This window comes from Micromonospora sp. CPCC 205739, assembly GCF_036906795.1.
GTDB lineage: Bacteria > Actinomycetota > Actinomycetes > Mycobacteriales > Micromonosporaceae > Micromonospora.
In genome coordinates this window covers 565,052-793,304 of the sequence record NZ_JBAKHS010000001.1, presented here as the reverse complement: position 1 = coordinate 793,304, position 228,253 = coordinate 565,052, and the positions used below count along the sequence as shown (strand labels likewise).

The 228,253-nt window shown below is 73.4% G+C and carries 207 protein-coding genes, 3 pseudogenes and 2 riboswitches (2 of these 212 cut by a window edge); of the genes and pseudogenes, 115 read left to right on the top strand and 95 right to left on the bottom strand.

Annotated elements, in window-relative coordinates; translation table 11 throughout:
* The 7 genes in view from V6U88_RS03750 to V6U88_RS03720 are tightly spaced (at most 46 nt apart) and all read right to left on the bottom strand, a layout consistent with a single transcriptional unit that may run on beyond the window.
* Positions 1-1,599: the 5' portion of an AAA family ATPase gene (locus V6U88_RS03750; RefSeq protein WP_334449784.1), read on the bottom strand. The gene continues 675 nt to the left of window position 1, outside the view; 1,599 of the gene's 2,274 nt are visible here — the first part of the coding sequence; its start codon is at positions 1,597-1,599; the stop codon falls past the left edge of the window.
* A gap of 46 nt (positions 1,600-1,645) precedes the next feature.
* Positions 1,646-2,149: a hypothetical protein gene (locus V6U88_RS03745; RefSeq protein WP_334449783.1), complete on the bottom strand. Its 504-nt coding sequence runs from the start codon at positions 2,147-2,149 to the stop codon at positions 1,646-1,648.
* A gap of 45 nt (positions 2,150-2,194) precedes the next feature.
* Complete coding sequence (locus V6U88_RS03740) at positions 2,195-2,950, bottom strand: GTP-binding protein (protein ID WP_334449781.1); 756 nt, start codon at positions 2,948-2,950, stop codon at positions 2,195-2,197.
* Entirely contained in the window at positions 2,937-3,413 is a 477-nt protein-coding gene (locus V6U88_RS03735; protein ID WP_334449780.1) for a DUF742 domain-containing protein, read from the bottom strand. Before V6U88_RS03735 ends, V6U88_RS03740 begins: the two co-directional genes overlap by 14 nt.
* Positions 3,410-3,880, bottom strand: coding sequence for a roadblock/LC7 domain-containing protein (locus V6U88_RS03730; RefSeq protein WP_334449779.1), 471 nt, complete (start codon positions 3,878-3,880; stop codon positions 3,410-3,412). Before V6U88_RS03730 ends, V6U88_RS03735 begins: the two co-directional genes overlap by 4 nt.
* A complete protein-coding gene (locus V6U88_RS03725) occupies positions 3,877-6,741 on the bottom strand; it encodes a sensor histidine kinase (RefSeq protein ID WP_334449777.1) in 2,865 nt (954 codons plus the stop codon). Before V6U88_RS03725 ends, V6U88_RS03730 begins: the two co-directional genes overlap by 4 nt.
* Positions 6,728-7,936 (bottom strand): hypothetical protein, encoded by a 1,209-nt coding sequence (locus V6U88_RS03720; RefSeq protein ID WP_334449775.1) that lies wholly within the window; start codon positions 7,934-7,936, stop codon positions 6,728-6,730. The genes V6U88_RS03725 and V6U88_RS03720 overlap by 14 nt, the downstream gene beginning before the upstream one ends.
* Positions 7,937-8,314: 378 nt before the next feature.
* Here V6U88_RS03720 and V6U88_RS03715 point away from each other — a divergent pair, with 378 nt between their 5' ends.
* From V6U88_RS03715 to V6U88_RS03705, 3 genes are all read left to right on the top strand, one after another.
* Complete coding sequence (locus V6U88_RS03715) at positions 8,315-11,182, top strand: alpha/beta fold hydrolase (RefSeq protein ID WP_334449773.1); 2,868 nt, start codon at positions 8,315-8,317, stop codon at positions 11,180-11,182.
* Positions 11,182-12,090: an ABC transporter permease gene (locus V6U88_RS03710; RefSeq protein WP_334449771.1), complete on the top strand. Its 909-nt coding sequence runs from the start codon at positions 11,182-11,184 to the stop codon at positions 12,088-12,090. The genes V6U88_RS03715 and V6U88_RS03710 overlap by 1 nt, the downstream gene beginning before the upstream one ends.
* Before the next feature lie 123 nt (positions 12,091-12,213).
* Entirely contained in the window at positions 12,214-12,663 is a 450-nt protein-coding gene (locus tag V6U88_RS03705) for a DoxX family protein (RefSeq protein ID WP_334449770.1), read from the top strand.
* A 54-nt stretch (positions 12,664-12,717) separates the two neighbouring features.
* On the opposite strand, the gene V6U88_RS03700 is transcribed toward V6U88_RS03705, so the two are convergent.
* Together V6U88_RS03700 and V6U88_RS03695 are read right to left on the bottom strand one after the other, a co-directional pair.
* A complete protein-coding gene (locus tag V6U88_RS03700) occupies positions 12,718-13,005 on the bottom strand; it encodes a hypothetical protein (protein ID WP_334449768.1) in 288 nt (95 codons plus the stop codon).
* Complete coding sequence (locus V6U88_RS03695; protein ID WP_334449766.1) at positions 13,006-13,182, bottom strand: hypothetical protein; 177 nt, start codon at positions 13,180-13,182, stop codon at positions 13,006-13,008.
* A gap of 170 nt (positions 13,183-13,352) precedes the next feature.
* A riboswitch (SAM riboswitch) is annotated at positions 13,353-13,488 on the top strand.
* 10 nt (positions 13,489-13,498) lie between these two features.
* Between V6U88_RS03695 and thrC the strand changes: the two genes are divergently transcribed.
* The 3 genes from thrC to paaN all read left to right on the top strand — a co-directional run bounded on the left by thrC (position 13,499) and on the right by paaN (position 18,007).
* The gene (thrC, locus tag V6U88_RS03690; protein WP_334449765.1) at positions 13,499-14,788 is read left to right on the top strand and encodes a threonine synthase; all 1,290 of its coding nucleotides are present in this window, start codon (positions 13,499-13,501) and stop codon (positions 14,786-14,788) included.
* Between the two features lie 416 nt (positions 14,789-15,204).
* On the top strand, positions 15,205-16,224 hold the full coding sequence (locus V6U88_RS03685) for a GNAT family N-acetyltransferase (RefSeq protein WP_334449763.1): 1,020 nt from the start codon (positions 15,205-15,207) through the stop codon (positions 16,222-16,224).
* 109 nt (positions 16,225-16,333) lie between these two features.
* On the top strand, positions 16,334-18,007 hold the full coding sequence (paaN, locus tag V6U88_RS03680) for a phenylacetic acid degradation protein PaaN (protein WP_334449761.1): 1,674 nt from the start codon (positions 16,334-16,336) through the stop codon (positions 18,005-18,007).
* 43 nt (positions 18,008-18,050) lie between these two features.
* Here paaN and V6U88_RS03675 read toward each other — a convergent pair whose 3' ends face one another.
* Positions 18,051-18,572, bottom strand: a complete 522-nt coding sequence (locus V6U88_RS03675; protein ID WP_334449760.1) for a GNAT family N-acetyltransferase — start codon at positions 18,570-18,572, stop codon at positions 18,051-18,053.
* A gap of 223 nt (positions 18,573-18,795) precedes the next feature.
* Between V6U88_RS03675 and V6U88_RS03670 the strand changes: the two genes are divergently transcribed.
* The 3 genes from V6U88_RS03670 (at position 18,796) to groL (ending at position 22,133) form a co-directional block, all read left to right on the top strand.
* On the top strand, positions 18,796-18,999 hold the full coding sequence (locus V6U88_RS03670; protein ID WP_111217633.1) for a cold-shock protein: 204 nt from the start codon (positions 18,796-18,798) through the stop codon (positions 18,997-18,999).
* Between the two features lie 104 nt (positions 19,000-19,103).
* On the top strand, positions 19,104-20,234 hold the full coding sequence (locus V6U88_RS03665; protein WP_334449756.1) for a hypothetical protein: 1,131 nt from the start codon (positions 19,104-19,106) through the stop codon (positions 20,232-20,234).
* A gap of 276 nt (positions 20,235-20,510) precedes the next feature.
* Complete coding sequence (groL, locus tag V6U88_RS03660; RefSeq protein ID WP_334449754.1) at positions 20,511-22,133, top strand: chaperonin GroEL; 1,623 nt, start codon at positions 20,511-20,513, stop codon at positions 22,131-22,133.
* 62 nt (positions 22,134-22,195) lie between these two features.
* Here the strand turns inward: groL and V6U88_RS03655 are convergent, their stop codons facing one another.
* The 3 genes from V6U88_RS03655 to V6U88_RS03645 all read right to left on the bottom strand — a co-directional run bounded on the left by V6U88_RS03655 (position 22,196) and on the right by V6U88_RS03645 (position 26,002).
* Positions 22,196-22,438, bottom strand: coding sequence for a hypothetical protein (locus V6U88_RS03655; protein WP_334449752.1), 243 nt, complete (start codon positions 22,436-22,438; stop codon positions 22,196-22,198).
* Between the two features lie 122 nt (positions 22,439-22,560).
* Positions 22,561-23,481: a GNAT family N-acetyltransferase gene (locus V6U88_RS03650; protein WP_334449750.1), complete on the bottom strand. Its 921-nt coding sequence runs from the start codon at positions 23,479-23,481 to the stop codon at positions 22,561-22,563.
* Positions 23,482-23,527: 46 nt separating this feature from the next.
* The gene (locus V6U88_RS03645; RefSeq protein ID WP_334449748.1) at positions 23,528-26,002 is read right to left on the bottom strand and encodes a S8 family serine peptidase; all 2,475 of its coding nucleotides are present in this window, start codon (positions 26,000-26,002) and stop codon (positions 23,528-23,530) included.
* Between the two features lie 170 nt (positions 26,003-26,172).
* Here V6U88_RS03645 and V6U88_RS03640 point away from each other — a divergent pair, with 170 nt between their 5' ends.
* Positions 26,173-28,005, top strand: a complete 1,833-nt coding sequence (locus V6U88_RS03640) for a glycerol-3-phosphate dehydrogenase/oxidase (RefSeq protein ID WP_442934556.1) — start codon at positions 26,173-26,175, stop codon at positions 28,003-28,005.
* A gap of 76 nt (positions 28,006-28,081) precedes the next feature.
* A complete protein-coding gene (locus V6U88_RS03635) occupies positions 28,082-28,585 on the top strand; it encodes a hypothetical protein (RefSeq protein ID WP_334449746.1) in 504 nt (167 codons plus the stop codon).
* A 24-nt stretch (positions 28,586-28,609) separates the two neighbouring features.
* Here the strand turns inward: V6U88_RS03635 and V6U88_RS03630 are convergent, their stop codons facing one another.
* Positions 28,610-30,010, bottom strand: coding sequence for an FAD-binding oxidoreductase (locus V6U88_RS03630; protein ID WP_334449745.1), 1,401 nt, complete (start codon positions 30,008-30,010; stop codon positions 28,610-28,612).
* A gap of 35 nt (positions 30,011-30,045) precedes the next feature.
* Here V6U88_RS03630 and V6U88_RS03625 point away from each other — a divergent pair, with 35 nt between their 5' ends.
* Positions 30,046-30,318, top strand: coding sequence for a DUF4031 domain-containing protein (locus tag V6U88_RS03625; protein ID WP_334449744.1), 273 nt, complete (start codon positions 30,046-30,048; stop codon positions 30,316-30,318).
* A gap of 44 nt (positions 30,319-30,362) precedes the next feature.
* Here the strand turns inward: V6U88_RS03625 and V6U88_RS03620 are convergent, their stop codons facing one another.
* Complete coding sequence (locus V6U88_RS03620) at positions 30,363-30,998, bottom strand: HD domain-containing protein (RefSeq protein WP_334449742.1); 636 nt, start codon at positions 30,996-30,998, stop codon at positions 30,363-30,365.
* A gap of 61 nt (positions 30,999-31,059) precedes the next feature.
* On the opposite strand from V6U88_RS03620, the gene V6U88_RS03615 reads away from it, so the two are divergent.
* The gene (locus V6U88_RS03615) at positions 31,060-32,328 is read left to right on the top strand and encodes an FUSC family protein (RefSeq protein WP_442934555.1); all 1,269 of its coding nucleotides are present in this window, start codon (positions 31,060-31,062) and stop codon (positions 32,326-32,328) included.
* Positions 32,329-32,416: 88 nt separating this feature from the next.
* On the opposite strand, the gene V6U88_RS03610 is transcribed toward V6U88_RS03615, so the two are convergent.
* A complete protein-coding gene (locus V6U88_RS03610) occupies positions 32,417-33,688 on the bottom strand; it encodes an aminotransferase class V-fold PLP-dependent enzyme (protein WP_334449741.1) in 1,272 nt (423 codons plus the stop codon).
* Positions 33,689-33,737: 49 nt separating this feature from the next.
* Positions 33,738-33,859, bottom strand: a riboswitch (SAM riboswitch).
* Between the two features lie 23 nt (positions 33,860-33,882).
* Here V6U88_RS03610 and V6U88_RS03605 point away from each other — a divergent pair.
* Positions 33,883-35,367, top strand: a complete 1,485-nt coding sequence (locus tag V6U88_RS03605) for a PrsW family intramembrane metalloprotease (protein ID WP_334449739.1) — start codon at positions 33,883-33,885, stop codon at positions 35,365-35,367.
* A gap of 36 nt (positions 35,368-35,403) precedes the next feature.
* Here the strand turns inward: V6U88_RS03605 and V6U88_RS03600 are convergent, their stop codons facing one another.
* A complete protein-coding gene (locus V6U88_RS03600) occupies positions 35,404-35,571 on the bottom strand; it encodes a hypothetical protein (RefSeq protein WP_334449738.1) in 168 nt (55 codons plus the stop codon).
* Positions 35,572-35,657: 86 nt separating this feature from the next.
* The gene (locus tag V6U88_RS03595) at positions 35,658-36,005 is read right to left on the bottom strand and encodes a GroES family chaperonin (protein ID WP_334449737.1); all 348 of its coding nucleotides are present in this window, start codon (positions 36,003-36,005) and stop codon (positions 35,658-35,660) included.
* Between the two features lie 107 nt (positions 36,006-36,112).
* Here V6U88_RS03595 and V6U88_RS03590 point away from each other — a divergent pair, with 107 nt between their 5' ends.
* Positions 36,113-37,462, top strand: coding sequence for an AI-2E family transporter (locus V6U88_RS03590; protein WP_334449916.1), 1,350 nt, complete (start codon positions 36,113-36,115; stop codon positions 37,460-37,462).
* A 190-nt stretch (positions 37,463-37,652) separates the two neighbouring features.
* On the opposite strand, the pseudogene V6U88_RS30225 reads toward V6U88_RS03590, so the two are convergent.
* Positions 37,653-38,339 (bottom strand): annotated as a pseudogene (locus V6U88_RS30225) (ATP-dependent DNA helicase); the annotation flags it as partial.
* 144 nt (positions 38,340-38,483) lie between these two features.
* A pseudogene (locus V6U88_RS30220) lies at positions 38,484-39,845 on the bottom strand (ATP-dependent DNA helicase); the annotation flags it as partial.
* Between the two features lie 120 nt (positions 39,846-39,965).
* Here V6U88_RS30220 and V6U88_RS03580 point away from each other — a divergent pair.
* The gene (locus V6U88_RS03580; RefSeq protein ID WP_334449735.1) at positions 39,966-40,472 is read left to right on the top strand and encodes a DUF402 domain-containing protein; all 507 of its coding nucleotides are present in this window, start codon (positions 39,966-39,968) and stop codon (positions 40,470-40,472) included.
* A 21-nt stretch (positions 40,473-40,493) separates the two neighbouring features.
* On the opposite strand, the gene sigJ is transcribed toward V6U88_RS03580, so the two are convergent.
* Entirely contained in the window at positions 40,494-41,441 is a 948-nt protein-coding gene (sigJ, locus tag V6U88_RS03575) for an RNA polymerase sigma factor SigJ (protein WP_442934561.1), read from the bottom strand.
* Between the two features lie 126 nt (positions 41,442-41,567).
* Between sigJ and V6U88_RS03570 the strand changes: the two genes are divergently transcribed.
* From V6U88_RS03570 to V6U88_RS03560, 3 genes are all read left to right on the top strand, one after another.
* Positions 41,568-42,551 (top strand): PPK2 family polyphosphate kinase, encoded by a 984-nt coding sequence (locus tag V6U88_RS03570; RefSeq protein ID WP_334449732.1) that lies wholly within the window; start codon positions 41,568-41,570, stop codon positions 42,549-42,551.
* Between the two features lie 130 nt (positions 42,552-42,681).
* A complete protein-coding gene (locus V6U88_RS03565; RefSeq protein ID WP_334449731.1) occupies positions 42,682-43,308 on the top strand; it encodes a DUF47 domain-containing protein in 627 nt (208 codons plus the stop codon).
* A 4-nt stretch (positions 43,309-43,312) separates the two neighbouring features.
* Entirely contained in the window at positions 43,313-44,317 is a 1,005-nt protein-coding gene (locus tag V6U88_RS03560) for an inorganic phosphate transporter (protein ID WP_334449729.1), read from the top strand.
* A 44-nt stretch (positions 44,318-44,361) separates the two neighbouring features.
* Here the strand turns inward: V6U88_RS03560 and V6U88_RS03555 are convergent, their stop codons facing one another.
* A complete protein-coding gene (locus V6U88_RS03555; protein ID WP_334449728.1) occupies positions 44,362-45,330 on the bottom strand; it encodes a Gfo/Idh/MocA family protein in 969 nt (322 codons plus the stop codon).
* Between the two features lie 71 nt (positions 45,331-45,401).
* Between V6U88_RS03555 and V6U88_RS03550 the strand changes: the two genes are divergently transcribed.
* Positions 45,402-46,235, top strand: a complete 834-nt coding sequence (locus V6U88_RS03550; RefSeq protein WP_334449727.1) for an NUDIX hydrolase — start codon at positions 45,402-45,404, stop codon at positions 46,233-46,235.
* Positions 46,236-46,422: 187 nt separating this feature from the next.
* Here V6U88_RS03550 and pstB read toward each other — a convergent pair whose 3' ends face one another.
* The 7 genes from pstB to V6U88_RS03515 form a co-directional block, all read right to left on the bottom strand.
* On the bottom strand, positions 46,423-47,199 hold the full coding sequence (pstB, locus tag V6U88_RS03545; protein ID WP_334449726.1) for a phosphate ABC transporter ATP-binding protein PstB: 777 nt from the start codon (positions 47,197-47,199) through the stop codon (positions 46,423-46,425).
* A gap of 20 nt (positions 47,200-47,219) precedes the next feature.
* Positions 47,220-48,308 (bottom strand): phosphate ABC transporter permease PstA, encoded by a 1,089-nt coding sequence (pstA, locus tag V6U88_RS03540; RefSeq protein ID WP_334449725.1) that lies wholly within the window; start codon positions 48,306-48,308, stop codon positions 47,220-47,222.
* Entirely contained in the window at positions 48,305-49,396 is a 1,092-nt protein-coding gene (gene pstC, locus V6U88_RS03535; RefSeq protein WP_334449724.1) for a phosphate ABC transporter permease subunit PstC, read from the bottom strand. Before pstC ends, pstA begins: the two co-directional genes overlap by 4 nt.
* A gap of 39 nt (positions 49,397-49,435) precedes the next feature.
* Complete coding sequence (pstS, locus tag V6U88_RS03530) at positions 49,436-50,539, bottom strand: phosphate ABC transporter substrate-binding protein PstS (protein WP_334449723.1); 1,104 nt, start codon at positions 50,537-50,539, stop codon at positions 49,436-49,438.
* Between the two features lie 378 nt (positions 50,540-50,917).
* Positions 50,918-51,844 (bottom strand): mycothiol synthase, encoded by a 927-nt coding sequence (gene mshD, locus V6U88_RS03525; protein ID WP_334449722.1) that lies wholly within the window; start codon positions 51,842-51,844, stop codon positions 50,918-50,920.
* A 31-nt stretch (positions 51,845-51,875) separates the two neighbouring features.
* Complete coding sequence (locus V6U88_RS03520) at positions 51,876-52,736, bottom strand: polysaccharide deacetylase family protein (RefSeq protein WP_334449721.1); 861 nt, start codon at positions 52,734-52,736, stop codon at positions 51,876-51,878.
* Positions 52,737-52,965: 229 nt separating this feature from the next.
* Complete coding sequence (locus V6U88_RS03515; protein WP_053655016.1) at positions 52,966-53,679, bottom strand: winged helix-turn-helix transcriptional regulator; 714 nt, start codon at positions 53,677-53,679, stop codon at positions 52,966-52,968.
* Between the two features lie 251 nt (positions 53,680-53,930).
* Here V6U88_RS03515 and V6U88_RS03510 point away from each other — a divergent pair, with 251 nt between their 5' ends.
* From V6U88_RS03510 to V6U88_RS03485, 6 genes are all read left to right on the top strand, one after another.
* Entirely contained in the window at positions 53,931-54,977 is a 1,047-nt protein-coding gene (locus tag V6U88_RS03510; RefSeq protein ID WP_334449720.1) for a hypothetical protein, read from the top strand.
* 105 nt (positions 54,978-55,082) lie between these two features.
* Positions 55,083-55,871: an LmeA family phospholipid-binding protein gene (locus V6U88_RS03505; RefSeq protein WP_334449719.1), complete on the top strand. Its 789-nt coding sequence runs from the start codon at positions 55,083-55,085 to the stop codon at positions 55,869-55,871.
* A gap of 118 nt (positions 55,872-55,989) precedes the next feature.
* Positions 55,990-56,067, top strand: a complete 78-nt coding sequence (locus V6U88_RS03500) for an Ms5788A family Cys-rich leader peptide (protein ID WP_331214547.1) — start codon at positions 55,990-55,992, stop codon at positions 56,065-56,067.
* A 203-nt stretch (positions 56,068-56,270) separates the two neighbouring features.
* Positions 56,271-57,146, top strand: coding sequence for a sulfurtransferase (locus V6U88_RS03495; RefSeq protein ID WP_334449718.1), 876 nt, complete (start codon positions 56,271-56,273; stop codon positions 57,144-57,146).
* Between the two features lies 1 nt (position 57,147).
* Entirely contained in the window at positions 57,148-57,477 is a 330-nt protein-coding gene (locus tag V6U88_RS03490; protein ID WP_334449717.1) for a DUF1416 domain-containing protein, read from the top strand.
* Positions 57,478-57,696: 219 nt separating this feature from the next.
* Entirely contained in the window at positions 57,697-58,485 is a 789-nt protein-coding gene (locus V6U88_RS03485; protein ID WP_334449912.1) for a hypothetical protein, read from the top strand.
* Positions 58,486-58,539: 54 nt separating this feature from the next.
* Here V6U88_RS03485 and V6U88_RS03480 read toward each other — a convergent pair whose 3' ends face one another.
* From V6U88_RS03480 to V6U88_RS03470, 3 genes are all read right to left on the bottom strand, one after another.
* The gene (locus V6U88_RS03480) at positions 58,540-60,594 is read right to left on the bottom strand and encodes an amylo-alpha-1,6-glucosidase (RefSeq protein ID WP_334449716.1); all 2,055 of its coding nucleotides are present in this window, start codon (positions 60,592-60,594) and stop codon (positions 58,540-58,542) included.
* Positions 60,591-60,971, bottom strand: a complete 381-nt coding sequence (locus V6U88_RS03475) for an SCP2 sterol-binding domain-containing protein (protein WP_334449715.1) — start codon at positions 60,969-60,971, stop codon at positions 60,591-60,593. Before V6U88_RS03475 ends, V6U88_RS03480 begins: the two co-directional genes overlap by 4 nt.
* Before the next feature lie 79 nt (positions 60,972-61,050).
* Positions 61,051-61,425 carry a DsrE family protein gene (locus tag V6U88_RS03470; RefSeq protein ID WP_334449714.1) on the bottom strand — a complete coding sequence of 125 codons (375 nt, stop codon included), beginning with the start codon at positions 61,423-61,425 and terminating at the stop codon, positions 61,051-61,053.
* Between the two features lie 12 nt (positions 61,426-61,437).
* Between V6U88_RS03470 and mtfM the strand changes: the two genes are divergently transcribed.
* Together mtfM and V6U88_RS03460 are read left to right on the top strand one after the other, a co-directional pair.
* On the top strand, positions 61,438-61,542 hold the full coding sequence (gene mtfM, locus V6U88_RS03465) for a small membrane protein MtfM (protein ID WP_267897534.1): 105 nt from the start codon (positions 61,438-61,440) through the stop codon (positions 61,540-61,542).
* Between the two features lie 64 nt (positions 61,543-61,606).
* Positions 61,607-62,209 (top strand): FABP family protein, encoded by a 603-nt coding sequence (locus V6U88_RS03460; RefSeq protein WP_334449713.1) that lies wholly within the window; start codon positions 61,607-61,609, stop codon positions 62,207-62,209.
* A gap of 37 nt (positions 62,210-62,246) precedes the next feature.
* Here the strand turns inward: V6U88_RS03460 and V6U88_RS03455 are convergent, their stop codons facing one another.
* Positions 62,247-63,095: an aminotransferase class IV gene (locus V6U88_RS03455; protein WP_334449712.1), complete on the bottom strand. Its 849-nt coding sequence runs from the start codon at positions 63,093-63,095 to the stop codon at positions 62,247-62,249.
* 55 nt (positions 63,096-63,150) lie between these two features.
* Complete coding sequence (locus V6U88_RS03450) at positions 63,151-63,600, bottom strand: hypothetical protein (protein WP_334449711.1); 450 nt, start codon at positions 63,598-63,600, stop codon at positions 63,151-63,153.
* A 124-nt stretch (positions 63,601-63,724) separates the two neighbouring features.
* On the opposite strand from V6U88_RS03450, the gene V6U88_RS03445 reads away from it, so the two are divergent.
* From V6U88_RS03445 to V6U88_RS03425, 5 genes are all read left to right on the top strand, one after another.
* On the top strand, positions 63,725-64,384 hold the full coding sequence (locus V6U88_RS03445) for a TetR family transcriptional regulator (RefSeq protein ID WP_334449710.1): 660 nt from the start codon (positions 63,725-63,727) through the stop codon (positions 64,382-64,384).
* A 31-nt stretch (positions 64,385-64,415) separates the two neighbouring features.
* On the top strand, positions 64,416-64,820 hold the full coding sequence (locus tag V6U88_RS03440) for a Fur family transcriptional regulator (protein WP_334449911.1): 405 nt from the start codon (positions 64,416-64,418) through the stop codon (positions 64,818-64,820).
* A complete protein-coding gene (gene ygfZ, locus V6U88_RS03435) occupies positions 64,817-65,929 on the top strand; it encodes a CAF17-like 4Fe-4S cluster assembly/insertion protein YgfZ (protein ID WP_334449709.1) in 1,113 nt (370 codons plus the stop codon). Before V6U88_RS03440 ends, ygfZ begins: the two co-directional genes overlap by 4 nt.
* Before the next feature lie 125 nt (positions 65,930-66,054).
* Positions 66,055-66,882, top strand: a complete 828-nt coding sequence (locus V6U88_RS03430; protein ID WP_334449708.1) for a 3-keto-5-aminohexanoate cleavage protein — start codon at positions 66,055-66,057, stop codon at positions 66,880-66,882.
* Between the two features lie 94 nt (positions 66,883-66,976).
* Entirely contained in the window at positions 66,977-67,936 is a 960-nt protein-coding gene (locus V6U88_RS03425; protein ID WP_334449707.1) for an asparaginase, read from the top strand.
* Between the two features lie 42 nt (positions 67,937-67,978).
* Here V6U88_RS03425 and V6U88_RS03420 read toward each other — a convergent pair whose 3' ends face one another.
* Positions 67,979-68,770: an alpha/beta fold hydrolase gene (locus V6U88_RS03420; RefSeq protein ID WP_334449910.1), complete on the bottom strand. Its 792-nt coding sequence runs from the start codon at positions 68,768-68,770 to the stop codon at positions 67,979-67,981.
* A 117-nt stretch (positions 68,771-68,887) separates the two neighbouring features.
* Between V6U88_RS03420 and V6U88_RS03415 the strand changes: the two genes are divergently transcribed.
* From V6U88_RS03415 to V6U88_RS03395, 5 genes are all read left to right on the top strand, one after another.
* Positions 68,888-69,472, top strand: coding sequence for a helix-turn-helix domain-containing protein (locus V6U88_RS03415; protein WP_334449706.1), 585 nt, complete (start codon positions 68,888-68,890; stop codon positions 69,470-69,472).
* The gene (locus V6U88_RS03410; protein ID WP_334449705.1) at positions 69,469-70,122 is read left to right on the top strand and encodes a hypothetical protein; all 654 of its coding nucleotides are present in this window, start codon (positions 69,469-69,471) and stop codon (positions 70,120-70,122) included. The genes V6U88_RS03415 and V6U88_RS03410 overlap by 4 nt, the downstream gene beginning before the upstream one ends.
* Before the next feature lie 74 nt (positions 70,123-70,196).
* Entirely contained in the window at positions 70,197-70,511 is a 315-nt protein-coding gene (locus V6U88_RS03405) for a DUF2516 family protein (protein WP_154941624.1), read from the top strand.
* A complete protein-coding gene (locus V6U88_RS03400; RefSeq protein ID WP_334449704.1) occupies positions 70,508-71,395 on the top strand; it encodes an alpha/beta fold hydrolase in 888 nt (295 codons plus the stop codon). The genes V6U88_RS03405 and V6U88_RS03400 overlap by 4 nt, the downstream gene beginning before the upstream one ends.
* A gap of 11 nt (positions 71,396-71,406) precedes the next feature.
* A complete protein-coding gene (locus V6U88_RS03395) occupies positions 71,407-72,141 on the top strand; it encodes an alanyl-tRNA editing protein (RefSeq protein ID WP_334449703.1) in 735 nt (244 codons plus the stop codon).
* Positions 72,142-72,208: 67 nt separating this feature from the next.
* On the opposite strand, the gene V6U88_RS03390 is transcribed toward V6U88_RS03395, so the two are convergent.
* Positions 72,209-73,111, bottom strand: coding sequence for a GNAT family N-acetyltransferase (locus V6U88_RS03390; protein WP_334449702.1), 903 nt, complete (start codon positions 73,109-73,111; stop codon positions 72,209-72,211).
* A gap of 199 nt (positions 73,112-73,310) precedes the next feature.
* On the bottom strand, positions 73,311-73,985 hold the full coding sequence (locus tag V6U88_RS03385; protein ID WP_334449908.1) for a nucleotidyltransferase domain-containing protein: 675 nt from the start codon (positions 73,983-73,985) through the stop codon (positions 73,311-73,313).
* 78 nt (positions 73,986-74,063) lie between these two features.
* Here V6U88_RS03385 and V6U88_RS03380 point away from each other — a divergent pair, with 78 nt between their 5' ends.
* A complete protein-coding gene (locus tag V6U88_RS03380) occupies positions 74,064-74,981 on the top strand; it encodes an SDR family oxidoreductase (protein WP_334449701.1) in 918 nt (305 codons plus the stop codon).
* Here the strand turns inward: V6U88_RS03380 and V6U88_RS03375 are convergent.
* Together V6U88_RS03375 and V6U88_RS03370 are read right to left on the bottom strand one after the other, a co-directional pair.
* Positions 74,972-75,958 carry a helix-turn-helix transcriptional regulator gene (locus tag V6U88_RS03375; RefSeq protein WP_334449700.1) on the bottom strand — a complete coding sequence of 329 codons (987 nt, stop codon included), beginning with the start codon at positions 75,956-75,958 and terminating at the stop codon, positions 74,972-74,974. The genes V6U88_RS03380 and V6U88_RS03375 overlap by 10 nt on opposite strands.
* A gap of 49 nt (positions 75,959-76,007) precedes the next feature.
* Positions 76,008-76,826: an alpha/beta fold hydrolase gene (locus V6U88_RS03370; RefSeq protein ID WP_334449699.1), complete on the bottom strand. Its 819-nt coding sequence runs from the start codon at positions 76,824-76,826 to the stop codon at positions 76,008-76,010.
* Positions 76,827-76,971: 145 nt separating this feature from the next.
* Here V6U88_RS03370 and V6U88_RS03365 point away from each other — a divergent pair, with 145 nt between their 5' ends.
* From V6U88_RS03365 to V6U88_RS03355, 3 genes are all read left to right on the top strand, one after another.
* A complete protein-coding gene (locus tag V6U88_RS03365) occupies positions 76,972-77,562 on the top strand; it encodes a TetR/AcrR family transcriptional regulator (protein WP_334449698.1) in 591 nt (196 codons plus the stop codon).
* Positions 77,563-77,625: 63 nt separating this feature from the next.
* Positions 77,626-78,417, top strand: coding sequence for an EI24 domain-containing protein (locus V6U88_RS03360; RefSeq protein ID WP_334449697.1), 792 nt, complete (start codon positions 77,626-77,628; stop codon positions 78,415-78,417).
* A 1-nt stretch (position 78,418) separates the two neighbouring features.
* Positions 78,419-78,934, top strand: a complete 516-nt coding sequence (locus tag V6U88_RS03355) for an O-acetyl-ADP-ribose deacetylase (protein ID WP_334449696.1) — start codon at positions 78,419-78,421, stop codon at positions 78,932-78,934.
* A gap of 20 nt (positions 78,935-78,954) precedes the next feature.
* On the opposite strand, the gene V6U88_RS03350 is transcribed toward V6U88_RS03355, so the two are convergent.
* The 7 genes from V6U88_RS03350 to V6U88_RS03320 form a co-directional block, all read right to left on the bottom strand.
* Positions 78,955-79,851, bottom strand: coding sequence for a GNAT family N-acetyltransferase (locus V6U88_RS03350; protein WP_334449695.1), 897 nt, complete (start codon positions 79,849-79,851; stop codon positions 78,955-78,957).
* A 169-nt stretch (positions 79,852-80,020) separates the two neighbouring features.
* Positions 80,021-81,028 (bottom strand): LacI family DNA-binding transcriptional regulator, encoded by a 1,008-nt coding sequence (locus V6U88_RS03345; RefSeq protein ID WP_334449694.1) that lies wholly within the window; start codon positions 81,026-81,028, stop codon positions 80,021-80,023.
* Positions 81,029-81,047: 19 nt separating this feature from the next.
* Positions 81,048-82,421, bottom strand: coding sequence for a GH1 family beta-glucosidase (locus tag V6U88_RS03340; protein WP_334449906.1), 1,374 nt, complete (start codon positions 82,419-82,421; stop codon positions 81,048-81,050).
* Positions 82,422-82,486: 65 nt separating this feature from the next.
* Positions 82,487-83,320 carry a carbohydrate ABC transporter permease gene (locus tag V6U88_RS03335; RefSeq protein WP_334449693.1) on the bottom strand — a complete coding sequence of 278 codons (834 nt, stop codon included), beginning with the start codon at positions 83,318-83,320 and terminating at the stop codon, positions 82,487-82,489.
* Entirely contained in the window at positions 83,317-84,306 is a 990-nt protein-coding gene (locus V6U88_RS03330; RefSeq protein WP_334449692.1) for a carbohydrate ABC transporter permease, read from the bottom strand. Before V6U88_RS03330 ends, V6U88_RS03335 begins: the two co-directional genes overlap by 4 nt.
* 70 nt (positions 84,307-84,376) lie before the next feature.
* Positions 84,377-85,684, bottom strand: coding sequence for an ABC transporter substrate-binding protein (locus V6U88_RS03325; RefSeq protein ID WP_334449691.1), 1,308 nt, complete (start codon positions 85,682-85,684; stop codon positions 84,377-84,379).
* 269 nt (positions 85,685-85,953) lie between these two features.
* Positions 85,954-86,712, bottom strand: a complete 759-nt coding sequence (locus V6U88_RS03320) for a maleylpyruvate isomerase family mycothiol-dependent enzyme (protein WP_334449690.1) — start codon at positions 86,710-86,712, stop codon at positions 85,954-85,956.
* A 70-nt stretch (positions 86,713-86,782) separates the two neighbouring features.
* Between V6U88_RS03320 and V6U88_RS03315 the strand changes: the two genes are divergently transcribed.
* Positions 86,783-87,874, top strand: a complete 1,092-nt coding sequence (locus V6U88_RS03315) for a UDP-N-acetylmuramate dehydrogenase (RefSeq protein WP_334449689.1) — start codon at positions 86,783-86,785, stop codon at positions 87,872-87,874.
* Positions 87,875-87,986: 112 nt separating this feature from the next.
* Here the strand turns inward: V6U88_RS03315 and V6U88_RS03310 are convergent, their stop codons facing one another.
* Together V6U88_RS03310 and V6U88_RS03305 are read right to left on the bottom strand one after the other, a co-directional pair.
* Positions 87,987-88,781, bottom strand: coding sequence for a class I SAM-dependent methyltransferase (locus V6U88_RS03310; protein WP_334449688.1), 795 nt, complete (start codon positions 88,779-88,781; stop codon positions 87,987-87,989).
* A 16-nt stretch (positions 88,782-88,797) separates the two neighbouring features.
* A complete protein-coding gene (locus V6U88_RS03305) occupies positions 88,798-89,565 on the bottom strand; it encodes an SDR family NAD(P)-dependent oxidoreductase (RefSeq protein ID WP_334449687.1) in 768 nt (255 codons plus the stop codon).
* A gap of 182 nt (positions 89,566-89,747) precedes the next feature.
* On the opposite strand from V6U88_RS03305, the gene mshA reads away from it, so the two are divergent.
* From mshA to V6U88_RS03285, 3 genes are all read left to right on the top strand, one after another.
* Positions 89,748-91,112 carry a D-inositol-3-phosphate glycosyltransferase gene (mshA, locus tag V6U88_RS03300; RefSeq protein ID WP_334449686.1) on the top strand — a complete coding sequence of 455 codons (1,365 nt, stop codon included), beginning with the start codon at positions 89,748-89,750 and terminating at the stop codon, positions 91,110-91,112.
* Positions 91,113-91,169: 57 nt separating this feature from the next.
* The gene (locus V6U88_RS03295; protein WP_334449685.1) at positions 91,170-91,685 is read left to right on the top strand and encodes a YbjN domain-containing protein; all 516 of its coding nucleotides are present in this window, start codon (positions 91,170-91,172) and stop codon (positions 91,683-91,685) included.
* A gap of 546 nt (positions 91,686-92,231) precedes the next feature.
* A complete protein-coding gene (locus V6U88_RS03285; protein WP_442934560.1) occupies positions 92,232-92,948 on the top strand; it encodes a hypothetical protein in 717 nt (238 codons plus the stop codon).
* Positions 92,949-93,317: 369 nt separating this feature from the next.
* On the opposite strand, the gene V6U88_RS03280 is transcribed toward V6U88_RS03285, so the two are convergent.
* Together V6U88_RS03280 and V6U88_RS03275 are read right to left on the bottom strand one after the other, a co-directional pair.
* Positions 93,318-94,628, bottom strand: coding sequence for an MFS transporter (locus V6U88_RS03280; protein WP_334449684.1), 1,311 nt, complete (start codon positions 94,626-94,628; stop codon positions 93,318-93,320).
* A 298-nt stretch (positions 94,629-94,926) separates the two neighbouring features.
* Entirely contained in the window at positions 94,927-96,258 is a 1,332-nt protein-coding gene (locus V6U88_RS03275; RefSeq protein WP_334449683.1) for an MDR family MFS transporter, read from the bottom strand.
* A gap of 151 nt (positions 96,259-96,409) precedes the next feature.
* Between V6U88_RS03275 and V6U88_RS03270 the strand changes: the two genes are divergently transcribed.
* Complete coding sequence (locus tag V6U88_RS03270) at positions 96,410-97,177, top strand: phosphoglyceromutase (protein ID WP_334449682.1); 768 nt, start codon at positions 96,410-96,412, stop codon at positions 97,175-97,177.
* Between the two features lie 58 nt (positions 97,178-97,235).
* Here the strand turns inward: V6U88_RS03270 and phoU are convergent, their stop codons facing one another.
* Positions 97,236-97,889 (bottom strand): phosphate signaling complex protein PhoU, encoded by a 654-nt coding sequence (phoU, locus tag V6U88_RS03265; protein ID WP_334449681.1) that lies wholly within the window; start codon positions 97,887-97,889, stop codon positions 97,236-97,238.
* A gap of 290 nt (positions 97,890-98,179) precedes the next feature.
* Here phoU and V6U88_RS03260 point away from each other — a divergent pair, with 290 nt between their 5' ends.
* The gene (locus V6U88_RS03260; RefSeq protein WP_442934559.1) at positions 98,180-99,394 is read left to right on the top strand and encodes a sensor histidine kinase; all 1,215 of its coding nucleotides are present in this window, start codon (positions 98,180-98,182) and stop codon (positions 99,392-99,394) included.
* Positions 99,395-99,414: 20 nt separating this feature from the next.
* Positions 99,415-100,098: a response regulator transcription factor gene (locus V6U88_RS03255; RefSeq protein WP_334449680.1), complete on the top strand. Its 684-nt coding sequence runs from the start codon at positions 99,415-99,417 to the stop codon at positions 100,096-100,098.
* Positions 100,099-100,116: 18 nt separating this feature from the next.
* Here the strand turns inward: V6U88_RS03255 and V6U88_RS03250 are convergent, their stop codons facing one another.
* Positions 100,117-100,926 (bottom strand): hypothetical protein, encoded by an 810-nt coding sequence (locus V6U88_RS03250; protein WP_334449679.1) that lies wholly within the window; start codon positions 100,924-100,926, stop codon positions 100,117-100,119.
* Positions 100,927-101,000: 74 nt separating this feature from the next.
* Here V6U88_RS03250 and V6U88_RS03245 point away from each other — a divergent pair, with 74 nt between their 5' ends.
* Both V6U88_RS03245 and V6U88_RS03240 read left to right on the top strand, forming a co-directional pair.
* Positions 101,001-101,945, top strand: coding sequence for a Ppx/GppA phosphatase family protein (locus tag V6U88_RS03245; RefSeq protein ID WP_334449678.1), 945 nt, complete (start codon positions 101,001-101,003; stop codon positions 101,943-101,945).
* Between the two features lie 76 nt (positions 101,946-102,021).
* On the top strand, positions 102,022-102,828 hold the full coding sequence (locus V6U88_RS03240) for a sugar phosphate isomerase/epimerase family protein (RefSeq protein ID WP_334449677.1): 807 nt from the start codon (positions 102,022-102,024) through the stop codon (positions 102,826-102,828).
* Positions 102,829-102,859: 31 nt separating this feature from the next.
* Here V6U88_RS03240 and V6U88_RS03235 read toward each other — a convergent pair whose 3' ends face one another.
* The 3 genes from V6U88_RS03235 to V6U88_RS03225 are packed head-to-tail and all read right to left on the bottom strand — an operon-like array spanning position 102,860 to position 104,901.
* Entirely contained in the window at positions 102,860-103,435 is a 576-nt protein-coding gene (locus V6U88_RS03235) for a CGNR zinc finger domain-containing protein (RefSeq protein ID WP_334449676.1), read from the bottom strand.
* Between the two features lie 19 nt (positions 103,436-103,454).
* Positions 103,455-104,621: a glutathionylspermidine synthase family protein gene (locus tag V6U88_RS03230; RefSeq protein WP_334449675.1), complete on the bottom strand. Its 1,167-nt coding sequence runs from the start codon at positions 104,619-104,621 to the stop codon at positions 103,455-103,457.
* A 1-nt stretch (position 104,622) separates the two neighbouring features.
* Positions 104,623-104,901, bottom strand: coding sequence for a hypothetical protein (locus V6U88_RS03225; protein WP_334449674.1), 279 nt, complete (start codon positions 104,899-104,901; stop codon positions 104,623-104,625).
* Between the two features lie 141 nt (positions 104,902-105,042).
* Here V6U88_RS03225 and V6U88_RS03220 point away from each other — a divergent pair, with 141 nt between their 5' ends.
* On the top strand, positions 105,043-105,963 hold the full coding sequence (locus tag V6U88_RS03220; protein WP_334449673.1) for a proline dehydrogenase family protein: 921 nt from the start codon (positions 105,043-105,045) through the stop codon (positions 105,961-105,963).
* A 1-nt stretch (position 105,964) separates the two neighbouring features.
* Here the strand turns inward: V6U88_RS03220 and V6U88_RS03215 are convergent, their stop codons facing one another.
* Positions 105,965-106,369: a VOC family protein gene (locus tag V6U88_RS03215; RefSeq protein ID WP_334449672.1), complete on the bottom strand. Its 405-nt coding sequence runs from the start codon at positions 106,367-106,369 to the stop codon at positions 105,965-105,967.
* An 81-nt stretch (positions 106,370-106,450) separates the two neighbouring features.
* Between V6U88_RS03215 and V6U88_RS03210 the strand changes: the two genes are divergently transcribed.
* The 11 genes and pseudogenes from V6U88_RS03210 to V6U88_RS03160 all read left to right on the top strand — a co-directional run bounded on the left by V6U88_RS03210 (position 106,451) and on the right by V6U88_RS03160 (position 117,119).
* The gene (locus V6U88_RS03210) at positions 106,451-107,242 is read left to right on the top strand and encodes an alpha/beta fold hydrolase (RefSeq protein WP_334449671.1); all 792 of its coding nucleotides are present in this window, start codon (positions 106,451-106,453) and stop codon (positions 107,240-107,242) included.
* The gene (locus V6U88_RS03205) at positions 107,235-107,804 is read left to right on the top strand and encodes a TetR/AcrR family transcriptional regulator (protein WP_334449670.1); all 570 of its coding nucleotides are present in this window, start codon (positions 107,235-107,237) and stop codon (positions 107,802-107,804) included. Before V6U88_RS03210 ends, V6U88_RS03205 begins: the two co-directional genes overlap by 8 nt.
* Complete coding sequence (locus tag V6U88_RS03200) at positions 107,801-108,136, top strand: YrdB family protein (protein ID WP_334449669.1); 336 nt, start codon at positions 107,801-107,803, stop codon at positions 108,134-108,136. The genes V6U88_RS03205 and V6U88_RS03200 overlap by 4 nt, the downstream gene beginning before the upstream one ends.
* A gap of 940 nt (positions 108,137-109,076) precedes the next feature.
* Complete coding sequence (locus V6U88_RS03195; RefSeq protein ID WP_334449668.1) at positions 109,077-110,312, top strand: hypothetical protein; 1,236 nt, start codon at positions 109,077-109,079, stop codon at positions 110,310-110,312.
* A 96-nt stretch (positions 110,313-110,408) separates the two neighbouring features.
* On the top strand, positions 110,409-111,788 hold the full coding sequence (locus tag V6U88_RS03190) for an efflux RND transporter periplasmic adaptor subunit (protein ID WP_334449667.1): 1,380 nt from the start codon (positions 110,409-110,411) through the stop codon (positions 111,786-111,788).
* Positions 111,785-112,621, top strand: a pseudogene (locus V6U88_RS03185) (ABC transporter ATP-binding protein); the annotation flags it as partial. The gene V6U88_RS03190 and the pseudogene V6U88_RS03185, both read left to right, overlap by 4 nt.
* A gap of 140 nt (positions 112,622-112,761) precedes the next feature.
* Positions 112,762-113,946, top strand: coding sequence for an ABC transporter permease (locus tag V6U88_RS03180; protein ID WP_334449666.1), 1,185 nt, complete (start codon positions 112,762-112,764; stop codon positions 113,944-113,946).
* A 244-nt stretch (positions 113,947-114,190) separates the two neighbouring features.
* A complete protein-coding gene (locus V6U88_RS03175) occupies positions 114,191-114,400 on the top strand; it encodes a helix-turn-helix domain-containing protein (RefSeq protein ID WP_088960133.1) in 210 nt (69 codons plus the stop codon).
* A gap of 217 nt (positions 114,401-114,617) precedes the next feature.
* Positions 114,618-114,719 (top strand): 30S ribosomal protein bS22, encoded by a 102-nt coding sequence (locus tag V6U88_RS03170; protein WP_007465623.1) that lies wholly within the window; start codon positions 114,618-114,620, stop codon positions 114,717-114,719.
* A gap of 121 nt (positions 114,720-114,840) precedes the next feature.
* Entirely contained in the window at positions 114,841-115,914 is a 1,074-nt protein-coding gene (locus V6U88_RS03165) for an NAD-dependent epimerase/dehydratase family protein (RefSeq protein WP_334449665.1), read from the top strand.
* Positions 115,915-116,261: 347 nt separating this feature from the next.
* On the top strand, positions 116,262-117,119 hold the full coding sequence (locus V6U88_RS03160; protein WP_334449902.1) for a lysophospholipid acyltransferase family protein: 858 nt from the start codon (positions 116,262-116,264) through the stop codon (positions 117,117-117,119).
* 118 nt (positions 117,120-117,237) lie between these two features.
* Here V6U88_RS03160 and V6U88_RS03155 read toward each other — a convergent pair whose 3' ends face one another.
* The 4 genes from V6U88_RS03155 to V6U88_RS03140 form a co-directional block, all read right to left on the bottom strand.
* Positions 117,238-118,113, bottom strand: a complete 876-nt coding sequence (locus V6U88_RS03155) for an HAD family hydrolase (protein WP_334449664.1) — start codon at positions 118,111-118,113, stop codon at positions 117,238-117,240.
* A gap of 103 nt (positions 118,114-118,216) precedes the next feature.
* Positions 118,217-119,089: a DUF5667 domain-containing protein gene (locus V6U88_RS03150; protein WP_334449663.1), complete on the bottom strand. Its 873-nt coding sequence runs from the start codon at positions 119,087-119,089 to the stop codon at positions 118,217-118,219.
* 233 nt (positions 119,090-119,322) lie between these two features.
* Positions 119,323-120,258 (bottom strand): ECF subfamily RNA polymerase sigma factor, BldN family, encoded by a 936-nt coding sequence (locus V6U88_RS03145; RefSeq protein WP_334449661.1) that lies wholly within the window; start codon positions 120,256-120,258, stop codon positions 119,323-119,325.
* Complete coding sequence (locus tag V6U88_RS03140) at positions 120,255-120,410, bottom strand: hypothetical protein (protein ID WP_334449659.1); 156 nt, start codon at positions 120,408-120,410, stop codon at positions 120,255-120,257. Before V6U88_RS03140 ends, V6U88_RS03145 begins: the two co-directional genes overlap by 4 nt.
* A gap of 299 nt (positions 120,411-120,709) precedes the next feature.
* Here V6U88_RS03140 and V6U88_RS03135 point away from each other — a divergent pair, with 299 nt between their 5' ends.
* The 3 genes from V6U88_RS03135 to V6U88_RS03125 are packed head-to-tail and all read left to right on the top strand — an operon-like array spanning position 120,710 to position 123,311.
* On the top strand, positions 120,710-122,395 hold the full coding sequence (locus V6U88_RS03135) for an AMP-binding protein (RefSeq protein WP_334449657.1): 1,686 nt from the start codon (positions 120,710-120,712) through the stop codon (positions 122,393-122,395).
* Positions 122,385-122,639, top strand: coding sequence for a glutaredoxin family protein (locus V6U88_RS03130; RefSeq protein WP_334449656.1), 255 nt, complete (start codon positions 122,385-122,387; stop codon positions 122,637-122,639). Before V6U88_RS03135 ends, V6U88_RS03130 begins: the two co-directional genes overlap by 11 nt.
* A gap of 21 nt (positions 122,640-122,660) precedes the next feature.
* On the top strand, positions 122,661-123,311 hold the full coding sequence (locus tag V6U88_RS03125; RefSeq protein WP_334449655.1) for an HAD family hydrolase: 651 nt from the start codon (positions 122,661-122,663) through the stop codon (positions 123,309-123,311).
* A gap of 118 nt (positions 123,312-123,429) precedes the next feature.
* On the opposite strand, the gene V6U88_RS03120 is transcribed toward V6U88_RS03125, so the two are convergent.
* Complete coding sequence (locus V6U88_RS03120; protein ID WP_334449654.1) at positions 123,430-124,083, bottom strand: response regulator transcription factor; 654 nt, start codon at positions 124,081-124,083, stop codon at positions 123,430-123,432.
* Between the two features lie 36 nt (positions 124,084-124,119).
* A complete protein-coding gene (locus V6U88_RS03115) occupies positions 124,120-125,406 on the bottom strand; it encodes a sensor histidine kinase (protein WP_334449652.1) in 1,287 nt (428 codons plus the stop codon).
* A gap of 430 nt (positions 125,407-125,836) precedes the next feature.
* Here V6U88_RS03115 and V6U88_RS03110 point away from each other — a divergent pair, with 430 nt between their 5' ends.
* Genes V6U88_RS03110 through hemB form a run of 5 tightly spaced genes read left to right on the top strand, consistent with a single transcriptional unit; the run spans position 125,837 to position 131,512 of the window.
* Entirely contained in the window at positions 125,837-126,607 is a 771-nt protein-coding gene (locus tag V6U88_RS03110; RefSeq protein ID WP_334449651.1) for a redox-sensing transcriptional repressor Rex, read from the top strand.
* Entirely contained in the window at positions 126,604-127,974 is a 1,371-nt protein-coding gene (locus tag V6U88_RS03105; RefSeq protein ID WP_334449650.1) for a glutamyl-tRNA reductase, read from the top strand. The genes V6U88_RS03110 and V6U88_RS03105 overlap by 4 nt, the downstream gene beginning before the upstream one ends.
* On the top strand, positions 127,971-128,939 hold the full coding sequence (hemC, locus tag V6U88_RS03100; protein ID WP_334449648.1) for a hydroxymethylbilane synthase: 969 nt from the start codon (positions 127,971-127,973) through the stop codon (positions 128,937-128,939). Before V6U88_RS03105 ends, hemC begins: the two co-directional genes overlap by 4 nt.
* On the top strand, positions 128,936-130,516 hold the full coding sequence (locus tag V6U88_RS03095; protein ID WP_334449646.1) for a uroporphyrinogen-III synthase: 1,581 nt from the start codon (positions 128,936-128,938) through the stop codon (positions 130,514-130,516). The genes hemC and V6U88_RS03095 overlap by 4 nt, the downstream gene beginning before the upstream one ends.
* Before the next feature lie 12 nt (positions 130,517-130,528).
* Positions 130,529-131,512, top strand: coding sequence for a porphobilinogen synthase (gene hemB / locus V6U88_RS03090; protein ID WP_334449645.1), 984 nt, complete (start codon positions 130,529-130,531; stop codon positions 131,510-131,512).
* Here the strand turns inward: hemB and V6U88_RS03085 are convergent.
* From V6U88_RS03085 to V6U88_RS03065, 5 genes are all read right to left on the bottom strand, one after another.
* Positions 131,506-132,627, bottom strand: a complete 1,122-nt coding sequence (locus V6U88_RS03085) for a hypothetical protein (RefSeq protein ID WP_334449644.1) — start codon at positions 132,625-132,627, stop codon at positions 131,506-131,508. The genes hemB and V6U88_RS03085 overlap by 7 nt on opposite strands.
* Before the next feature lie 2 nt (positions 132,628-132,629).
* Entirely contained in the window at positions 132,630-133,151 is a 522-nt protein-coding gene (locus V6U88_RS03080; RefSeq protein WP_334449642.1) for an RNA polymerase sigma factor, read from the bottom strand.
* A 134-nt stretch (positions 133,152-133,285) separates the two neighbouring features.
* Entirely contained in the window at positions 133,286-136,558 is a 3,273-nt protein-coding gene (locus tag V6U88_RS03075) for a lamin tail domain-containing protein (RefSeq protein ID WP_334449641.1), read from the bottom strand.
* 97 nt (positions 136,559-136,655) lie between these two features.
* A complete protein-coding gene (locus tag V6U88_RS03070; RefSeq protein ID WP_334449900.1) occupies positions 136,656-137,672 on the bottom strand; it encodes a GNAT family N-acetyltransferase in 1,017 nt (338 codons plus the stop codon).
* Positions 137,673-137,744: 72 nt separating this feature from the next.
* Entirely contained in the window at positions 137,745-139,265 is a 1,521-nt protein-coding gene (locus tag V6U88_RS03065; RefSeq protein WP_334449639.1) for a lytic murein transglycosylase, read from the bottom strand.
* Between the two features lie 38 nt (positions 139,266-139,303).
* On the opposite strand from V6U88_RS03065, the gene V6U88_RS03060 reads away from it, so the two are divergent.
* Both V6U88_RS03060 and V6U88_RS03055 read left to right on the top strand, forming a co-directional pair.
* Positions 139,304-139,525 (top strand): FmdB family zinc ribbon protein, encoded by a 222-nt coding sequence (locus V6U88_RS03060; RefSeq protein WP_334449637.1) that lies wholly within the window; start codon positions 139,304-139,306, stop codon positions 139,523-139,525.
* A gap of 154 nt (positions 139,526-139,679) precedes the next feature.
* Positions 139,680-142,511 carry an ATP-binding protein gene (locus V6U88_RS03055; RefSeq protein ID WP_334449635.1) on the top strand — a complete coding sequence of 944 codons (2,832 nt, stop codon included), beginning with the start codon at positions 139,680-139,682 and terminating at the stop codon, positions 142,509-142,511.
* Positions 142,512-142,563: 52 nt separating this feature from the next.
* On the opposite strand, the gene V6U88_RS03050 is transcribed toward V6U88_RS03055, so the two are convergent.
* Both V6U88_RS03050 and V6U88_RS03045 read right to left on the bottom strand, forming a co-directional pair.
* A complete protein-coding gene (locus V6U88_RS03050) occupies positions 142,564-143,103 on the bottom strand; it encodes a phospholipase (protein WP_334449634.1) in 540 nt (179 codons plus the stop codon).
* 173 nt (positions 143,104-143,276) lie between these two features.
* Positions 143,277-144,938, bottom strand: coding sequence for a glycoside hydrolase family 10 protein (locus V6U88_RS03045; protein WP_334449633.1), 1,662 nt, complete (start codon positions 144,936-144,938; stop codon positions 143,277-143,279).
* 322 nt (positions 144,939-145,260) lie between these two features.
* On the opposite strand from V6U88_RS03045, the gene V6U88_RS03040 reads away from it, so the two are divergent.
* Positions 145,261-146,748 carry an amino acid permease gene (locus V6U88_RS03040; protein WP_442934558.1) on the top strand — a complete coding sequence of 496 codons (1,488 nt, stop codon included), beginning with the start codon at positions 145,261-145,263 and terminating at the stop codon, positions 146,746-146,748.
* Between the two features lie 89 nt (positions 146,749-146,837).
* Here the strand turns inward: V6U88_RS03040 and V6U88_RS03035 are convergent, their stop codons facing one another.
* From V6U88_RS03035 to arfA, 5 genes are read right to left on the bottom strand one after another with little or no spacing between them, the layout of a single operon-like run.
* Positions 146,838-147,860, bottom strand: a complete 1,023-nt coding sequence (locus V6U88_RS03035) for a glycoside hydrolase family 43 protein (RefSeq protein ID WP_334449630.1) — start codon at positions 147,858-147,860, stop codon at positions 146,838-146,840.
* Positions 147,857-148,681, bottom strand: coding sequence for a carbohydrate ABC transporter permease (locus V6U88_RS03030; protein ID WP_334449628.1), 825 nt, complete (start codon positions 148,679-148,681; stop codon positions 147,857-147,859). Before V6U88_RS03030 ends, V6U88_RS03035 begins: the two co-directional genes overlap by 4 nt.
* 10 nt (positions 148,682-148,691) lie before the next feature.
* Positions 148,692-149,654: a carbohydrate ABC transporter permease gene (locus tag V6U88_RS03025; RefSeq protein WP_334449627.1), complete on the bottom strand. Its 963-nt coding sequence runs from the start codon at positions 149,652-149,654 to the stop codon at positions 148,692-148,694.
* Between the two features lie 6 nt (positions 149,655-149,660).
* Positions 149,661-150,989: an ABC transporter substrate-binding protein gene (locus V6U88_RS03020; protein WP_334449626.1), complete on the bottom strand. Its 1,329-nt coding sequence runs from the start codon at positions 150,987-150,989 to the stop codon at positions 149,661-149,663.
* A 40-nt stretch (positions 150,990-151,029) separates the two neighbouring features.
* Positions 151,030-152,541, bottom strand: a complete 1,512-nt coding sequence (gene arfA / locus V6U88_RS03015) for an arabinosylfuranosidase ArfA (protein WP_334449625.1) — start codon at positions 152,539-152,541, stop codon at positions 151,030-151,032.
* Positions 152,542-152,683: 142 nt separating this feature from the next.
* Between arfA and V6U88_RS03010 the strand changes: the two genes are divergently transcribed.
* Positions 152,684-153,691 (top strand): LacI family DNA-binding transcriptional regulator, encoded by a 1,008-nt coding sequence (locus V6U88_RS03010; protein WP_334449623.1) that lies wholly within the window; start codon positions 152,684-152,686, stop codon positions 153,689-153,691.
* Between the two features lie 70 nt (positions 153,692-153,761).
* Here V6U88_RS03010 and V6U88_RS03005 read toward each other — a convergent pair whose 3' ends face one another.
* The 3 genes from V6U88_RS03005 to V6U88_RS02995 are packed head-to-tail and all read right to left on the bottom strand — an operon-like array spanning position 153,762 to position 156,541.
* Entirely contained in the window at positions 153,762-154,487 is a 726-nt protein-coding gene (locus V6U88_RS03005) for a methyltransferase domain-containing protein (protein ID WP_334449621.1), read from the bottom strand.
* 60 nt (positions 154,488-154,547) lie between these two features.
* Entirely contained in the window at positions 154,548-154,865 is a 318-nt protein-coding gene (locus tag V6U88_RS03000; protein WP_334449619.1) for a hypothetical protein, read from the bottom strand.
* A 38-nt stretch (positions 154,866-154,903) separates the two neighbouring features.
* Positions 154,904-156,541, bottom strand: a complete 1,638-nt coding sequence (locus tag V6U88_RS02995; protein WP_334449617.1) for an ABC-F family ATP-binding cassette domain-containing protein — start codon at positions 156,539-156,541, stop codon at positions 154,904-154,906.
* A gap of 118 nt (positions 156,542-156,659) precedes the next feature.
* Here V6U88_RS02995 and V6U88_RS02990 point away from each other — a divergent pair, with 118 nt between their 5' ends.
* The 5 genes from V6U88_RS02990 (at position 156,660) to V6U88_RS02970 (ending at position 160,516) form a co-directional block, all read left to right on the top strand.
* Positions 156,660-157,430 carry an ROK family protein gene (locus V6U88_RS02990; RefSeq protein ID WP_334449615.1) on the top strand — a complete coding sequence of 257 codons (771 nt, stop codon included), beginning with the start codon at positions 156,660-156,662 and terminating at the stop codon, positions 157,428-157,430.
* Between the two features lie 90 nt (positions 157,431-157,520).
* Positions 157,521-157,889: a tetratricopeptide repeat protein gene (locus V6U88_RS02985; RefSeq protein ID WP_334449613.1), complete on the top strand. Its 369-nt coding sequence runs from the start codon at positions 157,521-157,523 to the stop codon at positions 157,887-157,889.
* Between the two features lie 109 nt (positions 157,890-157,998).
* The gene (locus tag V6U88_RS02980; protein ID WP_013736060.1) at positions 157,999-158,253 is read left to right on the top strand and encodes a Smr/MutS family protein; all 255 of its coding nucleotides are present in this window, start codon (positions 157,999-158,001) and stop codon (positions 158,251-158,253) included.
* A gap of 158 nt (positions 158,254-158,411) precedes the next feature.
* Positions 158,412-159,218: an alpha/beta fold hydrolase gene (locus V6U88_RS02975; protein WP_334449610.1), complete on the top strand. Its 807-nt coding sequence runs from the start codon at positions 158,412-158,414 to the stop codon at positions 159,216-159,218.
* Positions 159,219-159,301: 83 nt separating this feature from the next.
* Positions 159,302-160,516 (top strand): PP2C family protein-serine/threonine phosphatase, encoded by a 1,215-nt coding sequence (locus V6U88_RS02970; protein ID WP_334449609.1) that lies wholly within the window; start codon positions 159,302-159,304, stop codon positions 160,514-160,516.
* Between the two features lie 35 nt (positions 160,517-160,551).
* Here the strand turns inward: V6U88_RS02970 and V6U88_RS02965 are convergent, their stop codons facing one another.
* On the bottom strand, positions 160,552-162,996 hold the full coding sequence (locus V6U88_RS02965) for a M28 family peptidase (protein ID WP_334449608.1): 2,445 nt from the start codon (positions 162,994-162,996) through the stop codon (positions 160,552-160,554).
* A gap of 270 nt (positions 162,997-163,266) precedes the next feature.
* On the opposite strand from V6U88_RS02965, the gene V6U88_RS02960 reads away from it, so the two are divergent.
* The 7 genes from V6U88_RS02960 (at position 163,267) to V6U88_RS02930 (ending at position 172,022) form a co-directional block, all read left to right on the top strand.
* Positions 163,267-164,484, top strand: a complete 1,218-nt coding sequence (locus V6U88_RS02960) for a PP2C family protein-serine/threonine phosphatase (RefSeq protein WP_334449607.1) — start codon at positions 163,267-163,269, stop codon at positions 164,482-164,484.
* The gene (locus V6U88_RS02955; RefSeq protein ID WP_334449605.1) at positions 164,481-166,247 is read left to right on the top strand and encodes a sensor histidine kinase; all 1,767 of its coding nucleotides are present in this window, start codon (positions 164,481-164,483) and stop codon (positions 166,245-166,247) included. The genes V6U88_RS02960 and V6U88_RS02955 overlap by 4 nt, the downstream gene beginning before the upstream one ends.
* The gene (locus tag V6U88_RS02950; RefSeq protein ID WP_334449604.1) at positions 166,244-166,696 is read left to right on the top strand and encodes a response regulator; all 453 of its coding nucleotides are present in this window, start codon (positions 166,244-166,246) and stop codon (positions 166,694-166,696) included. Before V6U88_RS02955 ends, V6U88_RS02950 begins: the two co-directional genes overlap by 4 nt.
* Entirely contained in the window at positions 166,689-167,498 is an 810-nt protein-coding gene (locus V6U88_RS02945) for an inositol monophosphatase family protein (protein ID WP_334449603.1), read from the top strand. Before V6U88_RS02950 ends, V6U88_RS02945 begins: the two co-directional genes overlap by 8 nt.
* Positions 167,499-167,712: 214 nt before the next feature.
* Positions 167,713-168,726: a coiled-coil domain-containing protein gene (locus V6U88_RS02940; protein WP_334449602.1), complete on the top strand. Its 1,014-nt coding sequence runs from the start codon at positions 167,713-167,715 to the stop codon at positions 168,724-168,726.
* Positions 168,727-168,762: 36 nt separating this feature from the next.
* Positions 168,763-170,316 (top strand): fused MFS/spermidine synthase, encoded by a 1,554-nt coding sequence (locus tag V6U88_RS02935; RefSeq protein WP_334449601.1) that lies wholly within the window; start codon positions 168,763-168,765, stop codon positions 170,314-170,316.
* A 71-nt stretch (positions 170,317-170,387) separates the two neighbouring features.
* A complete protein-coding gene (locus V6U88_RS02930) occupies positions 170,388-172,022 on the top strand; it encodes a serine/threonine-protein kinase (protein ID WP_334449600.1) in 1,635 nt (544 codons plus the stop codon).
* 42 nt (positions 172,023-172,064) lie between these two features.
* On the opposite strand, the gene V6U88_RS02925 is transcribed toward V6U88_RS02930, so the two are convergent.
* Both V6U88_RS02925 and V6U88_RS02920 read right to left on the bottom strand, forming a co-directional pair.
* Positions 172,065-172,733, bottom strand: a complete 669-nt coding sequence (locus V6U88_RS02925) for a potassium channel family protein (protein WP_334449598.1) — start codon at positions 172,731-172,733, stop codon at positions 172,065-172,067.
* Positions 172,723-174,057, bottom strand: coding sequence for a TrkH family potassium uptake protein (locus tag V6U88_RS02920; RefSeq protein ID WP_334449596.1), 1,335 nt, complete (start codon positions 174,055-174,057; stop codon positions 172,723-172,725). The genes V6U88_RS02925 and V6U88_RS02920 overlap by 11 nt, the downstream gene beginning before the upstream one ends.
* Positions 174,058-174,198: 141 nt before the next feature.
* Here V6U88_RS02920 and V6U88_RS02915 point away from each other — a divergent pair, with 141 nt between their 5' ends.
* The 12 genes from V6U88_RS02915 to V6U88_RS02860 all read left to right on the top strand — a co-directional run bounded on the left by V6U88_RS02915 (position 174,199) and on the right by V6U88_RS02860 (position 197,738).
* On the top strand, positions 174,199-175,335 hold the full coding sequence (locus tag V6U88_RS02915; protein ID WP_334449594.1) for a glycerophosphodiester phosphodiesterase: 1,137 nt from the start codon (positions 174,199-174,201) through the stop codon (positions 175,333-175,335).
* 677 nt (positions 175,336-176,012) lie between these two features.
* The gene (locus V6U88_RS02910) at positions 176,013-177,218 is read left to right on the top strand and encodes a substrate-binding domain-containing protein (protein ID WP_334449592.1); all 1,206 of its coding nucleotides are present in this window, start codon (positions 176,013-176,015) and stop codon (positions 177,216-177,218) included.
* Positions 177,219-177,221: 3 nt separating this feature from the next.
* Complete coding sequence (locus V6U88_RS02905; protein ID WP_334449591.1) at positions 177,222-177,965, top strand: ABC transporter ATP-binding protein; 744 nt, start codon at positions 177,222-177,224, stop codon at positions 177,963-177,965.
* Positions 177,962-178,690, top strand: a complete 729-nt coding sequence (locus V6U88_RS02900; protein ID WP_334449589.1) for an ABC transporter ATP-binding protein — start codon at positions 177,962-177,964, stop codon at positions 178,688-178,690. Before V6U88_RS02905 ends, V6U88_RS02900 begins: the two co-directional genes overlap by 4 nt.
* Entirely contained in the window at positions 178,687-179,595 is a 909-nt protein-coding gene (locus tag V6U88_RS02895) for a branched-chain amino acid ABC transporter permease (protein ID WP_334449588.1), read from the top strand. Before V6U88_RS02900 ends, V6U88_RS02895 begins: the two co-directional genes overlap by 4 nt.
* A complete protein-coding gene (locus V6U88_RS02890; RefSeq protein WP_334449586.1) occupies positions 179,592-180,707 on the top strand; it encodes a branched-chain amino acid ABC transporter permease in 1,116 nt (371 codons plus the stop codon). Before V6U88_RS02895 ends, V6U88_RS02890 begins: the two co-directional genes overlap by 4 nt.
* A gap of 368 nt (positions 180,708-181,075) precedes the next feature.
* The gene (locus V6U88_RS02885; protein ID WP_334449585.1) at positions 181,076-181,540 is read left to right on the top strand and encodes a hypothetical protein; all 465 of its coding nucleotides are present in this window, start codon (positions 181,076-181,078) and stop codon (positions 181,538-181,540) included.
* A gap of 119 nt (positions 181,541-181,659) precedes the next feature.
* Positions 181,660-193,254 (top strand): LamG-like jellyroll fold domain-containing protein, encoded by an 11,595-nt coding sequence (locus V6U88_RS02880; RefSeq protein WP_334449584.1) that lies wholly within the window; start codon positions 181,660-181,662, stop codon positions 193,252-193,254.
* Between the two features lie 9 nt (positions 193,255-193,263).
* Positions 193,264-193,836 (top strand): suppressor of fused domain protein, encoded by a 573-nt coding sequence (locus tag V6U88_RS02875; RefSeq protein WP_334449583.1) that lies wholly within the window; start codon positions 193,264-193,266, stop codon positions 193,834-193,836.
* Positions 193,837-194,173: 337 nt separating this feature from the next.
* Positions 194,174-196,294: a RecQ family ATP-dependent DNA helicase gene (locus tag V6U88_RS02870; protein WP_334449582.1), complete on the top strand. Its 2,121-nt coding sequence runs from the start codon at positions 194,174-194,176 to the stop codon at positions 196,292-196,294.
* A 135-nt stretch (positions 196,295-196,429) separates the two neighbouring features.
* Entirely contained in the window at positions 196,430-196,657 is a 228-nt protein-coding gene (locus V6U88_RS02865; protein WP_334449581.1) for a heavy-metal-associated domain-containing protein, read from the top strand.
* Positions 196,650-197,738, top strand: a complete 1,089-nt coding sequence (locus V6U88_RS02860) for a hypothetical protein (protein WP_442934554.1) — start codon at positions 196,650-196,652, stop codon at positions 197,736-197,738. The genes V6U88_RS02865 and V6U88_RS02860 overlap by 8 nt, the downstream gene beginning before the upstream one ends.
* Positions 197,739-197,756: 18 nt before the next feature.
* Here V6U88_RS02860 and V6U88_RS02855 read toward each other — a convergent pair whose 3' ends face one another.
* Positions 197,757-198,173: a helix-turn-helix domain-containing protein gene (locus tag V6U88_RS02855; protein WP_334449580.1), complete on the bottom strand. Its 417-nt coding sequence runs from the start codon at positions 198,171-198,173 to the stop codon at positions 197,757-197,759.
* Between the two features lie 256 nt (positions 198,174-198,429).
* Between V6U88_RS02855 and V6U88_RS02850 the strand changes: the two genes are divergently transcribed.
* Positions 198,430-198,870 carry a hypothetical protein gene (locus tag V6U88_RS02850; RefSeq protein WP_334449579.1) on the top strand — a complete coding sequence of 147 codons (441 nt, stop codon included), beginning with the start codon at positions 198,430-198,432 and terminating at the stop codon, positions 198,868-198,870.
* A gap of 12 nt (positions 198,871-198,882) precedes the next feature.
* Here the strand turns inward: V6U88_RS02850 and V6U88_RS02845 are convergent, their stop codons facing one another.
* Both V6U88_RS02845 and V6U88_RS02840 read right to left on the bottom strand, forming a co-directional pair.
* Entirely contained in the window at positions 198,883-200,040 is a 1,158-nt protein-coding gene (locus V6U88_RS02845) for a class I SAM-dependent methyltransferase (RefSeq protein WP_334449578.1), read from the bottom strand.
* A 190-nt stretch (positions 200,041-200,230) separates the two neighbouring features.
* Complete coding sequence (locus V6U88_RS02840) at positions 200,231-201,913, bottom strand: DEAD/DEAH box helicase (protein WP_334449577.1); 1,683 nt, start codon at positions 201,911-201,913, stop codon at positions 200,231-200,233.
* Positions 201,914-202,204: 291 nt separating this feature from the next.
* Between V6U88_RS02840 and V6U88_RS02835 the strand changes: the two genes are divergently transcribed.
* A complete protein-coding gene (locus V6U88_RS02835) occupies positions 202,205-202,852 on the top strand; it encodes a ferritin-like fold-containing protein (protein ID WP_334449576.1) in 648 nt (215 codons plus the stop codon).
* Between the two features lie 58 nt (positions 202,853-202,910).
* Here the strand turns inward: V6U88_RS02835 and V6U88_RS02830 are convergent, their stop codons facing one another.
* Together V6U88_RS02830 and V6U88_RS02825 are read right to left on the bottom strand one after the other, a co-directional pair.
* Positions 202,911-203,138 carry a DUF3107 domain-containing protein gene (locus tag V6U88_RS02830; protein ID WP_334449574.1) on the bottom strand — a complete coding sequence of 76 codons (228 nt, stop codon included), beginning with the start codon at positions 203,136-203,138 and terminating at the stop codon, positions 202,911-202,913.
* 65 nt (positions 203,139-203,203) lie between these two features.
* Positions 203,204-203,842, bottom strand: a complete 639-nt coding sequence (locus V6U88_RS02825; protein WP_074472473.1) for a TetR/AcrR family transcriptional regulator — start codon at positions 203,840-203,842, stop codon at positions 203,204-203,206.
* Positions 203,843-203,992: 150 nt separating this feature from the next.
* Between V6U88_RS02825 and V6U88_RS02820 the strand changes: the two genes are divergently transcribed.
* From V6U88_RS02820 to V6U88_RS02795, 6 genes are all read left to right on the top strand, one after another.
* On the top strand, positions 203,993-207,346 hold the full coding sequence (locus tag V6U88_RS02820; RefSeq protein ID WP_334449571.1) for a hypothetical protein: 3,354 nt from the start codon (positions 203,993-203,995) through the stop codon (positions 207,344-207,346).
* A 47-nt stretch (positions 207,347-207,393) separates the two neighbouring features.
* On the top strand, positions 207,394-208,368 hold the full coding sequence (locus tag V6U88_RS02815) for an alpha/beta fold hydrolase (protein WP_334449570.1): 975 nt from the start codon (positions 207,394-207,396) through the stop codon (positions 208,366-208,368).
* A gap of 6 nt (positions 208,369-208,374) precedes the next feature.
* On the top strand, positions 208,375-209,256 hold the full coding sequence (locus V6U88_RS02810) for a DUF3152 domain-containing protein (protein WP_334449569.1): 882 nt from the start codon (positions 208,375-208,377) through the stop codon (positions 209,254-209,256).
* A gap of 82 nt (positions 209,257-209,338) precedes the next feature.
* Complete coding sequence (locus V6U88_RS02805; protein WP_334449568.1) at positions 209,339-210,175, top strand: DUF3152 domain-containing protein; 837 nt, start codon at positions 209,339-209,341, stop codon at positions 210,173-210,175.
* 80 nt (positions 210,176-210,255) lie between these two features.
* Positions 210,256-211,467 carry an adenylyltransferase/sulfurtransferase MoeZ gene (gene moeZ / locus V6U88_RS02800; protein WP_334449896.1) on the top strand — a complete coding sequence of 404 codons (1,212 nt, stop codon included), beginning with the start codon at positions 210,256-210,258 and terminating at the stop codon, positions 211,465-211,467.
* Positions 211,468-211,568: 101 nt separating this feature from the next.
* Complete coding sequence (locus tag V6U88_RS02795; protein WP_334449894.1) at positions 211,569-212,402, top strand: prenyltransferase/squalene oxidase repeat-containing protein; 834 nt, start codon at positions 211,569-211,571, stop codon at positions 212,400-212,402.
* Here V6U88_RS02795 and V6U88_RS02790 read toward each other — a convergent pair.
* The 8 genes from V6U88_RS02790 to proB form a co-directional block, all read right to left on the bottom strand.
* Complete coding sequence (locus V6U88_RS02790) at positions 212,386-212,901, bottom strand: SUKH-4 family immunity protein (RefSeq protein WP_334449567.1); 516 nt, start codon at positions 212,899-212,901, stop codon at positions 212,386-212,388. The genes V6U88_RS02795 and V6U88_RS02790 overlap by 17 nt on opposite strands.
* Before the next feature lie 28 nt (positions 212,902-212,929).
* Entirely contained in the window at positions 212,930-213,547 is a 618-nt protein-coding gene (locus tag V6U88_RS02785) for a hypothetical protein (RefSeq protein ID WP_334449566.1), read from the bottom strand.
* Positions 213,544-214,173 carry a hypothetical protein gene (locus V6U88_RS02780; RefSeq protein ID WP_334449565.1) on the bottom strand — a complete coding sequence of 210 codons (630 nt, stop codon included), beginning with the start codon at positions 214,171-214,173 and terminating at the stop codon, positions 213,544-213,546. Before V6U88_RS02780 ends, V6U88_RS02785 begins: the two co-directional genes overlap by 4 nt.
* Positions 214,166-214,660, bottom strand: coding sequence for a WXG100-like domain-containing protein (locus V6U88_RS02775; RefSeq protein ID WP_334449564.1), 495 nt, complete (start codon positions 214,658-214,660; stop codon positions 214,166-214,168). The genes V6U88_RS02780 and V6U88_RS02775 overlap by 8 nt, the downstream gene beginning before the upstream one ends.
* A gap of 27 nt (positions 214,661-214,687) precedes the next feature.
* Positions 214,688-215,014, bottom strand: a complete 327-nt coding sequence (locus tag V6U88_RS02770; RefSeq protein ID WP_334449562.1) for a PE domain-containing protein — start codon at positions 215,012-215,014, stop codon at positions 214,688-214,690.
* Between the two features lie 2 nt (positions 215,015-215,016).
* Positions 215,017-215,415: a YbaB/EbfC family nucleoid-associated protein gene (locus tag V6U88_RS02765; protein WP_334449560.1), complete on the bottom strand. Its 399-nt coding sequence runs from the start codon at positions 215,413-215,415 to the stop codon at positions 215,017-215,019.
* An 86-nt stretch (positions 215,416-215,501) separates the two neighbouring features.
* Entirely contained in the window at positions 215,502-216,746 is a 1,245-nt protein-coding gene (locus V6U88_RS02760; protein WP_334449892.1) for a glutamate-5-semialdehyde dehydrogenase, read from the bottom strand.
* 46 nt (positions 216,747-216,792) lie between these two features.
* Positions 216,793-217,950, bottom strand: coding sequence for a glutamate 5-kinase (gene proB, locus V6U88_RS02755; RefSeq protein ID WP_334449558.1), 1,158 nt, complete (start codon positions 217,948-217,950; stop codon positions 216,793-216,795).
* Positions 217,951-217,963: 13 nt separating this feature from the next.
* On the opposite strand from proB, the gene V6U88_RS02750 reads away from it, so the two are divergent.
* The 6 genes from V6U88_RS02750 (at position 217,964) to V6U88_RS02725 (ending at position 225,227) form a co-directional block, all read left to right on the top strand.
* A complete protein-coding gene (locus tag V6U88_RS02750; RefSeq protein ID WP_334449556.1) occupies positions 217,964-218,278 on the top strand; it encodes an MGMT family protein in 315 nt (104 codons plus the stop codon).
* Positions 218,279-218,310: 32 nt separating this feature from the next.
* Positions 218,311-219,690, top strand: a complete 1,380-nt coding sequence (locus tag V6U88_RS02745) for an MFS transporter (protein WP_334449554.1) — start codon at positions 218,311-218,313, stop codon at positions 219,688-219,690.
* Positions 219,690-221,144 (top strand): pyridoxal phosphate-dependent decarboxylase family protein, encoded by a 1,455-nt coding sequence (locus V6U88_RS02740; protein WP_334449552.1) that lies wholly within the window; start codon positions 219,690-219,692, stop codon positions 221,142-221,144. The genes V6U88_RS02745 and V6U88_RS02740 overlap by 1 nt, the downstream gene beginning before the upstream one ends.
* A gap of 72 nt (positions 221,145-221,216) precedes the next feature.
* Positions 221,217-221,795 carry an NADH-quinone oxidoreductase subunit B gene (locus V6U88_RS02735; protein ID WP_334449550.1) on the top strand — a complete coding sequence of 193 codons (579 nt, stop codon included), beginning with the start codon at positions 221,217-221,219 and terminating at the stop codon, positions 221,793-221,795.
* Positions 221,796-221,907: 112 nt separating this feature from the next.
* Entirely contained in the window at positions 221,908-223,791 is a 1,884-nt protein-coding gene (locus tag V6U88_RS02730; RefSeq protein ID WP_334449548.1) for an MSCRAMM family protein, read from the top strand.
* Positions 223,792-223,910: 119 nt separating this feature from the next.
* Positions 223,911-225,227, top strand: coding sequence for a DUF2252 domain-containing protein (locus tag V6U88_RS02725; RefSeq protein WP_334449547.1), 1,317 nt, complete (start codon positions 223,911-223,913; stop codon positions 225,225-225,227).
* 18 nt (positions 225,228-225,245) lie between these two features.
* Here V6U88_RS02725 and V6U88_RS02720 read toward each other — a convergent pair whose 3' ends face one another.
* Positions 225,246-226,292 (bottom strand): glucose 1-dehydrogenase, encoded by a 1,047-nt coding sequence (locus tag V6U88_RS02720; protein ID WP_334449545.1) that lies wholly within the window; start codon positions 226,290-226,292, stop codon positions 225,246-225,248.
* Between the two features lie 107 nt (positions 226,293-226,399).
* Here V6U88_RS02720 and V6U88_RS02715 point away from each other — a divergent pair, with 107 nt between their 5' ends.
* Both V6U88_RS02715 and nuoH read left to right on the top strand, forming a co-directional pair.
* Positions 226,400-227,182, top strand: coding sequence for an NADH-quinone oxidoreductase subunit C (locus V6U88_RS02715; RefSeq protein ID WP_334449542.1), 783 nt, complete (start codon positions 226,400-226,402; stop codon positions 227,180-227,182).
* Complete coding sequence (gene nuoH / locus V6U88_RS02710; protein ID WP_334449541.1) at positions 227,182-228,144, top strand: NADH-quinone oxidoreductase subunit NuoH; 963 nt, start codon at positions 227,182-227,184, stop codon at positions 228,142-228,144. Before V6U88_RS02715 ends, nuoH begins: the two co-directional genes overlap by 1 nt.
* A gap of 15 nt (positions 228,145-228,159) precedes the next feature.
* On the opposite strand, the gene V6U88_RS02705 is transcribed toward nuoH, so the two are convergent.
* Positions 228,160-228,253: the final stretch of a glutathione S-transferase family protein gene (locus V6U88_RS02705; protein WP_442934553.1), read on the bottom strand. 944 nt of this gene lie beyond the right edge of the window; only the last 94 of its 1,038 coding nucleotides appear in the window; the start codon falls outside the window, past its right edge; it ends in the stop codon at positions 228,160-228,162.

The following is a 228,253-nucleotide window of genomic DNA, read 5'->3' as shown; positions in this document are numbered from 1 at the left end:
GAGCAGCACCCCCCGAGGCGGTTGCACGCCCAGCCGGGCGAAGGTGTCCGGGTAGGTCAGCGGCCACAGCACCGACTCGGTGAGGGTCTGCTTCACCTCGACCAGGTCGCCGACGTCGTCCAGCGTCACCGAGGCCAGCTCCAGGGTGGACGCGGCCATCGTGGTCGGCCGGACCACCTCCAGCGCCGCGGTGAAGTCGGCCATCGCCACCGTCGGCCGCTCGGCGGCCTTCTGCCGCAGGGCCGCGCGCACCCCGGCCTCGCGGACCAGCGCGGCCAGGTCGGCGGCGACGAAACCGGGGGTACGGCCGGCCACCTCGTCCAGCCGCACGTCCTCGGCCAGCGGCACCTGCCGGGTCAGCACGGTGAGCTGCTCGCGGCGCAGTGCCGGGTCGGGCAGCGGCACGGTGATCCGCAGGGAGAGCAGGTCCGGGGCGCGCAGCGCCGGGTCGACCGACTCGGAGCGGGAGGTGGTGCAGACCACCGCCGCCCCGGCGCGCACGGTCTCGGCGAGCACCTGACGGAACACGGTGGCCAGCGGACCGGGCTCGTCGGCCGGGGCCAGCGCCTCCACGTCGGTGACCAGCAGCACGGCCGGTCCGCCGGCGCGTACCTCGGTGGCGGCCTCGCGTAGCCGCCGGGCCGCCGCGTCGTTGCTCAGCGCGGCCAGCTCGGGCGCCCAGAGCGGGCGCACCCGCGCGCCGACGGCGGCCGCGACCGCCCGGACCAGCGCCGACTTGCCCGAGCCGGCGGGTCCGCTGAGCAGCACGCCGAGCGAGACCGCGGTGCCGAGCCGGCCCAGCACCTCGCGGTGGTGGAAGCCGAGGTCGAGCAGCTCCGTCAGCTCCTCGGCCTGGGTACGGAGCCCGGGCAGCTCGTCCACGTGCGGCGCCTCGTCCGCCGCCACCTCCAGCCCGCTCCCGCCCGCGCCGGTGGACCCGTTGGCGGCGGCCCCGGTGCCCGGCCCCGAGCCGGGCGCGAGGCGGGCGGTCGTGGGGCGGGCCGGTCCGGGCGAGCCGTGGGTGGCCGGGCCGTGCTCCCAGCCGACCACGGTGTCCATGGTGACCAGTGCGCCCGCGTCCGGCTCCGCGTCGGCGACGGAGAGCAGGGTGCTCGTCCAGGCGTACCCGACGGTGTTGGCGAGGCTGCGCCGCGCGGCCTCGACCAGGCTGCGCACCGAGGCGTCCGGCAGCACGTCCTGCGGCAGCAGGGAGACGTCGTCGCCGGGGGTGACCATCTTGCCCAGCAGGGCCAGCCGCAGCATCTCCGGCGACACCGCGGCCACCACCGGCGCCGGGCCGCTCAGCGTCACCCGACGGGCGGGCACCACCGGCGCCGGGCCGATCGTCACCCGCGCCCCGTCGCGCAGCCCCAGGTTGCCCAGCACCAGGTCGTCGGCGTAGAGCAGGGCGGCGCTCGCGGTCGGCTCGGCGGGCGCCACGATGCCGGCCGTCACCCGTCGGCCGACCAGCCGCACCGGGTCGCCCGGACGCAGCGCCAGCGCGGTCAGCACCTCCGGGTGCAGCCGTACGATGCCCCGTCGGGCGTCCAGCGCGGCGGGCCGCAGGCTCGCGGTGAGGGTCAGGTCCGGTTCGGCCATCGCCCGACAGTAGCGGCCCCCGACCCGACCCGCCGGGCCGTCATGGTCACCGGTCGTCGGCCAGCAGCGACGGGTCCCGGCGGATCATCTCGGCCAGCCGGGCGGCCGGGTCCGCACCCGCCCCGTCCCGGCCCGCCGGCCACACCGGCCCGGTGTTGACCGGCCGCGGCCAGGCCGGCGGGGGCGTGGTGGTGTTCTCCGCGCCGACCGCCACCGCGGTGTCGGCCCAGTCGACCCGCAGGGGGTACGTCCGGCCCTCGTGCTCCACCCGGAGCACGACCGACAGCCCGGGATGCGCGGCCACCACCTGGCGGACCGCCTCGGCCACCTTCTCCACCGGATCACGCCCGTCGGCGACCGGCAGCACCGGCTGGGGCGGACCCACCTCGGGCCGGTCGGCCCCGTCCCACCCCGGGTCGTCCGACCACTCGGTGCGGCCCGTCGCCTCGAAGGCGACGGTCGACGTCCCGGCCTCCTCGCCCGCCCGGCGCCGCAGCGCCTCCTCCCGGCGGGCCATCCGGGCCAGCGTCTCGTCCAGGCCACCTCTCATCACGTCCCCCTCCTCCTGATGGAACGGCTCCTACCGGCGAAAGGTTCAGGTCCCCCTCTCCCGGGTGGCCCGGTCCAGCGCGCGGTCCAGGACGACCAGCAGGGCGTCCCGCACCGAGAGCCGGTCCCGGGCGTCGAAGCGCACCAGCGGCACGTGGTCGCCGATCGCCAGCGCCCACCGGACCGCCCCGAGGTCGTGCGCCAGCCGCCCGTCGAAGGCGTTCACCCCGACGACGAACGGCAGTCCGGCCCGCTCGAAGAAGTCGATCGCCGGGTAGCAGTCGTCCAGCCGCGCGCTGTCCACCACCACCAGTGCGCCGAGCGCGCCCCGGGCCAGGTCCTCCCACATGAACCCGAACCGGGCCTGACCCGGCGTGCCGAACAGGTAGAGCTTGAGGCTGCGGTCGATGGTGACGCAACCGAAGTCCATCGCCACCGTGGTGGTGGTCTTCGCGCTCCGCGTGCCGGGGTCGTCCACGCCGATGCCCGCGGTGGTCATCAACGCCTCGGTGGTCAACGGGGCGATCTCGGAGATCGCGCCGACCGTGGTGGTCTTGCCGACGCCGAAGCCCCCGGCGATCAGGATCTTCACCGGGATCGGCGGCTTGCCGCGCGGCTCGCTCCGGGCCGCCGTACCCGGACCGGACTGCGGCGCCCCCGGCGGCCGGTACGGCGGCGGCGCGGCCACGGGCGGCGCGGGCGGAGACGCCTGCCCCCCGCCCGCCGGGCTGCCGTAGCGGGCGGATGCGCTGTTCGAGGAGAGCCCGCCCAGCGGGGCGACCGGCCATTCAGGAGATCGCACGGAGTCCCTCAATCACTCGCAGGATGATGTCGGGGTCGAGGGCGTCGTCGCCGTCCCCGACGTGCACGTCGAGGTGGCCGGCGGCCCGCAGGTCGCCGACCAGGACCCGGGTCACGCCGAAGTGCATCCGCATCTTGGCGGAGATCTCGGCGACCGAGATCGGCTCGGCGCAGAGCGCGATGATCGCCTGCAACTCCGGGGCGAGCCGGGCCGGCGGGGTGGCCGCCCACGAGCCGCCGCCCGGCCGGGCGCTCACCTGGGTCTCCAGACCGATCGCCGGGTCGATCCCGGCGACCCGGCCGGAGGTGAGCACGAACGGGCGCGGGCCGGCCGGCTGCTCGGCCTCCGGCTCGGGCTCGGGCGCCGGCACGCCCGCGCCGGACGGAGTTGGCGTCCGCAGGTAGGGACGGATCCGGACCATCGGGTCCGGTTCCGGTTCCTCGCCGGCGGCCTGCGGGGTCACTGCTGAACGGCGTTCTTCAGCTCGGCGATCAGTCTCGGGCTGAGCGCGCTGCCGGCCCGCCCGGCGAAGAGGGTCATCTCGTACGCCACGGTGCCCAGGTTGGCCGACCGGTCGGCGACCACGCCGAGCACCGAGCCGCTGCTGATCGCGCTGATCAGCAGGTAGCCGTCGGCCATGTCGACGATCACCCGGTTCAGGCCGCCGAGGGCGTACCAGCTCGCCGCCCCGCCGGCCAGGCTGGTCATGCCCGAGACGACGGCGGCGAGCCGCTCGGCGTTGGACCGGTCCTTGATCGCCGACATGGCCATCAGCAGCCCGTCCGACGAGACGGCGATCGCCTCCATGACCCCGGCCGTGCTCGACGTGAACGAGTCCAGCAGCCAGTTGAAGGTGCGCGCCTCCGGGCTCAGCTCGGGACCGGCGTGGGCCGGGTGGTCGACGTTGTCGTGCAGGAAGGGGCTGGTCACCGTGATGATTCCTCTTCGTCGTGGCGGTGGTCGGTGTTGACTTCACGCAGAGCCCGGGCGACGCCCGCCTCGAACTCCGTGATCAGCTCCCGAACCTCGGTCGGGTCCTGCGGCGGCCGGCTCGCCGGGGCCTGCTGCGGCGGGGCGACCGTCAGGTTGGCCCCGGGTACCCGCCGGCTCAGCCGGGGGCGGTCCGGGGTGGCGGCGGGGCCGGCCGGTCGGGACTGCTCGGCCCGGCGTACCCCGGACTGGAACTGCTCGACCAGCGCGCGGGCGGCTTCCGGGTCCGCGCTGGTGGCGTCCACCGGGCCGACCGCCGGCGCGGCCGGTGGCAGGGTCGCCCCCGGCACCCGCTGCCGGATGGCCGGCGCCCCGGCGGGCGCCGGCGGCCAGGACGGCGGCCCGGCCGGCGGGAACAGTGACGGCGCGGGGGCCGCCGGGACGGGCGGCGGGACCGCCGCCGCCGGCGGGACGGCCGGCGGCCCGAAGAGCGACGGCGTGGGCGGCGCCTGCACCGGCGGCGGACCGGCGGGCACGGGCGGCGCGTCGGCCGGCGGCGCGAAGAGCGACGGCGCGAGTGGCATCTCCACCGAGCGCGGCGCGGCGGCCGGCGGTCGGCCGGCGAACGGCACGTCCCCGGCGGCCGGCGCGGGCGCGCCGCCGAACTCGTCGGGCCGGCGCCGTCTCGGCAGCCCGCCGGGGGTGGTCGGGGCCGCCCCGACGTCCCCGGCGGGCTGCCGGATCTCCAGGAACGCGGTGCCCCCGCTCGGTGCCGCCCCGGCGCCGAACGCGTCCCAGGATTCGCCGGACTCCATGGTGCGGGTGGCCCGACTCAGCAGCGAGGGATCGAAGCCGGCGGTCGGGCTGTCGACCCGGCCCGCGCTCGGGGCGGCCGACGCCCCGGTGAGCGCCCGCCCGGAGCGGGCCGGGTCGATCGCGGCGGCCAGCGACCGGCGGTCCCGGGGCGGTACGGCGGCCCGCGCCACGGTCGCGCCCGCCCGGTCGGCCTGCCGCACCACCAGCAGCGGGTACGGCACGTCCAGCCGGGCGGTGACCCCGCCCCCGGCGGTCGGGGCGAGCCGCACCGTCCAGCCGTGCCGGCGGGCCAGCCGGCCCACCACGAAGAGGCCGAGCACCTCGGTGGGGACCAGGTCCAGCCGCTCCCGGCGGGTCAGCCGGGCGTTCTCCTCGGCCAGCCGCTCCTCGGTCATGCCGATGCCCCGGTCCACCACGCAGAGCCGGGCGCCGGTCTCGGTCAGCTCGCCGGAGACCACCACCCGGGTGTGCGGCGGGGAGAAGACGGTGGCGTTCTCCATCAGCTCGGCCAACGCCAGCACCAGGTCACCGACGATGGCGGGCGCGGCGGAGACCTCGGCCGGCACCTGCACGTCGACCCGGGTGTAGTCCTCGATCTCGCCCAGCGCCAGCCGCACCACGTCGGCCAGCGGCACCGGGGCGACGTGCCCGTCGGTGCCGGTGGCGCCGGAGAGCACCACCAGGCTGCCCGCGTTGCGGCGCAGCCGGCTGGAGATGTGGTCCAGCCGGTACAGGTGCTCCAGCCGGCCCGGGTCGGTCTCCTGCCGCTCCAGCCGGTCGATCAGCGCGATCTGCCGGCCGACCAGGTTCTGGGTACGCCGTCCGACGTGGCCGAACATCTGCGCCACGTTGCGCCGGCCCGCCACCTGGCGCTCGACCAGCCGGGCGGCGGTGCTCTGCACCCGCTCGAAGGCGCGGGCCAGGTCGCCGATCTCGTCCCGGGCCCGGACGTCGACCGGGTCGAGGCGTACCGGGGGGCCGGCCTCGGACTCGTCGTCGGCGACGCGCACCAGCTCGGCCTCGGCGACCCGGGCGACCCGGTCGGCGGAGCGGGTGAGCCGGGTCAGCGGCCGGGCCACCGTACGGGCCACCGCGAAGCTGAGCAGCACCACCGTCAGCAGGACCAGGCCGGCCGCCCCGGCCACCAGCCAGGCCGTGGTGAGCGCCCAGCGCTTCTCGGCGGTGGTCTCGGCGATGACGTCGGCGACGATCTTCTTCTCGACGAACTGGCCGAGGGTGATCATCGAGCGGACCGACGGGAAGAGCGCGTCCAGCGGCACGTCCCGGATCGCCGCGACCGGGTCCTTGACGCTGTCGATGAGGAAGGTCGGGCTGGTCCGGGCGGCCACCGCGGCGTCGTCGAGCAGGGCGAGCTTGTACTGCTCGGGCGTGGCCAGGCTGCGGAACCGCAGGTTGTCCACCTGCAGCGCGGCCATGCAGGCGATGTAGGAGGCGGCCACCCGCGGGTCGCTGGTCGCCTTCACCAGCACGATCAGGGTGGCGCAGGCGCCCAGTCCCTCGTCGGCCCGGAGCAGTCCGTCCAGCGCCAGCACCTGCCGCCCGGCCGCGGTGTTGGTGTCCACCCGCGACGGCAGCTTCAGCGACTCGATCAGGGCCATGTCGATCGGGCCGTAGACCTCCATCACCTGGGTCGGGGTGGCGGCCCGGGCCAGCACCAGGGCGCGCAGGTCGGTGAGCTTGTGGACGCCGTCCAGCGCCGCGGTGGTGTCGGCGGAGAGCCGGTCGGCGTACTCGGCGCGCAGGTCGGCGACCCGGTCGTCCACCGCGGCCGCCCGCTGGATCAGCTCGGTGCGCTGCACCCGGCCGAGCAGCAGCCCCACCGACAGGATGCGTTCCTGCTGGAGCTCTTGGACCAGGCTGCCGATCCGGCTGGCCAGCCGTACGGTGTCCGCGGTCTCGCCGGCCCGTTGGGCGGCGGCGATCCGGTCGAGCGCCACCGGTACGGCCAGCCCGACCATGCTGAGCAGCGGGACGATCACGAGCAGGGCGAGCTTGCCCCGGATCCGGAGCCTACCGAGCAGCATCGAAGGGCCCCCAGCGTTCGGAGCCGCCGTCGCGGCCCGAGCCGGCCGGCTGGAGCAGCCGGTGGTCCTGTGCCAGGCTGCCCCGCTCCGCCGTCTGCGGCGCCCAGGCCTGCGGCTCGGGCCGCGCGCCGGTGTCTGCGTCCTCGGCCCGGCGGGCCTCCGCGGCGCGTCGCTGCGCGCGCCGGTACGCGGCGATCAGCACACCGGCGAGGATCAGCACGAGCAGCATCGACACGGCGGCGGCCCCGGCGGCCAGCAGGCGGTCCCGGTCGTAGGAGTCGATCCGCTCGGCCAGCAGCGCGTCGAGCTGGTCCAGGATGACCGGTTGGAGCTGCTTGGCGGCGGACTGCGCGTTGAGCCGGGCGGCGGCCACCTGGCCGGGGTCGGCGAGCCCGGTCCGCGATCCGGCGCTCGGCCCGGAGAAGGCGGCGAGCGCCTCGACGGCCCGCTGGTAGGTGTCCAGCGGGGTGAGCACGTTGGGGCCCAGGTCGGTGCTCTCCGAGCTGTCCACCGCCTGGCGCAGGCCGGCGACCAGGTCGGTGGCGGAGGCGAGCGCGCCGACCCGCAGCTCGGCCAGTTCGCCCTGGGTGCGGGCGCGTTCGCTCATCGGCCGGGCGGCGCCGAGCGCGGTCAGGTCGGCGAGCCGGCCGGCGGCGACCATCGCGGTCGGCAGGTCCAGGCCGATGCTGTCCTGGAGGAAGAAGGAGTCCTGCTGCGGGTCGCGGACCAGCCCGGAGCTCTCCCGTACCTTGCGGTGCAGGGCCAGCAGCAGGTCGGTCACCTCGCCGTACGCGGTGAAGGCGGCCTCCGGGTCGGCGAGCGTCCGCTCCGGCAGCGCCTCCAGCTTGGCGCGCAGCCCGGCCCACCGCTCGTGGCTGCGCAGCTCGTCGCCGATGCGCAGGTCGACTCCGGCGGCGTTCTGGACGGCCCGGTCCAGCGCGTCCCTGGAGGCGGGCCGACCGGCGACCGCGGCGGACTGGGCGTCCACCAGCGCCTCGGTCACCGGGCCGAGCGCCCGCAGGTACTCGACGCCGAGCCGCTCCCGGACCGCCAGGTCCCGGTCGTCGTCGGTCAGCCGGTGGGTCTGCGCGAAGAGGAAGCCCACCGGCGCGAGCAGCGCCACGACGAGCAGCACGGGCAGCACGCGGCCCGACGCGGAGGGCCGTCGACGGACCCGCTGCGCGGGGACTGTCATGGGTCTGTCTCCTCCGGCGACGGCGGGGGATCTCGTCCGGTGTCGGGGGTCGCCTGTGGAGTCCCATGCACCGGACCGGAAAACTAACCGACCCGGCCCTGGGTCACGCCTCGTTGTTCAGTCAGTTTTGCGTCACTACGAGCGATGTCACATGCCGTTCATGTATCGGCCACGGAAAGTGCCGCGAAGGGAGTCGTCCTGGCCGGATCCGAGCCGATTTCGGGATGAAGATCGGAATTCACGTGATCCGAAGTCGTACCGCCGGTAATGGGCTGGACGGGACGCGGTCGATCCACTCGGCTCGCCGATCGGGCCTACCGGACGGACGTACGGAGGATCCCAGGCAACGCTCAGGTGGCGCGCCGTACCGTGAGCCACATGAGATCACCGCTGTCGGCCGCGCGGCTGCGGCGCGTCCTGGCAAGCCGGCGCCGGGTCGCGGCCGCGTCGGTGGTCGTCGTGCTGCTGGCTGCCGCCGCCGTCTGGGCGGCCCGACCGGACCGGCCCGGTTTCCGCACCGAGTCCGCCCTGGTCACCGTCCTGTCCGGACCGTCCGGCGACCAGCCGGTCGAGCTGGACACCACGCTCTGGCTGCCCGACGACGCCTCGGCCGACCGCAAGGTGCCGGCGGTGCTGCTGGCGCACGGCTTCGGCGGTACGAAGGACTCCGTCCGGTCCGACGCGGAGGACTTCGTCACCCGGGGCTACGCCGTGCTGACCTGGACCGCGCGCGGCTTCGGCCGCAGCGGTGGCGAGATCCACCTGGACCACCCCGACTACGAGATCCGGGACGCCCAGCGGCTGCTGGACCGGCTCGCGCAGCGACCGGAGGTCCGCACGGACGCCGCCGGCGACCCCCGGGTGGGCGTGGTCGGCGGCTCGTACGGCGGTGGCCTGGCCCTGCTGCTGGCCGCCCAGGACCAGCGGGTCGACGCGATCGTCCCGATGATCACGTGGAACGACCTCTCCCGGGCCTTCCTCCCGGAGAGCACCGGCCGGCCGGCCACCGACGGGGTGTTCAAGAGGGGCTGGGCCGGGATCTTCTTCGGCGGCGGCGGCAACGCCGGTTCCGGGCCGGCCGGGCTCTCCGGCACCTCGGCCGCGCAGCCGCAGGGCGCCCCCGCCTCCGCCGGACCGGCCAGCCCGGCGCCGGGCGCGGGACCGGGCACCGGTCCGGGGTCCGCCCTCGCGCCGGCCGCCGACCCGTCCTGCGGCCGGTTCGCCGCCGACGTCTGCGCCGCGTACCTGCGGATCGCCACCACCGGGCGGGCCGATCAGGCGGCGGTGGACCTGCTGCGCCGCTCCTCCCCGGCTGGCGTGCTCGACCGGATCAAGGCGCCGACCCTGCTCGTGCAGGGCGAGGCGGACACCCTCTTTCCGCTGACCGAGGCGGACGCCAACGCCCGCGGCATCGCCGCCGCCGGTACCCCGGTGCGGGTGGCCTGGTTCACCGGCGGCCACGACGGCGGCTCCGGGCCGACCAGCGACTCCGACCGGGTGAGGTTCCTGACCGCGCAGTGGCTCGACCACTACGTCAAGGGCGAGGGGGCGGCCCCCGGCGACGCCTTCACCTTCTCCCGGATCGCCGGCTTCGACGCCCTCGACCGGGGTCTGGTGGCCACCGGCTACCGCACCGCCGACTACCCCGGCACCGCCGGGGACGCCCGGCGCGAGGTCGCCGTCACCGGCCCGGCCCAGCCGATCGCCAACCCGCCGAACGGCAACCCGGCGGCGATCTCGTCGGTGCCCTTCGCCGGCGCGCTCGGCTCGCTGCTCGGCGGGGTGGCCGGCGACATCCCCGGCCAGCACGCCCGGTTCGAGTCGGCCCCGCTGCCCGACGCGGTGGACGTCGCCGGGTCGCCCACCTTCGCGCTCCGGGCGGCCTCGCCGACCGGCGAGGCGGTGCTCTTCGTCAAGCTCTACGACGTCGACCCCAACGGCGCCGCGACGCTCCCCGACGGCCTGGTCGCCCCGGTGCGGCTGACCGGCCTGCCGAAGACGCTCGACGCCGCGCAGCCGGTCACCGTCACGCTGCCGGCGATCGTCCGCCGGATCGAGGCCGGGCACCGGCTGCGGATCGTGGTCGCCACCTCCGACCAGGCGTACGCCAGCCCGGCCGAGCCGACCGTCTACACGGTGGCGGCCGGCGACGCCTTGGTGAGCCTGCCGACGGTGGACGCCGAGCCGATCCCCACCACCGCCACCGTCTGGCGCTGGGTGCTGGTCGGGCTGCTCGCCGCCATCGCGGTCGGGCTCGCCGTGGTCGTCGCCGTCGTCCGCCGCCGGCACCGCCGCCAGGACAGCTCCGTGCACCCGGAGTACGCGGGCGTCCCGCTCGCCGTGCGCCAGCTCCGCAAGGAGTACGCCGACGGCTTCGTCGCCGTCTCCAACGTGGACTTCGAGGTGCACCCCGGTCAGGTGGTCGGCCTGCTCGGGCCGAACGGCGCGGGCAAGACCACCACGCTGCGGGTGCTGATGGGGCTGACCCAGCCCACCGCCGGCGAGATCTACGTCTTCGGGCACCGGCTGGTGCCGGGCTCGCCGGTGCTGTCGCGGATCGGCGCGCTGGTCGAGGGGCCCGGTTTCCTGCCGCACCTGTCCGGGCTGGAGAACCTGAAGGCGTACTGGCGGGCCACCGGTCGGCCGGAGGCGGACGCGCACTTCGAGCAAACCCTGGAGATCGCCGGCCTGGGTGCCTCGGTGCACCGGCGGATCAAGAACTACAGCCACGGCATGAAGCAGCGGCTGGCCATCGCGCAGGCCATGCTCGGCCTGCCCGAGCTGCTGGTGCTGGACGAGCCGACCGACGGGCTCGACCCGCCGCAGATCGCCGAGATGCGCCGGGTGCTCCAGCGGTACGCCACCGACGGCCGCGCGGTGCTGGTCTCCAGCCACCTGCTCGCCGAGGTGGAGCAGACCTGCACCCACGCGGTGGTGGTCAACAAGGGTCGGATCGTCGCCTCCGGGCCGGTCGAGGAGATCGTCGGCGACTCGCCGAGCGTCCTCTTCGACGTGACCGACCCGGCCGCCGCGCGGGTCGTGCTGGACCGGCTGGAGGGGGTGCGGGTGCTGCCCGACGGCCACGGCGCTCTGGTGGTGGACACCAACGGCACCGCGCGCAGCGAGGTGGTCGCGGAGCTGGTCCGGGCCGGGATCGGGGTGGACCGGGTGGTGCCGCGGCGCCGTCTGGAGGACGCGTTCCTCGCCCTGGTGGGCGAGAACTCTCGGGGAAGCGGTGACCGGTGATGGCGGACTCATCCATCGACACGGCGGGTCCGGCCGAGGCCGGCCGGATCGGCCCGGGCGGGGCGGCCGCGGGCTACCGGCCGTCGGCGACCCTGCCGTTCGCGGCCGAGTTCCGCCGGCAGGCGTCGCGGCGGCGTACCCAGCTCGCGCTGGGCTTCATGGTGCTGCTGCCGCTGATCATCCTGATCGCCTTCCAGTTCGACTCCGGTGACGACGACGACAACGGGCGTAACGAGTTCGGCAGCCTGGTCGAGCTGGCCACCTCGGGCGGGCTCAACTTCACCCTCTTCTCGATCTTCGTCTCGGCGTCGTTCCTGCTGGTCGTGGTGGTGGCGCTCTTCTGCGGGGACACCGTGGCCAGCGAGGCGAGCTGGGGCAGCCTGCGCTACCTGCTGGCGGTGCCGGTGCCCCGGTCCCGGTTGCTCGCGGTGAAGCTGCTGGTGGCGCTGGCGTACTCGGCGTTGGCCCTGCTGCTGCTCGCCGGCACCGCCCTGCTCGCCGGCACCCTCCGGTACGGCTGGGAGCCGTTGCGCAGCCAGGTCGCCGCGGAACTGGCGCCGACCGACGGGTTGCTGCGGCTGCTGGCGGTGCTCGGCTACCTGGCGGTCGTCCTGCTGGTGGTGGCCGGGCTGGCGTTCCTGCTGTCGGTGACCACGGACGCCGCGCTCGGCGCGGTCGGCGGGGCGGTGCTGCTCTGGATCCTCTCCAGCATCCTGGACCAGATCACCGCCCTCGGCGCGCTGCGCGACTTCCTGCCGACGCACTACAGCACCGCCTGGCTCGGGCTGCTCTCCACGCCGGTGCAGACCGACGACGTGGTGCGGGGTGCGATCTCGGCGGTCAGCTACGCGACCCTCTTCTGGGGGCTGGCCTTCTGGCGGTTCACCCGAAAGGACGTCACAAGCTGACGTGGCGCTGACCTGTGACTTTTATTTCGGCGGACGCCGCGCTGGTTAACTAAAAATTCATAAAGTCGGATATTTTCTAGCTGATTCTGGGTGCGCCCGATCCCCGCACCCGGAGGTAGCGAGATGAATCTCGACCGGTTCAACGGACCCGCCCTGTCCCTCTTCCGTATGGTCATCGGCCTGCTGTTCCTCTGCCACGGCCTGTCGTCGCTCTTCGGCGTGCTCGGTGGCGCACGCGGCACAGGCGAGTCGCTGCCCGTCGGGCAGTGGCCGGGTTGGTGGGCGGCGCTGATCCAGGCGGTCTGCGGCGCTCTGGTGCTGGTTGGGCTCCTCACCCGGCCCGCCGCGCTGCTCGCCTCCGGCTCGATGGCGTACGCCTACTTCGTCGTGCATCAGCCGGACGGGCTGTTGCCGATACACAACGGCGGCGAACTCGCCGCCCTGTTCTGCTGGGCGTTCGCCCTGGTGGTCGTGCTCGGTCCGGGGAGTTGGGCGCTCGACAGCCTGATCGGTCGACGCCGCGCCGGCGTGGCCACCCCGGCTGCCGCGGGCCGGAACTCCGTACCCGCCTGACCCGCCGGCCGCCCGCCGCCGGAGCCGTTCCGCACGGCTCCGGCGGCGATGCGGTCAGGGCGCGTACGGCGCGTCGGTGTGGCCGACCTCGACCAGGGTCGTGCCGGAGAGCTGGTACGTCGACGTGCGCTTGATGTTCAGCTCGGCCATGCCCTTGCCGTCGCTGCGGGTCAGCCACACGACGGTGGCCTGCTGCCCGGCCACCTTCACCGAGAGGACCGGAGTGCGGTCGCCCAGGTCGGCGAGCGCCCGGAAGGCCGGTTTGCCGCCGCTGTTGCGCCAGGCGAGCACGGTGAAGAAGGTGCCGCTGCCTCCGCCGTTCAGCACGGCTACCCGGATCACCTACCGCTGACCGAGGGCCGGTGGTCCGGTGAGGACGGCGCGACCGTCCTGTTGCAGAAGCCGTGCGGGATCGGCGACCTCGACGGGGACGGTGGCCGTCGTCCCGGTGTCACCTCCGCACGCGGTGAGCAGGCAGACCAGCGTGACGGCCGCGAAGCTCGGCAGGGTCCGGCGCATCGGCGGAGGTTTCCTCTCGACAGGGAGCCCGGACCGTACCCACCCTCCGCCACCCGCCGTCGCCGTCGCCGAAATCGCGCGGATCGGGGGAGGGGGTGGGTGGCTCACAGCGTGGGAACCGGGGGCGGGGTGTGGCGGGGGGTCTCCTAGACTCGGTGGCACAACTGCATACCTCATCCAGAGGGGCTGAGGGATACGGCCCGACGACGCCCCGGCAACCACCCCGCGCGCTCATCGCTGAGCGCCCCGCGGGGCAGGTGCCAATTCCGTCCCCGCCGCAGGGTGCGATGCGGGGAAAGATGAGAGGACTCTCGACATGACGTCGACGCTTCCCGCCGCCCCCGGCATCGACACCACCGCCAGCCCGGCCCGTGCCCTGGTCTGCCGCGCCTGTTCGGCGCGCTACCCGCTCGCCGCCCAGCACGCCTGCTACGAGTGTTTCGGGCCGCTGGAGGTCGACTACGACAGCGCCGCCCTGGCCGCCGTCACCCGGGCGCAGATCGAGGCCGGTCCGCAGAACATCTGGCGCTACGCCGCCCTGCTCCCCGCCGGCCAGGACCCGGCCACCCGGGTGACGCTGGACCCGGGGCTGACCCCGCTGGTCGCCGCCCCGAACCTCGCCGCCGAGCTGGGCATCACCGCGCCGCTCTGGGTCAAGGACGACAGCGCCAACCCGACCCACTCGTTCAAGGACCGGGTGGTCTCGGTGGCGCTGACCGCCGCCAGGGCGCTCGGCTTCACCCGGTTCGCCTGCGCCTCCACCGGCAACCTGGCCAACTCGGTCGCCGCCCACGCGGCCCGGGCCGGCGTGCCCTCGGTGGTCTTCATCCCCGGTGACCTGGAGCAGGGCAAGGTGGTCACCACCGCCGTCTACGGCGGCGAGCTGGTCGCCATCGACGGCTCGTACGACGACGTGAACCGGCTCTGCGGCGAGCTGGTGGAGACCGACGAGTTCGAGGACACCGCGTTCGTCAACGTGAACGTGCGCCCGTACTACGCGGAGGGCTCGAAGACCCTCGGCTACGAGGTGGCCGAGCAGCTCGGCTGGCGGATCCCGGCCCAGGTGGTCATCCCGATGGCCAGCGGTGAGCTGCTCACCAAGATCGACAAGGCGTTCTCCGAACTGGTCGAGATCGGCCTGGTCGAGGCGCCGGCCGGCGGCTGGAAGGTCTTCGGCGCCCAGTCCGCCGGCTGCAACCCGATCGCCGTCGCGCTGCATGGCGACAGCGACACCATCGTCCCGGTCAAGCCGACCGGCATCGCCAAGTCGCTCAACATCGGCGACCCGGCCGCCGGCCTCTACGCCCTGGAGGCGGTGCGCCGCACCGGCGGCTGGATGGAGTACGCCGACGACGAGGAGATCCGCGCGGGGATCCGGCTGCTCGCCCGTACCACCGGGGTGTTCGCCGAGACCGCCGGCGGGGTGACCGTGGCGGTGCTGCGCAAGCTGGTCGAGTCCGGCCGGCTCGACCCGACCGCCGAGACCGTCGTGTTCAACACCGGCGAGGGCCTGAAGACCATCGACGCGGTCGCCGGCCAGGTCGGCCCGACCCACCGGATCAAGCCCTCGCTGCGCGCCGCCCGCGACGCCGGCCTCCTCGCCTGACACCGCCGCCCTTCGGTGCCCCGCTCTCGCACCCCCGTTTGCGGTGTGTCGGGGCCTCCCGCCGCCCGGACACCCCGACACGCCGCAAACGGGGGCGGAGCGAGGGCGGGGCGTGGCGGCCGACGGGGCGAGGCGCGGCCGGACGGGGGACGGCGGATCGCCCGGACGGGGGATCGGGTCGATCCGCCGGGTAACTGGCTTTTCGCTGTGAGTGCGGAAAACCCGCCGACAAGGACTTGACGGCAGGAACCGGACGGCGCAAGATGCTCCGTGCGGGAGGGCGATTCGCCGGAGACTTTCAGTTCTTACGACCCAACGCCGGAGGCGTTGTGCGGACGTCCCTCCCGACCAACGTCCGAACGGGCCAGCGAGAAAATCGCTGGCCCGTTCGCTGTCCGGGCCGCAGGCTCACCGGTATGGGCATCTCCATCACGCCGCTCGAGCCGGACGACCAGACCGCTGTCGACGCGGCGTACCGGATCGGTGCGGCGGCCAACGACGCGGACGTGCCGGACTTCCCGCCGTACTGCCGGCGGCGCTTCGAGGCCATGGTCCGGCATCCGATGCCGGGCATCGTCGCCTGCTGGGCGCTGGCCCGGCTCGACGGCGTGCCGGTCGGTTGGCTCCGCCTGGAGCTGCCCCAGCTCGACAACACCGACAACGCCCTCGCCGAGCTGGTGGTGCATCCGGCGCACCGGCGGCGGGGCGTCGGCCGGGCGCTGCACGAGCACGGGGTGCGGCTGCTGCGCGAGGCGGGACGCAAGCGGCTGGTCGGAGAGGCCGTCTCGGCCCTGCCCGGCGGCCCGGCGCGGAACACCGGCGGGGACGCCTTCGCCACCGCGGTCGGCGCCCGCCCCGCGCTGGTGGCGGTGCGCCGCCGGCTGGACACCAGCGGGCTCGACCGGGCGGCGCTGGACGCCCTGCTCGCCGACGCCCGGGCCGCGGCCACCGGCTACCGCACGGTCCGTTGGCAGCAGACCACCCCGGAGGAGTACGTCGACGACGTCGCCTACCTGGAGGGCCGGCTGATGACCGACGCGCCCCTGGGCGACCTGGAGTGGGAGCAGGAGCAGGTCGACGCCGACCGGATCCGGGCCACCGAGCGGGCGCTCGACGTCCGGGGCACCCGCCGCTACCACGTGGCGGCGCTGCACGAGGGCTCCGGCCGGCTGGTCGCCTGGAGCATGCTCAGCCTCGGCCCCAGCGCGGACTGGCACGCGTGGCAGCAGATCACCATCGTCGACCCGGCGCACCGCGGCCACCGGCTCGGCCTGCTCACCAAGATCGAGAATTTGGGGCACGCCCTGGCGCACGAGCCGGCGCTGCGCGCGATCGACACGTTCAACGCCGCGGCGAACGAGCACATGATCCGGATCAACGAGCAGCTCGGCTTCCGGCCGGTCGACGCCTCGACGGAGTGGCAGCTCACGCTCTGACCGCCGGTCCGGCCGCTGCACCGGTACGCCTCCAGCGACGCACGCGTGACGATCCCACTTGTGACACTGCTCTACTGATCTGGGGCCTACCTGTTGCATGATGGCGGGCATGACGGAGACCCCGCACCCCCTGTTCGACAGGCACGCCGACACCCTGAACCGTGCGCTGACCGCCATCACGGAGCGGGGATACTGGTCCGCCTATCCCGAGTCCCCCAGCCCTCGCGTGTACGGCGAGACCGCCGCCTCCGACGGAAAGGCCGCCTTCGAGGCGTACCTGAACGGCGACTTCCCCCTCGATCAGCCCGGCTCGGGCGACCGGGTCGCCACCGAGACCAGCCCGTTCGGGCTGGAGCTGAACGTGCGCTACCCGCACGCCGGCGCCGACGAGCTGGTCGCCGCCGCCTCCGCCGCCCTGCCGGCCTGGCGCGACGCCGGCCCGCAGGTCCGGGCGGGCGTCTGCCTGGAGATCCTGGACCGGCTGCACAAGCACATCTTCGAGCTGGCCAACGCGGTGCAGTTCACCAGCGGCCAGGCGTTCGTGATGGCCTTCCAGGCCGGTGGCGCGCACGCGCTGGACCGCGCGCTGGAGGCGCTCGCCTACGCGTACGCCGAGATGACCCGGCACCCGGGGACGGCCGGCTGGGAGAAGGCGGCCGGCAAGGGCGACCCGCTGCGGATGACCAAGACGTTCCACGTGGTGCCCCGGGGCGTGGCCCTGGTCATCGGCTGCAACACGTTCCCCACCTGGAACTCCTACCCGGGGCTCTTCGCCTCGCTGGTCACCGGCAACCCGGTGGTCGTCAAGCCGCACCCGCGCGCGGTGCTGCCGCTGGCCATCACCGTCCGGTACGCCCGGGAGGTGCTGGCCGAGGCCGGCTTCGACCCCAACCTGGTGCTGCTCGCCGCCGAGGGGCCGGGCGAGAAGCTGGCCTCCACCCTGGCGCTGCACCCCGCCGTCAAGATCGTCGACTTCACCGGCTCCACCGAGTACGGCGACTGGCTGGAGGCGAACGCCCGGCAGGCGGCCGTCTACACCGAGAAGGCCGGCCTCAACACGGTGGTCGTCGACTCCACGGACGACTTCGCCGGGATGTGCCGCAACCTCGGCTTCACGCTGACCCTGTACAGCGGCCAGATGTGCACCACCTCGCAGAACATCCTCATCCCGGCCGGCGGCATCGAGACCGACCAGGGGCACAAGAGCTTCGACGAGGTGGCCGCCGGGATCGCCGGCGCGGTCGGCAAGCTCACCGCCGACCCGGCGCGCGGGGTCGAGCTGACCGGGGCCATCGTCAACGACGGGGTGCTGGAGCGGCTCGACGAGGTCACCAAGGTCGGCGAGCCGGTGCTGGAGTCGCGTACCGTCGAGCACCCGGCGCTGCCCGGCGCGGTGGTGCGGACGCCGACCATCGTGAAGCTCGCCGCCGACGACACCGCGACCTACGGCCGCGAGTGGTTCGGGCCGATCTCCTTCGTCATCGCCACCGACTCCACCGCGCACAGCCTGGAGATCATGCGGTCGACGGTGGGGGAGAAGGGCGCGCTGACCGCCGCCGTCTACTCCACCGACGAGACGGTCCTGGACGCCGCCGAGGCCACCGCGGTCGACGTGGGCGTGCACCTGTCCTGCAACCTGACCGGCGGGGTCTTCGTGAACCAGTCGGCCGCGTTCTCGGACTTCCACGGCAGCGGCGCCAACCCGGCCGCCAACGCCGCGCTGACCGACGGGGCGTACGTGGCGAACCGGTTCCGCATCGTGCAGAGCCGTCGGCACGTCTGAGTCTCCAGCACGGTGTGCCGCCCTGCCTGATCCCCGAACGGGGTCAGGCGGGGCGGCGCATCTGGAGTTCGCGCAGGGCGGGGACGGTGGGGTGCGGCACGCGTACCCCGGTGTCGGTGAAGCCCAGCCGCTGGTAGGCGCGGTAGGCGCGGTGGTTGCCGACCACCACCTCCAGCATCAGCTCCGGGCGGCCGCAGGCGCGCGACCAGGCGGCCACCCCCTCGATCAGGTCGGCGAGCAGCCCGCTGCCCCGCCAGGCCGGGGTGATGTAGACGGCGTAGACGGTGGTGAGGCCGGGTTCGTCCGGGGCGGTGGTGCCGCCGGCGTGGCCGACCAGCCGGCCACCGGGATCGGCGACGAACTGGGCGGTGTGGTCGCCCCGGGAGACGTACGCGATCCGGGCGGCGTAGTCGGCGTGCGGCCGGGCGGCGGCCTGGGCGACGGTCTCCAGGAACGCCAGCGGCGCGTCCGCGAGCATCTCCAGCCGCAGGGCCCGCATCCGGGCGGCGTCCTCGGGGCGTACCCGGCGGACGGTGGCGTGCGGCCGGGCCGGGACAGGTGTCATGTCCGCATGCATACCGCAGCGACGACCGCCGATGGGTGGGGCGGTCGGCGGAGCACCGGAATATGCCCGATTTGGGGTCGTGCGCCGCCGTCACGCCTCGTGTAGCGTGCGATTTCGGTCACCGATTCAACGGCGCTCACCGATCGCCGAAGCGGTGGTCCTCCGGTGCCGGTCCGCCGGCCTCCGGGGTCGTGGAACGCCGCGCAGAGTGAGGAAGTGCACCGTGGCACAGGGCACCGTGAAGTGGTTCAACGCCGAGAAGGGCTACGGCTTCATCGCCGTCGACGGCGGCCAGGACGTCTTCGTCCACTTCTCCGCCATCGAGATGGACGGCTACAAGGCGCTGGACGACGGGCAGCGGGTGGAGTTCGAGATCGCCCAGGGCCAGAAGGGCCCCCAGGCCGAGCAGGTCCGCGTCATCGCCTGAGCCGTGCCCGGTCCGGCCGGGCCGGCCGCCGGAGGGCGGGGCAGCGGCGTGGGCGGGCGGCAGGGAAGATCATGGGCCGTTCCAGCCGTTGCTGAGGAGGGTCCATGTCCGACCAGTCCCCGTCGGGTCCGCCCGAGCCCCGTCCTGAGGGCTCGCCCGAGCCCGGTCCCGAGGGTCCGGCCGCACCGGACCAGCCGGCCGCACCGGACCAGCCGGCCGCACCGGACCAGCCGGCCGCGCCGGGCCAGCCCGGCGCGCCCTCGCCGGGGGATCCGGCCGCCGCTCAGCCCCCGGGCTGGGTCTTCCCGCCCACCGGTGGGTTCCCGCCCGGCGCCGGCCCGTACGCCGGCTTCCCGCCCTACCCCGGGTACCCGCCGTACGGATGGCCCGCCCAGGGCGGATGGGACCCGGCCGACCCGCTGGTGAACCCGCCGGGAGCCGGCATCGACGGCTGGTTCGCCCGGTGCGGCGGGGCGCTGCGCCGCGGCTGGCGCACGCTGGTGCCGATCATGCTGCTCACCCAGGCCCTCCCCGCCGCGGTCATCTCGATCACCACCCTCGGGTTGGGCCCGGAGGAGGAGCCGCTGCCGGCCGACGGCTCGCTGCCCGAGGGTCTCCTGGGCGACTTCCTCACCTTCGGCGGCGTGACCCTGGCCGCCGTCCTGCTGCTGTACCTGGTGCAGGCCGTGGGCTGGGCGGCCGGCACGTGGGTGATCACCCGCCAGGCGGCCGGTGAGCCGGCCGACCTCGGCGGCGCGCTGCGGTACGGCCTGCGCCGGTCCCCCGGGCTGTACGCCTGGACCCTGCTGATCGGCCTGCTCGTCACGGTCGGTTTCTGCTTCTGCGTGATTCCCGGCGTCTACCTCGCCTTCGCGCTCGCCCTGGCCGGCCCGGTCTACCTCTTCGAGCGGCAGAACCCGATCGGGCGCTCCTTCCGCCTCTTCCGCAGCCGGCTCGGCATGGTGCCCGCCCGGGTCGCGCTGGTGGTGGCGGCGGTCGTCGCCGGCACCGTGTTCGGCGCGGTGCTGGAGGCCCTCGGCACCGCACCGCTGGGCACCGACCCGTTCGCCGCGCCGGGCACCGCGGTGGGTGCCGTCGTGGTGGTCGCGGTGACCGCCACGCTGGTCGTCCCGGTCTACCTGGTCCAACTGGTCGGGCTGATCGTGACGTACGCGGAGCAGCGGGCCCACGAGGCCCCGGTGAACGCCGCGCGGCTGGCGGCGGAACTCGGCTGACCGGCCCGGGCGTGCTTGCACTCGGCAGGGGAGAGTGCTAAACAAGTCATTGGCACTCGCGTATGGTGAGTGCCAATGGTCGGGGCGGTAGGGCCACGGTCGCAGCGGCGTTCCAAGACGCCGGTGCGGCACATGGCCGGTCGTCGCGGGCTATCCGGCCCGGCCGAAGGACGTCGTCGTCGCCAGGTGGCGACGTCCCAAGGTGCGTACACCAGGCGGCCCATCCGGGGCACAAACACTCGGGTGGCCCGTGAGTGTCCAGGAGGACAACGCCGTATGGCCAAGATGATCGCGTTCGACGAAGAGGCGCGCCGCGGCCTCGAGCGGGGCATGAACCAGCTCGCCGACGCCGTGAAGGTGACGCTCGGCCCCAAGGGCCGCAACGTCGTGCTCGAGAAGAAGTGGGGTGCCCCCACCATCACCAACGATGGTGTGAGCATCGCCAAGGAGATCGAGCTCGAGGACCCCTACGAGAAGATCGGCGCTGAGCTGGTCAAGGAGGTCGCCAAGAAGACCGACGACGTCGCCGGTGACGGCACGACGACGGCGACCGTCCTGGCCCAGGCCCTGGTTCGCGAGGGCCTGCGCAACGTGGCCGCCGGCGCCAACCCGATGGCCCTGAAGCGGGGCATCGAGGCTGCCGTGGCCAGCGTCTCGGAGGAGCTGTCGAAGCTCGCCAAGGACGTCGAGACCAAGGAGCAGATCGCCTCCACCGCCTCCATCTCCGCCGGTGACAGCACCGTCGGCGAGATCATCGCCGAGGCGATGGACAAGGTCGGCAAGGAAGGCGTCATCACCGTCGAGGAGAGCAACACCTTCGGGCTGGAGCTGGAGCTCACCGAGGGTATGCGCTTCGACAAGGGCTACATCTCGGCCTACTTCATGACCGACCCGGAGCGTATGGAGGCCGTCTTCGACGACCCGTACATCCTGATCGCCAACAGCAAGATCTCGTCGGTGAAGGACCTGCTCCCGATCCTGGAGAAGGTCATGCAGGGCGGCAAGCCGCTGCTGATCATCGCCGAGGACCTGGAGGGCGAGGCCCTGGCCACCCTGGTGGTCAACAAGGTCCGGGGCACCTTCAAGTCGGTCGCCGTCAAGGCGCCGGGCTTCGGTGACCGCCGCAAGGCCATGCTGACCGACATCGCCATCCTCACCGGTGGCCAGGTCATCAGCGAGGAGGTCGGCCTCAAGCTCGACGCCGCCAGCCTCGACATGCTGGGCCGCGCCCGCAAGGTCGTGGTGACCAAGGACGAGACCACCATCGTCGACGGTGCCGGCGACGCCGAGCAGATCCAGGGCCGGGTCAACCAGATCCGGGCCGAGATCGACAAGAGCGACTCCGACTACGACCGGGAGAAGCTGCAGGAGCGGCTGGCCAAGCTGGCCGGCGGCGTTGCGGTGATCAAGGTCGGCGCGGCCACCGAGGTCGAGCTCAAGGAGCGCAAGCACCGCATCGAGGACGCCGTTCGCAACGCGAAGGCCGCCGTCGAGGAGGGCATCGTCCCGGGTGGTGGCGTCGCGCTGGTGCAGGCCGGCAAGACCGCCTTCGACAAGCTGGACCTGACCGGCGACGAGGCGACCGGCGCGCAGATCGTCAAGATCGCGCTGGACGCCCCGCTGCGGCAGATCGCCGTCAACGCCGGCCTCGAGGGCGGCGTGGTCGTCGAGCACGTCCGCAACCTGGAGCCGGGTCACGGCCTCAACGCCGCCAACGGCGAGTACGTCGACCTGCTGGCCGCGGGCATCATCGACCCGGCCAAGGTGACCCGTTCGGCGCTGCAGAACGCCTCGTCGATCGCGGCGCTCTTCCTCACCACCGAGGCCGTCGTGGCGGACAAGCCGGAGAAGACCCCGGCCGCCCCGGCTGGTCCGGGTGGCGGGGACATGGACTTCTGAGTCCAGCTCCACCAACGCCGAAAGGGGCGGGCCGCGCGAGCGGTCCGCCCCTTTCCGTCTCCTCAGGGCAGGCTGCGCTGGTTACGCCGCTTCTGCGCCCGGTCGTACGGCGGTCGTACGGCGACCGGCTCGTCCACCACGGTCACCGGCTCGTCGGCCTCCGGCTCGTCCGCCCCGGTCATCTCGGCGAGCTGCTCGGCGTCGCCGAAGTCCCGCTGGTCGAACGGCACCTGGATGGGCGGATCGCCGACCGGCGCCCAGGTGCGGGGCACCGCGTCGTCGGTCTGTTCGTCGTCCGTGGTCATGGGCCGCCTCCTCTACCGGAAACGGTAGGGGCCCTCGATCAACCATGTGGGCGAATGGCATTATCAGGGTCTATATCCCATTTGCCTGGTTGTCGATGGGTGAGGCCACCCGGCCCGGGCCGTCAGAGCGTCCGGCGGTACAGGAAGAAGACCCGCTCGATCCGGGCGCCCGCGCTGCCCGAGTAGAACGGCACCGGCCCCACCCAGCCGATCTGCGCCGCACCGATCCCGGCCGCGTGCTGGTCCCGCAGGCAGCGGCGCAGCAGCACCCCGCCGATGCCCGAGCCCTCCGCCGCCGGCGCGGTGCCCATCGGCCCGAACCAGCTCGGCCGCGACGATCCCCAGGCCGCGAAGCCGAGGATCTCGCCGTCCCGCTCCGCGAGGTGGCAGCCCGCGCCGTCCCGGCCGACCGACTCGGCCAGCTCGCCGTCCCAGGTGCCGCCGAAGGTGGAGCGGGCGAAGGCGGCCAGCGCCGGCAGGTCCGCCGGCTCCGCCCGGCGTACCGACACGCCCTGGCCGGCCAGCCGTGCCTCGGCCGGCTCCGTCGTGCGCAGCGCCGGCGATCCGTCGTACGACAGGTCGGCGGTCATGTTCCACGCCGTACGGTCCTGCCGGTAGCCGAGCGCGAGCGCCAGGCAGACCGCCGGGGTGTACCGCACGTCTACGCCCGGCCAGGCGTAGTAGGGCGGGTTGCCCGCCAGCAGCAGCTCGGCCGCGCCGAGACCGGCGAGCCGCCGTTCCGCCTCGGCGACCAGCGCCCGGCCGACACCCCGGCGACGCCGCTGCGGCGCCACCGCGAGCAGGTCGACGTGCCCGAGTCGCGGGTCCACCGCCGAGAGCGACCCGATCAGCACCCCGACCAGCTCGTCCCCCGCGTACGCGCCGAGCGCCAGCACCGTCCGGTCCGCCGCCGCGCGGGGCCAGAGGGCGGTCACCACGGACTCCGCCTCGGCGGCGTCCTCGGGCAGGTCGAGCGCGCGGCCGCAGAGCGCGACGACGGCGGGGATGCGGTCGGCGGGCAGGTCGGCGAGGGTGAACTCCATGGTGGCCGACCCTAGATCAACCACCACGGGTCGGCGCAAGGCCCGTTCAGCTCCTCCGCGCCGCCCGCACCGCCGCGTATGCGTCGACGAGGCCGGCGCCGGTGATGTTCGCGTCCCCGCCGCAGGCGTCCCGGGGCGCCCGGGAGCGGTAACTGGCCTGCGCCGGCTTCGCCGTCTCCCGCAGGATGCGACGGGTGCGCTCCAGGTCGCCGACGAGCGCCGGGTTCGCCGACCACATCAGCGCCACCACGCCCGCCACCTGCGGCGTCGCCATCGAGGTGCCGTCCAGGGTGGCGTAGCCGCCGCCCGGCATGGCCGACAGCACGCCCGCGCCCGGGGCGACCACGTCCGGCTTGGCCGCGCCGCCGGGGGCCGGTCCACGGCTGGAGAAGAGGGTGACCCGGCGGTTCCGGTCCACCGCGCCGACGGTCAGCACGTCCGGGTACGGCGCGGGCGGGTCGGCGATGGAGCCGCAGTACGGGCCGGTGTTGCCGGCCGCCGCCACCACGAGGATCCCGGCGGCGGCCAGGGCGTCGGCGGCCGGCCGCAGTACCCGGGTGTCGCAGCCCTCGACCGGCGGGCAGCCCCAGGAGTTGGTCAGCACGTCCGGGGCCCGCTCCGGCCGGCCGTCGGTGAACGGGTCACCGCCGGGCGGGAACGGGGCCAGCATGAACTGGAGGCAGTCCAGGTAGTGCGCGGGGTTGCCGAGGTTGCGGTCGAGGTTGACGCAGCCCACCCAGCGCGCGTCCGGGGCCACCCCGACGCCGTTGCGGCCCACCGCGCTGCCCACCGTGTGGGTGCCGTGCCCGCCGGTGTCGTTCGGGGTGCGGGTGCCGTCCCACGGGTCGTACCAGGAGTCGTCGCCGCCCCGGAAGCCGTCGGCCAGCGCCGGGTGGCGGCCGTCGACGCCCGAGTCCGAGCTGCCGACCACCACCCCCGAACCGGTCACGCCCAGCTCCGACCACACCCGGTCGGCGCCGAGCATCCGGATGTTCCAGTCCGGGCCGGCGGGGGCCGGCGCGGTGCCGGAGGTGGTCGGGGCCGGGGCGGGCAGCGGACGTACCCGCTGGCTGACCAGCACGCGGGACACCTCGGGGCGGCCGGACAGCCAGGCCCGTACCGCCGGCCCACCGTCGGCCTCGATCGCGTTGACCAGGTAGTACGAGGTCGGTCGCAGGCCCAACCGGGACAGGTCCCGGCGCAGGTCGCCCTGGGTCCGCTCGGCGGTGGCGGTCAGCCGGCGGTACACCTCGGCGGCCCGCGCGTCCCGCCCCGCCCGGCCCGGCGTGCCGGCCGGGACTCCGGAGAGGTCGGCCTGTTCGCGCAGCACCACCAGCAGCCGCTCGCCGTGCAGTCCGGGCTGCCCGGGCACCACGTCGACCAGGGCGACCGCGACCAGCAGCACCCCGGCGGCCAGCGCGGCCACCCGCCGGCTCGGCGTGACCCCCCGGGGCCGGGCGAGCAGGACGCCGTACCCGATCGCGAGCAGCACCGCGACGGCCAGCCCGGCGACCGCCGCGGCAGCCACCCAGAACGGCACGTCGCGGCTGGTGGCCAGCAGGACCGAGACCTCCTCCGGGTCGGCGAAGGCGAGCGGACCGGAGAGCGCGAGGCCGACCAGCCAGCCGACCGCCCCGGTGACCCGGCTGCCGGTCCGGCGGGTCGCGGCGTACAGGGCGGCCAGCGTGAAGCCGACCGGCGGCACGCCGAGCAGGGCGGGCAGTTGGGCGCCGGAGTGCCCGGTGCCGGCGGCCAGCAGCAGCAGGGTCACCCCGCCGACCAGGCCGCCGACCAGCACCAGCCGGGCGGGTCGGGGCGGCTCACCGCCGCCGAAGAGGGACCAGAACCGCCCGTCGAGCAGCACCCCGGCCAGCGCGCCCAGCGCCGCCGCGGCCAGCGCGGCGAGCACGGTCTCCAGCAGCCCGCCGAGCGCGCCGAGCCAGGCCCAGGGAAGCAGCAGCGCCAGCCCGGCGGCCACCGCGAGCAGCGTCACCGGGTCCGGCCGGCGACCGCGCAGCCGGCCGGTGCGGCCGCGTGCCTCCGGCCGCGGACCGGCCGCGCCGTCCGGTCCGTCCGCGAAGGTGCCCGGGCTGCCGGCCCGGCCGCGCAGCCGGAGGGCGATCAGGGCCAGCACGGCGGCGGTGGTGGCCAGCGCGGCCAGGTACAGCTCGTGGTGCACCGGCGGGAGCACCCGCAGCGTGCCGAGCGCGCCGAGCGCGAGCGCCCCGGCCAGCCAGGCCCGGCCGGTGGCCCGGAGCGCGGTGGAGCGGGGGAGCAGCGCCAGCAGCAGGGCCGGCAGGCCGACCAGCAGGACGGTGGCGAGACAGGCCGCCGGCCAGACCCAGGGCCACCGATCCAGCCCGGTGGCCAGCCGCACCTGGTCCACGGACCAGCCGGCGACCTGGAGCAGCACGGTGATCACCACCGTCCAGGCGCCCGCCAGCACGGCCGCCACCACCGCCCAGGGGTTGGCGGACCCGGCGGTCCCGTCGCTTCCGGTGGGAGGTGCCTCGGCCCGCATCCGGAAACAGTACGACGCCCGGCCCCCGCCCCGGCGTCCGTCCCGTCCCGCCGTGCCCGGATCGGCCGCCTGCGATCTTGCCGGCCGGAGGCGGGTGATCAATGCCTCTCCTGGCCACCGGCCGGGGGCGGGGCCTGCTGCCCGGGGCCCCGGGCGGTTACGGTGGACCTGTGCGCGACCCCAACGTGACTCGATCCGCCGCCGGCCGGCTCTCCCCGGAGCGCCGCGCCGCGGACCTGCGCCGCCTCCGGTCCGAACAGTTCGACGTGCTGGTCATCGGCGGCGGCGTGACCGGGGCGGGCGCCGCGCTGGACGCCGCCTCGCGTGGGCTCAAGGTGGCTCTGGTCGAGGCCCGCGACTACGCCGCCGGCACCTCCAGCCGATCCAGCAAGCTGATCCACGGCGGCCTGCGCTACCTGGAGCAGCTGGAGTTCCACCTGGTCCACGAGGCGCTCACGGAGCGCGGCCTGCTCGCCACCCGGCTCGCCCCGCACCTGGTCCGGCCGGTGCCGATCCTGGTGCCGCTGCCCGCTGGCCGGGGCCTGCGGGACCTGCCGGCCCGGGCGTTCCGCCGCTCCTACTACGGCGCGGGGGTCGCCGCGTACGACGCCTTCGCCGGGGTCTTCGGCGGCGGGCGGGGGATGCCGCTGCACCGGCACCTGAGCCGGGAGGGCGCCCGCCGGATCTTCCCCAGCCTGCGGGCCGACTCGCTGGCCGGCGCCATCCGCTACTACGACGGCCAGGTCGACGACGCCCGGCTGGTGGTGACCCTGGCCCGCACCGCGGCCAGCCTCGGCGCGACCGTGGTGAACAGCGCCCGGGCGGTCGGGCTGGTCCGGCAGGCCCGCGAGGTTACCGGGGTCCGGGTCCGCGACCTGGAGGCGTCCGCCGATTCCCCGGACGCCGAGTTCGAGGTACGCGCCCGCACCGTCATCGGCGCCACCGGCGTGTGGAGCGACGACATGTCGCGGATGCTCAACGACGTCGGGTTGCGCCCCGGCATCCGGGTGCGGGCCTCCAAGGGCGTGCACCTGGTCGTCCCCCGCTCGGCGATCACCGGGGAGACGGGGCTGATCCTGCGGACGGCCACCAGCGTGCTCTTCGTCATCCCCTGGGGCGGGCACTGGATCATCGGCACCACCGACACCGACTGGCGGCTGGACCGGTCCCACCCGGCCGCCTCCGCCCGCGACATCCAGTACCTGCTCGACCAGGTCAACACGGTGCTGGACCGGCCGCTCTCCACCGAGGACATCGAGGGCGTCTACGCCGGGCTGCGCCCGTTGCTCGCCGGCGAGGCGGACTCCACCTCCAAGCTCTCCCGTGAGCACGCCGTCTTCGAGCCGATGCTGGGGCTGCTCCTGGTCGCCGGCGGCAAGTACACGACGTACCGGGTGATGGCCTCCGACGTGGTCGACCGGGCGGTCCGCCGGCTCGGCGGCGGCCGTCCCTCGCGCACCGCCGACCTGCCGCTGCTCGGTGCCGACGGGTACCCGGCCATGTGGCGGGACCGGGCCGACCTGGCCCGCCGGCACGGGGTGCCGGTCGGCGTCGTCGAGCACCTGCTGGAGCGGTACGGCACGCTCACCCGGGAGCTGCTGGCCCTGGTCGACGCCGACCCGCTGCTCGCCTCGCCGCTGGCCGGCGCGCCGGAGTACCTGGCGGCCGAGGTGACGTACGCGGCCCGTGCCGAGGGCGCGTTGCACCTGGAGGACGTGCTGACCCGGCGTACCCGGATCTCCTTCGAGACCACGCACCGTGGCCTGGAGTCGGCCGGGCACACCGCGGAGCTGATGGGTGCGGTGCTCGGCTGGGACGCGGCGACCCGCGAGCGCGAGATCGCCCACTACCGGGCCCGGGTCGAGGCGGAGCGGGAGTCCCAGCTGATGCCGGACGACGCGACCGCCGACGCGGCCCGGCTCGGCGCGCCGGACGTGCGGGGGTTCGCCGCCGACCGGGGCGTCGACGGGGACAGCGCCGGGCTGCCCACCTCGTCCCGCTGACCGAACGTTACAGCCATCTATGGCCGTACGGTCGGCGGGTACCGGCCGCTACCTACGGTGGGGTAAGTTCCGGCGCGTGGTTCCCAACCAGTGGTCACGCATGCTCGTCGTCTGCACCGTCCTGACCGTCTCCCTCACCGCCTGCTCGGTGTTCGGCGGGGACAATGAATCCACACAGGACAAGGCGGGCGGCGGGGGAGCGTCCGCCGGGGCCGGTGCCACTCGGGTCAGCCTGGTGCAGAAGCTGGGTCAGGACGGTCCGCTCCGCTCGCTCAACGTCGAGCCGGACGGCCACTGGGAGTGCGACGACTGCGCCGGCGACGGGGTGACCTCGACGGGCAGCCTCGACCCGGAGCAGCTCAAGCGGCTGCACGGCCTGCTCGCCGACCCGCGGCTGGCGCAGGAGACCGACGAGGCGCGCCGCTACCGGGTCAGCTGCATCGACGCGCTGACCTCCAGCCTGCTCACCTCGGCCGGCCTGATCACCTCGCAGGACTGCCCGGGTGAGGAGCGGCCGCCGGTGGCGAACGAGATCCTGCTGCTGCTCACCCAGGCCACCCCTGCCGAGCCCACCGCCTGACCTCAGGCGACGGGCCGGCCGGCCTCAGAGCACCTTGCCCGGGTTGAGCAGCCCGGTCGGGTCCAGCGCCGCCTTGATCGCCTGGTGCACCCGGATCCCGACCGGCCCGATCTCCTGAGCCAGCCAGTCCCGCTTGAGCAGCCCGACGCCGTGCTCGCCGGTGCAGGTGCCGCCGAGGTCCAGACCGAGCCGCATGATCTCGTCGAAGGCCCGCCGGCCCCGCTCCACGCTGGCCGGGTCGGCCCGGTCCACCACGATGTTCGGGTGCATGTTGCCGTCCCCGGCGTGCCCGACGACGCCGATCGGCACGTCGCACTCCTCGGCGATCCGGGCCACCCCGTCGAGCAGCGCCGCGAGGGAGCCGCGCGGCACCGCCACGTCGTCGATCACCAGGCCGCCGTTGCCGCCGGGGAAGGCGTCCGCGGCGAACTTCTCCATCGCCGGGTGCGCCAGCCGGCGGGCCTGGAGCAGCGCCGCCGCCTCCACCGCGTCGGTGGCCGCGTACACCTCCTCGGCGCCGGCGGCCTCGCAGACCTCGGCCAGCCGGGCCAGGTCGTCCGCCGCCCGGACGCCGGTGTCCGCGGCGGCCAGCAGCAGCGCCTGCGCGTCGGTCCGCAGCCCCATCGGCCGGTACGCCTCGATGGCCTGAAGGTGCGTCCGGTCGAGCAGTTCCAGCAGGCTGGGGCTGAGCCCCTTCGCCGCGATGTCGGCCACCGCCGCACCCGCCTCGGCGGTCGACCCGAAGACCGCCACCATGGTCAGCGACTCCTCGGGCGCCGGGCGCAGCGACACGGTGATCTCGGTGAGCACCCCGAGGGTGCCCTCCGAGCCGACGAAGAGCCGGGTCAGGTCGTACCCGGCGACCCCCTTGGCGGTACGCCGGCCGGTGCGCAGCACCTCGCCGGAGGCGAGCACCACCTCCAGGCCGAGGACGTACTCGGTGGTCACCCCGTACTTGACGCAGCACATGCCGCCGGCGTTGGTGGAGACGTTGCCGCCGATGGTGGAGGACTCCCAGGAGCCCGGGTCCGGCGGATAGTAGAGGCCCTGCTTCGCCACCGCCGCGGCCAGCGTGGCGTTGACCACGCCCGGCTGCACCACGGCGATCCGGCTCACCGGGTCGATCTCCAGGATGGCGTCCATCGCCACCGTGCTGAGCACCACCGCGCCGTCGACCGCGTTCGCGGCGCCGGCCAGGCCGGTCCGGGCGCCCTGCGGCACCACCGGTACGCCGTGCCGGGCGGCGGCCCGGACGACGGCGACCACCTGGGCGGTGTCGCGCGGCCGGGTCACCACCAGCGGCGTACCGGCCGGGCAGAGGTCCGCCTCGTCACGCTGGTGCATCCGGAGCAGATCGGGGTCGGTGAGGACGGCGTCGTCGCCGAGCGCCGCACGCAGGTCGTCGAGGAGGGGGGATCCGGCCATGCGGGAGAGGCTAACCGGCGGCTAGATTGGCCGCCATGCTGTACCTCGACCGGCCCGCCTGGCCGTGGCGGGGCCGGCTCTGGTCCCATCTGATCAGCGACGTCTCCCACGCGGAGCTGCACGCCTTCGCCGAGACCCTCGGCGTGCCCCGGCGCGGCTTCGACCGCGACCACTACGACATCCCCGCCGAGCGCTTCGCCATGGCGGTCTGGCTCGGTGCCCGGGTGGTGCCCAGCCGGGAGCTGGTCCGCCTGCTCCGCGCCGCCGGCCTGCGCCGCCCCAAACACCTGACCCGCCCCGCCCGCTGAGGTAGGCCGGGCCGGGAGTGGACCATGCGGCCCGGGCGGGCGGGTCAGGTGAGGGTGGCGAGTTCGCGGGTGAGGTTGGCGCGGGCGGGGCCGGTCCACCGGGCCGCCAGCGGGGGGAGCCGGTAGAGGGCGGGGAGGGCGAGCAGGGCGGCCAGGACCCGGGCCCGGCCGGCCCGGAAGTCCGGCTCCGGCACGTGCGCGTACTCCGCGCGGATCGCGGCGGCGTACGCGTCGTACTCGCCGGGCGGCGCGGCGAGGATCGCGAGGTCGGCGTCGCAGAGCAGCGCGCCGTTGCGGTCGCCGGCCTCGACGGCGTGCCCGGCGGTGAGCAGCACCAGCCGACGGACCTCGGCCACCGCCTCGGCGGCCGGCCCCAGCCCGGCCAGGAGCGTGCCGGCCAGCGCGGCGCTGTCCCGTTCGTTGGCGTCGCCGGCGGCGCGGGGGTCGTAGACCGCGTCGTGGCACCAGGCGGCGAGCCGCACCAGGTCCGGCCGGTCGGCCAGCCCCGCGTACGCGTCGACCACGTCCAGCACCGCGGTCAGGTGCCGCACGGTGTGGTACCTCCGCTGCGGTTCCCGCCACCGGGCCAGCAGCTCCTCCCCGGCCCGGACCAGCGCCGGCCCGTCCGGGGCGCCCGCGTCCCGTGCGGCCGTCCGCCAGCGGTCGATCAGCTCCGTCACCCCGCCGAGTCTGCCGGAGCCGGGCGGGGGATGAACCGCGCCGGTACGGGTAGTCCCGGCCATGGCCACGGCCCAGGAACGACGACCCCCACTGTGGCGTCGGATCAACCTGCGTGGCGGCGGTTCCGACGTCGACTCGATACGCATCGCCGACGCGATGGAGGAGCTGCGTCACCGCAGCCGGGCCACCCTGCACGACCGGCTGCACCGGGTCCGGATGGCCATGGGCCTCGCGCTGCAGGCGGGGGTCGCCGCAGCGCTGGCCTGGGTTTTCGCCCACGAGTTCCTGAACAACCCGCAGCCGGTCTTCGCGCCGATCTCGGCGGTCGGCACCCTGGCCGCCTCGGTCGGCCAGCGGCTACGCCGCACCGTGGAGCTGATCGTCGGGGTCGCGGTCGGGGTGTTCCTGGGCGATCTCCTGATCTACTTCCTCGGTACCGGGGGGTGGCAGCTCGGCCTGGTGGTGACCTCGGCCATCGTGCTGACCGTCTTCTTCGGCGCCAGCGTGGCCATCGTGATCCAGGCCGCGGCGACCGCGGTGCTGATCGTCACGCTCACCCCCTCCACCCAGGACCTGGAGATACCCCGCTTCGTCGACGCGTTCGTCGGCGGCGGCATCGCCCTGCTGGTGACGGCGATCCTGCTGCCGCTCAACCCGCTGCGGGTGATCAACCGGGCCGCCCGGCCGGCGCTCGACCTGCTCGCCGGCCAGCTCGACATCACCGCCGAGGCGCTGCGCAACCGGGACCACGGCAGCGCCCAGCGGGCCCTGGAACGGCTCCGCGAGAACAAGGAGGAGCTGGCCGCCTTCGTCGAGGCGATCGAGGGCGCCAAGGAGACCAGCACCCTCTCGCCGGCCCGGTGGCACCGGCGCAGCGAGCTGACCCACTACGCGGAGGCCGCCGACCCGATCGACCGGGCGATGCGCAACAGCGGCACGCTGATCCGCCGCGCGGTCACCATGATCGAGGACGAGGAGCCGGTGCCCGAGCCGCTGCCCGACGCGGTGGCCCACCTCGCCGAGTCGGTGCGCCTGCTGCGGCACGAGTTCGCCGTCGGGGAGGAGCCGGAGAAGGCCCGGGAACGCTCGCTGCGCGCGGTCAGCGAGGCTGGCCGGGCCTACGGCGAGGGCGTCGGCTTCTCCGGCAGCGTGGTGGTCGCCCAGGTCCGTACCACCGCCAGTGACCTGCTGGTCGCCTCCGGAATCGACCAGCAGGAGGCGAACCGGCTGGTCCGCAAGTCCTTCGGCGAACTGGAGAAGCCCGCCGGCGAGCCGGCGGCGGAACGCGAGGGCACCCCGATGCCGCCCACCGCCCCGCCGATCGGCTGAGCCGCCGCCCGTCCCGGCCGGCCCGATCCGCTCCAGCCGCCCGCCCCGACCTGCCGCGGCGCGGGCCGACGCGCTTCCCCCGAGCCGGTCAGCGCAGGTCGGCGAGCGCGGCCAGCAACCGGTCCACGTCCGCCACCGTGCTGCCCAGCCCGAGGCTGGCCCGCAGCGCGGTCGGCGGCAGGTCGTCCCGCCCGGCGCGGGCGGCCGCCTCGGCGAGCAGCCGCCGGGCCAGCGGGTGCGCGCAGAACAGCCCGTCGCGCACCCCGATGTCGTGCTCCCGGGCCAGGTACCCGGCCACCTCGGCGGAGTCGCGGCCCGCCAGCACGAACGACACGATGCCGACCCGGGGTGCGTCCGGGGCGAAGGTGCGCAGCTCGACGACGTCCGGCAGCGCGGCGAGCCCGTCCCGCAGGCGGTCCACCAGCCGCTGCTCCTGCGCGTGCAGCGCCGCCCGGTCCGCCCCGGCCAGGGCGGCGCAGACGGCCGCCAGGGCGACCGCGCCGAGCAGGTTGGGCGTGCCGCCCTCGTGCCGGGCCGGGCCGGTCGTCCAGCGCACCTCGTGGGTGGCCGCGCCGACGTGGCTGGTGGCGCCGCCGCCGGCCAGGTACGGCGGGGCCGCGTCCAGCCAGTCGCCCCGGCCGAGCAGGACCCCCGCGCCGAACGGGGCGTACAGCTTGTGCCCGGAGACGGCCAGGTAGTCCACGTCCAGCGCGGCGACGTCCACCGGCGCGTGCGGGGCGAGCTGGGCGGCGTCCACCAGGATCCGGGCACCGTGCCGGCGGGCCACCCGGGCCAGCTCCGCCACCGGCCAGCGCTCGCCGGTCACGTTGCTCGCCCCGGTCACCGCGACCAGCACCGGCGGCCCGGAGGCGGCGCCCCGGCGCAGCTCGGCCAGGGCGGCGTCCAGCGCCCGGACCGCTCCGGCGGGACTGTCCGGCACCGGCAGGCGTACCGACCCGCGCGGCCAGGGCAGCAGGTTGGCGTGGTGCTCCCCGGCGAAGGTGACCACGGTGGTGCCGGCGGGCAGCGCCCGGGCCAGCAGGTTCAGCGCGTCGGTGGTGTTGCGGGTGAAGACCACGTGGTCGTCGGCGCGGGCGCCGAAGAAGTCGCCGACCGTCTGCCGGGCCCGCTCGTAGGCCAGCGTGCAGCGCCGCGACAGCGCCCCGGCGCCGCGGTGCACGCTGGCGTACCAGGGCAGGAGCTCGGCCACCGCGTCGGCCGCGGCCCGCGCGCAGGGTGCGCTGGCCGCTTGGTCCAGGTTCACCTGCCCGGGTACGCCGAGCACGGCGAGCGGGTCCGGCCCGGCCGGCGCCGGCCGGGTGGTGGCCGGGGCGGCGGGCGCTACGAGGGTGAGGGTCATGGTGGGCCTCCGGGGTCCAGGGACCCCGGGTGTGGGCACACCGGGACGGGGTCCGCGCTTGCCCAGCACACGAATCGGGCTGGGCCCGGTCATCACCCGGGGCACCCCACCGCGAACCTCGACGAGGGTTGCCGGCCAGCAAGCCGGGGCTTGACGCTGGCGCTCGTGACCTGACGGCAGCATAACCACCACGGATGCGCCCGGACCAGTGGGCCGTGGATGACTACGCTGACCGCATGGCCGACACCCCGCCCGGCTCGCCCGCGCCGCCGCCGACCGCGCCCGCCGTCCCGCCGTCGGGCGCGCTGCCCCGGATGCCGCTGCGCCGGCTCGGCTGGCGGCGGATCCTGGCGCTGGCAGGGGTGGCGCTGCTGATCGCGGCCTGCGCGGTCTACATGCTCTTCGTGCTCGGCTCGAACCTCGGGCTGGAGGCGCTGCTCATCGGCGTGGTGGCGGCGATCCTGCCGGTGCCGGTGCTGGTCGCCTGCTTCCTCTGGCTCGACCGGTACGAGCCGGAGCCGCTGAAGTACCTGATCTTCTGCTTCGCCTGGGGCGCGTTCGTCTCCACCGCCGCCTCGCTGACGGTCAACGAGACCTTCGCCGGGCTGTTCAAGGACTGGGGGCTGCCCGCTGCGCTCACCGGCGTGCTGGTGGCGCCCTTCATCGAGGAGTTGACCAAGGCGCTCGGCCCGATCCTGCTGCTGGTCTTCCGGCGGCGGGAATGGTCCGGCATCACCGACGGCCTGGTCTACTGCGGGCTCTCGGCGGTCGGCTTCGCCATGGTGGAGAACATCCTCTACCTGGGCGGCTACGGCTACGCCTCCGGTGCCGACCAGTGGGGGCCGGCGACCGGCTTCCGGCAGGTGTTCGCCATCTTCATCACCCGGATCCTGCTCTTCGGCTTCGCCCACCCGCTGTTCACCGCGATGACCGGCGTGGGGCTGGGCATCGCCGCCCGGACGGCGGACCGTCGGGTACGGGTGCTCGCGCCGGCCGCCGGCCTGCTGCTGGCGATGATGCTGCACGGCACCTGGAACCTGATCCCGACGCTGGTGCAGGCCACCGGCGAGCTGGTCATCTTCATGTACGGCATGGTGGGGCTGATGGTGCCGATCTTCTTCGGCATGGTCGGCTTCGCGGTGTGGCTGCGGGCGTGGGAGGGGCGGCTCACCGAGCGGACCCTGCCGGACTACGTCCGGGCCGGCTGGCTCAGCCCGCCCGAGGTGGCGGCCCTGGGCAGCCTCGGCCGGCGGCACGCCGCCCGGGTCTGGGCCCGCCGGGTCGGCGGCGAGGCCGGCCTGCGGGCGATGCGCGGCTACCAGTTCGCGGCCACCCGGCTGGCGCTGCTGCGCGACGGGATGCGCCGGGGGCTGGACCGCAAGGCGACCGACCGGGAGCGCACCGTCCGGGAGGAGCGGGAACTGCTGGAGGCGATCGCCGCGTACCGGGCGTTCTTCGTCGGGCGCGACCCGCAGGCGCCGGTCGGGGTCTGGGACGGGCAGCGCTACCACCTGCGCTTCCCGGACGGCTCGCAGCGCGCGGTGGAGGCCCCGGACTCCCCGGTCGTGCCGATCCCCGTGGTGCTGGCCCCGCCGCCCCCGGCCCACCCGGTCGGCCACGGCCGGCCCGGCTGGTACGGCCCGCCCCCGGCCGCGCCCTGGCCACCCGGCCGGTTCTGAGCCGACGACGCCCCGCCGGCGGGTCCGGCGGGGCGGTCAGGTCATCAGGCTGGTGAGGAAGTCCCCGAGCCCCTGGGCGATCGCCATCAGGCCCGCCCCGATGGCCTTGAACATCTCGGCGGCGCCGTCGGGCCGGAACGCCATGAAGTAGATCAGGAAGAAGGCGCCCAGCCAGAGCAGCAGCTTCTTCACGAGTACCGGCATCGTCCCTCCCCAGGGCGCTGGACGTCGCTGGCTTCCCCGGGGAGGGCGGCACAAACGGCGGCTCGTGCCGCCTGGGGGCGGAAGTACTACAGGTAGAGGCCGGTGTTGCCGGTGGACTCGGTCTCCACCCGCTCGGCGGCGACGGCGTGCACGTCGCGCTCGCGCAGCAGGACGTACCCCCGGCCGTGCAGTTCCACCTCGGAGCGGTCGTCGGGGTCGAAGAGCACCCGGTCGCCGGAGACGATCGCGCGGACGTTGGGGCCCACGCCCACCGCGGTCGCCCAGGCCAGTCGCTTGCCCACGGCGGCGGTGGCCGGGATGACGATGCCGGCGGTGGAGCGGCGCTCACCCTCGCTGCCCTCCACCCGCACCAGCACGCGGTCGTGCAGCAGGCGGATCGGCAGGCCGGAGTCGAGGTTCTGGTCGGCGGTCACGCGAAGACGCTACCGCGTGCCCGAACGCGGCCGTCGACGTGGTTGAGCGGTGGTGGACGGGGCAATGTGTGGCGGAACTGCCCTACGGTGGCGCTGTCGGACGTACCCTGTCCGGACCGTCGTCGTGGGCGGCCCGGTTTCATCCTGAGGAGGTGCGCTTGAGCCGCTTCGAGCGGGTACGCGGCCGGCTCCGCCGCGCGTACGAGTCCGGGCGGGAGTCGGTGCGCTCCGGGCGTTCCGCCGCCGCCGACGTACCCGAGGAGGCGCGGGTCGCCTCGCCGGCGTCACCGGGGCCGGTGGCCCCGAGGTCGGCGACGGTGGTCGGTGCGCAGCCCCCCGCCGAGGTGCACAACTCGACCAGCAGCCGCGACGACGCGGACGTGCCGCACGCGCTGCGGATCGCCGCCGCCTGGTCGTGGCGGCTGATCGTGATCGGCGTGGTCACCTGGGCGCTGCTGAAGATCGTCGGGACGATCAGCATCGTGATCATCCCGCTGGCGGTCGCGCTGCTGCTCTCGGCGCTGCTCGCGCCGGCCGTGGGCTGGCTGCTCCGGGCGCGTTTCCCCCGCTCGCTGGCGACGGCCGTGGTGCTGGTCGGCGGCCTGGCCGCGGTGGTCGGCACGCTCACCCTGGTGGTGAACGAGTTCATCCAGGGCGTGCCGGAGCTGAGCGAGAAGTCGTCGCAGGGCGTACGGCAGATCCAGAACTGGCTCAAGACCGGCCCGCTGCACCTGTCCGACGGTCAGCTGGAGCGGTACATCGACGAGGCGCAGGCCTGGGTGAACGGCAACACCGAGAAGTTCACCAGCGGCGCGCTCTCCACCGCGAGCACCCTGGCCGAGGTGCTGACCGGCGCCGTGCTGGTGCTCTTCGCGACCTTCTTCTTCCTGCGCGACGGCAACAACATCTGGCGGTTCCTGGTCCGGCTGCTGCCGGTGGCCGCCCGGTGGAAGGTCGACGACGCCGGCCGGGCCTCCTGGTCCACGCTCGGGGCGTACGTGCGGGCCACCGTGCTGGTGGCCTTCATCGACGCGGTCGGCATCGGCATCTTCCTGGTCGCCTTCGACATCCCGTTCGCGTTGCCGCTGGCCGCGCTGGTCTTTCTGGGCGCGTTCATCCCGATCGTCGGCGCCGCGCTCTCCGGCAGCGTCGCGGTGCTGGTGGCGCTGGTCGACAGCGGCCCGGTCCGGGCGCTGATCATCCTCGGCGTGGTGATCGGCGTGCAGCAGTTCGAGGGGCACGTGCTCCAGCCGCTGATCATGGGTCGGGCGGTGGCCATCCACCCGCTCGCCGTGATCCTCGGGATCGCGGCCGGCGTGGTGCTGGCCGGCATCACCGGCGCGCTGGTGGCGGTGCCGCTGATCGCGGTGCTCAACACGGCCGTCCGCCGGCTCGCCGCGCGTAGCGTCCCGGACACCCCACCGGACGCGGTGGTGGTCGCCTCCCACGCGCCCTGACCGATCCGTCCCGGGCCCGTCCCCTTTCCCAGGGGGCGGGCCCGTCGCGTTGCGGGCCCCGCGCGCCGTGCCCCGCCTCCGCGCCGCCCGGGCCGCCGTTTGTGGCGTGTTGGGGCGTCCCGGCCGCCCGAGGCCCCCGTTTGCGGCGCGTTGGGGCTTCTCGGTCGGGCGCGGCGGGGTGGGAAGGGGGTCAGGCCTTGGCGAGGCGTTCGAGGGCGCCGCGAGCCACGTCGGGGCGGGTGGTGTACCAGAACGGGGGGAGCGAGCGCCGCAGGAACGGGCCGTAGCCGCGAGCCGTCTCCAGCCGCGAGTCGAGCACCGCGACGACGCCCCGGTCGCCGGTCGCCCGGATCAGCCGGCCCACCCCCTGAGCCAGCCGGACCGCGGCGATCGGCACGCTGACCGCTGCGAAACCGGAGCCGCCACCGGCGTCCACCGCCGCCGCCCGGGCCGCCGCCAGCGGCTCGTCCGGTCGCGGGAAGGGCAGCCGGTCGATCACCACGAGCTGGCAGGCGTCGCCGGGGACGTCCACCCCCTGCCAGAGCGACATCACCCCGAACAGGCAGCTCGACCGCTCCTCCCGGAACCGGCGGACCAGCAGCGGCAGCGCCTCCTCGCCCTGGAGCAGCACCGGCAGGTCCGTCCGCGCGCGCAGCAGCTCCGCGGCCTGCTGCGCCGCCCGCCGGGAGGAGAAGAGCCCGAGGGTACGGCCACCGAGCGCGCCGACCAGCGCCAGCAACTCCTCGCCCGCGGCCTCCGGCAACCCCGACACGCTGGGCCGGGGCAGGTGCGCGGCGACGTAGAGGATGCCCTGCCGGGCGTAGTCGAAGGGGGAGCCGACGTCCAGTGACCGCCAGCCGGGGCCCTCGGTGGCGGGCACCGTGCCGGTCGCGGCCCCGCTGCCCGCCGCGACGGCCACCCCGCCGGCGCTCGCGGCGGCCTCGGGCCCGCTGCCCGACGCTCCGGCCCGCCGGCTCGCCGAGGCGGTGGCGGCCATGGCGGCGGCGGCCGGCGACGGCGGGGCGGGCGGGGGAGCGTCCAGCCCCAACGCCCGGGCCACCGTGTCGAAGCGCCCGCCCAGCGCCAGCGTGGCCGAGGTGGCGACCACGGTGCGCTCGTCGTACAGGTGGGTGGCGAGGGTGCCGGCGACCGACAGCGGCGCGACCACCAGCGCCCGCCGGCTGCCGTTATCCGGCTTCTCCACCCAGGCCACGTCGTGGTCGGCCTCCTCCAGCAGCCGCTGCGCGGTGGTGGAGAGTTCGTCCAGCGCCGCCTTGGCCTGCTGCTTGCGCACCGGGTCCGGGTCGTCGGCCTTGATGTCGCCGATCGCGTCCAGGGCGGCCCGGGTCGCCGCGTCGAGCAGCGTGCACGCCTCGCGCAGCGGGCCCGGCAGCCCGGCGGTGATCCGCCCGGCCGGCGCCTCCGCCAGCCCGACGGCGAGCGCGTCGCCGGCCTCGGTCAGCCGGTCGGCGACGTCCGGGCGCAGCAGCGGCCGGGCCCGCCGGGCGGACCGGTCGACCAGCTCCGGCACCAGCTCGGCCTGGGCCGCCGAGGAGACCCGGTCGGCCAGCTCGTGCGCCTCGTCCACGATCAGCAGCTTGTGCGGCGGCACGATGTGCCGGCCGGCGATCATGTCGACGGCGAGCAGGCTGTGGTTGGTGACCACGATGTCGGCCTCCCGGGCCCGGGCCCGGGACGCCTCGGCGAAGCACTCCTGGCCGAACGGGCAGCGGGCGGCGCCGACGCACTCGCGCGCCGGCATGGAGACCAGCCGCCAGGCCTGGTCGTCGACGCCCGGGTCCAGCTCGTCGCGGTCACCGGTGGCCGTCTCGTCGGCCCAGTCGCGCAGCCGTTGCACCTGCTTGCCCAGCCGCCCGGCCTCGCCGAGCCACTTGGTGCCGCCACCGGGCCGCGCGGCCGGGGCGTCGAAGAGGGTGTCCTCCGGCTCCTCCTCAGTGGAGTTGTCCAGCCGGGCCAGGCAGAGGTAGTGGTGCCGGCCCTTGAGCACCGCGAAGGTGGGTCGCCGGCCGAGCAGCGGCTCCACCGCGTCGGCCAGCCGGGGCAGGTCGTGGTCGACCAGCTGGGACTGCAACGCCAGGGTGGCGGTGGAGACCACCACCGGGCCGTCCACGGTCAGCGCCGGGGCGAGGTACGCCAGTGACTTGCCGGTGCCGGTGCCGGCCTGCACCAGCAGGTGCTCGCCGGAGGTGATGCTGCGCTCGATCGCCTCGGTCATCTGCTGCTGGCCCGGGCGGGCCGCGCCGCCGGGCACCGCACCGACCGCCGCGGCCAGCAGCTCGCCGCCGCTGGCCCGGGCACCCCGGCGCCGGCCGCCGCGGGCCGAGGGAGTGGCGGAACCGGTGGCGGTGCGGGGCAGAGTCACCGTGCGACGGTACCCGCCGGTCCCGACACCCGGCCCGCCACCGCCCCGCGTGGGATACCCGATCGTGACCGGTTACTTCCCCGCAGCGACGGCTGGGCGGAATCGGTTAGTGTGCGACTCATGCCGAGCGACGTGGTCCGTGTGATCTACCGCAAGTACGACGGCAGCGCCCACCGCGACTACCCGGCCCGCCGGCTCACCGAGGACGACCTCGGGATCTGGCTCGGCGTGCCGGCCGGCACCGAGTCGGTCTACCACGGCCGGCCCTCGGTCGAGCAGATCCCGTTCGTGCTCCTGGTGCCGCACCACGCCTGGTGGACGGGCATGTTCAACCCACCGCCGCGGACCAGCGAGGTCTACTGCGACATCACCACCCCGGCCCGGTGGGAGGGCGACGACACCGTGCACCTGTTCGACCTCGACCTGGACGTGGTGCGCCGGCGCGCCACCGGGGCGGTCGAGCTGCGCGACGAGGACGAGTTCGCCGAGCACCGGGAACGGTTCGGCTACCCCGACGACCTGGTGGCCGAGGCCGAGGCGGCGTCGCGCTGGCTGCTGGGCGCGCTGGGCGACGGCACCGAGCCGTTCGCCACGTCGTACCGGAAGTGGCTGGCCCTGGTCCTCTGAGCCGGCCTCCCGGCGCGGCGCTCAGCCGTCCCCGGCGCCCATCTCCGCCAGTCGGGTCAGCTTCTCCGGGTTGAGCTGGCTGAAGATGCCGGTGATCCGGCCGCCGTCCACGGCGAACGCGGTGACCAGCCGCAGGGTCCGCCCGTCGTTCAGGACGACCTCGAACTGCAGCCCGAGCGCGCCGTTCACCAGCACCGACCGGGACCGCACCCGGTCGTCGTAGCGGCCGGCCTGCCCGAAGAGGCCAAGAGTGAACCGGGCCACCTTGTCGGCGCCGGCGACCGGCCGGCGGGCCGACGGGAAGTGGCCGCCACTGTCGCCGATCAGCACCACGTCCGGCGCCAGCACCCGCATCAGCGCCGTCAGGTCGCCCGACTCGGTGGCGGCCACGAAGGCGGACACCACCCGCCGCTGCTCGGCCAGGTCGGCGGTGTGCCGGGGCGCGTCCGGGGCGGTGACCGTCCGGCGGGCCCGGGAGGCGAGCTGTCGGGCCGCCTCGGGGCTGGTGCCCAGCGCCTCGGCGATCTGCCCGAACGGCACCGCGAAGACGTCGTGCAGCACGAACGCCACCCGCTGCTCGGGGGTGAGCCGTTCCAGCACCACCAGCAGGGCGGTGCCGAGCTGGTCGCGGCGGACGGCCCGCTCGGCGGGGTCGGGAGCGAAGCCGTCCGGCTCCGGGGCCGCTCCCAGCGGGGTCACCACCGGCTCGGGCAGCCACTGCCCCGGGTACGTCTCCCGGCGTACCCGGGCGGATCGGAGCACGTCCAGGCAGATCCGGGCGCAGGTGGTGGTGAGCCAACCGCCCAGGTGCCGCACCTCGGCGCGGGCGGCCGGGTCGCTGAGCGCGCCGGCGTAGCGCAGCCAGGTCTCCTGGACGGCGTCCTCGGCCTCGCTCCGGCTGCCCAGCATCCGGTACGCGACGGCCATCAGCCGCCCGCGCTCGGCCTCGAACTCCTCCACCACGTCCACCGTCACCGTCGCCTCCCTCGACCGGATTCTCCCCCCACCCCAGGACACCCCACCGCCCCCCAACGCGACACCACCCTCCGCGGCGCTCGGGAGGCGGAGGGCGGCGGGGTGGGCGATGATCGCGGGATGAGCGCAGTCGATGGATCGGACATCGTGGCACCCGAGGGCGGAAAGATGCGGGACCTGCTCCGGGTCTCACCGGGGGCGGTCGACCCGCGTACGGTCGACCCCCGCTCGACCCCGGGTCTCCCGGCGGCGGTCGGCGGCGGCCGGGCCCGCAAGGCCTGGGCCCGGGAGCAGGTCGACCTCCTCGGCGCGGAGCTGGGCGAACAGCAGGAGATGCTCTTCGCCACCGCGAAGGCCGCCGTCGAGCCGGACGCGCCCGCGTCGGCGCCCACCACCGGCGACCCGGCGCCGACCCCGGGCCGGCCGGGGCGGGTGCTGCTGGTGCTCCAGGCGATGGACTGCGGCGGCAAGGACGGCACGGTCAAGCGGGTGGCGGGCGCGATGAACCCCCTCGGCCTGCACATCCGCTCGTTCGGCCCGCCGACGGAGGAGGAGCGGCGGCACGACTTCCTCTGGCGGATCCGGCGCGACCTGCCCCCGCCCGGGTACGTGGGCGTGTTCAACCGCTCCCACTACGAGGACGTGCTGATCGCCCGGGTGGAGGAGCTGGTGCCGGAGGAGACCTGGCGGGCCCGGTACGACGAGATCAACGCCTTCGAGCGGGAGCTGACCGACGCCGGGGTGACGCTGGTCAAGGTGATGTTGCACATCTCCCACGAGGAGCAGGGCGAGCGGCTGATGGAGCGGCTGACCGACCCGCGCAAGCACTGGAAGTACAACCCGGCCGACCTCGACTCCCGGGCCCGCTGGGACGACTACCAGGCCGCGTACACCGAGGCGTTGCAGCGGTGCAGCACGGACGCCGCCCCGTGGTTCGTGGTGCCGGCGGACCGCAAGTGGTACCGGGACTGGGCGGTGGCCCACCTGCTGCGGGAGACGTTCGACGGTCTGCATCTGGGGTATCCGGCTGCCGGTTTCGACGTGACGCGAGAACGCGAGCGGTTGCAGAGCGGGAACAGGACGACGAAGGTGAACGGCGGGTGAACGAGCGGTGAATCGGGCCTGACCAGGGGTGGGCCGGGGAATGCCCGGTTTTCCCATGTCCTTAGCATGCCCAGAGCAGACGCCCCGGCGGCGTCGGCCACCCTTCCACCGACACGACGAGGTCCGTGCTGTGAAGTTTTCCTTCCGTCCCACCGAGGGCGCCTTCTACGAGCTCTTCACCAGGGCCGCGCAGAACCTGGTGAAGGGCACCGAACTGCTCAACGAGCTGGCCCTGCCCGGAGTCGAGGTGCAGTCGGTGAGCGAGCGGCTGACCGAGGTCGAGCACGACAGCGACCAGATCACCCACGAGCTGTACAAGAAGATCAACTCGACCTTCATCACCCCCTTCGACCGGGAGGACATCTACCGTCTGGGCTCGCTGCTCGACGACGTGATGGACCACCTCGAGGCCGTCGGCAACCTGCTCTACCTGTACGGCCTCACCAAGCTCCCCTCGCTGCCCCGCGAGATGCACGAGCTGGTCAACGTCCTCGACCAGCAGGCCAAGCTGACCGCCGAGGCGATGCCCCGGCTGAAGTCGATGAAGGACCTCGAGGACTACTGGATCGAGTGCAACCGGCTCGAGAACAACGGCGACCAGATGTACCGGATGCTGCTGGTCCGGCTCTTCTCCGGTGAGTACGACGCGCTGACCGTGCTGAAGATGAAGGAGGTGGCCGACGAGCTGGAGGCCGCCTGCGACGCCTTCGAGCACGTGGCCAACACCGTCGAGACCATCGCGGTCAAGGAGTCCTGATCCAGTGAGTCCCGAACTCATCGCCGTGCTGGCGGTGATCGCGGTGGCCCTGGTGTTCGACTACACCAACGGCTTCCACGATGCCGCCAACGCGATCGCCACCAGCATCTCCACCCGGGCGCTGACACCTCGGGTGGCCCTGGCCATGGCGGCGGTCGGAAACTTCATCGGCGCGCACTTCGGCGCCGAGGTGGCCAAGACCGTCGGCAGCGGGCTGGTGAGCCTACCGACGGGCCGGGCCAGCCTGGGCATCGTCTTTGCCGGCGTGGTGGGCGCGATCGTCTGGAACCTGATCACCTGGTACTTCGGCTTGCCGTCGTCCTCCTCGCACGCGCTCATCGGCGGCCTGGTCGGCTCGACCATCGCCGCCTCCGGCACCGTGCTCTGGAAGGGCATCGGGGAAAGCGTCATCATCCCGATGGTGCTGTCGCCGATGGTCGGCTTCCTGCTCGGTTACATCGTGATGATCGCCGTGCAGTGGATCTTCCGGAAGGGGCATCCGGGCAAACTGAACCGGGGCTTCCGCTGGGCGCAGACCGTCTCCGCCGCCGCCATGTCGATCGGCCACGGCCTCCAGGACGCTGCCAAGACCATCGGCATCGTGGTGCTCGCGCTCTACGTCGGCGGTTACCAGAACGACCCGACCTTCATCCCGGAGTGGGCGTTCTGGACCTCCGCCGCGGTGCTCGCCGCCGGCACGTACGCCGGTGGTTGGCGGATCATCCGGACCCTGGGCCGGAAGATCATCGACCTGCGGCCGCCGGAGGGCTTCGCCGCCGAGACCGTGGCCAGCTCGGTGCTGTACTTCAACGCCCTGGTCCTCGGCGCCCCGATCTCGACCACCCACACGATCACCTCGGCGATCATGGGTGTCGGCGCCACCAAGCGGCTCTCCGCCGTCCGGTGGGGCGTGGCCGGCAACATCGTCGGCGCGTGGGTGCTGACCTTCCCGGCCGCCGGCTCGATCGGTGCCCTGATGTACTTCCTGGTCCGTCCGATCTTCAGCTGACCGGCCACGCGAAGGCCCCCGCCGTCGGCGGGGGCCTTCCGCGTTCAGGCGTAGTCGACCCCGATCCGCTCCCGGATACCGTCCAGCAGCCCCATCACCTCCAGCGTGGCGGAGTGCGGCACCAGCGGGCTCTCGGTCAGCCCCGCCGCCAGGCAGCGCTGCACCTCGGCGGCCTCGTACTGGTAGCCGCCGCCGGTGAGGTCGGCGGGGATCGTCTCCGGCTCGGCGCCGGCGCGGTGCAGCACCGCCGAGCCCGGCCGGTAGAACGGCTCGGGCAGGTCGATCCGGCCGGTGGTGCCGGTGATCGAGGCGGTGATCGCGGTCGCGCCGACCATCCCGCAGCTGAGCGTGGCGATCGCGCCCGAGTCGTACCCGAGGACGATGCCGGTGTTCTCGTCCACCCCCTCCGGGCCGAGCTTCGCCCACGCCTGCACGTGCTGCGGCACACCGAGCAGCAGGTGGGCCAGGCTCACCGGGTAGACGCCGAGATCGAGCAGGGCGCCGCCGCCGAGGGTGCGGGCCCGCATCCGGTGCTCCGGCGGGAACGGCCCGGCCGCGCCGAAGTCGGCCCGTACGCTGGTCACCTCGCCGATCGCGCCTGCCGCGACCAGCTCGACCACCCGCAGCACGAGCGGGTTGCAGCGCATCCACATGGCCTCCATCAGGAAGACGCCACGGGCGCGGGCGGACTCGACCAGTTCGGTGCTGGTGGCCAGGTCGAGGGTGAACGGCTTCTCCACCAGCACCGCCCGGCCGGCGTCCAGGCAGACCCGGGTCGCGTCGTGGTGCGCGGCGTGCGGGGTGGCCACGTAGATCACGTCGAGGTCCGGATCCGCGGCCAGGTCGGCCCAGGAGGCGTACGCCCGGGGGATGCCGTGCCGGGCGGCGAACCGCTCGGCGCTTTCGGCGGTCCGCGAGCCGACCGCGACCAGTTCGGCCCCCGGCACCAGCCGCAGGTCCTCGGCGAAGCGGCCGGCGATGTACCCGGTGGCCAGGATGCCCCAACGTGTCATGCGGGCCAGGCTAGCGAAGATCGACCTGCGGCCGGTCGGGCGATCCACCGATCGGGAACTAGGCTCGCGGGATGACGATCGACAGTGACGGCTTCGCCGCCCCGGCCGCCCTGGTCGAGCACGCCCGCCGGTTCCGCGCCGAGGGCGGCACCCCGGCGGTGCCGCGCGTCGCGGCCACCGTGCTGCTGCTGCGCCCGGCCGGCGACGACTTCCAGGTGTACGTCATCCGCCGGGTCGCCGCGATGGCCTTCGGCGGCATGTACGCCTTCCCCGGCGGCGGGGTGGACCGCTCCGACTCGCAGGCGCACCTGGACTGGGCCGGCCCGGAGCCGGCGGAGTGGGCCGACCGGCTGGGGGTGGCCCCGGCGGCCGCCCAGGCGGTGGTCTGCGCCGCCGCGCGGGAGGTCTTCGAGGAGGCCGGCGTGCTGCTGGCCGGCCCGGACGCCGCGACGGTGGTCGGCGACGTCAGCGGCGACGAGTGGGAGGCCGCCCGGCAGGACCTGGAGGCGCGCCGGGTGGGCTTCGCCGACCTGCTCGCCGGGCGGCGGCTGACGCTCCGGTCGGACCTGCTGCTGCCGTGGAGCCGGTGGATCACCCCGGAGTTCGAGCCGCGCCGCTTCGACACGTACTTCTTCGTGGCCCTGCTGCCGGAGGGGCAGCGGACCCGGGACGTCTCCGGCGAGGCCGACCACACCATGTGGATCCGCCCGGCGGACGCCCTGGCCCGGGCCGAGGCCGGCGAGCTGACCATGCTGCCGCCGACGCTGGTCACCCTGGCCCAGGTGCTCGCCGCCGGTGACCTGGCCGGCGTGGCGCGGGCGGCGGCCGAGCGGGACGCCGCCACCCCGGTCACCCCCCGCCTGGACCTCCCCGAGGACGGCGAACCCCGCTTCGTCCTGTCCTGACCTCCACCGGCCGCCTCCGCCGCCCGCCCGCCCGCCACCACGGTTTGCGGCGTGTCGGGGTGTCGCGGCCGCCGGACACCCCCACCCGCCGCAAACCGTGCGGGTCGCCCGGACGCCGGTCCGCGCACACGCCGAGGGGCGCCGGTCAGTGCTGACCGACGCCCCTCGCGGACCGGGAACCAGCGGCTCAGCCGAAGCGGCCGGTGATGTAGTCCTCGGTCTTCTTCACGCTCGGGTTGCTGAAGATCTTCTGGGTGTTGTCGTACTCGATCAGCCGGCCCGGGTCGCCGGTCTTCTCGATGGAGAAGAAGGCGGTCCGGTCCGAGACCCGCGCGGCCTGCTGCATGTTGTGCGTCACGATGATGATGGTGAACTTGTCCTTGAGCTGGAACATCAGGTCCTCGATGGCCAGCGTGGAGATCGGGTCCAGCGCGGAGCAGGGCTCGTCCATCAGCACCACCTGCGGCTCGACGGCGATGGTCCGGGCGATGCAGAGCCGCTGCTGCTGGCCGCCGGAGAGGCCGGCGCCCGGCTTGCCCAGCCGGTCCTTCACCTCGTCCCAGAGGTTGGCCGAGCGCAGCGCCTTCTCGGCGGCCTCGTCCAGGATCGACTTCTTCCGGACGCCGTTGAGCCGCAGCCCGGCCACCACGTTCTCGAAGATGCTCATGGTGGGGAACGGGTTGGGGCGCTGGAAGACCATGCCGATGGTCCGCCGGACCGCGGTGACGTCCACGTCCCGGTCGTAGATGTCCTGGCCGTCGATGGTCAGGCTGCCCTCGACCCGGGCGCCGGGGAGCACCTCGTGCATCCGGTTGATCGAGCGCAGGAAGGTCGACTTGCCGCAGCCGGACGGCCCGATCAGGGCGGTCACCGTCTTCGGCTCGACCGTCAGGTTGATGTTCTCGATCGCCTTGAAGGCGCCGTAGTAGGCGGTGACGTTCGTGGCGTCGATGCGCTTCGCCATGGTGGTGGTACCTCCGGGGTTCATCGGCCGAGCCGGTTGCGACGGGCCAGCAACTTCGCCGCGATGGTCAGGACGAGCACGAGGGCGACCAGGGTCAGCGCCGCGGTCCAGGCCCGTGCCGGCGCGTACCTCGACGCGTCACCGGCCTGCTGGTAGACGAAGAGGGCCAGCGACGACTGGTTGTTCTCGAACGGGTTGAAGTTGATCGCCGCGCCGCCACCGGCGACGAGCAGCACCGGGGCGGTCTCGCCGGCGGCCCGCGCGATGGCGAGCATGACGCCGGTGACGATGCCCGGCAGCGCCGTCGGCAGCACGACCCGCAGGATGGTCTTCCACTTCGGCACGCCGAGGGCGTACGCCCCCTCGCGCAGCGGCGCCGGGACGAGACGCAGCATCTCCTCGGTGGAGCGGACCACGGTCGGCAGCATCAGCACGCTGAGCGCCAGCGCGGCGGCGAAGCCGGAGAAGCCCGGCCGGCCGTCGTTGAACATCGGCGAGACGACCAGCACCCAGAACGCCAGCACGAAGAGGCCGGAGACGATCGACGGGATGCCGGTCATCACGTCCACGAAGAACCGGATCGCGAAGGCGAACCGGCCCCGGCCGTACTCGACGACGTAGATCGCGCAGAGGATGCCGAGCGGGACGGTGATCAGGGCGGCGATGCCGACCTGCTCCAGCGTGCCCACGATGGCGTGGTACGCCCCGCCGTTGGGGTCCCGCGCCCCGATGTTGTTCATCGAGGTGCCGAAGAAGTTCCCGTCGAGGCGCTGCGCGCCCTTGCTGACCAGGGTCCAGACCACCGAGGCCAGCGGCAGCACCGCCAGCACGAAGGCGGAGTGGATCAGGGCGCTCCAGGTGCGGTTGCGGGCCGATCGGCGCCCCTCGACGGCGTTCGCCGCGGCGAAGAGGCCGGCCAGGTAGAGCAGCGCGCCGAGCACCACGACGAGGACCGGGCCGCCGATGCCCGCGCCGTAGACGACGCCGGCGGCGACGAGCAGGGCGACCAGGGCGATGGCCGGGGCGGCGTACCGGGGCAGCCGCCTCGCCTTGAGGGTGGGCGGCTGGGCCGGTGGCCGGGTGCGGTGGGAGGTGATCGTCGTGGTCATGCGGCCGACTCCGTGAACTCCCGGCGCCGGTAGATGATCGCCCGGGCGGTGATGTTGACGATCAGCGTGATGGTGAAGAGCACCAGACCGGAGGCGATCAGCGCGCCCCGACCGGTGTCGTTCGCCTCGCCGAACGCGTTGGCGATGTTGGCGGCGATGGTGTTGCCGCCGTTCTCGATCAGGTTGAACGAGATGCCGAAGGTGATGCCGAGCGTCATCGCCAGCGCGATCGTCTCGCCCAGCGCGCGGCCGAGGCCGAGCATCACCGCGGCGATGATGCCGGGGCGGCCGTACGGCAGCACCGCGGTGCGCAGCATCTCCCAGCGGGTGGCGCCCAGCGCGAGGGCGGCCTCCTCGTTGGCGGTCGGGGTCTGCAGGAACACCTCGCGGGAGAGCGAGGTGATGATCGGCAGCACCATGATCGCCAGCACCAGCGAGCCCAGCATGATCGACTTACCGAACGGGCCGTCGCCGCCGAAGATCGGGATCCAGCCGAAGTACTGGTTCAGCCAGGCGGAGAAGTCCCGTACCGGGTTGATGAAGATGTCCCGCCCCCAGAGGCCGAAGACCACGCTGGGCACGGCGGCCAGCAGGTCGATCAGGAAGCCGAGGGCGGTGCCGAGGCGGCGCGGGGCGTAGTGCGACAGGAACAGGGCGATGCCCAGCGCCACCGGCACCGCCATGAGCAGCGCCAGCGCGGAGCTGAGCACGGTGCCGAAGGCGAGCGTGCCGATGCCGAACTTCGGCTGTGCCTCGTTGGGCGACCAGCCCTCGTAGGTCCAGAAGTTCTCGGTGTTCGCGCGCAGCGCCGGGACCGCCTTGGCGATCAGGAAGACCGCGATCGCCGCGATGACGACCAGCACGGTGGCGCCGGCGGCCAGGGTGAGCCCGCGGAACGCGCGTTCCGCGCCGAAGGCCCGGGCCCGGGGCAGCGATCCGCCGCCGCCCATCCCGTTCCCACCCGGGGTGCGGGTGCTGACTGACGTCTCGGACAGCAGCGCCGAGGCACCGGCGGGCCACTCGTGACCGGTGGTCACGCTGGTCCCGCCGGTGCCGGCGTGTGCCGAGCGCGGAGGGGTTTCACCCATCTGCTCGCTCGCTTCGAATTGAGGAGGTGGTGGTGTCGGTCAGGAGAGGTTCTTGACCGCGGCCTCGACCTTGGTGCGGACCGAGTCGGGCAGCGGGGCGTAGCCCAGCTCGGTCAGCTCGGCCTGGCCCTCGCTGCTGGCGGCGTGGCCCAGCAGGCCCTTGACCAGCGGGAGCTTGTCTGCGGCGAGGCCCTTGCTGCAGACGATCTCGTAGGTCACCAGGACGATCGGGTACGCCCCGGCCTCCTTGGTGCTGTAGTCGATCTTCATCTTGAGGTCGTCGCCCTTGCCCTCGACCGTGGCGCCGGCGATGGTCTTGCCGGCGTTCTCGGCGGTCAGCTCGGCGAACTCGCCCGCGCCGTTACCGATCTTGGCGGTCTTCAGGCCGGCGTTCTCGGCGAACGACCACTCCATGTAGCCGATGGCGCCGTCCGCGCCCTTGACGGAGCTGGCCACGCCGTCCGAGCCCTTGGAGCCGGTGCCGCCCGGGGCCTTCCACGCCTTGGCCTTGCCGAAGGTCCAGTCCGCCTCGGCGGTCTTGGAGAGGAAGTTGGTGAAGTTGTCGGTGGTGCCGGACTCGTCCGAGCGGTGCACCGTCTGGATGGTGGTCGACGGCAGCTTGGCGCTCGGGTTGTCGGCCTTGATCGCCGGGTCGTCCCACTTGGTGACCTTGCCGCCGAAGATCTTGGCCAGGGTGGCCGGCTTGAGCTGGAGGTTGTCCACGCCGCTGACGTTGTAGGCGACCGCGACCGGGCCGATCACCATCGGCAGGTGGATGGCCTGGCCGCCCGCGCACTTGGCGTCGGCCTGCGGCTGCTCCTCCTCCTTCAGCGCGGAATCGGAGCCGGCGAAGTCGGCGGTGCCGGCGATGAAGGCCTGGATGCCGGCGCCCGAGCCGGACGGCTCGTAGTTGATGGTCGAGTCGGCGCACTTCTGCTGGTACGCCTTGATCCACTCGGCCATGGCGTTCTTCTGCGCGGAGGAGCCCTGCGCGTTCAGCGTGCCCTTGGCGCAGTCGGCAGCGCTGGCGGAACCCGAGGCGGACGTGCCGGCCGGCTCGTTGTTGTCCGAGCCACAGGCACTGAGACCGAGCACCGCGGTAAGAGCGAGGCAGGCGATGGTGCCGTGCCGCTGGAGCTTCACCTGAGGGGTTTCCCTTCACGTCTTTGGTCAGGTCGCCCGGAGGGGGCCCGGGTGCCGGCGCTGACCGGCTGACACGAAAGCTAGAAGCGCCAGGTAGACGGATCGCCGGTCAGAAGTGAACGGAGGATGAACAAGCGCGGCCGGCGGGGTGACCGCTGCCTGAGGGGCGGTTGTCCGATAGGTGAACTGCCAGCCTGCTATCGCCATTTATCCGACTTGCCGGGACGGCCGTTATCGCGCCGACGCGTCGCCGTTATCGCGCGGTGACCGTCCCGGGCGCGGACGATTCGGCCCGCGACGGACCCCGCAGGGCGACGGGCCGGCGGCGGCGAGGGTGCGCAGGGGGCCGGTCAGCGCCGGCCCGCCGTGCAGGCCGGTTCAGCCCAGCTGGTAGTTGACGTGCCCGCACCAGCGGGCGAAGCCGAGCCGCTCGTAGAGCGCCACCGCGCTGGTGTTCGACTCGTCGACGTAGAGCATCACCCGGTCCAGTCCGCGCGCATCGCGCAGGTGGGCCAGGCCGGCGGTGGTCAGCGCCTTGCCCAGCCCGCCGCCGTGCGCGTCCGGGTCGACTCCGAGCACGTAGACCTCGCCGATCCGGGCCGAGCCGGGACGCTCGTGCACCTTCGTCCAGTGGAAGCCGAGCAGCCGGCCGCTGGATTCCTCCACGGCGAGCAGGAAGCCGGCCGGGTCGAACCACGGCTCGGCCAGCCGGGTCCGCAGGTCGGCCGCGCTCCACCGGCCCTGCTCGGGGTGCGCGGCGAAGGCGCGGGCGTTCAGCGCGAGCCAGGCCTCGTCGTCCGCGCCGGGGCGGAAGGCGCGCAGCGCGACGCCGTCCGGCAACCGGGGCGCGGGCAGCGCGGCGGCCAGCGGGCGGCGCAGCTGCCAGAGCACCCGGGCACGGGTGAAGCCCAGGTCCACCGCGAGCGCCGCGGCGGACGGGTGGTCCCCGTGCGCCCAGGCCCGCAACGGCCCGGACGCCGCCGCCAGCACGCCCCGGGCCAGCGCCCGGCCGGTGCCCCGCCGCCGGTACGCCGGGTGCACCGCCAGCTCGGTGCCGACACCGGCCGCCGGGTCGGAGGTGTCCAGGTGGGCGTACCCGGTCAGGGTGCCGTCGGCGGCCCGAGCGGTCAGGTGCACTGCCGCCGCCTCCGGGTCGCGCAGCCGCAGCAGCGTGTGCTCGTCGAACGGGTCCGCGCCGTCGGCGTCGCCCGCGAGGCGGGCCAGCGCCAGGGCCTCGGCCACCTCGGCCGGGGCGAGTCGGTCGGCCCGGGCCACCCGGTCGGTCGTCGGTTCCGCGCTGCTCACCCCGTCACCGTAGTCCTCTCGACGGCGGGGTTCAGGTGGTGGCGTCGACCGGCAGCGCCTCCAGGCGGAATCGGCTGGTCAGGTCGGGCAGCATGCGGCGCAGCGCGTCGACCGTCCCCTGCCGGTCCCCGCCGGCGTCGTGCAGCAGCACCACCGAGCCGGGGGCGGCGTCCCGGGTGACCAGGGTGGCGATCCGGTCGGCGCCGGGTGCCTGCCAGTCCGACGGGTCGACGTTCCAGTGCAGCGCGGTCATCCCCAGCTCCTTGGCGACCGACACCACCGGGTACGTCCAGGCCCCGCCGGGCTGTCGGTACCAGGCGATGGGGGCGTCGGGCACGGCGTCGTGGATCGCCTGGTTGGTGCGGAGCAGGTCGGCGCGGATGGTGGCCGGCGAGCGGCTGCCCAGCTGCACGTCGTGCTGCCAGGAGTGGTTGCACAGGGTGTGCCCGTCGGCCACGATCGCCTGGACCAGCTCCGGGTGGGCCTGCACGTTCTCGCCGACCACGCAGAAGGTGGCCCGGACCTGGAACTCGCGGAGGATCTCCAGCACCTGCGGGGTGTACTGCGGGTTCGGCCCGTCGTCGAAGGTGAGCGCCACCTCGGGGGAGCCGGTGGTGACCCGGCTGCCGAAGAGGCCGTCGTCCGGGCTCTCGGTCGCCCGGTGGCCGTCGGGATCCTGCCCCGCCTCGGCGCGATCCGGCGTGTCCTCCGAGGAGTCGGTCCCGCCCGACTGGTCGGCGTACTCGGTCTCGTGGACGCCGGCCGTCACGCCGGGGCCGGATCGCGGCCGGTCGGGGAACAGGTTCCGGCCCAGCACGTACGCGGAGCCGAGCAGGGCGGCCAGGACGAGGACGACCACGCCGACGGCGCGGCCGGTGGTCCCGGGGCCCATCAGCGCCGCCGCCGGTGTGGACCGTGGACCGGTCCCGTCTTCGCCCCCGTGGTCAGTGCACGCACCGTTGCCCCTTTCGCCGCCAATTTGCCCATGAGGATAAGACCGGCGAGACGGGCAAAAGGGGCGTATCGGAGACAGTGCCCCGGACGGGTGGGAACCAGCGACGGTAGCCCTCAGGCCCAGGTCAGGGACGCTCCGCAGGCAGGCGGCAGGACGGCGTGCCCGCTCAGACCGGCAGCGGCGCGTGCTCCGCCTCGGGCAGCGACCGCGACGGCGGGACCACGAACTTGTAGCCCACCTGACGGACCGTGCCGATCATCGACTCGTACTCCGAGCCGAGCTTGGCCCGCAGCCGCCGGACGTGCACGTCCACCGTCCGGGTGCCGCCGAAGTAGTCGTATCCCCAGACCTCGCGCAGCAACTGGTCGCGGGTGAAGACCCGGCCCGGGTGCTGGGCCAGGAACTTCAGCAGCTCGAACTCCTTGTAGGTGAGGTCGAGCGGCCGGCCCTTGAGCTTGGCCGCGTAGGTGTCCGGGTCGATGGTGAGCTCGCCGGCCCGGATCGAGCCGCCGGCGCCGGCCGTGGCGTTGCTGAGCCGGCCGACCGCCAGCCGCAGGCGGGCCTCCACCTCGGCCGGACCGGCGCTGGCCAGGATGACGTCGTCCACGCCCCAGTCGGCGTTCAGCGCGATCAGCCCCGCCTCGGTCACCACCGCCACCAGTGGCACCCCCAGGCCGGTGGCGTGCAGCATCCGGCAGGTCGCCCGCGCCTCGCTCAGCTCGGAGCGCGCGTCCACCAGCACCGCGTCCGGGCTGGGCCCGGCGACCAGGGTGCGTACGTCGCGGGGAGCGGTGCGGACCGAGTGCGGCAGCAGGTCGAGTGCCGGCAGCACTGCCGATGGTTCACCTGCGCGCGCGGTCACCAGCAACAGGATCTCCACACGATCACCTCCGTCCGGCGGCGGCGACGCCGCGCGCGACCAGCGGCAGCCCGGGAGGGCGTGGCGCTGCGAACTAGCGTGGGTCCCGGCGTCGCTGACGGGCGGGTAACGGCTTGAGCGTAACCGATGGCCCAGGTGAGGCCCGCTCGTCCTTTCCCCTTTGTCGGTTCTGCCCATGATCGCGCCGCGGGTTTTAACGTTGCTGAAACCGTGACCTCCGCCGGGGCCACCCGGTCTGGCACGATCGGGGCGTGTTTCCCTCCACCTCGCCCGAGACCGGCCGCGAACCGTGGGCCGACGACGCCCGCCCGGGGCCGGCCGGCTCTGCCCGTGGCGTACCGCCCGGCCCGCGCACCGGCCCGGCCGACGACGGTGAGCAGCGGCGGGAGCGCGGCCCACGCCGGGCTCGCAAGGGCGGTGCGCCCCGCCGGCCGGACGACGAGGCGGTGGAGCCGGAGGCCGAGGTCGTCGAGCCGGTCGACGTACACAAGCCACTGTCGCTGACCGTCGCGGGCTTCGCCGCGCTGCTCGGGGTGGGTCTGGTGCTCGGCGCGCAGACCTCCGGGCCCGGGCACCGGCTGCCGTTCGCCTTCATCGTCTTCGGCGTGCAGCTGCTCTTCGTCCTCGCCTGGACGATGGCCATGCGCCCGCCCGCCCTGCTGCTGGTCGCGGTGGTCAGCGCCCTGGTCGCCGGCGCGGCGGACGTGGCGGCGGTGCAGTCCGACATCGCCGCCCTGGCACCGCTCGGATACGTCGCGGCGGGCGGGTTCGTCCTCGGGGTGCTGGGTCAGCTCGTCCGCCGGGTGGACCGGATCCGGGTCACCGACTCGCTCGGCACCACCCTGCTCATCGTGGTCGGGGTCGTCGCGTTCGCCACCCTGATCACGCTCAGCCGGATCCCGGCCGGCACCCAGGCGATCACCGTCTGCCTCGCCGCCACCGGCGTCGCGCTCACCGTCGCCCGGCTCACCGACGCGGTGCTGCCCTGGCCCCGGCTCGCCCCACAGGTGCCACGGGGTGCGGCCGGTGTGGTCGCCGGCGCGATGATCGGCACCCTGACCAGCGCGGTGCTCGGCAGCTACCTGGTCGGCTTCACCCCGACCAGCGCGGCGCTGATCGGCCTGGTCACCGCCGCCACGGCGGTACTGGCCGACCTCGCCGTCGGGTACGCCGAGGCGGGCCGGCTGATGGCCGGCGAGCCGCCGACGCTGTGGATCGCCCGGCACATGCAGGGTCCGCTCGGCGGATTCGCGCTGGCCGCACCGGCCGCGTACGCCATGTGCGTGCTCTTCCTCTGACCTACGGTTGAGCGCTCCACCCCTCGGGTACCAACGGTGCGCCGCGTGGTGGCGCCGGTAGAGACGGCGTCGCGGGATCGCGACGGCGACGGACAAGGAGGCGGTGTGGCAGAGGCGGACCAGACGTACGAGGAGCGGCCCCGGCGGCGGGGGCGCAAGGTGCTGGTCACGCTGGTCGTCCTGCTGCTGCTGTTGGGCGGGCTGCTGGTGGTGGCCGACCGGGTGGCGGCCGGGGTGGCCGAGCGGGCCATCGCCGACCAGGTGGAGCAGGAGATCGCCAAGCAGGACGCGCAGTCCGCCCCGCCGAAGGTCGACGTCGGCGGCTTCCCGTTCCTGACCCAGGTGCTCGACGGCCGCTACGAGCGGATCTCCATCGTGCTGACCGACGTGCAGGGCTCGGTGGAGGGCAACGCGGTGCGGGTGCCCCGGCTGGACGTGGACGCCCGGAACGTGCGGGCCTCGCTGGACACCCTCCGCTCGGGCAGCGGCGACGTGGTCGCCGACAAGGTCGACGGCACCGGCACGGTGACCTACGACAGCCTGGCCGCCCTGCTGGACCGTCCCGGGCTGAAGCTCGGCGAGCAGAACGGCAAGCTCGCCGTCACCGCCCCGGTGGACATCCTCGGTCAGAAGCTCACCGTCAGCGGCACAGCCGACGTGACCGTCGCCGAGGGCAACAAGGTGGCGCTGCGCTTCAACGACCTGACCGCCGAGGGGCTGCCGGCGGTGCCGCTGGCCCGGACCCTGCTGAGCAACTACGCCAAGAGCATCTCGGTCGACGTACCCCTGCCCGAGCTGCCCTTCCAGCTCAACGTCCGCAAGGTGGAGCCCAAGCCGGAGGGGCTGATGGTGACCGCCGACGCGACGAACGTACCGATCAACTCGGCCCGCTGAGCGGGCGACGACACGACGGCCCGGCCTGCCGGCCGGGCCGTCGTCGTGTCCCGCGTCGTGTCCCGCATGCTGGTCGGATCGGTGGCGCTCTCCGGGACGGCTGCTAGGCTCCCTGCTCATGGGGACGCTCCTCACCAAACGGCGCGCGGTCGACCTGTGCCGCGTGGCCACCTGCCTGTGTCGCTCCGTCATCTGACGGCGGGGCTGTCTCCGGCCGCCTAGCGGCCAACCGGCTTTCAGGGTCTGCGTACCCTCCGGTGTCTTCCCACCGCACGCCCGGCAGCGGCGCCGTCGCACGAACCCGTGATCCGTTCCTCTATGGGTCCCGCGCGTGGTGCGACAATCACCGATTTCGATCCCGCGCTGGCTCACCATCCATCCTCACCAGGGAGTGATCTGATGAGTCGCGACACCGCACTCGTCTCGGCCGAGTGGGCCGAGAAGAACATCGACGCCCCGGGCGTCGTCTTCGTCGAGGTCGACGAGGACACCTCGGCGTACGACACCGGCCACATCGCCGGTGCGATCAAGCTGGACTGGAAGACCGACCTCCAGGACCAGGTCCGCCGGGACTTCGTCAACAAGGCCCAGTTCGAGGCGCTGCTCTCCGAGCGGGGCATCGCCAACGACGACACCGTGATCCTGTACGGCGGCAACAACAACTGGTTCGCCGCGTACGCGTACTGGTACTTCAAGCTCTACGGCCACCGCGACGTCAAGCTGCTCGACGGTGGACGCAAGAAGTGGGAGCTGGACGCCCGTCCGCTGGTCGCCGACCCGGTGACCCGCCCGAAGACCCAGTACGTCGCGCAGGAGCCGGACACCGCGATCCGGGCCTTCCGCGACGAGGTGGTCGACGCCATCGGCACCAAGAACCTGGTCGACGTGCGCAGCCCCGACGAGTACGCCGGTCGGCTGCTCGCCCCCGCCCACCTGCCGCAGGAGCAGGCGCAGCGGGCCGGGCACGTGCCCACCGCGATCAGCGTGCCGTGGTCCAAGGCGGCCAACGAGGACGGCACCTTCAAGTCCGACGACGAGCTGCGCCGGATCTACGCCGACGCCGGGCTGGACGACGGCAAGGAGACCATCGCCTACTGCCGGATCGGCGAGCGCTCCTCGCACACCTGGTTCGTCCTTCAGGAGCTGCTCGGTCACCGCAACGTGAAGAACTACGACGGATCCTGGACCGAGTACGGCTCGCTGGTCGGCGTGCCGGTGGCGCTCGGCGACACTCCCGGCGGGGCCGGGTCCGACAGCTCTGTCGGGGAGGCCTGAGATGACTGCTCCTACCGCCCCTACCGCCGCGGGTTGCGCCGCTCCGGACCAGGCCGCGCCGCTGCCGGCCAGCCTGGACCTGGAGAAGGAAACCGTCATCACCGGTGTGGTCCGCTCCGACGCGGGCGAGACCGTGCCGGGCGCGTACGTCCGGCTGCTCGACTCGACCGGTGAGTTCACCGCCGAGGTCGTCACCTCCCCGGCCGGGCAGTTCCGCTTCTTCGCCGCGCCGGGCAGCTGGACGCTGCGGGCGCTGTCCCGGCACGGCAACGGCGACACCGCCGTGACCGCCGGACGGGGCATCAACGAGGTCTCCGTCACGGTCGCCTGACCCACGCTCTGATCGGCCCGGGGCCGGTCACCCCACCCGGGGTGGCCGGCCCCGGGCCGTCTGCCGACCGGGCGGCGGGCGGATCCGCAGGTCGGGGAGGAACCGGCGGCGGGACGGCCGGAGGGGGCGGCCGGTTCGACGGCGGGCGCGTGACACGATGAGCGGGTGAGCGGTGCTGTCCAGGCGGGGTGGGCCCCGCCGACTGGTCCTCCCGAGCCCGTGCCCACCGGCGGGTGGCCGCGCTGGCTGCTGGCGGTGACCGTGCTCTGGGCGGTGCTGCTGGCCGCGCTGACCTGGTGGTCCGTGCGGCACGATCCGCCGACCGTGCGCGAGCAGCGCAGCCTCGCCGAGGCCGGCCCGGTGGTCGACCGGGCGGTCGGCCGGCTTGTCGCCGCCACCGGCGACGGGGCGTGGGCGCTGGCCGCGCCGCGCCTCGACCGGGGCTGCCGGATCACCCCGATGGACGACGGCGCGACGCTGGCCCGGGACCTGGACGTGGTGGTGGCCGAGGGCGGGGAACGGGCGCTGCTGGAGGCGGTCGCCGGCCGGCTCCCGGCGGACTGGCGGGCCGGGGTGCATCTCGGCTCCGACGGCCCCCGGCTGCGGGCCGACGCCGGTGAGTTCGTCGCGGTGCAGGGCCGGGTGGTCACCCCGGGCCGGGTCCGGCTCACCGCGGACAGCGGCTGCCGACCCGACGACGTGGAGTACGGCACGCTCCTTCCCGGCTATGCCGGCGAGCCGGCCCTCGACGACGCGCTGCGCGCGCTGGGTCGTCCGGCCGGCACGCCGGAGCAGGTCGTGGCGCCCTGCCCGGGCGGTGGGGTCGCCCGGACCCGGTGGGCGACCGCCGGCCCCGCGCCGGCGTCGCTGGCCGGGCTGAAGCCGCTGGCCGCCGGCGGCGCGGTGGTCGACACCCCCGAGGTGTACGCCTACCGGCGCGGCGCGGTCGTCGTCCTCGCCGACGCGACCGGCGAGCAGGTGCGGGTCTCCGCCTCCACCGGCTGCTGACCCCCCGCGCCACGCCGGGCGTGGCCTGCTCCCTCCCGGGCTCCCCGGGTGCGGTCACTCGGTCCGCTGGTGGTCCTGCTCGGTGCGGCTGCGGCCGAGGGCGTCCACCTTCCCCCACCGGCCGGGGATGTCCAGCAGCTCCATCCGGCCCAGGCCCTCCGGCACCGCCGGGTCGATGATCAGGTGCTCGCCCTGCGGCTCCAGCCCGAGCATCACCCGCAGCAGCAGCAGGGGGGTGCCCGCCGACCAGGCCTGCGGGCTGCACGCCGTGGGGTACTCCACCGGGTACTCGGTGAGGCTGCGGTCGTACCCGGCGAACGCCTCCGGCAGCCGGCCGTGGAAGTACCGGGAGGCGTTGAGCATGCCCTCGCAGATCCGCCCGGCCTCCTCCCGGAAGCCGTACCGGGAGAGGCCCCAGGCGATGAAGGCGTTGTCGAACGGCCAGACCGTGCCCACGTGGTAGCCGACCGGGTTGTAGCGGCCCTGGTCGGTGGCGAGGGTGCGCACTCCCCAGCCGGAGAAGAGCCGCGGGCCGAGCAGGTGGCGGGCGATCCGCTCGGCCCGGGACTCGTCGACGATGCCGCTCCACAGCAGGTGCCCCATGTTGGAGGTCAGGGCGTCGACGTGCCGCCCCTCCGGGTCGAGGGCGAGCGCGAAGTACTCGCCCTCCGAGATCCAGAAGTCCCGGTTGAAGCGCTCCTTGAGCGCGGCGGCGTCGCGTTCCAGCTTGTCGGCGTAGGCGGGGTCGTTCCAGAACTCCCGGGCCATCCGGGCGCCGCGCAGCCTCGCGTCGTACGCGTACCCCTGGAGTTCGCAGGTGGCCCGGGGGAAGCCCGGCAGCCGGCCGTCGGCGTAGGAGATGGAGTCCCACGAGTCCTTCCAGCACTGGTTCGCCAGACCGGTGTCCGGGTTGCGGGTGCGGTACCAGAGGTAGCCGGTGCCGAGCAGGTCGCCGTAGCTCTCGATCCAGGCCAGCGCCGCCCGGGCCGGGAACTCCAGCTTGCGCACCAGGTCGGCGTCGCCGGTCCACCGCTCGTACTCGTCGAGCAGGATCAGGAAGAGCGGGGTGGAGTCGGCGGAGCCGTAGTAGGGCGAGTGGGGCTGTTCCTCGAAGCCGGCGGTCTCCCCGTAGCGCAGCTCGTGCAGGATCTTGCCCGGTTCCTCGTCGCGGAAGTCGTCCAGGCGGTGACCCTGCAGGCCGGCCAGCATCATGATGGTCGGCGGGATCAGCTCGGGCAGGAACGGCAGCACCTGGAACGAGGTGAGGATGCTGTCCCGGCCGAAGAGGGTCATGAACCAGGGCAGGCCCGCCGCGACCAGGCGGACGCCCAGGGTGATCGATTCGTAGCGCAGCGAGGCCAGGTCGTTGAGGCTCTGCCGGTACGCCGTGGCCAGCGGCTCGTTGTCGCAGCCCAGTTTCGGCGCCTTGCGGATCAGCTCCTCCTGCTCGGCCCGGATCGCGGCGGGGCTGCGACTGCCGACCAGCGGGGTACTCGCCCGGAAGTCCTGGCCCCGGGCGCCGTAGATCACCGTCCCCACGTGCAGCCGGGTGCTCCACTCGGCGTGCGAACCGACGAGGATGCTCCAGGTCATGCCGCCCTGGTCCACCTCGGCCGGCGCGCTGCTGGTGATCATGGCTTCCCGGTGGAACGCCTCCCGCCGGTAGGTCAGCCGCAGTTCGTTCTCACCGATGGCGGCGGTGATCCGGCCCGCCTTGCGCCGTTTGTGCTTGATCTCGAAGAGGTCGGCGAAGTCGGATCCCATCTCCAGCCGGAGGTTGAACCGCATCTCCTTCCCGGAGTGGTTGAGCACGGTGAGCTTCTCGCCGAGGCCGTCGTGGATGGCCCGGTCCCGGATCACCGACACCTTGGCGTCGAGGTAGTGGGTCGGCTCGCCGGGGACGAGGAAGTACCGGGTCCGGTAGGAGCGCGAGTCGTCGACGGAGAGGGCGTGCAGCCGCTCGCCGTCGAGGGTGAGCAGCCAGGTGGAGATGAAGCGGGTGTCGAACGAGAAAACCCCGGTGGGGAAGTCGAACGAGGGCTCGATGTCGCCACGGCGGTCGGAGACGACGAAGGTGTTGCCGTCGAGGATGCTGACCAGCTGCCTCATCCCGACCGTCCGAGCTGCTCCCGGGCGGTCTCCCGGGGATCCCGGGCGCCGGGCGGGTCGGGGAAGAACCGGCGGAAGACGAGGAAGAGCACGACGTTGCCGCTGAACGTGGTCTCGTTGCGCAGCACCGCGGAGATGCCCTGCGCCCGGCCGGTGACCAGGCGCTCGAAGAGGTCCGCGCTGCTGTTCCAGATCGCGTCGGCGGGACCGCGGGCCCGGTTGACGATGATCTCCCCGGGGCCCAGCTGGACCAGCCAGTGATCGGTCCGGTTGTCGGTGGTGAGGTCGATCTGGATCGTCCCGCTGATCGGGGTGCGCAGCACCGCCGGGGCGCGCGCCGGCAGCGATGCGAAGAACTCCTCCGTCGCCTCGTTCACATCCGAATGGTAGGCAGCGGACCGACAAGTCGGGAGAATATCGGAACTCCGCGCAGATCGGACATGACGCCCGGGGTGGTCAGTAGACCAGCGCCTGGGCCCCCTCGGCCATCGCCTCCTCGACGAAGACGGCCGCGCCCGCGATGCGTACCCCGGGCAGCACGTCGCCCGGGCCGATGTCCCGCCGGGCGGCGCACTGGGTGCAGGCGGTGACCCGGCCGGTGGTGAGGATGACGTGCAGCAGCTCCCCCAGGGGCGCCGAGTGCGGCAGCTCGAACTGCTCCGCCCGGCCGGGGACGGCGAACCAGGTCGACTCGCCGGTCAGCCAGAGCGACACCTCCACCCCGGCTGCGGCGGCGGTGGCGGCGACCGTGAAGGCCTGGGCGCACCGTTCCGGCGCGTCCGCCCCGGCGGTGGCCTTGACGACGAGAGTGCGGGCCATGACGCCCAGCATAGGATGACCATGATGGTTACCGAGATCGGGTTCGTCAGCCTGCTGGTCGCGGGCCTGGGCGCGCTCGCCGGTGGCCTGGTCTACCTTGCCGTACGCATTTCGAGAGGACGTTGGTGAGCGCGAGGAGTGAGCCGGGTCTGCGAGCCCCGCAGTCGCGAACGATGGAGAGCGGAGATAACCGTTGAGCGCGAACCCGTCGGACGAGAACCCGCTGCAGCCGCCGTGGCTGAACGCGCCGCCGGTCGAGGAGTACCCGTACGAGGAGAGCCACGACCTGCGGGTCGGCCCGAAGCTGCATCCGACGCTGGACGGCCTGCTGCCGTACGTCGGGGTGTGGCGCGGTCGGGGCCGGGGTGGCTTCCCCACCATCGAGGACTTCGACTTCGCCCAGGAGATCCGGATCAGCCACGACGGCCGGCCGTTCCTGTTCTACGAGTCGCGGGCGTGGATCCTCGACGAGCAGAGCCGGCCGGTCCGACCCGCCGGGCGTGAGGTCGGCTGGTGGCGTCCGGTGCTCAGCGGCGATCGGGCCACCGACGAGTTGGAGGCGCTGATGATGAGCCCCACCGGGATCATGGAGCTCTACATCGGCAAGCGCACCGGCACCCAGATCGAGTTCGCCACCGACGCGGTCGTGCGGACCTCCACCGCCAAGGAGGTCACCGCCGGTGCCCGCCTCTTCGGCATCGTCGAGGGCGCGCTGCTGTACGCGCAGGAGATGGCCGGCATGGGCCACGCCCTCTCGCCCCACCTCTCCGCCCGCCTCATCCGCGTCGCCGGCTGAGCCGCCCGCCCCGACCGGGGTGGGGGGCCGGGGGCGGTCAGGCGAGGGAATGGGCCAGCAGCGCCTGGAGGGCCGGGGTGTGCGCGCAGCGGCGCAGCCGCGTGGCGTCGAGGCTGCGGAACTCCGCCAGGCCGCGTACGGACGAGGTGAACCAGACGCCGTCGGCCTCGGCCAGCCGCTGCGGCGTGGTCATGCGTTCGGCGGCGGTGAAGCCCAGCTCGTCGGCGTGGGCCAGCAGCCAGGCGCACGTGGCGCCGGGGAGGATGCCGGTCTCGGCGGCCGGGACGGTGCAGAGCGTCCCGGCCTCCAGCCAGACCACGTTCGCGCTCGGCCCCTCCAGCACGTACCCGTCGGTGGAGACCCACAGCACGTCGTCCACGCCGTTGCGCGCCGCCCAGCGCCGGGCGGCGCTGCTCGCCCCGTACGAGGTGGACTTGATGCCGGTGGGGAGCCAGCTCAGCTCCGGCCGGGCCGCCGCGGCCACCCCGAGGGGCAGGGTGGCCACGTCGACGCCCTCGCGCCGGGCACGGCGGGCGGAGGGCGGGACCTGGCCCAGGGTGGCGTAGACGGTCGGTAGGCCGCCGCCCTCCGGGCCCCGGGTGCAGACCAGCCGGAGCGCGCCCTCCACCTCCGCCGGCCAGCCGGCCGCCACGCTCTCCAGCAGCTCCACCAGGGCGTCCTCTGGGGGCAGTGGCAGCTCGACGGCGGCTGCGCTGGCCCGGAGCCGGGTCAGGTGCGCCTCGCGCAGCCAGGGCCGCCCGCCGCGCAGGTGCATGGTCTCGAAGACCCCGTCGCCGTGCAGCACGCCGAGGTCGTCGCCGCGCAGCACCGGCTCCCCGACGGGTACGACGCCCCGGCCGAGCACGGCGACCCTGGTTGCCTCCATGGCCGTCGATCCTAGCCAGTGGCCGGGGCGCCCGGTCGCGCTCGCCTCGTCGAGGTCAGCCCCGCGCGGCGGCCAGTTCGGCGTTGGCCCGCTCGGTGACCAGGGTCAGCACGCGGGCGGCGACGGCCAGGTCGTCGGCGGGGATGTCCGCGTACACCCGGCCGGCGATGCCGGCGCTGATCTCGGCGATCCGGCCCTGCCGGGCCCGGCCCGCGTCGGTCAGCGCCACCCGCGGTTCGTCCGCCGGCAGCACCCGCACCAGGCCGGCCTCGGCCAACTCGGCGATGGTCGCCAGCACCGCCGCCACGTCGATCTTCAAGGTGCTGGTCATCCGGTCGATCAGTCGTGAGCGGTCGATCGTGCCGCCGGCGTTGGCGACGGCGTTGAGGGCCAGCGCCTGCGGGAAGGACGTACCGAGCGGAGTCAGCTCGCGTTCGAGCACCGCCCGGGTGGCGTAGTGGGCCAGGCCGACGACCTGGCCGTTGAGGGTGGGAGTGGTCGACATTCGTCGCTCCTTCGTTCGCTCCAGGATTTTGATACTCGAATCATATTGAGACTGAGTATCACTTGGCAAAAGGTCTCTAAGGGTGCCAGGTCTCTTCCGGTCCGGATGCGACTAGATTGCGGCCATGACCGCCGACTCCTCGACGTCCGACCGGGCACTGCCGCTGCGGGAACGGAAGAAGCTGCGCACCCGGCGGGCGCTCGCCGACGCCGCGCTGCGGCTCTTCACCGAGCGGGGCTTCGAGGCCACCACGGTGGAGGAGTTGGTCGACGCGGTGGAGGTGTCGCGGAGCAGCTTCTTCCGGATCTTTCCGGCGAAGGAGGCCGCCGCCATCGAGGCGGAGGCGGAGCTCTGGTCGGCCTGTCTGGCCGCACTGGACCGGCGTGCCCTGTCCGGCCTCGTGCTGGCCGAGCTGAGCGACCTGCTGGGCGAGGTCGTCGCCGGGCTCGGGGCCGACTGGGCGGACCGTTACGTCGCCACTCGGCGGCTCGTGCTGACCTCGCCCGCCCTGCTGGCCTACGCCGCCCGTCACCGCGCCGAGGTCGAGCAGCGGCTCACCGACCGGCTGGCCGGCAAGCTCAGCCTGCCTCCCGCGGACCTCCGGCCCCAGGTCCTCGCCGAGGTCACCACCACCGCCTGGCGCCTGGCCGCCCGGCCCTGGGTGCACGGCGGCGGCCAGGGCGGGCTGCCGGCCCTCGTCGAGCGGGTCGGGCGCGCCTTCCAGGCCATCCCGGCGAGTCTGGAGCTTTCCGCTCCGGAACGACCCGCCGACGCCGAACTATGATCGGACGGTGTCCGAATCCTCCCTCGCGGAAATGCTCCGCTCCCGTGGGCTGCGGCTGACGGCGCAGCGGCAGCTCGTGCTCCAGGCCGTTTTGGACCTCGGGCACGCCACGCCGGAGCAGGTGCACACGGCGGTCCGGGAGGTCGCCGCCGGCGTCAACATCACCACCATCTACCGGACTCTGGAGCTGCTGGAGCGGCTCGGACTGGTGACCCACACCCATCTGTCGCACGGGTCGCCGACCTACCACGCGGCGGGTGAGCACCAGCACGTCCACCTCGTCTGCCGCGAGTGCGGGACGGTCGACGAGATCGATCCCGAGCTGCTCCGCCCCCTCGCCGACCAGCTCGTGGCCGAGCGCGGGTTCCGGGTCGACATCGGGCACGTGGCGCTCTTCGGCGTCTGCGGCCACTGCGAGGACGGGGAACCGAAATGATCGACATCGCGGGAGCGGTGGCTGTCGAGGCGATCGACGAGGCCAGTCGCGACCAGCCGGAGCCGGCACACCGCGCCGCCGGGGTCCGGGGCGTCGCCGCGCACTACGGCGACCCGATGCGCGAGCAGCGCACCCTGGCCACCGGCGTCGGCCTGGTGGACCGGTCGCACCGCGGTGTGGTGGCGGTGCCCGGCGCGGAGCGCATCAGCTGGCTGCACACGCTGACCAGCCAGCACCTGGCCGCGCTGAAGCCCTGGCAGGGCACCGAGCTGCTGGTGCTCAGCCCGCACGGGCACGTCGAGCAGCACGCGATGGTCGTCGAGGACGGCGAGACGACCTGGCTCGATACCGAGCCGGGCGCCACCGAGGGGCTGCTGTCGTACCTGGAGAAGATGCGGTTCTTCAGCCGGGTCGAGCCGCGCGACGCCACCGCCGACCACGCGCTGCTCTCGCTGGTCGGCCCGGAGGCGGTCGCCGCCGTGGCGGCGCTCGACGTGACCGGTCTGGCCGACCCCGACGTGGTCGCGGTGCCGGGTCCGAAGTTCCGCTCCGGCGAGGTGCCGCCCCGGCCCACCGTGGTGTACGACGTGCGGCCGCTGCCCGCCGGCGGGTGGGCCCGCCGGGGCCCGCTCGGCGTGGACCTGCTGGTGCCCCGGCCCGCCATGGACCAGGTCGTCGCCGAACTGCGCGGCAACGGGGTGCCGGTGGCCGGGCTGTGGGCGTACGAGGCGGTGCGGGCGGCCGCCCGGCTGCCCCGGGTCGGGGTGGACACCGACCACCGGACCATCCCCGCCGAGGTGGGTCTGATCGCCCCCGCGGTGCACCTGGAGAAGGGCTGCTACCGGGGGCAGGAGACGGTGGCCCGGGTGCACAACATGGGCAAGCCGCCGCGTCGGCTCGTCCTGCTGCACCTGGACGGAGTGACCACCGACCAGCCGCCGGCCGCCGGCACGCCGGTGACCCTGGACGGTCGGGCGGTCGGTTTCGTCGGCACCGCCGTGCACCACTACGAGCTGGGGCAGGTGGCCCTCGCGGTGATCAAGCGCAACGTCTCCGACGACGCCCGGCTGATGGTGGGGGAGACCGCCGCGGCGATCGACCGGGAGTAAGGCTGCCGGGGCCGTGCCCGTGCCGCAGGAATTCTTCCTTCCGGCTGGGTGCGGTCCCGCTGTTCTTTCGCCGATCCCGGCTCCGGCCGTCGACCGGAGGCGGGCCGGGCGGCTAGGATCCCGGCATGAGCACAGGGACGTTGATCACGGTTGCCCCCACCGGTGCGGAGTCGGCCAAGGCGGAGGTGCCGGCGCTGCCGGTGACCCTCGACGAGCTGCTGCTGACCGCCAAGGAGTGCGAGGCGCTCGGCGCCGCCGTGATCCACGTCCACATCCGCGACGACGAGGCGAAGCCGACCCTGGACCAGGGCCGGCTGCGGGAGACCGTGGCGGCGCTGCGGGAGAGCACCGACCTGATCGTGCAGCTCTCCTCGGGCGGCGCGGTGACCGACCCGGAGTCCGCCCGGCTGGCCGTGCTCGACGCCGGCCCCGACATGGCCTCCTGCACCATGGGCACGCTGAACTTCGGCGACGACGTCTTCCTCAACCGGTGGGAGTTCATCGTCGACCTGCACACCCGGATGCAGGAGCGCGGCATCGTCCCCGAGTACGAGATCTTCGACCTCGGCCACCTCACCGCCCTGCAGCGGCTGCTCGGCAAGTACGGGCTGCCGCACGGCGGTCACGTGCACGTCGACTTCGTGATGGGCGTGCCGGGCGGCATGCCGGGCACCACCCAGGCGCTGGTCGCCGCCCACCAGGCGCTGCGTGACCTGCCGGAGGGGACCACCTTCTCGGCCACCGGGATCGGGCGCAGCACCATCCCGGTGCTGCTGGCCTCGCTCTCGGCGGGCGGGCACCTGCGGGTCGGCATGGAGGACACCGTCACGTACGCCAAGGGTCAGCCGGTGGAGTCCAACATGCAGCTGGTCGCCCGGGCGGTCGGCTTCGCCCAGCTCGCGCAGCGCCCGCCGCTGACCACCGCCGAGGCCCGTACGCTGCTCGGCCTGTAAGGCCGGCCCCGCCGGGCACCCCTGTACGGGCACCGCCGACGCCCCTGGTCACCCGCCTGCCGGGCCCGCCGGAGGCGTCGGTACCGTCCACTTCGTGCCAAAGACGTACGAGGGCGGCGTGCCGCTCGCCGAGGTGGTCCGGTCCGAGTTCGTGGAGGGCGTCCACCGCGGATCGGTGGTGGTGCTCGACGCCGCTGGCGCGCCGGTGGCCGGGGCGGGGGACGTCACCTCGCCCGTCTTCCCGCGTTCGGCGAACAAGCCGATGCAGGCCGTCGGCATGCTCCGCGCCGGCCTGCCGCTGACCGACCCGGCCGACGTGGCGCTGGTCTCGGCCAGCCACGCCGGCGAGGAGTTCCACCTGCTGCGGGTCGAGGCGCTGCTGGCCCGGGCCGGGCTGGACGGTGCCGCCCTGCACTGCCCGCCCGACCTGCCCGTCGGCGACGCCGCACGGGAGGCGGTGCTACGCGCCGGGGGCGGGCCGACCCGGGTGCAGATGAACTGCTCCGGCAAGCACAGCGGAATGCTGCTGACCTGCCTGGCGGCCGGCTGGCCGCTGGACGGCTACTGGCGGCCGGAGCACCCGTTGCAGCAGCGGCTCACCGCCACGATCGAGGAGTTCACCGGTGAGCAGGCGGCGGCCGTGGGCGTGGACGGCTGCGGCGCGCCGGTGCTCGCCGTCTCGCTGACCGGGTTGGCCGGGGCGTACCTGCGGCTGGTCTCCGCCGAGCCGGGGTCGGTGGAGCGGACCGTGTCCGACGCGATGCGGACGTACCCGGAGCTGGTCGGCGGGACCGTCGCCGAGGACACCCGGCTGATGCGGGGCGTACCCGGGGCGTTGGCCAAGGTGGGCGCGGAGGGCGTCATCGCCGCGGCCGTGCCCGGGGTGGGCGCGGTCGCCCTGAAGATCGACGACGGCGCGGGGCGGGCCCGGATGCCCGTGCTGGTCTCCGCGCTGCGCCGGCTCGGCGTCGAGGCCCCGGTGCTGACCGAATACGCCGAGGTGCCGCTCTTCGGCGGCGGCCTGCCGGTCGGCGCGGTACGCGCGGTCTGGTGAGACCGAGCTCGCACCGCGCCGCCTGAGGCCGCCGCGCGCCGCTCAGCGCAGGAAGTCGCGCAGGGCGGCGTCGACCGCTTCCGGGCGCTCCAGCGGCAGCAGGTGGCCGGCGTCCGGCACGTCGGGCAGGCGCACCGCGCCGGGCACCTCGGCGGCGATCCGGTCGGCGAGGCGGGAGATGTCCGGCACGTCCGCCGCGCCGGCGGTGGCCAGTACCGGCAGTCGCAGTTCGGCCAGGCGCTCGATCGCCGGCGGGTCGAGCTCCTCGACCTCCACCGCGCTGAGCGCCTGCTCGGCGGCGAGCGCCCGCTGGTCCATCTCCTCGGCGAAGGCGACCAGGCCCGGGTCGACGTCCTCCGGGCGGCGTCCGGGGCCGACCACCCAGAACCGGACCTCGCCGGCCGCGCTGGCCGCGACGTCCTCGGGGTCCACCTCGCCCACGAGGTCGTCCCAGAGCTGCTCGGCCTCCTCCGACCACTGGTTGCCGGAGACGGCCGAGCCGAAGAGCGCGAGCGCCGACACCCGGTGCGGGTGCGCCAGCGCGGTGTCGATCGCCACCGCCCCGCCGAACGAGCAGCCGACCAGGGCGGCCCGGTCGAGGCCCAGCGCGTCCAGCACCGCGGCCACGTCGTCGTGGTGGGCGAAGGAGGCCGACGGCAGCTCGGAGTCGCCGTAGCCGCGCAGGTCCAGCGCGATCACCCGGTGCCGTTCGGCGAGAGCGGACGCCAGGTGCCGCCACATCCGCCGGTCCGCGATGCCGGCGTGCAGCAGGAGCACGGGGCTGCCGCTGCCCAGGTCGTCGTAGGCGAGCCGGACACCGTTGATGTCGATCATCGTCACGCGTGCAAGCTACGCAGCGGACAGCGGGGCCGCAACCGCCTATTGTTACCTTGCTAACTCTGGCTAGCGATCTGCTTGCTGTAGTTAGCAGTCCGGGCTAGCGTTGGGCCCATGGACGCACCCAAGGATCTACCCGACGTCGGTGGATTCATCCGTGACCTGCGTCGGAACGCCAAGATCTCGCTGCGCCAGCTCGCCGAGCAGGCCGGGGTGAGCAACCCGTACCTCAGTCAGATCGAGCGCGGGCTGCGCAAGCCGAGCGCCGAGGTGCTCCAGCAGCTCGCCAGCGCGCTGCGGGTCTCCACCCCGGCGATGTACCTGCGCGCCGGGCTGCTCGACGACAAGGAAGGTCAGGGGGTGCTCGCGGCGATCGCCGTCGACCCCGACCTGACGATGGCGCAGAAGCAGTCGCTGAGCCAGATCTACGAGACCTTCCGCCGGGAGAACGTCCGGCTCGCCGAGGCGACCGCCGCGGCCGGCCCGGAGACCACTCCGGCGGCGGAACCCAGCGCACCGGCCGAGCCGACCGGGGCGGCCGCCACCGTCACGCCGGCCGCGACCGGCCCCACCACCGGAGACGGCACCCCGACCGAGGCAGTCCTCGAATCGGTCGCCGTCACCGAGGCGGGCCCCGCGCCCGCCCCCGTCACCCCCGACAGCAAGGCCGCGGGAGCGGCCGAGGAGGAGAAGTCATGACCCAGCCGAAGACCAACCGCATCCCGGCCCCGCTCTACGCCGCCGCCGGCGCCGGCGAGCTGGCGTACCAGCAGCTCCGCAAGCTCCCGACCGTGGTGAGCGAGCTGGGCACCAAGGTCGTCACCGACGGCACCAAGGTGGTCACCGAGATCGGCGGCAAGGCCGTCGTCACCGGGTTCGAGCTGCGCCAGAAGGCCACCGAGACCCTCAAGACCGCCAACCTCACCGCGACCGGCCTGCGCGAGAAGGCCGTCCCGGCCGACCTCGACCTGGACAAGCTGCGCGAGGCCGCCACCCGCAACGCCGCCGCCCTGCTGGTCGGCGCGCAGGCCGCCCAGGAGCGGGCGCTGGCCGCGTACGGCGCGCTGATCGCCCGGGGCGAGCGCGTGGTCGGCGCCGGCGTGCTGGAGGCCGCCGACACCGTCAACGCCGACATCGAGGCGACCGACGCCACCCTCCCGACCGAGGTGAAGGCCGAGGTCACGACCGCCGAGACCCCCACCCCGGCCGACGTCGCCGAGATCGTCGAGGCCAAGCCGGCCGCCGCGAAGACCACCCGGCCGCGGGCCGCCCGCGCCGCCAAGCCGGCCGACACCCCGTCGGCGAAGCTGCCGAAGGCCACCAAGCGGACCCGCCCGGCCGCCGAGTAACCCGCCGCAAACCGGTACGACCCTGGAAGCGTCCTGTGGGACGTTTCCGGGGTCGTCGGCATATGCTGGCCGGCATGGCCATCGCCGCGCCGATCTTCGTCTTCGACGTCGTCTTCGTGATCGACCGGATCCTGCTCGTGTTCGCGCTGATCGTGCAGGGTGTCGCCCTGGTGCACGCGATCACCCAGCGGTCCGACGCGTTTCCGGCGATCGGCACCCTGCCCAAGGGCGGCTGGATCGCCATCCTGGCGGTCTGTCTGGTGCTCACCCTGCTCGGCTTCGGCGCGCTCAGCATCTTCGGGCTGATCGGCATCGCGGCGGGCCTGATCTACCTGCTCGACGTCCGGGTCGGGCTGCGCGACCTGCACGACGGCAAAGGGTTCTGGTGAGGGGTTTCCGTTGGCCCCCGCCGCCCGACGGCGGACCCCGCACCTGGGGGCCCGGCCCGGGCGCGCCGCGTACCGGGCGACCCGCCCTGCCCGAGCCGGAGACCGAGTTGGTCACCACGCCGCACGACGTACGGCTGGAGCGGCTGGTCACGGGTGCCGGTGACCCGACCACCGTCTTCGCGCACGGGCTCGGCAACGGCATCGCCACCACCCGCCCGTTCGGCAGCGCGGTCACCGGTCGCAAGATCTTCTTCCAGTTCCGCGGGCACGGGCGCTCCGACGCGCCGCCCGGCCCGTGGAGCTACCTGGACCTCGCCCGCGACCTGCGGGCGATCGCCGACCTCGGTGGGGCGAGCCGCGCCTTCGGGGCCAGCCTCGGCGCCGGGGCGCTCTGCCGGCTGCTGTCCGACAGCCCCGACCGCTTCGAGAAGCTGGTCTTCTTCCTGCCGGCGGTGCTCGACACCCCGCGCGGCCCGGTCGCCCGGCAACGGCTGACCGACCTGCTGGACGCGGTCGGGAGCGGCGACGCCTCGGCCGTCGCCGACGTGGTCGCGCTGGAGCTGCCGACGGCGATCCGCAACACCCCGGCCGGCTGGGCGTACCTGCGGCAGCGGCTCGACCAGCTGCTCCGCGACGGGCTCGCCCCCGGGCTGGCCGACCTGCCGGAGCAGGCACCGCTGCGCGACGTCTCCGCGCTCGCCGCGGTGACCGCCCCGGCGCTGGTGATCGGCTGCGCCGGCGACGACCTGCACCCCGCGCACGTCGCCGAGGAGCTGGCCGCCGCGCTGCCGCACGCCACCCTGCACGTGTACGACCGGCCCGGGTTCGCCTGGACCGAACGCGCCGACCTGCGGGAGCGGATCTCGACGTTCCTCAACGGGTAACGTCTGCCGTCATGGGCGTCACACACCACGGCCGCACCCACCGCCTCGACCTCGCCGACCCCACACTGCGCGAGTGGGAGTGCACGGTGCTGGCCGCCGACGAGCAGGGCCTCGTGCTGGACCGGTCGGCGTTCTACCCGGGCGGCGGCGGCCAGCCGCCGGACCACGGCGTGCTGCTCTGGCAGGGTGTGCAGACCCGGATCGTCGGCACCCGCAAGGGCGACGACCTCTACCTGATCCCCGCCGAGGGTGACCCGGTGCCGCCGCCCGGCACCACGGTCACCGGCGCGGTGGAGGACGAGCGGCGGACCCGGCTGATGCGTACCCACTCAGGGCTGCACGTGCTCTGCGGGGTGGTGTTCCGCGACTTCGGGGCGCTGGTCACCGGCGGCAACATGGAGCCGGGCGAGGCCCGGATGGACTTCAACCTGCCCGAGGTGCCGCCGGACTTCAAGGCCCGGATCGAGGAGCTGGTCAACGCCGAGGTGGCCGCCGACCGGTCGGTCGCCGTGCGGGTGCTGCCCCGGGCCGAGGCGCTGGCCCTGCCGGACATCATCCGCACCCAGTCCAACCTGATCCCGCCGGACGAGCAGGAGGTCCGGATCGTCGACATCGTCGGGCTGGACGTGCAGGCCGACGGCGGCACCCACGTGGCCTCCACCGCCCAGATCGGCAAGGTCCAGGTGGTCAAGGTGGAGAGCAAGGGCCGCGCCAACCGGCGGGTCCGGGTCAGGCTGGCCGACTGACGCGTACGGCCGCGCCGGTCGCCCGGGGTGTCCCCGGCACCGGTGGGCCGGTGCCGGGGACGAAGGGTCAGACGAGGTCCACGCGTTCCCGCTCGATCGGGTAGCCCGCCCGGGCGAAGACGGCGGCCATCGGATGGTTGGTCTGGTCCGTGGCGGCCACGATCTCCGTCGCGCCGCCCTCGACCAGCAGGTGCGTACCTTCGACCAGCAGGTCGTACGCGTAGCCGTGGCCGCGTTGCTCGGGGACCACCCCGACGAAGCCGACGATCGGATCACTGTGGTTGCGGGCCGGCACGATGATGCCGACCAGCTCGCCGCTCGCGGTCCAGGCCAGTCGCCACCAGTCCCGCGGGCTCGGCAGCCAGAGCAGCAGGTCCAGTTCCTCCCGGGCGGCCGCGTCCGGCCCGGAGGTGGCGGTGGTGTGGCGGGTGTGGGCGTCCAGGCTGCCCTCGCCGACGCGGCGCAGGACGTCGAGGATGACGGCGTCGTCCGGTTCGGGGCGGAACTCCAGCCGACCCGGCCGGTCGGGCAGTCCACACCCGGCGGTCCAGCGGTACCGGTACCGCTCGACCAGCACCGACATGCCGGCGGCCGTGGCGGCGTCGATCCGCGCCTCGGCCTGCGCCCGGACGGCGGGATCGTCCCGCCAGCAGGGTGGCAGCGAGATCGAGTACTCCGCCCGCAGCGGTGCGGTCCGGAGCAGCTCGACCGCGGCGTCGGTGTCGGTGAAGTCGAACCAGTCGAGGGCCAGCGGCGATTCGTCGTCCGGCCCGCCCCACCAGGCGGCGCGGGCCACGACGACATCGTCGCGCAGGGCGACCCAGGTCCATTCGGGGCGGTACTGGCCGGCTGCGGCCATGTCGAGGTAGCGCTCGCCGAACGCGGCGCGGCCGACGAGAGCGGGGTCGGGCAGGGAGTCGAAGAGTTTTTCCTCGCCCGCGGTGATCGGGCGGATGACCAGGTCGGTCATGGGATCCTTCCGGGTGGTGACGTGCTCCCGGTTCAGGACCTCGGCGTCCTCGCCGTCGGGTGGGAGCACATGACAGTCGTGGTGGACATCGCGCTCACCTCCCTTTCGTCGATCGAGGACGCGGCCGCAGCCTAACAGCGGGGCCGGCGGCCGGCCGAGCGATTTTCGGCCGGGCATTGGCGGCCCGGCCGTGCGTCGGTCAGACCGGCGGCAGGTGGGCGGCGCGCACGTCGAGGAGCCAGCCCTCCACCGTCGCCTCGTCCGGCCGCTCCGGCAGCGGCGTACGGATGGTGTCGAAGTCCCGCTGCGCCGCGGCGACCAGGGCCTCCGCCTCGTCCAGCGCGCCGCCGGCCACCCGCTCGCCGAAGGCCCGGAACCACTCCGGGGCGGCCAGCCGGATCTCCAGCACGCCGGTCGCGTAGAGCACTCGCCCCTGGTGCAGCAGCCGGGCGAGGTGCCGGGCGTGCTTGGCGGAGCGCAGCCGTCCGCCCACTGACGAGTCGCGGGTGGTGAGCTTGCGGAACTGCTGGGTGGCGTACCCGAGGTAGGCGTCGCGGACCCGGGGCGCGCTGAGGAACGCCGACCGGATGGCGATCAGCCGCTCGCCGAACTCCGTCCGGGTCTCGTAGCACTCCTCGGGCAGCCACATCAGCTCGGTGGCGGTCGGGTTGCCGCTCAGCGCCAGCTTCGCGTACTTGCCGGCCTCGTGCAGGGTGACGTCCGGGTCGGTGGTGACCACCGACTCTCGGGGTGGGTGCAGCCCGTGGAAGGCCACCGTGGGCGCGGCGAAGACCCCGATCCGGTCGGTGTCCGAGCCGGGCCCGGCCAGCCCGTACGCGACCGAGCCGACGATCCCGGAGAGCAGCAGGTGCATGCCGGCGAGCATGACCCACGACACCCCGTTTCCGAAACCGGACTTCGGCTGTCAGGTATCGGTGCCAGCCTCGACGGCATGACGACGACACCGCTGACAGGCAAGGTCGCGCTGGTCGCCGGGGCGACCCGGGGCGCCGGCCGCCAGATCGCCATCCAGCTCGGCGCGGCCGGCGCGACCGTCTACGCCACCGGCCGCAGCAGCCGCGCCGGCCGCTCGGAGATGGACCGGCCGGAGACCATCGAGGAGACCGCCGAGCTGGTCACCGCCGCCGGCGGCACCGGCATCGCGGTACGGGTCGACCACCTGGTGCCCGAGCAGGTCCGCGACCTGGTGGCCCGGATCGACGCCGAGCAGGGGCGGCTCGACGTGCTGGTCAACGACATCTGGGGCAGCGACCCGCTGATCACCTGGGAGAAGCCGGTCTGGGAGCAGCCGCTGGAGGCGGGTTTCCGCACCCTGCGGCTGGCGGTGGACACCCACATCATCACCAGCCACTTCGCCCTCCCGCTGCTGATCCGTAAGCCGGGCGGGCTGGTGGTGGAGATCGGCGACGGCACCAAGGAGTACAACGACGCCAACTACCGGCTCTCGGTCTTCTACGACCTGGCCAAGGCGTCGGTCATCCGGCTCGCCTTCAGTCAGGCGCACGAGCTGAAGCCGCACGGCTGCACCGCCGTCGCGCTCACCCCCGGTTGGATCCGGTCCGAGTCGATGCTGGAGCACTTCGGGGTGACCGAGGAGAACTGGCGCGACGGGGCCGCCAAGGACCCGCACTTCCTCATCTCCGAGACCCCGGCCTTCGTCGGGCGCGCGGTCGCCGCCCTGGCCGCCGACGAGGAGAAGGCCCGCTGGAACGGCGCGTCCGTCTCCAGCGGCCAGCTGGCCCAGGTGTACGGCTTCACCGACGTCGACGGCAGCCGGCCGGACGCGTTCCGCTACATCACCGAGGTGGTGGACGCGGGGAAGCCGGCCGACGTGACCGGCTACCGCTGACCCGGCTCGGAGCGGTAGAGGTCGCCGAGCCGGCGGGCCGCCCCGGCCAGGCGGGCCCGCAGCTCGGGCGGATCGAGCACCTCCGCCTCCGGCCCGAGCCGCAGCATCAGGTCGTACGCCACCTCGACGGACTCGACGGGCAGCCGGGTGACCCGCCACCCCTGCCCGTCGGGTTCGCCGGCGGCGGCCGTCGCCTCCTCGTACGCGAAGGGGGCCTCGGCGGCCCAGCGCAGCGCGCGCAGGCCGGCGGCGCTGAGCCGGACGGTGATCTCGGCGCGCAGCATGCTCCGCAGGAACGCCTCGGCCTGCTCCCGCCAGTGGCCGCCCAGGTCGAAGTCCTCGTCCCGGGCGAAGGTCTCCCCGCCCGTCTCGACGCCCACCACCCGGTCCACCCGGTACGTGCGCATGCCGTCGCCGACCCGCCCGACCAGGTACCAGACCCCGCTCTTGAGCACCAGCCCGTACGGCTCGACCCGCCGGCCGACCTCGCGGTCGCCGCGCCGGTAGCGCAGCTGGACCACCCGGTCCCGCCACACCGCCCGGGCCAGCTCGGCCAGCCACGGCGGGGGCGCGGACTCCCGGAACCACCCCGGCACGTCCAGGTGGAACCGCTGCCCGGCCCGGGCGGGGGCGTCCCGCAGGGTCGGCGGCAGCGCCGCGAGGACCTTCAGCTCGGCCGACGCCACCGCGTCGGCCAGCCCCATGTCCCCGGCCGGTCCGGGCAGACCGGAGAGGAAGAGCGCCTCCGCCTCGTCCCGGGTCAGCCCGGTCAGCCGGGTCCGGTAGCCGCCGAGCAGGCGGTAGCCGCCGGCCCGGCCCCGGTCGGCGTAGACCGGTACCCCGGCGGCGGAGAGCGCCAGCACGTCCCGGTAGACGGTGCGCTCGGAGACCTCAAGCTCCCGGGCCAGCTCGGCGGCGGTCATCGTCTCCCGGGTCTGGAGCAGCAACACCAGGGAGATCAACCGGGACGCGCGCACTCGCCCATCCTGCCCGTGCTCGTACGCGCGTCCCGGTGGTACCCGGCCGTTACTTGGTGGTAGCGGCCTTGTCGATGACGTCGAAGACGACGTCGGGGTGCGAGACGGCGATGGAGTGCGACGCGGTGTCGACCTCGGCGGTGTGGCGGGAGCCGGCTCGCTCGGCCATGAGCCGCTGACCGGCGATGGGGATGTTCTTGTCGGCTCCGGCGAGCACGAACCAGGACGGGATCGTCTTCCAGGCAGGGGCGCCGGAGCCCTCGGCGAGAGCGGCGTCGCGGACCGGCCGCTGGGTGACGGCGGAGAGGGCGGCCTTGGCGGGCGACACGTCGGCGGCGAACTGGCGGTGGTAGGCGTCCTGCCGGATGTAGAGGTCGTGGCTGCCGTCACCGAGCGGAACCGGCGGAGCCAGCGACTCAGGGAGCGTGCTGCCGGGGACCTGGCTGGACAGGCCGAGCACGCTCTCCCCGGCGTCGGGGGCGAATGCTGCCACGTACACCAGGTCGGTGACGTTGGTGTTGCCGACGGCGGCGTTGGTGATCACCGATCCGCCGTAGGAGTGTCCGACGAGGACGACCGGGCCCGACACCGTGGCGAGCAGCTGCTTCAGATAGTCGGCGTCGGAGCTCAGGCCGCGCAGCGGGTTCGCCGGGGCGACCACCGGGTAGCCGTTCTTCTGCAGCCGCGACACCACTCCGTGCCAGCTCGACGAGTCGGCGAACGCCCCGTGCACGAGCACGACGGTCGGCTTGGGGCCGTTGTTGCGGGCCTCCGCCTCGGTCGTGGCGGCGCTCGAGGCGGTGCCGAGGCTGGCGACGGTCACGACGCTGGCGAGAGCGGACAGGCCCAGCAGCTTCCTGATACCCATGGGAACTCCTAGCAGAGGGGAGAACGATCGGTCTTTCTCTGGACGATACTAGCGCCTGTCCCGGATGCCGCAACGTGGCGTGGAGCACGCCGACTTTCGACGGCGCGGGGCGGCAGAACGAACGGTCTCTTCTTATGCTGAGGGGATGACGTCGATCGCGGAGCAGAAGCTTCACCCGAGAGACCGGCTGCTGCGTACCGCCTCGCGCCTGTTCTATGCCTACGGCCTGCACACCGTCGGCGTGGATCGCCTGGTGAGCGAGGCCGGGGTGACGAGGGCGACCTTCTACCGCCACTTCCCGAGCAAGGAAGACCTGATCGTCGCCTACCTGCGGAGCAGGAGCGAGGAGATCCGGAACGGAGTCGAGCAGGTCGTCGCGGACAGCCGGGGCCGCGAGGCTCTCCTGCGCATCGTCAACGTCCTCGGGGAGGACGTGTGCAGCACCGGCTTCCGGGGCTGCCCGTTCCTCAACGCCGCGGCGGAATACCCGGATCCGGCGCATCCCGTGCGCGTGGCCGTCTCCGACTACCACGCATGGTTCTTCCAGGTTCTGCGCGACCGGGCGGTGGAGGCCGGGCACGCGGACCCAGACCACACGGCGCGGGTACTGGTGCTGCTGCGCGACGGTGCTCTGCAGGGCGGCGCGCTGGGCGATCCACAGCAGGCGCGCGCCACGCTGCGCAGAGCGGCGGAGGAACTGCTCGCCGCGGCCGATCGGTCATCCCGCTCCGAATAGGTCAGGCGGAGCGCGTACGGCTGTACCCGACGTACCTCCGGAGGTACCACTAGGCTCCCGCTCGTGAACGCACCCCGGATCTTCACGCCCGTCACCGGCGCCGTCGGACGGTTCTTCACCGGCGTCGGCCTGCTCCTGCGCGGCCTCGCCCTCTACGTCCGCAGCCCCCGGCTGATGCTGCTCGGCGTCGTGCCGGCGTTGATCTCCGGTGCGCTCTTCCTCTCCGCGTTCGCCGCCCTGGTGTACTTCGTGGACAACCTGGCCGCGCTGGTCACCCCGTTCGCCGACGACTGGTCGCAGACGCCGCGCAGCCTGGTCCGGGTGATCGCCGGGCTGGCCTTCCTCGGGCTGGGCGGCCTGCTCGGGGTGGTCGCCTTCACGGCGGTCACCCTCGTCATCGGCGACCCGTTCTACGAGAAGATCTCCGAACGGGTGGAGGAGCGTCTCGGCGGTACCCCCGACGCGGTGGAGGTGCCGTTCTGGGCGTCGCTGCGGCGCAGCGCCGCCGACTCGCTGCGGCTGGTGGGCCTGTCGGTGCTGATCGGCATCCCGCTCTTCGCCGCCGGGTTCATCCCGGTGGTCGGGCAGACCGTGGTACCGGTGATCGGGGCGGCGGTGGGCGGCTGGCTGCTCGCCGTGGAACTGGTCGGCGCGCCGTTCGCCCGGCGCGGGCTGCGGCTGCCGGACCGGCGGTCCATGCTGAAGGCGGACCGGCCCACCGCGCTGGGCTTCGGCGTGGCGGTCTTCGTCTGCTTCCTGATCCCGCTCGGTGCGGTGCTGGTCATGCCGGCCGCCGTCGCCGGGGCCACCCTGCTCACCCGCCGGACGTTCGGCCAGCCCATCCGGGAGCCCTGACATGGAGATCACCCTGGTCGAGGGGGACATCACCGCCCAGCGGGTCGACGTGATCGTCAACGCCGCCAATTCCTCGCTGCTCGGCGGCGGGGGAGTGGACGGCGCGATCCACCGCCGCGGCGGCCCCGCGATCCTCGAGGAGTGCCGGGCCCTGCGCGCCTCCCGGTACGGCCGCGGGCTGCCCACCGGGCAGGCCGTCGCCACCACCGCCGGTGAACTGCCGGCGCGCTGGGTGGTGCACACCGTCGGGCCGGTCTTCTCGGCCACCGAGGACCGGTCGGCGCTGCTGCGCGACTGCTACGCCAACAGCCTGGCCGTCGCCGACGGGCTGGGCGCCACCACGGTGGCCTTCCCGCTGATCTCCGCCGGCGTCTACGGCTGGCCGGTCGACGACGCCGTACGCCAGGCGGTCACCGTGCTGCGCGCCGCCACCCCGACGACGGTGACGGAGTCCCGGCTGGTGCTCTTCGGCGCGCCCACGCTCGCCACCGCGCAGCGGGTCCTCGCCGACGGCTGAGGCCGCTGGCCGGGCCGCGGTCAGGTGAGGTCACGTTGGCAGGACCACTCGCTGAACACCGGCTGGTAGCCGAGCCGGGCGTTGATCGCGAGCATGGGCGCGTTCTCCTCGTCGTTCGAGGTGTACGCGATCCGTACCCCACGGGCGGCGGCCCGGTGCAGGGCGGCCTGCTTGACCAGGCGGGCCAGGCCCCGGCCGCGGTGTTCCGGCAGCGTGCCGGTGAAGTCCGACCACATCCGGTCGCCGTCCCGCTTGACCAGGCTGAAGGCGACCAACTCGCCGTCGATCTCGGCGGCGGTGCTGGCCGCGCGGTCCAGGCCCAGGTTCTGCCAGACCTCGTAGTAGAAGCTGTCGTACCCGATCGCGTCCTTCGGCACGTCGCCGGGCTCGTCGGCGGCCGAGGCGACGTCGATCTGGTAGATCCGCCGCGGGTCCAGCCCGTCCAGCGGGAGGAGCCTTACGCCCTGCGGGGCGGTCGGCTCCGGCGGGGCCGGTCGCAGCTCCAGTGCCGAGTAGCGCAGTTGCCGGCTCGGCGTGAAGCCGTGCCGCCGGGCGAACGGCAGCGACTCCTCCTGCGCCCGGGTGAGGACCCGGCGTGCCCCCACGACGCGGAGGTGGTCCAGGGCGGCGCTCAGCAGCGCGGTGCCCGCGCCGCGCCGCCGGTGCTCGGGGTGGACGTGCGGGGTGGAGATCTCCCCGACGTCGGGCTCGGAGGTGTGGGTGTTGCGGTACGCCGACGCCCAGCCGACCACCCGGCCGTCCTGCTCCGCCACGAACGGGATCCAGTCCTCGCCGGGCGGTGGCTCGCTGATCATCTGCCGGGTCGACTCGACGCCCCGCACCAGGTACGGGTAGACGACCGCGCGCAGCGCCACGATCTCGGCGGCGTCGTCCGGACGCGCGGTGCGGATGCGCATTCAGGCCGTCTTCCGGACGGCGGGGACCGCCTCGATCGGGTCGGGGCGGCCGGGCGTGGCCACCCCGAGCGGGGCGCGGGACGTGATCAGATGGCTACCGGTCATCCGAGCGACGCTACGCCCGGGCTGCCGGCCGGTCGATCGGTTATCTCCCGTCGGCGGGCGACCCTCAGGCGGACTCGCGTACCACCAGCTCGGTCGGGAGGATCACCGACTCCTCGATCGCCTCGCCGGCGGCCAGCCGGAGCAGCTGCCGGGTCATCTCCCGGCCCAGTTCCACGATCTCCCACCGCACCGTGGTCAGCGGCGGCTCGGTGTACGCCGCCGTCTCGATGTCGTCGAAGCCGATCACCGCGACGTCGTCCGGCACCCGCCGCCCCGCCTCGCGCAGCGTGCGCAGGGCGGCGTGCGCCATCAGGTCGGAGGCGGCGAAGACCGCGTCCAGGTCGGGGTGCGCGGTGAGCAGCTGGTGCATCGCCGCCGCGCCGGACTCCCGGGTGAAGTCGCCGTACGCGACCAGCTCCGGCAGCCCGGCGGCGGTGACCGTCTCCCGGTAGCCGGTGAGCCGCTCGATGCCGGCGATCATGTCCTGCGGGCCGGCGATGGTGGCGATCCGCCGGCGACCGTTCCCGATCAGGTGCCGGACCGCCCGGGTCACCCCGCCGACGTTGTCGACGTCGACGTACGGCACCCGCGCGCCGTCGAGCGGCCGGCCGGCGCAGACCACCGGGATGCCGAGCCGGGCCAGCGTGCCGGGCAGCGGATCCGCACCGTGCAGCGAGGCGAAGAGCACCCCGTCGACGTGCCGCCCGGTGGTGTACCGCTCGACCCGTTCGTGACCGGCCGCCGACCCGGCGAGCATCAGCACCAGCTGCTTGTCGGCCGCCTCCAGCTCCTGGGCCGCCCCCCGGATGATCCCCGGGAAGACCTGGTCGTCGGAGAAGACCCGGGTGGCCTCCTCGGGCATGACCAGGGCGACCGAGTCGGTCCGCTGGGTGACCAGGCTGCGGGCGGCCAGGTTCGGCACGTACCCCAGCTCGGCCACGGCCCGGCGGACCGCCTCCTGGATCGGACCGGCGACCGTGGTGGAGCCGTTGACCACCCGGGACACGGTCGCCCGGGACACCCCGGCCCGGCGGGCGACCGCCTCCAGGGTCGGTCGCTGCGCGGTCGTCATCGGAGCCACCACCACCTCGTCATAGCCCGTTCCGGGAGATCACCTCCTGGTACCACCGGGCGCTGGACTTCGGTGTGCGCCGCTGGGTCAGGTAGTCGACGTGGACGATCCCGAACCGCTTCCGGTAGCCCTCGGCCCACTCGAAGTTGTCCAGCAACGACCATACGAGATAGCCGCGCAGGTCGACCCCCCGGGCGATGGCCTGGTGCGCCGCCCGCAGGTGCCCGTCGAGGTAGGCGATCCGGTCGGTGTCCATGACCTGGCCGAGACCGTCCGGACCGACGGCGCCGGTCTTGTCCGGGAAGGCGCCACCGTTCTCGGTGATCAGCATCGGCAGCCCGGGGTAGTCCCGGGCGATCCGCTCCAGCAGCCGGGTCAGCCCGGCCGCCTCGATCATCCAGCCCATCTCGGTCAGCGGGCCGGTCGGCGGGAGGAACTCCACCGTGCCCTCGGTGCCCGGGTACGCCCCGCCGCCGCCGGCCCCGCCCGCCCGGCCGGCGACGTAGGTCGGGGCGTAGTAGTTCACCCCGAGCAGGTCGATCGGCGCGGCGATGACCTTCTCGTCGCCGTCCCGGATGAACGTCGGTTCCACCAGCCGGCCGACGTGCGCCAACACGTCGTCGGGGTACCCGGCGCCGGTCAGCGGGTCGAGGAAGATCCGGTTGTGCAGGCCGTCGACCAGCCGGGCGGCGGCGACGTCGGCGGCGCTGGCCGGGTCGCCGGGCTGCACGTCGGCCGGGTTCAGGGTGATCCCCACGGTCTGCGCGCCGGCCGCGCGCAGCGCGCGGGCCGCCAGGCCGTGCCCCAGCAGCAGATGGTGTACGGCGGCGAAGGCCGCCCCGGCGTCGCGCTCGCCCGGGGCGTGCACCCCGTTGCCGTACCCCAGGTACGCCGAGCACCAGGGCTCGTTGAGCGTGGTCCAGGTGCTGATCCGGTCGCCGAGGCGGGCGTGCACGGCGAGCGTGTAGTCGGCGAAGTGCTCGGCGGTGTCCCGGGCGGTCCAGCCGCCCCGGTCCTGCAGCGCCTGCGGCAGGTCCCAGTGGTAGAGGGTGACGATCGGGTCGATCCCCCGGTCGAGCAGCGCGTCGGTCAGCCGGTCGTAGAAGTCCAGCCCGCGCGGGTTGACCGGGCCGGTGCCGTCCGGCTGGATCCGGGGCCAGGCCACCGAGAAGCGGTACGCCCCGAGCCCCAGCTCGGCCATCAGCGCCACGTCCTCGGCGTACCGGTGGTAGTGGTCGCAGGCGACGTCGCCGGTGTGCCCCTGGAAGACCTTCCCGGGGGTCCGGCTGAAGGTGTCCCAGATCGACGGGCCGCGACCGTCGTCGCGGGCCGCGCCCTCGATCTGGTACGCCGCGGTGGCGGCACCCCAGACGAAGTTCTCGGGGAAACGCAGCTCGCCCGCGTCGCCGTCTTCCGTTCGTGACTCCGGGCCTCGCCGGACCGGCTCACTCTCCGCGCTCACGCCTTGACCGCACCTTCCATGATGCCGCCGATGATCTGGCGGCCGAACACGATGAACACCAGCAGCAGGGGCAGCGTGGCGATGGCCGTACCGGTGAACACCTGGGACATGTCCTGGTAGTACCCGTCGGACAGGGCCCGCAGGGACAACTGCACGGTCGGGTTCTCCGGGTCGTTGAGCACAGCGTACGGCCAGAGGAAGTCGTTCCAGGTGGTCATGAAGGTGAGCAGGCCGAGCACGGCGGCGGCGGGGCGCAGCGCGGGCAGCACCACGTTCCAGTAGATCCGCGCGGTGCTGCACCCGTCGATCCGGGCGGCCTCGATCAGCTCGGTGCTGACCGCCTGGCCGGCGTACTGGCGCATCATGAACACCCCGAAGCCGGTGACCAGCGCCGGCACGATCACGGCCGGGAGCCGGTCGTTCCAGTTCAGCTTCGTCATCAGCATGTACAGCGGGATGACGCCGAGCTGGGTGGGCACCATCATCGTCGCGATGATCACCATCAGCAGCGCGTTGCGCCCACGGAACCTCAGCTTGGCGAAGGCGAAGCCGGCCAGGGTGGAGAAGAAGACCACCGAGACGGTGACCGACACCGCCACGATCGTCGAGTTCACCAGGCCGGTCAGGAAGTGCGCGTCGGTGTTGGCGAAGAGCCGGGAGATGTTCGCGCCCAGGTTGCCGCCGGGGGTGACCGGGGGCGGCACCTCGCCCATCGCGTCGCTGGTACGGCTGGCGACCACGAACATCCAGTAGATCGGGAAGATCGACGCCAGGGCGGTGAGGACCAGTGCCGCGTAGGTGAGCCGGCCGGCGGACCAGAGTCGGGTCATCGGGATCCCTCCTTGCGCCCGCCGCCGCCGAGCCGGCGCAGGACCAGCACGTTGATGGCCGCGACCACCGCGATCAGCGCGAAGAGCAGCCAGGCGATGGCGGAGCCGTAGCCGAAGTTGTAGTGCGGCGCGAAGGCGTTCTCGAACATGTACATGGTCACCGTCTGCGACTCGCGCAGCGGCCCGCCGCGGATCGCGTTGGTGCCGGAGTTGAAGAGGCGGGGCTCGGTGAAGAGCTGGAGCCCGCCGATGGTGGAGATGATGACCGCGAAGATGATGGTCGGCTTGAGCAGCGGCACGGTGATCGACCAGAACTGCCGGGACCGGCCGGCCCCGTCGATCGAGGCCGACTCGTAGAGGTCGCGCGGGATGGCCTGCATCGCGGCCAGGAAGATCAGCGCGTTGTACCCCGTCCACCGCCAGTCCACCATGGTCGAGATGGCCACCCAGGAGGCGAACCGGTTGGCCTTCCAGTCGATGGCGTCGATCCCGACCAGGTCCAGCAGCCAGTTGATCATGCCGAACTCGCGGCCGAAGAGCACGCCGAAGACGATCGCGACCGCGGCCGTGGAGGTGACGTTGGGGATCAGCACGGCCATCCGCCAGCCGGTCCGCGCCCGCAGCCGGCGGTTGAGCAGGTTGGCCAGCCAGAGCGCGAGAAGCAGCTGCGGGACGGTGGAGATGACGAAGATGCCGAGGGTGTTGACCACCGAGTGCCAGAAGTCGGGGTCGGCCATCAGCTGGGTGTAGTTCTGCGCCCCGATGAACGTGGGCTCGATCCCCAGCAGGTCCCAGTCGTGCAGCGAGACCCAGAAGGTGTAGGCCAGCGGGTAGATCCCGAAGACCGCGAAGAGCAGGAAGAACGGGGCGATGTAGAGGTACGGCGAGTACCGGGTGTCGAACCGGGTGAGCCGGATGCCCCGGGTCGGGCGGGTGTGGCGCGGCGTCGGTGCTACCGGGGGTCGCGCGTCGAGCTGGACGGCCATGCCGTGGACTCCTTCTCCGCCGTGCGGGCGGGACCGGCGTCGCCGAGCCCGCCCGCACGCCTGGCTCGGACTACTTGGCGGCGGCCTTCTTCGCGTTGTTCACGGCGTCGTTCCAGCCCTGCTCGGGGTTGCGCTGGCCCAGCTCCACGGTGCGCACCGCGTTCTCCACCTCGGTGCGGACGGCCTGGTTCTTCGGGCCCATGTAGACCGGCTTGAGGCTCTTGGCGCCGGTGCCGAAGATCTTGCCGACCGGCGCGCCGGAGAAGTACGGGTTCGTCGAGTCGGTGATCGCCGGGTCGTCGAGCGCCTGCGGCGACGACGGCAGCGGGCCCTTGGCCTTGAAGGCGCCGATCTGGCCCTTGGCGCTGGTCAGGAACTTGGTCAGCTCGATCGCCTCGGCCTGGTGCTTGCTCTGCTTCGGCACGGCGAGGAAGGAGCCGCCCCAGTTGCCGCCGTTGCCGGGGACCTGGGCGATGTCCCACTTGCCCTTGGCGGCCGGGCCGGCGTTGCCCTCGATGACGCCGGTCATCCAGGCGGGGCAGGCGATGGTGGCGAACTTCGACTGCTTGAAGGCGGAGACCCACTCCTCGGACCAGGAGCCGTACTTCCCGGAGAGGCCGGAGTCGATGATGTCGACGGTGGTGTCGTAGGCCTGCTTCACCGCCGGGTTGCTGTCGACAACCAGGTTGTTGCTGGTGTCGTAGTAGCTGTAGCCGGAGGTGTTGCCGGCGGTCTGGAGCAGGATGGTGCTGAAGATGTTGGTCGCCGCGTCGAGGAAGGACGCCCCGGTGTTGGCCGACTTGAACTTCTCGCCGGTGGCGATGTAGTCCTGCCAGGTCGGCCAGAGCTTGGACACCTGGTCCCGCTCGGTGGGCAGGCCGGCCTTGGCGAAGAGGTCCTTGCGGTAGCACATGGCGATGCCGCCGACGTCGGTGCCGAGGCCGATGAGCTGCTTGCCGTCGGCGGTGAGCCCCTGGTTCCACTTCCAGTCCAGGAAGTTGCCCTTGAGGTCGGCGGCGCCGTGGTCGAGCAGGTTGACGAAGTTCTGCGGGTTGGCCTTGTACTCGACCAGCAGCCCCTCCTCGATGGCGACCACGTCGCCCGCGCCCTTGCCGGCGGCGAGCCACTGGGTGAGCTTCGGCGAGTACTCGTCGAGGTTGCTGCCGGTGCCCCGCTCGACGATCTTCACGCCGGGGTGGCTGGCCATGTACTCCTTGTAGAGCTCCTCGTAGCCGAACTGGCCGAAGACGTCGACGGTCAGTGTGATCGGCCCGCCCTCGGCGGGCTCGTCGTCGCCCGCGCAGGCGGTGGTGCCGAGCAGGGCGGTGGTGGCCACCAGGGCCACCGCCGCCAGACGGCGGCGCGAAAAGGTACCCATCTGCCTCGGATTCCTCTCAGGTCAATCGATGGTGGAGCGGGTGGACCTGCTGGTGAGCGAGTCGCAGCCGGGTCCTGACACGATCGTGAGGGGCTGAGAGAGCGCTCTCACGACAGCGTCACCGCTCACCGGTCGGCTGTCAAGAGAGCGCTCTCTCGCTGCGTCCGAGCCGTGACCTCAGGGCCGGAAACACGAAAAGAGTGGCCATCCGAGGCGGAATGACCACTCTTTCCGTGAAGCAGGGGCAGGGGACCGGGAGGTCCTGGGGGTCAGCCGGTGCGCAGGCCGTCCAGGAGGGTGCGGTCGCCGGTGACGCCGAGCGCGTCGTAGCCGATCCGGCCCCAGAGGGCGAGCAGCAGGTCACTGGCGGTGCCGGTCACCTGCACCCGGGCGTGGTGGTCCTCGTGGCCGAAGACCGTGGCGGTGTCGAGCAGCGCCACCCCCTCGCCGCGCAGCCGCAGGTACCAGTCCTGCGCGGCGTCGGTCGCGGTCAACTGCACCACCCCGTGCCACTGGCCCGGCACCGCCCGGCGCCCGGCCGGCAGCCAGGTGTCCAGCACCTCGCTGACCCCGTCGGCCGCGAGCTTGGCCTCGATCGGCTCACCGGCGGCGATGGCGAGCTGGGCGTCCCAGCGGTGCACCGCCGTCTCGTGCGCCATCCGGCGCGGCCAGAAACCGGCCTTCTTCGGCTGCGGCGCCCAGTTCCAGGCCGGCGCCTCCGGGTCCAGGCTGTCGAAGAGGGTCATCAGCTGGTCGTAGCCGTGCTGCCAGAGCTGCAGCGGGGTCACCCCGCTGGGCAGCTCGGCGCCGTCCGGGCGGGCCGGCTGGCTGGTCTCGCCGGAGCCGACGAACGAGTGCACCCAGTGGTAGATGCGGGCCAGGTGCAGGGTGAGGTCGGCGACCGTCCAGCCGGGACAGGAGAGCACGGGTGTCTCCGGCGGCGCCTCGGCCACCGCGGCGGCGAACGCCGGGCCGTCCACCCGGAGCGCGCCGATCCAGAAGTCCTTCGTGCCGTGCAGTCTGCTCATCGCAATCCTCCCGGGGGTGACCGGGCCACCAGTGGGTGCCGCGGCTACCCCTCAGCCTAGGGTGAGAGGCGTGTCAGACGTCTACGCCCAACCGACGACCGGAGCCGACCCCGCCGACCCGGCCACCCTGGCGAGGTACACCACACTGCGCCTCGGTGGCCCCGCCGGACGGCTGGAGACCGCCACCAGTGCCGAGGAGATCGTACGAACCGTGCGCCAGGCGCGGCGGCGTGACGAGCCGGTGCTCATCCTCGCGGGCGGCAGCAACGTCGTGGTGGGCGACGAGGGATTCCCCGGCACGGTCGTCCTGGTCCGGTCGCGAGGGCTGCGGGTCGTCGCCGAGGACGCCGACACCGTCACCGTACGGGTCGAGGCCGGCGAGCCCTGGGACGACCTGGTCGCCGCGACCGTGGACAACGGCTGGTCGGGGCTGGAGTGCCTCTCCGGCATCCCCGGCTCGGCCGGCGCCACCCCGATCCAGAACGTCGGCGCGTACGGCCAGGAGGTCGCCGAGAGCATCACCGGCGTCCAGGTGTACGACCGCGCCGACGACAGCCTCGGCCGGGTCGAGGCGGCGGACTGCGGCTTCGCGTACCGGTCCAGCATCTTCAAGTACAGCGACCGCTGGGTGGTGCTCTCGGTCGACTTCCGGCTGCACCGCTCCGCGCTCTCCGGCCCGGTGCGCTACGCCGAGCTGGCCCGGGCGCTCGGCGTCGAGGTGGGCGACCGGGTGCCGCTGGCCGACGCCCGCGCGACGGTGCTGAAGCTGCGCGCCGGCAAGGGCATGGTGCTCGACGCCACCGACCCGGACACCTGGTCGGTGGGCTCGTTCTTCACCAACCCGGTGCTCGACCGGGAGGCGTACGAGCTGTTGCGCGCCCGCGCCACCGACCTCGGCGAACCGCCCTCCTGGCCCTGCCCCGGCGACATGGTGAAGGTCAGCGCCGCCTGGCTGATCGACAAGGCCGGCTTCGCCAAGGGCCACCTCGGCCCCGAGGGCACCGCCATCTCCAGCAAGCACACGCTGGCCCTCACCAACCACACCGGTACGGCCAGCACCGCGGCCCTGGTAGCCCTGGCCCGCGACATCCGCGACACCGTCCACGCCCGCTTCGCCGTAACCCTCCACCCCGAACCCGTCCTCATCAACTGCACCATCTGACCCCACCGCACCCCCCGGCCCCAGTCCGTTGATCATGAAGTTAGCGGCGATGTCGATCTCCTGAGGTGCCGCCAACTTCATGATCAACGGGAGTTGGCGGGGGTGGGCGGGGTCAGGTGGGGGCTACGGCGGGCCAGGGGAGGGTCAGTTCGCCGTGGCGCCAGCGGGGCGGGCGGTCGAGGACGGGCCAGCCGGACTGTTTGAGGGCGCTGACGGTGCGGAGCCAGCGTTGGCGGGGGCCGAACGGGGCGTAGCCGGCGGCGGCCTGCCAGGAGTCGTCCAGGGCGCGGATCAGCTCGTGCACCCGCTCGCCGGGGACGTTGCGGTGGATCAGCGCCTTGGGCAGGCGTTCGGCCAGCTGGGCGGGGCTCTCCAGGGTCGCCAGGCGGGCCGCCAGGGTCAGCGTGCGGGGGCCGTCCGCGTCGACCAGCACCCAGCCGCCCAGCCGGCCCAGCTCGTCGCAGGTCCCCTCGATCAGCGCCCCGCCCGGGGCGAGCCGGTCGGTGACCGTACGCCACGCGGCGGCGACCTCGCTCTCGTCGTACTGGCGCAGGACGTTGAACGCGCGGACCAGGACCGGGCGTAGCCCGGCCAGCTCGAAGCCGCCCCGGGCGAAGGTCAGCCCGGGCGGGTCGGCGGCGGGCGCGGCGGCGGCCACCCGTACCGGATCGATCTCCAGCCCGACCACCCGTACGTCGGCGCGGACCCCGGCGGCCAGCCGGGCGCGCAGCTCCACGGCGGTGACCGGGGTCGCGCCGTAACCGAGGTCCACCACCAGCGGGTCGGCGGCGGCACGGAGCCGGTCGCCGCAGGTGGCCACGATCCAGTTGTCCACCCGCCGCAGCCGGTTGGGGTTCGTGGTCCCCCGGGTCACCACGCCCTGGGGACGTCCCGGCCCGGCCCTCACCCGCGACCGGCCCGACTCACTGCCCGACCCGGTGCACCTTGTGCTGGGCAGCCTGGGCCAGCGGGCGGACCACCAGCCGGTCCACGTTGACGTGGTGCGGGCGGGTGGCGCACCAGGCGATGCAGTCGGCCACGTCCTCGGCGACCAGCGGCTCGGGCACCCCCGCGTACGTGGCGGCGGCCTTGTCGGCGTCCCCGCCGAAGCGGACCAGCCCGAACTCGTCGGTCCGCACCATGCCCGGGTCGATCTCGATCACCCGCACCGGCCGCCCGCACAGCTCCAGCCGCAGCGTCCCGGCGATCGCGGTCTGCGCGTGCTTGGCCGCGGTGTAGCCGCCACCGCCCTCGTAGACGGTGAAGCCGGCGGTGGAGGAGACGATCACGATGGTGCCGGCGCCGGACGCCTCCAGCGCGGGCAGCAGCGCCTGGGTGACCCGGAGCGTGCCGAGCACGTTGACGTCGTACATCCACTGCCAGTCGCCGATCGCGCCGGACTCCACCGGGTCCAGCCCGCGCGCGCCGCCGGCGTTGTTGACCAGCAGGGTGACCGGCCCTGGTGCGGCCTGGGCCGCGGCGGCCAGCCCGGCCACCGACTCGTCCGAGGTGACGTCGCAGGCCACCGCGGTGGCGGTGCCGCCGGCCGCCTCGATCTGCGCGACCAGCTCGGCCAGCCGGTCGGTACGCCGGGCAGCGGCCAGCACGTGGAAGCCCTCGGCGGCCAACCGGCGGGCGGTGGCCGCGCCGATCCCGCTGGACGCCCCGGTGACGATCGCGACGGAGGTCATCCGGACATTGTCCTCCCGCTGCGCCGGCCGGTCGTGGCGGGGCGGTCGATGGCGTGGGTCACCCCGGGGGAGAGCGCGGGCGCATTTCCGGGTCCCGATCGGGAAGATGACACTCGGCGCGAGAGTTGACCGAGAAGCGCCGGTCGTGCGGGACGGCATACACCGTGGCAGAGGGAGCGGACGTGGCGGAAATGCACACCGGCGTCGGTCGTCAGCGAGGTGCCCGCCCGTGGCCCCGCCCCCGGCGGATCGCCACCCTGTCGGTGCACACCTCTCCACTGCACCAGCCCGGCACCGGTGACGCCGGCGGCATGAACGTCTACATCCTGGAGGTCGCCCGGCGGCTCGCCGAGGCCGACGTCGAGGTGGAGATCTTCACCCGGGCCACCTCCGGCGACCTGCCCCCGGTGGTCGAGATGGCGCCCGGTGTGCACGTCCGGCACATCACCTCCGGCCCGCTGGAGGGGCTGACCAAGGAGGATCTGCCCGGGCAGCTGTGCGCGTTCACCGCCGGCGTGCTGCGTGCCGAGGCGGCCCGCCCGCCCGGCCACTACGACCTGATCCACTCGCACTACTGGCTCTCCGGTCAGGTCGGCTGGCTGGCGAAGGAGCGCTGGGGCGTGCCCCTGGTGCACACCGCGCACACCCTCGCCAAGGTGAAGAACGCCCAGCTCGCCGCCGGTGACCGCCCGGAGCCGAAGGCCCGGGTGATCGGCGAGGAGCAGGTGGTCGCCGAGGCGGACCGGCTGGTGGCCAACACCCGGGTCGAGGCGACCGACCTGATCGCCCGCTACGACGCCGACCCGGCCCGGGTCGCCGTGGTCGAGCCCGGCGTCGACCTGGACCGCTTCCGTCCCGCCCCCGGCGACCGGCTCGCGGCCACCCGCGCCGCCCGCCGCCGGCTGGGGCTGCCCACCGACGGGTACGTGGTGGCGTTCGTCGGCCGGATCCAGCCGCTGAAGGCGCCGGACGTGCTGGTCCGCGCGGCCGCCGCGCTGCGCGAGTGCGACCCGGCCCTGGCCGAGCAGTTGACGGTGGTGATCTGCGGCGGCCCGAGCGGTAGCGGGCTCGACCGTCCCGCCTCGCTGATGGAGCTGGCCGGTTCGCTCGGTGTGGCCGACCGGGTGCGCTTCCTGCCCCCGCAGACCGGCGACGACCTGCCGGCCCTGTACCGGGCCGCCGACCTGGTCGCAGTGCCGTCGCACAACGAGTCGTTCGGCCTGGTCGCCCTGGAGGCCCAGGCCTGCGGTACGCCGGTGGTGGCGGCCGCCGTGGGTGGCCTGGTGACCGCCGTCCGGGACGGGGTCAGCGGGGTGCTCGTCGACGGCCACGACCCGGCCGACTGGGCCCGTACCCTCGCCCGCCTGCTGCCCGACCCGGCGCTGCGGGCCGACCTGGCGGGCGGCGCGGCCCGGCACGCGCGCAACTTCTCCTGGCAGCGCACCGTCTCGGGCCTGCTCGCCGTCTACGGGGAGGCGATCGCCGAGCACCGGAGCCGGCTGGCCACCCAGCTCGCCGGGGACGCGGCGATGTCCTGTTCCTGGTGAGCCGGGCCACTCCGCGCCGTCCGGTGCGCCCCGGCGCGCGCCCGTAGAGTGGGTGCGATGAGCGCGAAGAGCGACCTGGCCGCCCTGATCGAGTCCGTCTGCGCCGAGCGCGAGCTGGACTGGGAGCCGACCGGCGAAGGCTCCTACGCGATCACCCTGCCCGGCACGCACAAGCTCAAGACCATCTGCAACCTGATCGTCGGCGAGCACGCGCTGCGGATCGAGGCGTTCGTGATGCGCCAGCCCGACGAGCGGCGCGAGGAGCTGTGGGCCTGGCTCCTGCAGCGCAACGCCCGGATGTACGGCGTCTCGTTCTCCATCGACGCGGTGGGCGACGTCTACCTCACGGGTCGGGTCAACCCGTCCGGCATCGACGCCGACGAGCTGGACCGGCTGCTCGGCGCCGTGCTGACGTACGCCGACGAGTCCTTCGACACGATGCTGGAGATCGGCTTCGGCAGCTCGATCCGCCGGGAGTGGGAGTGGCGGGTCAAGCGGGGCGAGTCCACCGCCAACCTCGCCGCCTTCGCGCACCTGTTCGAGCCGTCCGCTGGAGGTTCGGACCGGTCCTGACGGGTATGCCGCACCGCTGCGGTGCGGCGAAACGGGACCCGCCGCAGGCCGAGACGGACTGTCGAGGAGCGTGCGATGGCTCAGCGGAACAGCTCAGGTCGCGGCGGAACTGCGACCAGGACCAAACGGCAGGCGGGCAACCAGACGCCGAACACCCCTGGCATCTCGGAGTCGGAGATCTCGCGGATGCGGGTCGACGACATCCGGGGGCAGCTGCGGCGTCGCGGTGTCTCCGGCATCTCCGCGCTGCGCAAGCCCGAGTTGGTGAAGACGCTCGCGCAGAGCCTGCGGTCCGAGGGCCGGGCCGGCGGCGCGGCGCGGCGGAGCACCGGACCGTCCGGCCGGGCACCCGCCAAGAAGGCCGGCGCCACGAAGGCCGCCACCAAGAAGGCCGCGGGCGCCCGGAAGACCACGCCCGGGCGGGCGAAGGCCGCACCGGGCCCGGCCCGCAAGGCGGCTCCGGCCCGCAAGGCCACACCGGCCGCCGCCCGGAAGACGACGACCGCCCGTGCGACGACCAGCCGGGCGAAGGCGGCGCCGGCGAAGGTGTCCCGGGCCAAGGCCGCGCCCGCGAAGGCCGGCGCTCGCGCGAAGGCGACGCCGGCGAAGGCGGGCGCTCGCGCGAAGGCCGTACCGGCGAAGGCGGGCGGTCGGGCCAAGGCCGCACCGGCGAAGGCGGGCGCGCGCGCCAAGGCCGCACCCGCGAAGGCGGGTGCCCGGGCGAAGGCGACGCAGGCGAAGGCGGGTGCCCGGGCGAAGGCCACGCCCGCGAAGGCCGGCGCTCGCGCGAAGGCCGCACCGGCGAAGGCGGGCGCCCGCGCCAAGGCGGCGCCGGCGAAGGCAGCCGGCACCGGCCCGGCCGTCACCGGCCCGGCCGCTGCCCTGACGACGGGCGTGCGTACCGGCCGATCCAGCTCACGGTCGGTACGGTCGTCGCAGGTGATCTCGTCGCCGGCGGACCGCCCCGAGCGCCCCGGTCGCAGCCTGGTCACCAGCAACCACGAGGTGATCCAGAACTGGGCCCGGGCCCGTGGCGCCCAGCCGGCGACCATCGTCGGCACCGAGCGGGAGGGCCGGCCGGGCGTGCTGACCTTCGAGATCCCGGGCTACCGGGAGAGCAGCCGGGTCCAGGTGATCAGCTGGGACGACTGGTTCCGGACGTTCGACGCACGACGGCTGAATCTCATCTACCAGGAGCAGCTGCGCGACGGCCGGCAGAGCAACTTCTTCCGGACGGAGTCCCCCGATCGGGAGGACGCGTGAGGCGTTTATGGGAATCGTCGCCGGGTACGCCGTGTTGACCAGTCAAGAGTCCCGCAGAAGTACCGGAGGGGACACCGGCGCTGTGACCGGCGAGACAGCGATCCGGGTTGAATCCGGAATCCGGGCGAACTAACTTTATTGCACCGCGCCACGCTCGGAACCGTTCGGGGGAGCGGCGGATCGATCAGATCCGTGCACGAGCGAGGCGCAAGAAACGGGTGGAGCACATCGTTGGGGGACGGTGCCACCCGTGGAACCGGCGGCGCGAGCGGGCGACGCTTACGGGGGTGAGTGTCGCCCGCCGCCGCCGGGCAAGCGGAGAACGCCCACCACGACCACGGTCGAGGTGGGCGTTCTGCCGTCGTTTCGTCAGCCCACCGGCTGCGGAGCGGCCCCCGGTTCGGCGACCCGCCGGGCCGCCACCCGGCGTTCCCGGCTCGGCCCGGCCAGCAGGTGCCCACCGGCGGCGAGCAGCCCCAGGGCCGCCACCACCAGCCAGTGCCGCTCCCCGAGGTACTGCAGGCTCACCCCGCCGAGCGTCGGCGCGACGAACGACGCCGCCGGAAAGGTCAGGTAGAACACCGACTGGTAGCGCGCCCGCAGTTCGGGTGGGGCCAGGTCGGCGTTGATCTGCGCGTTCGGCGGCGCGGCCAGCATCGAGCCGACCGTCCAGACCACCGCGGCGGCCAGGTAGACCCAGAGCTGGTCGGCCAGGGCCAGCACCCCGAAGCCCACCGCCAGCAACCCGGTGGAAAGCGCCAGCACGCGGTGCGCGCGCCGCCGGTCGATCAATGCGGGTACGAAGAGCTGTCCCACCACGATCAGTGCGCCGCCCAGCGCCACCACCGTCCCGTACGCCGACGGACTCAGCCCGTCCGCGCGCATGGCCAGCGGCATGATCGTCGAGATCTGCATGGTGAGCACGGCCAGCACGAAGGTGAGCCCGACGAAGACCAGGAAGGTGCGGTCGGTCAGCGCGGTGTGCAGCCCCGGCGGGCGGACCCGCCCGGCCCGGTCCGCCACCGCGTCGCCGGTGATCCGCCCGCCCCGGGCCTGCTCCGGGTGGCTCTCGGCCCGCTTCGAGCGGCGGTGGGGCAGCGTCTCGGGGACCTTCCAGGCGATCAGCCCGGCGGCGGCCAGGGTGGCGGCGGCGTCGACCAGGAAGAGCGCGAGGAAGCTCGCCTCGGCCAGCAGCCCGGCCAGCAGCGAGGCCACCGCCATGCCCAGGTTGAACGCCCAGAACTGGAGGTTGAACGCGCGCGAGCGGCGGTGCTCGGGGACCACGTCCACGATCGCCGCGACGAAGGCCGGACTGGGCATCGAGTGCGCGACCCCGACCAGCGCGGCCAGCGCGGCGATCATCGCCAGGTGCTCGCTGAACGCCAGCCCTGCCATCAGCCCCGCCGCCGCCAGGTGCGCGGCCAGCAGGGTGGCCCGGCGGCCCCAGCGGTCCGCCAGCACCCCGCCGAGCAGCACCCCGACCGCCCCGCCGGCCCCGTACGCGCCGACCACCACGCCGGCCAGCGACTCGCTGGCCCCGCGCGCCGCGGTGAGGTAGAGCGACAGGAAGAGCACCGCGAAGGCGCCGGCCCGGTTGACCAGCAGCCCCGCCCAGAGGTACCAGAAGGTGGCGGGCAGGCCCCCGGCAGTTCCGTCCCACCAGCGCCGTAGCCCGCGCACCCGTCCTCCAGAAACTTTGTTAACCGATAACTTTCCGACCGTATGCAGCCCCGCGCGAGCGCGCCACCGTGTTAGTGATCACCGGGCCGGGCCGGCTGCGGGGTTCGCGCGGGCCCGACGGCGGACGGTGGTCGGAGGCACTGTCGAGCTGATGCCGTCAACGATTCGGGCTCCGGGTCCGACGGGCGTGATTCGTTCACGTCATCAGCTCGGAAGGGCCCGTACAGTGCCCTGCCTCGTCCGAGCCCGGGGCCTCGGCCGGTCCGCGTGCCGAGGCGGGTGCGCGCGGTCGGCGTACTCAGGAAGGGGTGCGGGCCGGGACGGGCTCGGCCGGGGCGGTGGCGGCGGCCTCGGCCGCCTCGGGGGCCGGCTGCCGGACGGCGGTGACCGGCGTGACCGGCTGCGTCGCCGGCCGGAGCTGGGCGGCCCGCCGCTCCCGGGCCGGCCCGGAGATCAGGTGGGCCACCGCCATCAGGGCGCCGATGGCGGCGCAGCCGAGCCAGAGCTCGGTGTTGCCGGCCCGCTCCCGGACCAGGCCGCCGAGGATCGGCGCCGCCGCCCCGGCGATCTGCCAGGAGAGCGAGAAGACGCCCTGGTAGCGGCCGCGCAGCCGGTCGGGGGAGAGTTCGGCGATGAGGGTGGCGTTGGACGGCGAGTTGAGCATCTCGCCGAGGGTCCAGATCAGCACCGTGAGGCCGTAGAACCAGGCGGCGTCGGCGAACGCGGTGAGGCCGAAACCGACGCCCATCACCAGCGAGGCCAGGGCGAGCACGTGCGAGCGGCTGCGACCCCTGATCAACCGGGGCACGAAGAGCTGCCCGACGACGATCAGCACGCCGTTGAGCGCGATCACCGAGCCGTACGTGGCGGGGCTGAGCCCCGAGTCGCCCATCGCGATCGGCAGCATCGAGATGTGCTGGAGGAAGACCAGCGCGCCGAACAGGTTCAGCACCACGAAGCCCAGGAAGACCCGGTCGGTCAGGATCGTGCGCAGCGCGCCGGCCGGGGCGACGCCACCGGGGCGGGCGGGGGCGGCCGTGGCCCGGCGGGTCTCCTTCACCCGGGTGAAGATGATCAGCGCGGTGACCACGGTGGTGATCGCGTCGACCACGAAGAGCAGCAGGTAGCCGGCCTGGGCGGCGAACCCGGCGAGCACCGCGGCGCAGGCGAAGCCGAGGTTGATCGCCCAGTAGTTCAGCGAGAAGGCGCGCAGCCGGTCCTTCTCCGGCACCACGTCGACCATCATCGCGCCGAACGCGGGCCGGGCCGCCTCGGCGAACATGCCGAGCAGCAGCGCACCCACCGCCACCGTGGGCAGCTCCCGGGCGAAGCCGAGCGCCAGCATCATGGTGGCCGCGCCGAGGTGCGCGGTGAGCAGCGTGGGCCGGCGGCCCCAGCGGTCGGCGAGCGTCCCGCCGACGGTGGTGCCGACCGCGCCGCCGACGCCCCAGAGGCCGAGCACCAGGCCGGCCTGGGCGTTCGAGAACCCGCGCTCCTGGGTGAGGTAGATGGCGAGGAAGACCAGGACGAACGAGCCGACCCGGTTGATCAGGGTGCCGGTCCAGAGGTACCAGAAGGTCCTCGGCAGCCCTCCGGTGGTGTCCCGGAACCAACTCCGCACCGTCCGCACGCCCGCGCCCCCGCTCAGGTAATGACCGCCCCGTTTCAAGCGCCTTACAACCTAGTGTCGGCCCGGAACACCGGTCACCGGTTTTTCCACGTGGTGGTCGTCACGACCACTGCCTGTGTGTCCACCGGCGGGTTGCGGCAGGATGATCGGCATGACTGCGAGCGAGGGGCCCACCGTCGGGACGCTGGTCCTGTTGCGGCACGGCGAGAGCGACTGGAACGCCAAGAACCTCTTCACCGGCTGGGTGGACGTCGACCTGACCGAGAAGGGCGAGAACGAGGCGCGGCGCGGCGGCGAGCTGATGCGCGAGCACGGCCTGCTGCCCGACGTGGTGCACACCAGCGTGATGCGCCGCGCGATCCGCACCGCCGAGCTGGCGCTCAACGCCGCCGACCGGCACTGGATCGCGGTGCGCCGGTCGTGGCGGCTCAACGAGCGGCACTACGGCGCCCTGCAGGGCAAGAACAAGAAGCAGACCCTGGAGGAGTACGGCGAGGAGCAGTTCATGCTCTGGCGCCGGTCGTACGACACCCCGCCGCCCCCGATCGCCGACGACGACGAGTTCTCGCAGGTCGGCGACCCGCGCTACGCGCTGCTGCCGACCGAGCTGATGCCGCGCACCGAGTGCCTCAAGGACGTCGTCGAGCGGATGCTGCCGTACTGGTACGACTCGATCGTGCCCGACATCCTGGCCGGCCGTACGGTGCTGGTGGCCGCGCACGGCAACTCGCTGCGCGCCCTGGTCAAGCACCTCGACCAGATCAGCGACGAGGCGATCGCCAAGCTGAACATCCCCACCGGCATCCCGCTGCGCTACGACCTCGACGCCCAGCTGCGCCCGCACACCCTGGGCGGCACCTACCTCGACCCGGCCGCCGCCAAGGAGGCCGCCGCCGCGGTGGCCAACCAGGGCCGCTGACGTACCCGCGAAAAGGCCCCCGGTCCGCACGGACCGGGGGCCTTCGTCGTCGCCCGGGTCAGCTCGCCGAGGGGGTGGTCTGGCCGGTGATCAGGTAGACCACGTGCTCGCCGGCGTTGACCGCGTGGTCGGCGAAGCGCTCGTAGAAGCGGCCGAGCAGGGTGGCGTCGATCGCCGTCTCCACCCCGTACGGCCAGTCGTCGCCGAGCAGCACGTTGAACAGGCTCTTGTGCAGGTCGTCCATGGCGTCGTCGTCGCGGTCCAGTTCGGCGGCGAGATCGGCGTCGGGCTTGGCCAGCACCGTGCCGATCTTCTCCGCCATCCGGTCGGCGATGCCGGCCATGTCGGTGAAGACCGGCCGCAGCTCCGCCGGCACGGCCGGCGACGGGTGCCGGCGCAGCGCGGTCTTGGCCACGTGGTCGGCCAGGTCGCCCATCCGCTCCAGGTCCGCCGCGACGTGCAGCGCGGTGATCATGGCTCGGAGGTCGGAGGCGACCGGCGCCTGCCGGGCGAGCAGGTCGCAGACCCGCTCCTCGACGTGCTGGTACAGGGCGTCGATCTCGGCGTCCCGCGCGATCACGGCCTCCGACGCCTCGCGGTCGGCGGTGAGCAGGCCTCGGGTGGCCTGGCGCATCGCGGCGCGCACCCCTTCCGCCATGTCCACCAGCAGCTGGCTGACAATCTGCAGGTCGGCCCGGAACTCGTCGCGCATGGTCACTTCCTGGGGTCGGTGCCGACGGGCCCCGGGGTGGGGCGATCGGCGTACGGGTCGAGCAGGTGCGCGCCAACCGTAGGCGGGGGGAGCGGACCCGAGGTGAACTCCGGTGAACGACGCGGGACCCGCGGGTGAACTTCTCCGGAAGCGAGGATGATTCGTCCCGTTATGGGCGATAGCCAGGTTAACAATGACCCTACGATCGCCGGGTGGAATGGGTGGTGGCGGTCGTGGTGGCCGTGGCGCTGGCGACCGGCCTGGTCGCTGGCCTGCTGCTGGCCCGCCCGCTGCACGAGTGGCGGCGCCGGGCGGCGCCGTCCGGGAGCGGTGGCTCCCGCTGGAGCTCAGGGAGGCTCGCGATTCCCGACGACCAGCAGGGCGGCCTCTCCGGGCTCGGCCGCAGGACCATCGACTCGCTGCGCGCCGGGGTGGTCGTGCTCGATCCGGACGACGTGCCGGTGCTGGTCAACCCGGCCGCTCGGGCGATGGGCCTGCTCCGCACCGGTGCCACGCCCGGCTCCATCGCCGCCCACCCGCTGATCCGTACCCTCGCCGGGCAGGTGCGCCGCACTGGCGTGCGGCGCGAGATCGAGCTGGACCTGCCGCGGGGCCGCGACAATGCCGGGGTGAACCCGCTCGGGGTGCACCTGCGGGCGATGGGCCTCGGCGCGGGCTACATCTCGGTCGAGGCGGCCGACGTCACCGAGTCGCACCGGCTGGCCCGGGTCCGGCGGGACTTCGTCGCCAACGTCAGCCACGAGCTGAAGACCCCGATCGGGGCGCTGCAACTGCTCGCCGAGGCGCTGCTCGACGCCACCGAGCCCGCCGGGGCGGTCGCGCCGGATCTCTCCGAGGACCTGGTCGCGGCCCGCCGCTTCGCCGAGCGGATCCAGCACGAGTCGACCCGGCTGGGCCGGCTGGTCCAGGAACTGCTGGAGCTGACCCGGTTGCAGGGCGCCGAGCCGCAGCCCGCCCCGGAGCCGGTCGCGGTCGACTGGGTGATCGCCGAGGTCATCGACCGGACCCGCACCACCGCCGCCGCCCGGCAGATCCAGGTGGTCACGGAGGGCGAAAAGGGGCTGACCGTGTACGGCAGCGACGCCCAGATCGCCACGGCGGTGGCCAATCTGGTGGAGAACGCGATCAACTACTCGGGCGAGGACACCACCGTCCGGGTCGCCACCCGCGCCGCTGACGAACACGTCGAGATCGCCGTCACCGACCAGGGCATCGGCATCGCGCCCAACGACGTCGACCGGATCTTCGAACGGTTCTACCGGGCCGACCAGGCCCGCTCCCGCTCCACCGGTGGCACCGGCCTGGGCCTGGCCATCGTCAAACACATCGCCAGCAACCATGGCGGTCGGGTCGAGGTGGCGAGCACTCTTGGAGGGGGCTCGACGTTCACCCTCCGGTTACCGGCCAGCCCCCCGGCCGACCTGGAGACGATACTGCCGTCGGCTGGGATCGAGGCCGGCCCGGCCGAGCTTCGCCAGGTCTGACCGCACGAGAGGAAGCACCGTTGAGCCGCGTTCTGGTGGTCGAGGACGAGGAGTCGTTCTCCGACGCCCTGTCGTACATGCTCCGCAAGGAGGGTTTCGAGGTGTCCGTCGCCGCGACGGGTACCTCCGCCCTCACCGAGTTCGACCGGACCGGCGCGGACATCGTCCTGCTCGACCTGATGCTCCCCGAGATGTCCGGGACGGAGGTCTGCCGTCAGCTGCGGCAGCGCTCGCACGTGCCGATCATCATGGTCACCGCCCGGGACAGTGAGATCGACAAGGTGGTCGGCCTGGAGATCGGGGCCGACGACTACGTCACCAAGCCGTACTCGCCCCGGGAACTGGTGGCCCGGATCCGGGCGGTGCTGCGCCGGCAGAGCGCCGAGGTGACCGAGTCTGGCGCCCCGACGCTGGCCGCCGGCCCGGTCCGGATGGACATCGAGCGGCACGTGGTGACCGTCGACGGCGCCCCGGTCCAGCTGCCGCTGAAGGAGTTCGAGCTGCTCGAACTGCTGCTGCGCAACGCCGGCCGGGTGCTCACCCGGGGCCAGCTCATCGACCGGGTCTGGGGTGCCGACTACGTCGGCGACACCAAGACCCTCGACGTGCACGTCAAACGGCTGCGCTCGAAGGTCGAGCCGGAGCCGTCCGCGCCGCGGTTCATCGTCACCGTGCGCGGCCTCGGCTACAAGTTCGAGCCGTAGGCCGCGGGGCCGCCGGAGTCAGCGCTCGCTGGCCGGGTGCGGGGCCACCTGGCCCTGGCGCAGCCGCGCCCCGCACAGCTCCGCCAGCTTCGCGTACGCGGGCGCGCCGATCAGCGCGGTCAGCTCCGGGCCGTACGAGACGTACATCGGGTCGGCGCCGACGTGCGCGTCGGTGGACGACGTGCACCACCAGTCGAGGTCGTGCCCGCCGGCGCCCCAGCCCCGCCGGTCGAACTCGGTCAGCGTGGAGACCAGCACCTTGGTGTTGTCGGGCCGCTTGGTCCAGTCCTGCTCGCGGCGGATCGGCAGCTGCCAGCAGACGTCCGGCTTGTACTCCAGCGGGTGCACCCCGTCGCGCAGCGCCTGGCCGTGCAGGGCGCACCCGCCACCGCCGGGGAAGTCGGCGTCGTTGAGGAACACGCACGGGGCGTCCACGTCCCGGGTGGCGGTGCGCCGGGCCGGGTTCTTGCCGTCGATCGTGTCGTCCTCGGTCCAGTTCTTGATGCCCCGGCGGAAGTGCTGCCAGGTCTGCGGGGTGAGTCGCTTGACCGCGGCCCGGACCCGCTTCTCGTCGTCGGAGTCGGTGAAGAACGCGCCGTGTGAGCAGCAGCCGTCGGCGGCCCGGCCGGCGATGATGCCGTGGCAGCCCTTGCCGAAGACGCACGTCCAGCGGGAGAGCAGCCAGGTCAGGTCGGCGCGGATCAGATGCCGCTCGTCGGCCGGGTCGACGAACTCGATCCACTCGCGCGGGAAGTCCAGCTCCACCTCACGGCTGCGCGGGTCGTCCGGGTCGTCCACCAGTGCGTGCAGTTCCACCTGGCTCGTCACCCGGACCAGCGTACGCGGAGTGACCGGGCCCGGCCGACGAGCCGCGGAAACGTGTTGGCCCTAGGGTCGACAGCATGCGACTGGGTGTCCTCGACGTCGGTTCCAACACGGTCCACCTCCTGGTGGTCGACGCCCACCACGGGGCGCACCCCTGGCCGGCGCACTCCGAGAAGGTGGTCCTGCGGCTCGCCGAACAGATCGGCCCGGACGGCGCGCTGACCGAGGAGGGGGCGGACAGCCTGGTCAAGGCGGTCGGCATGGGGCGTACCGCCGCCGCCGGGCTGGCCGCCGACGACCTGCTCGCCTTCGCCACCTCCGCGGTGCGCGACGCCACCAACGCCGCCGACGTGTTGGCCCGGGTCCGCGACGAGACCGGCGTACGGCTGGAGGTGCTCTCCGGCGCGGACGAGGCGCGGATGACCTTCCTCGCGGTCCGGCGGTGGTTCGGCTGGTCCGCCGGGCGGCTGCTGGCGATGGACATCGGCGGCGGTTCGCTGGAGCTCGCGGCCGGCATCGACGAGGACCCGGACGTGGCGATCTCCCTGCCGCTGGGGGCCGGCCGGCTGAGCCGGGAGCGGCTGCGGGTGGACCCGGCCGGGCAGGTGTCGCCGTCCGCCGAGGCCGTGGAGGAGCTGCGGGAGTACGTCGACGGGCTGCTCGACCCGGTGGTCGAGAAGCTGACCGGGGTGGGCTGGGAGCGTCCCGTCGCCACCTCCAAGACCTTCCGGATGCTGGCCCGGCTGGCCGGCGCGGCACCCTCCTCGGCCGGGCTCTGGGCCCGGCGCAGCCTCACCCGCACCGGGCTGCGGCAGGTGCTCGGCTTCATCCGGCACATCCCGCCGGCCCAGCTGGCCGAGCTGGAGGGGGTCAGCCCGGGGCGGGCGCACCAGCTGCTCAGCGGCGCGGTGGTGGCCGAGGCGGTGATGCGCCGCCTGGACGTCCCGGCGCTGGACATCTGCCCGTGGGCGCTGCGCGAGGGCGTCATCCTCCGGCGGCTGGATCAGCTGGAGCCGATGTGATCCGCGTCGGCCGTTCTGCGTCATTTGCCGCTGCTCGTCCTGAAGCGTGGCGACCGGTCGGGCTACCCTGAGGGGCGTGACTTCCCGCGTTCCGGTGCTCCTGTCCACGTCCTCGGTCTTCCCTGAGCGGACCGCGGCGGCGTTCCAGCTGGCCGCGGCGCTCGGCTACGACGGCATCGAGGTGATGGTCTGGACCGACGCCGTCAGCCAGGACGCCGGCGCGCTGCGCGGCCTCTCCGAGCACTACGGCGTACCGGTCCTCTCGGTGCACGCGCCCTGCCTGCTGGTGACCCAACGGGTGTGGAGCCCCGACCCCTGGGAGCGGCTGCGCCGCTCGGCCGAGCTGGCCTCGACCCTCGGCGCGCCGACCGTGGTCGTGCACCCGCCGTTCACCTGGCAGCGGGACTACGCGCGCAACTTCTCCGCGGGGCTCGCCGCGATCGCCGGCGAGTACCCGGACCTGCTCTTCCCGGTGGAGAACATGTACCCGGTGCGGATGGCCGGCCGGCAGTTCGTGCCGTACGTCCCGGGCTGGGACCCGACCGAGACCGGGTACGCCTCGTACACCCTGGACCTGTCGCACTGCGCCGCCTCGCACACCGACTCGCTGGCGATGGCCGACCGGATGGGCGACCGGCTGGCGCACGTGCACCTCGGCGACGGCACCGGCGAGGGGCGCGACGAGCACCTGGTCCCCGGGCGCGGCAGCCAGCCCTGCGCCGAGCTGCTGCGCTCACTGGCCGGCCGGGGCTTCACCGGTTCGGTGGCCGTCGAGGTCACCACCCGGGGCGCGAAGAGCCGCGCCGACCGCGAGGCCGACCTGCGCGAGGCCCTGGCCTTCGCCCGTGCCCACCTCACCGCCCCGTCCCCGGTCGACGCCTGACCCTCCGGCCCGGCCGGGTGGCCGGGTCGGGTCAGGGGACGGGGGTGAGGGAGTCGGCCTGGGTCGGGACGGCGACCTGCTCACCGACGGCGGCCCGCTTGCGGGCGCGGTGGGCGGCGACGTGGGAGCGGGTGGCGCAACGCTCCGAGCAGAACCGCCGGCAGCAGTTCGACGAGGTGTCCAGGTAGACGTTGCCGCACCGCTCGTCCGCGCAGACCCCGAACCGGGCGCTGCCGTACTCGCAGAGCCAGACCGACAGGCCCCAGACCGCACCGGCCAGGTATTCCGCGCTGACCGACGCGCCCCGGCTGGTCACGTGCATGTGCCAGTCGCTGGAGTCGTGGCCGGAGATCCGCGGCTGCACCGGGAACGCCTCCAGCAGGGCGTTCAGCTCGGCTACCGCCTGGACGTCCCGCCCCGACGTGCCGTACTCGAACACGTCACGCAGGCGCTTCTGCGCCCGCCGGAAGATCACCAGGTCCCGTTCGGCGACCTCGTCGCGCATCCACGCGTTGTCGTCCGGAAAGAGGGCCCGCAGGTCGTCGAGGTCGTCCAGGCGGGCGTTGACGAGGTCAACGCCGGTCCGGGCGTACGCGTCGAAGTTCACGCCACCAACGGTAGACGACTCACGGGCTGCGCGGCGCGTCGATGTAGTGCGGCAGGAACCGCGCGTAACCGTCCGTGATGAGGCTCTCGCTTTCCCGGACGCCGACCCCGGCCGACTCGCCGTCGACGATCCAGCTCCCGAGCACCGTACGGTTGCCGGCGAACTCCGGCAGCGCCCGGAACTCCTGGTAACAGAAGCCCTCGGCGCCGTAGATGCCCGGGTTGGTGAGCTCGGTGTCGCGGGTCACGATCCGCACCGAGCCGCCCTCCCGGCCGAGCAGCGGCTTCGCCACGTACTCCGGCATCCCGCGCGGCGAGTCCAGGTACGCCGGCAGCAGGTACTCGTGCCCCGGGTACAGCTCCCAGAGCACGGCGAGCAGCGCCTTGTTGGAGAGCAGCAGCTTCCAGGCCGGCTCGATCCAGGTGGTCGGGGTGCCCGGCTCCAGCGCCGCCGGCCCGTACGGCTCGGCCAGCATCCACTCCCACGGGTAGAGCTTGAAGCAGGTGGTCACCGGTCGGTCGTCGGCGTCGACGAAGCGCCGGCCGTCCCAGCCGACATGCTGGATCGGCAGCAACGTGACGTCCAGCCCGGCCTGGCGGGCGGTCTCGGCCAGGTAGCCGGCGGTGATCTCGTCCTCGCCGGACTCCTCCTCGTTCGACCAGGCCACGTGCACCCGCCGGTCGTGCAGGCCGGCGCCGATCTTGGCCCAGGCGCCGACCAGCCGCTCGTGCAGGCTGTTCCACTGGTCGGCGTCCGAGTGCGTCTGCTCCAGCCAGTACCACTGGATGATGCTCGCCTCGACCAGAGCGGTGGGGGTGTCGGCGTTGTACTCCAGCAGCTTCGGCGGCCAGCTGCCGTCGTAGGCGAGATCGAAGCGGCCGTAGAGGGTCGGCGGCCGCTCGCGCAGCGACCGGGCGACCGCCTCGGCGGCCCAGGCCGGGATGCCGAACTCGGCGTACCGGCCCCGGGCGACGACGTGCTCGGCCGCGGCCACCGACATCCGGTGCAGCTCCTCCGTGGCCTCCTCCAGCCGCAGCACCTCGGCCAGGTCGAAGGCGTACGCCGCCGTCTCGTCCCAGTACGACATGGTCCCGCCGTCGGGCAGCTCGGTGTCGACGTACACCAGTCCCTGCGCGCGGACCGTGGCGTCCCAGTCCGGACGCGGGGTGGCCGCCTCGCGTCGCATCTCAGCCGCCGCAGGAGGCGAGGTGGATGCCGAAGCCGCCCCGCTCGGGCAGGGCGGCGGCCACCGGCCGGGGCTCGCTGGTGCCGGCGTCGGTGGTGACGGCCGGCACCCGCATCGCCAGCGCGACCGTGTCCCCGCCGCCGGTCGGGCCGAGGGCGCAGTCGTCGTCATCGTCGTCGTCGGAGGTCATGTTGCAGCCGGAGAGCGCCAGCGCCAGGGCGGTCAGCGCGCCGAGCTGCACGGAGGCCGACCGGAGCCGGCGGCGGGGGTGTCGATCCACGGCATCGTTGTAGCTGATCGACGCCACTTCCGTCGCCCCCCGGGCGGTGCTCGTGATGCTGTTGGGACGCGTGTCGCGGGCTCTCCGGGCGGCCCGGCCGCCCCCCGGCGGAGCCCGCCGCACGGGCGTTACGCTCGGCTCATGCTCCGTTCCGTCATCCTCGCCGCCTCCCGGTCATCCCAGGTCGAGCGGCTCATCGCGACGGCCCCGTTCACCCGGGACGTCGTCCGCCGGTTCGTCGCCGGCGCCGGCACCGACGACGCGTTGCGCGCGACCCGCGAGCTCGTCGCCGACGGCCTCGCGGTCACGATCGACAACCTCGGTGAGGACACCGTCACTCCCGAGCAGGCCAACGCCACCCGCGACGAGTACCTCAAGCTGCTGAAGCTGCTCTCCGCCGCCGGGCTCACCCCGCCCGCCGAGGTCAGCGTGAAACTCTCGGCGCTGGGCCAGAAGTTCGACGAGCGGCTGGCGTACGAGAACGCCCGGGCGATCTGCGCTGCGGCCGACGAGGCGAACACCACGGTCACCCTCGACATGGAGGACCACACCACCACCGACTCGACCCTGAGCCTGCTGGCCGACCTGCGCAAGGACTACCCGTCGACCGGCGCGGTGCTCCAGGCGTACCTGCGCCGGACCGAGTCGGACTGCCGTGAGCTGGCCGGGGCCGGGTCCCGGGTACGGCTCTGCAAGGGCGCCTACAAGGAGCCGGAGTCGGTGGCGTACCAGTCGGCCCGCGAGGTGGACAAGTCCTACGTCCGCTGCCTGAACGTGCTGATGTCCGGGGACGGCTACCCGATGCTGGCCACCCACGACCCGCGCCTGATCGCCATCGGCGAGGACCGGGCCCGCTGGTTCGACCGCGGCCCGGACCGCTTCGAGTTCCAGATGCTGTACGGCATCCGCCCCGAGGAGCAGAAGCGGCTCGTCGGCGAGGGCTACACCGTGCGGACCTACCTGCCCTACGGCGAGGACTGGTACGGCTACCTGATGCGCCGGCTCGCCGAGCGCCCCGCGAACCTGATGTTCTTCGGCCGGGCGCTGGTCTCCAAGAAGTGACTCAGGCGTTCGACCAGCCCCGGGTGCTCAGCACCAACCGGTAGCCGTCCGGATCGGCCACCGTCACCCCCCAGCGGTCCCAGTACGGGCCGGCGGAGGCCCTCGTCCCGCCGGCCCGTTCCAGTCTCGCCACCAGGTCCGCCTCGACCGGCCCGTCCAGGTAGAGCACGAACAGGTCCTCCTCCGTCGGGCGGGGTTCGACCGCCAGGTGCTCCCCGCCGACCAGCTCCAGGTGCCAGGTTGCGTCCGGCCAGCCCAGCATGACCAGGTCGTGCTCCCCGGGCCCGGCGGCCTCGCCCCGGTACAGCACGCTCAGGCCGAGTCCGTCGACCCAGAAGCGCTCGGCCGCCCCGAGGTCGCGGCTCGGCCGGGCGATGCGGACGTGTGGATTCCCCGTCGAGGTCATGCGGTGATCATCGAAGCTGTACCCGACTTCAGGTCAAGTCCGCCGTTGACAGATTAGGCTAATGGACTTAGCTTTTGGGCTATGAGTATTAGCCGGGTGGAACGGGACGGCGGCACCATCGCGTACGAGGTGCACGGCGAGGGGCCGCTGGTGCTCCTCGCGCACGGCATGGGGGAGAACCGGCGGTCCTTCCGTCACCTCATCCCGCTCCTGGTCGCGGCGGGCTACCGGGTGGCCTCGATGGACGTCCGGGGGCACGGCGACTCCAGCGCCCACTGGCCGTCGTACGCCCCGGCCGAGGTCGGCTCCGACCTGCTGGCCGTGGTGCGTACCCTCGGCGGCCCGGCCACCCTGGTCGGCAGCTCGTCCAGCGCGGCGGCCGTGGTCTTCGCCGCCGGCGACGCGCCCGAGCTGGTCAACGGCATCGTGCAGATCGGCGCGTTCGTCGCCGAGCCCCGGCCCAACCCGGCGATGCGGCTCGCCCAGGCGGCGGTGCTGCGCAGTCCCCGACTCTTCGGCATGTTCCACAAGACGCTCTTTCCCTGCGGTCGGCCCGCCGACGACGCCGCGTACCGCAGGGAACTCGTCGCCGGACTGCGCGGCCGGATGGCGGCGGTCCGTGGCGTGATCGCGCCGGTCGCCCCGCACTGGTCGGCCCGGGCGGCGGACGTGCGGCAGCCGGTGCTGGTGCTGATGGGCGCGAAGGACCCCGACTTCGCCGACCCGGCAGCCGAGGCGCGCGCCGCCCGGCGTCTCTTCGCCACCGCCGAGGCCCGCATGATCGCCGACTCCGGCCACTACCCGCACGCCGACCAGCCGGCGGCGACCGCCGCCCAACTGGTCGAGTTCCTGGCGGTGACGGCGGGTGCCTAGGGCCGGGCTCACCCCGGCGACGGTGGTCCGTGAGGCGGCCCGCCTCGCCGACGAGGTCGGTTACGAGCGGTTGACGCTGGCCGCACTGGCCACCCGGCTCGGTGTCGCGCTGCCCAGCCTCTACAAGCACGTCAAGGGCGCCGACGCGCTGAGCCGCAAGCTCGGCGCGCTTGCCGTCGGCGAACTGGCCGATGCGATGACCTCGGCAGCCGCCGGGCGAGCCGGGGTGGACGCGCTGCGCGCGGTGGCCACCGCCTGGCGCGACTACGCCCTGCGGCACCCCGGCCGGTACCCGGCCGCGCAGCAGGTGCCCGATCCGGCCGATCCGGAGCACGTTGCCGCCGGCCGGCGGGCCCTCGACGCGGTCTACGCGATCCTGCGCGGCTACGGCCTCACCGGTGACGCGGCGGTCGACGCGGCCCGCCTCTTCCGCAGCGCCGTACACGGCTTCGTCACCCTGGAGGCGGCCGGCGGCTTCGGCCTGCCCCTGAGCATCGACCGCTCCTTCGAGCACCTGGTGACCGCGTTGGACACCGCCTACCGGGACTGGGGAGCCGGATGAAGGCCGGGCTGCTGACCATCGCCCTCCTGGTGGAGCTGGCGATGCTCGCCGTCGCCGGCTGGTGGGGCTTCACCCTCGACGCCGGGCCGGCCGTCCGGGTGCTCGCCGGGCTCGGTGCACCCCTGCTGATCGCGCTGGTCTGGGGCGTCTTCTGCTCGCCCCGGGCCCGGGTCCGGCTCGCCCCGGCGGCCAAGTACGCCGTCCAGGCGGCCTGCTTCCTCGTCGCCGGGGTGCTGCTCACCCTCGCCGGCCATCCGTCGCTCGCGGTGGGTCTGGTCGTCATCTGGGCGGTGGACCGGGCCCTGCTCAGCCACGGCGGTCACCCGGCCTGACCGGCGTCGGTGGCGTGCACCGGGCGGTTGCTCCTGGTCCCGCCCCCGGTGGCCGCTGGCGGGCCGGCGGTGCGGGGTCGTGCAGGACGAAGGCGGCCCTGGCCTACGGGGTGACCGCCGGCAGGCGACCACCGCTGGTTGCTCCCGGAACCAACGGGACGCACGTCCCGCAGCGGTCGCCGCCATCGTCGCGACCGTCGCGGTCGCCGCTGGCGGTCCGCGGCACCCGCACGGCCGGGGTGATGAGGAGGTCGAGGCCGGCGCGGCGGGGATGGACCTGCGGTGGTTGCGCCCTTTCGAGCTGATGTCGTGAACGATTCAGGCCCATCCTGATGTGGGCGCGGCTGTCCTTCGACCCGACGGCCCCGGACCGCTCGCGCATCAGTCGACCTGCGCGGTAGCGGCGGCCAGCGGCGGCCCGGCCAGCAGCGGCCCGGCCGGTGGCGGCCCGCCACTTCCGGATGGCAGCGCCGCCCACGCCGCCGCCACCGGCGTTGATCTCCGGTGAGTCGTTCACGTCATCAGCTCTAAAGGCGCGAGCAGCACCCCGTCCGACCCTGCCCCGCTCACTGCTTGTGCAGGCCCGCCACGTGCGGCAGAAAGGTTCGTACCGGGCGTCCAGACCCGGAGGCACGCTGCCGACGCGCGGCGGCTCTGGCCGGATCGCCCCGATTGGTCGTACCCTTCGCCGGTGACCGACGGGCTGGACGAGCCGCGCGTTTCCGACGGCGACGAGCAGCGTCCGGCTGGCAGCGGCGAGCCGCACCCAGCCGACGGATTGGACGAGCCGCGCGGTACTCACGGGGATGAGCCGGGCCTCACCGCCGGAGCCGAGCCGCGACCTGGCGGCGGTGACGAGCCGCGTCCGGCCGGCGGCGGCGAACCGCGCCTTGCCGCCGGAATGGACGAGCCGCGTTCCCGCCTTCGGTGGCCGCTCTGGGTGACGTTCGCGCTGGTCCTGGCGGTGCTGGGCTGCGGGGTGCCGGCCGCGCTGCTGGCCGGCCTGGCCGACCGCCCCGGCGACCGGGCCACGGCGGACCGCCCCTCCGCCCGTCGGGACGACCCGGCGACGGCGGCCGCCCGGCGGATGGGCGATCAGCTCTCCGCCCAGCTCGACCGGCAGGCCGCCGCGCTGCTCCGCGCGGACCGGACCGGCTTCCTCGCCGTCGGGGACCGTGCCGCCCGCGCCGACCTGGGTCGCCGCTTCGCCGCGCTGCGCGCGCTCCGGGTGACGGTCTGGCGGGCCGAGCCGGCCGGGCTGCCCACTGCGGTTGCGGGACAGCCGGGGCAGTGGCGGCAACTGGTGACCTTCCGGTACTGCTTCCTCGCGCCGGACTGCGCCCCCAGCCCGGTCCTGATCGGCACCCGCTGGCGGGAGAACGGCGACGCGCCGCTGCTGGTCGCCATGGAGGAGTCCCGCTCCGCCCAGGCCGGCGTCCGACCGTGGGAGGTCAGCGAGCTGGTCGTCGCCGTCGGCCCGCGCACCCTGGTGGCGACCACCCGGGCGCTGCGCGGGAAGCTGCCCGCCCTGCTCGTCGACGCCGAGGCCGCGGCGAAGGTCGCCGACCGGTACGCGGTCGCCGGGCCGCCGCCGGACCGCTACCGGATCTTCTACGCCGGCCCCGCGGAGTGGCGACGCTGGTACGGGGGCGGCCGACCGAAGTGGACCGCCGGGTACGCGGTCACCGTCGGCGGCGGCCACCACGAGGTGGTGCTCAACGCCGACGGGCTGACCGCCACCGCCGCCGGTGAGCTGCTCAGGCACGAGCTGACCCATGCCGCCTCGCTGCCCGAGCGGGGCTATCCCGGCAAGCAGACCTGGTGGCTGGTGGAGGGGCTGGCCGAGTACGCCGGGGCCGACGGGGCGCCGGTGAGCCGCTACGAGGGGCTGGACGAGGCCGGGCGGCTGGTCGCCGGGGGGTGGAACGGCCGTTTGGACGCCCTGACCCCGGCCGATGCCGCCCCGGCCGACCGGGTCGGTGGCAGCTACGGCGTCGGCTACCTGGCCGTCCGCCACCTCGTCGACCGGTACGGCGAGCAGCGGGTGCTCGACTTCTTCCGCGCCGTGGTGCACGACCGGACACCGCTGGACGACGCGTCCGCGCAGGTACTCGGCGATCCCTGGACGGCCCTGCACGACGAGTGCGTCGACTACGTCCGGGCGGCCGTCCGGTGAGGGCGGACGCCGCACCCCTCGCCGCGCGGGCGCGGCCCGCCTGGTAGGCCGATCGCGCCCCTCGGCGTCGTATCGACGCCGGGCTAAGGTTGGCCCGTGCGCCGCCCCGACTCGCCGCGGCCCCCCGTAGCCACGCGGCCCCGCCTGCTCACCGCCCTGCTCGCCGTCGTCGTCTTCACCGGCACCACCGCCGCCTCCTGCGGGGACGACGAGTCCACCGTCGCGCTGGCCCCGGCCGGTCGGGCCGCCGTCGCCGAGGTCATCGACGCCCCGGCCACCGTCACCGCCCGCGCCGCGGCCACCCTCACCGCACCCGCCGACGGCACCCTCACCAGCCTCCGCGTCCAGCCCGGCAAGCGGGTCACCCGAGGTCAGGTGCTCGCCGTGATCAGCTCACCGTCCGCCCAGGAGCGCCTCCGCCAGACCCGCGACGCCCTGCGGGCCGCCGAACGGGCCGGCCGCGGCGTCGGGGTGGGGGAGCTGGGCATCCGCCGGCGCGGCACCGACAAGGCCGCCGACGAGGCGTTCGACGCCGCCCGGGACGCCGCCGGGAAGATCGCCGATCCGAAGGTACGGGACGCGCTGCTGGCCCAGGTGACCTCCGCCCAGCAGCAGTACGCCGCCGCCGCGCGTACCGCCGACCAGGCCGTCCGCTCGGTGCAGCGGGGCGTGGCCGGCCTCAACTCGGCGGTCGGCGCGCTCTCGGCCGCGCAACGGCTGCAGGCCCGGCAGGCGTACGACCTGGCGAAGGCGACCGTCGACGCGCTGACCCTGCGCGCCCCGATCGGGGGAGTCGTGCAGCCCGGCGGCACCCCCGTCGGGGGCGGCACCGACCTGTCCGCCCTGCTCGGCGGCGGGCAGGTGCCCGCCGGGATCGACCCGTCCGCGCTCACCCCGTCCCGGTCCGGCCCGCCACCGGGCGTGGACGACGCGGTGCCCGTCGGTGGCCGGGTCACCGCCGGTACGCCGGTTCTGACCATCGTGGACACCGGTGCGCTCGGCCTGCTCGCCGAGGTCGACGAGACCGACGTGCTGCTGGTCCGCCCTGGCCTGGTCGCCACCGTCGAGCTGGACGCGGTCACCGGCGCCAGCTACGACGCCACCGTCCGCTCGGTCGACGTGCTGCCCACCACCTCGGCCCGGGGCGGCGTCACCTACCGGGTGCGACTGGCCCTCGGGGCGGGCCGGCTCGGCGAGGGCGAGGCCGCTCCGGCGCCCCGCCCCGGCATGAACGCCGTGGTGCACCTGCGGGTACGCGAGGCCGCCGACGCGGTCACCGTCCCCGCCTCGGCGGTCTTCTCCGCCGACGGCCGGGACGCCGTCTGGCTGGTTCGCGACGGCAAAGCCGACCGGGCGCCGGTGACGGTGGGCGTGCAGGGGCCGGACCTGGTGCAGATCCTCGACGGGGTGCAGGCCGGGGACCGGGTGGTGGTGCGCGGCACCGACCAGGTCCAGGACGGCCAGGAAGTCCGGTGAGCGCTCCGGCGGCGATCGAGGCGGTGGACGTCTCCCGGACGTACCAGCTCGACGGGGTGTCCGTGCCGGCGCTGCGCGGAGTGTCGCTGACCGTGGCGCCGGGGGACTACGTGGCCGTGGTCGGGCCCTCAGGCTCCGGCAAGTCGACCCTGATGCACCTGCTCGGTGGGCTGGACCAGCCCACCGGCGGTCGCCTGGTCATCGGCGGCCGGGACGTCAGCGCCCTCTCCGCGCCGGAGATGGCGATGCTGCGCAACGAGACCATCGGCTTCGTCTTCCAGGCGTTCCACCTGCTGCCACGGACGTCGGCGGTGGACAACGTGGCGCTGCCGCTGGTCTACCGCGGCGTCGGTGCCCGGCAGCGGCGCGAGCGGGCGGCGGCGATGCTCGGCCGGGTCGGCCTGGGGCACCGGCTGGACCACCGCCCCAACCAGCTGTCCGGCGGCGAGCAGCAGCGGGTGGCGATCGCCCGGGCGCTGGTCACCGACCCGACGGTGCTGCTCGCCGACGAGCCGACCGGCAACCTGGACACGGTGACCGGCCAGGCGGTGCTGGCCCTGCTGGAGCAGCTCAACGCCGAGTCCGGAGTGGCCCTGGTGATGGTGACCCACGACAACGAGGTGGCGGCCCGGGCCCGCCGGCGGATCGTCATGCGCGACGGGGTGGTGGTCTCCGACAGCGCGTCGACCATTCATGATCGACCGCCGTCGGGGGGCGCGGCGGGACCTGACACACTGGGGGACGCTCCCAGCGCGGAGCCCCGGTCCGCGTCCGGAAGCGGCCCGGGGCACCCGTCCGGTGGCTCCGGTGGCGCCGCCGGAGCCACCGGACGCCTTCCGCGCGATCCGGCGGCCGACCCCCGTACCCCCGAAGTGGCCGGACCGGGCTCCCCGGTGGACGCCGCCGACGGGCCGCGACCCGGCGCGGACGCCGCGGGTGGGCTCGGCGGGGACCAAACGGGCGGCGGGCGGTCGTGAGGGTCGCGGAGGCGTGGCGGGTGGCGCTGGACGCGCTGCGGGCCAACCGGATGCGCAGCGCGCTGACCATGCTCGGCGTCATCATCGGGGTGGCGTCCGTGGTGCTGCTGGTCGCCATCGGCACCGGTACGAAGCAGAAGGTCGAACAGCAGGTCGAGGGGCTCGGCTCCAACCTGCTGCTGGTGGTACCCGGTCGGATCGACGTGGGGACGGCACCGGTGGTCTCCCCGCTGACCCTCGCCGACGCCGACGCGGTCTCCCGGGTGGTCGGTGACCCGAGCCGGGTCGCGGTCACCATCGCCTCCGGCGCGACGGCCCGGGCCGGCAACCGCTCGGACTTCACCACCGTTCAGGGGGTGCTGGAGACCACCCCGACCGTCTTCACCCGCTCGCTCGCTCGGGGCCGCTACCTCACCGGCGCCGACGTGGACACCAGCCGCCGGGTGGCGGTGCTCGGCGACTCGGTGGCCCGCGCGCTCTTCCCCGACCGGGACCCGCTCGGCCAGCAGGTCGCGCTCGCCGGCGTCCGGTTCCGGGTGATCGGCGTCTTCGCGCCGCTCGGGCAGAGCCTCGGCGTCGACCGCGACGACGAGGTGCACGTGCCGGTCACCGCGGCCCAGCGACTCTGGGGCACCCAGCGGGTGGACGGCATCGCGGTCAAGGCCCCCGACCGGGAGCGGATCGGCGAACTGGGCGACCGGATCGTCGCCGAGTTGTCCCGCCGGCACCCGGACACCGAGTTCAGCGCGGTCACCCAGCAGCAGATCCTCGGCGTGCTCGGCGACATCCTCGGGGTGCTCACCGGCGTGCTCGCCGCCATCGCCGGCATCTCGCTGCTGGTCGGTGGGGTGGGCGTCTCCAACATCATGCTGGTCTCGGTGCGCGAACGGACCCGGGAGATCGGCCTGCGCAAGGCCGTCGGCGCACGTCCCCGCGACATCGGGGTGCAGTTCCTGCTGGAGGCGGTGCTGCTCACCGCGATCGGCGGGCTGACCGGGATGGCCCTCGGCGTGGGCACCGCGCTGCTGGTGGACGCCTTCTCGCCGATCCCGGCCGCGATCACCTGGTGGTCGCTGGCGCTGGCGTTCGGGGTGTCGGCGGCGGTGGGCATCGTCTTCGGGGTGGTGCCGGCGCAGCGGGCCGGTCGGCTCGACCCGGTGGTCGCCCTGCGCGCCGAGTGAACCCGGCTTCCTCCCGGTCGCGCGGGCGCCGCCACCGGTCCCGGGAATGGGACGGTCGACGCAGGCGGGGGCGAAACGGCAGGTCACGGCCGGGCGATCGGCGTTCCATTCATGATCAGTTGCACGAAGGGATCGCGCCGGTCACAGCCGCCCCGCTACCGTACTGGTAACACGCGCGTTGCCGGCCCGGACGCAAGCTCCGGTCGCTCGGCACGCGCCGGGCATGGGATGGGTCGGGTGAGCCATGGCCGGGTCGCAGTCCGACGGTCGGCTGTCGGATGTCAAGTTCCTCACCGTCGCCGAGGTGGCGTCGGTCATGCGGGTGTCGAAGATGACGGTCTACCGCCTGGTGCACAGCGGTGAGCTGACCGCGGTACGGGTCGGCCGGTCGTTCCGGGTGCCCGAGCACGCGGTGCACGACTACCTCCGGGGCGCGTTTCAGGAAACCGCCTGATCCATCGCCGGGCGGTACGCCGACTGCGACGTAACGGGCATCGAGGGGCCGCGTTGGTCCTGCTGACGCACTCCGGCTACCCTGGAGCCGATCCTGACCCTTGCCGGTGAGCCCCGACGCCACCAGGCTGGTCCGGTCCGTTGTCCGCAAGCGGTCACCGGCGTCACCGAGGTGGTGCCGCTCGTCCGCCCCGCACGTTGCATTGGAAGGCTGTCGTATGGGCTCGGTGGTCAAGAAGCGCCGCAAGCGCATGGCTAAGAAGAAGCACCGCAAGCTGCTGCGCAAGACCCGCGTCCAGCGTCGCCGTCTCGGCAAGTGACCGGGGCCGGGCCAAGGCCCGGCACCCCGGCACCACTTGCCAACTGTCGACCCTCGGAGGCTCAGGTGATCAGGCCGCGGACGTCCCGGCTCGGTCCCGTCTGCCGGTCAGGGCGTGCGAGATGACCCCCGGTGGCACCTCAGGTGCTCCGGGGGTCGTCGTCGTGACCGGGGTCGGCCGCTACCTCGGCGCGCACGTCGCCGCCCGGCTCGCCGCCGACCCGCGCATCGAGCGGGTGATCGGCGTCGACCCGGCCACCCCCGGCCCGGAGTTCACCGACCTGCTCGACCGGGTCGAGCGGATCCGGCTCGACCTCGGTTCCCTCGGCGGGCTCCTGGCCGACCTGGACGTCGACGCCGTGGTGCACCTCGCCCTGGTCAGCGCCCCCGACCCGCAGCACGGGGGCCGGGCGGCGATGAAGGAGCAGAACGTCATCGGCACCATGCAGCTGCTCGCCGCCTGCCAGCGGGCGCCACGGCTGCGCAAGCTGGTGGTCCGCTCCTCGACCGCCGCGTACGGCGCGTCCTTCCGTGACCCGGCCGTCTTCACCGAGGAGACCGAGCCACGCGAGGTCCCGCGCGGCGGTTTCGGCCGCGACATCCTCGACATCGAGGGGTACGTCCGCGGCTTCCGCCGCCGCCGTCCCGACGTCACCGCGACGGTGCTGCGCTTCGCGCCGTTCATCGGCTCGACCGCCGACACCACGCTCACCCGCTACTTCTCCCAGCCGCTGGTCCCCACCGTCTTCGGGCGCGACCCGCGGCTGCAGTTCGTCCACTTCGACGACGCGCTCGAGGTGCTGCACCGGTCCATCGCCGAGGACCACCCGGGCACCTACAACGTCGCCGGGCCGGGGGTGCTCTCGCTCTCCCAGGCGATCCGCCGGGCCGGTCGGGTCGCCGTACCGGTGCTGGAGCCCGGCCTGTCCGGGGCCGCCGCGCTCGCCCGCAACCTCGGCTTCGGCCGCTACGGCCTCGACCAGGTCGACCTCTTCGTGCACGGCCGGGTGGTCGACACCAGCCGGCTGGAGCGGGAGTACGACTTCACCCCGCGCTCCACCGCCGCCGCGTTCGACGACTTCATCCGCGCCCACCACGGCGGGGTGGTGCTCACCCGCAACACCCTGGCCACCGCCGAGCAGTTGGTGCTGGAGAGCATCCGGCAGGTCCGGTCCGCAGTCCGGGAGCGGTCGTGAGTCCCGCCGAGGAGCGGCCCGACGGCCGGTACGACGTACCGCTGACCGTGACCGGGCCGGACGCGCAGCCGGCGCGGCGCAACGGGCACCGGCGCACCACGGCGGCCGCCGTCCCGGGTCCGGCGGCCCTGGACGAGCCGGACACCTCCGCCACCGACGAGCCGGTCCCGTCCGCTCGTACGGGCGAGGCCCCGTCCGGCGCGGTGACCGACACCGCCGACGCGCCGGGCACCGTTGCTGACGAGCCGGGCACCGATGCCGATGCACCGGGTGGCCGGGCGCGGGACCGGTCGGCCGACGACGACGCGGCCGGGCAGGTCCCGGCGAGCGCACCGCGGGGGGCTTCCGTGCCGGACCGTCCGGGGGACCACTGGGACCGCAAGGTCGCGGCCGGCCTGGCCTTCCTGCGCCGGCGGCTCTCCGGGGACTACGAGGTCGACGAGTTCGGCTTCGACCCGGAGCTGACCGACTCGGTCTTCCACCCACTGGTGCGGCTGCTCTACCGGGACTGGTTCCGCACCGAGGTCACCGGCCTGGAGCACGTGCCCGCCGACGGCGCGGGGCTGGTCGTCGGCAACCACTCCGGCACCGTGGCGCTGGACGCGCTGATCCTCTCCACCGCGCTGCACGACCAGCACCCGGCGCGCCGCTACCTGCGGCTGCTCGGCGCCGACCTGGTGTTCCGGATGCCGGTGGTCTCCGAGATCGCCCGCAAGACCGGTGGCACGGTGGCCTGCAACCCGGACGCGGAGCGGCTGCTCGGCAACGGTGAACTGGTCGGCGTCTTCCCGGAGGGCTTCAAGGGCATCGGCAAGCTCTACTCCGACCGTTACAAGCTGCAACGGTTCGGCCGGGGCGGCTTCGTCTCGGCGGCGCTGCGTACCGGCACCCCGATCGTGCCGGTCGCCATCGTCGGCGGCGAGGAGATCTACCCGATGCTCGCCGACATCAAGCCGCTGGCCCGGCTGCTCAAGCTCCCGTACTTCCCCGTCACGCCGACCTTCCCGTGGCTCGGGCCGCTGGGCATGGTGCCGCTGCCGAGCAAGTGGCTGATCGAGTTCTGCCCGCCCATCCCGACGGCGCACCTCACCGACTCCGCCGACGACCCGCTGGTCGTCTTCAACCTCGCCGACCAGGTCCGCGAAACGATCCAGCACACCCTGCACAAACTCCTGGAACGCCGCCCCGACCCCTTCGGCCCCTGACCCGCGCCGCGGCGCGCCCCTTTTGAGGCGCACTTACCGAGAAAGCGTGGCTATTCGATGAGGAGCAGCCACGCTTTCTCTGTATCTGGGGGCAGCTTCGTCGGGTGGGTGGGGGCGGTCAGGGGGTGCGGCGGCGGCGGTGGAGGGCCAGGCCGGCGCTGACCGCGCCGGCGAGCAGCCCGGCCGCGGCGGTGGACGGTACGGCGATCTTGACCGCCCGCCGGCCGGTGCGGAAGTCCCGCACCTCCCAGCCCCGCTCGCGCGCCTGCCGCAGCAGGGTGCCGTCCGGGTTGATCGCCACCGCCCGTCCGACCGCGGTGAGCATCGGCAGGTCGTTGACCGAGTCGCTGTAGGCCGCGCAGCGACCCAGGTCCAGCCCCTCGACCGCGGCGAGCTGGCCGACCGCCTCCGCCTTGGCCGGCCCGTGCATCAGGTCGCCGACCAGCCGCCCGGTGTACGCCCCGTCGACCACCTCGGCCACCGTGCCGATCGCACCGGTCAGGCCGAGCCGGGTGGCGATCACCCGGCCGATCTCCACCGGGGCGGCGCTGACCAGCCACACCCGCTCACCGGCGTCGAGGTGCCGCTGGGCGAGTCGGCGCGTACCGGCCCAGATCCGGGGGGCCATCAGCTCGTCGAAGATCTCCTCGGCGAGGCGCTCGACGTCGTCCACCCGCCAGCCCTCGATGAAGGCCAGGGCGGCCTCCTTGGCCTGGGACATGTCGACGGCGTTCTCGGTGGCGAGCAGCCGGAAGCGCGCCTGCTGCCAGGCGAACCGGGCCAGGTCGCCGGTGGTGAAGTACTTGCGGGCGGCCAGCCCGCGGGCGAACCAGTAGATCGACGCGCCCTGCATCATCGTGTTGTCCACGTCGAAGAAGGCCGCGGCGGTGGGATCGGGCTGCGCGGGGACGGGCGGAGTGACCTCGGCCTCGGCCCAGCCGGCGGTGTGCCCGTGGACGTCGGTACTGACCGTGACCTTGCGGCTGCGGGCCATTCGACCTCCTCCGTACGACGACCGCTGCACCCCAAAGGGTAGTCGGGGTCCGGTTACGGGCGGCCGCCCCACGGTGCAACTGTGGCGTGAACGGCTCCGTCGGTCAGCGGTCGCTCGGGCAGGGCCCCGGGGCCGGGCCGAGCGCGTCGCTGCCGGCCGGCGCGGGCAGACCGCAGGCGATCCCGGCGCGCAGCGCGTCGGAGCGCTTGCGGATGGCGTCCAGCAGGGCCAGCGAGCGGCGGGTCCGGTCCCGCTCGCCGCGGCTGGCCCCGTCGAGCAGCCCGCCGACCGCCTTGCGTTGCCCGGTGACGAAGGTGTTCACCGCGTCGAGCCCGGCCGGGTCGGAGCGCTGGGCGGCGGTGGTGGTGAGCAGCCGTACGCCCTGGCGGGTGTCGGCGTCCATGTCGTCCAGCACCGCGCTGAAGGCGGCCAGGTCGCCGTGGAGCGTGCCGGCCTCGTCCAGCCGGGTGCGGGCGAAGTCGAGGAAGAGCTGGCCCCGGCTGAGGTCCGAGCTGGCCAGCGCGAGCTGGGCGCGTTCGGTGGAGCGCTTCATGCCGTACAGCGCGTCGCCGGGGACGGCGTCCTCGCTGGCGGCGGAGATGCCCGACAGGGCGACGGCGCCGGCGGCGATACCGACCAGGATGGCGCCCCGGGCGCGGACCTGTCGTGCGGTCACCGCGCCCAGCAGCGAGGTGCGCGGGCTGGCGTCGGTCGTGCCGGCCGGTGTGGTCGCGGCGGCCGCGCCCATGCCCTCCCGCTCGGCGGTCGCCACCAGCATGGCGCGGAGCCCGGTGCGGAACTCGGCGTCGACCTGGACGTCCGGCCGCTCGGCGACGAGCCGCTGACCGACCGCCACCAGGGCGGTGAGCCGGTCGTCGGCACGGGACCGGACATGGTGACGCCGGCCGCCGTTCGCCTCGTCGAGAAGCTGGGCGAAACGTGCGGCCCGACGACGGGAGAAGAGGTCACTGTCCACCGCAGGCACCCCCTCTCGCTGGTCACGGCCGGTCGGCCGCGGTGGTTCCCAGCGACCGGCGACGGCATACGCCGACGGACGAAGGTGTTGGCCGGCCGCGCTGCTCCGGACCGGATCGGTCCGGGGGCGCCGGGGCAACCACCGGTCGCACCCGGAGAAACGGTCCGCGACGGGCACGGGTTACGGGCCGACGGCTGCCGAAATCACGAAGAGTGATCGTCCTCACCGGGGGATCAGGGCTGGAAACCGTCCGGGAGCAGGCGGGCGAGGGCACGGACGGCGCGGTACTGCAAGGCCTTGATCGCGCCCTCGTTCTTGCCCATGGCGCGGGCCGTCTCAGCCACTGAGAAGCCTTGGAGGAAGCGGAGCACGATGCACTCCTGCTGCTCCGGGTTGAGCTGCTTGACGGCGGTCAGCAGCGCGACGTTGGTGATGTGTTCCACCACCGCGGCCTCGGGGCTGCCCTCCGGGCCGCGGTCCTCCCGGTCGGCGTCGAGCACGTCGCCGGTGGTGACCTCCAGCCGGTAGCGGCCGGACTTGAAGTGGTCCGCGACCAGGTTGCGGGCGATGGTGACCAGCCAGGCACCGAGGTCGCGGCCCTGCCAGGTGAAGCTGCCGATCCGCTTGAGGGCCCGCAGGAACGTGTCCGAGGTGAGGTCCTCCGCCAGTTGGCGGTTGCCGACCCGGAAGTAGACGAAGCGGAAGACAGTGTCGACGTACCGGTCGTAGATCAGCCCGAACGCCTCGGCCTCACCGGCCTGCGCGCGCTCCACCAGCGCCCAGACCTCGGTCGCCGGGTCGGACGGGTCGGGCCGGCTGGGATAGCCGGTGGCCGGTGTTGTGGCCGCCGGGACCGCGGGCAGCACGGCGGTGTCGGCGGCGGGCACGGTCGGCAGCACGGCGGTCTCGGCGCCGGACGGATCGGCCACCGCGGGCGGCTCGCCGACCCGCCGGTTCTGCGCCGGCATGGTGGGGCGGGCCGGCGACGCGACCCGGCCACCGGCCGGCTTCGCGTTCCCGCCGGGTACGGCCGGCCGGGCCGGAGCCTCGTTGTTCCGGTTGCGCGGCCGGTCGGTGCCGTGCCCCGGGTCCAGCCGCTCGTTGGGCGACGTCCGGGGTGTCGGTCCGGTCAGGCCGGCGGGCCGTTCCGCGTAGCCGAAGGTGGTCACCGCGCCTCCCCGGTCCGCTCGCCGGCCGGCCGGACGGCACGGCGACGCGCCGCCGTGGCGTCCGGTCCGCCCTGGGCGGGCAGGTCGGTGTGGGGGTGTGCCGACGTACGGCAGACTCCCTTGAGGTGCTGGTCCAATGCGCTCACAGGCACGGGGGCCTCCTCGGGCTGAGGGGTGTCGACTCACGGCAAATGGGGTGAGCCGACCCGAGTGATGATAGGGCCAACGTCACCCGCGCGTGGCAAGTCCGTTACACAGGGCCAAAGTATTTCCCGCCTCGTCGCACCGATGGCGGACCGGTTGTCCGTCGTGTGCGGTTGACTTTCACATCGTCTCTTGATCCCGAGTGGAAAGTCCTGGTCGGAAGGGAATTGCACCGCCGTCGGCGTGTCGGCGTGTCGCCCGTGGGGCGGCCCTCCCGTGGCGCAAGCATGGTCCGTCGGGTGCTGCTGTGCCAGACTCAGCGACCGTGCAGGACGTCACCGACAGCTCCGCGCCCGACCTCGCCGACCGGCTCCGCCGCGCCGCCGCCGACCACGGCGACCGCCCCGCGTTGCACTGGCGCGAGACGACCGTGACCTGGTCCGAACTGGACGCCCGGGTGACCGCAGTGGCCCGGGCCCTGGCCGACGCCGTGCCGGCCACCCCGACCGGCGGCATGCCGGCCACCTCCGCCGACGGCGTGCCGGGTGGCCCGGCCGACGTGCCGGCGCGGGTGGCGATCGCCCTGCCCAACACGCCGGACTTCGTGGTCGCCTACCTCGCGACGCTGCGCGCGGGCCTGGTCGCGGTGCCGGTCAACCCCGGCCTCACCGCCCGGGAGCTGCGGCACGTCCTCGCCGACTCCGGCGCGACGCTGCTCTGCGGCACCGAGGCCGTCCGGGACCGGGTGGCCGGTCTGACCGCCGACCTGCCGGCGCTCACCGCGGTGCACACCGCCCTGCCCGAGCAGGCGGGGGAGTTGCCGGCACGGAGCGGCGGCGACCTCGCGGTGCTGCTCTACACCTCCGGCACCGAGGGGCGGCCCAAGGGCGCGATGCTGCCGCACCGGGCGCTGGCCGCAAACTCCGACCAGGTCGGCCGGATCTCCCCACCGGTGGTCGGCGCCGACGACACCGTGCTGCTCGCGCTGCCGCTCTTCCACGCGTACGGGTTGAACACCGGGCTCGGGGCGGTGATCCACCACGGGGCGACCGGCGTGCTCGTCGACGAACTCGGCCCCGACTGCGCGCTCGACGAGATCGCCCGGCACCGGGTCAGCGTGCTGGTCGGCGTACCGTCGATGTTCCTGGCCTGGTCCACGGCGGACGCCGACGCGGTCGCTGCGGCGATGGCCTCGGTGCGGGTCGCGGTCTGCGGCGCGGCGCCGCTGGACCCGGCCACCGGCGCGCGCTTCACCGAGGTCACCGGCCATCCGGTGCACGTCGGGTACGGCCTGACCGAGACCGCGCCGGTGCTCACCTCCACCCTGGTCGGCGGCGAGCCGAAGCCCGGCTCGATCGGCCGGCCGCTGCCCGGCGTCGAGCTGCGCCTGGTCGGCGGCGACGGCACCGACCTGTGGCGCGACGGCGTCGCCGAGCCGGACGACGAGGGCGACGACGACCCCTGGCTCGCCGACCCCTCGCCCGGCACCGACCCCGGTCAGATCGTGGTACGCGGGGCGAACCTGTTCGCCGGCTACTGGCCGGACGGCCGGGGCGGCCCGGACGCGGACGGCTGGTGGGCCACCGGTGACGTCGCCTACGCCGACGACGACGGGGACCTCTTCCTGGTCGACCGGCTGGGCGAGCTGATCCTGGTCAACGGCTTCAACGTCTACCCGCGCGAGGTCGAACTGGTGCTCGACGCGCACCCGGGGGTGGTCGGCTCGGCCGTCCTGGGTGTGCCGCACCCGCGCACGGGTGAGACTGTGCGGGCGTACGTGGTGCCGGCGCCGGGTCGTCCGGTGACCGGGGAGGAGTTGCTCGCCCACTGCGCGCGTAACCTGGCCCGGTTCAAGTGCCCGACCGCCGTCGAGTTCGTCGACGAGCTGCCGTACTCGGTGATCGGGAAGGTACGCAAGACCCAGCTGCGGTCGGCGTCGTCCCCGGCGACGCCGCCCCGGCCCCGACGCTCGGAGGTCCCCGATGTCCAGTGACGCCCGGCTCACCCTGATCACCCGGCCCGGCTGCCACCTCTGCGAGGACGCCAAGGCCGCGCTGGACCGGGTGGTGGCGGTCACCGGCGACAAGTGGGTGGAGAAGGACGTCACCGGCGACGTCGAGCTGGAGCGCGACTACGGCGACCGGCTGCCGGTGGTGCTGCTCGACGGCAAGGAGCACGGCTACTGGCGGGTCGAGGAGGAGCGGCTGCTGCGGGACCTGACCACCCCGCAGCTCTGAGCAGGCGTCTAGGGTGCTGCGATGACCCCTGCGCGCGACCACCTGGTGTGGGACTGGAACGGCACCCTGCTCGACGACCTCAGCCTGGTGGTGGCGGCCACCAACGTGGCCTTCGCCAGCGCCGGCGGCCCGACGGTGACCGCCGATGAGCACCGGGTGCGCTTCCGCCGGCCGATCATCGACTACTACGCCGAGATGCTCGGGCGGGCGATCGACGCCGAGGCGTTCGGGGCGCTCGACCGGATCTTCCACGACGCGTACCGGGCCGGGCTGACCAGCTGCGCGCTGGCCGAGGACGCGCTGGCCGCGATCGCCGCCTGGCCGGGCAGCCAGTCGCTGCTCTCCATGTGGTTCCACGACGAGCTGGTGCCGACCGTGCACACGTATGGCCTGACCCCGCACTTCACCCGGGTGGACGGGCTGCGGGTCACGGTCGGCGGCGGCCACAAGGCCGAGTGGCTGGAGAAGCACCTGGCCGAGCTGGGCATCTCCGGGGACTCGGTGGTGCTCATCGGCGACTCCATCGACGACGCGCACGCCGCGGAGAGCGTCGGCGCCCGCTGCGTCCTCTACACCGGCGGCCTCTCCCACCCCGCCGCCCTGCGCGCCACCCCTCACCCCACCGCCGACACCCTCACCCAAGCCGTCACCCTCGCCACCCACCTCCCCTGACCCCCGCGCCCCTCCCCGCGCCGATGCTCCCGGTGATCATGAAGTTGACGGCGATGTCGATCTCTTCCACTGCCGCCAACTTCATGATCACGGGGGCTTGAAGGGGGAGGGGGAGGGGTTAGGCGCGGAGGTGGGTGAGGACGGCCAGGACGCGGCGGTGGTGGTCGGTGTCGGGGGGGAGGTGGAGTTTCGTGAAGATGTTGCGGACGTGCTTCTCCACCGCGCCGTCGGTGACCACCAGCGACTTCGCGATGGCGGCGTTGGAGCGGCCCTCGGCCATCAGCGCCAGCACCTCCCGCTCGCGCGGGGTCAGCTCGCCCAGCGGGTCGTCCCGGCGGCGGCGGACCAGCAGCTGGCCGACCACCTCCGGGTCGAGCACGGTGCCGCCCGCGGCCACCCGGGCCAGCGCATCCAGGAACTCGTCGATCGCGGCCACCCGCTCCTTGAGCAGGTAGCCGATCCCGCCGCCGCCCCCGCCCGCGGTGGAGAGCAGGTCGTCGGCGTACGACACCTCGACGTACTGGGAGAGCACCAGGATCGGCGTACGGGGGACGAGCTCGCGGGCCCGGACGGCCGCGCGCAGCCCCTCGTCGGTGTGCGTGGGCGGCATCCGCACGTCGACGATCGAGACGTCCGGCCGGTGCGCCACCACCTGCTCCACCAGCGCCTCACCGTCCCCGACGGCGGCCACCACCTCGTGTCCCTGTTCGGTGAGCAGGCGGATGAGACCCTCCCGGAGCAGGACGGCGTCGTCGGCGATCAGCACTCGCATGGTGCGGTGTCTACCACGTCCGGGCGCTGCCCCCGGTCACAGCGGCAGCATCGCCCGTACGGTGGTGGGCCCGCCGGCCGGGCTCTCCACCCGCAGCAGGCCACCGGCGGCGCGGACCCGGTCGGCGATGCCGGCGAGTCCGTGCCCCTTCGCCACGTGCGCACCACCGACCCCGTCGTCCCCGATGGTGACGTCGAGCCGGTCGTCGTGGCGCTGCACGGTCACCGCGCAGCCGGTGGCGCCGCTGTGCTTGGCCACGTTGGTCAGCGCCTCGGCGACCACGAAGTAGGCGGTGCTCTCCACCAGCGGGTCGAGACGGCCCTTGGGGTTGCCCAGCCGGTCGTCGAGGTTCAGGTCCACCGGCACCAGGCTGCGGCCGGCCAGCGCGGCCACCGCGCTGGGCAGGCCCCGGTCGACCAGCACCGGCGGGGCGATGCCCCGGGAGAGCGCGCGCAGCTCGGCCAGGGTGTCCCGGGTCTGGGCGATCGCCTCGTCCAGGGTCCGGGCGGCGGCCTCCGGGTCGGTGGCGAGCTGCTGCCGGGCCCGGCTGAGGTCCATCGCCAACCGGACCAGTCGCTGCTGGGGGCCGTCGTGGATGTCCCGTTCCAGCCGGCGCAGCGCCGCCGCCTCGGCCGACACCGCCGCGCGCTTCTGCTCCTCGAGCACGGTGATCCGGTCGCGCATCTCGGCCACGCCGGTGAGCAGGCCGCGCGCGAAGCCGGCCTGGAGCAGCGCGGAGCCGCGTACCACGATCGGCAGGGTGAGCAGGAAGATCAGGCCGAGCGCGGTGTTCAGCCCGATCCGGGCCACCGGCCCGTCGCCGAGCCCGAGCAGTTCGGCGAGGCTGTGGTCGTCGGGGCCGTACGGCACGGCCCAGTCGTACGCGGCGTAGAGGGTGCCGGCGAGCGCGCCGGCCCACCAGGCGACGGTGATGGCGAACGTGACGATCGCCACCACGGACCGGGAGATGCCGTGCGCCAGGTCGAGCCAGGACTGCCCGTCCCGGATCGGGGTGAAGATCCGCCGCCAGGGGCCGGCGGCCGGTGGCGGGGTCAGGTAGCGGGGGCGGATCCGGGGCATCCGGAGCACCGTGGGCAGCCGCAGCCGCTCCACGTCGGCCAGGCCGCGCGCGGTGTACAGGGTGCCGGTGGTGATCGGCAGGCCGACCACCAGCACCGCCAGCCCGACGCCGAGCGCGAGGCCGGCCGTCAGCACCACCAGGCCGAACAGCGCCAGGGGCAGGCCGAGCAGGACGTACCCGGTGTCGCGCAGCAGCTGGCGGCTCACGCTGGGCGTCGGCGTGGCCGAGGCGACGGTGCTCATGCTCCGAGGCTAGGGACGTCGGGCCGAAACGCCCATCCGGCGAGCCGCCCCGTTCGAGGTCGGGCTGCCCCTACCGCCCTTCCGCGTGGACCTTTCGGTCCTGCCGGTCGGGCCGTCGGATTCCCCGCGCCGCTGGTGAGGGGCACGCCACGTGTCCCGCAGGCCCTGCGTGATTGGTCAGAGAAGTCGGGATTGAGCAATAATCGCCGTGCGGCGCCGGCGGAGGCCGCCGGATCGATCTTGCGGAATGGAGGGCCTGGTGAAGGGGCGTCGCGAGTCAGCAAGATCGCGATTTGTGCACGTCTTCACAAGCGCCTACTCTGTAGTTCCGACGCGCCCCGCTAGCACGGCCGGCACCCTCGGTCGCCAGCGGGGGTCCCGAAATGGCCGGGCACCGGAGCTGGCCGAGGATCGCACCGCACGGAGTCTCATGAGTCAGCACCGTCACCCTGGCGCGCCCGGCCGCGCCGGTGCCGTACCGGCGCTCCCGGACCTTCCGGAGGCGACCGTCGCGCGGCTCCCCGAGTACCTCCGGGCCCTGCACAACCTCGCCGAGAGCGGCCACGAGACGGTCTCCAGCGAAGGGCTGGCCAGCGCCGCCGGGGTCAACTCGGCCAAGCTCCGCAAGGACCTCTCCCACCTCGGCTCGTACGGCACCCGGGGCGTCGGCTACGACGTCGCGCTGCTGATCGAGCAGATCGAGTACGTGCTCGGGCTCACCCACTGCCGGGCCGTCGCCCTGGTCGGAGTGGGTAATCTCGGTCACGCCCTGGCCGGCTACGACGGCTTCGCCAGCCGGGGCTTCCGGATCGCCGCCCTCTTGGATGCCGATCGCGCCCGGGTCGGCGAAGTGATCAACGGCCTGGTCGTGCAGCACGTCGACGACCTGGCCAGGGTGGCCGCCGAGGAGTCGATCTCGATCGGCGTGATCGCCACCCCGGCCTCGGCCGCCCAGCCGGTCGCCGACCAGCTCGTCGCCGTCGGCGTGACGAGCATCCTGAACTTCGCGCCGTGCGTACTCTCGGTGCCGGAGGGGGTCGACGTGCGCAAGGTCGACCTCGCCATCGAGCTGCAGATCCTGTCCTTCCACGAGCACCGCAAGGCGTCGCTGACCGCGCTCCCCGCCACCGGCGGGTCCGCCCTCACCGCTCTGCCCGGTGGGCTCGCGGCCACCGACACCCAGGAGGCGATCGGCACGTGAAACTGCTTGCCGTCGGCGCGTCCTACCGCACCGCACCCGTGGCCACCCTGGAGCAGTTGGCGGTCGCCCCCGCCGACCTCACCCGCACCCTGGACCGGCTGCTCGCCCAGCCGTACGTCTCGGAGGCGGTGCTGGTCTCCACCTGCAACCGGGTGGAGGTCTACGCCGTCGTGTCCGGTTTCCACGGTGGCCTCGGCGACATCTGCGCGGTCCTCGCCGACCACGCCGACGCCCCGCCCGCCGCGCTCGCGAACCACCTCTACGTGCACTACGACTCCGCCGCGGTCGAACACGTCTTCCGGGTCGCCGCCGGGCTGGACTCGATGGTGGTCGGCGAGGCGCAGATCCTCGGTCAGCTGCGCGACGCGTACCACTGGGCCACCGGGGCCGACTCCGCCGGGCGGCTGCTGCACGAGCTGATGCAGCAGGCGCTGCGGGTGGGCAAGCGGGCGCACGCCGAGACCAACATCGACCGCGCCGGGCAGAGCGTGGTCACCGCCGCGCTGGACCTGGCCGCCGGTCACCTCGACGGGGACCTCTCCGGCCGCCCCGCCCTGGTGGTCGGCGCGGGCGCGATGGGCGCGCTGGGCGTGGCCACGCTCTCCCGGCTCGGTGCCGGGCCGCTCACGGTCACCAACCGCGGGGCCGACCGGGCGGTACGCCTGGCCGAGTCGTACGGGGCGAGCGCCGTGCCGATGGCCGAGCTCGTCGACGCGCTCTCCACAGTGGACATCGTAGTGGCCGCCACCGCGGCCACCGAACCGGTCCTCACCCTCGACGTGGTCACCCGGGCCCTCGCCAAGCGCGACGCCGACCGGGGCCCGCTGGTCCTGCTCGACCTCGCCGTGCCGCGCGACGTCGAGCCCGGCGTGGCCGAGCTGCCCGGCGTCGAGGTGATCGACATCGACCGGATGGCCACGCTGCTCGCCACCGGCGAGGCCGCCGCCGACGCCGCCGAGGTCACCCGGATCGTCACCGGCGAGGTCGAGACGTTCCTGTCCTGGCTGCGTGGCGCCGACGTGGCGCCCACGGTGGCCGCCCTGCGCGGCCGCGCCGACGACGTGGTCACCGCCGAGCTGCGCCGGCTCGCCCAGCGCCGCCCCGACTTCAGCGACGACCAGCGCGCCGAGGTCGCCCGGACGGTGCACCGGGTGGTGCAGCGGCTGCTGCACCAGCCCACCGTGCGGGTCCGCCAGCTCGCCGCCGAACCCGGGGGAGACCAGTACGCGGCCCTGCTGCGGGAGCTGTTCGACCTCCAGGTGCCACAGACCTCCCCGGTCGACACCGTTCCCGACATCGTCGCGAACGCCGACGGCCGACCGTCCTTCGACGTCGCCGACGTCCCGCCCACCGGAGGTGAGCGATGAGCACGCCCCTGCGCCTCGGTACCCGGGGCAGCGCCCTGGCGATGGCCCAGTCCGGCCACGTCGCCGAGGCCCTGACCGCGGCCACCGGCCGCGAGGTCGAGCTGGTCGAGGTGGTCACCGCCGGTGACCGCTCGACGGCCCCGGTGCACCGGCTCGGCGTCGGCGTCTTCGTCTCCGCCCTGCGCGACGCGCTGATCGCCGGCACCATCGACCTCGCGGTGCACTCGTACAAGGACCTGCCCACCGCCGCGGCGGCCGGGCTGCACATCGCGGCGGTGCCGCCCCGGGAGGACCCGCGCGACGCGCTGGTCGCCACGGGCGGTCGTACCCTCGCCGAGCTGCCGCCGGGAGCCGTGGTCGGCACCGGCGCGCTGCGCCGGATCGCCCAGCTGCACGCCCTCGGTTTGCAGCTGGAGGTCACCCCGATGCGGGGCAACGTGGACAGCCGGCTGCGGCGGGTGCTCGGCCCGGAGGCCGACGTCGACGCCGTCGTGCTGGCCCGCGCCGGCCTGGCCCGACTGGGCCGGACCGACGTGATCACCGAAACGCTCGACCCGATGCTGATGCTGCCCGCGCCCGCCCAGGGCGCGCTGGCGGTGGAGTGCCGGGCCGACGACCACGACCTGGTCGAGCTGCTCGCGGTGCTCGACCACGCACCGTCCCGGGCCGCGGTCACCGCGGAACGGGCGTTGCTGGCCACCCTGGAGGCCGGCTGCTCCGCTCCGGTCGCCGCCTACGCCGAACTCGCCGAGGGCGACGCCGGTGAGGAGATCTACCTGCGCGGGGCGGTGATCAGCCCGGACGGCGCCCGAGACCTCCGGCTGTCCCGCACCGGTACGCCCGCCGACGCGGCGGAGATCGGCAAGGCACTCGCCGCCGAACTCCTCGAACTCGGCGCCGACTCGATCCTCGGCCACGAAGGACACACCGGCCCGGGGACCCAGCAATTTGGGAGCACAGAATGACCCGCACCCGTAAGCCCGTAGGCCGCATCGCGTTCGTCGGGGCCGGTCCCGGCGACCCGGGCCTGCTGACCCGCCGGGCGCACGACGCCCTGGTCGACGCCGACCAGGTGGTGTACGACCGGGGGGTCCCCGAGTCGCTGCTCGACGCCGTGCGCGCCCAGGCCCGGTCCGACGCCCAGTTCACGCCGGCCGAGGGTGCGCCGGGCGACGTGGCCAAGGTGCTCATCTCCGCCGCCCGGTCCGGGCTGAACGCGGTGCACCTGGTCGCCGGTGACCCGTTCGGCCACGACTCGGTGGTCAAGGAGGTGCAGGCGGTGGCGCGTACCGCCGCGCACTTCGAGGTCGTGCCGGGGGTCGGCCAGGCCGAGGGGGTGGCCACCTACGCCGGTGTGCCGCTGCCGGGTGTGCGGACCGCCGCCGACGTCGAGGACGTCAGCACGCTGGACTTCGAGGCGCTCGCCGCGGCCGTCGGCCGGGGCTCGCTGGCCCTCGCGGTGGACGCGGGCGATCTGGCCGCCATCCGGGACGGCCTGCTGGCCGCCGGGGTGGACGGCACCACCGGCGTCGGGGTGACCGGCGACGGCACCGGCGAGACGCAGTACACCACCACGTCGACCGTCGACTCCTTCGTCGCGGCGGCGCTCGGCTTCACCGGCCGGGTCGTGCTCACCGTCGGTGAGGGCGTCGGCCAGCGCGACAAGCTGAGCTGGTGGGAGAACCGCCCGCTGTACGGCTGGAAGGTGCTGGTGCCCCGCACCAAGGAGCAGGCCGGTGTGATGAGCGCCCGGCTGCGCGCGTACGGGGCCATCCCGTGCGAGGTGCCGACCATCGCGGTCGAGCCGCCGCGCACCCCGGCCCAGATGGAGCGGGCGGTCAAGGGCCTGGTCGACGGCCGGTACGCCTGGGTGATCTTCACCTCGGTCAACGCCGTCCGGGCGGTCTGGGAGAAGTTCGCCGAGCACGGCCTGGACGCCCGCCACTTCGGCGGCGTCAAGATCGCCTGCATCGGCGAGGCGACCGCCGACGCGGTCCGCGCCTTCGGCATCCAGCCGGAGCTGGTTCCGTCCGGGGAGCAGTCCTCCGAGGGGCTGCTGGCCGAGTTCTCGCCGCACGACGAGATCCTCGACCCGGTGGGCCGGGTGCTGCTCCCGCGCGCCGACATCGCCACCGAGACGCTCGCCGCCGGGCTCACCGAGCGCGGCTGGGAGGTCGACGACGTGACCGCGTACCGGACCGTCCGGGCCGCCCCGCCGCCCGCCGAGATCCGGGACGCGATCAAGTCGGGCGGGTTCGACGCGGTGCTCTTCACCTCGTCCTCCACCGTCCGGAACCTGGTCGGCATCGCCGGGAAGCCGCACGCGCGTACCGTTGTTGCCGTCATTGGGCCCAAGACGGCGGAGACCGCGACGGAGTTCGGCCTGCGGGTCGACGTGCAGCCTGCGCACGCCTCGGTGCCCGACCTGGTGGAGGCGCTCGCCGCCTACGCCGTCGAGTTGCGCGAGAAGCTGGCCGCCATGCCGGCCAAGCAGCGCCGCGGCTCGAAGGTGCAGGGGCCGACCGCCCTGAGGTTCCGCTGACAGGAGGCTGCCGTGCCGTACCCCGAGATCCGGCCCCGCCGGCTGCGTCGTAACGCCGCCGTGCGGCGGCTGGTCTCCGAGACCCGCGTCGACCCGGCCGAGCTGGTCGTGCCGATGTTCGTCAAGGAGGGGCTGACCGAGCCACGGGCCATCGCGTCGCTCCCGGGGGTGCTCCAGCACTCCCGGGACTCGCTGCGCAAGGCCGCCGTCGAGGCGGTCCAGGCCGGGGTCGGCGGCATCATGCTCTTCGGGGTGCCGGCGTCGCGGGACGCCACCGGTTCGGGCGGCATCGACCCGGACGGCATCCTCAACGTCGCCATCCGGGACGTCGTCTCCGAGGTGGGTGACGCCACCGTGGTGATGGGCGACCTCTGCCTGGACGAGTTCACCTCGCACGGGCACTGCGGGCTGCTCACCCCGGACGGCGGCGTCGACAACGACGCCACCCTGGCCGCGTACGCCGAGATGGCGGTGGCCCAGGCCGCCGCCGGGGTCGGCGTGGTCGGGCCGTCCGGGATGATGGACGGCCAGGTCGGCGTGGTACGCCGGGCGCTCGACGCCGCCGGCCACCAGGACGTGGCGGTGCTGGCGTACGCGGTGAAGTACGCCTCGGCCTTCTACGGCCCGTTCCGCGACGCCGTCGAGTCGGCGCTGGAGGGCGACCGCCGCACCTACCAGCAGGACCCCGCCAACCTGCGGGAGTCGCTGCGCGAGGTGGAGCTGGACGTCGCCGAGGGCGCCGACATGGTGATGGTCAAGCCGGCGCTGCCCTACCTCGACGTGGTGTCGGCGGTCCGGGCCGCGGTGGACGTCCCGGTCGCCGCCTACCAGGTCTCCGGCGAGTACGCGATGGTCGAGGCGGCCGCCGCGAACGGCTGGATCGACCGCGAGCGGGTGATCCTGGAGACGCTCACCTCGATCCGGCGGGCCGGCGCCCAGATCATCCTCACCTACTGGGCGGTCGAGGCCGCCCAGCTGCTCCGCCAGCGCTACTGAGCGCTGGCGGAGACGATCCGCATCACCTCGGGCACCTGGTAGACCCGGTCGGCGCCGGGCGGCAACTGCGCCCACACGGCGCGTACCGTCCGGTCGTCGTCCCAGGCGAGGCCGTACACCAGGCCCGTGGTCGCCCGGTCTCCGGTGACCGTGCCGACCGGCACGTCGGCGAGCTGCCGGCCGGTGGCGACATCCCAGATCCCGAGTCGCTGCTCCCGGGTGTCGGCAGACGCGCGGTGGACGGCGGCGAGGCTCGTGCCGTCCGGGGAGAGCACGAACTGGCAGCCCAGTCCGGTCTCCACCCGGCCCCGCCGCCCCCGGCCGGCCAGGTCGTACACGTCGATCAGGCAGGTCGTCCGGGTGGCCTCGCTACGGACCGCGATCCGGCCGCCCGTCACCCGAACGTCCGAGTCGATCAGGTTCGGCCCGACCACCGAGGAGTCGAGCACCACCGTCTCCACGCCGGTCGACAGGTCGCGGGCCACCACCCCGGTCGGCCGGACCAGGTAGACCGTCCGGTCGTCCGCGCCGACGATCCCGACGCGCTCCCGGGCCTGGAGGCGCCACCGGCGTTCCCTGCCGCCCGGCTCCACCAGCACCAGCTCGATGGCGGCCTTCTCGGTGTTCGCCCCGGGCGACCGCGGCCGGTCGCCGCCCCGGTGCACCAGGCCGACCAGCCGGCCGTCCGGCAGCGCCGCGCCGAGGTGGAACCCCTCCGGTACGCGATACGGCACCACCGACCCGTCCGGGCGTACCTCGGCCGCCGGGACCGCGGCCATGCCGACCTTCGGTCGGTCCGACCCGTCCGGGACGAACCACTCGGCCTCGCTGATCACGAGCCGCTGTGCCACCCGATCCGGCGCCGGCGCGGGAGACGAGACACCGGCCACGGCGGGCGGTCCGTCCGCCGGAATGCCCGCCCGGCCGTGCAGCAGGGGCACCGCACCGCCGGTCAGCGCCACCAGCGCCACGAGCCCGCCGGCCAGCAGGGCCCGCCGACGGCGCCGCCGGGCCCGCCAGCGCCGGCGCACCCCGGCCAGGTCAGCCGGGTACGCGGGCGTGGTGGCGGCGGCGCGGTGCACCAGCTCCGTCAGGGGCTCGGGTACGACGTCCATCGTCACTCCTTCTCGGCCAGCGCGGCCCGCAGCTCGGCCAGCCCTCGTGACAGCCGGCTCTTGACCGTCCCCTCGCTGAGGTCGAGCACCGTCGCCGTCTCGGCGGTGGAGAGATCCAGCAGCACCCGGCAGACGATGACGGTGCGCTGGCCGGTGGGCAGCCGGTCCAGCGCCGTACGGGCGGCCAGCGCCGCCGGGTCCGGGGCCGCGACGGCGGGATGCCGCTCGTCGGCCAGCGGGGGCCGTTCCCGGCGTACCTTGCGCCACCACGAGGTGGCCCAGTTCAAACCCACCCTGAAGACCCATCCGGGCGGGTTGTCCAGCCGGCTGACCCGGTCCCAGCGGGCGTACGCCCGGACCATGGCTTCATCGGTGGCCTCCCGGGCCAGCGCGGGGTCGCCCAGCGCCAGGGCGAGCGCCCGGTGGACCCGGTCGACGTGCCCGGCGTAGAACCGGTCGAACGGCAGCCCCGGCGGCTCGTCGGTCGGGTCTGCGACCACCTGGCCGGGTGCGCCGAGGGTCACGGTCGGAGGGTCTGCCATGTCAGGTACACGCCACGCCCTCCCGTTCGGTTCCCCTGGATCCCTCCCAGGTACGGCGACGGCCCGCCGGGCAGGCGTACGCCTGCCCGGCGGGCCGTCGCCCGTGCGTCGAACGGTCAGTCGTCGTTGGTGATGGTGCCCACCGCCAGCGGGTCGGCCAGCCGCAGGTTCAGCGGACCGGCGACCGCGAAGGCGATCTTCTCGTCCGCCTCGACCTTCCGGTCACCGCGCACGGTCAGCGGGAAGGCCAGCGAGGTCTGCCCGGCGGGCAGGACCCGGCAGCCGACGTACGGGTCGAAGTCCGACCCGGCCGTGGCGGTCAGGCCCGCCGCGGCGGCGCAGAGCGTCGTCGGCGCCGACAGCGGGCGGGAGACGGTGACCTGGAAGGTCAGGGTGCTGTCACCCTTGTCGCCCTCGGTCACCGACGCGTCGGCCACCCGCAGCGACGGCTGCGCGTGGAACCGGGCGACCGACGGGTCGTGGTCGCTCGCGCCACGCGACCCGTCGCTGCTGACGTCGGACGGCCAGTCGGCGTTGACGTGCGCCGTGCGCACCTGCACCAGGTCGGCGTGGAGCGCGTCGTTGACGAAGATGCTGTCCAGCGTCTGTGCCTGCCCGCTGAAGGCGTACGAGTACGCCGCCGCCGGCACGTCCGCGACCAGGTCGTCCCAGAGGTTGTGCAGACCGGCCTCGTAGAGCGGGGCGAGCTGGTCCGACGGGGTCGGCTTCGCCGCGGTGGCGATCGGGTCGTCCGGGCGGGGGAAGACGTTCATGTCGCCGCCGTAGACCACCCGGGCGTGCGGGTCCGACTCCTCGATCGCGGTGACGATCGCGGCACCGTACGTCGCCTGCTCGGTCCGCTGCCCGACCTTGGTGTCCGGGCCGGACGAGTAGTGGTTGCTCAGCGCGTACAGCAGGTAGGACTCGGAGCCGCCCGGCGTCGCCCGCGCCACGAACTTGCCCAGCTGGGGGGCGCGGGTGAAGACGTTGTCGCCGTCCTTGCCCGTCGAGGTGTCCGTGTCGGCGGGCAGGCGCGCGTTGAGCGCCTTCGGGTTCTGCACGTCCGCGTTGGACGGCAGCCCCGCCGACCGGTACTCCACCGTCGGCGTGGCGCCGAGCAGCGGGTCGGTGGCGGTCGCCTCGGCCAGCGAGAGCCGGTCGGTGCGGTAGAGGAACGCGGAGGTGATGCCCCGGGCGTCCGCGCCGGTCCGGTCGTACGCGGCGGCGTAGGCCGGGCCACCGGCGGCCGCGACCGTCAGCGCCAGGTCCTGGAGGGTGTCCGGAGCGCCGTCGGCGTCGTTGGTGTCGCCGCAGACCAACTCGGTGCCGGAGACCGTGCAGATGTCCTGGTCCTCCGCCTCCTGCACCAGGATCAGGTCCGGGGAGTGCAGGTCGGTGCGGATCTGGTCGGCGAGTGCGGCCAGGTGCTCCCGGTAGTCGGCCTCGTCGGCCGGCACGTAGTCGAACGGCGGCCGTACCCCGGGGCAGCCCGCGTTGCCGGCGAAGTCGCAGCCGTCGAACGGATCGTCCCGGAAGTCGTACAGGTTCTCCACGTTGTAGGTCGAGACGGCGACCTCACGGTTGCGGTCGGCCGGCTGCGGCGGATTGTTCGCCGACGGGTCGGCGCCCGCGGTGAGGGAGAGCGTCTCCGGCTGCACGGTGAACTTGCTGAAGCCGTAGGAGACCGCGCCGAACGCGTCCGTGGCGAGGGTGTCGAAGGTGCGGGCCGGGGGCAGCAGCGCGGTGGAATCGCCGGCCGTGGCCTTGACCCCGCCCGCGCCCAGCAGGATGCGCTGGTTGTTGCCGTTGTCGAAGAGGGTGCCCGGGATGTCATCCAGCGGGTGGGCGTCCCGGAACACCCGCCGGGCGTACGGGTCGGTCCGCTTCATGATCGGGTCCTCGCGGTCCACCAGGTAGATCTCGGAGTCGGCGGTGGAGGCGAAGATGTGGCGCGGGGCGGACACCCCGCTGCCCGACCGGACCCGCATCCGGGTGCCCTCGTGCCGCTCCCAGAACCGGTTCGCGTCGGCCGCCTCGGCCGGCGGGACCGCGTCGTCCACCGCGACGGCGCTGTTCACGTCCAGTCCGGAGTCCAGCTTGCGCACCAGGGAGGCGCTGGAGAGCTGGGTCTGGTTGAAGTACTCCGACACCCGGCCGCGCAGCACCACCTCGTCGCCGACGGTCGGCGCGTAGCCGCCGATCAGCGTGGTGAACGAGCCCGTGAAGACGAAGAGGCCGTCGGAGGTGAGCGGGTCGCCGTCCTCGGTGCCCGTACGGCTCTGCAGGTAGAAGCCGTACTGGTCGGCGCCGGCCGAGGTGCGGGTGAGTGACTTCTGGGTGATCACGCCGCGCACGTCGTACAGCGTGGAGCTGGTGCCGTTGCCGCTGGCCGGGGCGAGCGGAGAGCGGTCGGTGTGGCCGTCCTCGTCCTCCCGGGTCGGGCCCTGCACCTCGCCCACCGTCAGCACGGTGGTGGCCTGCACGGTGAGGGTGCAGGTCGCGGTGCCGCCCTCGGCGTCGGTGGCGGTCAGGGTCACCCCGTACGCCCCGCCGGGCAGGCCGCTCGCGGTGACGGTGGCGGTGGCGGTCCCGCCGGCGGCGGTGGCCGGCGTGAAGGCCGTCCGGCTGATCGAGCCGGTGGCCGGCGTGGGGTTGACCGAGGTGACCGCGAGATCGGTGATCGTATCGTCCGCGTCGGTGGCGGTGACCTGGCGGGTGGCGGTCGCGCCGGCTTCCAGGGTCAGCGGGCCGCCGCAGTTCAGCGCGGCCGGCTGGTCGACCGGGCCGCCGCCGTCCACGGTGTGCGCGCCCAGACCGTCGAAGGTGTCGGTCGGGAAGCCCGCCCATTGGGCGGCCGGGTCGAACGCGTCGGACGGGTCGGTGTCCCCGGTGGAGACCGACGGCAGCCGCCGCAGGGTGTTGTCGGCCGTGCTGGTCAGCCCGGCACCCCACTCGGTGCCCGGGTCGACGCCGACCTGGCCGATCGAGTCGAGCACCGCACCGGCCTTGCGCAGCACGATCGCGTCGTCGCCGTTGAACAGCGACGCGCCGGTGGTCTGGTCGGCCTGGGCGAGCACCGCCGGGCCGGCCGAGGCGGCGGCGAAGACGAAGGCGTCACCGGCGGCGACGGTACCGCTCAGCGCGATGTTCGTCGGCGTGCTGGAGCCGTTGAAGTGCAGCTGGAGCTGGTAGCCGCCGGCCGTGAGGTCGATCGGGGAGCCGGTGCCGTTGAACAGCTCGATCGCCTTGTTGTTCGACGAGCCTTCGACGTACTCGGAGATGAACAGGTCGGTGGGCGCGGCGCTGGCCGCGGTCGGTGCGATGCCGATGACCGGAAGGGTGACGGCGGCGGCGGTTGCGAGCGCGGCGTACCTGCGACGCAGGCGCATGAGGCCTCCACGATGGGTGGACGGGAACTAACGCACGTTAAGGCTCGTTGCTGGCCGCCGTCCATCCTCCGTGGGGGGCGGTGTGGTGAACTCGTGGTCAGCGGGTGGCGTCGAGCCGGTGCACCAGCTCGGCGACGTCCACGCTGTATTCGCACCACTCCCGGTCGGGCCGGTAGCCCAGCTCGGCGTTCACCTTGAGCATCGCCTCGTTGGCCTGGGCGTTCCAGGTCTGCACCTCGGCCAGCGTCGGCTCGGCCGAGCGCAGCTCCAGCAGCATCCGGGCCTTGATCGCCCGGTCGATGCCGTAGCCGCGGTGGTCCTGCACCACGATCGTGTCGTACTGGTCGGCCCGGGTGGGGTGCTGCGCGGGCACCACCACCTCGGTCAGGCCGGCGACCTCGCCGCTCTGCTCGTGCAGGGCCAGCACGATGTAGGGTTTCATGCCCCGCCGGTGCAGCGTGTCCAGGCTGTCCCGCAGCCGCTGCGGGTCGTACGAGCTGGGGCGCAGCTCGCCGTCGTCGACGTCGCGCACCTCGGCCTTGGCCCGCGCGTACGCGTCGATCAGCTCGTCGGGCGGGCCGCCCGGGCAGAACTCCAGGTGGTATCCGGCACCGATGCCGGTGGCCATCTCGGCCAGCGCCGGCCAGTCGACCGCACCGAGGTCGAGCACGCTGCGGGTCTCGACGTACTCACGGGCGAAGCCGAGCGACTCGTAGAAGGCGACGGCCGGGGTGTCCCCGACCACCTCGACCCCGATCGACTGGAAGCCCTCCTGGTAGACCCGGCGGGCGGCGAGCAGGACCAGCTCACGGCCCAGCCCGGTGCGCCGGACCGTCGGGTGCACCAGCACCTCCAGCACGCCGATGTCGCCGAGCAGCAGCACGTGCACATGACCGAGGATCGCGCCGGGCCCACCGTCGGGCCCCGGCTCGGCCTGGGCGATCCAGGAGATCCGTCGCTCGCCCGGCATCACCTCGCAGAGGTACTCCCGCAGGGAACTCTCCCGCCAGGGCGGGTCCTGCGGGAGATCCGCCGCCAGGACCGCGTTCAGCGTGTCCAGCACGGACGCGATCTCGTCGGACGACGCGGTCCGGGGATCCCACTCGCGCACCATCACCCGTCTAGCTTGCCGTCAACGGCTGCCGGGGGGAAGTGTCCGGTCCGGCAATGTATGCAGACGATCACGTCAAGTACGGCTGGCCACTCCGTACTGGTTGGCCCGGTCGAAGACGTCCTGGGCGTACCGGCGTACATCGTTGTAGGAGAGGATGGCGCCCCACCAGTCGCCGGGGATGGTCATGTTCCGGCCGCCCTTGCAGAGGTACCGGCCGGCGGCGAGCGCCGCGTCGTCCAGGTCGTGCGGGTCCTTGCGGCCGTCGTTGTCGGCGTCGGCGCCGATCTCCTGCCAGGTGGTCGGGATGAACTGCATCGGCCCGATGGCCCGGTCGTAGACGGTGTCCCGGTCGAAAAGCCCGCGGTCGGTGTCGGTGATCCGGGAGCGGCCACCCTGCCCGTCGAGCGGGTCGCCGATGATTTCCGGCTCGGCGCGGCCGGTCGACTGGAGGCTGGCACCGTTGGCCTGCCCGTGCCGGGACTCGACGTACCCGATCGCGGCGAGCGTGGTCCAGCTCAGCTGGCAGCTGCGGTTGGTCTCGGCGAGCACCAGCTCGGCGTAGCCGTACGCCTGCATCGCCACCGGCGAGATGCCCACCCGCGCGCCGGTGGTCTGCGCCCAGCCGGCCAGGGCGTCGGCCGGGCGGCCGGTGGCGGGCGCGCCGACCGGACCGGTCGGCGACACACCCCCGGGCAGCGTGGTGGCGGTCGGCAGCCCGGGCAGCGCGGTCCCGCCGGGCAGCACCGGCACGGCGGTCGCGCCGGGCAGGGCGCCCGGTGCGGGTACGACGACGGCGCCCGCGGTCTCGTCCACCGCGACCGGCTTCGGCTCCCGGACGGCCGACGGGACCACCACGCCGCCGACCACCGCGGTGGCGGCGACCAGGGCGACGAGGAACAGCCCGGGCAGGGTCAGCCGGCCGATCGGGCGGCGGGACCAGGCCCGGGTGGCCCGGGCCGCTCCGGTCACCGCCTGCCGAGGCGGGGGGAGCCGCACGGCGTGCGCGAACGGCATCCGGCGCCGCCGCCCCGGCCGGTCGCCAACGGTCGCACCGTCCTTCGTCGCGTCCGCACCGTCCTTTGTCGGGTCCGCGCCGTCCTTCGCTGCTTCCGCATCCTTCTTCGGGTCCGCGCCCTCCCTGGGCGCGTCCCCGTCGGTCTTCGTCGCGTCCGCGCCGTTGCTGCTCACGGCCTTCTCAGAGCCGTCCTTCTCCGCGTCGGCGGTCTTCGGGCCAGCTTCCGCCGCGTCGGGGCTGCTCCCGGCCTTCACACCCCCGGTCTGGGCCGCGTCGGTGGTGCTCCGCGCTGCCGTCGCGTCGGGGCCGGCCGTCGGGGTGCCGGTGGCCGACGGAGCCGCCGCGCCGGGCTCGGTCGACTCCACGGTGGCCGGTGCGCCCGGATCGGCGACCGGTGCGGTCGATGGTTCGGCGCCGGCCGGCGCCGGGTCGAGGAAGGGGCGGCGGGGCCGGGGGACCGGGGTCGGGTCCGGCGCGGCGCCGGAGCTGCCGAGCGGCCCGTCGGGGGGCGTCGCCGGCCGCAGGGGTCGCACCGTCGATCGTTCCTCGCCGCTCGCCACCCGTCGAGTATCACCCATCCGGGTGCGACCGTCAGGCCCGGTCGTACCCTGGGGGCATGCCCCGGTACGAGTTCCGCTGCCGCGCCTGCGGCGACACTTTCGAGGTCAACCGCCCGATGGCCCGGGCCGGTGAACCGGCGTCCTGCCCCCAGGGGCACGCCGACACGGTCAAGCTGCTCTCCACCGTCGCGGTGACCGGCCGGGGCGGCGGTGGCCCGGTGGGCGGCGCCCCGCCCGCGCCGGCCGGCGGTTGCTGCGGCGGTGGCGGCTGCTGCTGAGCGGCGACGAACCGGGCCGTTCGGCGGCGCAGAACTTGCCGGTGACCGGCGCTGATGGCACCTTGGGGCGGACGTCGCCCGGCCGTTCTCACGATGCGTGACGGCCCGACCATAGGGCAGCATGAAACCGACGTCAGGGGCGGAGGTTCCACGCATGTCGCCACGGATCCACCTCCCGAGCGGGTGGGTGACCTTCGTGTTCACCGACATCGAGGGTTCGACCCGGCTGGCCCAGCTGCTCGGGTCGGGCTACCGCCCCGTGCTGTGGGAGCATCGCCGGCTGCTCCGGGACACCCTCGCCGGCACCGACGGCGCGGAGCTGCTGACCGAGGGGGACTCGTTCTTCCTCGCCTTCCCCGACGCGGCGGCGGCGCTGACCGCCTGCCTGACCGCGCAGCGCGCGCTGTCCACACACGACTGGCCCACCCCGGAGGCCACCCCCCGGGTGCGGATGGGGCTGCACACCGGGTACGCGGAGCCGCGTGACGGCGAGTACGCCAGCCCCGAGGTGCACCGGGCCGCCCGGGTGGCCGCCGCCGCCCACGGCGGGCAGGTGCTCTGCTCGGCGTCGACCGCCCGGCACGCCGAGCCGCTGCCGTCCGGCGCGTCGCTGCTCGATCTCGGCCTGCACCGGCTGCGCGGCTTCGACGACCGGGAGCGGCTCTTCCAGCTCGTCGCGCCCGGCCTGGAACGGCAGTTCCCCCGCCCGCGTACCGCCGACGCGGTGGCGCACAACCTGCCCACCCAGGTCACCTCGTTCATCGGCCGGGAGACCGAGCGGGCCGAACTGGACCTGCTGGTACGCCGGCACCGGCTGGTCACCGTGCTGGGCGCGGGCGGTGCCGGCAAGACCCGGATGGCGGTCGAGCTGGCCGCCGGGATGGTCGAGGCGTACCCGGACGGGGTGTGGTTCGTCGACATCGCCACGGTCACCGACCCGGGGCTGGTGGCGTTCGCGGTCGCCGCGGTGCTCGGGCTGCGTCCCGAGCCGGGCCGCCCGATGCTGGACACCCTGGTCGAGTACGCCGCCGCCCGGCGGATGCTGGTGGTGCTGGACACCTGCGACGCCCAGCCCGCGGCCTGCGCCGAGGTGATCTCCCGGCTGCTCGCCGGCGGGGGCGGGGTGCGGGTGCTGGCCACCAGCCGGGAGTCGTTCGGCCTGCCCGGCGAGGTGGTCTGGCGCATCCCGCCGCTCTCGGTGGACCCGCAGCCGGGGCGTACCGAGAGCGACGCGGTGGCGCTGTTGCTCGACCGGACGGCGGCGGCCCGGGGCGGCCGGCCGCCGGACTGGGCGGAGGCCGGTGACCTGCGCCGGGTGGTACAGCGGCTGGACGGCCTGCCGTTGGCGATCGAGCTGGCCGCCGCCCGGCTGCGGGTGCTCTCCGCCGGGCAGCTCGCCGCCCGCCTCGACGACGTGCTCGGCACCCTCGACGCGGGGCGCGCCGAGCCGGAGCCGCCCGCGGAGCGGGGCTGGACGGGCAACCAGCAGGACACCGTGGACCTGGTCGCCGCGGCGGCCGGGAAGGTGCCGCCGTCGCCCGCGCACCGGGCGGTGCAGCGCTCCGCCACCGAGCGGCACCTCACCATGCAGGCGACGGTCACCTGGTCGTACCGGACGTTGGGGCCGCGCGCGTCGCGACTGCTGCGCTGGCTGGCGGTCTTCGCCGGGCCGGTGGAGCTGTCCACGGTGGAGTGGCTGTTCCACGACGACCCGCTCGACCCGCTGTCGGTGCTGGTGGACAAGTCGATGGTGCTGGCCGAGCCGCACGCCTCGGGCAGCACCTACCGGATGCTCGATCCGATCCGCGCGTACGCGGCCCGCCGGCTGGTGGAGACGGGCGAGGAGCAGGCCGCGCGGGACCGGCACGTCGCCTGGTCCGCGCACGCGCTGGAGCAGGCGCACCTGGGCCCGGACGGGCGGCCGGTGACCCTGTCGCTGTACGCGCTCGACCCGCTGGCCGGGGAGCTGCGGGCCGCGCTGCGCTGGTGCGCCACCGGGGGCAGCGCCCGGGCTGGTTTGCGCCTGGCCGGCGGACTGGACCAGTGGTGGCGGGAGCGGGGGCTGTCCCGGGAGGCGCGGCTCTGGCTGTTCCGGCTCTACGGGCGGATCGCCGAGACCGGCGAGGTGATCCCGGAGGCGGAGCTGGCCGCGGCGTACCACTCGCACTCGCTGCACGCCGGCGCGGACGGCGAGTTCGCCGAGGAGCTGCGTTACTCGCAGCGGGCGGAGGCGGCGGCCCGGCAGGCCGGTGACGCCGGGCTGCTCGCCCGGGTGCTGGCCGGACGGGCCGCGCCGCTGATCGACATGGGGCAGTTCGCCGAGGCGGAGCGGGTCTGCCGGGAGGTCATCGACTGGGCGGAGGAGCAGCAGGTCACCGGCGACGCGCTCTTCGCCGTCTACAACCTGGCCGAGCTGCTGTGGCGGCGTGGCGCGCTGGATGAGGCGGCGGAGCTGCTCGGCGCGGCCCGCCCGGTGGAGGCGGCGCGCCCGGTCGAGCGGGGCCGGCGGTCGGTGGACATGCTGCTCGGCATGGTCGCCCTGGCCCGGGGCGACCTGGTCGCCGCGCACGAGCACCTGCTGGCGGCACTCCGGTCCCGGATGAGCCACGGCTACCACGGCCGGGCCTGTGACACGGTCAACGCGGTGGCGGTGCGCTGCGCGGCCGGCGGGGAGCTGGGCACCGCCGCCCGGCTCTTCGGCGCGGCGCAGGCGACCCGGGCGCAGCTGCGGGCCACCCCGGGGATCTACGGCACCTACTGGCTGGAGCGGCAGGCCGAGCTGCGCCGGGTGTTCGGTGACGCCGCCTTCGACGCCGCGTACGGCGAGGGGGGCGAGCTGGGCCTGGAGGAGGCGGCGGCGCTGGCGCTGGCGGTGGAGCACCCCGACCTGGGGGCGGACTCGATCCGGTTCGGCACCGCCGGGGCGGCTGCGCCCCGGCAGGGCGGCCCGGGCCGGCAGGAGCTGGACCGCCGGGAGCGGGCCTGACGCCGCCGGGCGCCCCGGTCGGGGACGCCCGGCGGAGTCGACGGCGGCGGGGTCAGCCGCGCAGGGCGGCCCGACGCTCGGCGTCGGCCTTCATCCGGGCGGCCCGGTCGATGTCGGACTGCTGGACGGCGGCGACGGAGCCGAAGACGCTGACCGCCTGGTAGTACGTCCAGGCCAGGCTGTAGCAGGCCGGCCGGACCACGGCGTTGTAGGTGGCGCAGGACCGCTTCAGATCCTCGTAGAAGGCGCTGTCCACCCGGGCCTTGTTGGCCGAGAACTGGCCGACGGCCTTGTAGTTGCGGTACCCGAAGTCGTGCCGGGCGCAGGAGAGGGTGAAGTTGAACCCGAGCGGGTTGTCCGGGCTGGACGAGCAGTAGTCGGTCGACCAGTCGAAGGCGTAGTCGGCCCAAGCGGCCTTGTTCAGCCGGGCGGAGTTCCAGGCGTTGAAGCTGGTGACGCTGGTCTGTGTCCAGCTGGAGAGCACCGAGAGCTTCTGCTGGGGTGTCACCGCGAATGCGGGCGAACTCACGCCGAGCACGGCGAGCAGGGCGAACGCGCCGGCGGCGAAGAGGGTGGCGAGTCGTCTGGGCATTCGGGTACCTCCGCGGAGACGGTCTACGGCCGGTGACCGGTAGATCACCGGGTGTCGGACCAGTCTCGATCAATTCCCCTTCTTCGATGTGTGGCCGCCGCGAACTATTGATGACAGACGATGAAACAGACGAATGCCCCGGGCGGTGACCGCCCGGGGCATTCGCGGTTGGATCAGCGCACCACCCGCGCCGGGCCGGGCTGGCTCTCGTTCGAGAGCCGGTCCAGCGCGGTCACGTGGTACGTGTACGCCCGCCCCGACTCCGCCGTAGCGTCCACGAAGGACTGCACCGCGGTGGCGTCGTCGGCGCGCAACGTGGCGATCAGGTGGGACGCGTCGGCGAAGCCGCAGGCGCCCACCGGCCCGGCCCCGTCGAAGCGGTAGACCGCGTACGAGGTGGCGTCGCCGAACGGGCCCCGGCCGTCGGCCGGCTGTCGCCAGCTCAGCCGTACCCCGTCGTCGGACCGCTCGGCCCGGGTGACCACCGGGGGCAGCAGCGGCTTGGCGGGCAGGTGCGGCATCGCCGGCGCCAGCGCCGGCCGGGAGTAGTGCTCGGCGGCGTAGATGTCGGTGGCGCCGAGCCGGTTGGCCTTCACCTGCACGGCCGAGAAGTGCACGTTGCCGAGCACCTCCGGGTACGACCGGTTGAGCGTCAGGTGGTCCGACAGCTCGCGCGGGTTCTGCCAGAACGGCCCGTACGCCGGGTCACCGCTCTTGTAGTCGGCCTGACCGATGTAGAGCTGCACCCGGGTGCCGCGCACCTGCTCTGCCCACCACGGCACCAGCCGGGCGTAGTCGGCGGCCGGGTACTGGCCGATGTACCAGTAGAGCTGCGGCACCACGTAGTCGATCCACTCCTGCTTGATCCACTTACGGGTGTCGGCCGAGATGATGTCGTACGACTGGCTGCCGGTGGTGTCCGAGCCCAGCGGGTCGACGGACTTGTTCCGCCAGATGCCGAACGGGCTGACCCCGAACTTCACCCACGGCTTCGCCGCCTTGACCTTGGCGTTCATCTCCTGGATGAGCAGGTTGATGTTGTCCCGCCGCCAGTCCGCCTTGTCGGTGAAGCCCCGGTTGTGGGCGGCGAAGGTGGCGTCGTCCGGCACCTGGTGGGTGCCGCTCGGGTACGGGTAGAAGTAGTCGTCGAAGTGCACGCCGTCGACGTCGTACCGGCTGACCGCGTCCATCATCGCGGTCTGGACGAACTCGCGGACCTCGGGGATGCCGGGGTTGTAGTAGAGCCGGCTGCCGGCCACCCCGGCCGGCGGGTAGGCGAAGGTCCACTCCGGGTGCTGGCGCGCCGGGTGGTTCGGCGCGAGCTTGGTCAGGTCCGCGCCGGCGCCGCCCGGGGCCGGCATGGAGATCCGGTACGGGTTGAACCAGGCGTGGAACTCCAGGTTCCGCTTGTGCGACTCGTCGACCAGGAAGGCCAGCGGGTCCCAGCCCGGGTCCTGCCCGCGCACCCCGGTCAGGAACTCCGACCAGGGCTCGTGCGGCGAGGGCCAGAAGGCGTCCGCGGTCGGGCGGACCTGCACCACGACCGCGTTGTGGTTCAGCCTCTGCGCGAGGTCGAGCCAGCCCCGGAACTCGGCCTGCTGTGCGGCCACCCGGTCGGGCGCGGTCTGGGAGGCCTTGCTCGGCCAGTCGATGTTGACCACCGAGGAGATCCACATCGCCCGGAACTGCCGTTTCGGGGTCGCCGGATCAGTGGTGCAGGTGGTGGTGGAGGTGTCGGCGGTCGCGTCGGGTGCGGCGCTGGCGGGGGTGCCGGCGACGAGCGCGCCGAGCAGCGCCACGGCCAGCCCGGCGGCCCCGAGCCGAGTTGCCTTCATGCGGTGTGTCCCTTCGTCGGGCTCCCGTGGGTGGCGGCCACTACCGGCAAGATTCGCCGCCGGCTATCTACCGCTGGTAGAAAATTTTCACACCCCACGGGCTCCGCGCAAGGGTCTGACCTGGATGTCCGGATACCGGATTTCCGGGCGGGGGCCGGCGGCGCGACGCACAGTGCGCTGCGTGACCAGCCCCACACGCCGGGTCGATGCCGGGTTGGGGCGAGAAGTGATGATTGGCGAGGGTCTGTGCTGGGTAGCATCGCCCGTCACCGGCCGCCACCAGGGTGGTCGCACGGTGGGGAGGAGTGCACTCGCGGTGTCCATGCTGCGTACCAAACCGATCAAGGACGTGCTGGCGCAGAGCGAAGCCGACGGCAGCGACGGCACGCTCGGGTTGAAACGTCGCCTCGGCGCGCGCGACCTGACCGGCTTCGGCATCGGCATCGTGATCGGTACCGGGATCTTCACGCTGACCGGCATCGAGGCCCGGGACAGTGCCGGGCCCGGCGTGGTCATCTCCTTCGCCATCGCCGGCGTGGTCGCCCTGCTCGCCGCCCTCTGCTACGCCGAACTGGCCTCCAGCGTGCCGACCGCGGGCAGCGCCTACACCTACGCGTACGCGACGATGGGCGAGGTCGTCGCCTGGATCATCGGCTGGGACCTGCTGCTGGAGTTCGCCCTCGGCGCGGCGGTGGTGGCCCGCGGCTGGTCCGGCTACCTCGCCGAACTCTTCGGCCTGCCCACCGCCTGGTTCGGCGAGGAGGGCAGCGTGGTCAACCTCGGCGCCATCGGCGTCGTGCTGCTGCTCGGCATCGTCGCCATCGTCGGCATCCGCGAGTCCGCCCGGGTGACCAACCTGCTGGTGCTGGTCAAGGTCGCCATCTGCGTCTTCATCGTGGTCGCCGGGCTGTTCTTCGTGAAGGCCGCAAACCTCACCCCGTTCATCCCGCCGGCGCAGCCCGCCGGTGACGCCGACGACGGCATCAAGCAGCCCGTCACCCAGGCGCTGTTCGGGCTGGAGCCCTCGGTCTTCGGCTTCGTCGGGGTGCTCAGCGCCGCCGCGGTGGTCTTCTTCGCGTACACCGGCTTCGAGGCCGTGGCGAACCTCGGCGAGGAGACGCGGCGGCCCCGCCGGGACCTGACCCTGGGCCTGCTCGGCACGCTGCTGATCTCCACCGTGCTGTACATCGGCGTCTCGCTGGTCGTGGTCGGCATGGTGCCCTACACCGAGATCGACCGGGGCGCCCCGATCGCCTCCGCCTTCAAGGCGGCCGGCGCGAACTGGGCCGGTGTGCTGGTGTCCATCGCGGCCATCGCCGGCCTGACCAGCGTGATCCTGGTCGACCTGGTGGCCATGGGCCGGATCGGCTTCGCCATCTCCCGCGACGGGCTGATCCCGCCGTCGGTCGCCAAGGTGCACCCGCGCTGGGGCACCCCGTACCGGATCTCCGCCGTGATGACGGTGGCGGTCGCGCTGCTCGCCGGCTTCCTGCCGCTCTCCGCGCTGGCCGACCTGGTCAGCATCGGCGCGCTCTGCGCGTTCGTGCTGGTCTCGGTCGCGGTGCCGATCCTGCGTCGCAAGCGCCCGGACCTGGACCGGCCGTTCAAGGTGCCGTTCTCCCCGGTGCTGCCGATCGTCTCGGCGCTGGCCTGTTTCTACCTGATGCTCAACCTGTCGGTGGAGACCTGGATCCGGTTCGGGATCTGGATGCTGCTCGGCGCCCTCATCTACGTCGGCTACGGCTACCGCCGCAACCGCCTCGCCACCGGCGCCCCCGCCACCCCCGCCCCCCGCACCCCCACCCCCTGACCCCTCCGAGGGGCCTCCTACCGAGAAAGAGTGGCTGTCCCGCATCGGACAGCCACTCTTTCTCGGTAGACGCACCCTTTGCGGGGCGGTCAGGGGCGGGGTTGGGGGGTGGCGGTGGGGCCGTTGAGCACCGGCTTGCCGTCCTGCCAGGTGAGCTCGTCGAGCCAGACCTGGCGGCCGGGGTCGGTGGTGCCCTCCTGACCGGGTGGCCAGGCGTGGTAGACCAACCAGGTCCGGCCGTCCTTGACGACCATGGAGGCGTGGCCGGGGCCGGAGGCGACCTCGTTGGTCTTGAGGATCGGGTTCTCCGCGGCCTTCACGCAGGGGCCGGTCGGGCTCTCGCAGATCGCGTAGCCCTCGGCGTAGGTGGCCTTGTCGTACGCGTTGGCGGCGAAGAAGAGGTACAGCCGCCCCTCGTGGCGGTGGAAGAACGGCCCCTCGATCAGGGTGCCCTCCCACGGCTCGGTCTGCTTCAGCAGCTTCGTCGGCTCGCCGACCAGCTTCAGCCCGTCGTCGGAGAGGCGCTGCGACCAGAGCCAGGTGTCCACCCCGATGGCGTTGCCGTCGTTCTTCCAGAGCAGCCAGAGGCTGCCGTCGGTGTCCCGGAACGGGCTGGCGTCGATCGCCCCGCCCAGCTCCGCCTGGCAGATGAACGGCTCGGTCGAGTCGTCCCGGTACGGCCCCTGCGGGCGGCTCGCCACCGCCCGCCCCACGCACTGCCGGCCGGAATCCCGGCCGCCGACGGTGTAGTAGAGCAGGAACCGGTCCGGGGCGAGCTGGATCGCCTCCGGCGCCCAGGTCTTCCCGGCGTCCGCCCAGCCGGGCAGCTCGGGCAGGGCGTCCTCGGCCTCGCTCCAGTCGACCAGGTCGGCCGAGCGCCGCACCGGCACGTTGCGGCCGCCGCTGTTGGTGTGGAACAGCCACCAGGCGTCGCCGGCCCGCATCACCTGCGGGTCGGGGGCGTCGGCGCGTACCACGGGGTTGGTGAACATGTTCGGGTCGCTCCGCGTGCTCGTCGGTTCGTCCGCGCCGGTCTCGCCGCACCCGGCGACGAGCAGTGCGGCGGCGAGGACCGCCGCCGCACCGCGTCGCCGGGTGTTCCCGGCGCTCATCCCTTCAGGCCGCTGCGCGAGACGCCCTGGATGATGTGTCGCTGGGCCGCCACGAAGAGGATCAGCACCGGCACGCTGGCCAGCACCGCCCCGGCCATGATCACCGGGTAGTCGCTGACGTAGGCGCCCTGGAGCAGGCCCAGGCCCGCCGGCAGGGTCAGCCGCTCGGGGCTGAACAGCACGTAGATCGGCCAGAGGAAGTCGTTCCAGTTGGTCAGGAACGACAGCACCGCCAGCGTGGCCAGGGCGGGCTTGGAGAGCGGCAGCAGCACCTTGACGAAGATCTGCCAGTGGTTGGCGCCGTCCAGCACCGCCGCCTCCTCCAGCTCGGCCGGGATGCTGAGGAAGAACTGCCGCAGGAAGAACACCCCGAAGGCGCTGGCCGCGCCGGGCACGATCACCACCGCCAGGGTGTCCAGCCAGCCGAGCCGGTCGGCGATCACGAAGTTCGGAATGATCAGCGAGGTGGGCGGGATGAACAGCGTCCCCACGATCAGCGCGAAGCTCGCGGCCCGGCCGCGGAAGTGGAGCCGGGCCAGCGCGTACGCGGCCATCGAGGCGGTGACTAGCACCAGCAGCGCGTGCAGGGTGGCCGCCAGCATGCTGTTGACGAACCAGCGGAGCACCGGGTTGGAGGCGTTGTCGAGGATCTGCTCGTAGCCGTACGTGGAGAACGGGTTCGGCAGGAAGCTCGGCGGGATCTTCTGCGCGTCGCCGTAGGTCTTCACCGAGGTGATGGCCATCCAGACCAGCGGGGTCAGGAAGACCAGGGCCAGCAGCACCAGGACCGCGTAGCGCGTGAAGCGGCGGAGAGTCGTCATGGTCGGCCCCTCAGTCTTCCCGGTACCGGAAGAACCGGAAGTTGACGATGCTGATCACCGTGAGCGCCAGCGCGAAGACGATGCTCATCGCCGCGGCCCGGCCCGCGTCGTTGTCCCGCAGCCCCTCGTCGACGATCCGCCAGACCACGGTGCGGGTCTGCTGGCCCGGCGCGCCCTGGGTGATCAGGAACGACTGCCCGAAGACGTTCGCCGAGGCGAGGATCGTGGTGGTCAGCACGAAGAGCATGACCGGGCGCAGCCCGGGCAGGGTGACGTTGCGGAACCGCTCCCAGGCGTTCGCGCCGTCCATCCTCGCCGCCTCGTAGAGCTCCGGCGAGATGTCCTGCAGGCCGGCCAGGTAGATCACCGCGTTGAACCCGGAGGTCCACCAGACGGTCACCCCGACCAGCGACACCCAGGCCCAGGGCACGTCGGTCACCCACGGGGTGTCCGACGGCAGCCCCACCGCGCCGAGCAGCCGGTTGACCAGGCCCAGGTTGGCGTCGAGCAGGAAGCGCCAGAGCAGGCCGATCACGGCCACCCCGAGGACGTACGGGGCGAAGTAGATCGCCCGGAAGAAGGTCCGCCCGGGGAACGACTTGTTGAGCAGCAGCGCCAGCCCCAGCGGGATGACGACCAGCAGCGGCACCGAGAAGACCGTGAAGATCGCGGTGGCCCGGACGCTCGACCACCAGTCGCCGTAGATGGCGGACTCGCTGTCGAACAGGTCCCGGTAGTTGTCCAGCCCGACGAAGGGCCGGTTGGGCAGTTGCAGGTCCCACTGGTGGACGCTCAGCCAGACGCCGAAGAGGATCGGCAGCAGCCCGAACGCCAGGAAGAGCAGCAGGTACGGCGCGAGGAAGAGGTACGGGGTCGCGCGGCTGCCCCGCACCGTCACGCCCCGGCGGCTCTTCCCGCCCGCCGGGGGCGGCGCGTCCTTGCGCGCCGCCCCGACCTCGATCACGTCCGCCACGGGAGATCAGCTCCCGTACTTCTTGCGGTTGTCCTCCAGCTGCTTGTTCGCCTTGGCCACACCGTCGTCCAGGGCCTGCTTCGGCGACTTCTTGCCCAGCACGGCCTCGTTGAAGGAGGTGTAGAAGGTGGTGATCACCTCGCCGAGCCCGGGAGCGGCCGGCGGGAAGGCCGCGTACTCCAGCTCCGGGGCGAGCGTGGCGACGTTCGGGATGGCCTTGAACTCGGCGCCCTCCCGGACCTCCTTGCGGGCCGGGACCTGACCGCCCTTCGCCCAGTCCAGCGAGTGCTCGCTGAGCCAGTTGATGAACACCTTGGCGCCGGAGATCTTGTTGTTGTCGGCGCTGCGCTGCTTGACGATGGTGAAGTTGTGCGAGTTCGCCCAGGCGGCCTTCTGGCTGCCGATCTGCGGCAGCTCGGCGACGCCGATCTGCGCGTTCGGGTCCTTGGCGATGTCGTTGATCTGCCAGATGCCGTTGAAGTTGAAGGCGTTCTTGCCGCTCTTGAGGGCCAGGTAGTCGGCGTCCTGGCCGACGTTCGACGGCGAGTGCCCCTGCTTGATCAGGTCGACCAGCCAGGTGCACGCCTCGACCGCCGGGTCGGAGTTGAAGGTCGCCTTGGCGACCTCGGCGTCGAAGAGGCTGCCGCCCCACTGGTGCAGCAGGGAGTAGAACGTCATGCCGCCGGTGAACTGGAACGGGCTGATCCAGAAGCCCTGCACGCCGGACTTCTTCAGCTCGGTCAGCGCGGCGGTGAACTCGTCCCGCGTGGTCGGCGGCTTGTTCGGGTCCAGGCCGGCCTTCTGCATGACGGCCTTGTTGTAGTAGAAGCCCAGCGGGTGCATGTCCAGCGGGATGCCGTACCGCTTGTTGTTGTACAGCCCGCCCTTCCAGACGGTCGGCGCGAAGTCGCCCTCGCTGAGCTCCAGCGCCTTGGCCACGTCGTCGAGCTCGGTGATCACGCCGCGGGCGGCGAAGGTGGCCAGCTGGTCCATGTGCATGACCGCGATGTCCGGGCCGGAGCCGCTGGAGACCGCGCCGGGAAGCTTGCTGTAGTAGTCCTCCCAGCGGTACGTGTTCACCGCGATCGCGATGTTCTGGTGCTCGGAGTTGAACTGCTCGACGAGCTTCTTGAAGATGTCGCCGTCGCCGCCGGTGAAGCCGTTCCACAAGTTCAGCGAGACCTTGGGGCCGGTGTACTCCTTGCCACCGTTGCCGGTCGCGGTCGACTTGCTGGCGCTGCCGCCGCCGCAACCGGCGAGGGTGAGCGACGCGGCCGCGCCGAGACCCACGCCGAGACCGAGCAGCCGCCGCCGGCTCATTTCGTTCTGCATCATCCGGGTTTCTCCTTGGGGGACGGGGTGAAGTATTCCCTGGTCAGGGCTGCGACGCGAAACGCAGCACGTTCCAGGAGACCGCCGGCAGGCGTACGGTGCAGCGACCGCCGTCGGGGGTGGGGGTGGGCAGTGCGTGAGGCGTCACCCGGTCGGGCTCGGCCTCGGTGTTGATCGCTTCCGGGTCGTCCCCGGCGGCGAGACTCAGGTGCTCGACCCCGCGCAGGCCGGGCAGGCCACGCAGGTCGAGGTCGAGCGGGAGGTCGTCGGAGCCCCGGTTGACCGCGAAGACGGTCAGCTCGCCGGACTCCTCGTCGTGCACCGCCACGGTGTCCAGCACCGGCACCGCGCCGTACCGCTTCGTCTCGTAGTCCGGCGAGACCGGCTCGGTGCGCAGCACGGTGCCCCGGGCGTACCGGGCGGTGAGGGCGAACGGGTGGAAGATGCTCTGCCGCCAGGCCGGCCCGCCGGTGCGGGTACGGATCGGGGCGATCACGTTGGCGAGCTGCGCCTGGCAGGCGACGCCGACCCGGTCGGCGTGCCGGAGCAGGGTGATCAGCAGGTCGCCGACGACGACCGCGTCGACCGCGGTGAAGTCGTCCTCGATCAGCGCGGGCGCCTCGACCCAGCCGCGCCGGTCCAGGTCGGCCTTGAGGCGCGACTCGTACCAGACGTTCCACTCGTCGAAGGAGATCTTGAGCTTGCGCGTCTGCCGCTGCTTGGCGGCCACGTGGTCGGCGGTGGCGACCACGTCGCGGATGAAGTTGTCCATGTCCACCGCCGAGGCCAGGATGCTGGCCCGGTCGCCGTCGGACGGGTCGTAGTAGGTGTGCGCCGAGATGTAGTCGACGTGCTCGTAGGTGTGCTCCAGCACGGTCGCCTCCCAGGAGGCGAAGGTCGGCATCCGCCGGTTGGAGCTGCCGCAGGCGACCAGGCTGATCGACGGGTCGATCATCTTCATCGCCCGGGCGGTCTCGGCGGCGAGCCGGCCGTACTCGTCGGCGGTCTTGTGGCCGACCTGCCACGGGCCGTCCAGCTCGTTGCCGAGGCACCAGAGCCGCACCCCGTACGGCTCCTCCGCGCCGTGCTTGCGGCGCAGGTCCGACAGCTGGGTGCCGCCCGGGTGGTTGGTGTACTCCAGCAGGTCGCAGGCCTCCTGCACGCCCCGGGTGCCGAGGTTGACGGCCATCATCGGCTCGACGTCGGCCTCGGCGGCCCAGGTCATGAACTCGTCCAGCCCGAAGGCGTTGGTCTCGATGGTCTTCCAGGCCAGGTCGAGCCGGCGCGGGCGGTCGCCGACCGGGCCGACGCCGTCCTCCCAGCGGTAGCCGGAGACGAAGTTGCCGCCGGGGTAGCGGACCACCGAGACGCCCAGCTCACGGGTGAGCGAGAGCACGTCACCGCGCAGACCGCGCGGGTCGGCGGTGGGGTGACCGGGCTCGTAGACCCCGCCGTAGACGCAGCGCCCCATGTGCTCGACGAAGGAGCCGAAGAGCCGCCGGTCAGCGGGGCCGATCGCGAAGGCCGGATCGATCGTCAGCCGGGCGTTGCGCAAGGGGTGCCACCTTTCCTTCGACGTACCCGGGGTGACTGCAGTCACCCCGTACCACAGGTTTCTACAACGTTGTAAGCAACGTTGTAAAGAGGGTGATGCACGATAGAGTCCGGGGACGACGACCCCGGGGAGGGATGAGATCGTGCGACACAGGCTCAAGGACGTGGCCGAGCGGGCCGGCGTGTCGGTCAAGACGGTCTCGAACGTGGTCAACGGCTACCTGCACGTCCGGCCGGACACCCGGGCCCGGGTCGAGGAGGCGATCGCCGAGCTGAACTACCGGCCCAACCTCTCCGCCCGCAACCTGCGCAAGGGGCGTACCGGCGTGATCGCGCTGGCCGTGCCGGAGCTGGACATCCCGTACTTCGCCGAGCTGGCCCGGCACGTCGTCACCGCCGCCGCGGAGCGCGGCTGGACGGTGCTGATCGACCAGACCGGCGGTGGGGCCGAGCGGGAGCGGGTGGCCGCCGCCGGCATCGGCGACCACATGATCGACGGCCTGATCCTCAGCCCGCTCGCGCTCACCGCCGAGGACCTCGCCGGCCTCGACGGCACGCCGATGGTGCTGCTCGGCGAGCGGGTGGACCACGGCCCGGCCGACCACGTCGGCATCGACAACGTGGCCGCCGCCCGGGAGATCACCGCCCACCTCGTCGGCCTCGGCCGCCGCCGGATCGCCGCCGTCGGGTCGCAGCGCACCCCCGAGGGCGCCAGCGCCCGGCTGCGCCTGGCCGGCTACGCCGCCGCGCTCGCCGACGCCGGCCTCGACTACGACGAGAGCCTGGTCGCGCCCGCGCCGGCCTGGCACCGCGCGGACGGCGCCGCCGCCGTGCGCCAACTGCTGGCCACCGGGGTACGCCCCGACGCCGTCTTCTGCTTCAACGACACGCTCGCCCTCGGCGCCCTGCGCGCCCTGCACGAGGCCGGCCTGCGGGTGCCCGAGGACGTCGCGGTGGCCGGCTTCGACGACATCGAGGACGGCCGGTTCAGCGTGCCCACCCTGACCACCATCGCCCCCGACAAGGAGCGCATCGGCCGGCTCGCGGTCGAGATGCTGGCCGCCCGGGTGGACGGCGACCGCGAGACCCCGCCCCGCGACCTCACCGCCCCCTACCGCCTCGCCCCCCGCGAGAGCACCCAGCCCGGCTGACCTGTCTGCCCGCGCTGGGCTGCGGCCCCTGCGCTGCCCCGTGGCTCTGCCGGCTTACTCGCCGGGCGCGTCAGGCGAAGAAGCGGGCGAGGTGGGCGGGGGTCGGCGGAGCGGCGTCGGGCGGGAGCGGGGTCAGGTCGGCGAAGATCGACGCGCCGTCGCAGCCGGCGTGCAGCGGGTACCAGCGCGGGGTGCCCGGCGGGCGCTGCCCGCAGATGCCCTTGACGGTCTGCACGTCGAGCAGGCGTACGTGGGTCGGGTCGGCGACCGCGTTGACGTGCCCCCACCAGGGGCTCATCACGTGCAGCACGCCGCCCGGGCGGAGCACCCGGTGGCACTCGTCCACCAGCGGCAGGAAGTCGATCAGGTGCTCCAGGATGTGCACCGCGAAGAGGACGTCGACCGAGTCGTCGGCCAGCGGCAGCGAGCCGGAGAGGTCCGCCACCGCGTCCACCCCGGGCGCCGGGAAGATGTCCAGCCCCAGGTTGGTCGGGTACTGCTTCTGGCCGCCGCAGCCCAGGTCCACCACCACGGGCTCCCGGCCGCCCACGCCGACCCGGGACCAGACGCCGTACACCCCGGCCAGCCGGCCCACCAGGTCACGGACCAGCCGCAGCTCGGCCGGCTCGGTCACCTCCCCGGTCAGGTGGGCGACCCCCCGGTCGAACCGCACCTCCACGGTGAGCGCCCGCAGCCGCTCGTCGTGCCGGACCTGGTCGGCCCAGGCCTCGGCGAGGAATCCGTCGATCGCCCGCAGCCGTTCGGCCGAGGGCGGCGTCTGCGCCAGCGCGACCATCGCCACCTCCCGCCGGCCGTTACCCGCATCGCCGCCCGATATGCGTGGCGAGCGGCCGGTTCAGCCGGAAATGGTGCGCCGCGCGGCCCGGCCCGCGCCCCGGATCCGCTGGCGCGGCGCGGCGCTGGCCTTCGGCCGCTTGAGGTGGTAACGGTGCAGCTCGTTGTTGCCGGGCAGCGACGGGTCCTCGCTCATCGCCACCAGTTCCCAGCCCTGGTCGCCGGCCCGGTTCAGGTGGGCCAGCGCGGTGTCCCCGTACGGCGTGACGTCGACCATCGAGCCGTCCGGGCCGTACCAGACGAAGACGACCTCCCAGCCGAGGTCGTTGGTGGCCGCCTGACGTCGCCGCACCAGCAGCGCGTACTCCCACTTGAGCATGGGGTCATTCTCACCCGCCGCGCGCCGGCCGGCACGGATCAATCCTCGGCGATCCGTCCCGCGTCCACCCGCAGCCGCCGGTTGACGCTCACCGCGTCCAGCATCCGCCGGTCGTGGGTGACCAGCAGCAGCGTCCCCGGATAGTGCGCCAGCGCCGACTCCAGCTGCTCGATCGCCGCCAGGTCCAGGTGGTTGGTCGGCTCGTCCAGCACCAGCAGGTTCACCCCGCGCCCCTGCAACAGCGCCAGCGCCGCCCGGGTCCGCTCGCCGGGGGAGAGGGTCGCCGCCGGCCGCAGCACGTGCTCCGCGCGCAGGCCGAACTTCGCCAGCAGCGTCCGCACGTCCGCCGGGGTCAGCTCGGGTACGGCGGCGCCGAACGCGTCCACCAGGGGCTGGTCGCCGAGGAAGAGCCCCCGGGCCTGGTCGACCTCGCCGACCACCACGCCCGGCCCGAGCGCGGCGTGCCCGCCGTCCAGCGGCAGCCGGCCCAGCAGCGCGGCGAGCAGGGTGCTCTTGCCGGAGCCGTTCGCCCCGGTGATCGCCACCCGGTCGGCCCAGTCGATCTGGAGGTCCACCGGGCCGAGGGTGAAGCCGCCCCGGCGGACGACGGCGCCGCGCAGCGAGGCCACCACCGCGCCGGCGCGGGGTGCGGCGGCGATCTCCATCCGCAGCTCCCACTCCTTGCGCGGCTCCTCGACCACGTCCAGCCGCTCGATCAGCCGCTCGGTCTGCTTCGCCTTGGCCGCCTGCTTCTCGGTCGCCTCGGCCCGGAACTTGCGGCCGATCTTGTCGTTGTCGGTGGCCTTGCGCCGGGCGTTCTTCACGCCCTTCTCCATCCAGGCGCGCTGGGTGCGGGCCCGGGCCTCCAGCCCCGCGCGGGTGTCGGCGTACTCCTCGTAGTCGGCGCGGGCGTGCCGGCGGGCCACCTCCCGCTCCTCCAGGTAGGCCGCGTACCCGCCGCCGTAGTGCCGGACCTGCTGCTGGACCAGGTCCAGCTCCAGCACCCGGGTCACCGTCCGGGTCAGGAACTCGCGGTCGTGGCTGACCAGCACCGTGCCGGCGCGCAGCCCGGTGACGAACCGCTCCAGCCGTTCCAGGCCGGCCAGGTCCAGGTCGTTGGTGGGCTCGTCGAGCAGGAACACGTCGTAGCGGCTGAGCAGCAGCGAGGCCAGCCCGGCGCGGGCGGCCTGGCCGCCGGAGAGACCGGTCATCGGGTGGTCCAGGTCGACCGTCAGCCCCAGCTCCGCGGCGACCTGCTCCGCGCGTTCCTCCAGATCCGCGCCGCCGAGACCGAGCCAGCGCTCCAGCGCCTCCGCGTACGCGTCGTCCGCGCCGGGCCCGCCCGCGGTCAACGCCTCGGTCGCCGCGTCCAGCGCGGCCTGCGCCGCGGTGACCCCGGTCCGGCGGGCCAGGAAATCGCGGACCGCCTCGCCGGGCCGGCGCTCCGGCTCCTGCGGGAGGTAGCCGACGGTGGCGGTGGGCGGGTTCAGCGAGACGGTGCCCAGCTCCACCGGCAGCAGCCCGGCCAGGGTGCGCAGCAGGGTCGACTTGCCGGCCCCGTTGACCCCGACCAGCCCGACCACGTCGCCGGGGGCGACCACCAGCTCCAGGTCGGAGAAGAGCAGCCGGTCACCGTGCCCGGCGGCGAGGTCCTTGACGATCAACGTGGCGCTCATGAGGAGCCGAGCCTATCCCGCGCGATCTGGGGGAAATCCTTGCGGCGGGAGATCGTTCCGCCGGGAATGTCGGCGGGTGGAGAGGGCGGCGGGGCGGACGCGAGGGAGACTCACTGGCGTGGTGACCACTTTGGCGATCGACTGCGGCGGTGGCGGGATCAAGGCCAGCGTGCTGGATGCCGCCGGCACGATGCGCGCGAGGCCGTTGCGGGTGCCCACCCCGTACCCCCTGCCGCCGGCGCTCTTCGTCAAGACGCTGATGGAACTCGGCGCCCGGCTGCCCACGGCGGACCGGGTGACCGTCGGAATGCCCGGCATGATCCGGCACGGGGTGGTCGTCGCCACCCCGCACTACGTGACCCGCTCCGGGCCGCGCAGCCGCGTCGTCCCGGACCTGGTCGCCGAGTGGTCCGGGTACGACGCCCGCAGCGCGCTCGCCGACGCCTTCGGGGTGCCGGCGCTGGTGCTCAACGACGCCGAGGTGCACGGGGCCGGGGTGGTCGCCGGCACCGGCTGCGAGCTGGTGCTGACCCTCGGCACCGGGCTGGGCAGCGCGCTCTTCGACGGCGGGCTGCTCGCCCCGCACCTGGAGCTGTCGCACGCGCCGGTGCGCTGGGGCACCACCTACGACACGTACGTGGGGGAGCCGGAGCGGCGCCGGCTCGGCGACGCGTTCTGGTCCCGCCGGATCCGGCAGGTGGTGGAGGGGCTGCGCCCGGTGTTCCGCTGGGACCGCCTCTACCTGGGCGGGGGCAACTCGCGGCTGATCCGGCCGGAGCAACTGGCCCGGATGGGGGAGGACGTCGTGGTCGTCCCGAACACGGCCGGAATCGTGGGCGGTGTCCGGGCCTGGGACCTGATCGCCGGCCGGTACGACCCGGCCCCCTGAGCGCGATTCCCGCGCAGGAACACTCGCGGTCCGGCCGGTGTTGTGCCAGCGTCGGACCAGAAGCGGCTCGACAGGAGGAGGTGGGTCGGGATGGATCTTCTGGCGGAGTACCGGCGGGCGACCATGTTCTTCGAAGCGGGTGACCCGACCGGAGCGGCCCGGCTGCTGGAGCCGATCGTGGAGGCCGAGCCCGGCAACTCCTCGGTACGCCAGCTGCTGGCCCGCGCCTACTTCCAGTCGGCCCAGCTCAACCGGGCCGAGGAGCAGCTGCGCGAGCTGGTCGAACGGGACCCGAGCGACCACTACGCGCACCACGTGCTGGGCCGGACGCTGGAGCGGATGAACCGGCACGCGGACGCGCTGCGGCACCTGCGGATCGCCGCGGCGATGCACTCGACCAACGACGACTACGCGACCGCGCTGCGCCGGGTGGAGACCCGGGTGGGACTCGGTCGCTGACGCCGATCCTCGGGGCGGCCCTGCGGGGCCGCCCCGACGCGCGTCCGCAGCCGGCTCGCCGGCTTGCCTACGATTGCGGGATGGGAGCTGACCTGGTGGTGGGCGCGGCATGAAGCTGAAGCTGGACCTGCACGACATCTTCAACAAGGGCCACGACATCGACCGGGCGCTGCGCGGGATCATGGACGAGGCGGTGGCGAAGAAGGCCACCCTCGTGGAGATCATCCCCGGCAAGGGTTCCGGGCAGCTCAAGAAGCGGGTGCTGCGGTTCCTCGACCAGAAGGACGTCAAGCAGCTCTACCACCGGGTCGAGAAGGACTCCAAGAACTTCGGCCGGCTCTTCGTGCACTTCCGCTGGAAGTAGGAGCCCCGGCTCGCCGACCTCCCCACACCGCCCCGGCATCTTCCGCCGGTGCTCGCCTTCGGGTGTGCCGTCCTGCGGGGCTCGCAGGCCGTGCGCGACGAGGTTTGCCCAGGTGAGCGGCACTTGGTCCCGAGGTGCCGGGGATGGAAGATAGGTGAATGCGTGTGCGGAGCCGCAACAACGTGAGGTTGGCCGGTCGCGAGGGCGGTCCCACCGTCGTGCTCGCGCACGGCTTCGGCTGCGACCAGCACATGTGGCGCCACGTTGTTGCCGAAATCGGACAATGGGCTCAGGTGGTGCTCTTCGACCACGTCGGTTCAGGCAGGGCTGATCCGGCGGCCTGGGACGCCGGCCGGTACGCCTCCCTGGACGGCTACGCCGATGATGTGCTGAGCATCTGCCAGGACCTGGACCTCCAGCGGCCGATCTTCGTCGGGCACTCGGTCAGTTCGAGCATCGGAGTCCTCGCGGCAAACCGCGAACCGGACCGCTTCTCCGCACTTGTCCTGGTCACCCCGTCACCGTGCTACATCGATGACGGAGACTACCGAGGCGGTTTCACTCGCGATGACATCGACGAGTTGCTCGAGTCGCTCGACAGCAACTATCTCGGCTGGTCGTCGAGCATGGCCCCGCTGATCATGGGCAATCCGGAGCGGCCGGAGTTGGGGGACGAGTTGACGGCGAGTTTCTGCCGGACGGACCCGGCAATGGCGCAGGTGTTCGCCCGCGCCACGTTCCTGTCCGACAACCGTGCCGACCTCGCCGCAGTGAGTGTTCCCACCCTGATCCTGCAATGCGCCCAGGACGCCATCGCGCCGCCTGAGGTCGGCGCGTTCGTGCACGCGCAGATCGCCGGAAGTCGGCTGGTCACCTTGGACGCGACCGGGCATTGCCCCCAGTTGAGCGCGCCCGAGGCCACGGCTGCAGCGATCACGTCGTTCGTCCGGGCCGCTTACCGGTGACCGCCTCTGCCGGGCGTGATCCTTACGGCCAAGGTCCAGGCGATGACGGGAGCGCCCGGCCGGGCGAGGTGAGGTTCCCTTCGTTGCTTGAAGACAACCTCGAAGACCTGTACGAGAATGCGCCCTGCGGGAACCTGTCCACCCTCCTGGACGGCACCATTGCCAAGATCAACAGCACGCTGCTGGCATGGCTCGGCTACACCCGCGAGGAACTCGTCGGCCGGCGCCGCTTCAGCGACCTCCTCACCGGCGGGGGCCGCATCTACCACGAAACCCACTTCGCACCCATGCTGGCCATGCAGGGCGAGATCCGCGGTATCGCCCTGGAACTTCGCACCAAGGACGGCTCCCGCATGCCGGTCCTCGTTACCTCCGTCGTCAAGGGCGGCAGCGAAGGCCAACCCCAACTCATCCGCACGGCCATTTTCGATGCCAGAGAACGCCGCAGCTACGAACGAGAGCTCCTCGACGCCCGCAGAGCCGCGGAACGCGAGGACGAACGGCTACGGCAACTCGTCAGCAAACTGCAACGAAGTCTGCTCCCCGCCGTGCTGCAAACCCCGCCCGGACTGGAAAGCGCCGCGTACTACCGGATGGCCTCCACCGACGAGGTCGGCGGCGACTTCTACGACCTGTTCCCCCTCGACGACGGCCGCTGGGGATTCTTTCTCGGCGATGTCAGCGGCAAGGGCGTCGAAGCGGCCGCCGTCACCGCCCTGGCCCGCTACACGCTGCGCGCCGCAACCGTCTACGACCCCGACCCGGCCACCGCGCTGCACAGCCTCAACACCGTCCTCTGGCAGGAATACCGCGAGGACGCGCGCTACTGCACCGTCGTCTTCGGCATCCTCACACCCACGCCGGCCGTCGGCGGGTTCACCGCGGTCATCGCCAGCGGCGGACACCCCGAACCACTGCTGCTACAGGCCGACGGCTCCGCCAACTACCAATGCACGAAGGGCCGAATCGTGGGGGCCTTCCCGAACTCCCGATACACCAACACCACTGTCGTAGCGAACCCCGGCGATACGTTGCTTCTCTACAGCGACGGGCTCACCGAGGCCCGTACCGCCGGCAGCGAGACCCCCGACGGCCGTTACGGAACCGCAGCCCTCGCCCGATTCGCCGCCGATCTGGCACCCACCAACGCCGCCGACGCCGTCGCCGCCGTCACCGATCTGCTCGGTACCTTCGGCGCCGGGCTCACCGACGACACCGCCGTCATGGCCATCAGCGCCCCACCCGGTCATCCCACTCGCAGAGAGCCGCCGCGCGGCCCGTCGCATGCTCGCCGGTGAGGTGATCCCTGGAACACCGGCCCCCACCGGCCCGCCTACAACGGATACGTCCGAGCCACCGCCAGCATCTCGGAACTGTGCGAGCCGGCCACGCCGACCCCGGCGGGCCGGGGGCGGAAGCCGGGGAGGCCGTCCAGCCCGTCGCTGACGTCCATGACCCGGATCCGGACCCGCTCACCCTTGCGCAGCAGCTTCAGGCTGACCTCGATCCCCTGCGACGGCGGCGCGTGGAAGGTCAACCCCGCGGTCCACGGCGGGTTCGGCGGCGGCCCGGAGAGTTCGTTCATCCGACCTTCCGCCTCGGCGTTCAGCACCTCCGCGGTATCTCCGTCCACGTGCACCGTGAGCAGGCGGACCTGCCGCTGAGGGGTCACCCGCAGTCGCAGGACGCGCTCGTCGCCGTCGCCGGTGTCGCTCAGCACCTCCAGCTTCGGAGCGGGCAGGTCGGCCGGCTGCGCGGGCCCCGAGCGCAGTTCCGCGTCGTCGAGGCCGGGGAACTCGCCACCGACACGTTCCACCCCGCCGACGTACTGCGCGGTCCACGGCTGCGGGTCCTCCTCGTGACTGAGCCAGCGCGCCTGCCGGGTGTCGGCGTCCATGGCGTACATCAGATGGGTCGGCGCGGGATGCGCGGCGTCGAAGCGGTCGACGGACAGCCCCACCCCGGCGAAGGCCGCCGCCGCCAGCGCGGCGGCGCCGACCGGCAGCGCGCCCAGCCTCCGGGCGCGGAGCGCGCGCAACCCCCGCTCCCCACCGGCCTGCGGGTGCAGCAGGTCGACCACCGGGAGCGCGGCCAGGCCGAGCAGCACCGCGAAGAGGGCGGCGACCCCGCCCATCGCCATGCCCAGCGCGGGGAAGAGCAGCACCACGGTCGGCAGCAGGATGACCACGGCCACCGCGCCGGCCGCCGTCACCGCGACCACCGGCCACGGCCCGTCGACCCGGGTGTTCAGCGCGACGAAGCCGGCGACGACGCCGGCCAGGGCGGGCAGGACGACCAGGTACGACCCGCCCGGTGCGAAGAGGGAGAGGGGCACGGCGAGCAGGGCCAGCCAGGCCAGCCCGCCGATCGCCAGTGCGATCGGCCCGGCCCAGCGCCGCAGCAGCGCGTACCAGCCGAGAAGCACCGCCGCGGCGAGCGCCACCACGGCCAGCCGATACCAGGTCGGCCGGTACGGGTCGAGCAGCTCGGCGTGCCCGGGGCGGACGGCGGTGACTCCCGCCCAGAACAGCTGGGCGGTGAGCGGGGCGAGGACGATCGGCACCAGAGCCAGGCCGAAGCCGGCGAACAGCCGACCACCGGTGGTCCGGCCGCGCGACCGGGCGAACCAGCCCAGCACGAGGACGCCGATCACCGCCGCCAGCGTCAGCGGCCAGGTCAGCCAGCCCGGATAGCGGACCAGCCCACCCGGCACCGGGAAGTAGGTGGCGTCGTCCGCGGACCAGAGCGTCGGCAGGTCGGACCGGCCCAACGCCCGGGCCAGGCCGAGCGCGTTGTCGCCGTGCTGCTGGAGGCTGGCCCGATCCATCACCTCCGGGGTGTCCAGAGGCGTGTGGTAGATCGCGCCGCCGTCGATGTAGGCCGAGTTCAACCCGATGAAGCGCGGACGGTCGTCGAGGTCGTACTGGTCGCGGAACGGGGTGAAGTCGGTGTCGTTCGGCAGCAGCCGGTAGATCTCCACCGCGAAGGAGGTGCCCACCGGGTGCGGCGCCGCCCGGCCGAAGAGCTCCACCAGGTCCGCGTTGTTCCGCGACGTCTCGAACATGATCACCGGCCCGGTGGAGCCGCGCGCCTCCAGGTTGAGCACCACCCCGCCGTCCTTCGCCAGCGGGTGACTGGAGACGAAGGCGGACGCGCCGCAGAGGCACGCCTCCTCGGCGTCGGTGAGCACGAAGACGATGTCGTTACGGGGGCGGGGGCCGGTGGTCAGCGCGCGGGCCACCTCCAGGATGGTGGAGGTGCCGGCGCCGTCGTCGTTGCCGCCCGGCCCGGACTGCACCGAGTCGTAGTGCGCGACCAGGAAGACCCGGCCGGTCGGGTCCGTACCCGGAAGACGGGCGACCACGTTGCGGACCCGGCCCATCGAGTAGTTGCCGTTGCCCCGCTGAAGCTGGCCGGCCTCCCGGGCGACCGTGTCCTGCACCTCGGTCTCCAGCCCCAGCCCGCGCAGCGCGCCCACCAGGTGCTCGCGTACCTGATCGTTGGCCGGGCTGCCGGCGACGTGCGGACGGGCCGCGACGGTCTGCACCGTCCGGTACGCCCGGGCGGCGCTGAACTCGCCGGCCGGCGCGTCCGCCGGACGCGGCGCCGGGGTGCGCAGGTCGAGCAGGACGGTGGCGCCGACCGCGAGCAGCGCGACCAGCGCGGCGACGGCGGCGAGCGCCCGGCGGCGTGGCCGGGCGAGCGCCCGGTCCGCGGCGCGAACCACGCGGGTGCCCCCGGCGGACTCCTCGGCGGCGGGAACTACGGGTGCGCCCACGGCGGACTCCTCGGGGGTGGGGCAGAAGGGTGGGCATCATCCTGCACCGCGCCGGGGTGAGCCGCGACACCCCGGGCCGATCCGTAACGCTCGGTCCCGCCCGACCGCTGTCCGTGTGACGGCCTTGCCCGGGTACGCCCGTGCCGCCGCGGCCATGTTGTGTGCGACCGTTGTCTAATACAGGATCAGCGGGGCACTCGGAAGGAGCTCGACATCACCAGCGAACTCCCGCGTCTCGCGGCGGTGACCCGGCCGCACCGGGGGCCCGGCATGGCCGGTCCCTCCGTGGCGCCGTACCCGCAGGGGGGCCTCGGGCCGAACCCGAACCTGCCGCCCGGCGAGCGGCTGCGGGTCCTGCTGGTCGAGGACGACGAGGGTGACGCCTTCCTGGTCGGCGAGCTGCTCGCCGAGACCAACTCGATGATCGACCTGCTGGTCGCCACCAGCCTCAGCGAGGCCCGGCAGCGGGTGGCCGGCGTGGACTGCGTGCTGCTCGACCTCGGGCTGCCCGACGCGCAGGGCCTGGACGGGCTGCGCAAGGTGCTGGAGATGGCCAGCGGCGCGGCGGTCTGCGTGCTGACCGGCCGCTCCGACGAGCACCTGGGCATCGTCGCGGTCGCCGAGGGCGCCCAGGACTACCTGGTCAAGGGCCAGGTCGACGGGGTGCTGCTGACCCGAGCGCTGCGCTACGCGGTGGAGCGCAAGCGGGCCGACGAGAACGCCCGGCGGCTGCGCGAGGTGGAGCTGCGCCAGGCCGAGTCCGCCCGCCTGGAGCGCGGTCTGCTGCCCCAGCCGCTGATGAGCACCGACGAGGTGGCGGTGCACACCTTCTACCGCCCGGGCCGGCACGCGGCCCTGATCGGCGGGGACTTCTTCGACGTGGTGCAGACCCGGCCCGACCGGGTCGACCTGATCGTCGGCGACGTCTGCGGGCACGGCGTGGACGAGGCCGCGCTCGGCGTCGAGCTGCGGGTCGCCTGGCGGGCGCTGATCCTCGCCGGGGTCGCCGACGACGACGTGCTGCCCGCCCTGGAACAGGTGCTGATGAGCGAGCGCCGGCTCCAGGAGATCTTCGCCACCGTCGCCACCGTGCGGCTGGACCTGCACGGCAACCGGGCCACGGTCCGGCTGGCCGGGCACCCGCCGCCGCTGCTGCTCTCCGGGGGCAAGGTCGCACCGGTCCCGGCCCGCGGCGGCCTGCTCCTCGGCGTACGACCCCGCCGACCCGTAGCGTTCGACCTGGAGTTCGACACCGATGACTGGTCCCTGTTGATGTACACCGACGGCCTGATCGAGGGACGGGTGGACGACGGCGACGACCGGTTGGACGTGCCGGGGCTGGTCGGCCTGCTGGAGGAGCCGGCCAACCAGGCGGTGCCGCTGGCCGAGCTGCCGGCCTGGCTGGTCGGCCGGGCCGAGCAGATCAACGGCGGTCCGCTCGCCGACGACGTCGCCATGCTGCTGGTCACCCGGGGTGGTGGCCGGTGAACTCGTACCGCCAGGGGTGGACCCTGCGCCGGCGCGTGAGCGTGCTGCTCACGGTGGTCGTGACGCTGCTGATCGGGCTCGCCGCGGCCGAGGCCGCGCTGGCGGCCAAGACCCGGCAGAACATGGACGCGGTGCTGGTGAAGACCGGCCCGCTGCGGGTGCAGGGCCAGGAACTGCTCAACGCCCTGCTCGACCAGGAGACCGCCGTCCGGGGGTACGCGGTCAGCGCCGACCGCGCCGACCTGGCCCCGTACGAGAGCGGCCTGCAGCAGGAGCGGGACACCGTCAGCAGGATGAAGGCGCTGATCGGTGACTATCCCGACGTCGAGCAGGCGCTGTCGGTCGTGGAGCAGCAGGCGGCCGACTGGCGCAGTACCGTCGCCCAGCCGGTGATCACCACGACCGAGCGGGACGGCACGGCCGCCGGCCAGGCGCTCATCACCGACCAGGCGCGGCAGCAGTTCGAGCAGGTCCGCGCCTCGGTCGGTACGCTCCAGGCCGAGATCCTCAGCGAGCGGCAACGCACCGCCGCCAAGGTCTACGAGACCAGCAACATCCTGGTGGTCCTGCTGATCATCGCGGCGGTGGTGGTGGCGGTGGCCGGCTCGGTGCTGCTGCTCTCCCTCGACCGGATGGTGATCAAGCCGCTGACCGGGCTGGCGCAGCAGATTCGGGAGGTCGCCGAGGGCGACTACCAGCACCGCATCGCCGGTTCCGGGCCGCCGGAGTTCCAGCGGCTCGCCGAGGACGTGGACGCGATGCGGCAGAAGATCGCCCGGGAACTCGCCGAGGTACGTGAGGCGCGCGAGAGCATCGAGTGGGTCAACAGCCAGCTCCAGAAGCAGGCCGAGGAACTCACCCGCTCCAACCGCGACCTGGAGCAGTTCGCGTACGTGGCCTCGCACGACCTCCAGGAGCCGCTGCGCAAGGTGGCGAGCTTCTGCCAGCTGCTCCAGCGCCGCTACGCCGGCCAGCTCGATGAGCGGGCCGACCAGTACATCGCCTTCGCCGTCGACGGCGCGCAGCGGATGCAGCGCCTGATCAACGACCTGCTGGCCTTCTCCCGGATCGGCCGGCTCACCACCGGCTTCACCGAGGTCGACCTCAACAAGGTGATGGGCGACGTGGCCGGGCAGACCGAGGCCGCCCGCCAGTACGCCGACGCCGAGCTGACCTGGGACGAGATGCCGGTCATCCGTGGCGAGGAACCGCTGCTGACCAACCTGCTGGCCAATCTGGTCAGCAACTCGATCAAGTTCCGCCGCCCGGACGTCACGCCGAAGGTGCACGTCTCCGCCCGGCTCGTCGACGACGAGTGGGAGATCACCTGCCAGGACAACGGCATCGGGATCGAGCCGGAGTTCGCCGACAAGATCTTCGTGATCTTCCAGCGGCTGCACGCCAAGGACGCGTACCCGGGCACCGGCATCGGCCTGGCGATCGTCAAGAAGATCGTCGAGTACCACGGTGGCCGGGTCTGGGTGGACACCGACACCGAGGAGGGCACCGCGATCCGCTTCACGCTGCCGGCGCTCCCCGAGGACGTCGAGGCGGCCCGGGCCGCGGTAGCGGCGGACGCCGACGCGGTCACGGACGCGGAGCCGGCCGGGGACGCTCCCGGTTCGGTGGCCGACGCCGACGGTGCGCCGGAAGGCACCGCGCCGGCGGTGGGTCGGCAGCCGGACGGCCCGGCGGGCGCGGATGCGCCCGAGACGACGCCGCTGCACGGTACAACGGGTGACATGAGGGAGACGGTGAGATGACCGCGCCGGCGGACGGCAAGAGCCCGATCGAGGTCCTGCTGGTGGAGGACGACCCGGGTGACGTGCTGATGACCCAGGAGGCGTTCGACGAGCACAAGCTGCGCAACCGGCTCACCGTGGTCTCCGACGGCGCCGAGGCGCTGGCCTACCTGCGCCGCGAGGGTCAGTACGCCGACGCGGTGACGCCGGACCTGATCCTGCTCGACCTGAACCTGCCCCGCCGGGACGGCCGTGAGGTCCTGGAGGAGATCAAGGAGGACGAGCAGCTCCGTCGCATCCCGGTCGTGGTGCTCACCACCTCCCAGGCCGACGAGGACATCCTGCGCAGCTACCAGCTGCACGCCAACGCCTACGTGACCAAGCCGGTCGACTTCGAGCGCTTCATCTCGGTGGTCCGGCAGATCGACGAGTTCTTCGTCAGCGTGGTCAAGCTCCCTCCGCGTGGCTGACCGGCTGCGGGACGACGTCGGCGACCTGCTGCGGGAGACCGCGGCGGAGGTCGTGCTGCCCCTGTTCCGCCGGTTGGACGACAGCGACGTCACCGAGAAGGCCCCCGGGGACCTGGTCACGGTCGCCGACCGGCGGGCGGAGGAGAAGATCTCCGCCGCGCTGCGCCGGCTGCGTCCCGGCTCGGTGGTGGTGGGTGAGGAGGCGGTCGCCGACGACCCGTCCCTGCTGGGCCACCTGCGCGGCGACGGCGACGTCTGGCTGGTCGACCCGGTCGACGGCACCGGCAACTTCGCCGCCGGCCGACGCCCCTTCGCGCTGATGGTCGCGCTGCTCACCGACGGCGAGCCGGCGGCCGCCTGGGTACTCGACCCGCTGGCGGAGACGCTGGCGGTGACCGTCGCCGGGGAAGGCACTCTGCTCAACGGCCGGCCGGTGCGCACCGCCGAGGGCGTACCGCCGCTCGGTGCGCTGCGCGGCACCGCGATGACCCGGTTCCTCCCGCCAGAGACCCGACGGACCGCCGAGGCGGGCGGGGAGCGGATCGGCGAGCTGCTGCACGGGCAGCACTGCGCCGGCCGCGAGTACCTGGACCTGCTCACCGGCGCCCAGCAGTTCGTGCTCTTCTGGCGGACCCTGCCCTGGGACCACGCCCCGGGCGTGCTCCTGGTGCGCCAGGCCGGCGGCGTGGCCCGCCGGTTCGACGGCGCCGAGTACCACCCGGCCGACGACGACAAGGGGCTGCTGGTCGCCGCCGACGAGCGGACCTGGCACGAGGTCCGCGCCGCCCTGCTCGGCGGCTGACCCCGGCACCGACGGGACGGCGGCTGTCGCGGCGCTCTGCGATCGCGTCGGGACGCTGTGTCGACGATCGATGCCGCAGGTGGTCGCGGGCCTGGTCAACCGGCCTGGGTCCGGTATCGTGTCCGGCGGTCGTCGCCCGCAGGTCACCCCCTGGTGGCCCGCAGGGCCGCCGCCGTGCCGCCGTCCCCCCGGCGGCCGAGGGAAGGACACTGTCGTGCCGAGGACCAGCCTCACCTGGCCGCGCGCCCGCCGGCCGCTGATCGTGCTGCTCGCCGCCGTGGCGCTCCTGCTCGGCGCCGGCGCCGTGCCGGCCGCCGCGGAGCCGAACGAGGGCGGCACCAAGAAGCTCCGCGAGGCGCTGGAGGCCGCCGCCAAGGGCCACATCGAGGCCAAGACCAAGCTGGACAATTCCAAGCGCCGCCAGGCCGCCCTGACCGGCGAGCTGAAGGCGGTCGAGGGGCGGCTGGTCGGGCTGAACGCCCAGGTCGGCGAGGTCGCCGCGCAGTCGTACCGGCTGGGCCGGCTCACCACCGCCACGGCGCTGCTCAACAGCGCCAGCCCGCAGGGGCTGCTGGAGCGCGCCGCCGAGCTGGACGTGATGGGCCAGCGGGACGCCAAGCGGCTGCGCGAGCTCGCCGAGGCCAAGCAGGCCGCCGCGCAGGCCAAGGCGGCCATCGACACCGAGGTACGCGAACAGCAGAAGCAGCTCGCCGCGCTGGCCAAGCGGAAGCGCGACGCCGAGCGGGCGCTCGCCACGGTCAGCTCCGGTGCGAGTTCCGGCTTCAGCGGCGGCTCGCGTTCGGCCAGCCCGGCGCCCCGCAACTCGGACGGGTCCTGGCCGTCGGAGTCCTGCTCGGTCAACGACCCGACCACCGACGGCTGCATCACCCCGCGCACCCTGCACGCCCTCCGGCAGGCCCAGGCCGCCGGCTACAAGCGGCACGTCTCCTGCTTCCGCAGCGGCGGCGACGGTGAACACCCCAAGGGACGGGCCTGCGACTTCTCCGCTGCCACCGGCGGGTTCGAGGACCGCACGGCCACCGGTGGGGACAAGGCGTACGGCGACAGCCTGGCGAACTACTACAAGAACAACGCCAGCCGGCTCGGCGTGCTCTACGTGATCTGGTACCGGCAGATCTGGATGCCGAACACCGGCTGGCGGGCGTACAGCGGTTCCGGCAGCCCGGCCGCCGACCACACAAACCATGTTCATCTTTCGATGTACTGACCCGGAGCGCCAGGAACGCTGCGTACCATCGCGACGGTGAGCAGCTCATCGTCCGACGTCGTGGTCAACCCGGCTGCCGCCGGGCCCGCCACCGCCCGCGCGCTGCCCAACGGGCTCGCCGCGTTCCTGGTCTTCCTCTCCAGCGGCGCCGTGCTGGTGCTGGAGACGGTCTCGCTCCGCCTGGTCGGCCCGTACGTGGGGGTGACCCTCCAGGTCACCAGTTCGGTGATCGGCATCGCGCTGGCCGCCATCGCGTACGGGGCGTGGACGGGCGGCTGGCTGGCCGACCGGCGGGACCCGCGGGGCCTGCTGGCCCCGGCGCTGGTGCTGGCGGGCATCGCCACGGCGGTCACCCTGCCGGTGGTCCGCTACGCCGGTGAGGTGCTGCGCGGCGGCGCGGCCAGCGCCATCCTGCTGCTCACCGCGCTCGCCGTCTTCGTCCCGGCGGCCCTGCTCGCGGCGGTCACCCCGCTGGTGGTGAAGCTGCAACTGGCCGACCTGCGCCGCACCGGGCAGGTGGTCGGGCGGCTCTCCGGCATCGGCACGCTGGGCGGCATCACCGCCACCCTGGCCACCGGCTTCGTGCTGGTGGCGGCGCTGCCCAGCACGGCCATCCTGATCGCGCTGGCGGTGCTGCTCGGGGTCACCGGTCTCGCCCTCGGACTCTACCTGCGCCGGCAGGCGGGTGCCGGGCTGCCCGGCGCGACCCGGACGAAGGCGACGCTGGCGGTGCTCGGGCTGCTCGGGGCGGGGCTCAGCGCGGTCGCCCCGAACCCGTGCGACGTGGAGACCGCGTACCACTGCGCGCGGGTGGCCGACGACCCGTCCCGGGCCAGCGGGCGGGTGCTCTACCTCAACTCGGCCGAACACTCGTACGTGGATCTGGCCGACCCGTCCCACCTCGAGTACGCGTACACGAAGTGGATCGGCGCGGCGGCGGACGTGGCCGCGCCGCCGGGGCGGCGGCTGGACGCGCTGCACGTCGGCGGTGGGGGCTTCACCGTGCCGCGCTACCTGAGCGCGACCCGTCCCGGCACCGACAACGTGGTCTTCGAGATCGACGGCGAGCTGGTCGAGCTGGACCAGCGGCTGCTGGGCGTACGGCCGGGGCCGGGGTTGCGCGCGGTGGTGGGCGACGCCCGGATGCTGGTCGCCGGCGAGCCCACCGACAGCCGCGACTTCGTCGTCGGGGACGCCTTCGGTCACCTGGTGGTGCCCTGGCACCTGGCCACCCGCGAGATGGCCGCGGAGATCCGCCGGGTGCTGCGGCCCGGGGGAATGTACGTGCAGAACGTCATCGACTACCCGCCGGGCCGCTTCATCCGCAGCGAACTGGCCACGGTGGCCGCCGAGTTCCGCCACGTCGCGCTGGTCGCTCCCGCCGCGGCGATCGCCGGCCAGCAGGGTTCCAACTTCCTCATCGTCGCCTCGGACGCCCCGCTGCCGGTGGACGCCCTCACCCCGCGGCTGGGCCGGCTCGACGCGGTGCCGGACCTGCTCACCGGCGCGGACCTGACCGCCTTCGTCGGCGACGCGCTGGTCCTCACCGACGACTACGCCCCGGTGGACCAACTGCTCGCGACAGCCTGATCGGGTGATTTCGGTGACCGATTACGACCAGGCAGGTGTAGTCGGGTCGGTCTCGGGCAACACGTCCGACCATGGGTGGAGGAATCCGGAACGGCGCGCAGCTGCTGGGTGAGCGGTACCGGTTGGTCGAGCAGCTCGGCGCGGGTGGCATGTCCGTGGTGTGGCGGGGCTACGACGAGGTGCTCGGCCGACAGGTCGCGGTGAAGGTGCTTGCGTCGCGGCTCGCCGCCGACAAGGCGTTCCGGCACCGGATCCGGATCGAGGCGCAGGCCGCCGCCCGGCTCTGCCACCCCAACATCACCAACGTGTACGACTACGGCGAGTCCGAGCAGGTCGGCCTGACCGTGCCGTACGTCGTGATGGAGCTGGTCGACGGCGCGCCGCTGACCGCCCGGCTCGGCCGGGACGGCAAGCTGGCCTGGCGCGAGGCGGTCACCATCGCCGCCGAGGTCACCTCCGCGCTGGCCACCGCGCACGCCCGGGGCGTGGTCCACCGCGACGTCACCCCCGGCAATGTCATGCTGACCTCCACCGGGGTGAAGGTCGTCGACTTCGGCATCTCGGCGCTGGTCGGCGAGAGCGAGAAGGGTCCGGACGGGACGCTGCTCGGCACCCCCGCCTACCTGGCCCCGGAGCGGCTGGACAACGGCCAGGTCTCCCCGGCCACCGACGTGTACGCGGTCGGGCTGCTGCTCTACCGGATGCTGACCGGCCGGCTGCCCTGGCAGGCCAGCACCACCACCGAGATGCTGCGGGCGCACATGTACAACGACCCGGAGCCGATGTCGGAGGTGCCGGGGCTGCCCGACGAGGTGGCCGAGCTGACGCACCGCTGCCTGGCCAAGCGCCCCGAGGACCGGCCGACCACCGCCGAGCTGGCCCGTACCCTGGCCGAGGCGGCCGGGATGATCCCGGCCGTGCCGGTCTCCCCGGCGCCCGGCACGCTCGACCCGGCGCTGCTGGCCAACGCCGGTACCACGATCCTGCCCTGGTCGACCGACACCGACGCGCTGCCGTTCTCCGGCCGTACCCGCAGCCGCCGGGCGACGACCCGGCGGCGCCGGGTGGAGGCCGGGGTGGCCGCCGCCGGCCTGGTCGCGGTCACCGCCGCGATGTGGGGGGTGACCTCGAAGACGCCGGCCAGCGGCGGCGTCGACCAGCCCACCGAGGCGCGGATGGGCCTGGAGCAGTCGGCCCCCTGCGAGGTCGAGTACGCGTTGCGCAGCGACTCCGGCAAGGACTTCGCCGCCCAGCTGACCCTCACCAACAGAGGTACCCGCGAGCTGCGCGACTGGACGATGAGCTTCGCCTTCCCCGGCCAGCAGACGGTCACCGCCGGCCCGACGGTGCTACAGGATGGCCGGACGGTCCGGGTCACCCCGGCCGCCGGCCGGGAGTCGCTGGCGCCGGGGGCGTCCGAGAAGATCGCGCTGTCCGGCCGGTACACCGGTGGCAACCCGCTGCCGCTCGAATTCAAGATCGGCGAGAACGCCTGCGGCGTACGGGTCTCCGGGGTGGCCGGGATGGCGCCGGGCGCCGCCCCGACAACGAAGCCCCCGACCGTGAAGGCCCCGCCGAGGAAGGCGCCGGCTAAGAGCACCGCGACCTCCTCGGGCAGCGGCGGATCGGGCACCTCGAAGGCGAAGTCCGGCAGCTCCGGCAAGGGCAAGGGGTCGGGTGACGGCAAGGGAAAAGGCGGGAAGTAGGGGCGGCGAAGGGAGGCAAGGGCAAGGGCAAGAAGTGACCGGTCAGCCCAGGGTGGCGAAGCGCTGCACCTGGTCGATCGTGCCCTCCACGATCAGCACGCTGCGCGCGACGAGCACGGTGTCTGCGGTGGCGTAGCGGAACGGTTCCCCGGGCAGCTTCGCGCCGACCACCATCACGCCGTAGCGCTCGGGCGGGGCCAGTTCGCGCAGCGATCGGCCGACCAGGGACGGCGGCACCGGCACCTTGGCGATGGCGAAGTCGTCGCCGAACTCGATGAAGTCGAGCATCCGGCTGACGATCAGGTGCGCCACCCGGTCCCCGGTCTCCACCTCGGGGAAGATCACGTGGTGGGCGCCGACCGAGGACAGGATCTTCGCGTGCCGGTTCGAGTTGGCCCGGGCCCAGATCTGCGGCACGCCGACCTCGGCCAGCGCCAGGACGGTGAGCACGCTCGCCTCCACCGACGCGCCGATCGCGACCACCGCCCGCTGGAAGTCGCCCACGCCCAACTGCCGCAGCGCGTCCTCCTCGGTCGAGTCCGCCTGCACCACCCGGGGCAGGCGCGGCGCCCAGCGCTGCACCCGGTCCAGGTTCCGGTCGATGGCGAGCACCTCGTGGTCGAGCCGGGTCAGCGCCTCGGCCAGGTGGGAACCGAGCCGACCCAGCCCGACGACCGCGATGTCGCCGACCTGCACACTTCTAGCCGACAATGGGTTGCTCCTTCGGGTAGCGGTACAACCGGCGCCGGGTGTTCAACGCGATCGCCGAGCCGATGGCGAGCGGCCCGACCCGGCCGATGTACATCAGGGCGATCAGCAGGTACTGCCCCGGTTCGGGCAGCCGCGGGGTGAGCCCCACCGACATGCCGGTGGTGCTGAAGGCCGAGGTCACCTCGAACAGCGACTCGTTGAACCGGACCCCTTCGGTGATCAGGACCAGTCCGACGGTGCCGGCGACCACCAGCGCGACGCTGAGCAGCGCCACGGTGAGCGCCTGCCGCTGGCTCGACCCGGCGATCCGCCGCCGGCCCATCGTGACGTCCGGCTCGCCGCGCACCTCCGCCCACATCACGAAGGCGAGCAGGAAGAACGTGGAGACCTTGATGCCGCCGGCGGTGCTGGCGCTGCCGCCGCCGATGAACATCATCGCGATGAGCAGGGGATAGCTCTCCTCGCTCAACCACTCGACGTTCATCACGTCGAAGCCACCGGTGCGGGTGAAGGCGATCTGCGTGAACGTGGCGAGCAGCTTGCCGGGCGCGTCGTAGGTGCCGATGGTGCGCGGGTTGCCCCACTCGGCGAGCAGCAGCGCGGCGAAGCCCCCCACCGTCAGCACCACGCTGCCCCAGATGGTCAGCTTGGTGGCGACCGCCCAGCGGGCCGGGCGGCGCCAGTGCCGAGCCGCCTCGAACAGGGCGGGGAAGCCGAGCCCGCCGATGATCGCGCCGACCGTCAGTGGCAACGACACCCAGGGATCCCGGGAGAAGGCGAGCAGGCCGTCGGAGTAGAGCGTGAAACCGCCGTTGTTGAAGGCCTGGATGGAGTGGAACACGCCGGACCAGAGCGCCCGGCCGGGACGGTAGTCGTACGTGAGCCAGAGCCGCCCGCTGATGACCACCGCCATCAGCGCCTCGGTGACGACCACCGTGGTGGCGATGCGGACCAGCATCCACCTGACGTCGCCGACGCCGTACTCGGCCGTCTCGGCCTGGACCAGCAGCCGGTTGCGCAGGCCGAGCTGCCTAGACACCGCGAGGCTCACCAGGGCCGCGCCGGTGAGGATGCCGAGGCCGCCGAGCTGGGTGAGCACGGTGATCATCACCAGCCCGAACTCGTTCCAGTAGTTCGGGGTGTCGGTGACGGCCAGGCCGGTGACCGACACCGCGGAGGTGGCGGTGAACAGCGCGGTGACCAGCGGGGTGTAGCGCTGCTCGCTGGTCGCCCAGGGCAGCATCAGCAGGCCGGTGCCGATCGCGATCGCCACCAGGAATCCGAGCGGCACCAGCCGGACGGGACTGCTGAGGAACCGGCGCACCAGACAATCTTCCGTTTCCCGGCATTTTCGGGTCGGTGAATCGCGTATCCCGCAGGGTTCGCCGGGCGGCCAGCCGCCGACCAACTGGCGGTCAGCCCGGACCGGTCTGCTGGGCCGACCAATCGACGACAGGAGACGGCGTTGCGACGTACCCTTTCCGCCCTCGGCCTGGCCGGCGCCCTGCTCGCGGCGGCCGTTGCCGTGCCCGGCTCGGCGTCGGCCCGCGAGGACGCGGCCGACCGCGCGGACCAGGCCGGCCGGGACCGGGCCGGCCACCGGCCCATCGTGATCGGACACCGCGGCGCGAGCGGCTACCGGCCCGAGCACACCCTGGAGGCCTACCGGCTGGCGATCCGGATGGGCGCCGACTACATCGAGCCGGACCTGGTCTCGACCGCCGACGGCGTGCTGGTCGCCCGGCACGAGAACGAGATCTCGGGCACGACCGACGTGTCGGCCCGGCCGGAGTTCGCCGAGCGCAGGGCCACCAAGACCGTCGACGGGGTCAGGGTCACCGGCTGGTTCACCGAGGACTTCACCCTGGCCGAGCTGAAGACCCTGCGTGCCAAGGAGCGGCTGCCGCAGGTGCGCGTGGCGAACACCGCCTTCGACGGCCGGTTCGAGGTGCCGACGTTCCAGGAGGTCATCGACCTGGCCCGCACCGAGAGCCGCCAGCGGGGCCGCACCGTCGGTGTCTACCCGGAGACCAAGCACCCCAGCTACTTCGCCGCCATCGGGCTGCCGCTGGAGGAGCCGCTGGTCGCGGTCCTGCGCAAGAACCGGCTGACCCATCGGCACGACCCGGTCTTCGTCCAGTCCTTCGAGACCGCCAACCTGCGCAAGCTGGACGCGCTGATCGACGTGCCGCTGGTGCAGCTCCTCGACGCGACCGGCCGCCCGTACGACTTCACCGCCGCCGGTGACGCCCGCACCTACGCCGACCTGGCCACCCCGGCCGGGCTGGCGTGGATCGCCGACTACGCCGACGGCGTCGGTCTGAACAAGAACCCTATCGTGCCCCGCGACGCCACCGGCAAGCTGCGCGCGCCGACCACGGTGGTCCGGGACGCGCACCGCGAGCGCCTGGTCGTGCACGCCTGGACGTTCCGGGCCGAGAACCAGTTCCTCCCGGCCGACCTCCGGATCGGCGCCGACCCGAACGCCCGCGGCGACATCACCGCCGAGTACGAACTCTTCTACCGCCTCGGCCTGGACGGCGTCTTCGCCGACCAGCCCGACACCGCGGTGGCCGCCCGCGCCGGCCTCGCCGCGCGCTGACCGGCCGCGGGCGGTCCATCCACATCGAGTACGCGAGACGGGGTGTCCGGTCGAGCCGGGCACCCCGTTCCGTTGTCCTGGAAGTCGACCGTCTCGACCCTGCGGCTGCGGGTGGTCGGCGGGCAAGGGGTCGGTTCGCGCCCTGTGGAGCTGATGACGTAAACGATTCAGCCCTCGTTCGCCGGGCTGAGTCGTTCACGTCATCAGCTCCACAGCGTCCAGCGGCGCCCTATTGCGGCGGTCGCTCAGCGACGTAGGTGCCACGCCCCGGCTGGCCGGTGATCAGTTCACGGTCGTGCAGCAGGGACATCGCCCGGTAGGCGGTGTTCATGCTGACGCCGTACTGGTCGGTGATCTGGCGACCGGTTGCTCGACGGCGGCCGGCGCTGCCCCCGCCCGGTCGACCACGACGGCCCCTGCGACGTACCACGCCGCCCGCCTGGCGAGTGAGGGAAGCGCCGACGGATGGCGGGGCGATGGCGGGGCGCGACACACGGGCGGGTCCGGTGGTGGCGGCGACGGCCACGGCGGACCGGGGACGTGGACGGACGTACCCGGTGATTGTTACGGTCGGCCACCCTGTCGATATCACTTGTGTGCCGACACCACATAGCCCGTGGGTGACGTCACTTCTAGCGTGAGCCGACACATGCTTCCTGTCCTCACCTGGAGTCGCGATGACGGTCCGGCACACGCGGCGGGCGTTCCTCTCCGCCGCCACGATGATGGCCGCGGCGCTCGCCGCCACGGCCTGCGGCAGCCCGCAGGACACCGCCTCCGGCGGCGGTGGCTCCGCCGCCCCGGTCAAGGTCGGCCTGGTGTACTCCCAGTCGGGTGCGCTGGCCAGTTACGGCAAGCAGTACATCGAGGGGTTCAAGGCGGGCCTCGACCACGCCACCAAGGGCACCGGCAAGGTCGGTGACCGGAAGATCGAGCTGACCGAGGTGGACGACGCGGGCGACCCGGCCAAGGCGGTCTCCGCGGCCAAGGACCTGATCGGCAAGGGTACGAAGATCATTGCCGGCTCGACGGCGTCCGGTGTGGCGCTCCAGGTCGCTCCGATCGCCGCGCAGAACAAGGTGCTCTTCATCTCCGGGCCGGCAGCCACCGATGCGATCACCGGCGCCAACAAGTACACGTTCCGCTCGGGCCGGCAGTCGTACCAGGACGTGGTGACCGCGAAGTCGTTCATCGGCGACCCGGCCGGCAAGAAGGTCGTCGTCTTCGCGCAGGACGGCGCGTTCGGCGACGCCAACGAGGCCGCCGTGAAGGCCGTCATCGGCGGTGCCGGGGCCAGCGTCAGCAGCGTGCGCGCCCCCGCCAGCGCCACCGAGTTCACCCCGTTCGCCAGCCAGATCAAGGCCGCCAAGCCGGACCTGCTCTTCGTCGCCTGGGCCGGCACCACCGCCCCGGCGATGTGGCAGACCCTGGACCAGCAGGGAGTGCTGAGCTCCACCACCGTCGTCACCGGTCTGGACATCCGCGCCTCCTGGCCGACCTTCGGCGCCGCCGGCAGCAAGATCTCCTTCCTGTCGCACTACTTCGACGGGGCCAGCGACACCGAGGCCGCGAAGGCCGCGAAGGCGAAGATCCCCGGCGGGACCATCGACCTGTTCCACCCGGACGGCTTCGCCGCCGCGCAGATGGTCGTCCGCGCCGTGTCCGAGGGTGGCGACGACGTCGACAAGATGGTCAAGGCTCTCGAAGGCTGGACGTTCGACGGGGTGAAGGGGCCGATGACCATCCGCGCCGAGGACCACGCCCTGCTCCAGCCGATGTACCAGGCCAAGCTCTCTGGCAGCGGCACCGCGTTCACCGCCGCCGCCCAGAAGAGCCTGACCGGTGACGAGACCGCGCCGCCGGTCACCCAGATGAAGGGCTGAACCGTGCTCGCCACCCGCGGTCTGACCTGGCGGATCGGAGAGGTCGCCATCGTCAACAGCGTCTACCTCGACCTGGCGCCCGGGGAGTTCCTGGGCGTGATCGGGCCGAACGGCGCCGGCAAGACCTCCCTGTTCAACCTGATCACCGGCCTGCAACGGCCGACCGAGGGCCGGATCCTGCTGGATGGGGAGGACATCACCGCCCTCCCCCCGCACCGGCGGGCCCGCCTCGGGCTGGGACGTACCTTCCAGGCGTCCTCGGTCTTCGGCTCGCTCACCGTCCGGGAGAACGTCCGGCTCGCCGTACAGGCCTACCGGGGTGGCTCGATGAAGCTGTGGCGGCGGGCGGCGGCCGACCGGGAGGTGGCCGCCGCCGCCGACGCGGCGCTCGACCGCGTCGGCCTGCACCACCGGGGTACGGCGCTCGCCGGCACCCTGGCCCACGGCGAGAAGCGAAAGCTGGAGATCGCCCTGCTGCTCGCCGGGGAACCCCGGGTGATGCTGCTGGACGAGCCGATGGCCGGCGTCAGCGCCGAGGACGTGCCCGAACTGGTCGCGGTGATCAAGTCGCTGACCGGCGACAGTGGCCGGGCGGTGCTGATGGTCGAACACCACATGGACGTGATCCTGGAACTCGCCGACCGGATCGCCGTGATGCACCACGGCGCGCTGCTGGCCTGCGACACCCCGGACACCGTGATGGCCAACGCCACCGTCCAGGAGGCGTACCTGGGGGAAGCGCTATGACGGAACCGATTCTCAGCGTCGAGGATCTGTCGGTGCGGATCGCCGGGCTGCACATCCTCCAGGGCGTGTCGTTCACGGTCGCACCGACCGGCGTCACCGTGCTGCTCGGGCGCAACGGCGTCGGCAAGACCACCACGCTGCGCGCGATCGTCGGCCTGACACCGCGCAACGGCGAGGTCCGGGGGAGCATCCGGATGGGCGCGCAGAGCCTGCTCGCCCGCCCCACCCACCGGCTGGTCCGCGGCGGGCTCGGCTACGTGCCGGAGGACCGCTGCGTCTTCGCCGGCCTCACCGTCGCGGAGAACCTGCGGCTCGCCGAACGGCGGGGCACCGCCCCCGCGTACGACAAGGTCTTCGCGCTCTTCCCGGAGCTGGACCGGCGCGGACGGCAACGGGCCGGCTCGCTCTCCGGCGGACAGCAGCAGATGCTCGCCATCGGCCGGGTGCTGCTCAACGACAACCGGCTGCTGCTGGTCGACGAGCCGACCAAGGGATTGGCGCCGAAGGTGGTGACCGAGGTGGCCGAGGTGCTGGAACGGGTGGCCGAGTCGGTGCCGGTGCTGCTGGTCGAGCAGAACCTCGCGGTGGTCCGGCGGCTGGCCCGCGACGCGGTGGTGCTCGCCGCCGGCCAGGTCGCCTGGGCCGGGGACGCGAAGGAACTGCTGCTGGAGACCGGGCTGACGAAGTCGCTGCTCGGGGTCGGCTCGGCGGAGGTGCACTCATGACCACGGTGATCCTGCTGGCCCTGACCGGGCTCGGCCTGGCCGCGCTCTACTTCCTGGTCGCCTCCGGGCTCTCCCTCGTCTTCGGCCTCGCCGACGTGCTCAACTTCGCGCACGGGCTCTTCCTCGGCGTCGGCGCGTACGCCACCTGGTGGGCCGCGGGCAACCTGCCCGGCGCCGGCTCCGACGGTTTCGGCTTCGTGGTGGCCGTCGCCTTCGGCGTGCTCGCCGGGGCCCTCGTCGCGGTGCTGGTGGAGCTGGTGCTGATCCGGCCGCTCTACTCACGCACCATCGAACAGGTGCTGGTCACCGTCGGCCTGTCGCTGGCCGGGGTGGCGCTGCTCCAGGCCACCTGGGGCGCCGACGCGCGCCCGTTCCCGCGCCCCGAGTGGACCCGCCAGGTGACCCCGATCCTCGGCGCGAACGTGCCCAACGGCGGGCTGCTGCTGATCGTCGCCGCGGTGGTGGTGCTCGGCGCGCTGCTCGCCTTCCTCCGCTGGACCCGCTACGGCCTGGTGATCCGGGCCGGGGTGGAGAACCGGGAGATGGTGACCGCGCTCGGCATCGACGTCCGCAAGGCGTTCACCCTGGTCTTCGCGATCGGCGGGGCCGCCGCCGCGCTGGCCGGCGCGCTCGGCAGCGTCTACTTCGGCACGGTCTCGCCCGGTCAGGGCGGCTCACTGCTGATCTTCGCGTTCATCGTGGTGGTGATCGGCGGGATGGGTTCGGTGATCGGGTCCGCGTACGCGGCGGTCGCGGTGGGGCTGCTGCAACAGTTCGTCAACTACTACGCCGTGCAGTATCACGACGACCTGTCGGGTGCCGGTGACATCTGCGTGGTCGCGCTGCTCGCCGTGGTGCTGCTGCTGCGGCCCCAGGGCCTGGCCGGAAAGGTGGCTCACGCATGACCGAGGTCAAGAGTCCCGAGGTGCCGGCCCCGCCCGCGGCGGTGCCCGCCGAGCTGACGCCGGGGCAGCGCCGCTGGCACGGGGTGCGGCCGTGGCTGCCGCTGGTGGCACTGGCGGTGGCGGCCATCCTGCCGTACTCGACGCTGACCCTGCCGGGGATCTTCGAGGGGCCGCTGAACTCGCCGGGCACTCTGCAACTGCTCGCGGTCTGCCTGGTCTTCGGGGGGCTGGCGGCCGGGTACGACCTGCTCTTCGGCCGTACCGGGATGCTCTCGTTCGGGCACGCGCTCTACTTCGCGGCCGGCGTGTACGGCACGGACATCCTCATCACCCGGGTCGGCCTGCCGCTGTGGCAGGCGGCGCTGCTCGCCGTCACCGGGGCGACCACCCTGGCCGCGTTGCTCGGCGCGATCGCGCTGCGCACCGTCGGGATCGCCTTCGCCATGGTGACGCTCGCCTTCGCCCAGGTCGGGGCGATCCTGGTGGCCCGCGACTTCGGCGGGTGGACCGGCGGCGAGGAGGGGCTGCCGCTGGACGTCTCGGGGCTGCCGCCGGCCCTGGTCGGGGTGACCAACACGGTCAACCTGTACTGGCTGGCGCTGGCGTACCTGGCGGTGGTGGTCCTGGTGGTGCACCGGGTCTCCGGCTCGCCCACCGGCCGGGTGCTGGCCGGGCTGCGGGACGACGAGCGGCGGATCGGGGTGCTCGGGCTCGACCCGTACCGGTTCAAGCTGGTGGCGTTCACCCTGGCCGGCGGCCTCGCCTCGGCCGGTGGGGTGGTCTACTGCCTGATCGTCGGCGGTGCCTCGCCGCACATCACCTCCTCGGAGCTGACCCTCTCGCTGCTGGTGATGGTGGTGCTCGGCGGCCCCGGCACGCGCTGGGGCCCGGTGCTCGGCGGCATCCTCTACATGTACCTGGACCACCGCCTCACGGCCTTCGGCACCAGCGACGCCGTGGAGAGCCTCCCGGCCGTCCTCAGCCGCCCGCTGAGCCAGCCGCTGTTCGTCCTCGGCACCGTCTTCATCCTGGCCGTCTACTTCTTCCCCGGCGGCCTGGCCAGCCTCACCTCCCGCCTGACCCCCCTCACCCGAGCCCTCCGCCCCCGCTGACCCCCTCGCATCCCCAACCGGGGTTCTCTGGCGAGCGAGGGAACCGGGGTCTGAGCGTGCCACCGTGGTCGGGTGGGTCGGTGAGCCGGACGTCGCCGCGGCGGTGCGCTGCCTGGCCGGCCCCTCGTCCGGGTCGGCCAGGTGTCGTTCAACGGCGGGTCCGGGGCTCGGCCGCTGACGCCAGCAACGACGGATGGATGGAGCGCGGCCCCCGGCTGCCCGCCAGGGCTGGCTCGGTCCGGATCTGCTGTGTGTAGTCTCGCGCCGTGCTCGGTGGAGGTTTGGGACGTCGGATCCTTGAGAAGCAGCGCCCCCGTCAGGAGCTGCCGCTCCCGGCCTGGCTGAAGGTTCGGTCGCCGCGGTGGGCCGTGGTCGCCGTGGTGCTCGCGGCCGTCGTGCTGTTGGCCTGGGTGCTGTGGCCGGCGGATCCGCCGCCGCCCCGGCAGCGCGAGTACCGGGCCGAGACGGCGTGCTTGCTCACCGGGGAGAAGGGTGTCACGACGCCGGAGGCCGCACCGGTATGGGCGGGCATGCAGGAGGCATCGCTGGCCACTCACGTCAAGATCCAATATCTCGAGGTGAACGGTCCGCAGACCGCCGCCAACGCCGAGAGCTTCCTTGCAAGCCTGGTGCAGAGCAAGTGTGAACTTATTCTCGCCGTCGGTCCGGCACCCGTCGGGGCTTTGCGGGCAACTGCGGCAAGGTTTCCAAGTGTCCACTTCGTTGGTGTCGGAGGTGGAACCGCCGCAAGTAACGTGTCTATTGTAGAAGTAGATCGTCCGGATTCCGCCCGTCAAAAGACGAAGGAATTGGTGGCCGCGCTCGCCGCCTGATCCGGCGGGCAGCTCTCAGGTTCTTCCCAGGATCACCCGTTCAGACGACTTGTGACATCAATCGACCGGGCCGCAGACTCCGCGAGGAAATTTTCACCTCACGGGGGAGGGGATCGGCCATGCGCCGAGCCGTCACCAGTTCTGCGCGCCGTCTGGCCATCGTGGTCGCGGTCGTCTTCGGGCTGAACATCGCCGTACCGGCCGGCGTGGTGCGCCCTGGCGGGGAGTTCCCGCTGACCTGGCTGACCTGGTTCGCCGAGCGGCCCGCCTGGTCGGCGACCGCCGCCTTCCTGGGTCTCCCCGTGGAGCAGAAGGGCAAGCCGACCACCGTCGACCCGCACGTCCCGGCCTCCGCGACCGATGCCCGCAGAGGTGCAGGTCGAGCCCCGGAGCCGGCGCCCGGCACCCTGAAGCCGTACCAGCCGCACCAGCTCGAGGCGACGCCGAAGAACAGCGGCCCGGCAGAGCAGGGCTTCAACGACCGGACCAGCAAGCGGGTCGCCGCCCGTTCCAGCGCCCGCTCCGACGTGTACGCCAACGCCGACGGCTCGTACACCAAGCGGACCTACGACCGCCCGGTCAACTACCGCGCGACCGACGGCAGCTGGCGGAAGATCGATTCCGGCCTCGTCCGGCAGGCCGACGGCCGGCTGCACGTGAAGGCGAACGGGCTCGGCATCTCGGTCGCCGGTGCGGCCGCCCCGACGACCGCCGGGGCCCGTGCCGCCACCCCCGGCAACGACCTGGCACGCGTCGCGCTCACCAGCGGCGAGAGCGTGGGCTACCAGCTTGAGGGCGCGACGCTCGCCACCCCTGTGGTCGACGGTGCCACCGCTCACTACCGCGACATCCTGCCGCACACCGATCTCGAGCTGACCGCCTTCGACGCCGGCGTCAAGGAGACCATCGTCCTCCGCTCGGCGGAGGCGGCGTCGAGCTGGGTGTTCCCGCTGCGGCTCAGCGGTCTCACCCCGCGGCTGACCGCCCAGGGCTCGGTCGAGCTGCTCAACGCCGACGGCAAGGCCGTCGCCTGGTTCCCGCGCGGCTTCATGCAGGACTCCAAGGTCGACCCGAAGTCCGGTGCCCCGGCCGAGTCCGACAAGGTCGTCTTCGAGCTGGTCACCGTCGGGGGTGCTCCCGCGCTGAAGGTCACCGCCGACCAGGCCTGGCTGCGCGACCCCGCACGGCAGTACCCGGTGCGGATCGACCCGACGGCCACCACCGGCACCACCGGTGACGTCTTCGTCGACAACGACAGCACCACCACGCACAACGGCGACAACCTGCCGGTCGGCACCTACAACGGCGGCACGACCAAGGCTCGCTCGTTCATCCACCTCGACGATTTCGACAACAACGGGTTCGTCGGCAAGCGGTTCAGCGCGGCGAAGTTGTTCCTGTACCACACGTGGTCGTACGACTGCGCCACGCACAAGCCGTTCTACGTGCACCGGGTCACCCAGGCATGGACCGTCGCGGACCTCAGCACGGCCAGCTACCCGGGGCCGACGATCTCGTCGTCGATCGGCTCGCTGACCGTCAGCGACAACAACCCGGCCTGCACCAACAGCGCCGCCAACCGCAGCGTCGGCAAGTGGGTCAGCGTCCCGCTCAACGTCGACACCTTCAACGACTGGTCCACGGGCGGCGCGAACGAGGGCCTCGCGCTGACCGCGTCGGAGACCGACTCCACCGCGTGGAAGCGGTTCACCGCAGCGAACTACGGCGCCGGGGCGTACAAGCCGTACCTCGAGTTCACCTACACCAACGACGTCGCGCCGCAGGTCAACCTCCGATACCCGGCCAACAACACGCTGGTGCAGACGCTCACCCCCGAGCTGCTCTCCCGCGCCGTCGACCCGGACAACTGGCCGGCCAAGGGCCTGACCTACAACTACGTGGTCACCGACGCCGAGACCAGGGCCACCGTGGTCAACTCGGGCTGGATCACCAGCCCCAGCTGGACGGTGCCGTCGGGCAAGCTGACCTGGAACAAGACGTACCTCTACAGCGTCCAGGTCTACGACAAGGCCGCGTACAGCGCGGTCTCCCCGCTGTACGCCTTCACCACCTCGGTGCCGCAGCCGCTGCTCACCGCGAACCTCGCGCAGAACGCCGGCAAGGGCTACGACCCGAGCGTCGGCAACTACACGACCTCGGCCACGGACGCCAGCGTGGCCACGGTGGGCCCGTCGCTCTCGGTCACCCGAAGCTACAACAGCCTCGACACCCGGCGCAGCAACGCCTTCGGCGCCGGTTGGTCCAGTCTGCTGGACGTGCGCGCGACCCAGGTCAAGGACGTGGCGGGCAGCATCCAGTCGGTGCTCATCACCTACCCGACCGGCCAGGACGTGGCCATGGGGCGCAACGCCGACGGCAGCTTCACCACCACCTCCGGCCGGTACTCGGTGTTCAAGGAGAACAAGGACACCGCGGGGGCGGTGACCGGCTACACGCTCACCGACAAGGACGGCACGGTCTACGTCTTCAGCCAGCCGGCCGGCACCGGCGTCTACAAGGTTACCCAGATCACCGACGCCAACGGCCGCTCGCTCAGCTTCTCCTACGACGCCACGGGGAACCTGACCAAGCTCACCTCGGCCTCCGGCCGGTCGCTGTACGTCACCTGGTCGACCCCGGCCGGGTCGAGTGCTCCGCACGTCGCGACGGTCTACACCGACCCCGCCACGGCCGGCGACGGGGGCACCTCGGCGACCTGGCAGTACACCTACGGTCCCAACGACACGTTGAGCAAGGTCTGCCCGCCGACGGACGGGGTCAACTGCACCACGTACCAGACGGATACCACCTCCCAGTACGCCAACGCGGTGCTGAACGCCGGCCCGTACTCGTACTGGCCGCTGAACGAGGCGAGCGGCGCGACCATCGCGGGGAGCCGGGTGCTCAGCAACGCCGGTGTCGACAACGCCCGCTACAACGGCGTGACGCTGGGCCAGCCGGCCGGCCTGGCCGGCTCGACCGCCACCACCGCCGGCTTCAACGGGACCAGCTCGTACGTGCAGCTCCCTGGCAAGCTGGTCGCCGACGGCCAGTACCAGTCGATCAGCATGTGGTTCAAGACCACTGCCCTCAACGGCGTGCTGTTCAGCTACAACGGCGACGCGATCACGAAGGGCACCACGACCGGCAACTACACCCCGGCGCTGTACATCGGCAGCGACGGCAAGCTGCACGGCCAGTGGTACCAGGGCAACGCCACGCAGGCGATGGCGTCCACCTCCGTGGTGAACGACGGCGCCTGGCACCACGTGGTGCTCGCCGGCGCGGGCGACACGCAGTCCCTCTACCTCGACGGCACCCTGCACGGCACCCTGGCGGGCACCATCGCCCAGGTCCCCAACGGCTCCGCGAACGTGCAGATCGGCGCCGGCTTCGTCGGTGGTGGATGGCCAAGCCACAAGAACACCGGCGCCTCCCCGGCGGTGGCCAACTACTTCTCCGGCTCGATCTCCGACGTGGCGTTCTTCAACCAGGCGCTCACCCAGACCACGATCGCCGCCCTGAACCGCGCCGGCCGGACCAACCACCCGGTGCTCAGCAAGGTGGTCCGCCCCTCCGGCGGCGTCACCGCGGAGATCTCGTACGACAAGACCACGGGTCGGGTCGCCAGCGTCAAGGACGAGAACGGCGGCACCTGGACCATGGGTACCCCGACCGTCTCCGGTGACAGCGACGTGTACGCCGCCTCGGTGCTCGGCGCGAAGCCGGTCGACTACTGGCGGCTCGGCGAGGTCGACGTCACCGACGCGATCAACGAGGTCGAGGGCGGCACGGCCACCTTCAACAACACCACGCTCGGCGTCGCCGGTCCGTTCAGCGACAGCAAGGCCGCTTCGTTCAACGGCTCCAGCTCGTACCTGCAGATGCCGGGGGAGGACATCCCCACCACCGGACCCAACTCGGTCGAGATGTGGTTCAAGATGCCGTCCGGCAGTACCGCCGGTGGCACGCTCTTCAGTTTCCAGACGGGGGACATCGCCACCCCCACGTTCACCGGCAGCTGGGTGCCCGCGCTCTACATCGGCACGGACGGCAAGCTGCGCGGCAAGTGGTGCTGGTGTGGCGGCAACACCACCAACGGACCCATCACCACCGCAGCGGTGAACGATGGCAAGTGGCACCACGTCGCACTCACCCTCAGCGGCTCCACCCAGAAGCTCTACCTCGACGGGGCGACCGTCGGTCAACTCGCCCTGGCCGGGGAGACCAACGCCGCCGCCAACGCCTACATCGGCGCCGGATACACCAAGTCGTGGCCGTACTCCCCGACGAGCGGGGTGGCGTACTTCCCGGGCTCCATCGCCGAGGTGGCGTTCTACCGCACGCAGCTCAGCGACGCCCAGGTGAGCTCCCACTTCCAGGCGTCGAAGCAGACCGTTCCGCTCGCGGTGACCATGGTGAACGGGCAGACCACGGCCGTCGCGATGCCGGTCTCGACGGTCACGGTCACCGGCCCGACCGGTGAGCGGCTTTCCTACAGCTACGACGTGGTCAACGGCAACCGGATGGTGGCCCAGACCGACGCGCTCGATAACACCACGAAGTTCGGTTACGACGTCGGCGGCTTCGGCAACCTGACCTACGATCCGAACGGCGTGTGGACGCAGGAGCTCCAGGACGTCCGGGGCAACACCAAGCAGGTCATCACCTGCCAGGACCAGTCGGCCAGCAAGTGCTCGTCGGTCTACTACACCTACTACGCGAACTCGGCCGACCCGCTCGACTGGTCCACCGCCCAACTGCCGGTGATGTTCAACGACTTCGACGGCGACGGCTACCCGGACATCGTTTACCGGGAGGCCACCGACAACAGCATCCAGATGGTGCGGAGCAACGGTTCCGGTGGCTGGCTGACCAGCATCCCGACGAAGATCGGTACGAGCATCGCCTCCGCCAACCTGATCGTCGGCAGCAAGGACTTCAACGGCGATGGCAAGCCGGACATCCTCTGGCGCAGCTCGACCGACGGCAACATGTACCTGCTCGCCGGCAACGGCGCGGGCGGCTGGACGACCGGCAGCTCGGTGAAGATCGGCCCGGCGGTCGGCTCGGCGAACCTCATGGTGATGTCCCGCGACTTCAGCGGCGACGGCAAGCCGGATCTCATCTTCCGCAGCTCGGTCGACAACAACCTGTACATGCTCAAGGGCAACGGCACCGGCGGCTGGATCAGCACCGTCGCGACGCAGATCGGCAGCGGCTGGCAGAACGCCGACCTGCTGGCCGCCCCGGGGGACTTCAACGGTGACGGCAAGGACGACATCGTCTACCGCAACTCCACGGACAAGAACCTCTACATGGTCGCCGGCAACGGCACCGGCGGCTGGGCGACCGGTACGTCCATCAAGATCAGCACGGGCTGGGGTTCGGCGAACGCGCTGCTCACCGCAGGCGACTTCGACGGCGACAAGAAGGCCGACTTCGTCTACCGCAAGTCGACCGACAACGACATGTACCTGGTCTCGGGCAACGGCACCGGCGGCTGGGTCACCGGCGCCTCGGTCAAGATCGGTGGCCAGCCTGATCCACGCAACGACGTCATCCTGACGATGCGGGACGGCCGTTCGGCGTCGGAGAACGACAACACCTACAAGACGAGCTACGGCTACGACGCCAAGGGCAACCAGACCACCATGACGGACCCGCTCGGCCGGGTCACCCGCACCACCTACACGGACGGCACCACCGTTGCGGCCAAGGACGGTGGGTTCGCCCCGGCCGGCCTGGCCTCGACGGTGACCACGCCGGGTGGGCAGGTCCAGCAGGTTGTCTACTACGCCAGTGGTGACATCGCCGAGGTGATCGAGCCGGCTGGCAAGATCACCCGGTACACCTACGACGGGTTGGGCCGCCCGGTCAGCGAGACCGAGGTGACCGACACCTTCCCGTCCGGGCTGACCACCACCCGTACCTTCGACAAGCTGGGCCGGCAGGTCAGCGAGACCGAGCCGGGCGTGACCAACCGGGTCACCGGCGCGGTGCACACCGCGAAGACCGACACCACCTACGACGTCGACGGCAACGTGGTCGAGCAGACGGTCAGCGACACCACCGGTGGTGACGCGTCGCGGACGGAAAAGCACACCTACAACGCGTACGGCCAGGAGACGGCGACCACCAACGCCACCCTCCAGACCACCACGATGGAGTACGACCTGTACGGCCGGGTGGTCAAGGAGATCGAGCCGGACGGCGGGGTCACCACCAGCACCTACGACGTCGAGGGCAACCTGCTCAAGTCCACCGTGATCGGTTTCACCGGTGACCCGAACAACCCCTCCCCGCCCCGGGACCTGGTCACCACCACGCGGTCGTACGACCCGGCCGGTCGCCTCGCGTCCGAGACCGACGCGATGGGCTGGACCACGTCGTACACCTACACCGACAACGGCCTGCAGGCCCGGGTCACCCGGACCGACGGCACCAAGACGTTCGTGGTGGAGGAGCACACCTACGACGCGGCCGGCAACGAGCTAACCGAGGTCACCAACAACGGCCGCAGCACCACCAGCACGAAGTACGACGCCGCGGGCCGGGCCTACCAGACCATCGTCGACCCGAACGGATTGAACCGCACCACCACGCTCACCTACGACACCGACGACAACGTCATCTCCACGGTCTCGACCCACGGTGTGAACGGCCCCGTCACCGGCGTCTCCGAGGCGCAGTACGACAAGGCCGGCCGGGCGATCGCGGAGACCACGTACCCGTCGACTGCGCTGACCCCGGTCGCGCGCTGGAAGCTCAATGAGACCTCCGGCACCAAGGCCGCAGACTCGGTCGGCAACAGCCCGGGCACGGCCACGGGGAACGTCGGTTGGTCCGCCGAGCGTGGTGGCTCCGCGGCCTTCTACGACGCCAACACCACGCGGATCAGTACCGGTGGCCCGGTGCTGGACACGACCCGTTCCTACACGGTCTCTGCCTGGGTCAACCTGGCCAACGGCGACTGGAACCGGGCCGCGGTGTCGCAGGACGGTGAGGTCCCCAGCGCCTTCCTGCTCGGCTACGAGAAGCAGACCAGCAAATGGCGCATGCTTCTGTCGAAGTCGTCGACGACCTCGGTCGGCGCCCGGTCGGCGGGAACGGCAGCGCTGAACACCTGGACCCACCTCACCGGCGTCTACGACGCCGGCGCGAAGACGGTGGCCCTGTACGTCAACGGCGTCCAGGAAGGCGTCACCGCCACCGTCGACCAGTCGTTGCGCGCCGACGGTCCGCTCGTCATCGGTGGCGGCCGCTGGGACGGGCATGCCAGCGACGCCTGGTCGGGCAAGATCAGTGACGTCCAGGTCTACCAGAAGGCGCTGGACGCGACCCAGATCTCGCAGCTCAAGGCCGGTACCGCGCCGGCCGCCGACGCGCAGGTCATCCGTACCTCGCAGGTGGTGGACCAGGACGGGCTGCCCACGTCGGTCACCGACGAGAACGGCAACACGACCTTCCAGAGCTACGACGAGGAAGGCCGGGTGGTGAAGACGACCGCCCCGGCGGCCATGGTCGAGCAGGCCGGGCAGCTGCCGGCGCTGGCCAACGCGGTGAGCTGGACGGGCTACAACACCTTCGACGAGCCGACCGACAGCAAGGACGCGAACGGCAACTGGTCGGTCACCGGGTACGACGCCGCCGGCCGGGTGGTGTCACAGAAGATGCCCAGCTACACCCCGCCGGGTTCGGCCACGCCGATCGTCCCGGAGACCACGCAGACCTACGACGCGGTCGGCCAGGTCACCTCGGTCACGGACCCGCTCGGCAAGATCACTCGGTACGACTACGACCAGCTCGGTCGGCTGTCGAAGGAGACCGCGCCGAACGACGGCGCGACCACCTACACCTACAACGACATCGGCAACCTGCTCTCAGCGAAGGACCCGTCCGGTGCGGTGAGCACGGCCACCTACGACTACCTCGGCCGTAAGCTCACCTCGACCGAAGTGGTCCGGCAGAGCAGCACGAACTACACCACCCGCTACACCTACGACGACACCTCGGCCCTGCAGACCACCCAGGTCACCTCGGCCGCCGGTGTGAACAGCACGACCACCTACAACGCGGCGGGCGAGCCGCTGACCGTCAAGGACGGCGCGAACAACGTCAGCAGCTACATGTACGACAGCGAGGGGCGGACCATCCGCTCGACCCGTCCGGACAATTCATACTCCACGGTCGCCTACGACATGGCGGACCGCGCCACCGTCACGGCGGAGTACAGCCCCACGGACACCCTGCTGTCGTCGCAGTCGGCCCGGTACGACCGGGCCGGCAACATGGTGGCCACCACCGACGCCCGCGGCACCACCACCACCTTCGAGTACGACGCCACGGGCGTGTTGACCAAGCAGATCCAGCCGATCTCGGGGTCGGATGCGATCCAGACGACGTTCGGCTACGACCTTGAGGGCAACCGCACCCGGTTCACCGATGGTCGGGGCAACGCCTTCTTCACCACGTACAACTCGTGGGGCCTGCCCGAGTCGCAGATCGAGCCGGCCACGGCGGCCCACACCGACCCGGCCGACCGCACCTTCACCATCGAGTACGACCGCGGCGGCCGGCCGGCGAAGCAGACGCTGCCCGGCGGGGTGACGGTCACCAACTCCTACGACGACATGGGCCAGCTGGTCCGGCAGGCAGGCGCGGGCGCCGAGGCGGCCACCGAGGACCGGGTCTTCGGCTACGACGTGGCCGGCCGGATGACCTCACTCGCCGGCTCGGGCGGCACGAACACGATCAGCTATGACGACCGTGGCCTGCCGCTGTCGGTGACCGGCCCGTTGGGGAACTCGTCGTTCGGCTACGACCCGGACGGTCGACTGGCCTCCCGCCAGGACGCCGCCGGCACCACCTCCTACGGGTACGACGGCGCGGGTCGGCTTTCGACGCTGAGCAACCCGACCGCCGGCGTGCAGATGGCCTACACCTACAACAACCTCTCCCAGGTCACCAAGATCACCTACGGGACCAATGGGAACAGCCGGAACTTCACCTTCGACCCGCTGCGCCGGCTCAAGGACGACGAGCTGAAGTCGTCGACCGGCACCTCGCTGGCGAAGATCAGCTACGGGTGGGACGCCAACAGCAACATCACGTCGAAGACCACCACGGGCTTCGCCGGCTCGGCGACCAACACCTACACCTACGACCTGGCCGACCGGCTGACGTCGTGGAACAACGGCACCAGCACGACCGTGTACGCCTACGACAAGTCCGGTAACCGGGTGCAGAACGGCGCCAAGCTGTTCACCTACGACCAGCGCAACCGGCTGCAGACCGCCGACGGGGTGAACTACACCTACACCGCCCGGGGCACGCTGGCCCAGGCGGGCGGCAACACCACGAGCACCGACGCCTTCGGGCAGGTGGTGTCGCAGCAGTCCGCGGGCGGCACGCAGACCTACACGTACGACGGTCTGGGCCGGGCCATCCGCCCCAACTTCTCGTACACCGGTCTGGCGAACGACCTGGCCGGTGACGGTTCGGCGACCTACGTGCGGGGCCCGTCCGGCGAGGTGGTCGGCGCCGCCGCCGGCGGCACCCAGCGGATGGTCTGGACGGACCTGCACACCGACGTGGTCGGGCAGTTCACGGCGACCGGGACGGCGCTCGCCGGCTCGATGACCTACGACCCGCTCGGCAAGGTGGTCAACACCAGCGGTCTGCTCGGCTCGCTGGGCTACCAGTCGGAGTGGACCGACGCGCTCACCTCGCGGGTCAACATGCACGCCCGCTGGTACAACACCGACACCGGGCAGTTCGACACCCGGGACACGGCCAGCAACAGCCCGGTGCCGGACTCGATCAACGCCAACCGCTACCAGTACGGCGACGCCAACCCGCTGACGGTCACCGACCCGACGGGGCACTGGGGCCTGGGCAGCCTGAAGCGGGCCTTCACCTCGACGGTCAACTCGGTGCGCTCGTACGCCTCGTCGGCGTACTCGTACGCCTCGTCCTACGCGTCGAGCTACTACTCGTACGCCTCGTCGTACGCGTACTCGGCGTACAGCTCGGCGAAGAGCACCGTCAAGAAGACCTATCACCGGGCCAAGGCGACGGTGAAGAAGAAGTACCACCAGGCCAAGCGGAAGTACAACCAGGTCAAGCGCTACGCCAAGAAGAAGTACCACCAGGCCAAGCGGGCGATCAAGAAGAAGATCGAACAGGGTCGCAAGTACGTCTCGAAGAAGATCGCCGCAGCCAAGAAACGCGCGAAACACCTCTACAACAAGGCCAAGCAAGCCGGTAAGAAGATCGCGGCAAAGGCCCACCGTGCCGTCAAGAAGGCGGTCAGCAACGTCAAGGACGCGGCGAATGCGACCAAGAAGTGGGTCAAGGAGCACAAGGACGTCCTGATCGAGGTCGCCGCGATCGGCGGCGCGATCCTCGCCGGCATGGCCTGCACCGCGGTCACCGCTGGTGTCGGTGCCCTGGCCTGCATGGCCGGTGCGGGTGCGCTGATCAACCTGGCGAAGGACGCGGCGCAGGGTGACATCCACAGCATCGGCGACGCCCTGGGCTCGCTGGGCACGGGTACGGTGACCGGTCTGATCGGTGGCGCCGGTGGCGCCATCGCCAGCCGGGTCGGCGCGGTCGTCGCCAAGAAGGTCGGCACCGGCCTGGCTGGCCGGCTCGCCACGGAGGCGGCGGAGAACGGCGTCGAGGACGCGGTCGACCAGGTCGCGACCTCGGGCCGGTACAACCCCCGCGCCGCGGTGGAGAACATGGTCCCGGGCCTGAACCTGATCAAGGGCGGCGGCGGCGGAAGCTCGTGCTCGACCGACGCCCGTAACGGGGGCCGTCGGCACAGCTTCGACCCGAAGACCAAGGTCCTGATGGCCGACGGTTCGAAGCGCCCGATCGAGGACGTCAACGTCGGCGACAAGGTCGCCGCGACCGACCCGAAGACCGGCAAGTCGGAGCCGAAGACGGTCACCCAGCTGCACCGCAACATCGACCAGGATCTGACCGATCTGACCGTCCGCGGCCAGGACGGCAAGACGACGAAGGTCAAGACGACCCAGCACCACCCGTTCTGGAACGCGTCGAAGCGCAAGTGGGACGACGCCAAGGACCTGAAGCCGGGCACGAAGCTGCTGGTGCGCGGTACGGGTGCGGTCACCGTCGTCGCGGTGCTCAACAAGGCGGGCACCGAGGAGATGCGCGACCTCACGGTCGCCGACATCCACACCTACTACGTGTTGGCCGACGACGACCCAGTGCTGGTGCACAACTGCGGCGGCGGCGAGGACGGCCACGGCGCGGCGTGTAAGTGTGCTACCGGTGGGCGGCCGATCGGGCCTGACGGGAAGTTCCTGCCGAATCCCAATCCGCTTGTTCCGGGTGAGGTCGACGCTGACGGCATGGTGCGCGGCACAAACAAGTCCGGTTACACGACGAGCCGAGGCGGTTGGCGTACGGACACGACGAATGAGGCGTGGGCGAGCGGGACGCCTGGACCTCGCGGGGGAGTCATGTGCCCGCGGCAGGGGCCGAACTGCGCGGGCGAGGTGTTCCGTAATCCAACGGCAGGCCAGCCGGCCGGCGACATGGGTCACTGGCCGGAGGCGCATACGAATCGCCGTTATCCAGCCAACATCACTCGTGAGGAATTCCTGGACGAATATCAGAAGGACGTGCGAATAGAATGCATCCCTTGCAACCGAGGTGCTGGTAATCGGCAGGACGGGTAGGGTGTCGGGGTGCCTGTACTGATCGATCACCTCGAGCGCCGCCTCGGACAGCTGACCAGTGGCTGGAAGGGGGCGGTGCGAGAGGGGCTGCCCACCGTCAACGTCGCGTGCTTCACGGGTGGGGTCTTCCCGGATACCACCGGCTACGCCACCGTGGGGCTAAGTCGCGTGCCGCTGCATCACCCCGGCCAGGACGGGCACCTCCTCCTAGAGTTCATCGCCGCTGAGCACGGTCCTGACGACGTTGCTCGCAGCATGTTCCCCCGCGCGCTGGAATTCGTCGCGTCAAGGTGTCTCGATACCCGTGAAGCCGTGCTTCGGGGTGACGTCATACCTCTTCCGGAAGGCATCGTCCAGGGCACCCATTTCACCGCGCTGTACGCGGCGCTGCCGGTTTACTACGACACGGATTTCAAGTCGGTGGTTACTGAGAATGGTGATGCGGTAGCTATCGCATGGCTGATCCCTGTCACTCCCAGCGAAGCGCAATTCATCTTGGATCGTGGTTGGGGTCAGTTTGAGGGCGAGTTGCTCAAACATGACCCTGATCTGATGGACATGACTAGAAAAGCTATCGCCTAGCCTGTCTGCTGTTCCCTTTCGACCTCGGGAGCCGGGCGCCTTGACACCTGATCTGGGCGCCCGGCTCTCTCGTACCTCGCCCCTGAGGGGCTTCCAGGGTGGTGTGGACGTCGTGGCCGCTGTATACGGCCGGCGGCTGCCGCCGATCGCCTGTTGGAAAGGCTAGGATCTGGAGTGCTGGCCGTACGAGGTGACCGGTGGCCGGCGGATCTCGTACCTGACCGACGATGAGTCGTACCGTCTGGCTCACGCACGTGCGGGGGCCGGCGATCCGCGTGAGACGACCTGATCCTTGACCAGCAAAGGCGTGTGCCGCCGAGGCTGGTAGAAATGCCGGATGAGCCAGGATCGGGCGGCGGTACGGGAGCGGGCCGAGGCGGTGCTGCGCCGGCTGGCCGGCGAGCACGCCCGACTCCGCGAGGACCAGTGGCGGGCGATCGAGGCCCTGGTGGTGGACCGACGCCGGGTGCTCTGCGTGCAGCGCACCGGCTGGGGCAAGTCCGCGGTCTACTTCGTGGCCACCGCCCTGCTGCGGGAGCGCGGTGAGCACGGTCCGACCGTCATCGTCTCGCCGCTGCTGGCGCTGATGCGCAACCAGGTGGAGTCGGCGGCCCGGGCGGGCATCCGGGCCCGCACCATCAACTCCGCCAACCTGGACGAGTGGGACGAGATCACCGCCGAGATCCACGCCGGCGCGGTGGACGTGCTGCTGATCAGCCCGGAACGGCTCAACAATCCGGACTTCCGGGACACCGTGCTGCCGAGGCTGGCCGCCACCACCGGGCTGCTGGTGGTGGACGAGGCGCACTGCGTCTCCGACTGGGGGCACGACTTCCGGCCGGACTACCGCCGGCTGCGGACCTTCCTCGGCAACCTGCCCGAGCGCACCCCGGTGCTCGCCACCACCGCCACGGCCAACGAACGGGTCACCGCCGACGTCGCCGAGCAGCTCGGTGACGCCCTGGTGCTGCGCGGCACCCTCGACCGGGAGTCGCTGCGGTTGGGCGTACTGGACCTGCCCAGCCCGGCGCACCGGCTGGCCTGGCTCGCCGACCACCTGGACCGGCTCCCCGGCTCCGGGATCGTCTACACCCTGACCGTGGCGGCGGCGGGGGAGACCGCCGAGTTCCTCCGCTCGCGCGGCTGGTCGGTGGCCTCCTACACCGGTCAGGCCGAGGACGCCGACCGGCGCGCCGCCGAGCAGGACCTGCTGGACAACAAGATCAAGGCGCTGGTCGCCACCTCCGCGCTGGGCATGGGCTTCGACAAGCCGGACCTCGGCTTCGTGGTGCACCTGGGCGCGCCGCCCTCGCCGATCGCCTACTACCAGCAGGTCGGCCGCGCCGGGCGGGCCGTCGAGCACGCCGAGGTGCTGCTGCTGCCCGGTGTCGAGGACGCGGCCATCTGGCGCTACTTCGCCTCGCTCGCCTTCCCTCCGGAGGAGCAGGTGCGGGCGGTGCTCGCCGCGCTGCACACCGACCGGCCGCTCTCCACCCAGGCCCTCGAACCGATCGTCGACCTGCGCCGGGCCCGCCTGGAGCTGATGCTCAAGGTGCTCGACGTCGACGGCGCGGTCCGCCGGGTGCGCGGCGGCTGGCTCGCCACCGGCGAGCCCTGGGTCTACGACGAGGCCCGGTTGCGTCGCGTCGCCCAGGCGCGCACCGCCGAGCAGCAGGCCATGCGGGAGTACGCGACCACGCCCGGCTGCCGGATGCGCTACCTGCGCGAGTGCCTGGACGACACCGGGGCGGCCGACTGCGGCCGGTGCGACCGCTGCGCCGACCCGCTGTTCACGCCCGAGGTCTCCGACGCCGCGCTGACCGCCGCGCAGACCTTCCTGGGCCGCCCCGGGGTGGAGATCCCGCCGAAGAAGCTCTGGCCGACCGGGCTGGACGCGGTCGGCGTACCCCTCAAGGGGCGGATTCCCCCCGGCGAGCAGGCGCTGGCCGGGCGGGCCGTCGGGCGCCTGTCGGACCTGGGCTGGGGTGGGCGGCTGCGCGGGCTGGTCGGTCCGGAGGCGGCGGACGGTCCGGTCCCCGACGACGTGGCGGCGGCGGTGGTGGAGGTGCTCAAGGTGTGGGCACGCGGCGACGACCCGTGGCCGCGCCGCCCGGTCGGCGTGGTCGCCGTCGGGTCCCGCACGCACCCCAGGCTGGTCGACTCGCTCGCCGAGCGGATCGCCACGGTGGGCCGGCTGCCGCTGCTCGGCCGGGTGGTCCCGACCGGGTCCGCCGGGGCCGGCGGGCCGCGCGGCAACAGCGCCCAGCGGGTACGCGCGCTGCACGACGCGTTCGCCGTGCCGGACGAGCTGGCCGAGGCGCTGGCCGGACTGGACGGGCCGGTGCTGCTCGTCGACGACCTGGTCGACTCCGGCTGGACGGTGACCATGGTGGCCCGGCTGCTGCGCCGGGCGGGCGCCCCGGACGTGCTCCCGCTCGCCCTCGCCGTCGCGGGCTGAGGGACGCTCCACCCCTGCCGGGCCGGTCGTCGGCGCGCCTGGGCGGGAAAGTTCCCGGCGCGGGCGGATTGCGACCGTTGCCACGGTCGGCTCCGGACGCCGGTCGACGCCGGGAACGGCCGGTAACGTGGGCGCATGGCCGAGGGAACCGTCACGCAGACCTACGCCGTCACCGGGATGACCTGCGAGCACTGCGTGCGCGCGGTCACCGAGGAGCTGTCCGCGCTGCCCGGCGTCGACGAGGTGCGCGTCGACCTGGCCGCCGGCACCGCGACGTTGACCAGCACCGCGCCGCTGCCGGAGGAGTCGGTCCGGGCCGCCGTGCACGAGGCGGGTTACGAACTGGCCGTCGGCGGTGCCTGAGCACCCGCCCACCGCGCCGGGCCCTCCCGAGCCCGTCGACGGCGAGCGCTCCGGGGTGGCCGCCGCCTCGTCGGCAGACGACGCGCGCCCACCCGTGGCCGGGGCCTATCCGGCCGGCGGCGAGCCTGCCGACGTGCTCGCCGCACTCCCGGTGGGCGTGGTCGGCCGGCACCCGGCGGGGTCGGACCGGAGCACGCTGCGGCTGGCGCTGACCGTCGGCGGGCTGGTGCTGGCGGTGCTGCTCGGCTTCGGTCTCGGCCGGACCAACCCCGGCCCGACCACGCCCTCGGCGACGAGCGCTGCCGCGGCCATCGACGACCATCCGCACGCCCCGGGCACCGGCCCGCACGACCACGGCACCGACCAGGCCGCCGACAGCGGCGCCGGCGGGTTCTCGGTCAGCTCCGCCGGCTACACGCTCACCCCGTCGACCGTGGAGTTCGGTGTCGGCCGGGCCGGCGAGTTCCGTTTCCAGGTACGCGACGAGCGGCGGCGACCGGTCACCCGGTTCGCCGTCGTGCACGACAAGCCGATGCACCTGGTCGTGGTGCGCCGGGACCTCACCGGCTACCAGCACCTGCACCCGACGATGGCGGCCGACGGCACCTGGTCCGTGCCGCTGACCCTGGCGCAGCCGGGCGTCTGGCGGGCGTACGCCGACTTCACCGCGGTCGCCGACGACGGCCGGCAGACCGCGACCACCCTCGGGGTGGACCTGGTCGCCCCCGGCGGCTACGCCCCCCGGCCGCTGCCCGCCCCGGCCACCACCACGACCGTCGACGGCTTCACCGTCGGCTACGAGGGCACCCCGGAGGTCGGCAGGGCGCTCCCGCTGCGGTTCCGGGTCAGCACCGGCGACGCCCCCGCCGCGCTGGAGCGCTACCTCGGCGCGTACGGCCACCTGGTCGCCCTGCGCGAGGGTGACCTGGGCTATCTGCACGTGCACCCGCTCGCGGCACCGGCGGGCGACACGGTCACCTTCCAGGTGACCGCGCCCGCGCCGGGCCGCTACCGGATGTACCTGGACTTCCAGGTGGCGGGCGTGGTGCGGACCGCGGAGTTCACCGTCACCGTGCCCTGACGGCGGCGGGTCGGTCGCTCAGCCGGCCCGGCGGACCGGCCGACGGGCCAGGTAGCGGAGCAGGTCGCGGATGTGGTGCTTCTCCTCGGCCGGGACGGTCGGGTCGGCCAGCCGCTCCAGGATGACCCGCACGTCCGCCTCGACCGGGCCGTCGTCGATGCGGCGGCGCGGCGCGGGACCGGCGTCCGGCAGCCCGAGCGCCCGGAACGCCGCCGCGACCGGCAGGTCGAGCGCGGCGCAGAACCCGCGCACCTTGGCCAGCTCGGGATAGTCCTGCCAGTCACCGGCGAGCCAGCGGAACACCGTGGAGCGCCCGACGCCGGTGTGCGCCGCCAGGTCGCTCACCGTCCAACCCCGCTCGTCGCGGGCGTCGTCGATGGCCCGTCGCACGAACCGTGCGAACGCCATCTGCGGTGATACCTCTGCGGAGCCCATTCCTGCGGGGTCGTTCCTTCCCGGCCGGAGCCCAGATTCGATGCGCCGCTCCCAGGGTAGTACGACACGGCGTCGGAGCAATTGACCGATCGACCCGTCGGTCCCGTTCGCGGGACCGCCCGGTTCGTCGGCGTCGGGGGCGGGGCGTCAAGGCGCGCCGAGTCCAGCGTCGATTGACAGAAATCAACAAAGCTCGACGCGCCGACGTCGCCAGCGACGCGGCGCTGACGAGCCCGGGACACCGATGAGGAGCAGCATGGCCGACCCCGTCCGTCAGGTGCCGCACCGCCCGGGTGCGGTCAGTGTCTTCTTCGTGGCCAAGGCCGGCGTGTTCGCCCTCGGCTTCTGGATCTGGCTGCTCGTGCTGGTGCTCAACGGCGACGAGGCGACCGGCGCGCACGTCCTCGCCGCGACCGGCGCGATCACCACCACCCTGGTCAGCGTCGTGCTCGGTGCCCGGCTGGCGTTGCAGCGCAGCGCCGCCGTCCGGCACGCCGAACTGAAGCGGCTGCTGGTCGACATCTCCTGGAACGCCTTCGCCGCCGCCGGCAACGCCGAGACGTCGGGCACGGTGGTCCCGTTCCCGTCGGTGTCGAGCGACGACGAGCGCCCGTCGCGGGAGCGGGTCTCCGTGGTCGACCGGGCCCAGGCGGGCGAGCGGTCGGGGCGGGACCGGGGCGGCGACCGGCACCGCTGACCCGTGGCGGTCTCAGCCCGTCCGGCCGGCCTCGGTCAGCAGGGTCTCCAGGCGCGGCGTGATCTTCCACTGGTCGACCAGCGCGCGGTACTCCGCCCGCTGGTCCCCGGTGGGCGCGGTGCCGGTGCGGCGGGCCCGGATCAGCAGGTTCCGTGGGGTGTGCTGGGAGTCGACGAACTCCACCACCTCGGCCCGGTAGCCGTGCAGCCGGAGCAGACCGGCCCGCAGCGAGTCGGTGAGCACGTCGGCGAAGCGCTCCCGCAGGATGCCCTGCCGGGTCAGCAGCTCGTACGGCGTGGGTGCCGGGTGGGCGCGCAGTTGCGTGGCGAGGTCGTGGTGGCAGCACGGGGCGGCGAGCACCCAACGGGCGTTCCACCGCACGGCGCGGGCCAGCGCCTCGTCGGTGGCCGTGTCGCAGGCGTGCAGCGCCAGCACCAGGTCGGGAGCGGGTTCGACCACCGCGTCGGCGATGGTGCCGGCCACGAAGGAGACCCGGTCCCCCCAGCCGAGCCGCTCGGCCAGCTCGGTGTTGCGTCGGCGCTGGTCCTCGCGGACGTCCACGCCGATCAGCTCGACGTCGAGGCCCCGCTGGGTCAGGTAGCGGTGGGCGGCGAAGGTCAGGTACGCGTTGCCGCAGCCCAGGTCCACCACCCGCAGCGGGCCGGTCAACTCGTCGGGGAGGGTGGCGGCGAGCGCGCGCAGGAACGCGTCGACCTGGCGGCGCTTGGCGGCCGACCCGCCGATCTCGGCGAAGATCGGGTCGCCCGGGTCGAGCAGGTACTCCTTGGCCCGGTCGTGCCCGCCCGGCTCGGCGGCCGGCCGGCTCGCCGCGGCCCGGTGCACCTGGGCCTCGCCGGACTTGGTCACCCGGAGCTGGAGCGTGGCGTCGGCCGTCTCCACGTGCCAGTTGCCGAACGGCTCGGCCAGCAGCGCGTCGACCGCCGCATCGGCCTCCGCGCCCGGAGCCACGTTGCGGGTGTACGGCCGGGCGCCGTCGGAGGTGGAGATCTGCAACCTGGGGCCGGCCTTGAGCGCGACCGGGCGCAGTTCGGCGCGGACCACCGAGGGGCGCTGCCCGCGGCGGCGGCCGGCGGCGACCGCGCGGGTCAGTGCGGGGTCGAGCAGCAGCGCCCGGACCTCGGTCAGGGCGGCGTCCAACGGTTCCGGCATCCCACCATCTTCCTTCCTGGTCCGGGCGGCCCGTCGGCAGGCCACCGCGGGGTGCCCTGCGTCGCTCGTCCGCCGCGCCGGCCCACCACTTCCCGGGGGATCGGCCAGGCAGCGGGCGTGCGGCCGCACCGGAAAAGGCGACGTCCCCCGCACCGGTGGTCGGTGTGGGGGACGTCGGGTGTCGCAGAGGTCAGTCGGCGATCGCCTCGGCCGGCGTACCGGCACCGGAGCCACCACGGCGGCGCCGGCGGCGGCGCGGCTTCGACGCCTCGCCCTCGGCGGCGGCCACGGCCGGCTCCGGGGAGCCGCCCTCGGTGGCGACTGCCGCGGTCGACTCGCCCACGACCGTCTCGCCGGCCCGGCGGCGACGCCGCCGGCGCGGCGTGCGCGTGCCGTCCTCGGCAGCGGCGGCGGCGACCGGCGTCTCGGCGTCCGGCGTACCCGCGTCGGAGTGACCGCCGCGTCGGCGCTCGCCCCGGCCACGGCCCTCACCACGGCCCTCGCTGCGGGAGTCGCCGCGCCGGGAGCCCCGGCCGCTCTCGCCGCGCCGCGGCCGGCCGCCCAGGTCCTCCTCGACCTCGGCGGAGAGCCCGGCGCGGGTCCGCTCGGCGGTCGGCAGGGTGCCGGAGATCTCGGCGGAGATGCCGAGGTCGGTGTAGAGGTGCGCCGAGGTGTGGTACGTCTCCGGCGGTTCCGGCATGTCCAGGCCGAGCGTCTTGTCGATGATCCGCCAACGGGGCATGTCGTCCCAGTCGACGAAGGTCACCGCGACGCCCGTGGCCCCGGCCCGGCCGGTACGACCGATCCGGTGGGTGTAGGTGTCCTGGTCCTCGGGGCAGTCGTAGTTGATGACGTGGGTGACGCCACTGACGTCGATGCCCCGGGCCGCCACGTCGGTGGCGACCAGAGTGTCGATCTTCCCGGCCCGGAACGCCCGCAGCGCCCGCTCCCGGGCACCCTGACCCAGGTCGCCGTGGACGGCGGCGACCGCGAAGCCGCGGAAGTCGAGGTCCTCGGCCACCCGGTCGGCGGCCCGCTTGGTACGGGTGAAGATCATGGTCAGTCCGCGCCCCTCGGCCTGGAGGATCCGGGCCACGATCTCGATCTTGTTCATCGAGTGGGTGCGGTAGGCCAGCTGCTGGGTCTGCGGCGACGGGCCGGTCTCGGCGGTGTGCCCGGCGTGGATCGTCATCGGACGGCGCAGGAAGCGCCGGGAGAGCGTGACGATCGGGTCCGGCATGGTCGCCGAGAAGAGCATCGTCTGCCGGTCCTCCGGCAGCATCGCCAGGATCTTCTCGACGTCGTCCAGGAAGCCCAGGTCGAGCATCCGGTCGGCCTCGTCGAGGACCAGCGCGCGCACCCGGTCGAGCCGCAGGTGCTTCTGCTTCTGCAGGTCCATCAGTCGGCCGGGCGTGCCGACCAGGATCTCCACGCCCTTGCGCAGCGCGTCGATCTGCGGCTCGTACGCCACACCGCCGTAGATCGGCAGCACCCGCACGCCCCGGGTCCGGCCCGCGGCGGCGAGGTCCTTGGCGACCTGGATGCCCAGTTCGCGGGTGGGGACGACGACCAGGGCCTGCGGCACGCCGTCGCTGCCCTCGCCGGGCGCGAAGACCCGCTCCAGCAGCGGTACGCCGAAGCCGAGGGTCTTGCCGGTGCCGGTCGGCGCCTGGCCGATCATGTCGGTGCCGCGCAGCGCGATCGGGATCGCGTACTCCTGGATCGCGAAGGCGCGGGTGATGCCCGCCGCGGCCAGGGCCTCGACGGTCTCGGGCCGCGCACCCAGCGCGGCGAAGGTAGGGGCCTCCGGACGGACCGGGGCGGTGGGGGCCAGTTCGTGGCCGCCCAGCTCTTCGAGAATCTGTTCGCTCATCTGGATCTGGGGGTGCCCTCTCGTGGTGCGCCCCGTCTTGTCCTCAGGGCGCGTTCGGTATGGCGCGGGCCACGCGGTCGGCGGCGGAATCGCCGAGCCGGACCGGGCCGCACGCGCGCCGCAGGCAGGACTTCGATCAGATCGGCGCCCGCGGCAACTGCTCCATACTACCCGAGCGGCCTCGCAGGAGTCCCGGAGCGCGGTGGACGGGTCTCCGCCGGGGGTGGCAATTGTGACCTGAGTCACTGTCACGGGGTCTCGATGTGCCGGTCTGGGCGGTACCCTGCGCTCGTGTCCGCCCCGACAACTGCCGAGGCCGTGGTCGACCTGCTCGGTCTGGTCGCCTACGGCGAGCTGCTCGCCTTCGACCGGCTGGCCGCCGACGCCCGGCTCGCCCCCGACCTGCGCCGCCGGGCCGCGCTGAGCGAGATGGCCGCCGCCGAGATCGGCAACTACCGCCGCCTCGCGGACTGGCTCACCGCCCTCGGGGCGACGCCCGACGACGTGATGGCCCCGTACGTGGGGCCCTTGCAGGCGTACCACGACTCCACCGAACCGAAGGACTGGCTGGAGGCGGTGACGAAGGCGTACGTCGGGGACGCCATCACCGACGACTTCCTCGGCGAGATCGCCGACCGGCTGGACGAGCCGTACCGGCGGCTGGTGCGCGACGTGCTGCACGACTCCCGGTACGCCGAGTTCGCCGCCGCCGAGATTCGGGCCGCGATCGAGGCCGACCCGCGGGTGGCCAACCGGCTCTCCATGTGGGCGCGCCGGCTCGTCGGCGAGGCGCTGTCCCAGGCGGGTCGGGTCGCGGCAGCGGACCGGGGCGCGCTGACCGCGCTGATCGTGCGGGACGGGACGGACGTGCAGGCGACGTTCCGCCGGCTCACCGCCAAGCACACCACCCGGATGGCCGCCGTCGGGTTGAACAACTGACGCCGCCCGGCCGGGCCCGGCCCACGGCGGGCGCACCCGCCGTGGAGGCCGGACCGGATCAGCGGACGGTGAACCCGACCGCCCGCGGGGACGCCTCGGCGATCTCGACGTAGGCGACCTTGCTGACCGGCACGATGACCCGCCGGCCCTTCTCGTCGGTCAGGGACAGCGTCCCCTCGTCCTTGCCGAAGGCGTCGGTCACGATCTGCTCGATCTCGGCCGGCGACTGCGCGCTCTCCAGAACCAGCTCGCGCGGCGCGTACTGCACGCCGATCTTGACCTCCACTGTGCCTCCTCAGGTGGGCGAAAGAGCCGCCGTTGGGAAGGCTATCCGATCTCGGGGCCGGATGTTCAGGCTGACTCACCTTGCAGCGGGAAGCTCGCGATCCCGCGCCAGGACAGCGCCGCGACCAGCGCCTCCGCCTCCGCCTTGGGCACCTGCCGACCGCCGGCCAACCAGAACTGGGCGGCGGTCTCGGCCGCACCCACCAGGCCGGAGGCGAGCAGCTCGGCGTGCGCCCGGCTGACGCCGGTGTCCGAGATGATGGTGTCGGTTATCGCCGCGATGCAGCCCTGCTCGACCCGCTCCACCCGCTGCCGGACCGCCGGGTCGTTGCGCAGGTCCGACTCGAAGACGAGGCGGAACGCCTCGCTCTCGTGGTCGACGAAGTCGAAGTACGCGCGCACCGAGGCGCCGACCCGCTCCTTGTTGTCGTTGGTCCCGCGCATCGCGTCGTGCACCTTGGCGACTATGGCGTCGCAGTGCGTGTCGAGCAGCGCCAGGTAGAGCTCCATCTTGCCGGGAAAGTGCTGGTAGAGCACCGGCTTGGAGACTCCCGCCCGCTCGGCGATGTCGTCCATCGCAGCGGCGTGGTAACCCTGCGCGACGAACACCTCCTGCGCCGCCGCGAGCAGCTGCTTACGGCGCGCCGAACGGGGCAGCCGGGTGGGCCGGCCTGCGGTCTGCGCACCGTTCCCCACAGCGGTCATGGGAACCTCCGAGTTTCTTCGTACGAGCCGGCACTTTTACCCCGTACCGGTCGGGGGCATGTACCCCGGTCCCGGAATTGGCCCGCCGCTGTAACTTATCGCCACTGTCACCACACGGTAGCCTCAGCGGGGGCGACCAAGGAGCGCGCGGTGAGTGAAACAGGGCAACCCGGTGCCGCCACCCCGGGAGAGCACGGCGACGGGACGGGTCAGCACGACGACCCGGCCCGTTCCGCCAGCGGGTGGGCACCCCCGGCGACCGGGTGGTCCGAGGGGGCCGACGCCCCCGCCTACCGGGACACCGTCGCCCCCTGGCACCGGTCCGAGCCGGCCACCGGTTGGGACGCCTCCTCCCCGCGCCACGGCGACCTGCCGGCGCCGCTGGCCGACCCCGAGCCCGACCTCGTGCCGCGCAACGGCCGGCCCCACCTCAACGGCGTCAGCCACCCCGGCGAGGAGCCGCGCGGCCGGCCGTCCCCGGTGAGCGCCCCGCCCGCCGACGCGCCCCGCTTCGGCCCCGGCATCCGGGACGCCGACGGCGACCGGCTGGTCGTGCCGGCGCAGCGGCCGGTGCCGTCGACCGAGCAGCAGTCCGGCTCGGCCGACCCGGACGCCGCCCGGCACTCCTCGGCCGAACCGCCCCGGGTGGGCCGCTGGGCGGAGGGCGGTTTCCCCACGTCCGCGCCGCCGGCCGTGCAGGTCCCGCCGGTCGGGACCGCCGCCTCCGGCTTCGAGGTCCCGCCGGGCTTCCACGCCCCCGAGCCGGACCGGGCCGAGGCCGATCCGTTCCCGCCGGACTCGCCCCGCGCCTGGGCGGACCGTCGCCACTCCGACTCCCCGGCCGAGTCGGCCGGCCCCGGCGACGACACGTCGGGGGCGGGCTGGCAGCCGGCCGGGCCGACGGCCCACGAGGCGGGCACCGACCGCGGCGAGCCGGAGCGGCGGGCCGAGGTGGGCCCGCCCGCCGCCGAGCAGCCCTACGACGGCCCCGGTCGCCGTTCCGCCGAGGAACCGGACTGGTCCGGCCCGAGCTGGAACCGGCCGAGCTGGGGCGGCGGCTGGGCGCCGCGGTGGGCCCGTGAGGACGAGCCGCCGACGAGCCGCCGGGCCCGCTCCGACCGGGCGCCGGAGTGGTCCGCCGAACCGGCCCGGCCGTACGAGCCGGTGCGCGCCGAGCCGGCCCGCCCGTACGAGCCGGTACGGGCCGAGCCGGCCCGCCCGTACGAGCCGGTGCGGTCTGAGGAGCCCCGGCCGTACGAGCTGACCCGGGCCGAGCGGGAGGCCCGGGCCGAGCCGTCGACCGACCGGCCGGCTGCCCCGGAACGGTTTGCCGAGGACGGGCCCACCGGGTGGGCCGGCGGTCGGTCCGCCACCGCGCCGCCCTCGGTCACCCCCCGCAGCGCCCCGCCGGCGAGCGCCCCGCCGGCCGGTGCCTCCGCCGGCGCGCCACCGGCGACCGCCCCCTCCAGCGCCCCGCCCGCGGCCCCGGCCAGTGCCCCGCCGGCCGACCCGCCCTACGGCACCTCGTCGGCGGGCACGGCCCACGGCACGTCGTCGTCCAGCGGCTCCTACGGTCCGCCACCGAGCGCGGGCTCCTACGGCTCGCCGCCCAGCAGCGGGTCGTACGGCTCGTCTCCGAGCGCGGGCTCCTACGGTTCGTCACCGAGCGCCGGGTCCTACGGCTCGTCGCCGAGCACCGAGCCGTACGGTGCGTCGCCGAGCACGGGGGCCTACCGGCCGTCGGAGGTCGACGCCTCCTACCGCACCTCACCGACCACCGGGTCCTACGGCGGGCCGCCTGTCACGGCGCCGCGCAGTGCGCCGCCGGCCGAGGCACCGGCCGCCGCGCCCCGGAGCGCACCCCCGGCGGCCGACCGGGGCGCGGGCGCCGCCTACGGCGCGCCGCCGGTCCGGACGGCGGAACCGGCCGCCGACGGCACCGCCACCGCCGACCGGGCCGACCGGCCGTTCCGGCTCCGGTCCGTGCCGGCGGAGTCCGCCGCGGCCCCGGCGGAGCGTCCCGGCCATGAACCGACCACCACTGGTCCCGGCGCCGCGTCGGACCCCGCCACGAGCGGGCCGCGCCGCCTCGATCGCCCTCCCCCCGCGCCCGCCCCGACGAGCGCACCCCCCTACGCGGCCCGCCGCTCCGCCCCCGATCCGGCACCTCCGGCCGAGCCGGCCGTGGAGGACGGGACGCCGGGCCCCGGCGCGGCGGTGCTGCCGCAGCGCGTCCCCGCCGAGCCGGACGTGCCCGTCGTGCCGGAGCCGCCAGCCGTGGAGCCACCCGCCGAGACCCCGGAACTCGCCCGCATCGCCACCCATCTGCGTCGCGACGACGAGCCCGCCCCGTTGCGGGAACGGCCGGAGGGCTTCGACGTCAACGCCATCCTCGATGCCGTGCGGGAGGTGCCCGGCGTCCGGGACGCCGCGTTGCGCCGCACCCCGGCCGGCGCGCACAGCCTCCGGCTCGACCTCGCCGACGGCGCCGATCCGGCCGAGGTGAGCCGGGTGGTGGCCCGACTGCTCCAGGAGCGGATGGGGTTGGCCGCGGCCCCGCAGAACCTGCCCGGCACGGCCCCTGCGCCGGCGCCGCTGCGCCGCCGATCCGCCGAGACCCGCGCGCCCGAGTCGCGGGGCGCCGACCCGCGTCCCGGCGAGACGGGGGCTGGGCCGCGCGATGCGGAGTCCGGCCCCACCGAGCTGCGCCGCCAGGACCCGGGGGCCGGTCCGGCGAGGCGGTCCCGCGCGGCCGACCCGTCGAGTGGTCCGGCCGATCCATCCGGTCGGGAGGGTCGCGCGCCGGCCGCCGCCGGCCGGCTGGTCTCCGACCCGGCGCCCGGTGCCCGCCCGGCGGCCGCGGCCTCCACCCCCGCGCCCGGCCGGGTCGAGGACACCCCGAGCACCGTCGCCGGGGTGCCGCGCCGGCGACGCCAGGTCTCCGCGCACCGGGGCCGGGCCAGTGTGGACGAGGCGAGCCTGACCTCCGCGCCGCCGGCCACCGGCAGCCCGGCCACGCTCGGCACGTCGTACTCCGGTGGGCAGATGACCACGACGGAGACGGCGCCCTCCCGACCGCTGGACACCGGCGGCGCGCCGGGGCCCCGGGTGGTGATCGACCACGTCCAGGTGAGCACCTTCGGCCTCGACGCCACCGTCGAGGTACGCCTGCTCGCCGGCGGCGAGACCGCGGCCGGGCACTCCACCGGGCCGGCCGTGGACGGGTACGTCCTGCGGCTCTGCGCGGTGGCCGCCGCGGCGGCGGTGGACCAGCTGCTGCGGGGCGGCGAGGGCACGGCCGAGCGCGGGCGGTGCTTCGTCGAGCACGCGGCGGTGGTGCCGTTCGGCAACTGCGAGGTGGCCACTGTGGTCGTGCTGCTGGTCTGCGACGGCTGGGTCGAGCAGCTCGCCGGCTCCGCGCTGGTCGCCGGTGACCCCCGGCAGGCGGTGGTCCGCGCGACGCTGGCCGCCGTCAACCGTCGCCTGGAGGCGTTGCTGGCCTGATCGGGCACGGTGTACGCCGGTGGGTCGAAATGGGCACACTGGGAGGCATGAAGCGTGCCGCCCTCTGGCCCGACCACCTGCTGCCCGCGCCGCACGTCCCGCCGCCCTGGCCCGGCCGGGAGGTACGTCTCGACGGGACGGTCACCTACGTCCGGGACACCCCGGCCACCGGCCCGGACGCCGAGCCGGCGCTGTACGTGCACGGGCTGGGCGGCTCGTCGCAGAACTGGACGGACCTGGCCGGCCTGCTCGCCCACCGGCTCGACGGGCAGGCCATCGACCTGCCCGGGTTCGGGCGCAGCGAGCCGGGGCGGCGCTACACGATCCCGGCCTTCGCGCAGCGGGTCATCCGCTGGATCGAGCACTCCGACCGGGGGCCGGTGCACCTGTTCGGCAACTCCCTCGGCGGGGCGATCGCGGTGCACGTGGCGGGGCTGCGGCCGGAGCTGGTGCGTACCCTCACCCTGGTCTCGCCGGCGTTGCCGTTCCTGGACTTCCGCCGCTCCCTGCAGGGGCGGATGCTGCCGCTGCTGGCCATCCCCCGGGCGGAGCGGCTGGCGGCCTGGCGGCTGGCCCAGCTCGCGCCGGAGGTGATGGCGCAGCAGGTGCTGGAGGCGTGCTTCGCCGACCTGAGCCGGATCAACGAGCAGCGCAGGCAGGAGGCGCTGGAGGAGATCCGGGTGCGCTACGAGGCCGCGCACTACGCCGCCGCGTACGTCCGGACGTTCCGTGGCCTGGTCTCCAGCTTCCTGCGCTCGTACCTGCCGGGGCCGGGGTCGATGTGGCGGATCGCCGCGGCGGTCCAGGCGCCGACGCTGGTGGTGGGCGGCCTGCAGGACAAGCTGGTGGACGTGCGGGTGGCGCCGCAGGCGGCCCGGGTGATCCCGGACAGCCGGCTGATGATGCTCGAAGGGGTCGGCCACGTCGCGCAGGTGGAGGTGCCGCGCACGGTGGCGCGCGCCGTGTTGCACCTGCTCGCCGAGACGGAGGTCGCCTCGAAGGGGTCCGACATGGCAGGCTGACCCCTGATGTCCGAGTTCCTCCCCCACGGTCACCGGCGCCCGCGTGCGACCCCGCGTGGCCGCCGCGCGCCCCTCACCGGCCGTCGGCTGACGGTGTTGTTCCTGGCGATGCTCGCGGTGGTGGTCGGCGCGGGCGGCGCGCTCTCCGCCGGCCGTCCCGGCGCCGACGCCGACACGCTCGCCGCCGTGACGCCGGCCCTCGGGCCGACCGTCGCGCCGGCCACCCCGTCGCCGTCGCCGCCGGTCGCCCCCAGCCCGTCCGCGACCAGCCCGGCCCCGGTGCTCCAGCTCGCGGGCCCGGTGCCGGCCGCCGGGCGGGGCACCTTCGGGTACGACGACCGGCCCGGCCCGGTGCTGGGGCGGGCCGGCACGGTGCAGCGGTACCGGGTGGCGGTGGAGCACGGTGCCGGCGAGGACGTGCACGCCTTCTCGGACGAGGCGCAGGCGGCGCTGGCCGGCCCGGGCAGCTGGGTGGACAGCGGTCGGCTGCGGTTGCGCCGGGTGCCGGCGGGTGAGGCGTACGACTTCACGGTGTACCTGGCGACGGGCGCCACGGCGTGGCGGATGTGCCGGGCCGGGGGAGTGGACATCCGGGTGGGCGGCCGGCCGTACACGTCCTGCCGGGCGCCCGGACAAGTGATCATCAACCTGGACCGGTGGCGGACCTCGGTGCCGCACTTCGTGCGGGCCGGTGTGCCGCTGTCGCTCTACCGCGCCTACGTGGTCAACCACGAGGTGGGACACCAGTTGGGGCACCGCCACGAGCGGTGCCCGGGGCGGGGCCGGCCGGCGCCGGTGATGCAGCAGCAGTCGCTCTTCCTCGACGGCTGCACCGCGAACCCGTGGCCCTACCTAGACGGTCGGCGGTACGTCGGCCGTCCCGTCTGAGCCCCGCCGCGCGATCTGAAACTTACTCACGTAGTCGTCGATAAAGCGCTGATATGCCCGATTAGTTTGCCATGCTGGTCGGGTGAGCCCATCCCCGCGCGCCGAGGGCGACGGACCGGAGCCGAGCGCCCCGGCCCGGCCACCCGTCGGCGACGTCCGAGCCGGACTGGTCCGGATGCGCCGCCGCCGGCGGCTCGCCGCGCTGCTCGGGCTGGTGGCGCTCGGCGCGACCGTCGCCGCCGTCGCCCTGGTCCGGGCCGACGACCAGCCGCCCGCGCCCGCGTCCACCGGGGTGTCGCGGGCGCACGGGCACGGGGCGGGCGACCATGCCGCACCCACCGCGTACCCGACCAGTGGCGCGGGCCGCTTCGTCGCCGCCGACGGGCGCTCGCCGGTGCGCGGGTACGACGGGCCGCTGCACCGCTACCGGGTGGCGGTCGAGGAGGGCGCCGGGCAGGACGTCGACGACTTCGCCGCCACCGTGGACGAGGTGCTCGCCGACCCGCGCAGCTGGATCGCCTCCGGCGAGCTGCGGGTACAGCGGGTGTCCGAGGCCGACGCCGCGGACTTCACCGTCTACCTGGCCACCCCGGCGACCTCCGAGGCGATGTGCGCCGAGGGCGGGTTGAGCACCGAGGGCTACACCTCCTGCCGTCTGCCCGGGCAGGTGATCATCAATCTGGCCCGCTGGATGGACGCCGTCCCCGACTACGGCGCCCCGCTGGTGGTCTACCGGACGTACGTGGTCAACCACGAGGTCGGGCACGAGTTCGGCGAGGAGCACCAGGCCTGCCCCGGCCCCGGTGCGCCGGCCCCGGTGATGCAGCAGCAGACGTACGGCCTGGACGGCTGCGTCGCCAACGCCTGGCCGTATGTCGACGGAGTGCGCCACTCCGGCGAACTCGTCCCCGGTGTCTGAGTTATTCCCGCTCCCGCATGTCGGGCGACGTGTCCCTCCTCATGGCCGAGCACGGCTGCCCCGAGCGACAATGACGCGGTCTGCCACCAGCCGATCCCGGGGAGTCCACCGTGTCGCTGCCCCCGCTCGTCGAGCCCGCCGCCGAGCTGACCGTTGACGAGATCCGCCGCTACTCGCGCCACCTGATCATCCCGGACGTCGGGGTCGAGGGGCAGAAGCGGCTGAAGAACGCCCGGGTGCTCTGCGTCGGCGCCGGCGGTCTCGGCTCGCCGGCCCTGATGTACCTCGCCGCCGCCGGCGTCGGGACGCTCGGCATCATCGACTTCGACACCGTCGACGAGTCCAACCTCCAGCGCCAGATCATCCACGGCGTCTCCGATGTCGGCCGGTCCAAGGCCGAGTCCGCCGCGGCGAGCATCCGCGAGATCAACCCGCTGGTCAACGTCGAGATCCACAACACCGCGCTGGACCGGGAGAACGTCCGCGACATCTTCTCCCGGTACGACCTGATCGTCGACGGCACCGACAACTTCGCCACCCGGTACATGGTCAACGACGCGGCGGTGCTGCTCGGCAAGCCGTACGTCTGGGGTTCGATCTACCGCTTCGACGGCCAGGCCTCGGTGTTCTGGGCCGAGCACGGCCCCTGCTACCGCTGCCTCTACCCGGAGCCCCCGCCGCCCGGCATGGTGCCCTCCTGCGCCGAGGGCGGCGTGCTCGGCGTGCTCTGCGCGTCGATCGGCTCGATCCAGGTCAACGAGGCGATCAAGCTGCTCGCCGGCATCGGCGAGCCGCTGGTCGGCCGGCTGATGGTCTACGACGCCCTGGAGATGTCCTACCGCAAGATCAAGGTCCGCAAGGACCCGAACTGCGTGCTCTGCGGCGAGAACCCGACGGTCACCGACCTGCTGGAGGACTACGAGGACTTCTGCGGCGCGGTCTCCGAGGAGGCGCAGGAGGCGGTGGTAGACGCCACCATCACCGCGCTGGAGCTCAAGGAGTGGCAGGACGCCGGCAAGGACATCTTCCTGATCGACGTCCGCGAGCCCGCCGAGTACGAGATCGTCCGCATCCCCGGCGCCACGCTGATCCCCAAGGGCGAGATCATCTCCGGCGAGGCGCTGGCGAAGCTCCCGCAGGACCGGCAGATCGTGCTGCACTGCAAGTCCGGTGTCCGCTCCGCCGAGGCGCTCGCCGCGCTCAAGGCGGCCGGGTTCCGCGACGCGGTGCACGTCCAGGGCGGCGTGCTCTCCTGGATCAAGCAGATCGATCCCTCGCTGCCCGCGTACTGACCGGTCGGCCGGGGTCGGGCGCGGTCACCACCGCCCCGACCTCGGCCGATTCACCGAGGCGCGATCACCTTTGCGCAGGTAGCGTGACCGCCGTGGTGGACATGGACGCCGCTGTCGGCTTCGTCGTGGCGCACGGGGACGCGGTGGACCGCGCCCGGCTCTCCCGGCTGCGCACCGGCGCGCCGGTGCCGGCCGAGCTGCTCGACGCCGCCGAGGCGGGCCAGACCCCCGACGGCGGCTGGCCGGCCGTCCTGGAAGGTCCCGTCGGTTCCGTCGACGCGACCTGCTTCCGCCTGGCCGAGCTGGACGACCTGGGTGCCCTCGGCCGCCCGGCGGCCCGGCACGCGCTGGACTGGCTCGCCGCCCGGCAACTGCCCGACGGGAGCTGGGACGAGGACCCGTCGCTGGCCGACCTCGCCCCGGAGTGGGCCCGGCCGGGCGATCCGGAGGCCCGGTTCTACCTCACCGCCAACGCCGGGTTCTGGCTGACCGTGGCCGGCCTGGACGCCCGCGCCGCCGGCCCGCTCGACCACCGCGTCGGCGGCGCGTACGCCGGGGTGGTGCAGGCGGCGGCGCACGCCGTCGCCGCGCAGCTCGCCCCGGACGGCAGCTGGCCGTCCTTCCTGCCCGCCGGCTGGCTGAGCGCGGCCGTGCTGCACCGGCAGGAGATGTACTACGAGTCGGCGCGCATCCAGGCGGTGCTGGCCGAGCGGATTCCGCAGCTCTCCCCGGCCGACGTGGCCTGGCTGGCCGCGACGCTGCGCCGGGTGGAGGTGGGCGAGGAGCAGTGGCTGCTGGTCTCGGCCCGCCGCCGGCTCGCCGAGACCCAGCGCAGCGACGGCGGCTGGGACAGCGACGACGGTCACCAGTTCGACGTGCACACCACCCTGCGGGCGATCCGGGCCTGCCGCGCGGCCGTCACTTCAGCTGGCTGATCACCAGCGGCCACCAGCCGTCCGGGGTGAACGCGGCCGGGTCGATGCTCTCCAGCACCATCCGCAGCGTCTCGGCCCGCTCGGCCCGGCCCGCCTTGCCCTCGTCGGCCTCGACGAAGAGCGCGAACTGGTAGAGGAACTCGACGAAGGTGCGGAAGCTGCTGTTCACGCCCTGGATGTCCTGCTGGTCCAGGTCGAACTGGAGGATCTCGCCGTTGCGCGGGTCGAGCACGTAGAGCAGGTCGGGATTGTCGGCGACCGCGCCCACCACGATCAGCCGGACGTCCAGCGCACCGTCCTCGGTGCTCAGCTGGATGGTGTCGTACAGCTCGATGTCGCCCTCGAGGAAGGCGGTGTAGACGACCGCCACGTCGAGCGGGATCTCGTCGCCGGCGGGGAGCAGGTCGGGGCTGAAGCCCCCCTCCAGCCACGCCTCGCGCGGGTACGGGATGAGCTCGTCCTCGCTCCACAGTGCCGTGAACCGGGGATCAGCTGCCATGACGGTCCTTCGCGGGTCGACGGGCGATTCAGGAGGACAGGCCGGCGGCGATCAGCAGGCGTCGCCAGTTGTCGGCGTACTCGCCTGCGTGCCGGCCCTTGCGCAGCCGCTGCTCGGGGGCGGCGGGACCGAGGACGACGGCCGTCAGCTCCGGGTAGCGGGGGCCGAGCACGTGTTCGTCGAAGAACGTGGCGACGTCGGGGGCGATGACGGTGAACTCGACGTCCTCGTCGGGATGCTCGTACTGGTAGACGTAGGCGCTGGACTCCATGTAGTACACGTCCAGGTCCTCCCGGTCGAGGTAGATCGGGTCACCGCCGCGGATCTCGGCGCGGAGGCCGGCGGGGACGCTGTCCATCTCGTACCCGACGACCATCGGGGTGCCCATCGGGTCGTTCGGGTCGACCTCGTGCTCCGCCCAGGCCTGCGGGGTGAGGATCTCCTTCGGCGCGTGGAACCGGAAGTTGTCGCCCTCCAGGCGCTGGAACAGGCCGTAGACCTCGGCGACGCCGGGCAGGTCGGCGATCGGCTCCAGCGGCGCCGGCCCGTCGATGCGGACACCGAAGCCGTGCTCGGACTCGACCCGGGTGAGCAGCTCCAGCTTCTCGGCGATCCGGGCGAGGACGGCCGGGTCCGGCCGGGTCATGGCAGGACCTTCACGATGATCGGGGTGCCCTCGGGGACGTCGCGCAACGCCACGGAGATATCGCTGCCGATCTGGCGGTTGGTCCAGGCATCCATCAGCCTGAGGTTAGCGTATTCGTCCTTTCCGTCGAGTTGCAGCTCGTGGACGTGGTCCGGGTCGAGTCCCTGGCCCCGCGCGGTGATCGGCCCCCGGCCGTCGTAGAGGCGGTCGACGAGGTTCTTGTTGGCCAGGTACTGGTTGGTCGTCCGGTCACCGTGCTGCTGGGTCAGCTGCTCGTTCTTCGTCAGCCGGCGGATCACCCGGTCCCGGAAGACGTTGGTGCGGGTCCGGGTGCCCGGCCTGGTCCCCCGGCCGCCCCGGTGGTAGACGCTGTTGGCCGTCCGGTCCGACTTCGCCTTGCTCAGCCGCCCCTCCTGGCCGAGCCGGACCAGGTCCTTGGCCTTGCGGTCGAAGTCCCGCTTGTCGAAATCCGGCCGGTTGCGCAGCACCAGCACCGCCGGGCCGCTCGGCGTGGTCCCGGCCGTCTTGGCGGTGCGGAACACGTCGGCGTTCTCCAGGTACGCCGAGACGATCCGGGCGCCCTTCGCCTGGGCCTGCCGGGGCGGGCTGGTCCGCTTCTTAGCCATTGAGCACCGTGTCCACCGCCATCCCGATCAGCTGGTCGACGATCAGCCCGGTGATCATCTTGAAGATCGGGATCTCCAGCAGGGACGCGCCGAAGGTGACCGCCGCCGTGGCGATCGCCTGCGCGATCTGGATGGCCAGCAGGATCAGCTGCACGATCACCTGGATCTTCAGTGCCAGCACCACGCCCGCCGCGGCCATCAGCCCGATGGCGATGACGTTCGTCGGATTGGTGGCGTCGGCGATGTTGCGGGCGGCCGACTCCTTGTCGTTCCACTCGCTGGCGAAGGCGGTGAAACTCTCGCCCCGGTTGGTCTCCAGCACCGTCCGCGCCGCCGACTCCAGCCGGGCGACCGAGCCGTTGATCCGGTCGGCCATGCCGGTCCACTCGCCCGCGAGCTGGAACAGCGCGGTCTCGTCGGACTCCGGCCAGTCGTACCCGATCATGGAGAGCAGGGACGCGAGCTCGCCCGGAAGCGTCAGGCCCACGGCGACTCCTTTCGTGCGTGCGGGGGCTCAGCCGCCCAGCGAGCCGAGGATCGAGCGGAACGAGGCGGTGACGCCCTCCTCGACGGCCCGGTAGCTCTCGGCCATCGCGTGCAGGCCGTCGACGTAGCTCTCCAGCTCGGCGACGTTGGTGCTGACACACTCGGTCAGCGCGTCCACACAGGCCTGGTGGGCGACGCCGACCAGCATCCCGATCTCGTCGCCGCCGAAGGCCTGCGCGTAGCCGCCCACCGCCGCCTGGAACGCCTCGAAGGCCTGCCGGACGTCCTCCTTGGCCTGGGCCAGCTCGTCCGCGCCGCGGCGGATGGCGTCGATGTCGACGTCGAGGTTCTCCATCGTCAGCTCCGCTGCTGGAGCTTGCGCATGGTGTCGCTGATGGCCTGGCTGATCTCGCGCATCTGCCGCAGGCCCTGGTCCTGGAGGCGTTCGACGGTGGCGGTCATCGCGGTGAGGTCGGGCATCGGCTCGGACGCGGCCGGGTCGTCCTGCCCGTCGAGCGCCGCGTTCACCGCCCGGCGCAGCTCCTCGGCGAGGTGCTCCGCCCCCTCGCGCAGCACCCGGGGGTCGAGGTCGACGGCGCTGACCCGCCCGTCGGTGCCGAGGATGACCCGGATCCGCCCGTCGGCGGCCTCGCCCACCGACTCGACCCGCTCCCGCGGCGTGACGCCGCGGCTCACCTCGCGCAGCGCGGCGCGCGCCTGCGCCAGCTGCTCTTCCAGGGCGCTCTCGCCCAGCATGCCGCCTCCCCAGACCAGCCGTGCCGAACCGGCCTCAGACTAGCGGCCCCGCGCACCCCTCCGGGTGCAGCGTCCACCACAGACAGTCAGCCGCGCAGGTGCCCGTCCCCGGTGACCACGTACTTCGTCGAGGTCAGCTCGGGCAGACCCATCGGGCCGCGGGCGTGCAGCTTCTGCGTGGAGATGCCGATCTCGGCGCCGAAGCCGAACTCGCCGCCGTCGGTGAACCGGGTCGACGCGTTCACCATCACCGCCGCCGCGTCCACCCGGGCCACGAACTCCCGGGCCGCCGCGGCGGAGTCGGTCAGGATCGCCTCGGTGTGCCCGGTGCCGTAGCGGCGGATGTGCGCGACCGCCGCGTCGAGCGAGTCGACCACGGCGACCGAGATGTCCGCCGAGAGGTACTCGGTGGCGAAGTCCTCGTCGGTGGCGGGCACCACCGCGTCGGAGAACGCCGCCACCCGGGCGTCGCCGTGCACGGTCACCCCGGCCTCGGCGAAGGCGGCCAGCGCCGGCGGCAGGAACGCGTCCGCGACGGCCGCGTGCACCAGCAGCGACTCGGCGGTGTTGCAGGTGGAGAGCCGCTGGGTCTTCGCGTTGAGGGTGACCGCCACCGCCTTCGCCACGTCCGCCGCGGCGTCGACGTAGACGTGGCAGTTGCCCACCCCGGTCTCGATCACCGGCACCGTCGACTCCTCGACCACGGTCCGGATCAGCGACGCGCCGCCGCGCGGGATCAGCACGTCGACCAGGCCGCGCGCCCGCATCAGCTCCTTGACCGAGTCGCGCGAGGTGGCGTCGAGCAGCTGCACCGCGTCCGCCGGCAGGCCGGCGCCGGCCACCGCGTCGCGCAGCACGGCGACCAGCGCGGCGTTGGAGTGCGCCGCCGACGAGGAGCCGCGCAGCAGCGCGGCGTTGCCGGACTTCAGGCAGATGCCGGCGGCGTCCACAGTCACGTTCGGCCGGGCCTCGTAGATGATGCCGACCACCCCGAACGGCACTCGGATCTGCCGCAGCTCCAGCCCGTTGGGCAGGGTCGAGCCGCGGACCACCTCGCCCACCGGGTCGGGCAGCGCGGCCATCTGGCGCAGCGCGTCGGCGATGCCGGCCACCCGGCCCGCGTCGAGCGCGAGCCGGTCCAGCACGGCCGCGCTCAGCCCGGCCGCGCGCCCGGCCGCCAGGTCCGCCTCGTTCGCGGTCAGGATCTCGGGGGTACGCGCCACCAGCGCGTCGGCCATCGCGTGCAGCGCGGCGTCCTTGGCGGTACGGGTGGCGACCGCCAGCTCGCCCGCCGCGTCCCGGGCCCGGCGGGCCTGCTCGCTGACGCTCATGCCGGCACCCTGATCCGCTCGCTGACGCTCGCTCATCGGCAACTCCTCACAGCAGCACGAGGTCGTCGCGGTGGACGACCTCCCGTTCGTACGCCGGGCCGAGCGCCGCGGCGAGTTCTCCGGTGGAGCGGCCGAGCAGCCCCGGCAGCTCCACCGCGTCGTAGTTGACCAGCCCCCGGGCCACCGGCGCGCCGTCGGTGTCGACCAGGTCGACCGGGTCCCCGGCGGTGAACGCGCCGTCGACGGCGGTGATCCCGGCCGGCAGCAGCGACTTGCGCCGTCCCACCACCGCCTGCACCGCGCCGGGGTCGAGGTGCAGCCGGCCCCGGGGCGCGGTGGCGTGCGCGAGCCAGAACAGCCGGGCCGTCGGCCGCCGCCGGCTCGGGTGGAAGAACGTGCCGACCGGCTCGCCGGCCAACGCCTCGCCGGCCAGCGGCGCGGCGGTCAGCACCACCGGGATGCCGAAGCCGGTGGCGATCCGGGCGGCCTCGACCTTGGTGACCATGCCGCCGGTGCCCACGCCGGAGCGGCCCGCGCCGCCGATGTCGATGCCGGCCAGGTCGGCCTCGCCGTGCACCTCGGTGATCCGGGTGCTGCCCGGCTCGGCCGGATCCCCGGTCCAGAGCGCGTCCACGTCGGAGAGGAGCACCAGCAGGTCGGCGTCGACCAGGGCGGCGACCAGCGCGGCCAGCCGGTCGTTGTCGCCGAAGCGGATCTCCTCGGTGGCGACCGTGTCGTTCTCGTTGACGATCGGCACCGCGCGCAGGTCGAGCAGCTTCCGCAGGGTCCGGTACGCGTTGCGGTAGTGCGCCCGCCGGGTCACGTCGTCGACGGTGAGCAGCACCTGCCCGACGGTGAGCCGGTGCCGGGCGAAGCCGGCCGCGTACCGGCCGATGAGCAGGCCCTGCCCGACGCTCGCCGCGGCCTGCTGGGTGGCCAGGTCGCGCGGACGCCGGGGCAGCCGGAGCGGGGCCAGGCCGGCGGCGATCGCGCCGGAGGAGACCAGCACCACCTCCCGGCCGTCGGCGGCGAGCGCGCCGAGGGTGTCCACCAGGGCGTCGACCCGGGCGTCGTCCAGCCCACCGCCGCCGGTGGTCAGCGAGGACGACCCGATCTTGACGACGATCCGCCGGGCCTGGGTGACTGCTTCGCGCACCCGCCCATTCTGCGTGGTCGGTCCCGCGCGACCCGGCAGGCTTCCCATATCCTGGCCGGTCGTGACGCCTGAGGAGTACGTCGAGTCGGTGCTCGCGCTGGTCGAGCGGATCCCGCCGGGCCGGGTGATGTCGTACGGGGCGGTGGCCGACGCCCTGTCCGAGCGCTCGGGACGGGCCTCGGCCCGGCTGGTCGGCTCGATCATGGCCCGGCACGGCGGCGGGGTGCCCTGGCACCGGGTGGTGACCTCCGCAGGCCGGCTGCCGCCCGGGCACGAGGTCGAGGCGCGGGCCCGGCTGCGGGCCGAGGGCTGCCCGTTGCGCTCCGCCGGGGTGGACATGTCGGCGGCGAGCTGGTGGCCGGAGGAGGGGATGTGACCCGGGCCATAACGTGAGTAACATTCGGCCCCATGGACGCGCCGCCGGCGGAAGCCGACCCCTCGGTCGCCGGCCCGGTCGGGGCGCGGCGCTCCGACCCGCTGCCCCGCCGGGTGCACGCCGGCTACGCGCTCGGCTCGCTGGCCACCGGCGCGTTCGGCACCGTGCCGGGGCTGTTGCTGCTGCCGTACCTCACCGACACGCTGGGCGTGGCCGCCGGGGTGGCCGCCCTGCTGGTGCTGCTGCCCAAGGCGTGGGACGTGCTGGTGAACCCGGTCGCCGGGCGGCTCTCCGACCGCACCCGCTCCCGCTGGGGACCGCGCCGGCCCTGGCTGCTCGGCGCCGGGCTGGCCCTGGCGGTGCTCTTCGCCGCCATCTTCGCCGCGCCCTTCGGCGCCGGCCCGGCCGCCGGGGCGTACGTGGCGCTCGCCTTCCTCGCCACCGCCACCGCGTTCGCCTTCTTCCAGGTGCCGTACGTGGCGATGCCGGCCGAGCTGACCGCCGACGGCGCGGAGCGTACCCGGCTGATGACCTGGCGGATCGCCGTGCTGGCGCTGGCCATCCTGGTCTCCGGCGCGGTGGCCCCGATGGTGGTGACCGCGACCGGCGACGGCCTCGCCGGGCACCGGTGGATGGGGCTCTTCGTCGCCGCGCTGATCGCCCTCGGCGCGGTCGGCGCGTTCCTCGGCACCCGCGCGGCCGCGACCGGCACGGTGACCGCGACCGAGCCCACGCTGCGCGCCCAGCTCGCGGTGGCCGCCGGCAACCGGCCGTTCCGGGCACTGCTGCTCTGCTTCGTGATCCAGTCGGCCGGGGTGGCGACCATCCTGGCCGGGGTCAGCTACTTCGCCGACCAGATCCTGCGCGACCCGGAGAACGGCCCGACCCTCCTCTTCGCCTGCTTCGTCGGGCCGGCGCTGCTGGTGATGCCGCTGTGGTCCCGGCTCGGCGCCCGGCTCGGCAAACGCACCGCCCTGGTCGTCGCCTCGCTGCTGCTCGCCGCCGGGGCGCTGGCCCTGGTCGCCGCGCCCGCCCTGCCCGCCACCGCCGTCTACGCGGTGGTCGCGCTGCTCGGCGTCGGGTACGCCGGCCAGCAGGTCTTCGCCCTGGCCCTGCTGCCGGACTGCGTCGCTGACGAGACCGCGCGGACCGGCCGACGCCAAGCGGGCGTCTTCACCGGCCTGTGGACGGCGGGGGAGACCTTCGGGCTGGCGCTGGGCCCCGGCCTCTACGGCCTGGTGCTCCAGGTCTCCGGCTACGTCTCCTCCGACACCGGCACCGCGGCGGCCCAGTCCGACCAGGCCCGGCTCGGCGTGCTGCTCGGCTTCACCGTGCTGCCCGCCCTGCTGGTCGGGCTCGCCGTACTGCTGCTGCGCGGCTGGACCCTGCACCCCGACGGAAAGGGCGACTGATGATCGACGAGGACGGCACCTCCGCCGAGCGGGTGCTGGCGGAGATCCGCGAGCTGCGCGCGCTCGACCGGCCGACGCACGGCGGGCGGCTGTTCGCCTACGTCTACGACCCCGCCGTACCCGGCCTGGACGAGCTGGCCGCCGCCGCGCACGCCGCCAGCGCGCACGTCAACGGGCTCGACCCGACCGCCTTCCCGTCCCTGCTGGCGATGGAGAACGCGCTGGTCGGGGCGGCCGCCCGGCTGCTCGGCGGAGGCCCCGGCACGACCGCGGCCGAGGTGGTCGGCAGCGTCACCAGCGGCGGCACCGAGTCGCTGATCCTCGCCGTCAAGGCGGCCCGGGACGCCCGCCCCGAGCTGACCGCCCCCCGGATCGTGGTGCCGGCCAGCGGGCACGCCGCCTTCGCCAAGGCCGCCCACCTGCTCGGGGTCACCCTCGATTCGGTGCCGGTCGACCCGAAGACGCTGCGCCCGGCGGTGGCCGACGTGGCCGCCGCGATCCGCCCGGAGACCGTGCTGGTGGCCTGCTCCGCCCCCTCGTACGCGCACGGCGTCATCGACCCGGTCGCGGAGATCGCCGCGGTGGCCGCGGCGGCCGGGGTGCGCTGCCACGTGGACGCCTGCTTCGGCGGCTGGACGCTGCCCTACCTGCGCCGGCTCGGCGTGCCGGTGCCACCGTTCGACTTCTCCGTCGACGGGGTCACCTCGATCTCGGTGGACCTGCACAAGTACGCGTACGCCCCGAAGGGCGTCTCGCTGCTGCTGCACCGCGACCCGGCGCTGCGCGCCCCGCAGTACTTCGCCTATGCCGACTGGCCCGGGTACACGATGGTCAACCCGGTGCTCGCCTCGACCCGCTCGGGCGGGCCGATCGCCGCCGCGTACGCCACCCTGCGACACCTCGGCGACGCCGGCTACCTGCGGCTGGCCGCCGCCACCCGGGACGCGGTGACCGCGCTGGCCGACGCGGTCCGCGACGTCGACGGGCTGCGGCTGATGGCCGAGCCGGAGTCGACCGTGGTCTGCTTCACCGCCGCCGACCCCGAGCTGGACCTCTTCGTGCTGGTCGACGAGCTGACCGCCCGGGGCTGGCACACCCAGCCGCAGCTGCGGTACGCGGACCTGCCGGCGAGCGTGCACCTGACCGTGACCGCCTCGGTCGCGCCCCGGGTCGCCGAGTTCGGCCCCGACCTGGCCGCCGCGGTGGCCGCGACCCGGGCGGCCGGGCCGGTCCGGCTCCCCGCCGAACTGCAGGCGCTGGCGACCTCGCTGACCCCGCAAGCGCTCACCCCGGAGCTGGTCGCCGGCCTGGCCGCCGGGCTCGGCCTCGACGGCGGCCGGGGCGTGCCGGAGCGGATGGCCGTGGTGAACAGCTTGCTGGACGCCGCCCCGCCGACGCTGCGCGAGCGGCTGCTGGTCGAGTTCGTCAGCCTGCTGCAACGCCCGGCGTACTGACCCCGGGCGGCCCCGGGGCGACCGCCCGACGCTGTGGTTGACTGTCGGGTGGGAGACAGGAAGGGGGCGGCCGTGCAGCTGCCGGGAGTGCTCGGCGAGCCGATCCGGTTCGTGCTGAACTGGGGCCGCCGCTACTCGCTCTGGGTCTTCAACTTCGGCCTGGCCTGCTGCGCGATCGAGTTCATCGCCACCAGCATGGGTCGGCACGACTTCATCCGGCTGGGCGTGATCCCGTTCGCCCACGGCCCCCGGCAGGCTGACCTGATGGTGGTCTCCGGCACGGTCACCGACAAGATGGCCCCGGCGATCAAGCGCCTCTACGACCAGATGCCCGAGCCGAAGTACGTCATCTCCTTCGGTGCCTGCTCCAACTGCGGCGGCCCGTACTGGGACTCGTACTCGGTGACCAAGGGCGTCGACCAGCTCATCCCGGTCGACGTCTACGTGCCCGGCTGCCCGCCGCGGCCGGAGGCGCTGCTGCACGGCATCCTCATGCTCCAGGAGAAGATCGCCGCCGAGCAGTCCGGGATCGGCGGGGTGTCCCGTCCCGACGCGCTCGCCTCGCCGGCGGACGCCGCGCCTCGTGCCGACTCCCCGCGCCGTTCGGTCGGCTCGCTCACCTCCCCGCCGGTCCGTCCGCCGGCCTCCTGAGCCGGCACCCGGCTCGACCGGTGGCGTGCTGAGCCGCCCCCGGGCCGACCGGCCGCGTCTCTGGACCGACTGGATGATCTTCAATGTCGTCCGGCGTCGCTATGTTGCTGGCATGAGATCCATGCGGGCCACGGGGGCCGCCCTACTGGCGGCGCTCGCCATAGTTCCTCTCACCGCTGCTCCGGCAGCCGCCGACACCGTCGGCTACACCGGCGTCGTGCGCGATTCCGACGGCGCGCCCGTCGCGAACGCCTGCTTCGCCCTGCACACCTCGCCCACCGCCGTCGCGGCCGAGTACTGCTCGAACGCCGAGGGCCGGTACACCATCCCCAGCCCGGCGGACACGTCGAGCTACAAGGTCCGGATGCACGCCCAGGGCTTCCGCACCGAGTGGTGGTACCACGCCCCCGACCACCTGAACGCCGACGCCGTCTGGTTTCCCCGCAACGAACTCGTCGAGCACGACGTGACCCTCGGCCGCGGGTCGGCCGGCATCAGCGGCACGATCACCGACGAGTACGGCGCGGCGACCGACGCCACCATCACGGTCTACGGCGAGGACTTCCACTACGAGGCCATCGCGTACACCTGGGACCTGGGCGCCGGGCGCTACGCCCTGAACAACCTGCCGCCCGGCCGCTACCGCATCTCCATCTCCGACAACGTGCGCGGCTACCAGTGGGTGCCGCGGCAGGAGACCCGGGACCAGGGCACCCTCTTCACCCTCGCCGACGGCGACGCCCTCGTGGTGAACGAGAGCTTCCTGCCGATGGGCACGGTCGAGGCGCGGGTGACCGACGCGGTGACCGGCATGCCGGTGCGCCGGCCCTGCCTCCACGTCCTCAACACCGGCGGCAACGACGCGCAGGCCTGCGGCACCAACGGGCTGGTCCGGATCCCCGATGTCCGACCGGGCAGCTGGCAGCTCTCCGTCAGCGCCGGCCCGTCGTACTTCGCCGTCGAGGAGACCCCGGACTACTACCCGATCACCCGGGGGCAGGTCACCCGGGTCGCGTTCCAGCTCAATCCCGCCGGCGCGATCGCGACGACCGTGCTGGACTCGGCCACCGGCGAGCCGGCCACCGACATCTGCGTCCGAGTGGTGCGTCCGAAGGGCGGCGGCCAGTCCGCCCGGATGGGCAGCTACTGCGCCTGGGACGACGGGGTGCTGGAGATGGGCCCGTTCAGCGAGGCGGGCACCTACCAGCTCTACGCGTACCAGGCAACCAACCCGTACGAGCCGCCGGCCAAGCGCTACGGCGACCAGTGGGTCACCGCGAACGGGGGCAGCGGTGACCAGCGGGAGGCGCTGCTGGTGACGGTGAAGCCCCAGCAGACCGTCACCATCCCGACGATCCGGATGGACCCGCCCGGCACCATCACCGGCACGGTCCGCAACCCCTCCGGCGCGGTGGTCCCGGGGGTCTGCGCCTACCCGTTCGCCTTCCACCCCAGCCAGGGCTCGATCTTCGGCGCGCACTGCACCAACTCCGAGGGCCGCTACACCATCGACGACCTCGGTCCGTACCGCTGGCCGGTCGAGTTCACGCCGAACGCCAACACCGGGTACGCCTGGCAGTGGTCCGGCGACGTCGCCGACCGGTTCGCGGCCACCCTGACCAAGGTGAACCCGGGCACCAGCGCCACCGTGGACGCCAAGCTGGTCGCCGGCGGCGTGCTCGCCGGCAAGGTCACCGACGGGGCCGGCGTCGTGGACGGCGGCTACGTCTGGACGTACAACGCGCGGACGCTGGACATCGCCAGCCCGTCGTTCACCAACATCGCCCGCGACGGCACCTTCAGCCTGCGCGGGCACCGCACCCAGGACGTGTACGTCGAGTACTGGGTCGACAAGCAGTGCTGGTACGGCGTCCGGTCCGCGGCCACCGTGGCGATGAAGGCCGGCGCCACCACCACCATCGCCGCGGACAAGACCCGCACCTGCGCTCGCGCCCCGGTGACCGGCGCGCAGACCCGCACCACCGCCCCGAGCTGACCTGACCGTCCGTCGCGCCGGCGGGCCGGTCCGGTGGGTGCCCACCCGCCGGACCGGCCCGGCCGGCCGGTCCACTCGAACGACGCCCCGATTGGCGGCCGGCAGCTAGCCTGCGGTCCATGACCCCGTCCGCGGAGCAGCGTTCCGCCTTCATCGTCGACGTGCTGACCGAGGAGTTCGGCGCCTCGATGGCACTCGACCCGGCGGCCTTCCGTCGCAAGTTCCGCAAGATGGCCGCCTCCCCGTTCGCCTTCTACCGGGGCAGCGCGTCGCTGTTCTACGCCGACCAGCGCGGCGACTTCGCCGACGAGGCGTTCCTCGACGAGCGGACCAGCCGGGTGTGGATCCACGGCGACCTGCACGCGGAGAACTTCGGCACCTACATGAACGGCTCCGGGCAGCTGGTGTTCAACGTCAACGACTTCGACGAGGCGTACGTCGGGCCGTTCTCCTGGGACCTCAAGCGGCTCGCCGCCAGCGTCGCCCTGCTCTGCTACGCGAAGGCCCTCTCCGATCAGGTGATCAGCGACCTGGTCGACCGGTTCGCCCGGTCCTACCTGACCGAGCTGCGGGCCATCGCGGCCGGCGGGGACGACGCGATCGGCTCGATCACCCTGGACAACGCCGACGGCGTGCTGCGCCGGGTGCTCCAGCAGGCCCGGCTCAACACCCGGGTCGACCTGCTCACCACCCAGACCACGATCGACCACTACGAGCGCCGCTTCTCCCTCGGCGACGGGGTGTTCGAGATCGACGCGGCCACCCGGGAGCAGGTCTGCGCGGCCTTCGAGGACTACCTGACCACGCTGCCGCAGGCCACCGCGCGGCTGCGTCCGGTTGCCACCCGGATCAAGGACGTGGTGCTGCGCAAGGGCGTGGGCATCGGCTCGGCCGGCCTGCCGTCGTACAACCTGCTGCTGGAGGGGCACACCCAGGCGCTGGAGAACGACGTGGTCATCTACATGAAGCAGGCGCAGGTGCCCGCGGTGGCCCGGCACATCGAGGACGAGCGGGTCCGCGGGTACTTCCGGCACCAGGGCCACCGTACGGCCGAGTCGCAGCGGGCGCTGCAGGCGCACGCCGACCCGTGGCTGGGCTTCACCGAGCTGGACGGGATCGGCCAGCTCGTCGCCGAGGTCTCCCCGTACGCCGCCGACCTGGACTGGGCGGACGTGAACGAGCCGGACGAGCTGGCCGGGGTCCTCGGCGACCTGGGTCGGGCGGTGGCCCGGATGCACTCGGTCGCCGACGACGAGTCCAGCCACGACCTGGTGGACTACTCCACCGAGGAGTCGATCGTGGCGGCGGTCGACGCCGACGAGGCGGGTTTCGTGACCCATCTGGTCGACTTCGCGCACGCGTACGGCGTCCGGACCCGGGAGGACCACCAGCTCTTCGTGGACCTGTTCCGCAACGGCCGCCTCCCGGGCATCTGACCGCCACGGGCCGTCGGCTCAGGCGGTGAAGTCCAGCACCGTCTTGATGTCCCCGCCGGCGTGGGTGTACGCCTCGGTGTACGCCGACACCGGCAGCCGGCGGGTGATCAGCGAGCTCAGCCAGGACTGGTCGGCCCGGGCGAGCGCCTCGGCGGCCAGGTCCCAGTGCCGCCGGTTGGCGTTGACCGAACCGAAGACGACGTTGTTCTCCAGCACCAGTTCCCGGTTGAGCGCGCCGGCGTCGAAGTCGATGGTCCGGCCGCCGCTGGAGACGCCGGTCAGGCAGACCACGCCGATCGGCCCGACCTTGCACATCGCGTCCAGCACCACCGGCGGCGCGCCGGTGCACTCGACCACCACGTCCGGCACCAGGTCCAGCTCGGCCACCGGCTCCGTGTGGTACGTCGCGCCGAGCGCCCGGACCAGCTCCGGCTTCGGGCCGGTCTTGTTCCGGTCGAGCACGTGCACCGACAGCCCACGTTGCATGGCCAGCAGCGCGGCCAGCAGGCCGATCGGCCCGGCACCGGTGATCAGTGCGGTCTGCGGCTTCCACTCGGCGCGGGCGCCGATCCGCTCGATGTGGTCCCAGGCCTTCGCCACCACGCTGGTCGGCTCCAGCAGCATGCCGACCGGCGCGAGGGACGGGTCCAGGCCGACGGCGAACTTCGGTTGGATCCGCCACCGGTCCCGGGCGAAGCCGGGCAGGCCCTTGATCCCGTGTTCGGTGTAGCGCCCGTTGCGGCACATGTCCCACTCGTCGACCGCACAGTTCGGGCAGGGCACCGGGTCGGGGCGCCGGACCACGCCCGCCACCAGGTCGCCCGGTTGCAGGGTGCCGGTCGGGTCCTCCAGCACCCGGCCCAGCGCCTCGTGCCCGAGCACCAGCCGCTCCTGCCCGGGCGGCGCCTCCCCGTACTCGCCCGCGACGATCTCCAGGTCGGTGCCGCAGATGCCGAGCGCCATCGCCTCGACCAGGATCGCGCCCTCCTCGGGCGACGGCTCGGGCCAGTCGTCCACCAGTTGCAGCGAGTCGGGCACCCCGGGAGTCACAATGACAGCGCGCACGGTGACCATCTTTCCCCCTCCGGCGACCACCCGCCGGGCAAAGCGGCCAGATGCCCGCGCCGGGCGGCCCGACACGGCCGCGGGCCGGCGGCCCTAGGATCAGCGGCATGACTCCGGAAGAGGTCGGCCAGCGGGTGGTCGCGCTGCTCGCGCCGGTCGAGGCCACCGCGTCGGTCTCCGGCGGCCAGTCCCACGCCCGGGCCACCGTCGACGTACCCGTCGCGGGCTGGGTCGACGCGTTGCGCGCGGCGCGCGACGACGCCGAGCTGGCCTGCGACTTCTTCGACTGGCTCTCCGCCGTGGACGAGCTGGCCGCCGGGTTCGACGTGGTGGTGCACCTCTGGTCGACCACCCGCCGGCACGGGGTGCTGCTGCGCACCCGGGTGCCCCGCGACTCGCCGACCGTGCCCTCGGTGGTCGACCTCTGGCCCGGCGCGGCCTGGCACGAGCGGGAGACCCACGAGATGTTCGGCATCGACTTCGCCGGTCACCCCGGGCTGGCCCCGCTGCTGCTGCCCCCGGAGTTCGAGGGACACCCGCTGCGCAAGGAGTTCGTGCTCGCCTCCCGGGTCGCCAAACCCTGGCCGGGCGCGAAGGAGCCGGGCGAGTCGGAGGCCGGTGGCGGTCGCCGCCCCATCCGGCCGCCGGGCGTACCCGCGCCGGGGGAGTGGGGCACCACGCCGACGCCCGCCGGGGCGGCCGGCGTGGGCGAGGGGCCGCGCGGCGGCACCCCGGCCCGCCCGGCCCGGGAGCGGCCCGCCCGGCCGGCTCCGGGCGCCCGTCCGGCGCGTACCCCGAGGACCGCGGCGCCCGGCGACGGCCCGGCACCGGCCGCGGAGCCCGCCACCGGCGACGGCCCGGCGCCGCGCGACGAGGAAGGGACGGCCTGATGCCGACCTGGTTGGAGCTGGTGATCCGGGTCGGCGGCGTGCTGGTCGCGTTCCTCACCCTGCCGCTGCTGGTCGGCCAGGCCGAGCACAAGGTGATGGCGCACATGCAGGGCCGGCTCGGCCCGATGTACGCCGGTGGCTTCCACGGCTGGGCGCAGCTGGTCGCCGACGGGGTGAAGTTCGTGCAGAAGGAGGACGTCACCCCCCGCGAGGCGGACCGGGCGGTGTTCCGGCTCGCGCCGGTGGTGGCCCTGGTGCCCTACCTGCTGGTCCTGCTGGTCATCCCGCTGGGCCCGGACGACCTGGTCGGGCAGCCGCTGGACATCGGCCTCTTCTTCGTCCTCGCCGTGGTCGGCGTCGGCGTGGTCGCGGTGCTGATGTCGGCCTGGGCCTCGGCCAACAAGTACAGCCTGCTCGGCGGCCTGCGCGGGGCGGCGCAGCTGCTCGGCTACGAGCTGCCGCTGGTGCTCGCCGCCGCCTCGGTGGCGATGGCGGCGGGCACGCTGAGCCTCTCCGGCATCGTCGAGGCGTGGCAGCCCTGGTGGCTGCTCTGGCAGGCCCCCGCGATGTTCGTCTTCTTCGTCGCCGGGCTGGCCGAGATCCGGCGCCCCCCGTTCGACATGCCGATCGCCGATTCCGAGCTGGTCTTCGGCTACATGACCGAGTACACCGGCCTGCGCTTCGCCTTCTTCCTGCTCGCCGAGTACGTCGGCATCGTGGTGATCGCCGCGCTGACCACCGTGCTCTTCCTCGGCGGCTGGCAGGGCCCGTTCGCCGACGGTCAGCTCGGCTGGCTCTGGACGCTGCTGAAGGTCTTCGCGGTCTCCTTCGTGATCATCTGGCTGCGGGTGTCGTACCCGCGGCTGCGCGAGGACCAGCTGCAACGCCTCTGCTGGCTGGTGCTGGTGCCGCTCTCCCTGGCCCAGCTGGTCCTCACCGCCGCCGTCCGCCTCGCCCTCTGACCGGCCGCCCCGGCCTCAGCGCAGCGGGGTGTGGGCGGGGTCGACCCGCTCGTCGGCCGGCGGGGGCGGCGGGGGAGTGCCGTCGCCGAAGGGCCGCCCGCCGAGCTCC

Bases quoted from the DNA above. Each gene is read 5' to 3' on its own strand.
- V6U88_RS03745 (WP_334449783.1), bottom strand. From the start codon at position 2,149: ATGAGAGGTGGCCTGGACGAGACGCTGGCCCGGATGGCCCGCCGGGAG.
- V6U88_RS03725 (WP_334449777.1), bottom strand. From the start codon at position 6,741: ATGCTGCTCGGTAGGCTCCGGATCCGGGGCAAGCTCGCCCTGCTCGTG.
- V6U88_RS03720 (WP_334449775.1), bottom strand. From the start codon at position 7,936: ATGACAGTCCCCGCGCAGCGGGTCCGTCGACGGCCCTCCGCGTCGGGC.
- V6U88_RS03715 (WP_334449773.1), top strand. From the start codon at position 8,315: ATGAGATCACCGCTGTCGGCCGCGCGGCTGCGGCGCGTCCTGGCAAGC.
- V6U88_RS03710 (WP_334449771.1), top strand. From the start codon at position 11,182: ATGGCGGACTCATCCATCGACACGGCGGGTCCGGCCGAGGCCGGCCGG.
- V6U88_RS03705 (WP_334449770.1), top strand. From the start codon at position 12,214: ATGAATCTCGACCGGTTCAACGGACCCGCCCTGTCCCTCTTCCGTATG.
- V6U88_RS03695 (WP_334449766.1), bottom strand. From the start codon at position 13,182: ATGCGCCGGACCCTGCCGAGCTTCGCGGCCGTCACGCTGGTCTGCCTG.
- thrC (WP_334449765.1), top strand. From the start codon at position 13,499: ATGACGTCGACGCTTCCCGCCGCCCCCGGCATCGACACCACCGCCAGC.
- V6U88_RS03685 (WP_334449763.1), top strand. From the start codon at position 15,205: ATGGGCATCTCCATCACGCCGCTCGAGCCGGACGACCAGACCGCTGTC.
- paaN (WP_334449761.1), top strand. From the start codon at position 16,334: ATGACGGAGACCCCGCACCCCCTGTTCGACAGGCACGCCGACACCCTG.
- V6U88_RS03675 (WP_334449760.1), bottom strand. From the start codon at position 18,572: ATGACACCTGTCCCGGCCCGGCCGCACGCCACCGTCCGCCGGGTACGC.
- V6U88_RS03665 (WP_334449756.1), top strand. From the start codon at position 19,104: ATGTCCGACCAGTCCCCGTCGGGTCCGCCCGAGCCCCGTCCTGAGGGC.
- groL (WP_334449754.1), top strand. From the start codon at position 20,511: ATGGCCAAGATGATCGCGTTCGACGAAGAGGCGCGCCGCGGCCTCGAG.
- V6U88_RS03655 (WP_334449752.1), bottom strand. From the start codon at position 22,438: ATGACCACGGACGACGAACAGACCGACGACGCGGTGCCCCGCACCTGG.
- V6U88_RS03650 (WP_334449750.1), bottom strand. From the start codon at position 23,481: ATGGAGTTCACCCTCGCCGACCTGCCCGCCGACCGCATCCCCGCCGTC.
- V6U88_RS03645 (WP_334449748.1), bottom strand. From the start codon at position 26,002: ATGCGGGCCGAGGCACCTCCCACCGGAAGCGACGGGACCGCCGGGTCC.
- V6U88_RS03630 (WP_334449745.1), bottom strand. From the start codon at position 30,010: ATGGCCGGATCCCCCCTCCTCGACGACCTGCGTGCGGCGCTCGGCGAC.
- V6U88_RS03625 (WP_334449744.1), top strand. From the start codon at position 30,046: ATGCTGTACCTCGACCGGCCCGCCTGGCCGTGGCGGGGCCGGCTCTGG.
- V6U88_RS03615 (WP_442934555.1), top strand. From the start codon at position 31,060: ATGGCCACGGCCCAGGAACGACGACCCCCACTGTGGCGTCGGATCAAC.
- V6U88_RS03610 (WP_334449741.1), bottom strand. From the start codon at position 33,688: ATGACCCTCACCCTCGTAGCGCCCGCCGCCCCGGCCACCACCCGGCCG.
- V6U88_RS03605 (WP_334449739.1), top strand. From the start codon at position 33,883: ATGCGCCCGGACCAGTGGGCCGTGGATGACTACGCTGACCGCATGGCC.
- V6U88_RS03600 (WP_334449738.1), bottom strand. From the start codon at position 35,571: ATGCCGGTACTCGTGAAGAAGCTGCTGCTCTGGCTGGGCGCCTTCTTC.
- V6U88_RS03580 (WP_334449735.1), top strand. From the start codon at position 39,966: ATGCCGAGCGACGTGGTCCGTGTGATCTACCGCAAGTACGACGGCAGC.
- V6U88_RS03570 (WP_334449732.1), top strand. From the start codon at position 41,568: ATGAGCGCAGTCGATGGATCGGACATCGTGGCACCCGAGGGCGGAAAG.
- V6U88_RS03555 (WP_334449728.1), bottom strand. From the start codon at position 45,330: ATGACACGTTGGGGCATCCTGGCCACCGGGTACATCGCCGGCCGCTTC.
- V6U88_RS03550 (WP_334449727.1), top strand. From the start codon at position 45,402: ATGACGATCGACAGTGACGGCTTCGCCGCCCCGGCCGCCCTGGTCGAG.
- pstB (WP_334449726.1), bottom strand. From the start codon at position 47,199: ATGGCGAAGCGCATCGACGCCACGAACGTCACCGCCTACTACGGCGCC.
- pstA (WP_334449725.1), bottom strand. From the start codon at position 48,308: ATGACCACGACGATCACCTCCCACCGCACCCGGCCACCGGCCCAGCCG.
- pstC (WP_334449724.1), bottom strand. From the start codon at position 49,396: ATGGGTGAAACCCCTCCGCGCTCGGCACACGCCGGCACCGGCGGGACC.
- V6U88_RS03520 (WP_334449721.1), bottom strand. From the start codon at position 52,736: ATGGGCCCCGGGACCACCGGCCGCGCCGTCGGCGTGGTCGTCCTCGTC.
- V6U88_RS03500 (WP_331214547.1), top strand. From the start codon at position 55,990: ATGGGGACGCTCCTCACCAAACGGCGCGCGGTCGACCTGTGCCGCGTG.
- V6U88_RS03495 (WP_334449718.1), top strand. From the start codon at position 56,271: ATGAGTCGCGACACCGCACTCGTCTCGGCCGAGTGGGCCGAGAAGAAC.
- V6U88_RS03490 (WP_334449717.1), top strand. From the start codon at position 57,148: ATGACTGCTCCTACCGCCCCTACCGCCGCGGGTTGCGCCGCTCCGGAC.
- V6U88_RS03480 (WP_334449716.1), bottom strand. From the start codon at position 60,594: ATGAGGCAGCTGGTCAGCATCCTCGACGGCAACACCTTCGTCGTCTCC.
- V6U88_RS03470 (WP_334449714.1), bottom strand. From the start codon at position 61,425: ATGCTGGGCGTCATGGCCCGCACTCTCGTCGTCAAGGCCACCGCCGGG.
- mtfM (WP_267897534.1), top strand. From the start codon at position 61,438: ATGGTTACCGAGATCGGGTTCGTCAGCCTGCTGGTCGCGGGCCTGGGC.
- V6U88_RS03455 (WP_334449712.1), bottom strand. From the start codon at position 63,095: ATGGAGGCAACCAGGGTCGCCGTGCTCGGCCGGGGCGTCGTACCCGTC.
- V6U88_RS03450 (WP_334449711.1), bottom strand. From the start codon at position 63,600: ATGTCGACCACTCCCACCCTCAACGGCCAGGTCGTCGGCCTGGCCCAC.
- V6U88_RS03445 (WP_334449710.1), top strand. From the start codon at position 63,725: ATGACCGCCGACTCCTCGACGTCCGACCGGGCACTGCCGCTGCGGGAA.
- V6U88_RS03440 (WP_334449911.1), top strand. From the start codon at position 64,416: ATGCTCCGCTCCCGTGGGCTGCGGCTGACGGCGCAGCGGCAGCTCGTG.
- ygfZ (WP_334449709.1), top strand. From the start codon at position 64,817: ATGATCGACATCGCGGGAGCGGTGGCTGTCGAGGCGATCGACGAGGCC.
- V6U88_RS03430 (WP_334449708.1), top strand. From the start codon at position 66,055: ATGAGCACAGGGACGTTGATCACGGTTGCCCCCACCGGTGCGGAGTCG.
- V6U88_RS03420 (WP_334449910.1), bottom strand. From the start codon at position 68,770: ATGATCGACATCAACGGTGTCCGGCTCGCCTACGACGACCTGGGCAGC.
- V6U88_RS03415 (WP_334449706.1), top strand. From the start codon at position 68,888: ATGGACGCACCCAAGGATCTACCCGACGTCGGTGGATTCATCCGTGAC.
- V6U88_RS03410 (WP_334449705.1), top strand. From the start codon at position 69,469: ATGACCCAGCCGAAGACCAACCGCATCCCGGCCCCGCTCTACGCCGCC.
- V6U88_RS03405 (WP_154941624.1), top strand. From the start codon at position 70,197: ATGGCCATCGCCGCGCCGATCTTCGTCTTCGACGTCGTCTTCGTGATC.
- V6U88_RS03395 (WP_334449703.1), top strand. From the start codon at position 71,407: ATGGGCGTCACACACCACGGCCGCACCCACCGCCTCGACCTCGCCGAC.
- V6U88_RS03390 (WP_334449702.1), bottom strand. From the start codon at position 73,111: ATGACCGACCTGGTCATCCGCCCGATCACCGCGGGCGAGGAAAAACTC.
- V6U88_RS03385 (WP_334449908.1), bottom strand. From the start codon at position 73,985: ATGCACCTGCTGCTCTCCGGGATCGTCGGCTCGGTCGCGTACGGGCTG.
- V6U88_RS03380 (WP_334449701.1), top strand. From the start codon at position 74,064: ATGACGACGACACCGCTGACAGGCAAGGTCGCGCTGGTCGCCGGGGCG.
- V6U88_RS03370 (WP_334449699.1), bottom strand. From the start codon at position 76,826: ATGGGTATCAGGAAGCTGCTGGGCCTGTCCGCTCTCGCCAGCGTCGTG.
- V6U88_RS03365 (WP_334449698.1), top strand. From the start codon at position 76,972: ATGACGTCGATCGCGGAGCAGAAGCTTCACCCGAGAGACCGGCTGCTG.
- V6U88_RS03355 (WP_334449696.1), top strand. From the start codon at position 78,419: ATGGAGATCACCCTGGTCGAGGGGGACATCACCGCCCAGCGGGTCGAC.
- V6U88_RS03350 (WP_334449695.1), bottom strand. From the start codon at position 79,851: ATGCGCATCCGCACCGCGCGTCCGGACGACGCCGCCGAGATCGTGGCG.
- V6U88_RS03345 (WP_334449694.1), bottom strand. From the start codon at position 81,028: ATGACGACCGCGCAGCGACCGACCCTGGAGGCGGTCGCCCGCCGGGCC.
- V6U88_RS03335 (WP_334449693.1), bottom strand. From the start codon at position 83,320: ATGACCCGACTCTGGTCCGCCGGCCGGCTCACCTACGCGGCACTGGTC.
- V6U88_RS03330 (WP_334449692.1), bottom strand. From the start codon at position 84,306: ATGGCCGTCCAGCTCGACGCGCGACCCCCGGTAGCACCGACGCCGCGC.
- V6U88_RS03325 (WP_334449691.1), bottom strand. From the start codon at position 85,684: ATGGGTACCTTTTCGCGCCGCCGTCTGGCGGCGGTGGCCCTGGTGGCC.
- V6U88_RS03320 (WP_334449690.1), bottom strand. From the start codon at position 86,712: ATGAGCAGACTGCACGGCACGAAGGACTTCTGGATCGGCGCGCTCCGG.
- V6U88_RS03305 (WP_334449687.1), bottom strand. From the start codon at position 89,565: ATGACCTCCGTCGCGATCGTCACCGGGGCGTCCAGCGGGATCGGCGCG.
- V6U88_RS03295 (WP_334449685.1), top strand. From the start codon at position 91,170: ATGAGCGCGAAGAGCGACCTGGCCGCCCTGATCGAGTCCGTCTGCGCC.
- V6U88_RS03270 (WP_334449682.1), top strand. From the start codon at position 96,410: ATGACTGCGAGCGAGGGGCCCACCGTCGGGACGCTGGTCCTGTTGCGG.
- phoU (WP_334449681.1), bottom strand. From the start codon at position 97,889: ATGCGCGACGAGTTCCGGGCCGACCTGCAGATTGTCAGCCAGCTGCTG.
- V6U88_RS03245 (WP_334449678.1), top strand. From the start codon at position 101,001: ATGCGACTGGGTGTCCTCGACGTCGGTTCCAACACGGTCCACCTCCTG.
- V6U88_RS03230 (WP_334449675.1), bottom strand. From the start codon at position 104,621: ATGCGACGCGAGGCGGCCACCCCGCGTCCGGACTGGGACGCCACGGTC.
- V6U88_RS03220 (WP_334449673.1), top strand. From the start codon at position 105,043: ATGCTCCGTTCCGTCATCCTCGCCGCCTCCCGGTCATCCCAGGTCGAG.
- V6U88_RS03215 (WP_334449672.1), bottom strand. From the start codon at position 106,369: ATGACCTCGACGGGGAATCCACACGTCCGCATCGCCCGGCCGAGCCGC.
- V6U88_RS03210 (WP_334449671.1), top strand. From the start codon at position 106,451: ATGAGTATTAGCCGGGTGGAACGGGACGGCGGCACCATCGCGTACGAG.
- V6U88_RS03200 (WP_334449669.1), top strand. From the start codon at position 107,801: ATGAAGGCCGGGCTGCTGACCATCGCCCTCCTGGTGGAGCTGGCGATG.
- V6U88_RS03175 (WP_088960133.1), top strand. From the start codon at position 114,191: ATGGCCGGGTCGCAGTCCGACGGTCGGCTGTCGGATGTCAAGTTCCTC.
- V6U88_RS03170 (WP_007465623.1), top strand. From the start codon at position 114,618: ATGGGCTCGGTGGTCAAGAAGCGCCGCAAGCGCATGGCTAAGAAGAAG.
- V6U88_RS03165 (WP_334449665.1), top strand. From the start codon at position 114,841: ATGACCCCCGGTGGCACCTCAGGTGCTCCGGGGGTCGTCGTCGTGACC.
- V6U88_RS03155 (WP_334449664.1), bottom strand. From the start codon at position 118,113: ATGGCCCGCAGCCGCAAGGTCACGGTCAGTACCGACGTCCACGGGCAC.
- V6U88_RS03130 (WP_334449656.1), top strand. From the start codon at position 122,385: ATGTCCAGTGACGCCCGGCTCACCCTGATCACCCGGCCCGGCTGCCAC.
- V6U88_RS03125 (WP_334449655.1), top strand. From the start codon at position 122,661: ATGACCCCTGCGCGCGACCACCTGGTGTGGGACTGGAACGGCACCCTG.
- V6U88_RS03120 (WP_334449654.1), bottom strand. From the start codon at position 124,083: ATGCGAGTGCTGATCGCCGACGACGCCGTCCTGCTCCGGGAGGGTCTC.
- V6U88_RS03115 (WP_334449652.1), bottom strand. From the start codon at position 125,406: ATGAGCACCGTCGCCTCGGCCACGCCGACGCCCAGCGTGAGCCGCCAG.
- V6U88_RS03110 (WP_334449651.1), top strand. From the start codon at position 125,837: ATGAGTCAGCACCGTCACCCTGGCGCGCCCGGCCGCGCCGGTGCCGTA.
- hemC (WP_334449648.1), top strand. From the start codon at position 127,971: ATGAGCACGCCCCTGCGCCTCGGTACCCGGGGCAGCGCCCTGGCGATG.
- V6U88_RS03095 (WP_334449646.1), top strand. From the start codon at position 128,936: ATGACCCGCACCCGTAAGCCCGTAGGCCGCATCGCGTTCGTCGGGGCC.
- V6U88_RS03085 (WP_334449644.1), bottom strand. From the start codon at position 132,627: ATGGACGTCGTACCCGAGCCCCTGACGGAGCTGGTGCACCGCGCCGCC.
- V6U88_RS03075 (WP_334449641.1), bottom strand. From the start codon at position 136,558: ATGCGCCTGCGTCGCAGGTACGCCGCGCTCGCAACCGCCGCCGCCGTC.
- V6U88_RS03070 (WP_334449900.1), bottom strand. From the start codon at position 137,672: ATGGTGCGCGAGTGGGATCCCCGGACCGCGTCGTCCGACGAGATCGCG.
- V6U88_RS03065 (WP_334449639.1), bottom strand. From the start codon at position 139,265: ATGGGTGATACTCGACGGGTGGCGAGCGGCGAGGAACGATCGACGGTG.
- V6U88_RS03060 (WP_334449637.1), top strand. From the start codon at position 139,304: ATGCCCCGGTACGAGTTCCGCTGCCGCGCCTGCGGCGACACTTTCGAG.
- V6U88_RS03055 (WP_334449635.1), top strand. From the start codon at position 139,680: ATGTCGCCACGGATCCACCTCCCGAGCGGGTGGGTGACCTTCGTGTTC.
- V6U88_RS03050 (WP_334449634.1), bottom strand. From the start codon at position 143,103: ATGCCCAGACGACTCGCCACCCTCTTCGCCGCCGGCGCGTTCGCCCTG.
- V6U88_RS03045 (WP_334449633.1), bottom strand. From the start codon at position 144,938: ATGAAGGCAACTCGGCTCGGGGCCGCCGGGCTGGCCGTGGCGCTGCTC.
- V6U88_RS03040 (WP_442934558.1), top strand. From the start codon at position 145,261: ATGCTGCGTACCAAACCGATCAAGGACGTGCTGGCGCAGAGCGAAGCC.
- V6U88_RS03035 (WP_334449630.1), bottom strand. From the start codon at position 147,860: ATGAGCGCCGGGAACACCCGGCGACGCGGTGCGGCGGCGGTCCTCGCC.
- V6U88_RS03030 (WP_334449628.1), bottom strand. From the start codon at position 148,681: ATGACGACTCTCCGCCGCTTCACGCGCTACGCGGTCCTGGTGCTGCTG.
- V6U88_RS03020 (WP_334449626.1), bottom strand. From the start codon at position 150,989: ATGATGCAGAACGAAATGAGCCGGCGGCGGCTGCTCGGTCTCGGCGTG.
- V6U88_RS03005 (WP_334449621.1), bottom strand. From the start codon at position 154,487: ATGGTCGCGCTGGCGCAGACGCCGCCCTCGGCCGAACGGCTGCGGGCG.
- V6U88_RS03000 (WP_334449619.1), bottom strand. From the start codon at position 154,865: ATGCTCAAGTGGGAGTACGCGCTGCTGGTGCGGCGACGTCAGGCGGCC.
- V6U88_RS02995 (WP_334449617.1), bottom strand. From the start codon at position 156,541: ATGAGCGCCACGTTGATCGTCAAGGACCTCGCCGCCGGGCACGGTGAC.
- V6U88_RS02985 (WP_334449613.1), top strand. From the start codon at position 157,521: ATGGATCTTCTGGCGGAGTACCGGCGGGCGACCATGTTCTTCGAAGCG.
- V6U88_RS02980 (WP_013736060.1), top strand. From the start codon at position 157,999: ATGAAGCTGAAGCTGGACCTGCACGACATCTTCAACAAGGGCCACGAC.
- V6U88_RS02975 (WP_334449610.1), top strand. From the start codon at position 158,412: ATGCGTGTGCGGAGCCGCAACAACGTGAGGTTGGCCGGTCGCGAGGGC.
- V6U88_RS02960 (WP_334449607.1), top strand. From the start codon at position 163,267: ATGGCCGGTCCCTCCGTGGCGCCGTACCCGCAGGGGGGCCTCGGGCCG.
- V6U88_RS02950 (WP_334449604.1), top strand. From the start codon at position 166,244: ATGACCGCGCCGGCGGACGGCAAGAGCCCGATCGAGGTCCTGCTGGTG.
- V6U88_RS02930 (WP_334449600.1), top strand. From the start codon at position 170,388: ATGGGTGGAGGAATCCGGAACGGCGCGCAGCTGCTGGGTGAGCGGTAC.
- V6U88_RS02910 (WP_334449592.1), top strand. From the start codon at position 176,013: ATGACGGTCCGGCACACGCGGCGGGCGTTCCTCTCCGCCGCCACGATG.
- V6U88_RS02900 (WP_334449589.1), top strand. From the start codon at position 177,962: ATGACGGAACCGATTCTCAGCGTCGAGGATCTGTCGGTGCGGATCGCC.
- V6U88_RS02895 (WP_334449588.1), top strand. From the start codon at position 178,687: ATGACCACGGTGATCCTGCTGGCCCTGACCGGGCTCGGCCTGGCCGCG.
- V6U88_RS02890 (WP_334449586.1), top strand. From the start codon at position 179,592: ATGACCGAGGTCAAGAGTCCCGAGGTGCCGGCCCCGCCCGCGGCGGTG.
- V6U88_RS02880 (WP_334449584.1), top strand. From the start codon at position 181,660: ATGCGCCGAGCCGTCACCAGTTCTGCGCGCCGTCTGGCCATCGTGGTC.
- V6U88_RS02870 (WP_334449582.1), top strand. From the start codon at position 194,174: ATGAGCCAGGATCGGGCGGCGGTACGGGAGCGGGCCGAGGCGGTGCTG.
- V6U88_RS02865 (WP_334449581.1), top strand. From the start codon at position 196,430: ATGGCCGAGGGAACCGTCACGCAGACCTACGCCGTCACCGGGATGACC.
- V6U88_RS02855 (WP_334449580.1), bottom strand. From the start codon at position 198,173: ATGGGCTCCGCAGAGGTATCACCGCAGATGGCGTTCGCACGGTTCGTG.
- V6U88_RS02850 (WP_334449579.1), top strand. From the start codon at position 198,430: ATGGCCGACCCCGTCCGTCAGGTGCCGCACCGCCCGGGTGCGGTCAGT.
- V6U88_RS02845 (WP_334449578.1), bottom strand. From the start codon at position 200,040: ATGCCGGAACCGTTGGACGCCGCCCTGACCGAGGTCCGGGCGCTGCTG.
- V6U88_RS02840 (WP_334449577.1), bottom strand. From the start codon at position 201,913: ATGAGCGAACAGATTCTCGAAGAGCTGGGCGGCCACGAACTGGCCCCC.
- V6U88_RS02825 (WP_074472473.1), bottom strand. From the start codon at position 203,842: ATGACCGCTGTGGGGAACGGTGCGCAGACCGCAGGCCGGCCCACCCGG.
- V6U88_RS02815 (WP_334449570.1), top strand. From the start codon at position 207,394: ATGAAGCGTGCCGCCCTCTGGCCCGACCACCTGCTGCCCGCGCCGCAC.
- V6U88_RS02810 (WP_334449569.1), top strand. From the start codon at position 208,375: ATGTCCGAGTTCCTCCCCCACGGTCACCGGCGCCCGCGTGCGACCCCG.
- V6U88_RS02795 (WP_334449894.1), top strand. From the start codon at position 211,569: ATGGACGCCGCTGTCGGCTTCGTCGTGGCGCACGGGGACGCGGTGGAC.
- V6U88_RS02790 (WP_334449567.1), bottom strand. From the start codon at position 212,901: ATGGCAGCTGATCCCCGGTTCACGGCACTGTGGAGCGAGGACGAGCTC.
- V6U88_RS02785 (WP_334449566.1), bottom strand. From the start codon at position 213,547: ATGACCCGGCCGGACCCGGCCGTCCTCGCCCGGATCGCCGAGAAGCTG.
- V6U88_RS02780 (WP_334449565.1), bottom strand. From the start codon at position 214,173: ATGGCTAAGAAGCGGACCAGCCCGCCCCGGCAGGCCCAGGCGAAGGGC.
- V6U88_RS02770 (WP_334449562.1), bottom strand. From the start codon at position 215,014: ATGGAGAACCTCGACGTCGACATCGACGCCATCCGCCGCGGCGCGGAC.
- V6U88_RS02765 (WP_334449560.1), bottom strand. From the start codon at position 215,415: ATGCTGGGCGAGAGCGCCCTGGAAGAGCAGCTGGCGCAGGCGCGCGCC.
- V6U88_RS02760 (WP_334449892.1), bottom strand. From the start codon at position 216,746: ATGAGCGTCAGCGAGCAGGCCCGCCGGGCCCGGGACGCGGCGGGCGAG.
- proB (WP_334449558.1), bottom strand. From the start codon at position 217,950: ATGGGAAGCCTGCCGGGTCGCGCGGGACCGACCACGCAGAATGGGCGG.
- V6U88_RS02745 (WP_334449554.1), top strand. From the start codon at position 218,311: ATGGACGCGCCGCCGGCGGAAGCCGACCCCTCGGTCGCCGGCCCGGTC.
- V6U88_RS02740 (WP_334449552.1), top strand. From the start codon at position 219,690: ATGATCGACGAGGACGGCACCTCCGCCGAGCGGGTGCTGGCGGAGATC.
- V6U88_RS02730 (WP_334449548.1), top strand. From the start codon at position 221,908: ATGAGATCCATGCGGGCCACGGGGGCCGCCCTACTGGCGGCGCTCGCC.
- V6U88_RS02725 (WP_334449547.1), top strand. From the start codon at position 223,911: ATGACCCCGTCCGCGGAGCAGCGTTCCGCCTTCATCGTCGACGTGCTG.
- V6U88_RS02715 (WP_334449542.1), top strand. From the start codon at position 226,400: ATGACTCCGGAAGAGGTCGGCCAGCGGGTGGTCGCGCTGCTCGCGCCG.
- nuoH (WP_334449541.1), top strand. From the start codon at position 227,182: ATGCCGACCTGGTTGGAGCTGGTGATCCGGGTCGGCGGCGTGCTGGTC.